Annotated in this window: 197 protein-coding genes, 2 tRNA genes and 1 riboswitch (2 of these 200 only partly in view); of the genes, 118 read left to right on the forward strand and 81 right to left on the reverse strand. The window is 64.3% G+C overall.

All coding sequences use genetic code 11. The annotated features are described in order from the left end of the window. Positions 1-37, reverse strand: the 5' portion of a protein-coding gene (gene ttcA / locus BUA26_RS07100; protein ID WP_072759076.1) for a tRNA 2-thiocytidine(32) synthetase TtcA. 827 nt of this gene lie to the left of the window's left edge; the window shows 37 of its 864 coding nt (coding positions 1-37); it begins with the start codon at positions 35-37; its stop codon lies off the left edge, out of view. A gap of 113 nt (positions 38-150) precedes the next feature. Here ttcA and BUA26_RS07105 point away from each other — a divergent pair, with 113 nt between their 5' ends. Together BUA26_RS07105 and BUA26_RS07110 are read left to right on the forward strand one after the other, a co-directional pair. Further along, positions 151-357, forward strand: coding sequence for a YdcH family protein (locus BUA26_RS07105; RefSeq protein WP_072759078.1), 207 nt, complete (start codon positions 151-153; stop codon positions 355-357). Positions 358-377: 20 nt separating this feature from the next. Continuing rightward, entirely contained in the window at positions 378-998 is a 621-nt protein-coding gene (locus BUA26_RS07110; protein WP_072759081.1) for a GNAT family N-acetyltransferase, read from the forward strand. Here BUA26_RS07110 and pssA read toward each other — a convergent pair. From pssA to BUA26_RS07125, 3 genes are all read right to left on the reverse strand, one after another. Beyond that, complete coding sequence (gene pssA / locus BUA26_RS07115; protein WP_072759082.1) at positions 982-2,382, reverse strand: CDP-diacylglycerol--serine O-phosphatidyltransferase; 1,401 nt, start codon at positions 2,380-2,382, stop codon at positions 982-984. The genes BUA26_RS07110 and pssA overlap by 17 nt on opposite strands. Before the next feature lie 87 nt (positions 2,383-2,469). Beyond that, entirely contained in the window at positions 2,470-2,877 is a 408-nt protein-coding gene (locus BUA26_RS07120; RefSeq protein ID WP_072759084.1) for a DUF4156 domain-containing protein, read from the reverse strand. A 123-nt stretch (positions 2,878-3,000) separates the two neighbouring features. Further along, positions 3,001-5,862: a M16 family metallopeptidase gene (locus BUA26_RS07125; protein WP_072759086.1), complete on the reverse strand. Its 2,862-nt coding sequence runs from the start codon at positions 5,860-5,862 to the stop codon at positions 3,001-3,003. Between the two features lie 270 nt (positions 5,863-6,132). On the opposite strand from BUA26_RS07125, the gene BUA26_RS07130 reads away from it, so the two are divergent. The 11 genes from BUA26_RS07130 to BUA26_RS07180 all read left to right on the forward strand — a co-directional run bounded on the left by BUA26_RS07130 (position 6,133) and on the right by BUA26_RS07180 (position 17,062). After that, positions 6,133-6,333, forward strand: a complete 201-nt coding sequence (locus BUA26_RS07130; protein WP_072760142.1) for a hypothetical protein — start codon at positions 6,133-6,135, stop codon at positions 6,331-6,333. A 40-nt stretch (positions 6,334-6,373) separates the two neighbouring features. Beyond that, positions 6,374-6,835 (forward strand): tRNA (cytidine(34)-2'-O)-methyltransferase, encoded by a 462-nt coding sequence (locus tag BUA26_RS07135; RefSeq protein ID WP_072759088.1) that lies wholly within the window; start codon positions 6,374-6,376, stop codon positions 6,833-6,835. A 25-nt stretch (positions 6,836-6,860) separates the two neighbouring features. Next, positions 6,861-7,511, forward strand: coding sequence for a ubiquinone biosynthesis accessory factor UbiJ (locus BUA26_RS07140; RefSeq protein WP_072760144.1), 651 nt, complete (start codon positions 6,861-6,863; stop codon positions 7,509-7,511). Beyond that, the gene (gene ubiB / locus BUA26_RS07145) at positions 7,508-9,154 is read left to right on the forward strand and encodes a ubiquinone biosynthesis regulatory protein kinase UbiB (protein ID WP_072759090.1); all 1,647 of its coding nucleotides are present in this window, start codon (positions 7,508-7,510) and stop codon (positions 9,152-9,154) included. Before BUA26_RS07140 ends, ubiB begins: the two co-directional genes overlap by 4 nt. Before the next feature lie 22 nt (positions 9,155-9,176). Beyond that, entirely contained in the window at positions 9,177-9,869 is a 693-nt protein-coding gene (locus BUA26_RS07150; RefSeq protein ID WP_072759092.1) for a pseudouridine synthase, read from the forward strand. Between the two features lie 123 nt (positions 9,870-9,992). Further along, positions 9,993-10,415 (forward strand): alternative ribosome rescue aminoacyl-tRNA hydrolase ArfB, encoded by a 423-nt coding sequence (arfB, locus tag BUA26_RS07155; protein WP_072759094.1) that lies wholly within the window; start codon positions 9,993-9,995, stop codon positions 10,413-10,415. Further along, a complete protein-coding gene (locus tag BUA26_RS07160; RefSeq protein WP_072759096.1) occupies positions 10,412-11,008 on the forward strand; it encodes a lysophospholipid acyltransferase family protein in 597 nt (198 codons plus the stop codon). Before arfB ends, BUA26_RS07160 begins: the two co-directional genes overlap by 4 nt. 288 nt (positions 11,009-11,296) lie before the next feature. After that, positions 11,297-12,313 carry an NAD-dependent epimerase/dehydratase family protein gene (locus tag BUA26_RS07165; RefSeq protein WP_072759098.1) on the forward strand — a complete coding sequence of 339 codons (1,017 nt, stop codon included), beginning with the start codon at positions 11,297-11,299 and terminating at the stop codon, positions 12,311-12,313. After that, on the forward strand, positions 12,279-13,670 hold the full coding sequence (locus tag BUA26_RS07170; protein WP_072759100.1) for a glycosyltransferase family 2 protein: 1,392 nt from the start codon (positions 12,279-12,281) through the stop codon (positions 13,668-13,670). Before BUA26_RS07165 ends, BUA26_RS07170 begins: the two co-directional genes overlap by 35 nt. Further along, the gene (locus BUA26_RS07175; protein ID WP_083572895.1) at positions 13,667-15,076 is read left to right on the forward strand and encodes a tetratricopeptide repeat protein; all 1,410 of its coding nucleotides are present in this window, start codon (positions 13,667-13,669) and stop codon (positions 15,074-15,076) included. The genes BUA26_RS07170 and BUA26_RS07175 overlap by 4 nt, the downstream gene beginning before the upstream one ends. Positions 15,077-15,100: 24 nt before the next feature. Beyond that, positions 15,101-17,062 (forward strand): acyltransferase family protein, encoded by a 1,962-nt coding sequence (locus tag BUA26_RS07180; RefSeq protein WP_072759102.1) that lies wholly within the window; start codon positions 15,101-15,103, stop codon positions 17,060-17,062. A 13-nt stretch (positions 17,063-17,075) separates the two neighbouring features. On the opposite strand, the gene BUA26_RS07185 is transcribed toward BUA26_RS07180, so the two are convergent. Further along, on the reverse strand, positions 17,076-18,116 hold the full coding sequence (locus BUA26_RS07185; RefSeq protein ID WP_072759104.1) for a LysR family transcriptional regulator: 1,041 nt from the start codon (positions 18,114-18,116) through the stop codon (positions 17,076-17,078). 122 nt (positions 18,117-18,238) lie between these two features. Here BUA26_RS07185 and aceB point away from each other — a divergent pair, with 122 nt between their 5' ends. Continuing rightward, positions 18,239-19,852 (forward strand): malate synthase A, encoded by a 1,614-nt coding sequence (gene aceB, locus BUA26_RS07190; RefSeq protein ID WP_072759106.1) that lies wholly within the window; start codon positions 18,239-18,241, stop codon positions 19,850-19,852. Positions 19,853-19,898: 46 nt separating this feature from the next. Beyond that, positions 19,899-21,194 carry an isocitrate lyase gene (aceA, locus tag BUA26_RS07195; protein WP_072759108.1) on the forward strand — a complete coding sequence of 432 codons (1,296 nt, stop codon included), beginning with the start codon at positions 19,899-19,901 and terminating at the stop codon, positions 21,192-21,194. Between the two features lie 103 nt (positions 21,195-21,297). On the opposite strand, the gene BUA26_RS07200 is transcribed toward aceA, so the two are convergent. Beyond that, the gene (locus BUA26_RS07200) at positions 21,298-22,797 is read right to left on the reverse strand and encodes a YifB family Mg chelatase-like AAA ATPase (protein ID WP_072759110.1); all 1,500 of its coding nucleotides are present in this window, start codon (positions 22,795-22,797) and stop codon (positions 21,298-21,300) included. Between the two features lie 152 nt (positions 22,798-22,949). After that, positions 22,950-23,207: an accessory factor UbiK family protein gene (locus BUA26_RS07205; RefSeq protein WP_072759112.1), complete on the reverse strand. Its 258-nt coding sequence runs from the start codon at positions 23,205-23,207 to the stop codon at positions 22,950-22,952. 199 nt (positions 23,208-23,406) lie between these two features. Here BUA26_RS07205 and glnK point away from each other — a divergent pair, with 199 nt between their 5' ends. Next, complete coding sequence (gene glnK / locus BUA26_RS07210; protein WP_072759114.1) at positions 23,407-23,745, forward strand: P-II family nitrogen regulator; 339 nt, start codon at positions 23,407-23,409, stop codon at positions 23,743-23,745. Between the two features lie 146 nt (positions 23,746-23,891). Then, positions 23,892-24,107, forward strand: a riboswitch (cobalamin riboswitch). A gap of 153 nt (positions 24,108-24,260) precedes the next feature. Continuing rightward, positions 24,261-26,744 carry a ribonucleoside-diphosphate reductase subunit alpha gene (locus BUA26_RS07215; RefSeq protein ID WP_072759117.1) on the forward strand — a complete coding sequence of 828 codons (2,484 nt, stop codon included), beginning with the start codon at positions 24,261-24,263 and terminating at the stop codon, positions 26,742-26,744. 81 nt (positions 26,745-26,825) lie between these two features. Here the strand turns inward: BUA26_RS07215 and BUA26_RS07220 are convergent, their stop codons facing one another. Continuing rightward, positions 26,826-27,179, reverse strand: coding sequence for a four helix bundle protein (locus tag BUA26_RS07220; protein ID WP_072759119.1), 354 nt, complete (start codon positions 27,177-27,179; stop codon positions 26,826-26,828). 14 nt (positions 27,180-27,193) lie between these two features. On the opposite strand from BUA26_RS07220, the gene BUA26_RS07225 reads away from it, so the two are divergent. Next, positions 27,194-28,237, forward strand: coding sequence for a ribonucleotide-diphosphate reductase subunit beta (locus BUA26_RS07225; RefSeq protein WP_072759122.1), 1,044 nt, complete (start codon positions 27,194-27,196; stop codon positions 28,235-28,237). 263 nt (positions 28,238-28,500) lie between these two features. Beyond that, on the forward strand, positions 28,501-31,746 hold the full coding sequence (locus tag BUA26_RS07230; protein WP_072759124.1) for a TonB-dependent receptor: 3,246 nt from the start codon (positions 28,501-28,503) through the stop codon (positions 31,744-31,746). A gap of 134 nt (positions 31,747-31,880) precedes the next feature. Here the strand turns inward: BUA26_RS07230 and BUA26_RS07235 are convergent, their stop codons facing one another. From BUA26_RS07235 to BUA26_RS07245, 3 genes are all read right to left on the reverse strand, one after another. Beyond that, the gene (locus BUA26_RS07235) at positions 31,881-32,744 is read right to left on the reverse strand and encodes a transporter (protein WP_072759126.1); all 864 of its coding nucleotides are present in this window, start codon (positions 32,742-32,744) and stop codon (positions 31,881-31,883) included. A 92-nt stretch (positions 32,745-32,836) separates the two neighbouring features. Then, positions 32,837-33,604: a hypothetical protein gene (locus BUA26_RS07240; RefSeq protein WP_072759128.1), complete on the reverse strand. Its 768-nt coding sequence runs from the start codon at positions 33,602-33,604 to the stop codon at positions 32,837-32,839. 213 nt (positions 33,605-33,817) lie between these two features. Further along, a complete protein-coding gene (locus BUA26_RS07245) occupies positions 33,818-35,083 on the reverse strand; it encodes a S8 family serine peptidase (RefSeq protein ID WP_083572896.1) in 1,266 nt (421 codons plus the stop codon). Positions 35,084-35,205: 122 nt separating this feature from the next. Here BUA26_RS07245 and BUA26_RS07250 point away from each other — a divergent pair, with 122 nt between their 5' ends. The 4 genes from BUA26_RS07250 (at position 35,206) to BUA26_RS07265 (ending at position 38,835) form a co-directional block, all read left to right on the forward strand. Then, a complete protein-coding gene (locus BUA26_RS07250; RefSeq protein WP_072759130.1) occupies positions 35,206-35,694 on the forward strand; it encodes an RNA polymerase sigma factor in 489 nt (162 codons plus the stop codon). Continuing rightward, positions 35,691-36,443: an anti-sigma factor family protein gene (locus BUA26_RS07255; protein WP_072759132.1), complete on the forward strand. Its 753-nt coding sequence runs from the start codon at positions 35,691-35,693 to the stop codon at positions 36,441-36,443. The genes BUA26_RS07250 and BUA26_RS07255 overlap by 4 nt, the downstream gene beginning before the upstream one ends. A 138-nt stretch (positions 36,444-36,581) precedes the next feature. Then, positions 36,582-36,968, forward strand: a complete 387-nt coding sequence (locus BUA26_RS07260) for a BlaI/MecI/CopY family transcriptional regulator (protein WP_072759134.1) — start codon at positions 36,582-36,584, stop codon at positions 36,966-36,968. 1 nt (position 36,969) lies between these two features. Beyond that, positions 36,970-38,835, forward strand: coding sequence for a M56 family metallopeptidase (locus BUA26_RS07265; RefSeq protein WP_072759136.1), 1,866 nt, complete (start codon positions 36,970-36,972; stop codon positions 38,833-38,835). Between the two features lie 148 nt (positions 38,836-38,983). Here the strand turns inward: BUA26_RS07265 and BUA26_RS07270 are convergent, their stop codons facing one another. Then, on the reverse strand, positions 38,984-41,329 hold the full coding sequence (locus tag BUA26_RS07270; protein ID WP_072759138.1) for a S9 family peptidase: 2,346 nt from the start codon (positions 41,327-41,329) through the stop codon (positions 38,984-38,986). Positions 41,330-41,541: 212 nt separating this feature from the next. On the opposite strand from BUA26_RS07270, the gene BUA26_RS07275 reads away from it, so the two are divergent. Then, positions 41,542-41,934 (forward strand): acyl-CoA thioesterase, encoded by a 393-nt coding sequence (locus BUA26_RS07275; RefSeq protein WP_072759140.1) that lies wholly within the window; start codon positions 41,542-41,544, stop codon positions 41,932-41,934. A 79-nt stretch (positions 41,935-42,013) separates the two neighbouring features. Continuing rightward, positions 42,014-42,766 (forward strand): glutathione S-transferase family protein, encoded by a 753-nt coding sequence (locus BUA26_RS07280; RefSeq protein ID WP_072759142.1) that lies wholly within the window; start codon positions 42,014-42,016, stop codon positions 42,764-42,766. Between the two features lie 121 nt (positions 42,767-42,887). Here BUA26_RS07280 and BUA26_RS07285 read toward each other — a convergent pair whose 3' ends face one another. Further along, the gene (locus tag BUA26_RS07285; RefSeq protein WP_072759144.1) at positions 42,888-43,787 is read right to left on the reverse strand and encodes a LysR family transcriptional regulator; all 900 of its coding nucleotides are present in this window, start codon (positions 43,785-43,787) and stop codon (positions 42,888-42,890) included. 103 nt (positions 43,788-43,890) lie between these two features. Between BUA26_RS07285 and BUA26_RS07290 the strand changes: the two genes are divergently transcribed. The 3 genes from BUA26_RS07290 to BUA26_RS07300 all read left to right on the forward strand — a co-directional run bounded on the left by BUA26_RS07290 (position 43,891) and on the right by BUA26_RS07300 (position 46,604). Next, entirely contained in the window at positions 43,891-44,883 is a 993-nt protein-coding gene (locus BUA26_RS07290; RefSeq protein ID WP_072759146.1) for an aldo/keto reductase, read from the forward strand. A gap of 115 nt (positions 44,884-44,998) precedes the next feature. Further along, entirely contained in the window at positions 44,999-45,823 is an 825-nt protein-coding gene (queF, locus tag BUA26_RS07295) for an NADPH-dependent 7-cyano-7-deazaguanine reductase QueF (RefSeq protein ID WP_072759148.1), read from the forward strand. A 196-nt stretch (positions 45,824-46,019) separates the two neighbouring features. Next, on the forward strand, positions 46,020-46,604 hold the full coding sequence (locus BUA26_RS07300) for a hypothetical protein (protein WP_072759150.1): 585 nt from the start codon (positions 46,020-46,022) through the stop codon (positions 46,602-46,604). 108 nt (positions 46,605-46,712) lie between these two features. Here the strand turns inward: BUA26_RS07300 and BUA26_RS07305 are convergent. Both BUA26_RS07305 and BUA26_RS07310 read right to left on the reverse strand, forming a co-directional pair. Further along, positions 46,713-46,789: transfer RNA gene (locus BUA26_RS07305), tRNA-Arg, on the reverse strand. A 167-nt stretch (positions 46,790-46,956) separates the two neighbouring features. Beyond that, on the reverse strand, positions 46,957-48,855 hold the full coding sequence (locus tag BUA26_RS07310; protein WP_072759152.1) for a M61 family metallopeptidase: 1,899 nt from the start codon (positions 48,853-48,855) through the stop codon (positions 46,957-46,959). 310 nt (positions 48,856-49,165) lie between these two features. Here BUA26_RS07310 and BUA26_RS07315 point away from each other — a divergent pair, with 310 nt between their 5' ends. Then, complete coding sequence (locus tag BUA26_RS07315; RefSeq protein WP_072759154.1) at positions 49,166-50,281, forward strand: GGDEF domain-containing protein; 1,116 nt, start codon at positions 49,166-49,168, stop codon at positions 50,279-50,281. Here BUA26_RS07315 and BUA26_RS07320 read toward each other — a convergent pair. The 6 genes from BUA26_RS07320 to BUA26_RS07345 all read right to left on the reverse strand — a co-directional run bounded on the left by BUA26_RS07320 (position 50,263) and on the right by BUA26_RS07345 (position 59,061). Further along, positions 50,263-51,774 carry an amino acid permease gene (locus BUA26_RS07320; RefSeq protein ID WP_072759156.1) on the reverse strand — a complete coding sequence of 504 codons (1,512 nt, stop codon included), beginning with the start codon at positions 51,772-51,774 and terminating at the stop codon, positions 50,263-50,265. The genes BUA26_RS07315 and BUA26_RS07320 overlap by 19 nt on opposite strands. Before the next feature lie 118 nt (positions 51,775-51,892). Further along, complete coding sequence (locus tag BUA26_RS07325; protein WP_072759158.1) at positions 51,893-53,155, reverse strand: sterol desaturase family protein; 1,263 nt, start codon at positions 53,153-53,155, stop codon at positions 51,893-51,895. Then, positions 53,152-53,826 (reverse strand): lysoplasmalogenase, encoded by a 675-nt coding sequence (locus tag BUA26_RS07330; RefSeq protein WP_255368241.1) that lies wholly within the window; start codon positions 53,824-53,826, stop codon positions 53,152-53,154. Before BUA26_RS07330 ends, BUA26_RS07325 begins: the two co-directional genes overlap by 4 nt. A gap of 204 nt (positions 53,827-54,030) precedes the next feature. Continuing rightward, on the reverse strand, positions 54,031-56,349 hold the full coding sequence (locus BUA26_RS07335) for a TonB-dependent receptor (RefSeq protein ID WP_072759162.1): 2,319 nt from the start codon (positions 56,347-56,349) through the stop codon (positions 54,031-54,033). A gap of 148 nt (positions 56,350-56,497) precedes the next feature. Continuing rightward, a complete protein-coding gene (locus BUA26_RS07340) occupies positions 56,498-57,901 on the reverse strand; it encodes an alkaline phosphatase family protein (protein WP_083572897.1) in 1,404 nt (467 codons plus the stop codon). 98 nt (positions 57,902-57,999) lie between these two features. Next, entirely contained in the window at positions 58,000-59,061 is a 1,062-nt protein-coding gene (locus BUA26_RS07345) for a glycerophosphodiester phosphodiesterase (RefSeq protein WP_072760150.1), read from the reverse strand. 241 nt (positions 59,062-59,302) lie between these two features. Between BUA26_RS07345 and BUA26_RS07350 the strand changes: the two genes are divergently transcribed. Continuing rightward, positions 59,303-61,291 carry an alkaline phosphatase family protein gene (locus tag BUA26_RS07350; protein ID WP_083572898.1) on the forward strand — a complete coding sequence of 663 codons (1,989 nt, stop codon included), beginning with the start codon at positions 59,303-59,305 and terminating at the stop codon, positions 61,289-61,291. Positions 61,292-61,344: 53 nt separating this feature from the next. On the opposite strand, the gene BUA26_RS07355 is transcribed toward BUA26_RS07350, so the two are convergent. The 4 genes from BUA26_RS07355 to BUA26_RS07370 all read right to left on the reverse strand — a co-directional run bounded on the left by BUA26_RS07355 (position 61,345) and on the right by BUA26_RS07370 (position 64,531). After that, entirely contained in the window at positions 61,345-61,755 is a 411-nt protein-coding gene (locus BUA26_RS07355; RefSeq protein ID WP_072759164.1) for a hypothetical protein, read from the reverse strand. A gap of 235 nt (positions 61,756-61,990) precedes the next feature. After that, positions 61,991-62,206, reverse strand: a complete 216-nt coding sequence (locus tag BUA26_RS20705; RefSeq protein WP_072759166.1) for a GDCCVxC domain-containing (seleno)protein — start codon at positions 62,204-62,206, stop codon at positions 61,991-61,993. A 79-nt stretch (positions 62,207-62,285) separates the two neighbouring features. After that, a complete protein-coding gene (locus BUA26_RS20710) occupies positions 62,286-62,579 on the reverse strand; it encodes a hypothetical protein (RefSeq protein ID WP_255368194.1) in 294 nt (97 codons plus the stop codon). A gap of 239 nt (positions 62,580-62,818) precedes the next feature. Further along, positions 62,819-64,531, reverse strand: coding sequence for a sulfatase-like hydrolase/transferase (locus BUA26_RS07370; RefSeq protein ID WP_072759168.1), 1,713 nt, complete (start codon positions 64,529-64,531; stop codon positions 62,819-62,821). 190 nt (positions 64,532-64,721) lie between these two features. Here BUA26_RS07370 and BUA26_RS07375 point away from each other — a divergent pair, with 190 nt between their 5' ends. Further along, complete coding sequence (locus tag BUA26_RS07375) at positions 64,722-66,749, forward strand: bifunctional 2',3'-cyclic-nucleotide 2'-phosphodiesterase/3'-nucleotidase (protein WP_072759170.1); 2,028 nt, start codon at positions 64,722-64,724, stop codon at positions 66,747-66,749. A gap of 64 nt (positions 66,750-66,813) precedes the next feature. On the opposite strand, the gene BUA26_RS07380 is transcribed toward BUA26_RS07375, so the two are convergent. The 4 genes from BUA26_RS07380 to BUA26_RS07395 all read right to left on the reverse strand — a co-directional run bounded on the left by BUA26_RS07380 (position 66,814) and on the right by BUA26_RS07395 (position 70,201). Continuing rightward, a complete protein-coding gene (locus tag BUA26_RS07380) occupies positions 66,814-67,866 on the reverse strand; it encodes an NAD(P)-dependent alcohol dehydrogenase (protein ID WP_072759172.1) in 1,053 nt (350 codons plus the stop codon). Between the two features lie 81 nt (positions 67,867-67,947). Further along, a complete protein-coding gene (locus BUA26_RS07385) occupies positions 67,948-68,355 on the reverse strand; it encodes a (R)-mandelonitrile lyase (RefSeq protein WP_072759174.1) in 408 nt (135 codons plus the stop codon). 65 nt (positions 68,356-68,420) lie between these two features. Continuing rightward, the gene (locus BUA26_RS07390) at positions 68,421-69,203 is read right to left on the reverse strand and encodes a carboxymuconolactone decarboxylase family protein (protein WP_255368195.1); all 783 of its coding nucleotides are present in this window, start codon (positions 69,201-69,203) and stop codon (positions 68,421-68,423) included. Between the two features lie 14 nt (positions 69,204-69,217). After that, on the reverse strand, positions 69,218-70,201 hold the full coding sequence (locus BUA26_RS07395; RefSeq protein ID WP_072760159.1) for an aldo/keto reductase: 984 nt from the start codon (positions 70,199-70,201) through the stop codon (positions 69,218-69,220). Between the two features lie 116 nt (positions 70,202-70,317). Here BUA26_RS07395 and BUA26_RS07400 point away from each other — a divergent pair, with 116 nt between their 5' ends. The 7 genes from BUA26_RS07400 (at position 70,318) to thrC (ending at position 77,948) form a co-directional block, all read left to right on the forward strand. Continuing rightward, positions 70,318-71,208, forward strand: coding sequence for a LysR family transcriptional regulator (locus BUA26_RS07400; RefSeq protein ID WP_072759176.1), 891 nt, complete (start codon positions 70,318-70,320; stop codon positions 71,206-71,208). Between the two features lie 116 nt (positions 71,209-71,324). Continuing rightward, the gene (locus BUA26_RS07405) at positions 71,325-72,143 is read left to right on the forward strand and encodes a creatininase family protein (RefSeq protein ID WP_072759178.1); all 819 of its coding nucleotides are present in this window, start codon (positions 71,325-71,327) and stop codon (positions 72,141-72,143) included. Positions 72,144-72,196: 53 nt separating this feature from the next. Next, a complete protein-coding gene (locus tag BUA26_RS07410) occupies positions 72,197-73,369 on the forward strand; it encodes a YncE family protein (RefSeq protein WP_072759180.1) in 1,173 nt (390 codons plus the stop codon). 130 nt (positions 73,370-73,499) lie between these two features. After that, positions 73,500-74,126 (forward strand): class I SAM-dependent methyltransferase, encoded by a 627-nt coding sequence (locus BUA26_RS07415; RefSeq protein WP_255368196.1) that lies wholly within the window; start codon positions 73,500-73,502, stop codon positions 74,124-74,126. A gap of 335 nt (positions 74,127-74,461) precedes the next feature. Then, complete coding sequence (locus BUA26_RS07420; protein WP_072759184.1) at positions 74,462-75,616, forward strand: homoserine dehydrogenase family protein; 1,155 nt, start codon at positions 74,462-74,464, stop codon at positions 75,614-75,616. Between the two features lie 53 nt (positions 75,617-75,669). Next, entirely contained in the window at positions 75,670-76,635 is a 966-nt protein-coding gene (locus BUA26_RS07425; RefSeq protein WP_072760163.1) for a homoserine kinase, read from the forward strand. Next, a complete protein-coding gene (gene thrC, locus BUA26_RS07430; RefSeq protein ID WP_083572900.1) occupies positions 76,632-77,948 on the forward strand; it encodes a threonine synthase in 1,317 nt (438 codons plus the stop codon). Before BUA26_RS07425 ends, thrC begins: the two co-directional genes overlap by 4 nt. A gap of 66 nt (positions 77,949-78,014) precedes the next feature. Here thrC and BUA26_RS07435 read toward each other — a convergent pair whose 3' ends face one another. Next, positions 78,015-78,212, reverse strand: coding sequence for a hypothetical protein (locus BUA26_RS07435; RefSeq protein ID WP_072759186.1), 198 nt, complete (start codon positions 78,210-78,212; stop codon positions 78,015-78,017). A 184-nt stretch (positions 78,213-78,396) separates the two neighbouring features. Here BUA26_RS07435 and BUA26_RS07440 point away from each other — a divergent pair, with 184 nt between their 5' ends. The 13 genes from BUA26_RS07440 (at position 78,397) to ubiA (ending at position 93,016) form a co-directional block, all read left to right on the forward strand. Next, positions 78,397-78,780 carry a helix-turn-helix domain-containing protein gene (locus BUA26_RS07440; RefSeq protein ID WP_072759188.1) on the forward strand — a complete coding sequence of 128 codons (384 nt, stop codon included), beginning with the start codon at positions 78,397-78,399 and terminating at the stop codon, positions 78,778-78,780. A 188-nt stretch (positions 78,781-78,968) separates the two neighbouring features. Beyond that, positions 78,969-79,106, forward strand: coding sequence for a hypothetical protein (locus BUA26_RS20425; RefSeq protein WP_178368551.1), 138 nt, complete (start codon positions 78,969-78,971; stop codon positions 79,104-79,106). 110 nt (positions 79,107-79,216) lie between these two features. Beyond that, on the forward strand, positions 79,217-80,812 hold the full coding sequence (locus BUA26_RS07450) for a 2-isopropylmalate synthase (protein ID WP_072759192.1): 1,596 nt from the start codon (positions 79,217-79,219) through the stop codon (positions 80,810-80,812). 9 nt (positions 80,813-80,821) lie between these two features. After that, positions 80,822-81,766: a branched-chain amino acid transaminase gene (locus BUA26_RS07455; RefSeq protein WP_072759194.1), complete on the forward strand. Its 945-nt coding sequence runs from the start codon at positions 80,822-80,824 to the stop codon at positions 81,764-81,766. After that, the gene (leuC, locus tag BUA26_RS07460; protein ID WP_072759196.1) at positions 81,763-83,175 is read left to right on the forward strand and encodes a 3-isopropylmalate dehydratase large subunit; all 1,413 of its coding nucleotides are present in this window, start codon (positions 81,763-81,765) and stop codon (positions 83,173-83,175) included. The genes BUA26_RS07455 and leuC overlap by 4 nt, the downstream gene beginning before the upstream one ends. Before the next feature lie 187 nt (positions 83,176-83,362). Continuing rightward, complete coding sequence (gene leuD / locus BUA26_RS07465) at positions 83,363-83,944, forward strand: 3-isopropylmalate dehydratase small subunit (RefSeq protein WP_072759198.1); 582 nt, start codon at positions 83,363-83,365, stop codon at positions 83,942-83,944. Next, positions 83,941-85,038, forward strand: a complete 1,098-nt coding sequence (gene leuB / locus BUA26_RS07470; protein ID WP_072759200.1) for a 3-isopropylmalate dehydrogenase — start codon at positions 83,941-83,943, stop codon at positions 85,036-85,038. Before leuD ends, leuB begins: the two co-directional genes overlap by 4 nt. Positions 85,039-85,386: 348 nt before the next feature. Beyond that, positions 85,387-87,114 carry a dihydroxy-acid dehydratase gene (locus BUA26_RS07475; RefSeq protein ID WP_072759203.1) on the forward strand — a complete coding sequence of 576 codons (1,728 nt, stop codon included), beginning with the start codon at positions 85,387-85,389 and terminating at the stop codon, positions 87,112-87,114. After that, a complete protein-coding gene (gene ilvC / locus BUA26_RS07480) occupies positions 87,111-88,130 on the forward strand; it encodes a ketol-acid reductoisomerase (protein WP_072759204.1) in 1,020 nt (339 codons plus the stop codon). Before BUA26_RS07475 ends, ilvC begins: the two co-directional genes overlap by 4 nt. 136 nt (positions 88,131-88,266) lie before the next feature. Then, positions 88,267-90,060: a biosynthetic-type acetolactate synthase large subunit gene (gene ilvB, locus BUA26_RS07485; protein WP_083572901.1), complete on the forward strand. Its 1,794-nt coding sequence runs from the start codon at positions 88,267-88,269 to the stop codon at positions 90,058-90,060. Between the two features lie 22 nt (positions 90,061-90,082). Continuing rightward, a complete protein-coding gene (ilvN, locus tag BUA26_RS07490) occupies positions 90,083-90,331 on the forward strand; it encodes an acetolactate synthase small subunit (RefSeq protein WP_072759207.1) in 249 nt (82 codons plus the stop codon). Further along, entirely contained in the window at positions 90,328-91,905 is a 1,578-nt protein-coding gene (gene ilvA, locus BUA26_RS07495; RefSeq protein WP_072759208.1) for a threonine ammonia-lyase, biosynthetic, read from the forward strand. Before ilvN ends, ilvA begins: the two co-directional genes overlap by 4 nt. A 217-nt stretch (positions 91,906-92,122) precedes the next feature. After that, positions 92,123-93,016, forward strand: a complete 894-nt coding sequence (ubiA, locus tag BUA26_RS07500; protein WP_072759209.1) for a 4-hydroxybenzoate octaprenyltransferase — start codon at positions 92,123-92,125, stop codon at positions 93,014-93,016. 82 nt (positions 93,017-93,098) lie between these two features. On the opposite strand, the gene BUA26_RS07505 is transcribed toward ubiA, so the two are convergent. Both BUA26_RS07505 and BUA26_RS07510 read right to left on the reverse strand, forming a co-directional pair. Continuing rightward, positions 93,099-93,815 (reverse strand): ComF family protein, encoded by a 717-nt coding sequence (locus tag BUA26_RS07505; RefSeq protein ID WP_143154196.1) that lies wholly within the window; start codon positions 93,813-93,815, stop codon positions 93,099-93,101. Between the two features lie 12 nt (positions 93,816-93,827). After that, on the reverse strand, positions 93,828-94,034 hold the full coding sequence (locus BUA26_RS07510) for a hypothetical protein (RefSeq protein WP_072759211.1): 207 nt from the start codon (positions 94,032-94,034) through the stop codon (positions 93,828-93,830). 153 nt (positions 94,035-94,187) lie between these two features. On the opposite strand from BUA26_RS07510, the gene bioB reads away from it, so the two are divergent. Genes bioB through bioC form a run of 5 tightly spaced genes read left to right on the forward strand, consistent with a single transcriptional unit; the run spans position 94,188 to position 99,026 of the window. Next, complete coding sequence (gene bioB / locus BUA26_RS07515) at positions 94,188-95,234, forward strand: biotin synthase BioB (protein WP_072759213.1); 1,047 nt, start codon at positions 94,188-94,190, stop codon at positions 95,232-95,234. Further along, positions 95,221-96,426 (forward strand): 8-amino-7-oxononanoate synthase, encoded by a 1,206-nt coding sequence (gene bioF / locus BUA26_RS07520; protein ID WP_072759215.1) that lies wholly within the window; start codon positions 95,221-95,223, stop codon positions 96,424-96,426. The genes bioB and bioF overlap by 14 nt, the downstream gene beginning before the upstream one ends. A 28-nt stretch (positions 96,427-96,454) precedes the next feature. Then, positions 96,455-97,363 (forward strand): sulfurtransferase, encoded by a 909-nt coding sequence (locus tag BUA26_RS07525; protein ID WP_072759217.1) that lies wholly within the window; start codon positions 96,455-96,457, stop codon positions 97,361-97,363. After that, on the forward strand, positions 97,360-98,145 hold the full coding sequence (bioH, locus tag BUA26_RS07530; RefSeq protein WP_072759219.1) for a pimeloyl-ACP methyl ester esterase BioH: 786 nt from the start codon (positions 97,360-97,362) through the stop codon (positions 98,143-98,145). The genes BUA26_RS07525 and bioH overlap by 4 nt, the downstream gene beginning before the upstream one ends. Next, positions 98,145-99,026, forward strand: coding sequence for a malonyl-ACP O-methyltransferase BioC (gene bioC, locus BUA26_RS07535; RefSeq protein ID WP_072759221.1), 882 nt, complete (start codon positions 98,145-98,147; stop codon positions 99,024-99,026). The genes bioH and bioC overlap by 1 nt, the downstream gene beginning before the upstream one ends. Before the next feature lie 50 nt (positions 99,027-99,076). Here bioC and BUA26_RS07540 read toward each other — a convergent pair whose 3' ends face one another. The 3 genes from BUA26_RS07540 to BUA26_RS07550 all read right to left on the reverse strand — a co-directional run bounded on the left by BUA26_RS07540 (position 99,077) and on the right by BUA26_RS07550 (position 101,635). Further along, positions 99,077-99,922, reverse strand: a complete 846-nt coding sequence (locus tag BUA26_RS07540; RefSeq protein WP_072759223.1) for a hypothetical protein — start codon at positions 99,920-99,922, stop codon at positions 99,077-99,079. Positions 99,923-100,009: 87 nt separating this feature from the next. Then, complete coding sequence (locus tag BUA26_RS07545) at positions 100,010-100,750, reverse strand: hypothetical protein (RefSeq protein ID WP_072759225.1); 741 nt, start codon at positions 100,748-100,750, stop codon at positions 100,010-100,012. Between the two features lie 303 nt (positions 100,751-101,053). After that, positions 101,054-101,635 carry a DNA-3-methyladenine glycosylase I gene (locus BUA26_RS07550; protein ID WP_072759227.1) on the reverse strand — a complete coding sequence of 194 codons (582 nt, stop codon included), beginning with the start codon at positions 101,633-101,635 and terminating at the stop codon, positions 101,054-101,056. 104 nt (positions 101,636-101,739) lie between these two features. Here BUA26_RS07550 and BUA26_RS07555 point away from each other — a divergent pair, with 104 nt between their 5' ends. Together BUA26_RS07555 and BUA26_RS07560 are read left to right on the forward strand one after the other, a co-directional pair. Beyond that, positions 101,740-102,627, forward strand: a complete 888-nt coding sequence (locus BUA26_RS07555; protein WP_072759228.1) for a DMT family transporter — start codon at positions 101,740-101,742, stop codon at positions 102,625-102,627. Between the two features lie 68 nt (positions 102,628-102,695). Next, positions 102,696-103,805 (forward strand): sterol desaturase family protein, encoded by a 1,110-nt coding sequence (locus BUA26_RS07560; RefSeq protein WP_072759230.1) that lies wholly within the window; start codon positions 102,696-102,698, stop codon positions 103,803-103,805. Here BUA26_RS07560 and BUA26_RS07565 read toward each other — a convergent pair. Beyond that, a complete protein-coding gene (locus BUA26_RS07565) occupies positions 103,802-104,761 on the reverse strand; it encodes a pyridoxal-phosphate dependent enzyme (RefSeq protein ID WP_072759231.1) in 960 nt (319 codons plus the stop codon). The two genes, BUA26_RS07560 and BUA26_RS07565, sit on opposite strands and share 4 nt — an antisense overlap. Before the next feature lie 23 nt (positions 104,762-104,784). After that, entirely contained in the window at positions 104,785-105,789 is a 1,005-nt protein-coding gene (locus BUA26_RS07570) for an aldose 1-epimerase (RefSeq protein WP_072760165.1), read from the reverse strand. Positions 105,790-105,871: 82 nt separating this feature from the next. Between BUA26_RS07570 and pepN the strand changes: the two genes are divergently transcribed. Then, positions 105,872-108,514 (forward strand): aminopeptidase N, encoded by a 2,643-nt coding sequence (pepN, locus tag BUA26_RS07575; RefSeq protein ID WP_072759233.1) that lies wholly within the window; start codon positions 105,872-105,874, stop codon positions 108,512-108,514. 89 nt (positions 108,515-108,603) lie between these two features. On the opposite strand, the gene BUA26_RS07580 is transcribed toward pepN, so the two are convergent. After that, on the reverse strand, positions 108,604-108,789 hold the full coding sequence (locus BUA26_RS07580) for a hypothetical protein (RefSeq protein WP_072759235.1): 186 nt from the start codon (positions 108,787-108,789) through the stop codon (positions 108,604-108,606). Between the two features lie 580 nt (positions 108,790-109,369). Here BUA26_RS07580 and mnmG point away from each other — a divergent pair. From mnmG to BUA26_RS07600, 4 genes are all read left to right on the forward strand, one after another. Further along, positions 109,370-111,247 (forward strand): tRNA uridine-5-carboxymethylaminomethyl(34) synthesis enzyme MnmG, encoded by a 1,878-nt coding sequence (gene mnmG, locus BUA26_RS07585; RefSeq protein ID WP_072759237.1) that lies wholly within the window; start codon positions 109,370-109,372, stop codon positions 111,245-111,247. Positions 111,248-111,318: 71 nt separating this feature from the next. Then, positions 111,319-112,098, forward strand: a complete 780-nt coding sequence (locus tag BUA26_RS07590; protein WP_072759239.1) for an RDD family protein — start codon at positions 111,319-111,321, stop codon at positions 112,096-112,098. Positions 112,099-112,253: 155 nt separating this feature from the next. Then, positions 112,254-114,584, forward strand: coding sequence for a Tex family protein (locus tag BUA26_RS07595; protein ID WP_072759241.1), 2,331 nt, complete (start codon positions 112,254-112,256; stop codon positions 114,582-114,584). 108 nt (positions 114,585-114,692) lie between these two features. Further along, positions 114,693-116,549 carry an autotransporter domain-containing protein gene (locus BUA26_RS07600; protein WP_072759243.1) on the forward strand — a complete coding sequence of 619 codons (1,857 nt, stop codon included), beginning with the start codon at positions 114,693-114,695 and terminating at the stop codon, positions 116,547-116,549. A gap of 72 nt (positions 116,550-116,621) precedes the next feature. Here the strand turns inward: BUA26_RS07600 and BUA26_RS07605 are convergent, their stop codons facing one another. From BUA26_RS07605 to BUA26_RS07635, 7 genes are all read right to left on the reverse strand, one after another. Continuing rightward, positions 116,622-117,500, reverse strand: coding sequence for a YbaY family lipoprotein (locus BUA26_RS07605; RefSeq protein ID WP_072759245.1), 879 nt, complete (start codon positions 117,498-117,500; stop codon positions 116,622-116,624). A 195-nt stretch (positions 117,501-117,695) separates the two neighbouring features. Then, entirely contained in the window at positions 117,696-119,003 is a 1,308-nt protein-coding gene (gene purD / locus BUA26_RS07610; protein ID WP_072759246.1) for a phosphoribosylamine--glycine ligase, read from the reverse strand. Positions 119,004-119,084: 81 nt separating this feature from the next. Further along, positions 119,085-120,473: an AMP-binding protein gene (locus BUA26_RS07615; RefSeq protein WP_072760167.1), complete on the reverse strand. Its 1,389-nt coding sequence runs from the start codon at positions 120,471-120,473 to the stop codon at positions 119,085-119,087. A gap of 167 nt (positions 120,474-120,640) precedes the next feature. After that, the gene (locus BUA26_RS07620; RefSeq protein ID WP_072759247.1) at positions 120,641-121,213 is read right to left on the reverse strand and encodes an L-threonylcarbamoyladenylate synthase type 1 TsaC; all 573 of its coding nucleotides are present in this window, start codon (positions 121,211-121,213) and stop codon (positions 120,641-120,643) included. Next, positions 121,214-123,742 (reverse strand): DNA topoisomerase I, encoded by a 2,529-nt coding sequence (locus tag BUA26_RS07625; protein WP_072760169.1) that lies wholly within the window; start codon positions 123,740-123,742, stop codon positions 121,214-121,216. Between the two features lie 131 nt (positions 123,743-123,873). Continuing rightward, positions 123,874-125,055 (reverse strand): DNA-processing protein DprA, encoded by a 1,182-nt coding sequence (gene dprA, locus BUA26_RS07630; RefSeq protein WP_083572902.1) that lies wholly within the window; start codon positions 125,053-125,055, stop codon positions 123,874-123,876. Positions 125,056-125,143: 88 nt separating this feature from the next. Further along, a complete protein-coding gene (locus BUA26_RS07635) occupies positions 125,144-126,265 on the reverse strand; it encodes a LysM peptidoglycan-binding domain-containing protein (RefSeq protein WP_072759249.1) in 1,122 nt (373 codons plus the stop codon). Between the two features lie 188 nt (positions 126,266-126,453). Between BUA26_RS07635 and def the strand changes: the two genes are divergently transcribed. The 6 genes from def to BUA26_RS07665 all read left to right on the forward strand — a co-directional run bounded on the left by def (position 126,454) and on the right by BUA26_RS07665 (position 133,503). Then, positions 126,454-126,963: a peptide deformylase gene (gene def / locus BUA26_RS07640; RefSeq protein ID WP_072759250.1), complete on the forward strand. Its 510-nt coding sequence runs from the start codon at positions 126,454-126,456 to the stop codon at positions 126,961-126,963. Beyond that, positions 126,960-127,901, forward strand: coding sequence for a methionyl-tRNA formyltransferase (gene fmt, locus BUA26_RS07645; protein ID WP_072759251.1), 942 nt, complete (start codon positions 126,960-126,962; stop codon positions 127,899-127,901). The genes def and fmt overlap by 4 nt, the downstream gene beginning before the upstream one ends. An 11-nt stretch (positions 127,902-127,912) precedes the next feature. Continuing rightward, a complete protein-coding gene (rsmB, locus tag BUA26_RS07650; RefSeq protein ID WP_072759252.1) occupies positions 127,913-129,214 on the forward strand; it encodes a 16S rRNA (cytosine(967)-C(5))-methyltransferase RsmB in 1,302 nt (433 codons plus the stop codon). Between the two features lie 100 nt (positions 129,215-129,314). Further along, positions 129,315-131,036, forward strand: coding sequence for an ArnT family glycosyltransferase (locus BUA26_RS07655; protein ID WP_072759253.1), 1,722 nt, complete (start codon positions 129,315-129,317; stop codon positions 131,034-131,036). A 128-nt stretch (positions 131,037-131,164) separates the two neighbouring features. Beyond that, positions 131,165-132,436: an O-antigen ligase family protein gene (locus BUA26_RS07660; protein WP_072759254.1), complete on the forward strand. Its 1,272-nt coding sequence runs from the start codon at positions 131,165-131,167 to the stop codon at positions 132,434-132,436. Next, positions 132,433-133,503 (forward strand): glycosyltransferase family 2 protein, encoded by a 1,071-nt coding sequence (locus tag BUA26_RS07665; RefSeq protein ID WP_072759255.1) that lies wholly within the window; start codon positions 132,433-132,435, stop codon positions 133,501-133,503. The genes BUA26_RS07660 and BUA26_RS07665 overlap by 4 nt, the downstream gene beginning before the upstream one ends. Here BUA26_RS07665 and BUA26_RS07670 read toward each other — a convergent pair. Genes BUA26_RS07670 through BUA26_RS07680 form a run of 3 tightly spaced genes read right to left on the reverse strand, consistent with a single transcriptional unit; the run spans position 133,397 to position 136,135 of the window. Then, positions 133,397-134,236, reverse strand: a complete 840-nt coding sequence (locus tag BUA26_RS07670; protein ID WP_072759256.1) for a glycosyltransferase family 2 protein — start codon at positions 134,234-134,236, stop codon at positions 133,397-133,399. The two genes, BUA26_RS07665 and BUA26_RS07670, sit on opposite strands and share 107 nt — an antisense overlap. A 13-nt stretch (positions 134,237-134,249) precedes the next feature. Beyond that, positions 134,250-135,188, reverse strand: coding sequence for a glycosyltransferase family 2 protein (locus BUA26_RS07675; protein WP_072759258.1), 939 nt, complete (start codon positions 135,186-135,188; stop codon positions 134,250-134,252). Continuing rightward, positions 135,185-136,135: a UDP-glucuronic acid decarboxylase family protein gene (locus tag BUA26_RS07680; protein WP_072759260.1), complete on the reverse strand. Its 951-nt coding sequence runs from the start codon at positions 136,133-136,135 to the stop codon at positions 135,185-135,187. The genes BUA26_RS07675 and BUA26_RS07680 overlap by 4 nt, the downstream gene beginning before the upstream one ends. Before the next feature lie 193 nt (positions 136,136-136,328). On the opposite strand from BUA26_RS07680, the gene BUA26_RS07685 reads away from it, so the two are divergent. The 4 genes from BUA26_RS07685 to BUA26_RS07700 all read left to right on the forward strand — a co-directional run bounded on the left by BUA26_RS07685 (position 136,329) and on the right by BUA26_RS07700 (position 140,321). Beyond that, positions 136,329-137,144 carry a glycosyltransferase family 2 protein gene (locus tag BUA26_RS07685; RefSeq protein ID WP_072759261.1) on the forward strand — a complete coding sequence of 272 codons (816 nt, stop codon included), beginning with the start codon at positions 136,329-136,331 and terminating at the stop codon, positions 137,142-137,144. Position 137,145: 1 nt separating this feature from the next. After that, positions 137,146-138,186, forward strand: a complete 1,041-nt coding sequence (locus BUA26_RS07690; RefSeq protein ID WP_072759263.1) for a CDP-glycerol glycerophosphotransferase family protein — start codon at positions 137,146-137,148, stop codon at positions 138,184-138,186. 84 nt (positions 138,187-138,270) lie between these two features. Next, the gene (locus tag BUA26_RS07695) at positions 138,271-139,998 is read left to right on the forward strand and encodes an ArnT family glycosyltransferase (RefSeq protein ID WP_072759265.1); all 1,728 of its coding nucleotides are present in this window, start codon (positions 138,271-138,273) and stop codon (positions 139,996-139,998) included. After that, on the forward strand, positions 139,995-140,321 hold the full coding sequence (locus BUA26_RS07700) for a tetratricopeptide repeat protein (RefSeq protein ID WP_072759267.1): 327 nt from the start codon (positions 139,995-139,997) through the stop codon (positions 140,319-140,321). The genes BUA26_RS07695 and BUA26_RS07700 overlap by 4 nt, the downstream gene beginning before the upstream one ends. A gap of 12 nt (positions 140,322-140,333) precedes the next feature. Here the strand turns inward: BUA26_RS07700 and BUA26_RS07705 are convergent, their stop codons facing one another. Beyond that, a complete protein-coding gene (locus BUA26_RS07705) occupies positions 140,334-141,218 on the reverse strand; it encodes an LpxL/LpxP family acyltransferase (protein ID WP_072759269.1) in 885 nt (294 codons plus the stop codon). A gap of 114 nt (positions 141,219-141,332) precedes the next feature. On the opposite strand from BUA26_RS07705, the gene dtd reads away from it, so the two are divergent. Then, positions 141,333-141,773: a D-aminoacyl-tRNA deacylase gene (gene dtd, locus BUA26_RS07710; protein ID WP_072759271.1), complete on the forward strand. Its 441-nt coding sequence runs from the start codon at positions 141,333-141,335 to the stop codon at positions 141,771-141,773. Positions 141,774-141,942: 169 nt separating this feature from the next. Further along, positions 141,943-143,826, forward strand: a complete 1,884-nt coding sequence (rpoD, locus tag BUA26_RS07715; RefSeq protein ID WP_072759273.1) for an RNA polymerase sigma factor RpoD — start codon at positions 141,943-141,945, stop codon at positions 143,824-143,826. A gap of 76 nt (positions 143,827-143,902) precedes the next feature. Here rpoD and BUA26_RS07720 read toward each other — a convergent pair whose 3' ends face one another. After that, positions 143,903-144,274 (reverse strand): nuclear transport factor 2 family protein, encoded by a 372-nt coding sequence (locus tag BUA26_RS07720; protein ID WP_072759275.1) that lies wholly within the window; start codon positions 144,272-144,274, stop codon positions 143,903-143,905. A 122-nt stretch (positions 144,275-144,396) separates the two neighbouring features. On the opposite strand from BUA26_RS07720, the gene BUA26_RS07725 reads away from it, so the two are divergent. Then, positions 144,397-144,472, forward strand: a tRNA-Ile gene (locus BUA26_RS07725). Positions 144,473-144,748: 276 nt separating this feature from the next. Here the strand turns inward: BUA26_RS07725 and BUA26_RS07730 are convergent. The 11 genes from BUA26_RS07730 to BUA26_RS20060 all read right to left on the reverse strand — a co-directional run bounded on the left by BUA26_RS07730 (position 144,749) and on the right by BUA26_RS20060 (position 157,445). Then, a complete protein-coding gene (locus tag BUA26_RS07730; protein WP_072759277.1) occupies positions 144,749-145,744 on the reverse strand; it encodes a hypothetical protein in 996 nt (331 codons plus the stop codon). A gap of 181 nt (positions 145,745-145,925) precedes the next feature. After that, positions 145,926-146,342, reverse strand: coding sequence for a very short patch repair endonuclease (locus tag BUA26_RS07735; protein ID WP_072759279.1), 417 nt, complete (start codon positions 146,340-146,342; stop codon positions 145,926-145,928). Beyond that, the gene (locus tag BUA26_RS07740; RefSeq protein ID WP_072759281.1) at positions 146,335-147,141 is read right to left on the reverse strand and encodes a DUF6339 family protein; all 807 of its coding nucleotides are present in this window, start codon (positions 147,139-147,141) and stop codon (positions 146,335-146,337) included. Before BUA26_RS07740 ends, BUA26_RS07735 begins: the two co-directional genes overlap by 8 nt. Further along, entirely contained in the window at positions 147,142-148,047 is a 906-nt protein-coding gene (locus BUA26_RS20050; RefSeq protein WP_143154197.1) for a hypothetical protein, read from the reverse strand. It abuts the gene before it with no gap. Then, positions 148,044-149,945 (reverse strand): hypothetical protein, encoded by a 1,902-nt coding sequence (locus BUA26_RS07750; protein WP_072759284.1) that lies wholly within the window; start codon positions 149,943-149,945, stop codon positions 148,044-148,046. Before BUA26_RS07750 ends, BUA26_RS20050 begins: the two co-directional genes overlap by 4 nt. Continuing rightward, positions 149,917-150,963 (reverse strand): PD-(D/E)XK motif protein, encoded by a 1,047-nt coding sequence (locus tag BUA26_RS07755; protein WP_072759286.1) that lies wholly within the window; start codon positions 150,961-150,963, stop codon positions 149,917-149,919. Before BUA26_RS07755 ends, BUA26_RS07750 begins: the two co-directional genes overlap by 29 nt. Continuing rightward, complete coding sequence (locus BUA26_RS07760) at positions 150,960-153,599, reverse strand: Z1 domain-containing protein (protein WP_072759288.1); 2,640 nt, start codon at positions 153,597-153,599, stop codon at positions 150,960-150,962. The genes BUA26_RS07755 and BUA26_RS07760 overlap by 4 nt, the downstream gene beginning before the upstream one ends. A 27-nt stretch (positions 153,600-153,626) precedes the next feature. Further along, complete coding sequence (locus BUA26_RS07765) at positions 153,627-155,750, reverse strand: DNA cytosine methyltransferase (RefSeq protein WP_083572904.1); 2,124 nt, start codon at positions 155,748-155,750, stop codon at positions 153,627-153,629. Continuing rightward, positions 155,747-156,214, reverse strand: coding sequence for a hypothetical protein (locus BUA26_RS20055; protein ID WP_143154198.1), 468 nt, complete (start codon positions 156,212-156,214; stop codon positions 155,747-155,749). Before BUA26_RS20055 ends, BUA26_RS07765 begins: the two co-directional genes overlap by 4 nt. A gap of 109 nt (positions 156,215-156,323) precedes the next feature. Continuing rightward, positions 156,324-156,827, reverse strand: a complete 504-nt coding sequence (locus BUA26_RS07770; protein ID WP_143154199.1) for a hypothetical protein — start codon at positions 156,825-156,827, stop codon at positions 156,324-156,326. 306 nt (positions 156,828-157,133) lie between these two features. Then, the gene (locus BUA26_RS20060; RefSeq protein ID WP_143154200.1) at positions 157,134-157,445 is read right to left on the reverse strand and encodes a hypothetical protein; all 312 of its coding nucleotides are present in this window, start codon (positions 157,443-157,445) and stop codon (positions 157,134-157,136) included. Positions 157,446-157,495: 50 nt separating this feature from the next. Here BUA26_RS20060 and BUA26_RS07775 point away from each other — a divergent pair, with 50 nt between their 5' ends. From BUA26_RS07775 to BUA26_RS07805, 7 genes are all read left to right on the forward strand, one after another. After that, a complete protein-coding gene (locus BUA26_RS07775; protein WP_072759295.1) occupies positions 157,496-158,467 on the forward strand; it encodes a LysR family transcriptional regulator in 972 nt (323 codons plus the stop codon). Positions 158,468-158,572: 105 nt separating this feature from the next. Continuing rightward, positions 158,573-159,283 (forward strand): SDR family NAD(P)-dependent oxidoreductase, encoded by a 711-nt coding sequence (locus tag BUA26_RS07780; protein WP_072759297.1) that lies wholly within the window; start codon positions 158,573-158,575, stop codon positions 159,281-159,283. A gap of 65 nt (positions 159,284-159,348) precedes the next feature. Next, positions 159,349-159,639: a DUF1330 domain-containing protein gene (locus tag BUA26_RS07785; RefSeq protein WP_072759299.1), complete on the forward strand. Its 291-nt coding sequence runs from the start codon at positions 159,349-159,351 to the stop codon at positions 159,637-159,639. A 443-nt stretch (positions 159,640-160,082) separates the two neighbouring features. After that, positions 160,083-160,583: a GNAT family N-acetyltransferase gene (locus BUA26_RS07790; RefSeq protein WP_072759301.1), complete on the forward strand. Its 501-nt coding sequence runs from the start codon at positions 160,083-160,085 to the stop codon at positions 160,581-160,583. Positions 160,584-160,909: 326 nt separating this feature from the next. After that, entirely contained in the window at positions 160,910-162,457 is a 1,548-nt protein-coding gene (locus BUA26_RS07795; protein WP_072759302.1) for a glucosyltransferase domain-containing protein, read from the forward strand. A gap of 198 nt (positions 162,458-162,655) precedes the next feature. Continuing rightward, the gene (locus BUA26_RS07800; protein WP_255368198.1) at positions 162,656-163,618 is read left to right on the forward strand and encodes a glycosyltransferase family 2 protein; all 963 of its coding nucleotides are present in this window, start codon (positions 162,656-162,658) and stop codon (positions 163,616-163,618) included. Next, the gene (locus BUA26_RS07805; protein ID WP_178368553.1) at positions 163,608-164,105 is read left to right on the forward strand and encodes a GtrA family protein; all 498 of its coding nucleotides are present in this window, start codon (positions 163,608-163,610) and stop codon (positions 164,103-164,105) included. The genes BUA26_RS07800 and BUA26_RS07805 overlap by 11 nt, the downstream gene beginning before the upstream one ends. 165 nt (positions 164,106-164,270) lie before the next feature. Here the strand turns inward: BUA26_RS07805 and BUA26_RS07810 are convergent, their stop codons facing one another. From BUA26_RS07810 to BUA26_RS07845, 8 genes are all read right to left on the reverse strand, one after another. Further along, positions 164,271-164,909: an NADPH-dependent F420 reductase gene (locus tag BUA26_RS07810; protein ID WP_072759306.1), complete on the reverse strand. Its 639-nt coding sequence runs from the start codon at positions 164,907-164,909 to the stop codon at positions 164,271-164,273. Between the two features lie 151 nt (positions 164,910-165,060). Then, a complete protein-coding gene (locus tag BUA26_RS07815) occupies positions 165,061-166,038 on the reverse strand; it encodes a GGDEF domain-containing response regulator (protein ID WP_255368199.1) in 978 nt (325 codons plus the stop codon). 44 nt (positions 166,039-166,082) lie between these two features. Then, positions 166,083-167,102, reverse strand: a complete 1,020-nt coding sequence (locus BUA26_RS07820; RefSeq protein ID WP_072759310.1) for a chemotaxis response regulator protein-glutamate methylesterase — start codon at positions 167,100-167,102, stop codon at positions 166,083-166,085. Further along, the gene (locus tag BUA26_RS07825) at positions 167,099-169,336 is read right to left on the reverse strand and encodes a hybrid sensor histidine kinase/response regulator (RefSeq protein WP_072759312.1); all 2,238 of its coding nucleotides are present in this window, start codon (positions 169,334-169,336) and stop codon (positions 167,099-167,101) included. The genes BUA26_RS07820 and BUA26_RS07825 overlap by 4 nt, the downstream gene beginning before the upstream one ends. After that, positions 169,333-169,923, reverse strand: a complete 591-nt coding sequence (locus tag BUA26_RS07830; protein WP_072759314.1) for a chemotaxis protein CheW — start codon at positions 169,921-169,923, stop codon at positions 169,333-169,335. The genes BUA26_RS07825 and BUA26_RS07830 overlap by 4 nt, the downstream gene beginning before the upstream one ends. A 1-nt stretch (position 169,924) precedes the next feature. Beyond that, positions 169,925-171,166, reverse strand: a complete 1,242-nt coding sequence (locus tag BUA26_RS07835) for a CheR family methyltransferase (RefSeq protein ID WP_072759316.1) — start codon at positions 171,164-171,166, stop codon at positions 169,925-169,927. Further along, positions 171,166-171,654, reverse strand: coding sequence for a chemotaxis protein CheW (locus BUA26_RS07840; RefSeq protein WP_218587784.1), 489 nt, complete (start codon positions 171,652-171,654; stop codon positions 171,166-171,168). The genes BUA26_RS07835 and BUA26_RS07840 overlap by 1 nt, the downstream gene beginning before the upstream one ends. 31 nt (positions 171,655-171,685) lie before the next feature. Beyond that, positions 171,686-173,314: a methyl-accepting chemotaxis protein gene (locus tag BUA26_RS07845; RefSeq protein WP_072759320.1), complete on the reverse strand. Its 1,629-nt coding sequence runs from the start codon at positions 173,312-173,314 to the stop codon at positions 171,686-171,688. A 291-nt stretch (positions 173,315-173,605) separates the two neighbouring features. Here BUA26_RS07845 and BUA26_RS07850 point away from each other — a divergent pair, with 291 nt between their 5' ends. After that, positions 173,606-173,878 (forward strand): hypothetical protein, encoded by a 273-nt coding sequence (locus BUA26_RS07850; protein ID WP_072759322.1) that lies wholly within the window; start codon positions 173,606-173,608, stop codon positions 173,876-173,878. Between the two features lie 69 nt (positions 173,879-173,947). After that, positions 173,948-174,355 carry an MAPEG family protein gene (locus BUA26_RS07855; RefSeq protein WP_072759324.1) on the forward strand — a complete coding sequence of 136 codons (408 nt, stop codon included), beginning with the start codon at positions 173,948-173,950 and terminating at the stop codon, positions 174,353-174,355. Positions 174,356-174,448: 93 nt separating this feature from the next. Here BUA26_RS07855 and BUA26_RS07860 read toward each other — a convergent pair whose 3' ends face one another. After that, a complete protein-coding gene (locus tag BUA26_RS07860) occupies positions 174,449-175,243 on the reverse strand; it encodes a DUF2182 domain-containing protein (protein ID WP_072760173.1) in 795 nt (264 codons plus the stop codon). Between the two features lie 46 nt (positions 175,244-175,289). Beyond that, a complete protein-coding gene (locus tag BUA26_RS07865) occupies positions 175,290-176,075 on the reverse strand; it encodes a DUF899 domain-containing protein (protein ID WP_072759326.1) in 786 nt (261 codons plus the stop codon). A 153-nt stretch (positions 176,076-176,228) separates the two neighbouring features. Between BUA26_RS07865 and BUA26_RS07870 the strand changes: the two genes are divergently transcribed. The 3 genes from BUA26_RS07870 (at position 176,229) to BUA26_RS07880 (ending at position 179,798) form a co-directional block, all read left to right on the forward strand. After that, positions 176,229-177,449 carry a helix-turn-helix domain-containing protein gene (locus BUA26_RS07870; RefSeq protein WP_072759328.1) on the forward strand — a complete coding sequence of 407 codons (1,221 nt, stop codon included), beginning with the start codon at positions 176,229-176,231 and terminating at the stop codon, positions 177,447-177,449. A gap of 9 nt (positions 177,450-177,458) precedes the next feature. Further along, entirely contained in the window at positions 177,459-178,133 is a 675-nt protein-coding gene (locus BUA26_RS07875; RefSeq protein ID WP_072759330.1) for a Vgb family protein, read from the forward strand. Positions 178,134-178,316: 183 nt separating this feature from the next. After that, positions 178,317-179,798: a MocR-like pyridoxine biosynthesis transcription factor PdxR gene (locus tag BUA26_RS07880; RefSeq protein WP_083572958.1), complete on the forward strand. Its 1,482-nt coding sequence runs from the start codon at positions 178,317-178,319 to the stop codon at positions 179,796-179,798. A 58-nt stretch (positions 179,799-179,856) separates the two neighbouring features. Here BUA26_RS07880 and BUA26_RS07885 read toward each other — a convergent pair whose 3' ends face one another. Continuing rightward, a complete protein-coding gene (locus BUA26_RS07885; protein WP_255368201.1) occupies positions 179,857-180,471 on the reverse strand; it encodes a hypothetical protein in 615 nt (204 codons plus the stop codon). A gap of 204 nt (positions 180,472-180,675) precedes the next feature. Between BUA26_RS07885 and BUA26_RS07890 the strand changes: the two genes are divergently transcribed. Further along, entirely contained in the window at positions 180,676-181,227 is a 552-nt protein-coding gene (locus tag BUA26_RS07890; protein ID WP_072759333.1) for a hypothetical protein, read from the forward strand. Positions 181,228-181,289: 62 nt separating this feature from the next. Here BUA26_RS07890 and BUA26_RS07895 read toward each other — a convergent pair whose 3' ends face one another. Continuing rightward, entirely contained in the window at positions 181,290-182,207 is a 918-nt protein-coding gene (locus tag BUA26_RS07895) for a PhzF family isomerase (protein ID WP_072759335.1), read from the reverse strand. 51 nt (positions 182,208-182,258) lie between these two features. Further along, positions 182,259-183,131 (reverse strand): DMT family transporter, encoded by an 873-nt coding sequence (locus BUA26_RS07900; RefSeq protein WP_255368202.1) that lies wholly within the window; start codon positions 183,129-183,131, stop codon positions 182,259-182,261. 157 nt (positions 183,132-183,288) lie between these two features. Here BUA26_RS07900 and BUA26_RS07905 point away from each other — a divergent pair, with 157 nt between their 5' ends. Then, on the forward strand, positions 183,289-183,732 hold the full coding sequence (locus BUA26_RS07905; RefSeq protein ID WP_072759340.1) for an Lrp/AsnC family transcriptional regulator: 444 nt from the start codon (positions 183,289-183,291) through the stop codon (positions 183,730-183,732). A 9-nt stretch (positions 183,733-183,741) separates the two neighbouring features. On the opposite strand, the gene BUA26_RS07910 is transcribed toward BUA26_RS07905, so the two are convergent. Together BUA26_RS07910 and ftrA are read right to left on the reverse strand one after the other, a co-directional pair. Next, on the reverse strand, positions 183,742-184,869 hold the full coding sequence (locus tag BUA26_RS07910) for an alpha/beta hydrolase (protein ID WP_072759342.1): 1,128 nt from the start codon (positions 184,867-184,869) through the stop codon (positions 183,742-183,744). A 270-nt stretch (positions 184,870-185,139) separates the two neighbouring features. Beyond that, positions 185,140-186,153 (reverse strand): transcriptional regulator FtrA, encoded by a 1,014-nt coding sequence (gene ftrA, locus BUA26_RS07915; protein ID WP_255368203.1) that lies wholly within the window; start codon positions 186,151-186,153, stop codon positions 185,140-185,142. Here ftrA and BUA26_RS07920 point away from each other — a divergent pair, their 5' ends adjacent. From BUA26_RS07920 to BUA26_RS07950, 7 genes are all read left to right on the forward strand, one after another. After that, positions 186,154-186,618: a rhodanese-like domain-containing protein gene (locus tag BUA26_RS07920; RefSeq protein WP_255368204.1), complete on the forward strand. Its 465-nt coding sequence runs from the start codon at positions 186,154-186,156 to the stop codon at positions 186,616-186,618. 103 nt (positions 186,619-186,721) lie between these two features. Then, positions 186,722-187,246, forward strand: a complete 525-nt coding sequence (locus tag BUA26_RS07925; RefSeq protein ID WP_072759346.1) for a GNAT family N-acetyltransferase — start codon at positions 186,722-186,724, stop codon at positions 187,244-187,246. Positions 187,247-187,297: 51 nt separating this feature from the next. Next, positions 187,298-188,185, forward strand: a complete 888-nt coding sequence (locus BUA26_RS07930) for an SDR family oxidoreductase (protein ID WP_072759348.1) — start codon at positions 187,298-187,300, stop codon at positions 188,183-188,185. Positions 188,186-188,397: 212 nt separating this feature from the next. Then, the gene (locus BUA26_RS07935) at positions 188,398-189,030 is read left to right on the forward strand and encodes a glutathione S-transferase family protein (RefSeq protein ID WP_072759350.1); all 633 of its coding nucleotides are present in this window, start codon (positions 188,398-188,400) and stop codon (positions 189,028-189,030) included. Positions 189,031-189,164: 134 nt separating this feature from the next. Continuing rightward, on the forward strand, positions 189,165-189,470 hold the full coding sequence (locus BUA26_RS07940; RefSeq protein WP_072759352.1) for a hypothetical protein: 306 nt from the start codon (positions 189,165-189,167) through the stop codon (positions 189,468-189,470). A 15-nt stretch (positions 189,471-189,485) separates the two neighbouring features. Then, entirely contained in the window at positions 189,486-190,400 is a 915-nt protein-coding gene (locus BUA26_RS07945) for a sigma-70 family RNA polymerase sigma factor (protein ID WP_083572911.1), read from the forward strand. A 53-nt stretch (positions 190,401-190,453) separates the two neighbouring features. Beyond that, positions 190,454-190,885, forward strand: a complete 432-nt coding sequence (locus BUA26_RS07950) for a YybH family protein (RefSeq protein ID WP_218587786.1) — start codon at positions 190,454-190,456, stop codon at positions 190,883-190,885. Positions 190,886-190,942: 57 nt separating this feature from the next. Here BUA26_RS07950 and BUA26_RS07955 read toward each other — a convergent pair whose 3' ends face one another. Together BUA26_RS07955 and BUA26_RS07960 are read right to left on the reverse strand one after the other, a co-directional pair. Further along, complete coding sequence (locus tag BUA26_RS07955) at positions 190,943-191,563, reverse strand: GNAT family N-acetyltransferase (protein ID WP_072759356.1); 621 nt, start codon at positions 191,561-191,563, stop codon at positions 190,943-190,945. A 120-nt stretch (positions 191,564-191,683) separates the two neighbouring features. Further along, positions 191,684-191,893 carry a hypothetical protein gene (locus BUA26_RS07960; RefSeq protein WP_143154203.1) on the reverse strand — a complete coding sequence of 70 codons (210 nt, stop codon included), beginning with the start codon at positions 191,891-191,893 and terminating at the stop codon, positions 191,684-191,686. A gap of 345 nt (positions 191,894-192,238) precedes the next feature. Here BUA26_RS07960 and BUA26_RS07965 point away from each other — a divergent pair, with 345 nt between their 5' ends. From BUA26_RS07965 to BUA26_RS08065, 20 genes are all read left to right on the forward strand, one after another. Next, positions 192,239-193,270 (forward strand): sugar ABC transporter substrate-binding protein, encoded by a 1,032-nt coding sequence (locus BUA26_RS07965; RefSeq protein WP_072759360.1) that lies wholly within the window; start codon positions 192,239-192,241, stop codon positions 193,268-193,270. Positions 193,271-193,337: 67 nt separating this feature from the next. Beyond that, positions 193,338-194,492: an ABC transporter permease gene (locus tag BUA26_RS07970; protein WP_072759362.1), complete on the forward strand. Its 1,155-nt coding sequence runs from the start codon at positions 193,338-193,340 to the stop codon at positions 194,490-194,492. Positions 194,493-194,502: 10 nt separating this feature from the next. Continuing rightward, positions 194,503-195,306 carry an ATP-binding cassette domain-containing protein gene (locus BUA26_RS07975; RefSeq protein WP_072759364.1) on the forward strand — a complete coding sequence of 268 codons (804 nt, stop codon included), beginning with the start codon at positions 194,503-194,505 and terminating at the stop codon, positions 195,304-195,306. 39 nt (positions 195,307-195,345) lie between these two features. After that, positions 195,346-197,292, forward strand: coding sequence for a bifunctional 5-dehydro-2-deoxygluconokinase/5-dehydro-2-deoxyphosphogluconate aldolase (iolC, locus tag BUA26_RS07980; protein ID WP_072759367.1), 1,947 nt, complete (start codon positions 195,346-195,348; stop codon positions 197,290-197,292). Beyond that, a complete protein-coding gene (iolD, locus tag BUA26_RS07985; RefSeq protein WP_072759369.1) occupies positions 197,289-199,208 on the forward strand; it encodes a 3D-(3,5/4)-trihydroxycyclohexane-1,2-dione acylhydrolase (decyclizing) in 1,920 nt (639 codons plus the stop codon). Before iolC ends, iolD begins: the two co-directional genes overlap by 4 nt. 7 nt (positions 199,209-199,215) lie before the next feature. Then, positions 199,216-200,130: a myo-inosose-2 dehydratase gene (iolE, locus tag BUA26_RS07990; RefSeq protein ID WP_072759371.1), complete on the forward strand. Its 915-nt coding sequence runs from the start codon at positions 199,216-199,218 to the stop codon at positions 200,128-200,130. After that, positions 200,127-200,921 carry a 5-deoxy-glucuronate isomerase gene (gene iolB, locus BUA26_RS07995; RefSeq protein ID WP_072759373.1) on the forward strand — a complete coding sequence of 265 codons (795 nt, stop codon included), beginning with the start codon at positions 200,127-200,129 and terminating at the stop codon, positions 200,919-200,921. The genes iolE and iolB overlap by 4 nt, the downstream gene beginning before the upstream one ends. Positions 200,922-201,096: 175 nt before the next feature. Beyond that, positions 201,097-202,620, forward strand: coding sequence for a CoA-acylating methylmalonate-semialdehyde dehydrogenase (locus BUA26_RS08000; protein WP_072759375.1), 1,524 nt, complete (start codon positions 201,097-201,099; stop codon positions 202,618-202,620). A 425-nt stretch (positions 202,621-203,045) separates the two neighbouring features. Next, positions 203,046-205,487 carry a GH92 family glycosyl hydrolase gene (locus tag BUA26_RS08005; protein ID WP_072759377.1) on the forward strand — a complete coding sequence of 814 codons (2,442 nt, stop codon included), beginning with the start codon at positions 203,046-203,048 and terminating at the stop codon, positions 205,485-205,487. Positions 205,488-205,821: 334 nt separating this feature from the next. After that, positions 205,822-208,359, forward strand: a complete 2,538-nt coding sequence (locus tag BUA26_RS08010; protein WP_072759379.1) for a TonB-dependent receptor — start codon at positions 205,822-205,824, stop codon at positions 208,357-208,359. A gap of 91 nt (positions 208,360-208,450) precedes the next feature. Then, positions 208,451-209,569, forward strand: coding sequence for a phosphatidylinositol-specific phospholipase C1-like protein (locus tag BUA26_RS08015; protein WP_083572912.1), 1,119 nt, complete (start codon positions 208,451-208,453; stop codon positions 209,567-209,569). Continuing rightward, positions 209,566-211,119 (forward strand): CehA/McbA family metallohydrolase, encoded by a 1,554-nt coding sequence (locus BUA26_RS08020; RefSeq protein WP_083572913.1) that lies wholly within the window; start codon positions 209,566-209,568, stop codon positions 211,117-211,119. Before BUA26_RS08015 ends, BUA26_RS08020 begins: the two co-directional genes overlap by 4 nt. 72 nt (positions 211,120-211,191) lie before the next feature. After that, complete coding sequence (locus tag BUA26_RS08025) at positions 211,192-212,169, forward strand: carbohydrate kinase family protein (RefSeq protein WP_072759382.1); 978 nt, start codon at positions 211,192-211,194, stop codon at positions 212,167-212,169. After that, entirely contained in the window at positions 212,166-214,514 is a 2,349-nt protein-coding gene (locus tag BUA26_RS08030; RefSeq protein ID WP_218587787.1) for a GH92 family glycosyl hydrolase, read from the forward strand. Before BUA26_RS08025 ends, BUA26_RS08030 begins: the two co-directional genes overlap by 4 nt. Before the next feature lie 130 nt (positions 214,515-214,644). Further along, the gene (locus BUA26_RS08035; protein ID WP_072759386.1) at positions 214,645-215,511 is read left to right on the forward strand and encodes a MurR/RpiR family transcriptional regulator; all 867 of its coding nucleotides are present in this window, start codon (positions 214,645-214,647) and stop codon (positions 215,509-215,511) included. Further along, positions 215,504-216,505 (forward strand): inositol 2-dehydrogenase, encoded by a 1,002-nt coding sequence (iolG, locus tag BUA26_RS08040; protein ID WP_218587788.1) that lies wholly within the window; start codon positions 215,504-215,506, stop codon positions 216,503-216,505. The genes BUA26_RS08035 and iolG overlap by 8 nt, the downstream gene beginning before the upstream one ends. A 715-nt stretch (positions 216,506-217,220) precedes the next feature. Next, positions 217,221-218,018: a hypothetical protein gene (locus BUA26_RS08050; RefSeq protein ID WP_143154204.1), complete on the forward strand. Its 798-nt coding sequence runs from the start codon at positions 217,221-217,223 to the stop codon at positions 218,016-218,018. Positions 218,019-218,168: 150 nt separating this feature from the next. Further along, positions 218,169-218,447 carry a helix-turn-helix transcriptional regulator gene (locus tag BUA26_RS08055; protein ID WP_072759391.1) on the forward strand — a complete coding sequence of 93 codons (279 nt, stop codon included), beginning with the start codon at positions 218,169-218,171 and terminating at the stop codon, positions 218,445-218,447. A 176-nt stretch (positions 218,448-218,623) separates the two neighbouring features. Beyond that, a complete protein-coding gene (locus BUA26_RS08060) occupies positions 218,624-219,124 on the forward strand; it encodes a nuclear transport factor 2 family protein (RefSeq protein WP_255368206.1) in 501 nt (166 codons plus the stop codon). 171 nt (positions 219,125-219,295) lie between these two features. Then, complete coding sequence (locus BUA26_RS08065) at positions 219,296-219,934, forward strand: hypothetical protein (protein ID WP_072759393.1); 639 nt, start codon at positions 219,296-219,298, stop codon at positions 219,932-219,934. Between the two features lie 185 nt (positions 219,935-220,119). Here BUA26_RS08065 and BUA26_RS08070 read toward each other — a convergent pair whose 3' ends face one another. Both BUA26_RS08070 and BUA26_RS08075 read right to left on the reverse strand, forming a co-directional pair. Then, on the reverse strand, positions 220,120-222,399 hold the full coding sequence (locus tag BUA26_RS08070) for a GH92 family glycosyl hydrolase (protein WP_083572960.1): 2,280 nt from the start codon (positions 222,397-222,399) through the stop codon (positions 220,120-220,122). Positions 222,400-222,583: 184 nt separating this feature from the next. Next, positions 222,584-223,030, reverse strand: coding sequence for an H-NS histone family protein (locus tag BUA26_RS08075; protein ID WP_072759395.1), 447 nt, complete (start codon positions 223,028-223,030; stop codon positions 222,584-222,586). Positions 223,031-223,180: 150 nt separating this feature from the next. Between BUA26_RS08075 and BUA26_RS20070 the strand changes: the two genes are divergently transcribed. Further along, positions 223,181-224,161, forward strand: coding sequence for a TolB-like translocation protein (locus tag BUA26_RS20070; RefSeq protein WP_178368554.1), 981 nt, complete (start codon positions 223,181-223,183; stop codon positions 224,159-224,161). Between the two features lie 103 nt (positions 224,162-224,264). Here BUA26_RS20070 and BUA26_RS20715 read toward each other — a convergent pair whose 3' ends face one another. After that, a protein-coding gene (locus BUA26_RS20715) for an autotransporter-associated beta strand repeat-containing protein (RefSeq protein ID WP_178368555.1) crosses the window boundary here: on the reverse strand, positions 224,265-230,686 show its 3' portion. Its footprint extends 5,803 nt past the window's final position; only the last 6,422 of its 12,225 coding nucleotides appear in the window; its start codon lies off the right edge, out of view; its stop codon occupies positions 224,265-224,267.

Here is a 230,686-nt window from a genome sequence, read left to right on the forward strand (position 1 = left end):
CGGCTGGCGTGCGGACGAATTCGGGCTGGGCGGACATGGCGGCCAATCGGACGGTTAAAGAACCTCTATTGTAGCCGGCTCCTCGCCCCGCTCCGAGCGGCCAAACGGCGTTAAACTAGGGGAACCGCCCCCAAAACCGCCGCTATCGCCATGCAGGTTCAGGATCACGCTGAAATCGTCCATCTGCTCGCCGAGCTGAGGATGGAGCATCGCGACCTCGATGCAGCGATCGATCAGCTGGCCACCGCGATCGGCCGCGACGAACTGCAGCTGACCCGCTTGAAGAAACGCAAGCTGCTGCTGAAAGACAACATCGCCCGCCTCGAGAGCAAGCTGATCCCCGACCTCGACGCTTAGCCTTTCACACCGGACCACCGATGAGCCACCTCGTACCGACCCGCCTGCGCGATGAATACGTCGTGCTGGAACCGCTGAGCCTCGACCATGCGCCGGCGCTGGAAGCGGCCGCCGCCGACGGCGAATTGTGGAATCTGTGGTTCACCAGCGCACCGGCGCCGGGCCAGGCGCGCGGCTATGTGGAAAAAGCGCTGCAGGGTCTGGCCGATGGCTTGATGCTGCCGTTCGCCGTGCGCGAAACATCCAGCGGCGAGATCGTCGGCACCACCCGCTACTACGACTACGTGCCCGACTTGCCCCGTCTGGCGATCGGCTACACCTGGTACGCGAAGCGCTGGCAGAAAAGCCATCTCAACACCGCCTGCAAGCGACTGCTGCTGCAGCACGCGTTCGAAGTGCTGAGCTGCGTGGCGGTGGAGTTCCACACCGACCATCGCAACCTCGATTCGCAGCGCGCGATCGAACGTCTCGGCGCGCGACGTGAAGGCGTGCTGCGCGCACACAAGCGTCGCCCCGATGGCAGCCTGCGCGACACGGTCTGCTACAGCATTCTTGCCGACGAATGGCCGGACGTACAGCGCTGGCTGGGTCTGCGGCTGCAACGCCTGGGCAATGCGCAGGTGCTCACAGCAGCCGATTGACCAGACGGTCGAGCCGGGTGCGATTGAGCCGCTTCAGCTGCTTGCGCACCACCGCCGGATAATGCCGGGGACTTTCCAGCGCGTGATAGTCGGCCAGCCGCGTGGCGTGCCGTTTCAAGGCCACCCATTCGGCCTGGTGTTTCGCATGCAGCAGGCGACCGGGGTCTTGCAGCACCAGGCCATTTTCCAGATCCAGCGCCCATGCGCGCGGATTGAGATTGTTGCCGGTCAACACTGCCACGTCGTCGTCGATGAACAGGCCTTTCAGGTGATAGCTGTTGTCGCCATCACGCCACAGGTGGATGTTCAACTGACCGCTGTCGATCTGACGGCGATGATCACGTGCGAAACGGCGCAAGTTGTTTTCGTACAGATACGGCAGCAGACCGATCGTCTTGAACGGCTGCCCCGGCGGGATGTAGAAATCGTTGGCGGTCTTGTCGCCGATCATCAGGCTGATCTCGCAGCCACGACGCAACAGCTGGCCGAGCACGATACGCACGGGCCGCGGCAAGTTGAAATACGGCGTCAGCAGGATCACCCGCTCGCGCGTGCCCCGCAGCAATGCCAGCAAGGCATCGTTGAGCGAATTGTCGCTGCGGCCGAAGCCCAGCAGCGGCGTCACCGCCACGTCGCATGGCCCGAGTGTCTCGCCTGGCGGAATGTCGTAGCCGGCGCCTTGCAAGCCCTGGCGAAATTCGCGGATCGCCGGTTGCAACATCCGCGTCGTGGGTACCTCTGCCGCGTTCAACCGGGGTACCGCCCCGCTGCCGATGAAATGGCGCTGCACGAACGCAGCCATCGCATCGGCCAGGCCACGATGCCGCAGCAAGTGGTAGCGATCGAGCCGATAGCGTCCATGCCGCGCCAGATAGACATCGTTGAGGCTGGCACCGCTGTAGAGCACGGCATCGTCGATCACGAAACCCTTCAGGTGCAGCACACCGAACAGTTCGCGGTTCTGCACCGGCACGCCGTAGATGTCGACGCCGGGCCCCAGCCGCGCGGCGTACTCGCGGTACATGCCCGCATTGCCTTCGCTCTTCTGCTTGCCGATCAGGCCGCGCTGCGCGCGGTGCCAGTCGACGAACACCGAAACCTGCAGCGACGGCTGCCGTGCCTTCGCCGCGTAGAGCGCATCGAGCACCTCGCGGCCACCATCATCATCCTGCAGATACAACGTCACGATCACGATGCGGCGGGTCGCCTGCGCGATGAGTTGCAGCAGTTCGCGCCGGAACGCGGCCGGATCGGGCAGCACTTCGATGGCGCTGGCCGGCACCGCGAGGAACGACAGCGTATCCAGCGGGGATGCCTTCGGCTGGCGCCGGAACGGCAGCATGCGTCGTGCAAGGCGAGCGGGTGCGGAGATCAGGTTGTTCATGGGGCTGTCGTTGTGCAACAGCGCCCATCATCGCAAACCCGCACCGATGCGCCTACCGCCGTCGGCTGGATCGGCCGGCGCTGCCGCTCAGCCGCCGTGCACCGGGAAGGTCTGCGCATTGCCGGGCGCGCCATTCGGGTTGGCCGGAGGGTTCGGCGAGTGGGCGGCTGGAATCTGGCGTGTGCCGCATTGGTAGGCACCCCACGGCTGCGAACCGTCGGCCGGTTCGGCCAGCGGCTTGATGGTATCGGCATGCATCTGTGCCGCCTGATTGCGCGCCAGCACTTCCAGTTCGTCGCGCACGGTGATGGTGTTGCGATCGACCGGGCCGACATGGTCCATCACCGACACGGTGACCTTGCCCAATTCACGACAGCCGGACACATCGCCGCTCCACGCTGTCCGCACGTTTTTCGCGGCATCGTCCATGGTGATGCCCCAGTTGCAGGCGCTCAGCAACAGAACGGGGACGAGCAACAACAAAGTCTTGCGCATGACTAGCTCCGCAGCGGTGACAAGGTCTGAGACAGACGGGCCGGGCCGTTGCCGACCCGGCCCCATCCTAACGCGAGGACGCCAGCGCGTCCCCAATGAATCCGGAACGCGCTGCAGATCGACTTACTTCACCGTCTTGCCGTCGGCGTCCAGCACCTGCACGTCGCCAAGTTTCAGCGCGCGGATCGGCGCTTCGATCTTCTGCAGGTCGCCGACGATCACCCAGGTCAGCTGGTCCGGATGGATCAGCTGTTTCGCTGCCGCCTGCACCGAGGCGTCGCTCTGCGTTTCGATGCGCGACTTCAAGGTCTGCACGTAATCATCGGGGCGGTTGTATTGCGCGATGCCCTGCAGCGCGCCCATCACCGCCCCGGTGGTCTGGTAGCTGCCCGGCATGCTGCGGACGTCGCCCACCTTGATCTTGCTGATCTCCTGCGCGGTCAGCGGCTTGTCGCCGATCACCTCTCTTGCTTCTTTCAGCATCTCGGCCACCGACGGCGCGGTCTTGTCGGTCTGCACGGGCGCGTACAGCAGGTACGGACGCTGACCCTTGGCATTGCTGAGGAAGCTGAAGGCGCCGTAGGCCCAGTGCTTGTCCTCGCGCAGATTCATGTTGAGACGCGAGGTGAAGGTGCCGCCGAAGGCACCGTTCATGGTCTGGATCTCCAGATGGTTCGGCGCTTCCGTCGACGGCGCCAGGCTGCCGGCGAGGATCAGGCTCTGCTGCGCACCCGGGCGGTCGACCAGATACACGCGCACCTGCTTCGGCGCAGCGACCTCGCCGATGTTCTTCCTGGGCAGCTTGCTGGACGGTGCCTTCCAGTGGCCGAACGCCGCATTCAACTGCGGGACGATCTTGTCCAGCGTGGTGTCGCCTGCTACCAGGATCTTCATGTTGTCGGGACGGATGAAGTCGGTCATGAACGCGCTCATATCGCCGGCCGTCAGCGATTTGATCGACGCCTCCGTACCCGAGCCGGTGAACGGGATCGCGTACGCATGACCCTTGCCGTACAGCAGCGGCGGCAGCGTGCGCAGTGCGATGCCGGTCGGCTGGCTCTTTTCCTGGGCGATGCCGGCCAGCCACTGGCCACGCAGCCGACTGATGTCGGTTTCGCGGAAGGCCGGGTTGCGCACGATGTCGGTGAATAGCTCGAGCGACGGTTTCAGCTGGTCGTTCAACGCGTTCAACGAGGCGTTGCAATAGTCCAGCCCGCATCCGGAGGCGATGATGGCACCCAGGCGCTGCTTGCGCTTGGCGATCTCGACCGAATCCAGATCCTTGCTGCCCTCGTCGAGCATCGACATGGTGAAGCTGGAGGTACCCAGCTTGCGGCCCTGATCGGCCGCGTAACCGGCATCGAACAGCAACTGCAGTTGCACCGCCGGCACCGTATGCCGTTCGGCCAGGATCACCTCGACGCCGTTGTCGAGCTTGCCACGCTGCAGCGTGGGGAAGCTGAGATCGGGAAATGTGCTGACTTCGGGCACACCTTTGCTGCGGTCCACCTCACTAGCCACAGTCTTGTAGTCGCCCTTGGCCGACAGCACCGGCGCCGGCGCGCCGGTAGCCGTGGCACGACCCGTGGCGCTCGCCATGTCGGCGGCTTCGACCTTGCCCGGCGCCACGGTCAAGGTGTAATCGCCACGGGCGATCCACTTGTTCGCCGCCGCGCTGACGCTGGCCGGCGTGGCAGCCATGAACTCGCTGAAGTCCTTCAGGTACGCGCCCGGGTCGCCCTGATAAAGCTGACCCTCGGCCAGGATCGACGCCTGCGTGTTGACGTTCTCCAGCCCGCGCACGAACGAGGCGCGGGTTTCCGTCTTGACCCGCGCCAGCTCGTCCGCGCTGGGCCCGTCCTTGAGAAAACGCTGCCACTCGTCGGCGATCGCGGCCTCGACCTGCTTCGGGTCGACACCCTTCTTCACGTCGACCTGCAGTTGGAACAGGCTGGCCAGTACGTGCTGCTCGACGCCGACGGAAACGTCGTCGGCCAGCTTGTCCCGGTAGACCAGTCGCTGGTACAGGCGCGATGTCTTGCTGCCACCCAGCACCGCAGCGGCCAGCTCGAGCAGGTTCTCATCGAGGGTGCCGCGACCCGGAGCGTTCCACTCGCGATAGATCCGCGTCTGCGCCACGTTGTCGGTCATCGTGCCGCGGGTGGAAGCGTCGCGCGGCGCCACCCATGGCTGCGGCCGCGGCACCTGGGGGCCGGCGGCGATGTCGCCGAAGTACTTCAGCATCTTTGCCTTCGCCAGCGTCGGTGTGATGTCGCCGGACAGCACCACCACCGTATTGGCCGCGCCGTAATAGTCGCGGAACCATTGCTTGACGTCGCCCAGCGAGGCCGCGTTCAAATCGTCCATCGAGCCGATGGTGTCGTGGTGATACGGATGGTTGGCCGGGAAGGCCTCGGCCTGGATCAATTCACCGGTGCGGCCGTACGGCTGGTTCTCGTTCTGGCGCTTCTCGTTCTGCACCACGCCGCGCTGCTCGTCGAGTTGTGCCTGCCCGATCGCGCCGAGCAGATGGCCCATGCGGTCGGATTCCATCCACAGCGCCATGTCCAGTGCGGTGGTCGGCACGGTCTCGAAATAGTTGGTCCGGTCCAGCCAGGTGGTGCCGTTCTGGTCGGTGGCGCCGGCCAGTTCGAAAGGCTTGAAATATTCATCCTTGTGGTTCTCCGAGCCCTGGAACATCAGGTGCTCGAACAGGTGCGCAAAGCCAGTCTTGCCCTTCGGCTCATAGGACGAACCGACGTGATACCAGATGCTCACCGCCACCACGGGCGCCTTGTGATCCTCATGCACCACCACGGTCAGGCCGTTCGGCAACACGAAGCGGTCGTAGGCGAGCTTGGGGATCTGTGGCGCGGCCGTGGTCGCCACCGCCGCTGCCATCTCGGGAGAGGCCAGTGCCAGCGGCGTACCACCGATAAGGGTCAGCAGGCCGGCAATGAGCAAGGCGAGCGGCTTCTTTGTCACGGTGAACCTCCTGTTTCACGGATGAATCCACGCAGGCTAACGGCGCCATCGAGTCGCCGCAAGGATTTGCGACATGGGAGGGAAGGTCGCGGCGCGGAGATGTCCGGTTGTCCGCTGGCGCGCGGCCAGCTGTCCGCGGACAGCGTTTTCGCCGCCCTGGCGATCATAAATAGACATGTATATCAATTACTTAAAATAAATTCGAGGCTTGGCACAGGGCTTGCTCTATCTGGGCTACAGGGCTTTTTACCTTTCATCGGAGACATGATCATGAAATTCGAGACATTGATGTTGCGCGGCCTGTTCATCGCCTGCTTGGCCGTCTGCGGCATGATCTTCGGCGCCATGGTGACGGCGACCCCCACCGCTCAGTTCACTGCCAGCAATCGCCTCAGCGCGATCCTGATGGCTGCACCGAGCAGTTGCGCCTTGCCGCCCGATGGCGTGGTCTGCCCGCAGCCGCGCGGTTGAGCGCCACCGCAACATTGCGCGGACACGCGATAATGGCCGGATGCTGCATGTCATCCTGTTCCGTCCCGAGATCCCGCCGAACACCGGCAATGTGATTCGCCTGTGCGCGAACACCGGCGCCGCGCTGCATCTGATCCGGCCGCTCGGCTTCGAACTCGATGACGCACGGTTACGCCGCGCCGGCCTGGATTACCACGAGTACGCCCGCGTCGCCGTGCATGACGACCTGGCCAGTTGCCTCGGTGTGATCGGCACGCCACGCGTGTTCGCCTTCACCACCCGCGGTCGGGTCGCCCATGTCGATGCGCAATTTGCCGATGGTGACGCGTTGCTGTTCGGTTGCGAGACCGCCGGCCTGCCGGGCGATGTGCTGGAGACGATCCCCGCTTCACAGCGCCTGCGCCTGCCGATGCGCCCGGACAGCCGCAGCCTGAACCTGTCGAACACGGTCGCCGTGGCGGTTTACGAAGCCTGGCGCCAGCTCGGCTTTGCGGGCGCCTAGCAACGGCGCCGGCTACAATCGCCGGATGAATGCCGTCACTCCCAATGCCTGGTTGCCGCAACCGCTACGCAAGCTTGCCGGTCGCGCGCTGGAAACCGCGCTGAACCACACGCTCTCGCTGGATCCGGATACGCAGCAGCGACTGGCTGCACTGAATGGTCGCAGCGTGCAATTGCACCTGCGTGGCCCGGAAATCGCACTGGCGGTGACCGTCGAAGACTCGCGTCTGAAGGTCGGACCGCCGCAGGACGACAGCCAGCTGCGCGTCGCCGCCACGCCGGGCAGCCTGCTGGCGATGATGTTTCGCGGCGACGACGACGGGATCGCACCGGGCAAAGTGGAGATCGCCGGTGATGCCGAATTGGCGCGACGATTGGAAAAACTGGCCAGCAAGTTCGCCCCGGATTTCGAGGAGGCGTTCGCGCGCACCTTCGGCGACGTGTTCGGCGTGCCGCTGGCGAAGGCGGTGCGCAAAGGCCTCGGCCACGCGCGCGAAACTGCCGCGCATCTCACCGAAGACAGCGCCGACTGGCTGCGCGACGAAGCCCGCATTGCGCTGGCGCCGGGCGAGGTCGAAGGGTTTCTCGACGGGGTGGATGACCTGCGCGAACGCAGCGAGCGGCTGGAATCGCGTGTGCAGCGACTCGCCCGGCGCCTGCAGGGCGACGCCGCGTGACGCCGCTGAAAGTGGTGCCGCGACTGTTGCGGGTCGCTTCGGTATTGCTGGCGTATCGCCTCGACGAACTGATCGACGCCACGCACTTGTATCGTCCGCTGAAGCTGCTGCGGCCACTGGTGGCGCGGCCCCGAATCGATATTCGCGACCTGTCGCGCGGCGAGCGCCTGCGCCACGCGCTGACCGAACTAGGGCCGATCTTCGTCAAGGCCGGCCAGGTGCTGTCGACCCGGCGCGACCTGATACCGCCTGATATCGCCGACGAACTGGCCTTGCTGCAGGACCAGGTCGCGCCGTTCCCAGGCAGCGAGGCGCGCCTGATCGTCGAACGCGAACTGAAGTCGCCGATTGGACGTCTATACGCCCTGTTCGATGAAACCCCGTTGGCCTCGGCCTCGATTGCCCAGGTCCACGCGGCGACGCTGCATGACGGGCGCGAGGTGGTGGTGAAGGTGCTGCGCCCGGGCATCGACACGCAGATCGCGCGCGACGTGAAACTGCTGCGCTCGCTCGGCGAACTGGCCCAGCGCTGGCATCCCAACGCCGACAAGATCCGTCCGCTGGATGTCGTGGCCGAAGTCGAGAAGATGCTGGAGAACGAGCTGGACCTGCAGCGCGAAGGCGCCAGCGCCAGCCTGCTCAAGCGCAACTTCGACAGCGGCGTGGACTTGTACGTGCCAGCCGTGCACTGGGAACTGACGGCACAGCGCGTGCTGACGCTGGAGCGCGTGCACGGCATCAGCAGCGACGACATCGCTGCGATCGACGCAGCCGGCCTCGACCGCAAGGCGCTCGCCGCCAAGGGCGTGCGGGTGTTCTACGAGCAGGTGTTCCGTGACAACTTCTTCCACGCCGACGCGCACCCCGGCAATATCTGGGTCGACCCGACGCGCACCGGCGAACCGCGTTTCATTGCGCTGGATTTCGGCATCATGGGTTCGCTGCCGGAGGCCGACCAGTACTGGCTGGCGCAGAACTTCATCGCACTGTTCGAACGCGACTACGCACGCATCGCGCAGTTGCATGTCGCCGCCGGGTGGATGCCTGCCGACGTGCGGCTGGACGAGCTCGAGGCCGCGGTGCGCACCGTGTGCGAACCGTACTTCACCCGCCCGCTGTCGCAGATCTCGCTGGCCGAACTGGTGGTGAAGCTGTTCCAGACCGCACGCCGATTCGAGCTGACCCTGCAGCCGCAGCTGATCCTGCTGCAGAAGACCTTGCTCAACATCGAGGGCGTCGGGCGCATGCTCGATCCGGAGATCGACATCTGGGCAGTGGCACATCCCGTGCTCAAGCGCATCCTGCGCGAGCGTTACAGCCCGCTGCGCACCTTGCGTGACGTGCGCAAGCGCCTGCCCGAATGGCTGCACAACGCGCCGCAATTCCCCGAACTGGTACGCGATGCGTTGCGCCAGATCGCGCGCGGCGAACAGCGCAGCGTGAGCGATCCGCTCGCACTTCAAATGAGTCGGGACAACGCACAGCGCCAGCACCGGCTGCTTGCCTGCAGCCTGCTCGGTGCAGCGCTGCTGATCGCCGCCACATTGCTGTGGACGCTGACCCCGCAGCACGGCATCTGGCCGCCTTTGTGTGCGGCGATCGCCGGCGCGCTGGCCTTCGCGGTCGGCTGGCCGCGCCGCTGATCACCGTCTTTGAACAATACGCATGCTTGAAATTCTCCACCAGGACGACGCGCTGATCGCAGTGAACAAGCCGGCGGGCCTCGCCGTGCATCGCTCGAAGATGGTCGGCAATACCGAGGAATTCCTGATCGACCAGCTGCGCGAACAGATCGGCGACAGCGTGTATCTGGCGCACCGGCTCGATCGCGCCACCAGCGGCGTGCTGCTGGTGGCGCGCAGCAAAGAGGTCGCCGCCGCGCTGGGCGAGCAGTTCATGGGTCGCGCGGTGCGCAAGCAATACCTGGTGGTCGTACGCGGCTGGCCCGACCCGCTGGAAGACGTGATCGACTACCCACTGCCCGGCTCGCGCGAAACCGGCCCGCGCCGCGAAGCGCGCACGCATTACCAGCGGCTGGCCACGATCGAGGTACCGATCGAGCTCGGCCGTTATCCGCAGCAGCGCTACGCGCTGGTGCAGGCCGAGCCCGAGAGCGGCCGCTTCCGCCAAATCCGCAAGCACCTGGCGCACATCCACCACCCGGTCATCGGCGACTGTCAGCATGGCCGTGGTGATCACAACCGGCTGTACAAGCAGCACTTCGGCTGTCACCGCATGCTGCTGCATGCGTGGCGGTTGCGCTTTGCGCATCCGCTCAACGGCGCCGTGATGGAGGTTGAGGCTCCGCTGGACGTGGCCTACGCCGGGCTGCTTCAACGCTTCGGCTGGACCTTTTGAGGAGCGAGTGATGGAGCGAGGAGTGAGAAACGAGTGGAAAAGCAATCCGTGCCGCTTTTGACTTTCTCTCGTTTCTCACTCCTCGCTTCACCTACTCACTTCTCGCCCTCTACACTGGCCCACATGTTGATCGTCAGCCCCAGCATCACCCTGCCCGAGTCCGAACTGGTCGAGCGATTCCTGCGTGCCGACGGTCCGGGTGGGCAACATGTGAACCGCACCGAGAGCGCGGTGGAATTGCGTTTCGACGTGATCAACTCGCCATCGCTGCCGGAGGAAATCCGGGCACGCCTGCTGGCCCGACGCGACCGCCGGCTGACCAGCGAGGGCGTGCTGGTGATACAGGCACGCCGCTTCCGCGACCAGGCGCGCAATCGCGACGACGTGCGCGAACGGCTGGTCGAGATCATCCGTGGCGTGCTGGTGCCGCCGAAAAAGCGCGTCGCCACCAAACCGACCCGTGCCTCGAAGGAGCGCCGCCTGGTCGGCAAGCAGCAGCGCGGCAGGATCAAGCAGGCCCGTTCGCGCAAACCGGATCTCGAATGAAGGGATATCTTCCGACGCCGGCGCAGCTGCCGCCGCACATGCCGCAGCTGCGCGATGGCTGGCGTCGCCGGATCTGCCGTGCTGTGTTGCGATTGTGCGGCTGGAGCTTCGTCGGCACCTTTCCCGATGTGCCAAAGGCGGTACTGATCGCTGCACCGCATTCCTCATGGTGGGATGGCGTCTGGGGCCTGCTCTTGAAAGTGGGCGTCGGTGCCGATGTGCATTTCATGGGCAAGCAGGAATTGTTTCGCGGCCCACTCGGTAACCTGCTGCGTCGCCTGGGTGGCATGCCCATCGATCGCGGCGCCGCGAAAGGCGTGGTCGAACAGATGATCGACCGGTTCCGCCAGCGCGACACCTTATGGCTGGGCATCGCGCCGGAAGGCACGCGCAAGCCGGTCAAACGCTGGAAGAGCGGCTTCTGGCACATTGCCCATGATGCCGGTGTGCCGATCGTGGCGGCGTATTTCAACTATCCCGACAAGACCATCGGCATCGGCCCTTTATTCGATACCAGCGCCGACATGGAAGCGGACCTCGCCCGTCTGCGGGCGTTCTACGCGCCGTTCAGAGGCAAGCACCGCAACGTCTAGGCCGGCCACTTTTATGGCCCATCGCGCAGCTCTGATCAAAGAGCGGGCGTTGTTCGGTCTCACCCGCCATAAGCGCCGCACTTGCTCTTTCCGGTCACTTCCTGACCCATTGCGCCCCCCGTTCAGCCGATTTGCACCGAGTAGCCCGAAGTCCCAGCCGCACCGTTGTGCCGGCCTAGCATATTTGGCATAGTGCATGCTTGTTCTGAGAACGTCAAAATGTGATTGATCTCACATTTATGATCAAAACATCGATCGTGTTCCGGAACTCACAGGGGAAATTTCGACATGCACGTTCTGATCACTGGCGGAGCCGGTTTCATCGGCTCCCATCTCGTGTCGCTGCATCTTGCCCGGGGGGACAAGGTCCACGTTGTGGATGATCTGTCGACCGGCTCGCGCTCCAATCTGGCGCCCTTCGAGTCAAACCCGTCTTTCCGCTTCGACGAGGCGGACGTGCTGACCTGGCCACTGCTGCAACAGGCTGCGTCCTGGGCGGACCGCATCTACCATCTGGCCGCCGTCGTCGGTGTGTATCGTGTGATCGCCGAGCCGACGCGGGTGCTAGCCACCAATATTGCAGCCTGTGAGCGACTGTTCCGCACCGTCGCTGCCGGCGGCTGGCTGCCGCAAGTGATCGTTGCCTCCAGCTCCGAGGTCTACGGCCACCAGCACGAGGATATCCTGACCGAGACACTGGATCTGAGCGTGTCCACTCGTGTCGGCACACGCTGGAACTATTCGGTCAGCAAGATCGCGGACGAAGCGCTGGCACTGTCCTATGCGCAGAAATTCGGCATCCCGGTACTGGTCGCGCGCTTCTTCAACACCATCGGACCGCGTCAGGTCGGCCGCTACGGCATGGTCGTGCCGCGCTTCGTGGACCAGGCGGTGCGGGGCGAGCCGATCACCGTTTACGGCGACGGCGAACAGACCCGCTCGTTTTGCGATGTGCGTGACAACGTGGTCGCCATGGATATGCTCGCCTCGCGCGAGAACCAGGATGCGCTGGTCGCAAACATCGGCAACGACCGCGAAATCAGCATGAACGACCTGGCCAAGCTTGTCTGCGAGCGTGCCGGTAGCGACTCGAAAATCTGCCATGTGCCTTACTTGAAGGCCTACGGCGAGGATTTCGAGGACATCAAGCGGCGAAGGCCTTCGCTGGAACGCCTGCGCACGCTCACGGACTTCAAGCATCGCTACACGCTGGAAGACACCCTCGACGAACTCATCCTCGCACGCCGAACCGCCTTGGCAGGGACTGAACATGGCCACCGCACCCTGGTTTGTCATCAGTCCTAACGCGCTGCTCAGCGTTATCGGATTGCTGCGCGGTCCTGACCGGACCGTACCCACACCCACCCACGACTGGCGCACAGCCGTGGTGGACGTGGTCATTCCGGCCTATCGCGAGGCGGAGAACATCACCCACTGCCTCGTCTCCGTGGCGCGGCAGACGCTCAAGCCGCGCAACATCATCGTGGTCGACGACGGCAGTACCGACGCCACAGCGAGCTGCGCCGAGCAAGTAGCGCAGCGGCTGGGGCTCGATGTCCAGGTGATCCGGCGCCAGTCGTCGATCGGCAAAACACCCACGATCAAGCGGCAGGCGCGCGAGTTCGACGCGGACGTGGAGTTCATCCTCGACGGCGACACCTTCCTGGAGTCGCCCGACTACATCGCCCGCTGCGTCGAGGAACTCTACAAGGGCGCCGGTATCGCCTCGGTCTGCGGCCGCGTGCTGCCGATGCGCCTGGTGGATCGCCGCAACCTGGCGGAGACGCCGGAGTACGGCACCGTGCTGGCCGGCGCGCCGTTCGTCGACCCCAAGGCCTCGCGCAGCCGACTGCAGCTGATGTGGTGGGGCCTTACCAACATGTATCGCGATTGCCTGTATCGCTTCCTGCAAGGCTTCGTGTTCCACGGCCAGGTGGTCTTCTTCGGCGGCATCACCAACCCGGTGGGTTGCGCGGTGGCTTACCGTCGCGAATACGTCAAGGACTTGTTCGATCGCTACGAGCCGCAGTTCGGCGACAACCTGACCAACTCCGAAGACATCTTCATCGGCTTCGCCCTGATCAATCAGGGCTACCGCAACGCCCAACTGCTGGACGTGACGGCGCGCTCGGAGGAGCCGCTGGCCACGCAATTGCCGCGCCAGGTCTCGCTGTGGTCGTCTTCGTTCCTGCAGAGTTGCTACTACTTCGATGCGCTGGTCCGCAGCCCGTTCAAGGCGTTCTCACGCCTGCGCCGGCGCCGAGAGGAGCAGCACGGCGACTACGGACAGCACATCAAGGAAATGCGCAAGGTCCAGGAGCAGTACCGGCAAGCCTTCGGCGAGGAAGTCACGAAACGTTATGGGCGCCCGCTAGGCTGGATCATCTTCATGTCGGCGATCGAGAAGATCGGCTTTCCCACAGCCCTGATCGTGATGGCCTTGCTGCGCTGGTGGGAGCCTCTGCTGATTACCTTGCTGGCGGAATCGGCGCTGTCGCTGATCGTGCTCACCGTGATCTCCCGCGGCGAGCGCTGGAAGGTGCTGGGCAAGGGCCTGCTGGTGACGCCGCTGCGCTACTTCCTGATGCTGACCGAGATCCGCACGATCGGCCAGTTCGCCATCGACCTCTGGATTACGGGGAACCGCAAATGGCGCAAATGAAATCACTGGCCTGGCTGGTCGGCGCGCTGCTGGCGGCACCAGCCGGCGTGTGGGCACAGACCCCCGCTATGCAGGCCCTGGATGCGCAGGCCCGGACGCTGATGTGGACCGGCCACGCCGATGCCGCCACGCGGACGATGCGCGAGTATGTCGCTCAGCACCCGGCTGATCAGGCTGCCGTGCTCGATCTGGCGCGCTACTTGACCTGGAGCGGCGACTACGCCGGAGCCAAGAGCGTGCTGGACACCCACCCGGACGCTGCCCGCAGCAGTGAGGGCCAGGTCGTGCTCGCGTCGGTGCTGGCCTGGGGCGGCTGGGTCCGCACGGCGCAGCAGGTCAATGCGGCGCCGCTGGCCGCCAACCCGAACGGCCTGCTGCCCAACTACGCTCAAGCTATCGCCTTGCGGCAGTCGGCGCGACCGCGCGAAGCGCTGCCCTACGTCGCGGCGGTCAAGCGCGCCAGGCCGGACGGCAAGGACGCGCGCGACCTTGAGCGTGCGGTTCGCATCCACACCGATTCTTTCGTTGCGCTGGACTATCAGCACGGCTCCGACTCGGACGACCTGGAGCGCTCACAACCCACGCTGCGCGCAGAGCTTGCGCAAGGCGAGGCGCTGCGTTGGACGGCCGAGTTCGGCCGCTGGGACTACCGAGCCCCGCTGAGCAGCCCGTTCGCCAGCATCACCGGCGCCCGTTCGCTCACCGAGGACCGCGGGCTGGTCGGGCTACGCTACGCCCCGTCGCTGTACACCACGCTCAGCGCGGCCGTCGGCCGCTCTTCGATCGACGGTGCTGGTGGCACCACCTTGTGGCGGCTTGGCGTGGATCAACGTTTCAGCGATACGTTCCGTGCCGACCTGATGGCCGACCATGATCGCGTCGCCGCCTCGCCGCGCTCGCTCTCGCTGGGGCTGGACCGCACCAGTGTCACCGGCCACGCGCAGTGGACACCGGACTTCAACTGGACCGGCGACCTGTGGCTGCGTCGCGATCATTTCAGCGACAGCAACGACAGCACGGACTTGAACGCCGCGCTGCGTCGCGCGGTCGTGCGCCAGCCCGGCATCATGCTCGACCTCGGCGCCAGCGCGGAGCACCTGTCGTTCGATCACAACCCTGGCCACGGCTACTACGCGCCGGACAACTACCGGCGCTATGCGCTGACCGCAAACCTCTATGTGGGGCTCAGCGAAAACGCCGGACTTTCGGTGCAGGCGGGCCTGGGCCGGCAACGCGACGAGACCTTCACCGCATGGCGCCGCGCCAACGACATCAGCGCATCGCTGGTGGTCGGCATCTTCTCGCCGTGGCAGCTGAGCGTGAACGCCGGATACAGCGAACGGGTGCTCAACACGGGTGCGTACGAGGGACGCAGCTGGGGCATCACGCTGACTCGCCGTTTCTGAGGCGCCTGCGCGCGACGGGCAGGCATGGACGCTGGCAAACAGCCGTTGCGCACCGACATCCAGGCCTTGCGCGGGGTGGCGGTGCTGCTGGTAATCCTGCAGCACGCCCGCGCCGGCTTCATCGGCGCCGGCTGGCTGGGCGTCGACATCTTCTTCGTGATTTCCGGTTTCCTGATCACGGGGATGCTGGCCAAGGACATCGGCCGCGGCCAGTTCCGCTTCTCCACGTTCTATTTCCGCCGCGCCAAGCGCCTGCTACCGGCCGCCTATGTCACGTTTGCGGTGACCGCGGCAGCCTCATTCCTCGTGCTCGATGCCAGTGAGTGGCGGGATTTCACGCGACAGCTCGCCGGCGCGCTCAGCTTCACCGCCAATTTCGTGCTGCTGCAGCAGACCGGCTACTTCGCGGGCGCCGCAGCGCTCAAGCCGTTGCTGCACGTGTGGTCGCTAGCTGTCGAGGAGCAGTACTACCTGCTGATGCCCGCGGCGCTGCTGCTGGTGCCGCGACGCTGGTGGTTCGCCGGCAGTCTGGTAGTGCTGGCGGCCAGCTTCGCGCTGTGCGTTGCGCTGACCTACTCTCGACCCGATGCGGCGTTCTACCTGCTGCCTACGCGTGCCTGGGAACTGGCGATCGGCTCGTTCGCGGCGCTGATCGGCGCGCGAGGCCAGCGGCTAAAGACGTGGATTGCGCGGCTGTTCCTGCCGGCGCTCGCGGCTTTGTTCGTGGTCCCGATCTGGCCGCTGCCCACGCCCAACTTCGCCAATATCGCGATCGTCTGCGTGGCGACGCTGGTGGTGATCTTGCGCCGACACGACGAACTGCAGGACCGGCCGATCCCGAACGCGTTGGCCACGGTGGGTGACGCCTCGTACTCGCTATACCTGGTGCACTGGCCGATCTTCGCACTGATCAACAACGTCTATGCCGGCGACCCTTCCTTCGGCTCGCCTGGTCCGGCAGTACTGGCAGGCGCGGTCGCACTGGCGCTACTACTGGGCTTCGCCCTGTACCGCGGTATCGAACTGCCGGTGCGCCGGCTCGAACTGCGTTCGCCATGGCGCTGGACGCTGGCCACACTCGCCGCATCACTGTGCCTGGCCCTGGTGCCCTTCACCATCGCCGCGCGGACCAGTACCCGCGAGGCGAGCGGACCGGCCATCGACTATGCATGGTTGCGCCGCGACAACGTCGGCTTCGACCCGATCTGCGAGGGCTATCAACACCTCGAGTACACCATGCGCTGCAGTAACGCGGCCCATCCGACCACCATGGTTTGGGGCGATTCCTTCGCCATGCATCTGGTGCCGGGGCTGGCGGCGACGATGCCTGGCGGCGTATTGCAGGCCACCAAGAGTGCTTGCGGTCCGCTGCCGGGGCTGGCCCAGATCTATGGGAGATACACCCGCGAATTCGCCGAGCGTTGCCTGACCTTCAATGGCTCGGTGATCACGTACCTCGCGGCGCATCCTGAGATCCGTATCGTGGTGATGTCCAGCCCGTTCTACGAGTACTTCGACCCGGCCCGGCGCGTGCTGCACAGAGTCGACGGGCAGGTGAAGGTGGAGCAACCGGATGCCGGACTCACCCTGGACACGATGGTCGCCACGATCGCCAAGATCCGGGCGCTGGGGCGGCGCGTGGTCATCGTCGCACCGCCGCCGAGTACCGGCTTCGACTACACCCATTGCCTGGAACGCAAGGCGCGCAGCCGCAAACTGTTGGGCGGGTTCATCGACTGCGATATCCCACTGGCGCAATACCATGCCAGCAAACGCGAGGTGCTGGCCTTCCTGCAACAGGTTCGCACACGGGCCGACGTAGAGGTGGTGTCCTTCGACGCGTTCCTGTGCGACGCCAAGAAGTGCCGGACCGAACTGGATGGCACCTTTCTGTACCGCGACGAGGGACATTTGTCGTACGACGGCTCGATCGTGCTCGCCCGGGCGATGCACCTGGATGTGTTGATCGCCGCGACGGCACGCTAGGCACGGCCTCCGCTCAGCGCGCCGAATGGCCCGACTCGTCGTAGTCGCGATGGGTCAGCAGGCCGGGGCGAATCAGGTCGATGAAGGCGCGCGCCTCGGCGCTGAGGAACTTGCCCTTGCGCATGACCACCCCGTAGCTGCGCTGCGGGAAGAACTGTTTCATGTTGCGCACGGCCAGGCGGCCATGGTCGGCCGCGGTAATGCAGATGCCGGTGACGATCGAGATGCCCATGCCCATCGCCACGTACTCCTTGATCACGTCCCAGCCGCCGACTTCGATCGCCACGTGGTACGGCACCTGGCGCTGCTGGAATACCAGGTCGACCAGCCGATAGGTGGACAGGCGCTGCGGCGGCAGGATCAGCCCGTACGGCGACAAGTCCTCCAGCCTGATCTTTTCCTTCGCCGCCAGCGGATGATCTGGCGGCATGATCAGCATCGGGTCGTAGTGATGCACCGGCGCCCAGGCGATGTCGTTCGGCACATCCAGCATCGAGCCGACGGCGAAGTCGGCCTCGTCCGCACGCAGCAAGGCCATGCCGTCCTTGCCGGTGACATTGGCCAGTTGCAGCTGCACCGCAGGAAACAGCTCGCGATAGCGACGCACCAGCTCGGGCAACAGGTACTGGATGGTCGAAGCACCGGCGGCGATCGTCAGCCGGCCGCCTTGCAGGCCCGTCACCCTGGCCTGGAAATCGCGATCCAGCGTGTCCCAGCCCTCGACCAGCGGCCGCGCCAGTTCGTACAGCGCCTCACCGGCATCGGTGAGGTTGATGCGGCGGCGCTTGCGCTCGAGCAGGCTCACGCCGAGTTCCCGCTCCAGCGCCTGCAACTGCAGGCTGATGGTGGGCTGCGACAGGAACAGCGCCTCGGCGGCACGGGTCAGCGTGCCCAGTTTCACCACGCTGACAAAGGCGCGCAGCTGCTTATGGCGGTTGCCCTTGTAGTAGTAGCGGCCACCGCTTTCCGTGGCTGGCTTACCGCCGGCGCGTTCTTTTGCTGCGCCGCGTCGTATTTTTTTTGGCTTGTTCAGCGGGCCCGCCGGCTTTTTCATGGCCAATTTTCAATATGTTGGAGTATGTATTGCCTATGCTCATAGTAGCGATTGAAACATTCACTTTGTCAAATACATGATTCGTGACTAGCTTCGAGCCATCCACGACACGGAGCGAGCTCATGGCAGTACCGCAGGAACGACTCGATATCGGCGCTGTTGAAATCCATGCCGACCACACCGGCTACGAAAGCATTCTGAGCCCCGCGGCACTGGGCTTTCTGACCCAGTTGCACCGTCGCTTCGACGCCACTCGGCGGCGCCTGCTGCGAGCTCGGCACGAGCGCCAGGCGAACTACGATGCGGGCGGTCTGCCGGATTTTCGCGCCGACACGCTGGCGATCCGTGAGTCGGACTGGACCGTGGCGCCGATCCCGGCCGCGCTGCAGGACCGCCGCGTCGAGATCACCGGCCCGGTCGAACGCAAGATGATCATCAATGCGCTGAACTCCGGCGCGAAGGTGTTCATGGCCGACTTCGAGGATTCTTCGGCACCCACCTTCGCCAACCAGCTCGACGGCCAGATCAACCTGCGCGATGCGGTGAACGGCACGATCGAGTACCGCTCGCCCGAAGGCAAAAGCTATCGCCTCAACGACAAGCCGGCGGTGCTGGTGGTGCGTCCGCGCGGCTGGCATCTGGACGACAAGCACTTCCATGTGGACGGCGAACCGATGGCCGGTGCGCTGGTCGACTTCGGCCTGTTCGTGTTGCACAACGCCCGCGCCCTGCACAACCGCCAGCGCGGCCCGTACTTCTATCTGCCCAAGCTCGAAGCGATGGAAGAAGCCGCGCTGTGGGACGAGGTGATGGCCGCCGCTGAGGATGAGCTGCAGCTGCCGGTGGGCACGATGAAGGCCACCGTGCTGATCGAGACGCTGCCGGCGGCGTTCCAGATGCACGAAATTCTGCACGCACTGCGCCGCCGTGTGGTCGGACTCAACTGCGGCCGCTGGGATTACATCTTTTCCTATTTGAAAACCCTGAGAGGTCATCGCGACCGGCTGCTGCCGGAGCGCGGTCAGGTGCAGATGACCGCGCCGTTCCTGAAAGCCTATTCGGAGCTGCTGATCCAGACCTGCCATCACCGTGGCGCGTTCGCGATGGGCGGCATGGCCGCGCAGATTCCGATCAAGGGCGATGACGCCGCCAACGAAGCCGCGCTGGCCAAGGTGCGTGCCGACAAGCTGCGCGAAGTGCGTGCCGGCCACGACGGCACCTGGGTCGCGCATCCCGCCCTGGTACCCATCGCGCAGGAAATTTTCGACCAGTACATGCCGGGACCGAACCAGCTCGGCGTGTTGCGCGAGGACGTCGAGGTGACTCGCGACCAATTGCTCGCCGCGCCGAGCGGCACGATCAGCCGCGCCGGCTTCGACAACAACGTCGAGGTCTGCCTGCGCTATACCGCCGCGTGGCTGGACGGTCTTGGATGCGTACCCATCCATCATCTGATGGAGGACGCCGCTACCGCCGAAATCGCCCGCGCGCAGCTGTGGCAGTGGCTGCACCACGCCGATGCGCCGAGCGGGAGCGTTCTCGAGTTTTCCGATCATGCACCGATCGACTTCGCCTTGTTCGACCACGCGGTGGCGACGCACACCCATCGTCTGCGCGACAGCCAGCACCCTGGCGCCGCCCGCGCCGACGCTGCCGCCACCCTGCTCACGGCGATGACCCACGCCGAGCAGCTTGGCGACTTCCTCACCCTGCCCGCCTACGACCAGCTCGCCTGATACCACTCGATCCCGAGTTATCGACTTTCGCTTACGGAGTCACGCCATGAAAACCACCTTGCCCAGCGCCGAACAGATCACCCTGGACTGGAACAACAATCCCCGCTGGACCGGCGTCCAACGCAACTACTCGGCGGAGGACGTGGTGCGCCTGCGCGGCACTGTCGCTGTCGAGCACTCGCTGGCCCGCCGCGGCGCCGAGCGGTTGTGGAAGTCGCTGCACAAGGAAGACTTCGTCAACGCGCTCGGCGCACTCACCGGCAACCAGGCGATGCAACAGGTGAAGGCCGGCCTGCAGGCGGTCTATCTGAGCGGCTGGCAGGTCGCCGCCGATGCCAACGTGGCCGGCGAGATGTACCCCGACCAGTCGTTGTACCCGGCCAACTCGGTGCCGCTGGTGGTCAAGCGCATCAACAACACCTTGCTGCGTGCCGATCAGTTGAACCACGCCGAAGGCAAGGACGACACCGACTGGCTGGTGCCGATCGTAGCCGATGCCGAGGCCGGTTTCGGCGGCGTGCTGAACGCGTTCGAGCTGATGAAGGCGATGATCGAGGCTGGCGCCGCCGGCGTGCACTTCGAGGACCAGCTGGCCTCGGTCAAGAAGTGCGGTCACATGGGCGGCAAGGTGTTGGTGCCGACCCGCGAGGCGGTGGACAAATTGAACGCCGCGCGTCTGGCGGCCGACGTTGCCGGTGTGCCGACCCTGCTGGTCGCACGCACCGATGCCGATGCCGCCGATCTGCTCACCTCCGATATCGACGACAACGACAAGCCGTTCATCACCGGCGAGCGCACCGTCGAGGGTTTCTACCGTGTCCGTCCGGGCCTGGACCAGGCGATCAGCCGCGGTCTCGCCTACGCGCCCTACGCCGACCTGATCTGGTGCGAGACCAGCAAGCCGAACCTGGAGGACGCGCGCAAGTTCGCCGAGGCGATCCACGCGAAGTTTCCGTGCAAGCTGCTGGCCTACAACTGCTCGCCCAGCTTCAACTGGAAGAAGAATCTGGACGACGCCACCATCGCCCAGTTCCAGAAGGAGCTGGGCGCGATGGGCTACAAGTTCCAGTTCATCACGCTGGCCGGCTTCCACAGCCTCAACTACGGCATGTTCGATCTGGCGCACGGCTATGCGCGCCGCCAGATGACTGCCTTCGTGGAGCTGCAGGAAAAGGAATTCGCGGCCGCCGAGCGTGGCTTCACCGCGGTGAAGCATCAGCGTGAGGTCGGCACCGGTTACTTCGATGCCGTGACCCAGGCGATCCAGCAAGGCCAGTCCTCGACCACGGCGCTGACCGGCTCGACCGAGGAAGCCCAGTTCGCCCGCCACGCCGCCGCGTGAGGCGAGAAACGAGTGGGGAGGAGTGAGAAGAAACGAGAGCAAGCGCCGCCAAGCCGCAATCCGCACTTCTCTCGTCACTCACTCCTCTTCACTCACTCCTGTTTCAAAACCGGCGGTATTGCAGCGCTTCGGCCAAATGCTCGCGCTCCAGCAAGGCCGCGCCACCATCGAGGTCGGCGATCGTACGCGCGACCCGCAATATGCGGTGATACGCACGCGCAGACAAACCCAACCGCTCCAGCGCAGCTTCGAACCAACGCCGTTCGGCCGAGCCCAGGGCGCAATCACGTTCCAGTTCGCGCGTGCTGATTTCCGCGTTCGGCCGGCCAGCTCGCATCAACGAATGCCGGCGTGCCTCGAGCACGCGTGCACGCACCGTGGCCGAATCCTCATCTCGTCCGCTGCGCGGCGAGCCCAGATCGGCCAGCGGCACCTGGGGCACTTCCACACAAAGATCGATGCGATCGAGCAGCGGCCCGGAAATGCGCGAGCGGTAACGCTGGATCTGATCCGGCGTGCATTGGCAACGCTGACTGGGATCGCCGGCGTAACCGCACGGGCACGGATTCATCGCCGCCACCAGCTGGAACTGCGCAGGGAACGTCGACTGCCGCGCCGCCCGCGAGATCATGATGTGGCCAGATTCCATCGGCTCGCGCAGTACTTCCAGCACGTGCCGGCTGAACTCCGGCAACTCGTCCAGGAACAGCACGCCGTTATGTGCCAGCGAGATCTCGCCCGGACGCGGATACGAACCACCACCCACCAACGCCACCGCCGACGCGGTGTGGTGCGGCGAGCGGAATGGCCGCCGTCGCCAGCGCGCCAGATCGGTGGTCTGCCCAGCCACCGACCAGACGGCGCAGGTTTCCAGTGCCTCCGACTCGGACAGCGGCGGCAGAATACCCGGCAGACGTTCGGCCAGCATGGTCTTGCCGGTGCCCGGCGGCCCTATCAGCAACAGATGGTGGCCGCCTACGGCGGTGATCTCCAACGCACGGCGCGCCTGCAGCTGGCCACGTACATCGCTCAGGTCGGGACCGTCCTCGGCGCCGCCATTGCTGGGAATGCCCACCGGGGTGGACAGCTCATGCGCGCCGCGCAGCCAGCCGCATACCTCGGCCAGCGTATCGGCAACCCGGACATCCACATCGGGTACCAGCGCAGCTTCGGCGGCATTTTCGCGCGGTACAACCACGCGTCGGCCGCGCGCTCGCGCGCGCAGCAGCGCCGGCAGCACACCGGAGACGCGGCGCAGGATGCCGGTCAGGGCCAGTTCGCCGAGAAATTCGCAGTCGTCCAGTTTCTCGCGCGGCACCTGACCACTGGCGGCGAGAATACCCAGCGCGATCGGCAAATCGAATCGACCACCATCCTTGGGCAGCTCGGCCGGCGCCAGATTCACGGTGACGCGGCGGTTGGGATATTCAAAAGCGGTGTTCTGGATCGCCACACGCACGCGATCGCGCGCCTCGCGCACCGCCGCCTCGGGCAGGCCGACGATATTGGTGGCGGGCAGACCGCCGGACAGATGCACTTCGACCATCACCTGCGGTGCGGCGATCCCTTCCTGGGCGCGACTGAGGGTGACGGCAAGACTCATGCGGCCGCTGGCCGATGGCGCACGGGAAAGGAGTCGCTGATATGCACGGACATCGAGCGACTCCACCTGCAGTGCTGATAAATAACCGCCCCCGATCGTTTCTCGGGGTGAGGGTGACAGATCGGGGGCGGCTCCCGGGAGGTTGGTTGTTGCTAGCCCCCGCGTGAAGCTACGGCGGCCTCGAGTTCGGCCACACGCCTTTCCAATTCGTCGACCTTGGCGCGGGTGCGCGCCAGTACCTGTGTCTGGACTTCGAATTCTTCGCGGGTGACCAGATCGAGGCGGCGCAATCCCTGCGCCAAAACGTCCTGGAAATTGGCTCGCAAATCCTGTTGCGCCTGTGCCAATCCTGGCGGTACCAACGACACAAGTCGCAGGGCAATCTGATCGATATCCTGCCTATCCATCATGGATAGCGCCTCAAGCTCGTCGGCATGAAGTTTAGGTGAATGAAAATCACGGCCGCCATCGGTACGCTCCGTCAAAAGTTGTAAGGATTGTCCTACACAGCTGCCGCTCAGGCGACAACACTGCGTCAGGCAGGCAGAATGCAGTTTCTATCGTGTCGATATCCGTCGATTCAAGATCCGTCGATTCAAGGAAAAGCCCATGAAGCTGGTCGTGGCGGTCATCAAGCCATTCAAGCTGGACGATGTGCGCGAAGCGCTGGCCGAGGTTGGCGTACAGGGCGTGACGGTGACCGAAGTGAAAGGCTTCGGCCGCCAGAAAGGCCACACCGAGCTGTACCGGGGGGCCGAATACGTCGTCGATTTCCTGCCCAAGATCAAGCTGGAGGTGGCGATTGCCGACGATCAGCTCGATCGCGTGGTCGAAGCCATCCAGCACTCCGCGCGCACCGGCAAGATCGGCGACGGCAAGATTTTCGTCAGCACACTGGAACAGGTGATACGCATCCGTACCGGCGAACTGGATCACGACGCGCTTTGAGCCACCGGGGATCCTCGCAGGATCCGCCGTATTCCGGCTGCCACCAAAAAAAGTGCATCCCCGCCAAGCCCGCGCCGCTGCTTGCGGCGTACGACTTATCCCCCGACTTACACACAAACTATTGGGTTGACCATGCTCATGGCACCCGATATGTTGTGTCCGTCGGTGCCCGTCCAGACGCGATCGTCGGTCGGGCTTAAAAGGGAATCCGGTGTAATTCCGGAACTGCCCCGCAGCGGTAAAGCGGAAACGAAAGCACCCACATGCACTGGCCCTCGGCGGCTGGGAAGCGGGCGCAAGTAGGAGGATCGCGAGATCCATGTCCGCAAGTCCGAAGACCTGCCGGCACATCGGGACGAACGTATCCCGGTGCGTAGTGACGGCTTCCGCGGGGAGGCACGTCGCGGTGCAGTGAGCCCCATGGCGCCTGCATTGCGGGCCGTCCCCGGAATCCATCGCTTCAGGCCCTGCGCGCGGGAGCAGGTGTTTGATGTCCATGCCGGGAGCCACCAGCCATGCAGCACCTCGATACCGCAGCCCGCGAGCGCGCCACCGCGCGCGTCGATTCACCCGCCACCGGAGCGGCCGCACCGTCCGCACCTGAAACCGCTTTCACCCTGACCCCGTCGCACAGTCCGTCCCAGATGCACGTGACCAAGCGCAACGGCGGCCGGGAAATCGTCGACGTCAACAAGATCGTGCGCGCGGTGACCCGCAGCAGCGAAGGCCTGCATGGTGTCGACCCCCTGCGCGTGGCGCTGAAGACGATTGGTGGCCTGTACGACGGCGCCACCACGCAGGAGCTGGATCAGCTGTCGATCCGCACTGCCGCTGCGCTGACCGCCGAGGAACCCGAATACGGCCAGCTCGCTGCGCGCCTGCTCGGCGCCTACATCGACAAGGAAGTGAGCGGTCAGGAGATCCAGAGCTTTTCGCAATCGATCGCGCGCGGCGCGGAACTGGGCATCCTCAATGCGCGCCTGCGCGACTTTGTCGCCACCAACGCGCGCAAATTGAACGATGCGATCGATCCGCTCGCCACGCGCCGCTTCGAATACTTCGGCTTGCGCACGGTGTACGACCGCTACTTGCTGCGCCATCCGCAGCAGCGCTTCGTGATCGAGACGCCGCAGCATTTTTTCATGCGCATCGCCTGCGCGCTCGGCGGCAACGAGATCGGCGAGACACTTGAACTCTATCGGCTGCTGTCATCGCTCGAATACATCGCCAGCTCGCCGACGCTATTCAACGCCGGCACCCGCCACGAGCAGCTCAGTTCGTGCTACCTGCTCGATTCGCCGGTGGACTCGCTGGAGTCGATCTACGACAAGTACGCCGACGTCGCCAAGCTCAGCAAGTTCGCCGGCGGCATCGGCCTGGCCTATTCGCGCGTGCGTTCGCGTGGCTCGCTGATCAAGGGCACCAACGGACATTCGAATGGCCTGCTGCCGTGGCTGAAGACGCTGGATGCGTCGGTCGCCGCAGTGAACCAGGGCGGCAAGCGCAAGGGCGCGGCCTGCGTCTACCTGGAATCGTGGCATGCCGACATCGAGGATTTCCTCGAACTGCGCGACAACACCGGCGATGACGCGCGCCGCGCGCACAACCTCAACATCGCGAACTGGATCCCCGACGAGTTCATGCGCCGGGTCGAGAGCGATGGCGACTGGTCGCTGTTCGATCCGAAGGTCATGCCGCAGCTGGTCGACAGCTGGGGCGAGACATTCGATCGGCTTTACCGCGAGGCGGAGGCCGACGGCTTGGCCGTGAAGACGGTGAAAGCGCGCGAACTGTACGCCCGCATGATGCGCACGCTGGCGCAGACCGGCAACGGCTGGATGACGTTCAAGGATCGCTGCAATGCCACCAGCAACCAGACTGCCCATGCCGACAACGTGATCCACCTGTCGAACCTGTGCACCGAGATCCTCGAAGTGAGCTCGGCCAGCGAGACGGCTGTTTGCAACCTCGGCTCGGTGAATCTGGCACGGCATGTGGTCCACGCCGCCGATGGAAGCCACGCATTCGATTTCGAGCAGCTCGCCTCGACCGTGCGCACCGCGGTGCGCCAGCTCAACCGGGTGATCGACCTGAACTTCTATCCGATCGACACCGCACGCACCGCGAACATGAAGTGGCGCCCGGTCGGTCTCGGTGTGATGGGCTTGCAGGACGTGTTCTTCAAATTGCGCCTGCCGTTCGATTCGACGGAAGCGCTGGCGCTGTCCAGCCGCATCGCCGAAGAGATCTATTTCCACGCCTTGTCGATGTCGACCGAGCTGGCCGAGGTCGAAGGCGCGCACCCCGGTTTCGCGGAAAGCCGCGCGGCGAACGGCGAGCTGCAGTTCGACTACTGGTCGAACGTCGCACCGCAAGACAACGCACGCTGGGACGCCTTGCGCGAACGGATCAAGCAGCACGGCCTGCGCAACTCGCTGCTGATCGCGATCGCACCGACCGCCACGATCGCCTCGATCGCCGGCTGCTACGAATGCATCGAGCCGCAGGTCAGCAACCTGTTCAAGCGCGAAACGCTGTCCGGCGACTTTCTGCAAGTGAACCGCTACCTCGCCGACGAACTGAAAACGCTGGGACTGTGGACGCAGGAAATCCGCGACGCGATCAAGCTGGCCGAAGGCTCGATCCAGAGCATCCACGCGATTCCGGAACGGCTGCGCACGATTTACCGCACGGTGTGGGAACTGCCGCAGAAGGCACTGATCGAACTGGCCGCCGCGCGCGGTGCGTACATCGACCAGAGCCAGTCGCTGAACCTGTTCATGGAGAATCCGAACATCGGCCAGCTCAGCTCGATGTACATGTATGCCTGGAAGGCTGGCATCAAGACCACTTATTACCTGCGCTCGCGTCCAGCCACGAAAATCACCAAGACCACGGTATCGGCAGACAGGACCGTACTCGTCGTGGATCAGGCACAAGCCAATGCGGCCGTGTTCTGCTCGCTGGAGAATCCCGAGTATTGCGAGGCTTGCCAGTAGAGCGAGGAGTGAGTGTGGAGGAGTGAGAAACGAGAGGAGGCAACGACAGTCCTTCGAACCCCTCTCTCCACTCACTCTTCTTCATTCGTTTCTCGCCTTGCGGCGCATGGCAGTGCACATGCGACTGACCTGATCGAGGGCAGAGCGGACAGCCTCCGTTTCGCTTTCGGGAAACCAGCCCAGCTGTTCGCACAAGGTGACTTGCGTTTCCAGCTCGGCGACAGAGCCTTGGGCAATGGCAAGGAACTGGGCCTTCTCCCGTTTCGATTCTCGCGTCCAGCCCTCGGCGATGTTGCTTGGGACGGAAACCGCAGCCCGCGTAAGCTGGCTTCGCATCCCATACATCTCTTCCCGCGGGAGCAGGGCCGTCAGCCGATAAATCTCCCGCGCCACTTCCATTGCCCGGTTCCACACCACTGCTTCTCGATAATGCATAGGACCTCCCTGTCATGAGTGCATCTTCTCTCGTTTCTCACTCCTCTTCACTCACTCCTCACCTGCTCGACCCCGGCTTCGAGCTGACACTCCGTCCGATGCGCTATCCCGGCTTCTACGAGATGTATCGCAATGCGATCAAGAACACTTGGACGGTCGAGGAAGTGGATTTCTCGATGGACACGCGCGACCTCAATGCGAAGATGTCGTCGGCCGACCGCCATCTGATCCAGCGGCTGGTTGCGTTCTTCGCTACCGGCGACACCATCGTGTCGAACAATCTGGTGCTGAACCTGTACCAGCACATCAACGCGCCGGAAGCGCGCATGTATCTTTCGCGCCAGTTGTACGAAGAAGCGTTGCACGTGCAGTTCTACCTCACCTTGCTCGATACCTATATTCCCGATCCGGCCGAGCGCAACGGCGCGTTCGCGGCGATCGAGACGATCCCGTCGATCCGGCAGAAGGGGGCGTTCTGCTTCAAGTGGATCGATTCGATCCAGGGCCTGCGCCGGTTGGAAACCCGCGAACAGCGCCGCCAGTTCCTGCTCAACCTGATCTGTTTCGCCGCCTGCATCGAAGGGCTGTTCTTCTACGCCGCGTTCGCCTACGTCTACTACCTGCGCTCACGCGGCCTGCTGCACGGCCTCGCGGCCGGCACCAACTGGGTGTTCCGCGACGAGAGCGGACACATGGCATTCGCGTTCGAGGTGGTTCGCACCGTGCGCGAACAGGAACCGGATCTTTTCGACGACACCATGCGCGCGCAGGTCGAGGAAATGATGGAAGACGCGATCGCCTGCGAAACCCAGTTCGCCGAGGACGTACTCGCCGGCGGCGTGGTCGGCATGTCGGTGAAAGACATGCGCCAGTACCTGGAATACTGCGCCGATCAGCGCCTGGCCCAGCTCGACATGCCGAAGAAATACGGCGCCAAGAATCCATTCGACTTCATGGACCTGCAGGACGTGCAGGAAGTGGCCAATTTCTTCGAGCGCCGTGTCTCGGCGTATCAGGTCGGCGTGCAGGGCGAGGTGGCATTCGACATGGCGTTCTGAGTTCAGCATCACCGGCAGGCGCGCTGGTTCACGGAATACGGTGCCGCTCCTGACCCATCATGCCATCGCGGTCGGGGCCATTCGGTTGTCATAAAAACTGGTCTAGAATCCCGGCTTGGCTCGAAGGTCCCCGGCTGTTTCACCGCTGTTGTCCGTCGACCGCCAACGGGAATGCATCGACGATCCGGTCAAGGGGGCAACACGCCGGATGGGTTTCTCGTGCGAGGGAGCATCCCGTACCGTCACCACATCAAGGATCCTCGATGACACATTCAATCCGCATGCGGGCACTTCCGATCGCCATCACTGCGCTGCTCGCCGTGGCGCCTCTCGCAGCACAGAACGTCACCACATCCGGCGTCAACGGCCGCGTGCTGGACGCCCAGGGCCAGCCGGTCGCCGGCGCCACGGTGACCATCCTGCACGAGCCTTCCGGCACCACCAAGGCGGTGACCACCGATGCCGACGGCCGTTACGCGGCGCAAGGTCTGCGCGTCGGCGGTCCGTTCGATATCAGCGTCAGCAAGCCCGGCATGGCTGCCGTCGAACAGGGCAATGTCTACCTGCAGCTGGGTCAGCCCTCCTCGATCAACCTGAGCATGGGCACCGGCGCGCAGAACGCGAAGGAACTGGCCGGCGTCACCGTGAGCGCCTCGTCGCTGGCGCAGACGTTCTCCTCGGACAACAAGGGGCTGTCGACCAACATCTCGCAGCGGCAGCTGCAGGCCACGCCGCAAGGCAACCGCTCGATCGATGATGTGGCGCGACTGGACCCGCGCATCACCGTGCTCGACCAGGGCGTTGGCTCGATCTCCGCCAACGGCATGAACAACCGCTACAACAACATCAGCGTCGATGGCGTGACCCAGGGCGATCCGTTCGGCCTCAACGCCAACGGCCTGCCCTACCAGAAGGCGCCCATTTCGCCGGAGACGATCGCCGAGTACAACATCTCCACCGCCAACTTCGACGTCATTTCCGACACCGTCGGCGCCGACGTCAACGCGGTGACCAAGTCGGGCACCAACCAGTACCACGGCTCGGTGTACTACGCGTATCGCAATGCCCGCAAGCTGGTCGGCGACGCCGGCTGGCTGCCCAGCAGCGACCACGGCTACACGTACCACGGCTACGGCAAGGATTGGACAGGCGGCTTCAACGTCGGCGGACCGATCATCAAGGACAAGCTGTTCTTCTTCGTCTCCGCCGAACACGAGAAGACCACCGGCATCGGCGCCGATTCGGCCAACGGCCTGGATTATTCGCTGGGCCAGGGACCCTCGACCAGCAACAAGGTGTCGCCGGGCGACTTGCAGAAAGTGATCGACGCGGCCAAGCAGCTCGGCCTCACCCCCGGCAACTTCGGCGGGCCCACCGGGCTAACCTACGACGACAAGCGCTACCTCGGCAAGATCGACTGGAACATCAGCAACGACCATCGCGCCAGCTTTACCTACCAGAACACCAAGGAGCTGCTGCCCGCGGTGGGCGGCAACAGTCCGAGCAGCGTGGGCCTGACCAGCTACACGTATACCAAGACGATCACCACCAACAACTACGTAGCCCACGTATTCGACGACTGGACCGACAGCTTCTCCACCGAGGCCAAGATCGGCTTCCAGAAGTACGTGCAGGACACCGCCGCGCCGTGGCGGCAGCCGGCCGTCAACGTGAACTTGTCGGCAGACGGCAAGGGTCCGTCGATCAACCTCGGCGAGGAACAGTTCCGCCACTACAACCACATCGATACCAAGAAGCTCAGCTTCTTCCTCGCCGGCACGTATATCCTCGGCGACCACACGATCAAGGGCGGCATCGACTACCAGCGCAACAAGATCAACAACCTGTTCGGCCAGACCGAATTCGGCCAGTACAACTTCTGGGGCATCAGCAACTTCCTGGCCGGCAACTACAACAAGTACGTGCTGTATCACCCCGCGCCGGGTTACGTGCTCGCCGATATCGCCGGCAAATGGACCTACAGCCAGTACAGCCCGTTCCTGCAGGACACTTGGCAGGTCAACGACAAGCTGTCGGTGCAGTACGGCGTGCGCGTGGACATTCCGCATTCCAGTGCCCAGCCGGCGTACAACGCACGCTTCGCACAAGCGTTCGGCTATCCGAACAACTACACGGTAGGTTCGAGCAACCGCGTGGTCGAACCGCGGCTGTCGTTCAACTATTTGTTCGACAGCAGCTACAAGACCCAGCTGCGCGGCGGTGTCGGCCTGTTCCAGACCTCGCCGCCGACGGTGTGGATGACCAACCCGTTCCAGAACAACGGCGTCACGCTGACCTCGTACACCTCGTTCAATCCGGCCAGCGCCCCGTTCAGTCCGGACCCGTTGAACCAGAACATCCCCGCGGGTGGCGGCGCCGGCTCGATCGACACCATCGCCAAGAATTTCCGCCTGCCGACCGTGTGGAAGGCCAGTCTGGCGCTGGACCGCGAACTGCCGTGGTGGGGTCTGATCGCTTCGGCCGAGTACGAGCACATCAAGGTACGCGACGGCATTCTGTACCAGGCGATCAACTTCGGCGCGCCGACCGGCACGCTGCCGGATGGCCGCCTGCAGTTCTGGAAGACGCCGGGCGAGGCGCCCAAGACGGCCGATGCGCTGGCCAACCAGAACCGCGCGTTCAGCACCGCGTCGACCCTGCTCACCAACACCCACAAGGGCAAGTCGGACAGCTTCACGCTGGCGCTGAGCAAGCCGTTCTCGGACAGCCTCTCGGGCAATGTCAGCCTGACCTTCAACCACGCCACCGATGTCGATCCGGGCACCGACACCATCGCCTACAACGGTTACCAGCGCGTGGCGCGGCTGAATCCGAACGCCGACGTCGCGGCGACCTCGAACTACAGCATCGCCAAGAGCTTCAAGGCCGCGCTGACCTGGCAGCACAATTTCTTCGGCGACTACCGCAGCCAGGTGTCGATGTTCTACAACGGGCGCACCGGCAATCCCTACACCTGGGTGTTCAGCAACGATGCCAACGGCGACAGCATCGCCGGCTGGGACCCGGCCTACATTCCGTCGGCCAACGACCCGAAGGTGGCCTATGCTGCTGGCACCAGCGCGCAGGTGATCCAGCAGTTCCAGAACTTCCTGGCCAGCGACTCCTACCTGCGCGACCACCGCGGACAAGTTGCCAGCCGCAACGGCGACCGCACCGGGTGGGTCAACACGCTGGACATGAGTTTCTCGCAGGAGGTGCCCGGCATCTTCAAGGGCAACAAGGGCGAGTTGCGGCTGGACGTGTACAACTTCCTCAACCTGATGAACAAGGACTGGGGCCGATCGAGCAACACCGGCATCTACCCCACGCGCACGCTGGCCAGCTACGGCGGCGTGAATGCAAAGGGACAGTACGTCTACTCGCTGCCCACCGACAAGAACGGCAACTACCAGCCGCAGCAACTGCAAGTCTATGACGGCGGTTTCTACGACCCCAGCCGCGTGGTATCACGCTGGTCGGCGATGCTGACGCTGCGATATACGTTCTGATCGGTCCGTTCACCTCGTTCCGACCGTCTGTTGATTTTCAAGATTGGCACTCAAGCCCCTGATCGGACATCAGGGGCTTGAGTGCCTGTGCCAAAGGCCAGCTGAAACGAGGCTACGGATCCCGATCAATACCGTCAGAACGTGTACTTCAGCGATGCGCCAGCGCCGTAATCCGGGCTGCCGTTGGCGAAGCCGCCGAGCGCATAAGCTTGCACGCGCAGGCTGTCGCTGAGCTTGTGGTTCCAGTAGCCGGTGAGCTCGCTCTGCGGGGCGCCGCCGTCGGCGATCCGCTCGCGGTAGTAGTAGTACGCGCCGATGCTGTCACTGGTGCTCAGCTTGTAGTCGGCGCCGATGTTCGCGTTGAAGCCGTTCTTCAGCTTGATGTACTGCGAGCTGCCGTACTTCATCCAGCCCACGCCGCCGAACGCCGTCCAGGCGCCGCTTACCTTGTAGGTATCCAGCGACAGACCATAGTCGTTCTTGCCGGTACCCAGGCCCTCGTTCTCGTCGGCGGTACCGAACTTCACCTTGCCGGTGAGATCCAGGCCGAACGTGCGGTCGGCACTGCCGAACAGCTCGTAGCCGGCCGACGCGGTGATGTCGCCCAGGCCCGAGGCCGAACCACTAGTCGTCGCCGTCGTGCCGCCGGTGGACGAACCGCCGCAGGCATGGATCGCGCCGCCGACTGCACGGCCCACGCCGCGGCACAGCGGATTGTTGTTCTTCACCTTGCCCACGCCGGGAATCACGTTGCCGGGACCGGTAATGTTGATGTACGGCACGGTGAGCTTGAACGTCCAGCGATCGCTCTGGTACGCCGCGGTCACCGGCACCGACCAGATATCGGTCGTGGTGTCGGTGCCGTACTTGCCGCTGCTGTAATCGGCACCGGCGGAAAGGCTGAACTGGTCGCTGTCGGGCGTGGTGGCGGCATGGGCCGCCGGTGCACCGATCAGCAGCAAGCCGCCGACGATCATCCAGTGTTGTGGGTTGCGCATGTAAGAGGTTCCTTGCAGATGTAGGGAATGCCAGCAGGCCCGGCATCACACCGGGCCTGCATGAGGGCTACCGCGTAGCGCGGAGGCTGGGCTCAGCCGCCCGGGCGGCCGGCGCGGCTGGGGTGATCCGGAATCTGCGGACGATCAGGCAGTGTGGGCTTGCCCGCAAAGTCCGGCTTGCCTGCGAAATCGGGCTTGCCCGGGTGGTCGGTCGCGCTCGGACGATCGGTCATGTGGCTCTGGCCAAACACGACCTTTTCAACCGAGGCGTTTGCATGCGCATGCGCGCTGGCGGAAGCGGCGCCGGCGGCCTTCGGCGAACGCATCACGTCACCCAGCTTGAAACCCATGCTGTTGGCGATCTGGCCCCAGCCTTCGCCGGCGGCGCGCAGGGCCAGCACACCCTTGAGGTCTATGCTGGTGCCGTCGGCCAGCACCAGCGTGCCGCCGTTGAGCGCAGCCTCAAGTTCGGTCGCGGTCGGATCGGTAATGCCGGCCTGGGCCAGACTGGCCTCGGCCAGCGACAGCGCGATCTTCACGTTGCCGTAGCCCATCTGGCCGGTGGCGGGCGTGAACGTCGTTGTGGTGGTGGTGCTCGGCGTGGTGGCCGTAGCAGTGGTGGTCTCCGTCAGCGTGATCGCGGTGCCGTCGCGCAACCCGGTGACCAGCGCCTGCGAGTTCGTGTCCGAACCGGCGAAGCTGATGAACTCGGTGCTCAGCCGGGTCGATTCATGCGTGCTGGTGCCCGTGGAAACGGAAGTGCCGGACGAAGTGGCGGTCTGCGCCATGGCCGGCGTAGCGGCCAACCCGGCCAACACGGCGGCGCAAACGAGCGTGAGTGTGAGGTGTCGGATTTTCATTGCTCTCTCCTATGGGATGCCACAAAGGCGGATTACTGAGAAACGGACATCACGGTCATCGTCAAGGCAAAGGCACCTGCGATCAGGGTCATGTCGAGAGTCGTGTTTCGCATGAGGACGCCTTCTGCCTGCGGTGGATCCGAGGCTTGCCAGTTCCATTACGCCCGGGCCCCCAGGATCCTTCCCTGCGGTCGAGTCGCGTTCGGAATGCGTTCAGGGAGAAAGCAGGCCGTAGCCGTAGCGCGTATCGCGGCCTGGAGGCCCGAGGTCGCGGGCCATGGTGGCCAGGCGCTGCACGATCTGCGCAGCCGCGCCCTGGCGTGGCGCATCCAGCAACTGGGCTGCCCTTCGCGCCACGATCGGCGCCGCGAACGACGTGCCGCGCAACGCATCGCTGCCGCGTCCGGCCACGCCGGATGCGCAGAAAGCCACCTGGCTGCCGCTGCCGGACTCGGGCAGCACGCGATCGTGCTCATCGACCCCGCTGACGCCGATCACACCGGAGTAGGCCGCCGGGAACAAAGGCGGCGCCGCAGGTCCGTCGTTGCCGACCGCGCTGACCAGCACGTGGCCACGCGCGACCATTGCCTGCACTGCGCGCGCAAGCACCGGATTGTCCGGGCCGACCAGGCTGATGTTGATCACCGGCACGCGTTCGCGCGCCATCCACGCGAGCGCTTCCACCAGGCTCGACGTGGCGCCGCCGACTTTATCGGCGCACCACAGGTCGGCTGCGTAAAGCGTGTCGGGATCGCCATCGACGAGGCGTGCGGCCACCGCGGTGCCATGCTTCGACACTGTCGATGTCTTGCAGCCATGTTGCTCGATACGTGCGCGTGCCAGTGCCGGGTCGGCCAGATCCACGCCACCATCGATCAGTCCGACACGTCGCGGCATGGCGCTGGATGGCCCGGCCGGCGACGTATTGCCTTGGCGGAGATCGCCGTCGCCCGCGGACAGGTAGAGATGCTGGTAGGCGAAGGTGACCTTCGGCGCCGCCTGCTGCAGTGTCTGCAGCGCTTCGATCTCGCTGCGTCCACGCGTGTCGTGCAGGACCACCACGTCCAGTCCCAGCGTCGCATCCGCCGGCGCCTGACTGTCTGCGGTGAACCCCTGTGCCTGCACTGCATGAAGTTGCCCGCCCGAAAGACCCAGCGCAAGGAATTCACCACGCAGAACAGGCTCGCCGTGAGGATCCACCGTCACACGCTTGGGCTCTTCGCGCAGCAAGGTATTGATCTGCGACTGTCGCGTGGCGGCCGGCGTCTCATGCACCCGGTCCTCGATGTGTTGCATCGCCGCGGCGGGAAGCGTAACGGGCACGCGGGGCGTGGCGGGCATGCCTCCACGGGGAACGTGCACGTCGGGCAACCCCCGCGGCGGACCGCGCAGCTGTGCCCGCGCAGGCGCCGTACCACCCACCGCAAGCGCGATGGACAGCAAGGAAATCAGCACGGAAATCGGGCGCTGCATCGGCATGGCGGAACCGGCCGGTAATCGGAGGTCAGAATGCTAGCATTGGCTGACTTTACGCTCCCGAACCGCGCCGTGACTCGCGAGGGAAGGAATCGTCCTCTTCAAACGTAGTGAAAAGGCAATACGTGGATCCGAGCCAAGTTGTGCGCGAAGGATTGATCCCGCTACTGCCGCGTCTGCGCCGTCTCGCGAGGGCGTTGGCGGGACAGGCCGATGATGCCGATGACCTGGTGCAAATCGTGCTGGAGCGTGCCATGACTCGGGCGGCGCAATGGCGACCGGACGCTGCATTGGACAAGTGGGTGTTTGCGATCGCGCGCAACGCCTGGCGGGACGAGCTGCGCGCCCGCGGAAGATCGCAACGCCTGTTCGCGGGCGAGGAAGCCGGTGCCATGGCTGCCGACGGAAACACCGGGCCCGCACAGAAACTGGAGCTGGCAGCGGCGCTGGCTTCCCTGCCGCCAGATCATCGTGAAGTGGTAGCCCTGGTGCTGGTCGAGGGTTTGTCGTACGGCGAGGCCGCCGAGCTGTTGCAGGTACCTGTGGGAACCGTCACCAGCCGTCTGGCGCGTGCTCGCTCCACTTTGCAGTCTTATCTTGGAAACGACACATGAACCTGATCGACAACGACACATTGCAGGCTTACGTGGACGGCGAGCTGGACGCGACAACCACCGCGCGAATCGACGCCGCGCTGGTGCACGACGATCTGCTTCGACGCCGCGTGCAGCAGGCGCGCGCCCTGCGCGCGCAGCTGAAGGCCGCGTTAGACCCGGTGCTCGACGAGCCGGTGCCGGCGCGCCTGTCCGCACTGTTGCAGTCGGCACGTCCTCCGCAACCGTCGATGCCGATAAAGCCATTGGCCCAGTCTGCAGGCCGACGGGGATTTGGCGCGGGCCGGCGCCACACGTCCCGGCGCTGGCTGCTGCCGATCGCAGCAGCGACCGCGTCACTCGCCGTGTTGGCCGTGACGCTGTGGTGGCATGCCGGAGGATTGGTAGGCGTGCACGACGACCGGCAATATGCTGCGGCTGCCTTGTCCGATGCGCTTGACCGAGCGCTGGCCAGTGAACCCGATCCGCACGCTCCAATCAGCATCGGCCTGAGTTTCCGCAGTGCCGACGGACGCATTTGCCGCACATTCATCAACCGCGCCAAGCCGATAGCCGGCCTGGCTTGCCATGATGATGCGGGGTGGTGGTTGCCCGTGCTCAGTGCAGGCAGAGAATCCGAAAACGGCGAACTGCGACAAGCCGCCAGTGCCATGCCCCCCGCCGTCCAGGCAGCGGTCGACGCGCGCATCCGCGGCGAAGCCTTCGATGCTCAGCAAGAGCGCGCGGCGCGCGATGCCGGCTGGCGCTAGGTATGCTCTGACCCTCAACGCAGAGGTTGAGAAAACAACCGGCGTTTGAAGCGGGCGCGGGGTTACCGGCGGCCCATTGACTACAGGTGTAGTCAAGGCGTACCGTGACTACACCTGTAGTCACGAAACATTCCGGCCATGTCCAAACCTTCCATTGGCGATCAGGAGCTGGCGCTCCTTCATTATCTGGCCGAACACGGCGGTGCCTCCGTCGGCGAGGTGGCCAGCGGCTTCGGCGAACCACGTGGCCTGGCCCGCTCCACCGTGCTGACCATGATGGAACGCCTGCGCGGCAAGGGTTATCTGAAACGCCGGCAGCTGCGCGGCATGTTCCGCTACAGCACAGCGACCGGGCCGAAAGAGGCGATGCGCAGCGCCGTGGGCAGCTTCGTCGAAAAGACGCTGAGTGGTTCGGTCTCGCCGTTCGTGGCCTGGATGTCGGAGCATGCCGAAGTCAGCGAGACAGAGCTGGCCGAGCTCGAGGCGCTGGTCGCGCAGTTGCAGACCCGGCGCAAGGAGTCCTGATATGGCCTCGCTGACTGTCCTGCTCGATACCTTGCTCATCCGGCTGGCCTGGACATCGGCCCAGGCCGTGTTGCTGATCGGCGGCGTCTGGCTGATCGGACGCCTGCTGCCGCAACTGCCGTCCGCATTGCGCTGCACGCTGTGGTGGCTGGTGGGCCTGCAGCTGATTCTCGGGCTGTGCTGGAGCTCGCCGCTGCAACTGCGCGTGCTGACTCCGCCTGCGCAGGTCGCGACCGTGGCTTTGGACCATACCGTCTCGCCGGTGGCCATCACTGATGCCGCGCCCGTGATCCACTTGGCGTCCGTACCGGCCCAGCCGGTGCCTGCCGCGTGGCATGCGCACTGGCGGCTGATCCTGATTTCGCTATGGCTGGCCGCCGTGCTCACGCAACTGCTTATCGCGAGCAGGCAGTGGCACAGCGCGCGCCGCGTGTTGCGGGACTCGCGCCCGCTGAAGGACAACGCGCTGCGGGCCGTATGCGCGGAACAGATGCAGAACCTGGGACTGCGCCGCCAACCGGAGCTGCGTGTTTCCGCCGCGATCAGCTCACCGCAGATCACCGGTCTGTGGCACCCGATCGTGTTGCTGCCGGCCGAGCAACGACTCACCCTGAGCGAGTCGGCGATGGCGATGGCTCACGAGCTGGCGCATCTGCGCCGCGGCGATCTGTGGCTGGGCTGGGTCCCCGCCATCGCGCAGCGGCTGTTCTTCTTTCATCCACTGGTGGCCTGGGCGGTGCGTGAGTACGCACTGAGCCGCGAGGCCGCCTGCGATGCACAGGTGCTGCAGCAGACCGGCACGATGCCCCAGGCCTACGGCCATCTGCTGCTGCGTCTGGGCGTTGCCCATCCGATGCATTCCGGTCTGGCCGGAGCTTCGCCGTCGTTCCACAATCTCAAGAGGCGACTGACCATGTTGCAGCAGTCCGACAACCTGTCCCGGCAGCGCATACGCGCATGGCCATTGATCATCGTAATCGTGCTGGCCGGCGTGCTGCCTTATCGCGTCACGGCGAGCGCGCCACCGGCAAGCGCGCCGCAGACAGCGGCGACAACGCACGCAACACCTGACGATCCCACGCCGACGCCATCATCTCCTCTGCCATCGCCGCCGCCACCGCCTCCTGCCCCGTTGCCACCTCCGCCGCCGCTTGCTATCACTCCGCCACCGCCTCCCCCTCCGCCACCGCCGCCGCCGAATCCCGGAAACCGCTTTTCGGCGCGGCATGTCGATATCGACACCCATTCGAATGCCCGCGAAGGCTTCGCCCTGATCGACAGTGATGCCGTCACCATCAGCGGTTCGGAGAGCGATCTCAAGACGGTGGAACAACTGCGCAAGGCCAACACGCCGATGCTGTGGTTCCGCCGTGGCGACAAGGCCTATCTGATCCGCGATGCAAACTACATCCAGCGCGCCAAGGCGATCTATGCGCCGGTGTCCGCGCTGGGCAAGCAACAGGGCGAATTGGGTGGCGAACAGGGCCGGCTCGGTGGCTTGCAGGGCGGGCTCGGTGCCCGCCAGGGGGCGCTGGGATCGCAGCAAGGGCAGCTCGCCAGCCAGCGGGCAAAGCTGGCCAGTGAACAGGCTGAGCTCAGCGGACAAGCCCACGACGACAAGCGCCAGCTAGAGCTCGAAACCAGGCAGGCCACGCTGCAGACCCGGGAAGATGAACTAGGCCGGCAACAGGACGATCTTGGCCAGCAGCAGGAAGCACTGGGCAAGCAGCAGGAGGCACTGGGCGCCAGGCAGGAAGCCCTCGGCAAACGCCAGGAGCAGGCCACCGAGCAGGCCAACCAGCAGATCGGCAAACTACTCGACGAGGCGCTGGCCCAGGGCGTCGCGCAAGCTGTCAATCCCCGCTGACCGACGGGATGGCCCGGTCGGCCGGTGACGCCTGACCGGGCAGTTTTTATCGCGTACCGCGGGTGGCCGCAGGATCGGACAAACCCGATGCCCGCATCACACTCCGGGCTTGCAACACTCCGCTCTTCCGTGGAAGAGCGGATGTATCTCAGTCCTTCGGCACCTTCATCGCGTATTCCTGCGGCGGCGTATCGCCGGCAAGATTGCGCACGAAGTAGTCCCAGCGTCGGCGAGTCACATACGGTGACGCCTTGCCGTAACCGTGGTGGGCATTGGGAATCAGCAGGAGGTCGAAATCCTTGTTGGCCTTGATCAACGCATCGACCACCAGCAAGGTGCTCGAGGTCGGCACGTTGTCGTCCATGGTGCCGTGGGTCAGCATCAAGTGGCCTTTGAGGTTCTTCGCCATGCGCTGGTTGGCCTGGTCGTCATAGTTGCTGCTGCCGTCCTTGTTGGTCACCAGCAGGCCCTGCCACTTCTCGGCCCAGTCGTCCTCGTAGTTGCGGTTGTCGTGGTTGCCGCTCTCGGCCCAGCCGACCTTGAAGAAATCGGGATAGCGGAACATCGCATCGGCGGTGGTATTGCCGCCGCCGGAGTGGCCCCACATGCCGACGCGGTCGAGATCGATCCACGAGTAGCGCTTGCCCAGCTCCTTCAGCCCGGCGATCTGATCAGGCAGCGTGTTGTCGCCGATGTTGCCGAAGTAGGCATCGTGAAACGCCTTCGAACGCCACGGCGTGCCCATGCCGTCGATCGCCACGACGATGAAACCGAGTTCCGCCAGCCCCTGGTGATCGACACGTGACGGCATGAAACTGCGACTGCCGACCGAACCGGTCTGCGGACCGGGGTAGACGTAGTCGACGATCGGATACTTCTTCGACGCATCGAAGTTCGTCGGCTTGAACATCAGGCCGTACAGCTCGGTCTTGCCATCGCGCGCCTTCACCGTGAACGGCGTCGGCGCGATCCAGCCGCTGGCGACGAGCCGGCTGATGTCGGCCTTGGCCACCTGCGCCACGGTTTGCCCATCCTGCGCATGGCGCAACACGGTCACCGGCGGCTCCGTCGGGGTGGAATACGCATCGACGAATAGACGTCCGTCCGGCGACAGCGCCACCGTGTGATCGGCCGGTTCCGGAGTCAGCAGAGTCGGCTTGCCGCCATCGAGGCCGACCTTGTAGAACTGCTGGTAGTAGGGGTTCACGCCCGGCTCGCGACCCACGCCGCGGAACCACAGCGTGCGTGTCTTCGGATCCACCTTCAGCACCTGGGTGACGTTGCCTTCGCCGGTGGTGATGGCGCGCTTGAGCTTGCCGCTGTCCAGGTCGTACAGGTACAGCTGGCCCCAGTTGGTACGCTCGGAGAACCAGATCGCCTCGTGGCTTTCGGGCAGGTAGAACCAGTTGACCTGGTCGTTGCCGCTTTCGTAGTAGGTCTTGACGCTCTCCTCGAATACGGTGCGTACCGCGCCGCTCGCCGCATCGGCGATGCGGAACCATTCGTGCTTGTGGTCGCGCGAGGTGGAAACGAAGGCCAGCGTCTTGCCGTCCGGCGCCCACTTCACATCGTCCCAGCCGCCGTCCGGGCCGCAGCTGACGTCATCGCACAAGGTGGAGCGATGCTGGTCCGCCGGCATCTTCAGCCGCACCACTTGATGATTCGGCACGTCGATGATGACGCGCTCGATCATGGTCACATCCTTGTCGCCGACCAGCGGATACTTCCACGCCTCCAGCTTCGGGTGACCGACGTTGGTACTGATCATGTACATGTCGCCGGTCTTGCGCTGATCCTGCTGGAACGTGGCGATCTGCTTAGAATCCGGCGACCACTCCAGGATCGCGCTGTCGGTGTGCTTCCAGCCCGCGTTGTCGGTGGCGTAGCCGAAGTTCTCCACGCCATCGGTGGTGAGCTGCGTCTCCTTGCCGGTAGCGACATCGCGCAGCCACAGGTTCCAGTTGCGGATGAACGCTTCGCTTTTCTTGTCCGGTGACAGCACGCCGGGTTCGTGGCCATGGTCCGCCTTGCCGTCCGTCTTCGCGCCGCTGCCAGCCACGCAGGTGACGGCGGCTTGCAGGTTGCACAGGTAATGAGCTTCCCTGATGGCAACGTTGATGCGGCCATCCGGCATCACGCTGTAGTCGGTGATCGGCAGTTTCTTCGCGTCGACCGGCTTGCCGGTCACCTTGCCCAGCGCGGCGGCGAGCTTGACCTGATCGAACAGCGGCGTGACCTTGCCGCTGGCCGCGTCCATCTGCACGAAATGGTCGCCGTTGCTGTCGTGGTCGCGATACCAGAAATGGCCGTCGTCCAGCCAGCTCACCTTCTGCACCGCGTGATCGACCAGCGGCGCGGTGTTGTACATGGCGAAGCGCTCCGCGCGCGCGTAGTCCTCCGTCCCCAGAGTGCGCCCTTGCGCGGCCGCGGCCGTCGACAGCAAGCCCAACATCATGGCGCCGAACAGACGCGATTTGCCGATCACCACATACATATCCTGACCTCCAAAAAAACCGGGGGACGCAACCGCTGGCGGCCACGCTGACACATAAACTGCCCGATGCTAGCGCGATATCGCGCCGCTCTCCCTGTGCCAAAGGTCCATGTCGCCATGCAGCCTGCCGGTTTGCGGCAAACTACGCGCCTGTGCCGGATATCGCCCCGAAGGCGTACCGCCCGCCGCCCTCCCCCTTGCCAAGTGATCCCATGACGACCGCACCGATCGAAGCACGCCTGCTGGAAATGGTTTTCCCCGACCACACCAATCACCTAGGCACGCTGTTCGGCGGCCAGGCGCTGGCGTGGATGGACAAGGCCGCCTTCATCGTCGCTTCGCGCTATGCGCGGCGCACCGTGGTCACCGCGCGTTCGGAGGAAGTGAACTTCCGCGTGCCGGTGCGCACCGGCCAGCTGGTGGAACTGGTGGCCAGCGTGGTCAAGGTCGGCCGCAGCTCGATGCACGTCGAAGTGGAGATGACTGCCGAGGATCCGCTCACCGGCGACCGTCGCGTCTGTACCACCGGCCGCTTCGTGATGATCGCGCTGGACTCCAACGGCTCGCCCACGCCGATCCCGGCGCTACCGCCTGCAAGCGGCTGAGCAAACCGCGCCTGCCGCTGCTTGACGCGCATGCGGCAGCCATCGCACGCTGCGGCTCCTGTCCCGTGGAGTCGCCGTCATGCCGCAGCGTCTCAGAGTCATCGGCAATTACATTTCGCCGTATGTGCGCAAAGTGCTGGTCTGTCTGGAGCTGAAAGGGCTCGACTACGAGGTCGATCCGATCGCGCCATTTGTCGGCAACGATGAATTCTCCAGGCTCAGTCCGCTTCGTCGCATTCCGGTGCTGATCGATGACCGCTTCGTGCTGAACGATTCCTCGGTGATCTGCCAGTACCTGGACGACCGCCACCCCACTCCGGCGTTGTATCCGGCCGATATCGCCGACCGCGCGCAGGCACGCTGGCTGGAGGAATACGCCGACACGCGGCTGGCCAGCGGGCTGATCTGGAAGCTGTTCTATCAGCTGGCGATCAGGCGCCACGTCTTCGGCGAGGCCACCGACGAAGCGGTGGTGCAGCAGGCGCGCGACGCGGAGATACCCGCCGCGCTCGACTATCTGGAAAAACAGCTGCCGGACGACGGCTTCCTGTTCGGCCCGCTGTCGATCGCCGACATCAGCATCGCCAGCTTCTTCCGCACCGCCTCGTTCGTGCGCTACGCGATCGACGCCACACGCTGGCCGCGCAGTGCCGCTCTCGTCGCGCAGGTGCAGGCGCTGCCGGTGTTCCAGAAACTCGCCCGCTACGAGGACTGCATGCTGCGCCTGCCGCTGGCCGAGCAGCGCGGCGCACTGATCAGCGCCGGCGCCCCGCTGACCAGCGACACACTGGGAACCAGCGCGCCGCGGCACTTCATACCGCGCGAGTCGTAGACGTTCCCTCCCACCTGTGTAGGAGCGCGCTTGCGCGCGATGCTTTTTTACGTAACGTGGCGAAGAGCATCGCGCGCAAGCGCGCTCCTACATAACAACAGCTCGGCCCGACGCGGCAGCCTCACCGCTGATCCGCAGTGAGCTCCACCAGCCAGTCGACGAACACGCGCAGCCGCGCCGGCATCTGTCGCTGCGGCGGGTACAGCACCGTCATCGGCAGCGCCGGCGGCGGCGTGGTCGGCAGCAGTTCGACCATCGTGCCGCGAGCCAGCTCCCGCTCGATCCGGTAACGCGAGAACTGCGCGATGCCGAGGCCGGCGATGCAGCAGCCTAGATAGGCGTCGGCACCATTCACCGTGATCCGCCCGGGCAGGCTCACCTGGCGCCGCCGGCGCCCCACCATGAACTCCAGCGGTTCGGCGCGGCGGGTGGTCGGCGAGGCCCAGTTCACCGCGAGATGTCCATCATGCAGCGCAGCCAGCGAGTCGGGCCGGCCATGCCGGCGCAGGTAGTCGGCGCTGGCCACGGTGATCTGCTGCAAGGTCGCCACGCGCCGCCCGACCATGCCGATATCGCCAGGCTCGCCGACCCGCACCGCGCAGTCGACGCCTTCGCGCACCAGATCGACGAAACGATCGCCGGTGCCGATGTCCAGCTCGATCTGCGGAAAGCGCGCGCAGAACGCCGGCAGCGCCGGGATCACCAGCAGCCGTGCCAGCGCGGCCGACAAGTCGACGCGCAAGCGCCCTTTCGGCTGTACCGCGGCTTCGCGAAAATCCGTTTCCACCTCGTCCATGTCGGCCAGCAGGCGCACGCAGTGGCCGTAATACACCTCGCCGTCGCGCGTGGTGCTGACCCGCCGGGTGGTCCGCTGCAGCAGCTGCGCGCCGAGCCGCGTTTCCAGCCGCTTGATCGCGTGGGTAACGGTGGCGCGCGGCAGGTTCAGATCGTCCGCGGCGGCGGTGAAGCTGCCCAGCTCGACGATCCGCGTATACAGCCGCATGGCTTCGAGACGATCCATGATTGTTTCCACTGATTGAATAGTGATGCTCATTATTGAGTATTTATCCGAATACCGGCATGGCGCACCATGCTTTCCGTCCCTCACCACCGGAACCACGACCATGCAGACCCGCACCCTCGGCCGCCACGGCCCGAACGTTTCCGCCCTCGGCCTCGGCTGCATGGGCATGAGTGACTTCTACGGCCAGCGCGACGACACTGAATCGATCGCCACCATCCAGCACGCACTGGACCGCGGCCTCACTCTGCTCGATACCGCCGACGTCTACGGTCCGCACACTAACGAGGTGCTGGTCGGCCAGGCGATCAAGGGGCGCCGCGAGCAGGCTTTCATCGCCACCAAGTTCGGCATCGTGCGGGACCCGAACGACCCGTTGAAGCGCGGTGCCAACGGTCGCCCGGACTACGTTCGCGCCTCCTGCGACGCCAGTCTGAAACGGCTGGGCATCGACACCATCGACCTGTACTACCAGCACCGCGTCGACTCGAACGTGCCGATCGAGGAGACCGTGGGCGCGATGGCCGAGCTGGTGGCCGCAGGCAAGGTGCGTTACCTGGGCTTGTCCGAGGCTTCCGGCGCGACCTTGGAGCGCGCCTGCAAGGTGCACCCGATTGCGGCGCTGCAGAGTGAATTCTCGCTGTGGACGCGTGACCCGCAAGGCAACGGCATGCTGGAATCCTGCCGCCGCAACGGGGTCAGCCTGGTCGCCTATTCGCCGCTGGGCCGCGGCTTCCTCACCGGCGCGATCCGCTCGCCGAACGATTTCGAAGCCGATGACTACCGCCGCAACAGCCCACGCTTCCAGGGTGAGAACTTCACCCGCAACCTGCATCTGGTCGAACAGGTCAAGGCGCTGGCCGCCGACAAGGGATGCTCTCCGGCGCAGCTGGCACTGGCCTGGGTGCTGGCGCAGGGTGACGATGTGCTGGCCATTCCCGGCACCAAGAAGCGCTCGCGGCTGGACGAGAACCTCGGCGCGCTCGACGTGCAGCTCGGCGCTACCGAGCTGGCCGCGATCGATGCGGTGTTCCCGCCCGACGCGGCCGCCGGCGAGCGCTATGCCGGCGCGATGATGCAGCTGGTCAACGCGTAACCTGCGCGTCTCTGTCGGCATGGTTATGCGGGACTTTCCCGCATAACCATGCCGTTGCACGACGGTCTCCGCGCCAGCCGCCAGCACAACCGGCAGAGCGGCTAAAATGCGCGGCATGAACACCCCAGAACATTCTCCGCTCGGCAAGGACACCATTTACGCCGATCGCTACGACCCGTCCTTGCTGTTTGCGATACCGCGTACCGACAAACGCGCGGAAATCGGCGTGGCCGAACCGCTGCCGTTCCACGGCGTCGACATCTGGAACGCTTACGAGCTGTCGTGGCTCGATCTGCGCGGCAAGCCGGTGGTGGCGCTGGCGGAGTTCCGCGTGCCGGCCGCGTCGCCGAACATCATCGAATCGAAATCGTTCAAGCTGTATTTGAACAGTTTTGCGCAGGAACGCATCGCCGATGTCGCCACGCTGACGACCACACTGATGCACGACCTGTCCGCCGCGGCCGGTGCAGTCATCGGCGTCCAACTCAGCGAAGCGGATGCCGCCGCATTGCCGGTCATCGATCTGGACGGCCATCTACTCGACCGCCAGGACATCGAGATCGACCACTACGGCCCGCCGGAAGCCGATTTTCTGCAAACGGATATCGGCGCCACTCCGGTGGCGGAAACCCTGGTCTCGCATTTGCTGCGCTCGAACTGCCCGGTCACCGGCCAGCCGGACTGGGGCAGCGTGCAGATCGCCTATCGCGGCGCACCGATCGACCACGCCGGCCTGCTGCGCTACCTGGTCTCGTTCCGCGAACACAACGAGTTTCACGAGCAATGCGTGGAGCGCATCTTCGTAGACCTGCTGCAGCGCTGCGCGCCGCAGCAGTTGAGCGTGTACGCGCGCTACACCCGCCGCGGCGGACTGGATATCAACCCATTCCGCAGCAGTGCGCCGGCCACGCCGAGCAACTTGCGCACGGTTCGCCAGTAAGCATCCGATGCCCCTGAGGCAGGCGGCTTTATCTTTGCGTCATGGCCACGTGAAAGTTCAGTCGATGCCGCGCTCCCCGGTAATCAACGCTTCAGATCGGCGGCGCTAGCATCTGCGTTCTGACCAAGGTGCCTGGACGGCGCTGCGGCAACAGCCATGGAGTGGTACCCGCCACGTCATCGACCCGGAGCTCACCATGACACGTTCCATCCGTACTACCGCCTTATACAGCGCCAGTCTTGCCGGCCTGCTGTTGCTCAGCGCCTGCGGCAAGAACGAACCGGCCACACCTGCCAGCACACCGCCCCCCGCCAGCTCCGCCGCCAAGACTCCCGCGCCTGCGCCCGCCACAAGCGGTATGACAGCGCCTGCCCATAGCAGCACTTCGGCCAGCGTGACGCCCACTGCCGCCCCGATGGCTGCAGCGCCGGCAGAGACCCCGTTGACGGTGGCCAAGCTGACCCTCGGCAACGATGTGAATGCGCAGCATCAGGTGACTCGCGCCAGCAGCAGTTTTGCCCCCGACAACAAGATGATCTACGCCAGTGTCACCACTGAAGGCCGTAGCGGCGGGGCCACGCTCAACGCCAAATGGAGCTATCTGGAGGGTCAGGGCCAGCTGGTCAGCAACATCAGCCAGTCGATCGCCACCGACGGTCCCGCTGTCACCACGTTCAAGGTCCAGAACCCCGACCTGTGGCCCGAAGGCAAATACAGGGTCGAGATTTCGCTCGACGGCAAACCGGTGACCAAGCAGGATTTCGACATCAAAAAAAGCTGATCGGTCAGCTCCAGTGGACTAAAAAGGCGCCCTGCGGGGCGCCTTTTTTTATAACGGCCCGGCACCCGTCCGATGTCGCTTGGGAATGCCGGTGAAGAACCCATCGAATGGTGCGCCCGGCGGGATTCGAACCCACGACCCCTGCCTTCGGAGGGCAGTACTCTATCCAGCTGAGCTACGGGCGCATGTATGACCACGCGCGATGCTGAAGCCGGAAGGCCGGCACCGCGGGGAGCGCAGTATAGCCGAGATGGCAAGGTGCGCATGTGGGCGGCGACACGATAGTCCCTCGCGAGCACCCGCCCCTCACCCCAACCCTCTCCCCGCAGGGGGAGAGGGAGGAGTTGCGGTTTCAGCGAGCCTTGAGCAGCGTGGTCAGCGTATCGGGCTTGCCGGTGTCGCGGATCAGGTGCGGGTACTTCAGACCGTCGTGGTAGTCGATGCGGATGGTCTTGTACTCGTCGAAGTCCTTCACCAGCAGCTCGACCGGCTGGCTCTTGTCCTTCGCCGAGGCGGTCACCGCCTCCTTGAGCGCGTCGGCATCGTAGTCGCGACCATTGACGGCGACCACCGTCATGCTCGGCGACAGGCCGGCCTTGAACGCCGGGCCGTCCCACAGCACGTCATTGATGCTGCCGGCCTTGCCGATGGAGACGCCCAGCGAATAGGTGAGATCGACAGTATGTCGGCGCGTCTCGATCGCCTTCACCGCGTCGGACGGCTTGTCGGTATAGACCAGCTTCCAGCCGTGCGACTCGATGCCGCCGATCAGCGGACCATGGCCATCGAGGCGCGTGCGCAGATACTTCGCCCAGTCGTATGGCGCGATGCCGTTGAGTGTCTTGACGACGTCCTCGAAGGTGTAGGTGTTGACATCCCACTTGCCGCTCTCCATGCCGAAGAACGCCTTGCCGAAATCGTCGATGGTCTTCTTGCCGCCGCTCAGCTCACGCAGCTGACTGTCGACCTCGAGCCAGATCATCTGGCCGGCCGAGTAATAGTCCTCGCTGGCCTGGTAGTTGCGATACGGCAACGGGCGACGCTGCGCGATGATCGGGTCGTTGGTGGTGTCCTGCACGTTGCGGAAGCTGGCCAGGCCGGGACGGCCCTTGTCGTAGGTGGCGGCGGTGAAAGCCCACATGTCATGCGCCTGCTCGGTATCCCACAGGCCTGAACGCGCGGCCATCACCTGGCCCCAGAACTGGGTCTGGCCTTCGTAGACCCACAGCAAGGTGTCGCTCATCGGCACGTTGAAGTTCGGCGTGGCCAGATCCGCGCCACGGCGGTATTTGCCGTCCCAGGAATGGTTGAACTCGTGCGAGAACAGGTCGCGGCCCAGCGCGTTCTTCTTCCACTCGGTGAAGAAGTCGGCCGACGTGCCGTCTTCGCTGGAGCGGTGATGCTCCAGGCCATTGCCGCTCATCTTGTCACTGAGCGAGACGAGGAAGTCGTAGTGGTCGTAGTGATGCGCGCCGTACATCTTGTACATCTGCTGGACCAGGTTCTGGAACGGCTTGATCTGCTCCGGCTTGATCTCCAGGTACTTCGGGTCATCGGCGACGATGGCCATGTGCACCGGCGCCTTGGCGCCCGGATCCAGATCGATGCGCTTGAAGAACTTGCCGGCGTAGATCGGCGAATCGACCAGGTCATCGTAATTGATCGCCTTGAAATTCAGCGTGTCGCCGTCCTTCGAAGCCACCTCCAGCGCGGTGCCAGCCTGCCAGCCGACGGGCAGTTTCACGCTGGCTTCGGTGTTGATCTGGCGCGCGAAGTAGCCGGCCGGATACATCGTCACCGAGTTCCATTGCAGGTTGAGCATTTCGGGTGTCATCACCACGCGGCCCTGGCGCTGGTCCTGGGACGAAAGGAACTGGAACTCCACCTCCACGCCGCTGGCGCCCTGCGGCACGTCGACGTGGAACGCGTAGACATTGAGGGGATCGCGCGTCCACGGCAGCACCTGGCCGTTCGCCTTCACCACCAGTCCGGCCATCTTGTCGATCGTACCGTTCGGCGAGTGGTTGCCCGGCAGCCACTGCGGGTACAGCAAGGTCAGCGGACCGGCCTGCGCGGGGATCACCTCATGCACGCGGAAGATGCGATGGGCCACATCGGTGGCGTCCACGTTGATCTTCAATGTGCCCTGGTAGGGCACATCCTGCGGCGCCGGGACATCGGCAAGCGCGCTGAAACTGGCCAGCCCGAAGGCGGCGGCGGCGAGGGCGGAAGCAAGGCGGGTGACTTTCAATGTGTTCTCCGGGTGGGAAGGTGGGGAGTGCGTTGCCCTGCCGCACGAACCGAACAACCCACGGTGCGCAACGGATAAAACCAGACGGGCTCCGGGATTTCATGCCGACAAAGGTGGCAGTCGCATGAATCCAGGCGGCCGATGCTAGACCGGCAACCCCGCGCTTAACCCATGCCGAAGGTCATGACCATGGGTTGCCGGCGCCCGATCCGGTCGTTGCACCCTGGTCATGGCATCCATCTTGCTCGAATCGGGTTGAAGTCGGCCAAGTTGAAGTCGGACCGACAACCGCTCCACTCCCGAGACCCGCATGCACTTTCTGTTTCCCGAGCACCGAAGGCACGCCAGCGACCCTGATCAGCGCCGCGAGTACTCCCACTATCTCGCGCGCCAGATGGGGCCGATGATCCACGCGCTGATGCTGATGGCCACGTTGGCGTATGGGGTGGCGGTCTTCGCCAGCGTGCTGGTCCGCAGCTCGCCGCTGCCCTTGCTGCTGCGGTTGTCGCTGTTGTTGCCGCTGCTGCTGGTAGCCATGGCCGCCAAACATGTACGGCGCCCGCAAGCGCTCAGCGTGCTGGCGCTGCTGTGCGTACTGCTGCTGGAGATCGGCATCAACCTGAACAGTTTCGGGCACCTGCCGGGGCAGCCGTTGGTGATGCCCGGCCTGCTGCTGCCGGTGGCATCGTCGGTCATCTGGCTCGGCCGCTGGGATTTCGCCTTGGCCATGGCGATGTGCGCGCTCGGGCCGCTACCGATGCTGTTGCTCGGCAACGCCGATGGCGTGGTGATTTTTCAGTACTTCGTCTACATGGCGGTCGCGATTTCGCTGTCGACGGTGCTGCGCGCGTTCATGGCCCGCACGCTGTTCGCGCAGTTCCGGCTGGAGGGCCAGCTGCGCGAGCAGACCTATACCGACGGCCTGACCGGCCTGCTGCTGCGCAATCGTTTTCTCGAACTGGCACGGCTAGCGCTGAGCGACATCCACCGCCAGCAGAAACCGGCATGCATGCTGTTTCTGGATGCCGACCACTTCAAGCAGCTCAATGACGATTACGGTCACGCGGCAGGTGACGCGGCACTGATCGCGCTGGCCGCCGCGATACGCGGGCAGATGCGCCCGAACGATCTGATCGGCCGCATCGGCGGCGAGGAGTTCGCGATCCTGCTGCCCGGCCTCGACCTGGAGCAAGCCGGCCTACGCGCCGAGCAGCTGCGCCTGGCCGTGCGCGCGATCCTGCGCCCTGACGGCCCGCTGACCGTCAGCATCGGCGTCGCCGAATGCGACCACGCCGACGAAAATATCGACAGCCTGCTGGCGCGCGCCGATCAGGCCATGCGCCAGGCCAAGCGCGACGGCCGCGACCAGATCATCAGCGCGCCAAGCAGGCTGCTGATCGACGAGCCTCACACGGCGTCGGCCTGAGCCAGCTTGCTGTGCCGGATGCCGTAGCCGAAATAGATCAGGCAGCCCAGCGCCATCCAGATGATGAAGCGCTCGTAGGTGATCCACGGCAATCCATAAATCAGCACGGCGGAAAACACGATGCCCAGCGGCGCGGTGAACCACACCGCCGGCGTGCGGAAGTTGCGCTGCAGGTCGGGGCGGCGCACGCGCAGCAGCATGATCGAGCCGCAGATGATGATGAACGCGCTGAGCGTGCCGATGTTGACCAGCTCGGCCACTTCGCCGATCGGCAGCAAGCCGGCGATGAGGGCCGTGAACAGTCCGAGAATCATGGTCGGCCGCGCCGGCGTGCCGAAGCGCGGACTGACCTTGGCGAACCATGTCGGCAACAACCCGTCGCGCGCCAGCGCAAACCAGATCCGCGCCGCGCCCAGCATGAAGGCGAACAGCACGCTGGTGACGCCGATCACCGCGGCTGCCGCGATGATGATGCTGAGCCAGTGCAACCCGATCGATTCGAACGCATCGGACACCGACGCATCGCCACCGAGATGGCTGTACGGCGAGATGCCGGTCAGCACCAGCGACACCGCGATGTACAACACCATCGCGATCGCCAGCGACAGCACGACCGCACGCGGCAAATCGCGCTGCGGGTGTTTCGCCTCTTCCGCCGCCGTGGTCAGCGTGTCGTAACCGAACACCGCGAAGAACACCACGCTGGCGCCGGTCAGCACGCCTTGCCAGCCGAAGTGGCCGAGCCCGGTGGTGGCATCCACGATGCGCGCGGGAATGAACGGATGCCAGTTCGCCGTATTGATGTAGAACACGCCCACCAGCACCACCAGCAGCACGCCGATCACCTTGATCGTCACCACCGCCGTGTTGAAGCGCGCGCCCCATTCGGTGCGCACGGTCAGCAGTACCGCTACCGCCACCGACACGCCGGCGGCGATCACGTTGAAACGGTGGCCATCGCTGGGTGCGGCGATCGCGGTCGCACCGTGCGTACCGAAGATCTGCTGCAGGTAGTACTGCATGGTCTGCGCGCTCATGCTCTGCTGCGCCCACTCCGGTAGATGCACGCCGGCTGAGTTGAGCAGCACCTGCACATAGCCGGACCAGCCGATCGCCACCACCGCGACCACCAGCGCGTATTCCAGCAGCAGATCCCAGCCGATGATCCAGGCCACGAATTCGCCGAGCACCGCGTAGCCGTAGGTATAGGCGCTGCCGGTGACCGGGATCAATCCGGCGAACTCGGCATAGCACAGCGCCGCGCAAGCACTGCCCAGGCCCGCGATGATGAAGCTGAGCGCCACCGCCGGCCCCGCATTGGTGGCCGCCTGCTGGCCCGCCAGCACGAAGATGCCGACCCCGATGATGCCGCCGATGCCGATAGCGGTGAGCTGCCACAACCCCAGCACGCGGCGGAAATCGCCGCGCGAGCCCACCTCCGCCTGCAGTTGCTCGACCGACTTGTGCCGCACCAGCTTGCTGAAGAAACTCATCGCATGACCCCTGACCCCGGAAAGCAAGCGGCGATCATAGCGAATGCGCCAGGACACACGCAGCGCAGTGCAACACAGCAACAGGATTTTGCAGGATCGGCTTCAGCCGCGAAGCTCTTCAGTTCGCGGCTGAAGCCGCTCTCGCCATGGAAGACGACTGACTCACCCACAGCAACGCCAGCGCGCTGAACCCGAACACCGCCGCGATAGCGAGTGCAAAATGGCCGTCCAGACGGGCGATGCCAAACCAGCGGCCAATCAGCAGCGGCACCAGCGCCGTCGCCAGCACGCGCGCACCTTCCAGCCATAGCGCCCAGAGCCTTCGTTCCATCAGTGCACCGAGCACGCTGAGGCCCACCACCAGATAGAGCGCGTAAGCCAGCAGCGCCGGCAGGCTGGCGGTGCCGGCCATGCCCAGGAACTGCGTGGTCATCCCCAGCAGCAGCGCAAACTGCACCAAGGCATAGATCATCAACGCTTTCGGCACCGGCGGATCGAAGCGTTCGCCGGGCATGACGAAGGCCGGCTTCGGATAGCGCATAGCCACATCGGCCGGTCGCCAGCCCGGCGGCTTCAGCCATAGCAGCAGCTTGTCGCGCCAGCGCTGCGCGTGCCACGCATCCACGGCCGTGTGCCAGTACACCTCGACATTCGCCCACAGCGGGTTCCAGCTGCGCAGTGGCGAGCGCGTGCCGTATACCGGCGGGTCGCTGTCGTCTTCCTCGACGAAGCTGCCGAACAGCCGGTCCCACACGATCAGGATGCCGCCGTAGTTGCGGTCCAGGTAGCGGTCGTTCACCGCGTGATGCGCACGATGATTGGACGGCGAGCAGAACACCCGGTCGAACCAGCCGAGCCGGCCGATCTGTTCGGTGTGCACCCAGAATTGATACAGCAGGTCGATCAGCGCCACGATCACGAACACCTTGAACGGCACGCCGAGCACGGCCATCGGCAGATAGAACAGCCAGCTCAGCAGCACGCCGCTGCCGGTCTGGCGCAGCGCGGTGGACAGGTTGTAGTGCTCGCTCTGGTGATGCACCACGTGCGCGGCCCACAAGATGTTCACCCGATGCCCGCAGCGGTGCAGCCAGTAGTAGCAGAAGTCGTACAGCAGCAACGCGCCGGCCCATACCCACCAGCGGTCCGCCGGCAGCGCGAACAGCGCCAGATGCTCGACGCACCACGCGTAGATGCCCAGCGTCAGCAGCTTGCTGAAAACGCCCACGATCTGCGAGATCACGCCCAGCCCGATGCTGTTCATCGCGTCGTTGCTGGCGTACGCGTGTCGGCCACGCAGCCGTGCCACCAGCAGTTCCATCCCGATCAAAAGGAAGAACACCGGCGTCGCCCAGGTGATGATGAGTTCCTGCGTATTCACAGCGCGGCGCCTGCCTCGATCACGGTGTCGTCGCGCTGCACCGAGCGCGCGATCCACCACAAGGCCAGATAATACGTCGACAGCACCCACAAGCTGGCCAGCGGCAGGGCGGCATGGAAGCGGTTCCACGCCAGCAAGGTATCGCTGAGCATGAACAGCAGTGCGCCGACGGCGGCCCGGCGCGCGCTGTCATGCGCCACCAATGTCCGTGCCCGCCCCAGCGCCTGCCCGCCCATGCTGGCCAGCACCACCACGTAGACGATCACCGGCACGCGCAACGCAGCACCGATCGAATCCCACAACAGGTACAGGTTGATCGCGCCATACGCGAAGCTGGCGAGCAGCCACCCCGGGCGTGCGCCAAAACGGCTGTCATCGAGAAAGGCAGCGATGAAACACAGGTGACCGCACAGGAACGCGACGAGTCCCGGCACAAACAGATCCTGCGGCAGCATCAGCAACACGTCGCCCAGCAGCGAACAGGCGATGCCGGCCAGAATCCAGCGTCGGTAGCGCATCGACAGCGCGGGACGCGCGTGCCATGCCAATAGGAAGATCAGCACCGTGGCCAACGGTTTGCACAGCCAATGCAGCAGCCGCCAGCCATCGGCGGCAGGACCGGCCAGGATCGCGCCGAGAATCGCCCCCGCGGCCGCCACCGTCACGCCCATGGCCAGATAGGGATGCAGGTACGGGCGGTGCACCGTCGAGCCGACCGATGGGCGAGAACTGGACATGCATGACCCCTGTGGCAACGGACCCGCGATCATAGTCACGACGTGACAGCAATTCACAGCTGCCACGACGACGTGTCCCCGGAAACAGATGCGGCGCGACCCTTCCGGGCCGCGCCGCATCTGTTTCAAACGGTTCGCTCAGAGCTTCACATTGATATTGAAGAACCACTGCCGCGGCGCACCGGCCATCAAGGTCTGGTTCTGGCCGGTCGGGTCGGAGGCGACATAGCCATTCGTTCCGGTGGTGGCGAAGTAATGTTTGTTGGTCAGGTTGGTCACGTTGAGGCCTAGGCTGACGTCCTTCAGCACCGAGACCGCGCCGAGGTCGTAGTTCACGCCGGCATTGAGCAGCCAGTACGACGCCACCGCCGAGTCATTGATGTAGGTGATGTAGCGGCGACCGGTGTACTTGGCGTCGAGATTGGCGCTCCACGCACCCGAGGTATAGCTCACGTCGCTGGTCAGCATCCAGGTCGGAATGCCCACCACGTACTTGCCGGCGGTGGCCACTACGCCGTTGTTGAGGTAGTCGTCCTGATACTTCGAGTTGGCATACGACAGCGAGTTGAGCCAGCGCACATGCTCGATGGGTTTCCAGATCAACGCCAGATCGAGACCGGTGCTTTTCACCGAACCGACGTTGTTGAGGATCGCCGAACAGGTGACCACGGCCGGACACGGCGAGACCGACAGCAGGCGGTTGCTGAAGCGGGTGAAGTAGGCGTCCGCCGAAGCTTCGAAGGTATCGCCATGCACGCGGTAACCGAGTTCGAAGGTTTGCGATTCCTCAGGTTTCAAAGTGCTCTTGCTCGCATTGAACGAGGCCTGCGACTGGCTGAACGGCAAGATGCCGTAGGCCGCCAGGTTCTTGCTGTAGGACGCGTAGATGTCCTGGCTGCTGTCGAGCTTGTAGTCGACGCCGGCCTGCGGCAGGAACCCTTCGTTGGCCTTCACGCGGCCGGCAGCGAGTGCGCTGGGCACCAGCGACTCGGCGGTCGTGGTCGTGCTCAACGACTTGGCGCCGAAATTCACGGTGAGACGATCATCCAGCAGATGGATGGTGTCTTCCGCGTAGGCCATGCGCGTCCTGGTGTCGTAGTTCTGGAAGAAGCCGCGCAGGAACGGCGCCTCGCTCGCGTAGAAATTGCTGAGATAGTTGTACTGGCCGGACAGTTTGAAATAGTTGCGTTCCTGGTTGTCGTTGGCGTTTTCGCCCCATGCGCCCAGTTCGATCTCGTTGCTGCCCAGTGTGAACTGCAGCGAGCCGGTGACGCCGGTACGGTCGAGGCCGTAATCGGTCGTGCGCATCGCGATCGGCACGGTGGCCGACGATGCCACATAAGGCGTCGCCCACTGCCCCTCGCCGCGATCGCCGTGGTAGTAGCTGCCCAGGTTCAACGTGGCGCCACCGCCCAGATTGAACGAGCCGCTGAGACCGGTCAGATTGTCGCGGCGGATACCGCCACCGGCGTAATAAGTCGCATCGACCAGGTCGTAACCCGCCGGCAGTTTGGACAGCTCGGCCGGATACGCGCCGTGGCCGTTGTAGGCATTGGCGATCTGCACCGCCTCGGCCCAGTTCGGCTGCAGATAATCCCAGTTCCAGCCCAGCGCCTTCTGGCTGACCAGGGAAAGATCCATGTAGTCGTATTCCTTGCGCCGGGAGCTGTCGACGAACAAGCTGATGCGATTGCCGTCGCCCCACTGGTACACACCCTTCACATTGATCTGGTCGGACTTCTGATCGCCGTAGCCTTTCCACTTGTTGGTGTCGGCATGGTCGTAGGACGCATACATCGAGAAGCCGTGGTAATCGCCCGAGTCCGCCCGCACGAAGGTGCGATGCGTGCCATCGGAGCCGATCGACTGATTGATGCGCGCACCGGCCACATTGTCGGGATCGGCCGAGAAGAACTGGATGGTGCCGCCCAGGTTGGTGCTGGATGCGGTACCCAGCGCACCGGCGCCCTGCGCCAGCTCGACGACGCTGATGTTGTCGCTGGTGATCGCGCGGGTGATCTGCAAGCCGTTGGTAACGCCGTAGCTCATGTTGCCGAGCGGGATGCCGTCCAGGGTGAAGCCGAGGCGGCTCTGGTCGAAGCCATGCAGCGTGATCTGGGTCGACCATTCATACGCACCCCACGGATCGGCCGCCTGGAAGTTCACACCCGGCAGCTTGTCGATCGCCTTGAGCGGGCTGCTGCCCGGCGGCAGCGCCTTGATGTCTTCGATGGTGACTTTCTGGATCTGGCGCGTTTCACCGGTAGCGACTACCGACACGGCTTCCATGGTCTTGGCGTTGCTCGCGCCGGCATCGGGCGTTGCATTCGTGGTTGCCGCGATCGCTGGTGGAGCGCTGGTGTCGGTCGTGGCGGCAAACAGTGCGCCGCCATGCAGCGCACCGAGGGTGGCCAGCGCGAGCGCGGTTCGGCGAATCGAAACCTTGTGCAGAGACATGCAGAATCCTTCGCGCGGGCATTCGTCGGAAATGCCCGCGTCACGTGTGACAGGGATCCACCGAAACCCCTTCGGTGGGAGTCCGGATAGCATGATTTGCGAATGTGATGCCGCCGTTACATCCGCATGTACGAATGCGTATGGACGTCTATTTCGTGCTGTCGCCCATGCGCGCATGGGCGAGCGGATTCCGGCTTTGCGCGCTGGTCGCGACGGCCGCGTCCATTTCAAGCAAGGCCTTGCCCTGCGCCTGCGGCAGTTGCACGCCAAGCAGCGCCGCCAGCGTGGGTGCGATATCGCGCATGTCGATCGAACCGAGATCCCGGGCCGCCGGCACGCCCTTGCCTTCAATCAGGAAGGTCGAGCGCATCTCGGGCAGCGCCGCGTCGTAGCCATGCATGCCGCGGTAATGCCCGGGCGACAGTACCGGTGCATCAGGCTTGATGCCCATTTCATGGCCCGGCCTGAATTGCACGAACCAGCTGGCCTGCGCCGTACCGCCATGGGCCACGGCCTGCTCATGATCCAGCACGCTCGCGATGCCGTACTGCGGATCGTCTTGCAGTTGCTTGAGCAAGGCAGCGACTTTCTCCTTGACCGCGGCGTTCGATGGATCATGCAATACGATCGCCGCGCTGCCGCCATCGTTCCACGGCATCGCCTGCCAGCCGGTCACCTCGCCATCCTTCAGCGTGACCAGGCCTGCCTTGATGAACGGCAGGTAGAGATTGACGTCCTGCTGCACCGGCGCGAAGCCGTGGTCGGAGACGATCGCCACGATGCCATCGGGATGCACGCGCTGCGCAGCCGCCACCAGCTCCCCGATCAGCTGGTCGATGCCTTCAAGCGTCTTGCGCGATGCCGGCGTATCCGGCCCGCTGGCATGCTGCTGCGTATCCAGCGCGGTGAGGTAGGCCGTCATGAAATACGGCTTGCGCGTTTCCAGCAGCTTCACCGCGAAACGCGCACGGTTCTGATCGCCAGGCAGATCCTCGACGATGCCATCGGCATACGGACCCAGGTCGTGCTCCAGCGACGGCAGCAGGCCCGGTGTGGCCAGCGCCGCGAGCAGCTTGCGGTCATCGGCGGTACCGGTGCGCCAGATCTGCGGCAGGTTCCAGTCCACCTGCGCGCCCACGCTCACCGGCCAGTGCACATTGGCCGTGCTGAGGCCGGCCGCATGCGCTGCATCCCACAACGTCAGCACGCGGATATCGCTGGCGTACCAGTCCCAGCCCTGCTGGTTCTTGTTGGTGGGATCGAAGGTGAGGTTGCCGCCGATGCCGTGCAGGTTCGGCGAGACGCCGGTGATCAAGGTGGTGTGGCTGGGATAGGTCAGCGTGGGCAGCACGCCGCGCACGTCGCTGGCATACGCGCCACGCTGCAGAAACGCCTCGAGATTCGGCAGCTTCAGGCCGCGCTGCCGCGCCTGCAGCACGTCGGCCGGGCGCAGGCCGTCGATCGAGATCAGCAAGACCGGCGTAGCGACTGCCTGCGCGGACGACAATCCGGCGAGAACGCCCAGGGACAACGCGAGCAGCAGACGACGCATGCGGATTCCGGAGAAAGCCAAAGATGCCGCGCATGCTCGGACAGCATCACTGCAACCGCGTGACAGGCCCGCGTCGACTCGGTTCGGCGGGTGAACGCTTAGCGGGTGAGCGCTTTGCGACCGACCGCCGGATCGTCGGTGAAGAACGCATCGATGCCGGCATCGAGATAGGCGTGAATCTCGGCGATCAGGCCCGCTTCGTTGTAGGTCGCCGGGTCGTTGCCGTGGTGAAAATCCTTCGCCAGAAACTGGTTCTCCGGACGGAACGTATACGGATGCAGTTCCAGTCCCGCCGCATGCGCGTCATGCACCAGAGCGGTCGGGCGGCCCAGACGGCCGTCGGCCGCGAGTGGAATGATCGCCGTGATGCTGGGGCCGATCGCATCGGCATAGCGGGCGATTTCGCGCAGCCCGGCCGGCTTCATCATCTCGCCATAGTCGAGCTTGCCGCCTGCGGCCACCACGTCGTACGGCTGCTGGTCGGCGTCATCGATCAACTGCAGCAGGCGGATGTTCGGATGACGCTGTCGTGCCTGCGCGCCGCCCAGCCGGTCGTGCAGGTATTCGAGATTGGCAATCTCGAACGACTGGATCTCCACCGGTGCCGTGCGCGTGTAGCTGTGCGCGGCCAACGTGGCCAGCAGCCGGTCTTCCATCGGCAGGCCAAGCTTCTGGAAATAGCTGCCGTGCTTGATCTCCGGAATGATGCCGACCGGATGCCCGACCACCGCCGACTCGGCCGCCACGAAATCGATGATTTCGTCCAGCGTAGGGATCTGGAACTCGCCGTCGTACTTGGTGCTGCGCAACTGCGGCAGGCGTTCGCGGGCGCGCAGCGTCTTCAGTTCCGCCAGGGTGAAGTCCTCGGTGAACCAGCCGGTGACTGCCTTGCCGTCGATCGTCTTGGTGGTCTTGCGGCCGGCGAACTCCGGGTGACTTGCCACATCGGTGGTGCCACCGATCTGGTTCTCGTGACGGGCCACCATCACGGCGTCCTTCGTCATGACCAGGTCCGGTTCGATGAAGTCGGCGCCATCGGCGATCGCCTTGCCGTACGAAGCCAGCGTGTGTTCCGGCCGCCATGCCGGCGCGCCGCGATGACCGATTACCAGTACCTTCGCGGCAAGCGGCTTTTCATGAAGGGGAACAGCAACGGGCATGGCCTGCATTCCAGCGACGGCGAGGGTGATACAGCACAGGTGAAGCATCGCGACAACTCCGACGGTAAGCACTGCGCTGACGAAATACCTGCCACGCATGACAATCGCATGTTAGCCCTCGCCAGCACTTCCGGAACGAACCGCGCGCACTTCTTATCCGGTCGCGGCTGCAGACACCTTAGACTGCAAACTGCAACAAGCGGCTGGCAAGATATTGCGTTTACCATCACCCAGGTTGCCCATGACCATCGTGCTTCGCCGCTGCCGCCTGCCGCTGCCCACTCTCCTGATTCTTGCCCTGCTGGCTTTCCTGCCCTGTGCACCGGCGGCATCCGCCACCGCAGGATCGCAACCGCCGCATCGGGTGATCCTGTTCGTATGGGACGGCATGCGTCCGGATGCGATCAGTGCCGAGGACACGCCGAACCTGCTGGCACTGGCGCAGCGCGGCAGCCGCTTCGAGGACAACCACGCGACCTACCCCACGTTCACCATGGCGAACGCATCGAGTTTCGCCACCGGCGCGTTCCTTGGCCCACTTGGTTTCTATGGCAATCACTTCTGGGCACCGGGTGCCAGCGGCCTCAATGCAAAGGGTGCGGCAGTGGATTTCCGCAACCCGATCTTTACCGAAGACTATGCCGTGCTGCGCGATCTTGACGCGCACTTCGATCATGAACTGCTGGAACTGCCCACGCTGTTCGCCGCGGCGCAGAAGGCCGGCCTGACCACCGCCGCGGTCGGCAAGTCCGGCCCCGCATTCCTGCAGGATTACAAGCAAGGCGGCGTGATCCTCGACGAGAACACCGCACTGCCGCTGGCGTTCGCCAGGGAACTGCAGCGGGCCGGCTACGCCTTGCCTGTCCATACTGCGAACACATATTCGTCCGCCCAGCTCAGCCTGCGCGAGGACAACGACTCGCCCACCGAGCAGGGCAAGCCGGTAACGCTGAAGGATGGCGTCACCGCCGATGCCACCGCCGCAGCGGAGACCACGCCAGCACCGGCCAACGCCTGGATGATGAAGGTGTACCTGGATGTGATCCTGCCGAAACACCGGCCCGATCTCAGCGTGGTGTGGCTGCGCAATCCGGACACCACCCAGCATATGTACGGCGTCGGCTCGCCGGAATTCCATCTCGCATTGAAAGCGCAGGACGAGCTGCTCGGTCAGCTGGAAGCCCGGCTGCAACAGCTCGGCATGGCACGGGACACCGACATCATCGTGGTGTCCGACCACGGCCACAGCAACATCGCCGGTCCACGCGACCTGTTCCCGCTACGCCAGATCAATGACGGTCGCGTCACCGGCGTCGACAACGACTGGGGCTATTCGGTCTCCGGCGGCATCCGCCTTGCCGATCAGCTCACCCGGGCCGGCTTCACCGCGTTCGACGGTGTCGGCTGCACCTACGTGCCGGTGCTGACCGGCCTGCGTACCGACGGCAGCTCGCTGCAGCCGACCCGCTACGACGATGACGGCCACCTGTGCGGCAAACCCGGTCCGTACACCACGCCCAGCTACGTCGTACCCGAACAACTACCGAAGGGTGCGCTGGTACTCGCGCAGAATGGCGGCACCGAATACCTCTACCAGCCCGAACACAATGCAGCCCTGATCAAGCGCACGGTGCGCTTCCTGCAGTCGCGCGAATACGTCGGCGCGGTCTTCGTGGCGAAGCGCTACGGCGACATCCCCGGCACCTTGCCGGCGGAAAGCGTGCATCTGGAGAACGCCGCGCGCGGGCCGGACATCATCATCAGCTACGCCTGGGATGCCGACGCCGTGATCCAGGGATTCCGCGGCACCGAATACGCCAGCCAGGCCAACGAGCGCGGCGAACACGGCAGCTTCAGCCCGATCGACGTGCACAACACCTTGCTCGCCGCCGGCCCGGGTTTCCAGCAGGGCTTCAGCGATCCACTGCCCAGCGGCAACGTGGACGTCGCCCCCACCATCGCCGCCCTGCTCGGACTGTCGCTGCCCAAGGCGCAGGGCCGCGTGCTGCACGAAGCCCTGGCCGGCACGCGGATGCGCCCGCTGACCGACTACCGCGTCACGCCGACCTCGCTGCAACCGAAAGAGGCCGCCACCGGCCTGAGCATGCAGCGCGTCGACGGCAGCCCGCTATCCGCCACCCGCTTCGGCTTCACCGTGCAGCTCAAGCAGCTCAGCGTCGGCGGCAAGAGCTGGACCTACTTCGACCAGGCCGGACCGGAGCGTCATTGAGCGCAGCGATCGCGCTCACGGTCGTCGCGTCATAGGTCCGCAGGCCACAGCGGCTATTTCTTGGGTGAATTTCTCTTTGTCGGACGTGACGCCGCTTTGGCCACGCTCTTCTTTGTCACGACGGGCTTGGCACTCTTCGCACCCGACGTCTTCTTGACGTTGCTCTTACTGGCTGCGACGGCTGGCTTCTTCGCAGCTGGCGCGGCCTTCTTCGAAGTCGGCGCGACTTTGGCAACAGGTTTCTTCGCGGATTTGGCAGCCCGCTTCGGTTTCTTTGCAATCACCGTCTCAAAAGCCGGACCAGCGCCGATGGCTTCGACACCTTTGTTCAAAAACTTCTCCGGCGCCCAGGCATTCTGAAAATGCGCCACCATTTCCCGGAAGACTTCACTCTGCTCCAGCATCAATGAAAACAAGTCATGTTTCTTCGACTTGTCCTTTTTATGCGATTTGTCTTTGCCCATGATCCAGCCCCGACAGTGGTGAGAATTCAATGTAACCGAGGCACGAGCGCTTTGCCACGAGCCATTAGCGACACTCGCGCCGTGCGAGCCGTTGAACGTTTCCAGGTGGTGGTGGTGACCACTCAGCTCGCCCGATGCGCTGAAGCATATCGAGGCTAGCGGCGCTAGGGCGCGGCATACCGTGGCATCGACCGGTTGAGGCCCCCACCGAAAGCGGACATGACTGCCTGCGAGGCTATTGGCAGCAAGACCTCTGCTGCTGAATCGGTGGACACGGCATGCTGCCGTACGAGCAGAACACGCAGCAATCGCCGGCTTGAGGGCGGAGTAGCTCGCCGCAACCCGTGCACTCGTAGAAAAACTGGCAGGCATCGGTCGGCATGGTTTCAGTGGCCTGGTGGCCGCAATGCGGACAGGTCAACGTGCTCTGCAGAACCGGTTGAGTCTTCATGGGGTTTTTACGATGAACCAGGCGAACGACACTCGCGCAAACGAGAACTCGTGCCAGCTTACATCCGTTCGTGCTTTTTCTAGCGTGAGCCGCGCTTGGCGCCATCAGCGCCATACAGCTTGTGATAGAGCTGGCTCACCTGCTGTTCCAGCTCGCCGCCTTGATGGGATTTGTTGAAGGCGTCGTTGAGTTGTTTCTCGGCGAGATGAACGTGACGCAGGAATCGCCTGGTGTCGTTCGAGAGACCGAGCTCGGTCATCTGTTGTTCCAGGCTGGCCTCATTATCCGCAGCGAGTGCCTGCGGGTTTCCTGATGCGGTTTCGGTGACCATGGGCGTGTCGGAGCTGATGTTCTTGGGGCTGATGTCATTCATGACATTCACCACGCAAGACGCTTGCCAGCACGGCCATGACCTCGGCGCCATGTGGGCTCGCCGGCCCCGCATGCCGCCCCGACGCCCCTATCCGCACGAAGGGCGACATCAGGCGATACGGCCTGGACGGGATCTGCCGAGCCCGCCTCCGCCAGATGACGACAAAAACTGCCCTTGTTTGACACCCACGGTCAGGGAAACCCATCCCAGGGGTCATTCCGCGTTTTCCGCCCCGGCCATCACTGGTACACGTGCAACCGGCCGATCGTCCATGCATGGTAGGACTCCAGCAGACCCGGCACGGCGCAGTCGTCGTACAAGCCGTTGCAGCGCCGGCGCAACTCGGCCGCCGCGGAGAAGTACGGATCGGTCGGCACACCGGCGACCTGCAGCACTACGCTGGGCAGGAACGCGATGTCGAGCATCGGGTAATTGGGGATCGGCGCGCCGGTGAAGTTGCTCTTCAACATGTAGTAGGTGAGATAGTCGCGGTACGGCCCCAGCGCGGGCGGCAAGCTGCGCGACAGCGCACGTATCTGTCCACCGAAGGACGGCTGATGGTCGCCGAAATGCACCAGCACGGTCGGCTCCGGGCGATCGAGGAAGTCGTGTTCCAGCCCGCGCATCGCCGTATCCGAATCATGCAGGCGCGACAGATAGGTGTCGAAATTCAGCCCCGCGTCCTTCGACAGCCCGCGCAGCAGGTTGCGATAGGCCAGCGGCAAGCTGGACATCGGATCATCGTCGTGCGGCCCATGCTGGTTCAACGTCAGGATCATGATGAACACCGGCTGCCCCGGCTTCCTGATCTTGTCGTACATACGCTTGGCGGCGGCGAACATCTGCGCGTCGCTTTCCTCCCATTCCTCCAGGCCCAGCTCGCTGGCGCCGTACAGATGGTCGAAGCCATAGGCCCGATACGCGTTGCTGCCGTTGATGAAGCTCGCTTCGGTCGGATAAATGCCGATGCTGAGGTAGCCAAGCCGGCGCAGCTGGAGTGCCAGCGCATCGTGGATTTTCGGCGCCAGCACATATGGCGCATACATGCCGCCGGGACCGAAGATGTCCTGCGGCATGCCGGTCAACGCGGCGAACTCGCTGACCCAGGTGCCGCCGCCGAAGGTGTGCACGCGCAACACGCCATGCGCGCGCGTGCGCACATCCGGCCGGAACATATCCAGGCGGCACGGCGGTACGTTGCAAACGTCGTAGATCGACGGGTCGAACGTGCTCTCCTCCAGCACTTGCACGATGTCCGGATACGGCGGATGCGTGCTGCCGGGTTCACCCTGCGCGGTATTGCTCCAGTCCTGTTCGGCGACCGTCTCGCTGGCCATCGCCGGCAGCTTGACCGCGGCATCACGGAAGGTGACGAAGAAATTGGTCAGCTGCGCATCGTCAGACAGCTTCTCCCACACATTGCGCGAATGCACCTGCGCGAACGGCCCCGTCGGCAGCATGCACAGCCAGAACGCCAGCGTGCCCAGCACGATGCCGCCGAGGCGCACGCCAGCGGCGTGCCGCGGCCGCAGCCCCGCCAGCATGCGCCAGTCCCAGCGCCACGCCAGGTAGAGCAGCGGCGGCACGAGTACGCACAGGCCGATGCCCAGTGTGTACAGGTGCGGATAATGGGCCAGCGTATCGAGCAGGCTGGTGCGCACGTAGTAGATGAAATCCGACGGCATCAGTTGCGAATCGAGATAACGCAGCTTTATCGTCGAAATGAATTTCAGCGCCAGAAACAGGCCGCCGCTGACCAGCAACGCCGTGGCGAAACGGCCAAACGCAAACAGCAGTACGCCGAACGTGCACAGCATCAGCCCCGCGATGAAGCCTTGCTGCAACAGCAACGGCTCCTGCCATGCGGTGAGCGCGATGCAGACGCCGAAGAAAATCAGCGCGCACAGCGATACTGCACTGGTTCGCACAAGACGTAACGAGATTCGAGGCATGGGTGGACAGTCCCCCTGAAGGACCTTATGTCACTGGAATGACATCTTACGGTCTTGCGCCGGTAGCAGACAGGAAACGTCGCCACGGCGTTCCACTGGCGTTGGGTATCGCCGCCCGGCCGGGGCGGCAAACGGCCATGGCGATCTGTTAGTTTTCACGGGCTGAACCCGCCCGCTTCACGGACCCGCCATGCCGACACGCCTGCCTCGCTTCGCCACCCTGCTGCTTGCCCTGACACTGGCCCTGCTGGCCGGCTGCGCCAGCCACTCCTGGAGGGCCGGCAAGACACCCGAGGGCGCCCGCGCGAAGGTGGCGATCCTGGAGACCACCGACGTCCATGCCAATGTGCTGAGCTACGATTATTACAAGCTGAAGCCGGACGACTCGCTGGGCTACGAACGTACGGCCACGCTGATCCGCCGCGCCCGCACGGAATTCCCCAATACCTTCCTGTTCGACAGCGGCGACACCATCCAGGGCAGCGTACTGGCCGATTACCAGGCGTTGGCGAAGCCGCTCGGCTGCGACCAGGAACTGGCGATCTATCGCGCGATGGACGCGATCGGCTACGACGGCGGTACCGCCGGCAATCACGAATTCAACTACGGCCTCGGCTTCCTGTCGCAGGTCACCGGCACGCCGATGAACGTGGATGGCGCCCACCCGGATCGCTGCGCCGGCCCACACTTCCCGCTGGTGCTGGCCAATGTCTACAGCACCCGCGATGGCGCGCCGATCTTCAAGCCGTGGACGATCGTCAGCAAGACCATCGACGCGTATACCCCGGATGGCAGCAAGATCCGCGTACCGTTGCGGATCGGCATCATCGGCTTCACGCCGCCGCCGATCATGGAATGGGACAAACAGAAGCTGGCCGGCAAAGTCAGCGTCAGCGGCGTGGTCGAGGCAGCGCAGAAGTACCTGCCGCAACTCCAGGCGCAGCATCCCGACCTGATCGTGGCGATCCTGCATGGTGGCCTGGACACCTCGCCGTACACCCCGCAGATGGAAAACGCCGGCTGGTACCTGGCCGGGGTACCCGGCATCAACGTGCTGCTGCTCGGCCATTCGCACACCGAATTCCCCGGCCCGCATTACGCCGGCATGAAAGATGTCGACGCACGACTTGGTTTCGTCCGTAATGTGCCCGCGGTCATGGGCGGTTTCTTCGGCAAGGATCTGGGCGTGATCCAGCTGGTGCTGAACCGCCAGCAGGATCGCTGGGTGGTCGATCTGGACAATACGCACAGCGAGGTGCGTCTGATCTGCCCGCTCAAATCAGGCAAGGACAAATCGGGCAGGGAAAAGGGCTCGTGCGTACCGGCCGATCCCGAAATCGCGCCACTCGTGCAGCAGACGCATGAGGCCGCGATCGCCTACGTCAACACGCCGATCGGCGAAAGCACCGTGCGCATGAGCAGCTACTTCGCCGACCAGGGCAACATGACCGCGCTGGCGCCGATCAACGCCGCCCAGGCCGACTACGTGCGCACCGAACTGCCCCGGCTGCATCCGGAACTGGCCGACGTGCCGGTGCTGTCCGCCGCCGCCGCGTTCCGCACCGGCTTCGGCGGCCCCGATGACTACACCGACGTCGCCGCCGGCCCGCTCACCTTGCGCAGCGCCGCCGACCTGTACTTCTATCCGAACACGCTGGCTGCGGTGAAATCCGATGGCGCCGGCCTCAAGGCGTGGCTGGAAAAATCCGCCGAACGCTTCAACCGCATCGACCCGGCGAAGACCGGCGAACAGTCGCTGGTCAACGACCATTTCCCCGGCTTCAACTTCGACCAGATCCAGGGCGGCATCCACTACGTCATCGATGTGTCCAAACCGGTTGGCCAACGCATCACCTCGTTGACGTATCGCGGCAAACCGGTCGCCCCAACGGAGCCCTTCATCATTGTCACCAACAACTACCGCGCCAGCGGCGGCGGCAGTTTTCCGGGCCTCGACGGTCGCAGCATCGTGCTGGCGGCACCGGACGGGACCCGCGAGATCCTGGCCAAGTGGCTGCAGCGCCGGCACCAGATCGGTACCGGTGATCTCGAACCGACCTCATGGAAGTTCGCGCCGCTGAAGACGCACGGCCCGGTGGTGTTCACCGCAGCCAGCGGCAAGCAGGACGTGGCGCGCGCGGCCGGCGTCGATCGGATCCATCAAGTGAAGGATCACGGCGACGGCACGGCGACTTACGCGATCGATTTGTCGCACTGATGACGGTGCATGCACCGCCGTCAGCAGCTCTCCAGGCCGAAGCCATTCGGCGCCCGAAGATCCCTCACCCGAGCAGCGACGCATTGTCGATGACGAAGCGGTATTTCACGTCACTCTTCAACATGCGCTCGTAGGCCTTGTCGATATCCTGCACCGGTATCATCTCGATGTCGGCGACGATGTTCTTCTCGGCGCAGAAATCCAGCATTTCCTGGGTCTCGGCGAGGCCGCCTATCATCGAGCCGGCTATCGCGGTCCGCCTGAAGATCAGGTTGCCCACGCTCGGCGAGGGATGCGCATGTTCCGGCACACCGACCAGCACCAGCGTGCCATCGCGCTTGAGAAGTCTGGTGTAAGCATCGAGGTCGTGGCTGGCCGCAACCGTGTCGAGGATGATGTCGAACGTGCCCGCCTGTCGGGCCATTTCATCGGCGTCGCGCGATACCACCACTTCGTCCGCACCCAGATCAAGCGCATCCCGCCGCTTGCTTTCCGACGTGGTGAAGGCGACGGTGTGCGCACCCATGGCGTGCGCGATCTTCACACCCATGTGGCCCAGACCGCCGATGCCGACGATGCCGACTTTCTTGCCCGGTCCGGCCTGCCAGTGCCGTAGCGGCGAATACGTGGTGATGCCTGCGCACAGCAACGGCGCGACGGCGGCGAGCTGTTCCTGCGGGTGGCGGATTTTCAGCACGAACTTGTCGCTGACCACGATGCGCTGCGAATAGCCGCCCAGCGTGTGTCCCGGCGCATCCGGTGTCCGGCTGTTGTAGGTGGCCACGAAGGCGTTTTCGCAGTACTGCTCCAGCCCTTCCGCGCAGGACGGGCAATGCTGGCAGCTGTCGACCAGACAGCCCACGCCCACGGTATCGCCTAGCTTGAATCGCTTGACGTTCGATCCGACGGCGCTGACCTGTCCGACGATCTCGTGACCGGGCACACAGGGATACAACGTGCCGGCCCATTCCGAACGCACGGTGTGGAGGTCGGAATGACATACGCCGCAATAAGCGATATCGATCTGCACATCGTGCCGCCCGGGAGTCCGCCGTTCGATATCCATCGATTCGAGCGGTTTGTCGGCGGCAAGGGCGCCATAGGCTTTGGTCGTCATGCGAATGGATCCTTCGGCTTGTAGATAGAGAATGGTCAACGGTAGCGCACGCCAGTCAGAACGAGAAAGCGAGCGTGCGGCTTAGGCCGGCGGACCGGCCAGGTATTCTTCGTCGGTGACTTTCTGCAGCCACTCCACGGCCTTGCCATCCAGCGCCTCCTGAATGGCGATGTGGGTCATCGCTGTGGTCGGCGTTGCACCGTGCCAATGCTTGTGGCCCGGCGGGCACCAAATCATGTCGCCCGCATGGATCTCGACGATGGGTCCTCCCTCGCACTGCGTCCAGCCCTTGCCCGTTGTGACAATCAGCGTCTGCCCCAGCGGATGCGTGTGCCAGGCGCTGCGCGCACCGGGCTCGAAGGTGACGATGCCGCCACCCACACGCGAACTGCCGGTGCGTTGGAACGGCATGTCGATGCGCACGTTGCCGGTGAAATACTCGGCAGGTCCCTTGATGGATGGCTGCGAACCGTTTCTGCTGATTTCCATGGTCGTTCTCAGATGGATGAAGTGAGCGCTAGAGATGAACGAACTCGGCCTCTTTCGCTCATGTGTCATCGGTTCTTATCGGCCTGGGTCTCTGCGGCCGAGGTACCCTCGTTGATCACCCTCAGCGCATTCAAGCTGCGTGGATAACCGATAAAGGGCAAAAGCTGCGTGATCGTGGCGATGAGTACCTGACGGTCGTTGCCGACGGCCAGGTTCCCCGCGACGTGGCCGGCCAGCTGAGGTTCGCAGCCGCCGAGTGCGGCAAGAGTCGCGAACGTCAGCAGTTCGCGTGTCCGCAAGTCCAGGCCGTTGCGCGTGTAGTAGTCGCCGAAGCAGTTGGCGGAAAGGAAACGCTGGATGTGCATCTGATCCGCCGGCGACTGCGCGTACATCGCATCGATGCGATCGCCGAAGATGCGCTTCTGTGCTTCCAGTCCTTTGTCGGACCGCGTCGCCGCCGTCGTGGTCGCCTGCTCCGGCAGCGGCAAGTCGATGCCGCGGCTCCGCAGCACCTCATGGGTGGCGTGCAGAAAATCGAACGCCCTGGCCATGCCCACGTACGGCACGGACTGATACAGGATCTCCCTGGCCTCCACCGGTGTCACGCCGACGTTGAGCGCGCCGTCCAGCATGACGCGGTATTCGTTCACGGCCTGGCAGGCGATCAGGGCCGCCAGTTGCACCATCAGGCGCAAACAGACATCCATGCCAGTCGCTTCGATGACCTCGTCGAACGCCCAGTTGTCGAAAATTTCGATCAGCTCGGGGTCGGTGACCTTCAGTGTCGAGACGTGGCCTGGAAACAGTTGATCGTGATGGCGCCGCGCCGCTTCAGTGATCGTCATCATGTTGCCTCGTTCCATCACTTGCCCGCGCGTGCGGCGAGGTGGGCGGGATAACGATCGCCCTGCACGTGGATCTGACTCACGGCATCCTCTATCTGGCGCAGATCATCCTTGTTCAATGCGATCGCCGCGGCGCCGATGTTTTCCTGCAGGCGATGCCGCTTGGTGGTGCCGGGAATCGGTACGATCCACGGCTTCTGCGCGAGCAGCCAGGCAAGCGCGATCTGCGCGGGCGTCGCCTGCTTGCCGGCGGCGATCCTGCCCAGCAGATCGACCAGCGCCTGATTGGCCTGGCGCGCCTCGGGCGAGAAGCGCGGCACGATATTGCGAAAGTCGTCCTTGGCGAACGAGGTGGTCGCGTCGATCTTGCCAGTCAGAAATCCCTTGCCAAGCGGACTGAACGGTACGAAGCCGATGCCCAGCTCCTCGCAGGTCGGCAGCACGTTCTTCTCCGGATCGCGCCACCACAGCGAATATTCGCTTTGCAGCGCCGCGACCGGCTGCACGGCGTGCGCAAGACGGATCGACTGCACGCCGGCTTCCGATAGGCCGAAGTGCCTGACCTTGCCTTCCGCGATCAGATCCTTGACCGTGCCGGCCACGTCCTCCATCGGCACATTCGGGTCGACGCGGTGCTGATAGAACAAGTCGATGCGGTCGGTCCTGAGTCGCTTGAGCGACGCTTCGGCGACCTCGCGGATGCGCGCCGGCCGGCTGTCCATGCCCGCCGACGAATTACCGTCCTTGAAACCGAACTTGGTGGCGATCACCAGCTGGTCGCGAAACGGCGCCAATGCCTCGCCGACCAGTTCCTCATTGGTGAACGGACCGTAGGCCTCGGCGGTGTCGAAGAAGGTTACGCCGGCTTCGACCGCCTGCCGAAGCAAGGCGATCGCATCCTGTTTCTCCATCGCAGCGCCATAGGCGAAGTTCAAACCCATGCAACCAAAACCGAGGGCCGATACTTCCAGGCCGCTCTTGCCGAGAGTGCGCTTTTCCACGGTCATGCTCCTGCCAAAAAGGGAATGCCCGTAGTTTGTGCCGCGAGCACTTGCCTGATTAGACGGCGCAATTCGAATGCACTTATGATTTGTATTCATCAATTGGTGCCAGGCGCATGCCTCGCGAGAACTACAACGACTTGCTGGCCTTCCTGACGGTGGCGCGCGAACGGAGCTTCACCCGCGCCGCCGCGCAACTGGGTGTGTCCCCATCCGCGCTCAGCCACACCATCCGCGGGCTGGAAGCCCGGCTCGGCCTGCGCCTGCTCACCCGGACCACACGCAACGTCGCTCCCACCGAGGCAGGTGAGCGGCTCTTTCGGGAGCTGGCGCCCAACTTCGGCGATATCGATGCGGCCCTGGCGAACCTGAGCGAGCTGCGCGACAAGCCCAGCGGCACCTTGCGCATCACCACCGGAGAACACGCCGCCACGACAATTCTCTGGCCGGCGCTGCGGAAGCTCTTGCCGGCGTATTCAGACATCCACGTCGAGGTCATCTCCGACTCCGCCCTGATCGATGTGGTCGCCCAGCGCTTCGATGCGGGCATCCGTCTAGGCGAGCAGGTGGCCAAGGACATGGTCGCCACACCCATCGGTCCGCCGATGCGGATGGCCGTCGTCGGCGCGCCCGATTACCTCGCTTCACGTCCGCCCGTGCATACCCCGCGCGATCTCACCGGGCACGACTGCATCAATATCCGCTTCCTTACCCACGGTGGACTTTACGCGTGGGAGTTCGAGCGGGACGGCCATGCTCTGAACGTTCGTGTGGAAGGTCGACTTGCCTTCAACAGCAGCGGGCAGATCCGTACGGCGGCTCTCGACGGCTTCGGTCTGGCGTGTCTGCCGGAAGACATGGTCTTGGCGGATATCGCGGCAGGCAGGCTCGAACGCCTGCTGGGCGACTGGTGCCCGCCGTTTCCCGGCTACCACCTCTACTACCCGAGCAGACGCCACCACTCGCCGGCGTTTTCGCTGCTGGTGGAGGCATTGCGCTACCCGTGAGGCCGCGCCGTGCGGACGAAGAGCCTTATCGAGGTTCCCTTATCTTCGTTCTCGACCCACTATTACGTATTCCGCCCCGCTACCGAGCGCGGGATTTGCGCCAGTAAGGACTGTTCATGATCCATCACCCATGGCGACGAGCCTTCGCGCTTGCCGTTTTGCTCTTCGCGACCCAGGCCGCGTTTGCGCAGACACCGAAAACCGTACTGCTGCAGGATCTCACCTGGACCGAGCTGCGCGACCAGATCCAGGCCGGCAAGACCACCATCATCATCCCGATCGGCGGTACCGAGCAGAGCGGCCCCGATGTTGCGCTGGGCAAGCACAACGCGCGTGCAGCGTGGTTGTCGCAGCGGATTGCGGAGGGGCTGGGCAATGCACTCGTCGCACCGGTCATCGCCTATGTTCCGGAAGGCAGCTATGCACCGCCGACGGCGCATATGCGCTTTCCCGGAACCATCACCATCCCGGACGACGTGTTCGAGAAGATGCTGGAGTCCGCCGCGAATAGTTTTGCCGTGCATGGTTTCCGCAACATCGTCTTCCTGGGCGACCATGGCGGCTACCAGAAAGATCTCCAGCGAGTAGCCGCCCATCTCAACAAGACCTGGTCCGGCTCGGCGGCACGGGCCTTCGCGCCGCCGGAATACTACGCAACCAGCTCGGACGGTTACGCGCAGATCCTGCGTCAGCGGGGTTATCGCGACGATGAAATCGGCACCCATGCGGGCCTTGCCGACACGTCCCTGCAACTTGCCGTCGCGCCGCAGATGGTCAGGCTGGATCGATTGCACAGCAGCGCGAAGCTCGGGCCCGCGGACGGCGTCTATGGCGGTGACCCGCGCCGCGCCAGCGCAGCACTGGGCCGGCCGGGTATCGACGCGATCGTGTCGCGCACGGTCGATGCCATCAGGAAGGACACCGCTGGGCGATAATGCGACGCCGACACCCGACTCCTCCCCCCTATTTATCGATAACGAAGATCGCCATGACTCCACGTCCCCCTCGTTTTTTCCGGATCGCCGCGTGTGTTGGCGTCGCTCTGGCAGGCACATGCATCACTTCCATCGCCACGGCCGCACAGTCCGTGACCACCGTGGCCGGCATGCCCGCCGTGGTGAACGCCAGCAACATGTACAGCGAGGCCGGCGTCAATCACCTGAGCCCGGCGGTGGTCGACGCGTTGCCGCGGATCTACGTCCCTAACCTGCGTTCGAACACGGTCTCCGTGATCGACCCGGCGAAGTTCAAGGTGGTCGATACGTTTCCCGTCGGCCACAGCCCGCAGCACGTGGTCCCGGCATGGGATCTGAAGACGCTGTGGGTAACCAACAACGCCGAGGGCCATAACGACGGCAGCCTCACTCCGATCGACCCGAAGACCGGCAAGCCGGGCGCGGCGATCGCGGTGGATGATCCCTACAACATGTACTTCACGCCGAACGGCAAGGAAGCGATCGTGGTGGCGGAGTCGCATGCGCGGCTGGACTTCCGCGATGCGCATACGATGGCGTTGCACAACAGTCTGTCCGTGCCGGAGTGCAAGGGCATCAATCACGCCGATTTCTCGATCGACGGCAGATACGCGATCTTCACCTGCGAATTCGGCGGCAAGCTGGCCAAGATCGACATGGTCAAGCGCAAGGTGGTGGGCTATCTCCTGCTCGACAAAAAGGGCATGCCGCAGGACATCCGCATCTCGCCCGACGGCAAAGTGTTCTACATCGCCGACATGATGGCGGACGGGGTTTTCCTGGTCGACGGCGACAGCTTCACCAGGATCGGTTTCATCGCGACCGGCGTCGGTACGCACGGGATGTATCCGAGCCGGGACGGCACGAAGCTGTATGTCGCCAATCGCGGCTCCAATCGCATACACGGCAAGCGCCACGGCAAGGGCAGCGTGTCGGTGATCGATTTCGCCACGCGCAAGGTCGTCGCGAACTGGCCGATCCCGCGCGGCGGCAGTCCGGACATGGGCAATGTCAGCGCCGACGGCAAGCTGCTGTGGCTGTCCGGGCGCTTCGACGATGTCGTCTACGCGTTCGACACCACCACCGGCGCGGTCAGATCCATCAAGGTCGGCGCCGAGCCGCACGGACTGGCCGTCTGGCCGCAGCCCGGGCGTTATTCGCTGGGCCACACCGGGATCGTGCGTTGAGCTGTGACCAGCAGGCCGCATAAACGGTTTCCTTGAATCTGCGACGCTCAATTGTCAGCCCAGGAGAGATGGCATAAGCATCGATCCACTCTGCGATGCGGAAATCGTCGCTTCCTGGGGCAGGAACGCGGTGCCGTGGATCGCCGCCGTGCGCGAGCGACAGATCGAGAGCCGTCGGCTGGTCACCGATCGAGCGATCGTCGAGGCCACGCTGGGCCGTTCGCCGCGCTCGGTGCTCGACCTCGGCTGCGGCGAGGGCTGGCTCGCCCGTGCACTTGCCGCCACCGGCATCGCCGTGATCGGGATCGATGCGATTCCCGCCCTGATCGAACAGGCCAGGCGGGCCGGCGGTGGCGACTTCCGCGTGATGTCGTATGAGGACGTGGCTGCAGGCCGGCTCAGCGAGCCGGTCGACGCCGTCGTGTGCAATTTCGCGCTACTGGGCAACGAATCCGTCGCCGGTTTGTTTGGTGTCATCCGGTCGCTGCTGAACCCACATGGCAGCTTGCTGATTCAGACCCTGCATCCGGCCATCGCGTGTGGCGACCATCCCTACCAGGATGGCTGGAGGAAAGGCTCGTGGGCTGGTTTCAACGCCGACTTCGGCGATCCGGCTCCCTGGTATTTCCGGACTCTGGAAAGCTGGATCAAACTTTTTCCCGAGCATGGCCTGCGCCTGCTGGAGATGCGCGAGCCGTTGCATCCGCAGACACAGAAGCCCGCGTCGGTGATCTTCATTGCGCAGGTGGCGGATTGACCGGTGCGGCATGGATATAACAAAAAGTTGCAAATGAATCTGTTGACCGCAGCGCAGCAATCCCTCTAAGGTCGGTTCCATGTCGCCGCTTTCCACGCCAGCACGCATGCACTCCGCCCCGGCCTCCGCCGGGCATGTGCCGTTGCCGGCTGGCGTCAACATTCGTTCCTTCGCCACCACGATTACGATTACCACCACGACTCGGTCGGGGTGGGTGTCCGTGCGCGAATAGGTTCTTCACTACGCAACGGCCCCGCCCTCGATGAGGCGGGCCGGTGCACTCCCCAAGCACAAGCCGATCCGCCAGCGAGCACGGGCCTCAACTGGAGGTCATCGTGAACATCTGTGCGTCCGAACTTGCCGAACATTCGCCGCGGCTCCTGCTTCCTCTACCGGCATCGGTGACGACTCCTCGTCGGCGCATGCTGCGCGTCGGCGTGATCGGTCCGGGCCGGGTCGGCAGCGCCTTGCTGGAACAGTTGCGGGCGGCGCAGCCGCGACTGCTTCGCGACAACGGGCTGGAACTGCGGCTGTGCGGCGTGGTGGCCAGCAAGCGCATGTGGCTGGACTGCGACGATGCCGAACTGAACGGCCGCCACGGCGGCGCGCAGATCTGGCGGCCAAACGACCTGGACGCGTTTGCCGAACACGTGCGCGGCAACGACGGCCGGCACGCGCTGCTGATCGATTGCAGCGCGAACGATGATGTGGCCGCGCACTATCCCCGCTGGCTCGCCGCCGGCATGCACGTGGTGACGCCGAACAAGCTCGCCGGCAGCGGACCGTTGTCGCGCTGGCAGGCCATCCGCGCGGCCTGCGCCAGCGGCGCACGCTTCCGCTACGAAGCCACAGTATGCGCGGGCCTGCCGGTGGTGCAGACGCTGCGCGATCTGCTCGACACCGGCGACGAACTGCTCGCGGTGGAGGGCATGTTCTCCGGCACGCTGGCGTGGCTGTGCAACCGCCATGATGGACAGCAGCCATTCTCGGCGCTGGTGCGCGAGGCGCATGCGCTGGGCTACACCGAACCGGATCCGCGCGACGACCTGTCCGGTATGGACGTGGCGCGCAAGCTGGTGATCCTGGCACGCGAAGCGGGCTGGCCGCTGTCGCTGGAGGACGTGGCGGTGGAGAGTCTAGTGCCACGCGCGCTGGCCGCCCTGCCGCTCGAAGACTGCCTGCAGCGACTGCACGAACTGGACGCGCTGATGTCGATCCGGCTCGCCGAGGCGACCACTGCCGGTGGTGTGCTGCGTTATGTCGCCAGCCTCGACCGTCACGGCCGTGCCCGCGTCAAGCTGGTCGTCCTGCCCGCGAAGCATCCGTTCGCGCATACACGGCTCACCGACAACATCGTGCAATTCACGACACGCCGTTACTGCGACAATCCCCTGTCGGTGCAAGGCCCCGGCGCCGGTCCCGAGGTGACCGCCGCCGGCGTGTTCACCGATCTGCTGCGCATTGCCGAGTCGCTGGAGGTGCGCGCATGAACTCTGATTTCTTGGGTACCGACTTCCTCGGTACCGACCTGCTGGAACCCGTCATGGCTGCACCGCGTCGCCCCAAACTTCCCCAGGTCGCCTGCGCCTTCGCACCTGCCAGCGTCGGCAACGTGGGTGTGGGTTTCGACCTGCTCGGCCACAGCCTGGCCGGTGCCGGCGATCGCGCCGAGGTGCGCCGCATCGACGAACCGGTGGTACGCATCGCGGCGATCCGTGGCTGCGTCACCGAACTGCCAACCGACCCGCGCCAGAACACGGCAGGCGTCGCCCTGCTCGCGCTGCGCAAGGCGTTGGGCCTGCAGCACGGCTTCGAGCTGATCCTGCACAAAGGCATTGCGCTGGGTTCGGGCATGGGCGGTTCGGCCGCATCCTGCGTGGCTGCGCTGGTGGCCGCCAACGCTTTGCTGGCGCAGCCGCTTCCGCGTGAATCGCTATACGGTTTCGCGCTGGACGGCGAGACCGTGGCCAGCGGCAGCCGGCATGGCGACAATCTCGGCTCGATGCTGCTCGGCGGCCTGGTGCTGGCCACCCACGAGCGCCTGCTGCGTATCCCGGTGCCGGCCGACTGGCATTGCGCGCTGGTGCATCCCCACGTGGTGCTGGAAACGCGCAAGGCGCGTGCGGCGCTGGCCGGGCACTACGCGCTGGGCGAGTTCGTCGCGCAAAGCTCCAACCTCGCCCTGGTGCTGGCCGGCTGCTATCGCGGCGACGCTGCGCTGGTGCGTGAGGGTCTCAAAGATGTTCTGGTGGAACCGCGTCGTGCACCGCTGATACCCAACTTCGCGCGGGTGAAACAGGCCGCGCTGGATCATCACGCGCTGGGCGCCAGCATTTCCGGCGCCGGTCCCAGCGTGTTCGGCTGGTACGACAACCGCGCCGACGCCGAAACCGCCGTCACCGCTATGCAGGCCGCGTTCGCCGAGGTCGGGCTGGACAGCGATGTGTGGGTGTCGCCGGTCGACGGGCCGGCGGCGGCGTTGATTCCCTCGCTCGAGGCCGATGCATGAGCAATATGGAACCGTTGCGCTATCACAGCACGCGCAGCGTCGACCCTGTCGTGCCGATCAGCCAGGCCATCGCCGCCGGGCTCGCACCCGATGGCGGCCTTTACGTGCCAGAAGCATTGCCATCGATCGATCCGGCCGCCTTCGACCCGTACAACTCGCTGGCCGGCACCGCAGCCACCTTGCTCGCGCCGTTCTTCGCCGGCGATCCGCTCGCCGACGATCTGGGGGCGATTTGCGCCGAGGCGTTCACGTTCGACGCGCCGCTGCACGCATTACCCGCCCATCCCGCCACGCTAATGCTGGAGCTGTTCCATGGCCCGACCTCGGCGTTCAAGGATTTCGGCGCACGCTTCCTCGCCGCCTGCCTGCGCCGGCTGCCGCGCCTCGATGCCCGGCCGCTGACCATCCTGGTCGCCACCTCGGGCGACACCGGCGCCGCAGTGGCGGCGGCGTTCCATCGCCAGCCGAACGTACGCGTGGTGATCCTGTATCCCGACGGACGGGTCTCGCCACGCCAGGCACACCAGCTCGGCTGCTTCGGCGACAACGTCAGCGCGCTGCGCGTGGCCGGCCGCTTCGACGACTGCCAGCGCATGGTCAAGGCCGCACTCACCGACAGCAGCTTGCAGGCGCAACTGCCGCTGTCCTCGGCCAACAGCATCAGCCTCGGCCGCCTGCTGCCGCAAATGAGCTACTACGCGCATGCGGCGCTGGGCTGGTGGCGCGAACACGGCACGCCGCTGAACTTCATCGTGCCCACCGGCAACCTCGGCAACGCGCTGGCCTGCCTGTGGGTGCGCAAGCTGGGCCTGCCCATCGGCACCGTTCGGCTGGCCTGCAACGCCAACGCCACCTTGCCCGACTATTTCGCCGGCGCCGACTACGCACCTCGCGAAGCCGTGGCCACGCTGGCGAATGCCATGGACGTTGGCGCACCGAGCAACTTCGAGCGGCTGCGCTGGACCTTTCCCGATGAAAACCATCTGCGCGATCTGCTGCAGGCACACAGCGTCGACGATGCGGCCATCCGCGACACCATCGCCAGCCATGCTCAAGAACACGGCGAGGTGTTCTGTCCGCACACCGCCACCGCGATGCACCAGCTCGATCACCTGAGAAAGGCAGGCGATCACTCGCCTTGGGCGGTCGTCGCCACCGCGCATCCAGCCAAGTTCGAGAGCGTGGTGGAGCCGCTGATCGGCCATTCGGTCGAAGTGCCGCCAGCACTCGCTGCGATGCTGGCGCGCTCGGCCCACGCCGAACCGCTGCCATCAGATGACGACGCGCTCGTAGCCTGGCTATCGAGCCACTAGCAAGACATGGGCAGACCGGGCCGGTCCAGGGAAAGCCCGGTCACTCTGACTACCGTGGCACGAGCGCTATCTCGCTTTTTCCAGTGACATCAGCGCCTGCGCACGCACCAGCTTTTCCAGTACGGCCCGGTCGACGCAGGTGATCGGCGCTACCTCGCCGAATGTCAGCCGGCTGAGCCTTGTCTGCGTGATCTGGGCCATCAGCAGGCTGGTGATCTCCGGCTGCGTCAAACGCAGATGCAATGTGAACAGCGCCTCATCCACGACTCGCTCCTCTCCATGGCCACGTCAAGCGCTCCGGGTGCGGCGTCAGAGGCTGCCATGGCGCTCGTGCAGGAGAGCCCGACAAACTGTGGCGCGCCACTCATATTCGCCATTTGCGATTGCCATTGTCAACCATTTCAGCTTGGATTTATGACGTACTGCGGGTGCAACACTCGGCAGGCACATGAGTCTCAAAGCATCCGCTTCCAGCCACTTTGGGCAACGCCTTCAGCAGGCGCTCGACCGCACGATGATTCCTCCCGGTCGACAGCGCACGACGGCGCTGGCCAACTACTACGCCATCGCCCGCGAGACGGCACGACTGTGGCTGGCTGGCCGTGCCATCCCCGAACTCGGCCGATTGATCGAGATCGCCGACGATTGCCGGGTCAGCCTGAACTGGCTGGCGACGGGGCGCGGCCCGATGGTGGTACCGCCGTCGCTCGGCGAGGAAGCCAGGAACTACGAGGTGCTGAGCCCGGACGAGCAGAAGGTGCTCAAAGCCGTCCGCAAGCTCTCGGTCAAACGCCGCCAGGGCTTGCTGGCCCTGCTCGATGCGCGCGACTGAGCAGGCGGTAATGCAGCCTCGTGCACGGCACCGTTCCGCTGCGCAAAAACCGGGTGAACCTGAGGAAGCCGCAGCGTGCGTAAGTGCTTGGACGGCTAGCCGTCCAAACCGCATCCGGCATGCTTAGAAGTTTTCGTCATAATAAAAACAGTTGACAGCTCCGTGCGACCTGCCTTAGGGTCAACCACATGTCGCAGCGCAACAGCCACCGCCGCATCACCGAAAACAATCGTCTCGCGACGATTGCCGGTCTGCTGCAGGTTCGCGGCACGCTCCTTCTTGCCCTTGTACTCGTACTCCTTATTACCAACGGAGGTGCGGGCTGAGGGCATGTGTCCAGGTAACTAAGCAATAACCTGAAGACTCCCAAAGAACCCCGCACCGGCAACGGCGCGGGGTTTTTTGTTGCCCTCGGCTCGCATCAGCGGAGCCAGCGATGAACCCCGATTCAGACGTAACAGCAACAACCTCCGGCAGCATTCGCGCTGCCGACGACCGCGTGCGCATCTTCGACACCACCTTGCGCGACGGCGAGCAGGCGCCCGGCTTCTCGATGGACCGGCGCACCAAGTTGCGCATTGCACAAGCGCTGGAGGCACTTGGCGTCGACGTGCTGGAAGCGGGTTTCCCGCAGGCCTCGCCGGATGATTTCGCCGCCGTGGCCGAGATCGCACGCACCCTGAAGACCACCACGGTGTGCGCGCTGGCACGTTGCCAGAGCGGCGATATCGACAGCGCCGCACGCGCACTGGAACAGGCGCGGCATGCGCGCATCCATGTGTTCCTGTCGACCAGCCCGCTGCATCGCGAACACAAGCTGGGTATGAGCAAGGCCCAGGTGGTCGATGCCGCGGTGGCCGCGGTGGAACAGGCTCGCACGCGGTGCCACGAGGTGGAGTTCTCCGCCGAGGATGCGCTTCGCACCGAACCCGAATTCCTCGCCGAGGTGTTCAGCGCCGTCGTTGCCGCCGGCGCCACCACGCTGAATGCACCGGACACGGTGGGCTACACCACGCCCGCCGAGATCGTCGAGTTGTTCACCTACCTGCGCCGGCATGTGCGCGATGCGGACAAGGTGATCTTCTCCAGCCATTGCCATGACGACCTCGGCATGGCGGTGGCCAACAGCCTGGCCGCGGTGAGCGCCGGCGCGCGCCAGGTGGAATGCACCATCAACGGCATCGGCGAACGCGCCGGCAACGCCGCGCTGGAAGAGATCGTGATGGCGCTGAAGGTGCGCGCGCCGCACTTCGGCGTCGGCACCCGCATCGACACGCGCCGCCTGTATCCCACCTCGCGCCTGCTGACCCAGCTGACCGGCCAGGCCGTGCCGCGCAATAAGGCGATCGTGGGCGACAACGCGTTCGCGCACGAATCGGGCATCCACCAGCACGGCATGCTCAAGCATCGCGGCACCTACGAAATCATGCGTCCGCAGGACGTCGGCATCGCCGAGACACGGCTGGTGCTGGGCAAGCACTCCGGCCGCGCTGCGCTGCGCCAGCGGCTGGAGACGCTGGGGCACACGCCGGATGACGGGGCGCTGGACGCGATCTTCGCGCGCTTCAAGACGCTGGCCGACAAGAAGCGCGAAGTGCACGACGAGGATCTGGAAGCGATCGCACTGGGCCTGGATCCGGATGCGGCCGGCCCGTGGCGATTGGTGCAACTGAACACCAGCACGCATCTGGGCGGCAGCGCCTCAGCGTCGGTGAAGCTGCGTCACGACGACGGTCGCGAGGTCGGCGAAGCGGCGATCGGCGATGGCCCGGTCGATGCCGTGCTGCGCGCGATCGAGCGCGCCACCGGCAGCGACCTGCAGCTGACCGATTTCCAGGTACGCGCCGTCAGCGAAGGCGGCGACGCGCAGGGCCAGGCCCAGCTCACCGCCCGCCATGCCACCCGCGAATGGCGCGGCCACGGTGTCAGTACCGACATCGTCGAAGCCACCGCGCTGGCCGCGCTGGCCATCGTCAACCGTATCGAACGACAGACGCCGGCCACCCCGCCGGTCGCCGTCGCCAACCTGTAAGGAGCCGTCATGAGCAACACGCCCTTCCTCTGGCACAACGGTCGCATCAAGCCCTGGGCCGATGCCAGCGTCCATGTCAGCACGCATGCCCTGCACTACGGCTCCTCGGTGTTCGAGGGCGAGCGCGTCTACGCCACGCCGCAAGGCCCGGCGTATTTCCGGCTGGCCGAACACACGCGCCGGCTGTTCGAATCGGCGGCGATCTATGAGATCGAGATCGGTTACAGCGAGGACGAGATCAACGCGGCCTGCTTGGAGCTGATCCGCGCCAACGCCATGCGCTCGGCTTACGTGCGGCCCATCGTGTTCCGCGGCGCCGGCGGCCTGGGCGTGCTGCCGAAGGGCGGCTCGCCGGTCGAGGTGGCGATCATGGCGCTGGACTGGGGCGCGTATCTGGGCGATGCGGTGGAAAAAGGCGCGGACGTGTGCGTGTCCTCGTGGCATCGCCCCGCACCGAACACCTTGCCGAGCTGGGCCAAGGCCGGCGGCAACTACCTCAGCAGCCAGCTGATCGGACTGGAAGCGCGACGCGGTGGTTACGACGAAGGCATCGCGCTGGGCCACAACGGCTTGCTCAGCGAAGGCGCCGGCGAAAATCTCTTCTTGGTCAAGCGCGGCAAGCTGCTCACGCCGCCGTCGAGCGCCGGCATCCTCGCCGGCATCACCCGCTACAGCGTGCTCACGCTGGCTGCCGATCTCGGCATCACCGTGGAAGAGCGCGACCTGCCCCGCGAGGCGCTGTACACCGCCGACGAAGTGTTCATGACCGGCACCGCCGCCGAGATCACGCCGGTGCGCTCGGTGGATCGCAAGGTCGTCGGCCCGGGTACGCCCGGCCCGATCACCAGGCAATTGCAGCAGGCGTTCTTCGGCCTGTTTGACGGCCGTACTGAAGACCGTTGGGGTTGGTTAACGCCGGTGCATGCCGCCGTCACCGCACAGGAGGCTGCATGAGCGGCAAGACCTTATTCGAGAAAGTATGGAACGCGCATGTCGTCGTGCCCGAAACCACCGACACGCCGGCGGTGCTCTACGTCGACCTGCATCTGGTGCACGAGGTGACTTCGCCGCAGGCGTTCAGCGAGCTGCGCGAACGTGGCCTGCCGTTGCGTCGTCCCGATCGCATGCTGGCCACGCTGGATCACTCCACGCCGACCTTGCCGACGAATGCCGACGGCAGCCGCCCCTACGCAAACGCCGAAGCGCAGGCGCAAGTGACTCAGCTGGAAACGAACTGCCGCGAGTTCGGCGTCGAACTGCACGGCTGGGACAGTGCCGATCGCGGCATCGTGCACGTGATCGGCCCGGAACTGGGTGCTACCCAGCCCGGCATGACGATCGTCTGCGGGGACAGCCACACGTCCACGCACGGTGCGTTCGGCGCGCTGGCGTTCGGCATCGGCACCACTGAGGTCGGCCACGTGATGGCGACGCAGTGCCTGCTGCAACGCAAGCCGAAGACCATGGCGATTCATGTGGACGGCCAGTTGCCACCAGGTATCGGCGCGAAGGATCTGATCCTGCACATCATCGGCACGATCGGCGTCGACGGCGGCACCGGCTATGTACTCGAGTACCGCGGTGCGGCGATCGAGGCGCTGTCGATGGACGAGCGCATGACCGTCTGCAACATGTCGATCGAAGCCGGCGCACGCGCGGGACTGATCGCGCCGGACGAGACCACCTTCGCCTGGTTGAAGGGACGTCCGCGCGTGCCGCAGGGCGCCGCGTGGGATGCCGCGGTGAAACGCTGGCGCGCCTTGCGCAGCGACGACGACGCCACCTACGACCACCAGGTGCGCATCGACGCCACCGCGGTGAAACCAACGGTCACCTACGGCACCCATCCGGGCATGGCGATCGCGATGGACGCGCCGGTGCCGGCCGCCACCAATGCGCAGGAACGCCGCGCGCTGGAGTATATGAAAAGCGAAGCGGGCAAGCCGATGCAGGGCACGCCGGTCGACGTGGTGTTCGTCGGCAGCTGCACCAACTCGCGCCTGTCCGATCTGCGCGAGGCCGCCAACGTGCTGCGCGGCCGCCGCGTCGCCGACGGTGTGCGCATGCTGGTCGTGCCCGGCTCCGAAGCGGTGCGCCGCGATGCCGAGCGCGAGGGGTTGCATCAGATATTCACCGCCGCCGGCGCCGAGTGGCGTGTGCCGGGTTGCTCGATGTGCATCGCCATGAATGGCGACCTGGCACAGCCGGGCCAACTGGTGGTGAGCACCTCCAACCGCAACTTCGAAGGCCGCCAGGGCAAGGGCGCACGCACCGTGCTGGCCAGCCCGGCCACTGCCGCCGCATCTGCATTGGCCGGCCGCATTGCCGATCCGCGCGAATACCTGGTGGAGGTGGCGGCATGAACGGAGCACATGTTCTACCCCCTCTCCCCCACGGGGAGAGGGCTGGGGTGAGGGGCCAATCTTGCGGAGCACGCGCATCGAAGCGCGCTTCGATCAACACCACCGCGAGCACCCGCCCCTCATCCGCCCCTTCGGGGCACCTTCTCCCCGGCGGGGAGAAGGGACTTTGCCCTTCGGAGGTTTTCTGATGAAGCCCATCACCCGCATCCACTCGCGCACCGCTGTGCTGGCCGACGAGAACATCGATACCGACCGCATCATCCCCGCGCGCTTCCTCACCACCACCACCCGCGAAGGGCTGGGCAAGCTGTGTTTCCACGACTGGCGCTACCAGGCAGACGGCAGCGACAACCCCGCCTTTCCGCTGAACCAGCCGCAGGCGCAAGGCTGCTCCATCGTCGTGGCGGGGCGCAATTTCGGCTGCGGCTCCTCGCGCGAACACGCGCCGTGGGCGCTGCTCGACTACGGCGTGCGGGCTGTGCTGTGCAGCGAGATCGCGGACATCTTCCGCGGCAACGCGCTGAAGAACGGCTTGCTGGCGATCGTGATCGACGAGCTCGAGCACCGCTGGCTGCTCAAGCATCCCGGCATCGAGCTGGTGATCGACGTGCGCGGCCAGTTCATCGCGCTGCCCGACGGCGGCCGCATTCCGTTCCGGCTGGAGCCGTTCGCGCGGCACTGCCTGCTCAACGGCGTCGACCAGCTCGGCTACCTGCTGCAACACACCGACGCGATCACTCACTACGAACAACAGGAGAAAGCAGCATGAAGGCGCACATCGTCACCTTGCCCGGCGATGGCGTCGGCCCCGAAGTCACCGCCGCCGCGGTCGCCGTGTTGAAAACCGTAGCCGCACGCTACGAGCACGTGTTCACGTTCGACGAGCAACTGATCGGTGGAGCCGCGATCGATGCCACCGGCGAACCGCTGCCGGCCGCGTCGCTGGCCGCCTGCCAGTCTGCCGATGCGGTGCTGCTGGGCGCGGTCGGTGGCCCGAAGTGGTCCGATCCGAACGCGAGCGTGCGTCCCGAACAGGGCTTGCTGGCGCTGCGCGCCGCGCTGGGCGTGTACGCGAACCTGCGCCCGCTGCAGGTGCATCCGGCACTGGCCAACCTGTCGCCACTGAAGAACGAGAAACTGAAAAACGTCGACGTGCTGTTCGTGCGCGAGCTGACCGGCGGCGCCTACTTCGGCGCGAAGACGCGCAGCGCCGACACCGCCACCGACGAATGCAAGTACACCGTCGCCGAAGTGGAGCGCGTGGTACGCCGCGCGTTCGAACTGGCACGCGGCCGCCGGCATCACCTCACCTCGGTGGACAAGGCGAACGTGCTGGAGACCTCACGCCTGTGGCGCAGCACCGTGCAGCGCATCGCCGCCGACTATCCGGACGTGAAGGTCGAGCACCAGCTGGTCGACTCGATGGCGATGCTGTTGCTGACCCAACCCAACCGCTACGACGTGGTCGTCACCGAAAACCTGTTCGGCGACATCCTCACCGACGAGGCCGCCGCGCTGGCCGGTTCGCTCGGCCTGCTGCCGTCCGCGTCGATGGGCGACGGCAAGGCCGGTTTGTACGAGCCGATCCATGGCTCCGCGCCGGACATCGCCGGCCAAGGCGTGGCCAATCCGGTCGGCGCGATCCTCTCTGTGGCACTGCTGCTGCGTCACTCGCTGGGCCTGGAAGCCGAAGCGATCGCCGTCGAAGCGTCGGTCGACCGGGTGCTGCGCCACGGCCCGCACAGCCGCGACATCGGCGGCACCGCGGGCACGGAAGCCGTGCGCGACGCCGTGCTCGCCGCGATCGAGGACCACGCCGACAGCACCGCCGCCTTCTTCAGCGGAGCACGCGCATGCGGCTGATGCGAATCACCAGCTTCCATCGACCCGGCTCTTATCAACCCGGCTCTTATCGACGTTTCCCCAGCGGATACACGGACGTGTCCGCCTTTTCTGCCGTCCCCTGCGTGTTCTCGGCACCGGATGCCCTCCGTGCGTTCCCAAGGCGCATGTTCCCGTCCGCTTCGCCATCCCCCGCACGCAGGGGACGCTTTTTTCATCAACCAACGAAGTCAGGGACGGCCTTGGGATGGCTCCATATTCCAAGTGCGCTTCGATCAGCTCGACCGCGAGCACCCGCCCCTCATCCGCCCCTTCGGGGCACCTTCTCCCCGATGGGGAGAAGGGATTCAGCCCTTCGGAGATTTTTTGATGCGCAGTGACCTGATCAAGAGCGGCCCCGACCGCGCCCCTGCCCGCGCGATGTTGCGCGCCACCGGACTGGACGACGCGGCGATTGCCCGGCCGCTGATCGCGGTGGTGCATACCTGGTCGAATGTGAGCCCGTGCAACCTCAACCTGCGCGAGCTGGCCGTCGAGGCTGCGGCCGGCATCCGCGCCGCCGGCGGCACGCCGATCGAGTTCAACACGATCGCCGTCACCGACGGCATCGCGATGGGTACGCCCGGCATGCGCGCCTCGCTGATCAGCCGCGAGGTGATCACCGATTCGATCGAGTTGGCGGTGGACGGCCACTGCCTCGACGCGATGGTGGTGCTGTGCGGCTGCGACAAGACCATTCCCGCCGCGGCCATGGCGCTGGCACGGCTGAACATTCCCGGCGTCGCGCTGTACGGCGGCAGCATCGCGCACGGGACACACGACAACCATCCGATCACCATCCAGCAGGTGTTCGAGGCCGTCGGTGCGCATGGCGCCGGCAAGATCGACGACGCCGAACTGGCCGCCGTCGAGCGCGACGCCTGTCCCGGCGCCGGTGCCTGCGGTGGCCAGTTCACCGCCAACACGATGGCGATGGTGCTGACCACGCTGGGCCTGTCGCCGATGGGCTTCAACGACATCCCGGCCACGCATCCGGCCAAGGGCGCTGCCGCATTCCGCTGCGGCGAGCTGGTGATGGAATGCCTCAAGACCGAGCGCACGCCGCGCGACATGCTGACGCGCACCTCGTTCCGCAACGCCGCCCGCATGGTCGCCGCCACCGCCGGGTCCACCAACGCGGTGCTGCACCTGCTGGCGATCGCGCGGGAAGCCGGCGTCGAGTGGACGCTGGAAGATTTCGAGCCGGCCTCGGTGCACACACCGGTCATCGCCGACCTGCTGCCCGGCGGTCGCTACACCGCGGTGGAGATGTTCGGTGCCGGCGGCAGCGCACGCGTGGCGCAGGAGCTGATCGCTGCCGGCATGCTGGAGGACGCACCCACCGTCACCGGCCGCAGCCTGTTCGCCGAAGCGGCCGCGGCGCCCCGCGCGGAAACACAGGACGTGGTGCATCCGGTGAGCCAGCCGCTGAAGCCGCGCGGCGGCTACTCGATCCTTTACGGCAACCTAGCACCGGAGGGCTGCATCCTCAAACTGGCCGGCAAGAGCGGCCATTTCGAAGGCAGCGCGCGCGTCTTCGAGAGCGAGGAGGAAGCGTTCGCCGCCGTGCAAGGCGATCGCATCCACGCTGGCGACGTCATCGTGATCCGCAACGAAGGGCCCGCCGGCGGCCCCGGCATGCGCGAGATGCTCGGCGTCACCGCGGCGTTGGTCGGCCGCGGCCTCGGCAACGACGTGGCGCTGATCACCGACGGCCGTTTCTCCGGCGCCACCCATGGCTTCATGGTCGGCCACATCGCGCCGGAAGCGGCACGGGGCGGCCCGATCGCGCTGCTGCGCGAGGGCGACCGCGTGGTGATCGATGCCGAACACCGCGAGCTGCGCACCAGCGCCGATCTGGAAAGCCGCCGGGCCAGCTGGCATCCGCGCCCACCGAAAGTCACCCATGGCGCGCTGGCGAAATATGCACTCCTGGTCGGCTCCGCTTCCGACGGCGCCACCACCAACCAACGAACGGACGTCCAGACGTCTACTTCTCATACCGCACCAACCGCTTCGACAACCATCATCACCGAACCTGCAGGAGTCACCGCATGAGCACCACCACTTCTCCCAACATCTTGAAGAACGCCCGCATCGCCGTACTCGGCTACGGCAGCCAGGGCCGCGCGCATGCGCTGAACCTGCGCGATTCCGGCCTCGACGTCGTGGTCGGCCTGCGGCCCGGCGGCCCGACCTGGAAGCGTGCCGAGGCCGATGGCTTCGCCGTGGTCGAGCCGGCGCATGCCGTGCGCGGCGCCGATCTGGTGGCCGTGCTGACGCCGGACATGGTGCAGCCGGCGCTGTACAAGGAAGCGATCGAACCGAACATCAAGCCGGGTGCCGCGCTGCTGTTCGCGCACGGCTTCAACGTACACTTCAAGCAGATCGCTCCGCGTGCGGACATCGACGTGGTGCTGGTCGCGCCGAAGGGTCCGGGCGCACTGGTGCGCAGCGAATACGAGCGCGGCCGCGGCGTGCCCGCGCTGTTTGCCGTGCATCAGGATGTCAGCGGCCACGCCGAGGCGAAGGCCAAGGGCTACGCCGATGGCATCGGCGGCGGTCGCGCGCTCCTGATCGAGACCGATTTCAAGGAAGAGACCGAAACCGACCTGTTCGGCGAGCAGGCCGTGCTGTGCGGCGGCGCCAGCGAGCTGGTGATCGCGGGCTTCGAGACCCTGGTCGAGGCCGGCTACCAGCCCGAGATCGCGTACTACGAGGTGATGCACGAACTGAAGCTGATCGTCGACCTGTTCTACGAGGGCGGCCTGACCAAGATGCTGCAGTTCGTCTCCGAGACCGCGCAGTACGGCGATTACGTCAGCGGCCCGCGGATCGTCGACGCCGGCACCAAGGCGCGCATGAAGGAAGTCCTCAACGACATCCAGGACGGCACCTTCGCGCGCAACTGGACGGCCGAATACGCCGCCGGCCTGCCCAACTACAAGCGCCTGAAGCAAGCCGATCTCGACCATCCGATCGAGCAGGTCGGCGCAAAGCTGCGGGCACGGATGCCGTGGCTGCAGCCGGCGGCAACCGAGGCCGCCAAGGCGCCGCTGAAAAAGGTGAGCTGACGCTCTTTGCCTCCTCCCCTGCGAGCAGGGGAGGAGGCACTGCCAACCGTATTGTTGAGGAATTCCGCTAGTGCTAGTGAATGCGCAACCGAAAGCCGAGTCAGATCCGGATCGACACCCGCTCGCCGGCCAGCCGATGAGCGGTGCCGACGTGATCGTGCAGGTGTTCGCCGATGAAGGCGTCGAGGTGATGTTCGGTTACTCCGGCGGCGCGATCCTGCCGGTATACGACGCCGTGTTCCGTTACAACGCCATACACCTGAAGGAAAACGGCGACGAGCCGATGCCGCTGATCGTGCCGGCCAACGAACAAGGTGCGGGCTTCATGGCCGCGGGTTATGCGCGCGCCTCCGGCAAAGTCGGTGTGGCCGTGGTCACCTCCGGCCCCGGCGCAACGAACATGGTCACGCCGGTGCGCGACTCGATGGCCGACTCGATCCCGCTGGTGGTGATCTGCGGCCAGGTGAGCACCGCGGCGATCGGCAGCGACGCGTTCCAGGAGGCGCCGATCAGCAACATCATGGGCGCCTGCGCCAAGCACGTGTTCCTGGTCACCGATCCGGCGCAGCTGGAAGCGACCTTGCGCACCGCATTCACCCTCGCCCGCAGCGGTCGCCCCGGGCCGGTGGTGGTGGACGTGCCCAAGGACGTGCAGAACACCGCGCTGAACTTTCGCGGCGCCGGTGAGCTGGCACTGACCGGCTACCGCGCACGGCTGCGGGCGGTGGAACAGTCGGCACTGAGCGATGCCGACTGCGCCGCGCTCTTCGCCGCACTGATGCAGTCGAAGCGGCCATTGATCTATGCCGGCGGCGGCGTGATCGCGGCGGGTGCGTCGGCCGCACTGCGCGCGTTCGTCGATGCGTTCGGATTGCCGGTGACCACCACCTTGATGGGTCTTGGCGCGTTCGACACCACCGATCCATTGGCGCTGCACATGCTGGGCATGCACGGCACGGCGTATGCGAATTACGCGGTGGAGGATTGCGACTTCGTGCTGGCGCTGGGCGCGCGCTTCGACGATCGCGTGGCCGGGGTGCCGGACAAGTTCGCGCCGCGTGCGAAGTTCATCGCGCACATCGACATCGACCCGGCCGAGATCGGCAAGGTGAAATCCGTGCACTGGCATCATGTCGGGCCGATGGTGCGTGCGCTGGAACGGTTGACCAGCTACGGCCGTGCGCATGGCCTGCGGCCGTCGCTGCAGGCCTGGCACGAGCACGTGGCCGAGCTGAAACGCGTGCATGCGTTGAACTACGACCGCACCAGCGCGCTGATCCAGCCTTATGCCGTGCTGGAAGCGATCAACCGACACACGGGCGGCCGCGCCATCATCAGCACCGGCGTCGGCCAGCACCAGATGTGGTCGGCGCAGTACTTCGACTTCCGCGCGCCGCGGCATTGGCTCACCTCCGGCTCGATGGGCACGATGGGTTTCGGCCTGCCGGCGGCGGTCGGCGCGCAATTCGCCCGGCCCGACGCGCTGGTGATCGACATCGACGGCGACGCCAGCATCCGCATGAACATCGGCGAGCTGGAAACCGTCACCACCTACAACCTGCCGGTCAAGGTGGTGGTGCTCAACAACGTCGGCGACGGCATGGTGCGGCAGTGGCAGAAGCTGTACTTCAAGGGCCGCTTCGCCGCCTCCGACAAGAGCCTGCACCGGAAGGACTTCGTGCTTGCGGCGCAGGCCGACGGCTTCGCCTGGGCGCAGCGGCTGGAGCGCGTGGAGGAACTGGAGGCGACCATCGCCGCGTTCCTCGCCTTCGATGGTCCGGCCTTCCTCGAAGTGATGATCGACCAGGATGCCGGCGTGTATCCGATGGTCGGCCCCGGCGCCAGCTACGCACAGATGATCACCGGCGACTTCATTGCCTCGCGCCATGCGTCCCCGGTTCACGAAACCGCGCCTTCCAACATGTTCTGAGCATCACCCGGAGCGAACCGCCATGAACCACACCTTGTCCATCCTGTTGCAGAACGAAGCCGGCGCGCTGGTGCGCGTCGCCGGGCTGTTCGCCGCGCGCGGCTACAACATCGACACGCTGACCGTCAGCGCCACCCATGATCCGGCCGTGTCGCGGCTCACCCTGAGCCTGCAGTGCGACGATGCCGGCGTCGCGCAGATCCTGCAGCAGACGCGCAAGCTGGTCGACGTGCTGCAGGTGGCGCATCCGGCGACGGCACTGGCGGCATGAGTGCAGTCGTTGCGCCGGCTGCCGACGATGCCGCAGCCGTCGACGACTTGCTGGCGCAGACCCGTGCCGCACGTGTTTATGACGTGGCACACGAGTCCGCGCTGGAAGCCGCCCCGCTGCTCAGCGCGCGACTCGGCCGGCCGGTGCTGCTCAAGCGCGAAGACCAGCAGCCGGTGTTCTCGTTCAAACTGCGCGGTGCGTACAACCGCATGGTGCAGCTGGACCCGGCGCAACGCGCGCGTGGGGTGATCGCCGCTTCCGCCGGCAACCACGCGCAAGGCGTGGCGCTGGCCGCGGCAAAACTGGGCATCCGCGCCACCATCGTGATGCCGGTGACCGCGCCGCAGGTGAAGGTGGATGCGGTGCGCCGGTTCGGCGGCGCCATGGTGGAAATCGTGCTGGCCGGCGACTCCTACAGCGACGCGCAGGCTGCCGCCGCGCAACTGCAGGCCGAACATGGCGCCACCTTCGTGCACCCGTTCGACGATCTGGCGGTAATAGCTGGCCAGGGCACCGTGGCATTGGAAATCCTGCACCAGCATCCGGGCCCGTTGCACGCGGTGTTCGTGCCGGTGGGTGGCGGCGGCCTGCTTGCCGGCGTGGCCGCTTGCATCAAGGCGCTGCGGCCGGAGGTGAAAGTCATCGGCGTGCAGGCGCTCGATGCCGACGCGATGACGCGTTCGCTGGAAAAGGGCTCGCGCGTGGCGCTGGACGAGGTCGGCCTGTTCGCCGACGGCACCGCGGTGAAGCAGGTCGGCGCGCTCACCTTCGCGCTGTGCCGGCAACATGTGGATGCCATGCTGCGGGTGGACACCGATGCGATCTGCGCGGCGATCCGCGACATTTACCAGGACACCCGCTGCGTGCCGGAACCCTCCGGCGCGCTGGCGCTGGCCGGGCTGAAACAGTATGTCGCCACGCGCGCCCACCTCGGTGAGCAAGCTGCCGATGGCGCGTTGGTGGCCATCGTCTCCGGCGCGAACATGAATTTCGACCGCCTGCGCTTCGTGGCCGAACGCGCCGAGGTGGGCGAGCAGCACGAAGCCGTGTTCGCGGTGACGATCCCGGAGGAGCGGGGCAGCTTCCGCCGCTTCTGCGCCGCACTGGGCCGGCATAGCATCACCGAATTCAACTACCGCATCGGCGATGCCAGTTCCGCCCATATCTTCGTCGGCGTGCAGATCGCCAGCCGCGATGAGCGCGAGGCGCTGGCGGCCGCGTTCCGCGCGCAAGCGTTCGATGTGCTCGACCTTACCGATGACGAGCTGGCCAAACTGCACCTGCGCCACATGATCGGCGGGCGCTCGCCGCTGGCACGGCATGAGCGCTTGTACCGCTTCGAGTTCCCCGAACGGCCCGGTGCACTCACCCACTTCCTCGGCCAATTGCACCCGGACTGGAACATCAGCCTGTTCCACTATCGCAACCATGGCGCCGATTACGGCCGCATCCTGGTCGGCATCCAGGTGCCGCCCGAAGAGTACGCCCTGCTTCCGCCGTTTCTGGCCGCGCTGGGTTACCCGCATTGGGACGAGAGCGACCACCCCGCGTATCGGCTGCTGCTGCGCGAGTAAACCGGATCGCGCGATGCATCACCATGCCTGTATTGCAGTGATCCAGCACGCGAACAGAGTCTGGCGGCCACGTTAAACTCGGCGAATGGCCACCCCTCCCCGCAAACGCCAGCGACCCAACACCCCGCCTTCGGCCACCACCCGCCCACGGCCCGGCCTGGCGAAACCCGCCGCGCGGCCGGTCCAGCCGGCCGACAGTTCGACCCGCGCCACGCGAGTGTTGAACTGGCTGCTGCGGAAGCTGCCGACGCGTTATCGCGAGAAAGCGCTGGACTATCTGGTGCTGACCCGGATGGATCGGCCGATCGGCGCGCTGCTGCTGCTGTGGCCGACCTGGTGGGCGCTGTGGCTGGCGGCCGGCGACTTCCCGCCGTGGAAGCCGCTGATCGTCTTCACTCTCGGCGTGTTCGCCATGCGCGCGGCCGGTTGCGCGATCAACGATTACGCCGACCGCAAGCTGGATCCGCAAGTGGCGCGCACGGCCGGCCGGCCGATCGCATCGGGCCGGGTGACGCCGCGCGAGGCCTTGGTCGTGTTCGCCGTCCTGCTGGTGTTCGCCTTCGTGCTGGTGCTGTTCACCAATCGGCTGACGATCGAGCTGTCGTTCGCCGGTGCCGCGCTGGCTGCGCTGTATCCGTTCACCAAGCGCTACACCTATATGCCGCAAGTGGTGCTGGGCGCGGCGTTCGGCTGGTCGATCCCGATGGCATTCGCCGCGGTGATGAATACGGTGCCGCCGGTGGGCTGGCTGCTGTTCATCGGCAACATCATCTGGTCGGTGATCTATGACACCGAGTACGCGATGGTCGACCGCGAGGATGACCTCAAGGCCGGCGCCAAGTCCACCGCGATCCTGTTCGGCGACGCGGACCTGCCGATCCTGGGCGTGCTGATGGGTACGTTCCTGCTGGCGATGCTGTTCGTGGGTCAGCGCGCCGCGCTGGGCTGGCCGTACTGGCTAGGCCTGCTGATTGCCGCCGGGTTGTTCGGCTATCAGCACTGGCTGATACGCGACCGCATCCGCAGCGCCTGCCTCGCCGCGTTCCGCCACAACAACTGGTTGGGACTGGCGGTGTGGATCGGCATCGTGCTGGCACTGGCCGTGCGCTAGATGAGGAGTGAGTGAAGAGGAGTGAGAAACGAGTAAAAGCTGAAAGTCACGAAGTTCCTCTCGTTTCTCATTCCTCGCTCCTCTACTCACTTCTCGTCCCAGGCGCCCGTGCCAGCGCCCACACATCCACTCGCGACACGCCGGCACGCCTGAGCACACGAGCACACTCGGCCAAGGTGGCGCCGGTGGTCATCACGTCATCGAGAATCGCCACATGCGCGGGAAGCGCGATGCCCGCGCGCAACGCGAACGCGCCGCGCACATTGCGGCGACGGCCGAGGGCATCGAGCTCGGTTTGCGCGTCGGTCCGGCGAATACGTTGCAGCACGTCGTGGCGCAGCGGCACGCCGAGGTCGCGGGCGAGCGGACGAGCCAGTTCCAGCGCCTGGTTGTAACCGCGCTCACGCAGCCGGCCCAGATGCAGCGGCACGGCCAACAGCAGTTGCGGCGGCTCGATCGGGCAGGGCTCGCGTCGCCACAGCGTCGACAACACACGGCCGGCGGCGAGATCGGCACCGAACTTGTAGCGCGATTCCAGCCTATCCAGCGGCCAGCCGTAACGGAACGGCGCCCACGCCGCATCCCATGGCGGAATACGGCGCTGGCATTCGCCGCACAGTGGCGCCGGCGTGGCCAGCGGCAAGGCGCAACGCTTGCAACAGCTGCGATTGCGCGGCAGCTCCGCCGCGCAATCGGCGCACAGGTCGATGCCCTCGGCACCTGCAGCGCCGCACAGCAGGCAGTGCAGCGGCAACACGAAATGCCGCAGCCGCCGCCAGGTTGTCATCAGCGCATCCATGCGCATCTCCGTTCAACGACCGGGCTTGTACAGTGCCGCGTCGAGAATCGACCACAGATGGATCAACCATCCGAGCCAGATAATCCACAGCACCGCCGCCAGCACGAACATGACGATCGCCATCAGTAGGCGCCCCTGCACCAGCTGGCCGAGCCCCGGGATAAAGAAACTGCAGATGGCCGCGAGCACGTTGCCGCTGCTGCCTTGTCCTTCGCTCATGCTGGTCCACCCCACGTCTGGTTGCCTCTGATAGCGCGATGGTAGCGTCTGAGCCGTATTCACGCCTGCGTCAACCATTACTCGAACCGATTGGTTGACACTCCTCGTAGCGACTCCCACACTTTCGCGATTCTTTATGGGAGTCTCTGTTCCATGGACGACACTGTCATCCGCCACGACTGGACCCGCGCCGAAGTGGCCGCGCTGTTCGCGCTGCCGTTCAACGAGCTGCTGCATCGCGCGCATGCGGCACATCGCGAGCATCACGATCCGAACGCCGTGCAGGTATCGACCCTGCTGTCGATCAAGACCGGCGGCTGTCCGGAAGATTGCGCGTATTGCCCACAGGCGGCCCGTTACGATACCGGCGTGCAAGCGCAGAAACTGATGAGCGTGGAAGCGGTACTGGAGCGTGCGCAGGCTGCGAAAGATGCCGGTGCCAGCCGCTTCTGCATGGGCGCGGCATGGCGGGGCCCGAAGGACCGCGATGTGGTCAAGGTGGCCGAGATCGTCCGCGCGGTAAAAGGCCTGGGCCTGGAAACCTGCGCCACGCTGGGCATGCTGAGCGGATCGCAAGCCGACACCTTGAAGGCCGCTGGCCTCGACTACTACAACCACAACCTCGACACCGCGCCGGAGTTCTACGACGAAGTGATACACACCCGTCAGTACCAGGATCGCCTCGACACGCTGGAGCACGTGCGCCATGCCGGCATGAAGACCTGCTGCGGCGGCATCGTCGGCATGGGCGAATCGCGCGATCAGCGCGCCGGGCTGCTGCAGACCCTGGCCACGCTGCCCGAGCATCCGCAGTCGGTGCCGATCAACCAGCTGGTGCAGATCGAAGGCACGCCGCTCAACGGCACCGAGGCGCTGGATCCGTTCGAATTCGTGCGCACCATCGCGGTCGCTCGGCTGCTGATGCCGGCCTCGATGGTGCGTTTGTCGGCCGGTCGTCAGCAGATGGACGACGCGGTGCAGGCGCTGTGTTTCTTTGCCGGCGCCAATTCGATCTTCTACGGCGAAAAGCTGCTGACCACCGGCAATCCGGATGTGGAACACGACCGCGCGCTGTTCCGCCGGCTCGACCTGCATCCCCTGCAGGTGGTCGAGGAAACCGGCACCGTGCATGCGGACATTCTGGAAACCGCCGACACGGCTGGCTGCGGGCAAAGCTGTGGTTGCAGTGCCGCGGCCTGACCTGCTCAAGCGTCTGGCCATCCAGACGGCTGAACGTGCCGAGGCGAAACTGCTGCGCCGGCTGCGCACTCTCGATAACGCTGACGGGCCATGGCTGGATGTAGGCAACGGGCGCCTGCTGTCGTTCTGCAGCAACGACTACCTCGGTCTGGCGCAGCACCCGCAGCTGGTCGCTGCGCTCACCCGTGCGGCCAGGCAAGGCGGCGTAGGCAGCACGTCGGCTCATCTGATCTGCGGGCACCGCACCGAACATGCGGAGCTGGAGGAAGCACTCGCCGTATGGACGGGCCGCGAACGCGCGCTGCTGTTCTCCACCGGTTACATGGCCAACCTCGGCGTGCTGCAGGCGGTGCTGGCGCGTGGCGACATCTGCGTGCAGGACAAGCTCAACCACGCCTGCCTGCTCGATGGCGCCAAACTCAGTGGCGCCGAACTGAAACGCTATCCGCATGCCGATGTCGCCGCCGCCGCGCGGCAGCTGGCAACCCGCCCCGATGCCGCCGCGCTGCTGGCGACCGATGGTGTATTCAGCATGGATGGCGATGTCGCGCCGCTGCGCGAACTGGCGGCCTTGTGCGCCCGTGATCGCGCCTCCTTGCTGGTCGACGACGCGCACGGCCTCGGCGTGCTCGGCGAGCATGGTGCCGGCAGCGTCAATGCCGCCGACCTCAGCCAGCATGAAGTACCGCTGCTGATGGCCACGCTGGGCAAGGCGCTCGGTTGCATGGGCGCCTTCGTGGCCGGCCCGGCCGCGCTGATCGACGGCCTGATCCAGTTCGCGCGTCCCTACATCTATACCACCGCGATGCCGCCGGCGCTGGCCGCCGCCGCACTCGAGTCGGTGCAGTTGGCGCAGACGGAAGATTGGCGGCGGGAGAAGCTCGCCGCGCTGATCGCACGCTTCCGCCACGGTGCTGCCGAACTTGGCCTGCCGCTGGCCGCATCCTTCAGCGCGATCCAGCCGCTGCTGCTGGGTAGCGCCGACGCGGCGCTGGCTGCGGCGCAGGCGCTGGAACGGCTCGGCCTGCTGGTCAGCGCGATCCGCCCACCCACCGTGCCGTCGGGCCAGGCGCGATTGCGCATCACGCTGTCCGCGACGCACGAGGAAGCCCATGTCGACCGCCTGCTGGACGCACTGGAAACACTGCATCTGTCCGTGCCGCAGCGGGCCGCGCCGGGCGACCACGTATAATCGCCGCCTGCTCCGCCGATTCCCCCGCATGTCGATCGTCAATATCTCCGCCTATAAATTCGTCAGCCTGGACGACTTGCCCACGCTGCGCGAACGGCTGCTCGCCCGCTGCGAAGCGCTGGCGCTGAAAGGCACGATCCTGCTGGCGCCGGAGGGCATCAACCTGTTCCTTGCGGGCAGCCGCGCCGCGATCGACGGCTTCATGCCCCCCTTGCGCGAAGATCCGCGCTTCGCCGATATCGAACCGAAAGAGTCGTTGTCCGACGAGGTGCCGTTCGGCCACATGCGGGTGCGTCTGAAGCGGGAAATCATCACCATGCGGTTGCCGACGATCCGCCCCGAAGGCGGCCGCGCGCCCGCGGTGGACGCTGCCACGCTGCAGCGCTGGCTGGATCAAGGCCACGATGACGAGGGCCGCGAAGTCGTGTTGCTGGACACCCGCAACGACTACGAGACCGAGGTGGGCAAGTTTCCCCAGGCCGTGGACTACCGCATCGCCAGCTTCACCGAATTCCCCGCCGCCATCGCCGCCGACCGCGCACGCTACGAAGGCAAGACCATCGTCTCGTATTGCACCGGCGGCATCCGCTGCGAGAAGGCCGCGCTGCACATGCAGGATCTAGGCATGCCTCGCGTCTATCAGCTCGAAGGCGGCATTCTGAAATATCTGGAGCAGACCGACGGCGCCCACTGGCGCGGCGATTGTTTCGTGTTCGACGGGCGCGTCGCGGTGGACAAACAGCTCCTGCCTTCGTCTCCTATCCCCTCTCGGCTTTCGCCTCCTCTCCCCTCCGGGGAGAGGATCGAGGTGAGGGGACATTCTGGCGAAGGTGTTGTTTCGAGGCCGGCTTCGATCGACGCCACCGCGAGCACCTGCCCCTCATCCGCCCCTTCGGGGCACCTTCTCCCCGACGGGGAGAAGGAAATATCGGCATGACCTTGCATGTCGAAAAGGTGGGCCACGGCCCCGCGCCGATGGTGCTGCTGCATGGCTGGGCGATGCACGGCGGCGTACTGGCGCCGCTGGTCGAGGCACTGGAAGCACACTGCACGATGTATGTGGTCGACTTGCCCGGCCATGGCTACTCGCGCGACTGCGGACTGCCGCTGGAACCACGCGCCTGCGCCGCAGCGATTGCCAAAATTACGCCGCCAGCGATCTGGCTCGGCTGGTCGCTGGGTGGCATCGTCGCGCTGACCGCCGCGCTGGAAATGCCACGGCAGGTGCGTGGCCTGGCGATGCTTTGCGCCACGCCGAAATTCGTGCGCGATGCCGGCTGGCCGTTCGGTGCCGACGGCAAGCTGGTGCACCAGCTCGCCACCGATCTGGAAACCGATTACCACGCTACCATCGAGCGTTTCCTGGCGCTGGAAGCGATGGGTAGTGCCGACCCGCGCGCTGAATTGCGCCATCTGCGCGCGCTGGTGTTTGCCCGCGGCGAACCCGACCTGCGTGTGTTGCAGGAAGGCATCCGCATCCTGGAAGCCACCGACCGCCGCGCCGCCCTGCCCGACCTCAGTGCGCCCAGCGCCTGGATCAGCGGCCGCCGCGACCGGCTGGTGCCGCCGCAGGCGATGGCATGGTCGGCCGGCCAGTGCGGCGGCAGCTACGACGACATCCAGCAAGCCGGCCACGCGCCGTTCTTCGGCCATGCCCACGCAGTCGCGCAAGCGCTGCAACCCTTGCTGGCATCCACCAACGCGATGAGCCTGATTTGATGGATACGTTCCACCTCGATCAACAGCTGGTACGCCGTCATTTCGGCCGCGCCGCCAAAAGCTACGAACAACACGACGTGCTGCAGCGCGAAGTGCAGGCCGCCTTGCTGGAACGTCTGGACTTCTATACACAGACCCCACAACGCGTGGTCGACGTCGGCGCCGGCACGGGTCGCGGCAGCGCGCTGCTCAAGCAACGCTATGTCAAGGCCGAGGTGATCGCGGTCGATCTGGCGCTGCCGATGCTGCGCGTGGCGAAACAGCACAGCAGCTGGCTGAAGCCATTCATCCGCGTGTGCGCCGAGGCCACCGCCCTGCCGCTGGCCGACCACAGCGTCGACGTGCTGCATTCCAACCTGTGCTTTCAGTGGATCGACGACTTGCCGGCACTGTTCGGCGAATGCGTGCGCGTGCTGAAACCCGGTGGTCTGCTGGCGTTCTCGACGTTCGGTCCGGATACGCTGAAAGAGCTGCGCGCAGCATGGGCCGAGGCCGACCAGCAGCCGCACGTCAGCCGCTTCCTCGACATGCACGATATCGGCGACGCCATGCTCAACGCCGGCTTGCGCGATCCGGTACTGGACGTGTTCCGCTACACCTTGACCTATAGCGAACCACGCAAGCTGCTCGAAGAACTGCAAGGCCTCGGCGCCACCAATGCCGACCGCACGCGCGAACGCGGGCTCACCGGCAAGTCACGCTATCAGCGAATGCTCGCTGCCTACGAGGCGATGCGCGTGCATGAGCGTATTCCGGCCACGTGGGAAGTCGTCACCGCCCATGCCTGGGGGCCACCCGTCGGCCAGCCGCGGCGGGGTGCCGACGGCGGCGAAATCGCCAGCTTCTCGATCGACAGCCTGCGCGGGTCGCGCCGCACCTGACACTGCGGTAGCGGCTCCGTGCGACGTCGCGCACGGAGCCGCCGGGTGGATCAGAAGCTGTACTTCAGCGACGCACCGACACCGTAATCCGGGCTGCCGTTGGCGAAGCCACCGAGCACGTAAGCCTGCACGCGCAGGTTGTCGTTGAACTTGTGGTTCCAGTAGCCGGTGAGTTCGCTCTGCGGGGCGCCGCCGTCGGCGATCCGCTCGCGGTAGTAGTAGTACGCACCGATGCTGTCACTGGTGCTCAGCTTGTAGTCGGCGCCGATGTTCGCGTTGAAGCCGTTCTTCAGCTTGATGTACTGCGAGCTGCCGTACTTCATCCAGCCCACGCCGCCGAACGCCGTCCAGGCGCCGCTTACCTTGTACGTATCCAGCGACAGACCGTAGTCGTTCTTGCCGGTACCCAGGCCCTTGTTCTCGTCGGCGGTGCCGAATTTCACCTTGCCGGTGAGATCCAGCCCGAACGTGCGGTCGGCACTGCCGAACAGCTCATAGCCGGCCGACGCCGTGACGTCGCCCAGGCCCGAGGCCGAACCGCTGGTGGTGGTGCTGGGCGTCGTCCCACCGTTACCGTTACCGTTGCCGTGACCGTTGCCACGCCCGTGCGGGTTGCCGTTCTTCACCTTGCCCACGCCGGGAATCACGTTGCCCGCGCCGCTGATGTTGATGTACGGCACGGTGAGCTTGAACGTCCAGCGATCGCTCTGGTACGCCGCGGTCACCGGCACCGACCAGATATCGGTCGTGGTGTCGGTGCCGTACTTGCCGCTGCTGTAATCGGCACCGGCGGAAAGGCTGAACTGGTCGCTGTCGGGCGTGGTGGCGGCATGGGCCGCCGGTGCACCGATCAGCAGCAAGCCGCCGACGATCATCCAGTGTTGTGGGTTACGCATGTAAGGGTTTCCTTGCAGGTGATGAGAATGGCAGCAGGCCCGGCATCATACCGGGCCTGCATGAACTACGAGGTGTCGGAGCTGGACTCAGCCGCCCGGACGACCTGCGTGATCCGGGTGATCGGGATGCTCGGGACGATCCGGCCGACTTGGACGATCAGGGCGATCCACCTTGCCCACTCGATCAGGTTTGCCCGGATGGTCGACGCTGTGCACCTTGGCCAGCTCGACCTTCTCCACGTGAACGTGCGCATGTCCGTTCGCGGAGGCGCTGCCGACAGCCTTCGGCGAACGCATCACGTCACCCAGCTTGAAACCGTCGGCCTTGGCGATCTGGCCCCAACCCTCGCCAGCGGCACGCTGGGCCAGCACACCCTTCAGGTCGATGCTGGTCCCATTGGCCATGACCAGCGTACCGCCGTTCAGCGCGGCGGCCATCTCGGCCGCGGTCGGGTCGGTGATGCCGTCTTTGGCGAGAATCGCCTCAGCCAGCGACAGCGCGATCTTCACGTTGCCGTAGCCCATCTTGCCGGTGGCTGGCTGAAACGTGGTCGCCGTGGTGGTCGTGGTGCCGTCGGGATTCTTGGTCACATCGTCGAGCGTGATCGCGGTGCCGTCGCGCAACCCGGTGACCAGCGCCTGCGAGTTCGTGTCCGAACCGGCGAAGCTGGTGAACTCGGTGCTCAGCCGGGTCGATTCATGCGTGCTGGTGCCCGTGGAAACGGAAGTGCCGGACGAAGTGGCGGTCTGCGCCATCACCGGTGCGGTGGAGAGTGCGCCGAGTACCGCGATGCAAATCAGCGTGGATTTGAAACGGAAGGAATTCATGGGATGACTCCGAAGATGCAACGATGGCGAAATGCCTGGAGGACGACACCGCACATTTCCTTCCATGCCCCCTTGTGCCCAAAACCTGCCCGATCAACGCTGGCGATTCGCACACTGATGCCGTCCCGGCGGCATCTTGGCGCCAGGCGGGCTCGGCGTACAAGCGCCACCACCTTATTTGTTCAGCATGCATTCCGTGCGCCGAATGGGCGTCACAGTTGCTTCACTCGAATGTGTGAACGGATCGACATTTACAGCGGACTGCCCCCCGACAGAACGGCAATTCCCGCAGCCTGGCACCGCCTAGCTCAGCATATCGTGCCGGAAACAGCTGACCAGATGATCATTGATCATCCCGGTCGCCTGCAGCAGCGAATAGCAGATCGTGGTCCCGACAAAACGAAACCCGCGCTTTTTCAACTCTTTGCTCATGCGGTCTGACAGCGGTGTGCTGGCCGGCACCTTTCCCTTGTCGCGCCAATGATTGACCAGCGGCTTGCCATCGACGAACGACCACAGATAGACGTCCAGACTGCCGAACTCGTCGATCACCTCGAGCGCAGCAATCGCGTTGTCGCGCGTGGCCGTCACCTTCAGCCGGTTGCGGATGATGCCGGGATCGAGCAGCAGTTTTTCCAGTTCGCGATCCTTCATCGCAGCGACGCGGGCGATCTCGAAGTTGTGGAACGCCTTGCGATAGTTCTCGCGCTTGGCCAGCACAGTGCGCCAGGACAGGCCGGCCTGCGCGCCCTCCAGGCACAGGAACTCGAACAGGGCACGGTCGTCGTGCAGCGGCATGCCCCATTCGGTATCGTGGTATTCGCACATCAATGCATCGCTGCCGGTGGCCCAGTGGCAGCGTGACAGGTCGGATGTCTTGGTCATGAGGGGCAATGGATGAGTGGGACGACGAGGAGAACGATATGGGCGTGCCGGCACAACGTAGCCGACACCGCTAGACTTGTCGCCCCTTTCCTGCCGGCTTCCGCATGTCGCCCCCCTCATCGCCACGACGCGGCGCGGTACTCGCGCTGCTCGTCACCATCCTGGTCTGGGCCTACAGCTGGGTAGTGATGAAACAGGTGCTGGCGCATGCCGGGCCGTTCAACTTTGCCGCGCTGCGCTATCTGCTTGGCGCAGCGGTGCTGTTCGCGGCGTTGTGGATCTCGCGGCAGTCGATGCGGCCGCCACCGATGTTGCCGACGATTCTGATCGGCCTGTGCCAGACCGCCGCATTCCAGGGGCTGGAACAATGGGCACTGCTCGACGGCGGTGCCGGCCACGTGGCCTTGCTGGCCTACACCATGCCGTTCTGGGCCGTGCTGCTGGCGTGGTTGCTGCTGGGTGAACGGCCCCACCGGCGGCACTGGCTCGGCCTGGCGCTGGCCGCACTGGGCCTGCTGTGCATCATCGAACCGTGGCATGGCATGGGCAATGTGGTGAGCACCACACTGGCGATTGCCGGCGGTGCAGCTTGGGCGGCTGGTACGGTGTTGAGCAAGCGGCTGTTCCGTCAGCACACGTTCTCCGTGCTCAGCCTCACCGCGTGGCAGATGCTGGCCGGTGCTGTGGCGCTCGCGGCCGTCGCACTGGTCGTGCCGCAACGCCCGATCGACTGGAACTGGGCGTTCATCGGCGCACTGGCCTATAGCGTCGTGCTCGCGTCCAGCCTGGCATGGTGGCTGTGGTCGATCGTGCTGCAGCGCCTGCCCACCACGGTGGCCAGCCTGAGCAGCCTCGGCGTGCCCATCGCCAGCGTGCTGCTGGCGTGGTTGATCCTGCACGAGCAGCCGTCCATGATGGAAATGCTCGGCATTGCGCTGGTGCTGCTGGGGCTGATCGCGGTGAGCGGCGTGGGCGTGCGGCGCCGTCCCTGACGGTTATTCAGCGTGCGGGCTTTCGCGTGGCGATATGATGCACAGCTGCCGAAGCCGAAGAAACGCCGATGTTCGATTTATCCCAAATGTGGGCTCACTGGGTCAGTTGGCTGAGCGCTCACGCGGTCGTACCGCTGCTGGCTGCGCTGCATCTGGACGGCCTGGCGGGCGACCCGAATGACATTGCCGCCTCGCTGCTGATCGCGGCGTTGCAGGTAGGCATCATCGGCTTCATTTTCCGTCCGCTGGAGACCTGGTTTCCGGCCGAGAAGTGGACCGATCGCCGGCTGACCCTGGTCGATCGCAATTACACCTTGCTGATGCTGCTCGGCATCTTTCCGCTGTTCACCTATCTGGTGCTGACCCCGTTCAGCCATCTGTTCGGCGGTACCGACACCGCCACCTCGAGCACCGGCTCGCCGCTGGCGCTGACGCATTGGGTGCCGTGGTTCAACCAGCATCCGTTCGTACTGTTCGCGGTCTACTACCTGGTCTACGACTTCGTGTACTACTGGATGCACCGCACCCAGCACGCGATTCCATGGTGGTGGGCGCTGCACAGCATGCACCACAGCCAGCGCCAGATGAGTTGCTGGACCAACGACCGCGGCAGTCTCGTGGACGGCTTCATCCAGTCGATGATCCTGGCCACGGTAGGCCTGGTGATCGGCGTGGATCCGGACCAGTTCGCGTGGCTGATGCTGATCGGCGAACTGGTGCAGAACTTCTCGCACACCAACGTGCGGCTTGGCTTCGGCCGCGTATTCGACCGCATTTTCGTCGCCCCGAAATTCCACCGGCTGCATCACATGCTGGTCGATCCCGAGCGGCCGACGCTGCATGTCTGCAATTACGGACAGGTGCTCTCGATCTGGGACGTGCTGTTCGGCACGGCGTTGTACGGCATGGCGCCGCGGCCCACCGGCGTGGGCGACCCGGTGGTCGACGCCGACAATAACTACGGCCTGGTCGGCCTGCACTGGGCCGCGCTGAAGCGTTTCTGGGGTGCGGTGCGCCGCATCGAAGGCTGGAGGCCGGGCGAAGTGGCGTTCGGCGAAGATTACCGGCCGATCCCGGTCAGCCAGCTCGACTTGCATGCGTTCGAACACAAGTCGCCGACGGAGGTTGCCATCGAACCGGTTCCGGCCGACACCACCACCGAGGTCGCGCTGGGCTAATTCACGTTACGCCAGGGCAATGCCAGCAGATCCACATTGCCGCCAGTCAGCACCACGCCGATGCGGCGCCCGGCGAATCGCTCGCGCTGCTTGAGGATCGCCGCCAGCACGGTGGCGCTGGATACCTCGACCACCTGCTTCAGCTCCGACCACAGCAGCTGCATCGCCGCGATGGTTTCCGCGTCGCTGACGGTGATCACCTCGACGCCATGTGTGCGCAGTGCATCGAGGTTGCGCTCACCGACCAGCGCGCGCAGGCCGTCGCAGATCGTGTCGGGCACCACCGTGGTCACTCGCGCAGCGCGCGCCAGTGATTGCGCCGCATCGTCGGCGCCTTGCGGCTCGGCGCCGAACAAGGCCAGCGAAGGGTCGATCGCATGCGCGGCAATCGCCACGCCGCTGGCCAGGCCGCCGCCGCCGACCGGAGTGATCAGCGCATGCAGCCCGTCCGCTTGCTGCAGCAGCTCCAGTGCCAGCGTGCCTTGGCCGGCCATCACGCGGGTATCGGCATACGGATGCACCATCACCGCACCGGTGGTGCGTTGTATTTCGGCAGCCATGGCCTCGCGGGCGGCCTGGGTGGGCGCGCAACGGTGCAGGATCGCGCCGGCACGTTCGATCGCCTCGACCTTGGCCCGCACCGCGCCTTCGGGCACCACCACGTGCGCGGCGATGCCGCGTGTGGCCGCGGCCAATGCCAGCGCATTGCCGTGGTTGCCGGACGAGTGCGTAACCACGCCACGTGCGGCCTGTTCGTCACTCAATGACCACACCGCATTGCAAGCGCCACGGAATTTGAATGCGCCGCCACGTTGCAGGTTCTCGCACTTGAAGTACAGCTCGGCGCCGCTCAACTCATCCAGCGCCGCACTGCGCAGCACCGGTGTCACACGCGCATGCGGCGCGATGCGCGCGGCGGCATCGCGGACCTGTTCGAAACCGGGCAAGACGTCCATCGCCGCACCTGCGGGTTGCGCACTCATGACAACTCGATCTCCACGCCACAACGGAAACGTCGTTCGGCGCCCGGCTCCAGCCGGATCGCCTCGGCACACTCAGGCCGGTTGTATGCGTCGGCCATGCACTCCATCGGCTCCAGCGCGATCGACTTGCGCACGTCGCGGCTCACCGTGTCGGCGGTGAATGCGTGCATTACGCCATGCTCTTGCCATACCGCGATGCCGAAACCCCGGGACGGGTCGCGCAGGCGGGTGCGGATACGGCCATCCGCCTCGACGTCCAGATCGGTATAGCCCTGATCGAGGATACTGTCGCCGAGCCGGCGCAGCTCGCGGAAGTCCAGCGCCGGCGCGTCGTCCAGCGCCACGTACGCCGCCGCGCCGGACAGCGCGATGAGGTCGGCGCCGGTACGGATCAGGGTCTGTGCGGGAATCTGCAATTGCCAGCCGTCGACCAGGTCTCCGGCCAATCGGAAGTAAGGGTGCCAGCCGAAGAAGCACGGCGCGGCGCTGTCGCCGACGTTGCGCATCCGCGCCTCCAGCGTGATCCCGCCGGCGTCCAGCGTGAAGGTCACGCTGAGGTCGATCGCATGCGGATAGCCCGGCTGCGGGCGGATCGCCGCGGTACTCAACGTAACCTGTGCGCCGTGGTCGTCGGCGACCAGCGTGTCGATGTCGAAATCCACGTTGCGCAAGAAGCCATGCCGGCAAGCCCGCTGGGCACCGGCGACACCGGGCTGCAGATCCTCCGACCGGCCATCGAAGGTATAGCGCGCGTCCGCGATACGGCCGGCAAACGGCGCCATGATCGCGTAGCGGGAACCCTGACCCGCGACGATCTCGGCCGCATCGCGATAACCGTCGGCGAGGTCGTGCATGCCCTCTTCGAATGGCACCTCGAAACTGAGCAGCGCCGCGCCGTGCAGCGCAATGCGCACGCGCCGGTTGCCGATGCCATCGGTCAACACAACGATGGCCTGATCGCCCAGCTGGGCCCGTTCCGCGCTGTAGCGCATCGCGCTCAATGCCACCATGGAATTCTCCTGCTGTTGAAAACACCCCATGTTAACCTGATCAATCCCCACCCCTCATCGTTGTTGTTGCCCCATGCAAGCACTTCCAGAGCAATCTCCTGCGTTGATACGCCTCAGTGATTACCGCGCACCCGCTTGGCGCGTGGAGACGGTAGAGCTGGATTTCGATCTCGGCATCGATGCCAGTGAACTGTCCGCACGCTTGCTGCTGCGTCGTGATCCCGCACAGAACGCGCCGCTGCGACTGGACGGCGAGAACCTGCAGTTGCTGTCCATCACACTCGATGGTCGCCAGCTGCCTGCCACCGCGTATCGCTATGTAGGCAATAGCCTGGAAGTCGATGGTGTCCATGACGGCAGCGTGCTGGAAACCCGCGTGCGGTTGCGCCCGGCGGCGAACACCGCGCTGGAAGGCCTGTATTTGTCCGGCTCGCGCGAAGCGGGCTTCCTGTTGACCCAATGCGAGGCCGAGGGCTTTCGCCACATTACCTTCTTCACCGACCGGCCCGATGTGCAGTCTCGCTACAGCGTCACTTTGCGCGCCGATCGTGCACGCTTTCCGGTGCTGCTGGCCGGCGGCAATCCCGACGGTAGCGGCGAACTGGAGGGCGGCCGGCATTGGGCGCGTTTCGTCGACCCACACCCGAAGCCGAGTTACCTGTTCGCGCTGGTTGCCGGCCGGCTGGAAAAGATCGAACGCGACTACGTCACCGCCGAAGGGCGCGCCGTGCAGCTGAAGATCTGGGCCGAAGCCGACGCGATCGACCGCTGCGATTACGCGATGGATGCGCTGGAGCGCTCGATGCGCTGGGACGAGCAGGCGTACGGCCGCAACTACGACCTGGACGTGTTCCACGTCGTCGCCACCCACGACTTCAACATGGGCGCGATGGAGAACAAGGGCCTCAACATTTTCAATGCCAAGTGCCTGCTGGCCGACCCGGACTCGACCACCGACGACGAATACCGGCATGTCGAGGCGGTGGTGGCGCACGAATACTTCCACAACTGGAGTGGCAACCGGGTCACTTGTCGCGATTGGTTCCAGCTGTCGCTGAAAGAAGGGCTTACGGTGTTCCGCGAGCAGAGCTTCTCGGCCGACATGAACTCCGCACCGCTGAAGCGCATCGAGGACGTCTCGCTGCTGCGCCGCGCGCAGTTCCCCGAGGATGCCGGCCCGCTGGCGCATCCGGTGCGTCCGGCGCAGTACAGCGAGATCAACAATTTCTACACCGCCACGGTGTACGAGAAAGGCGCCGAGCTGGTGCGCATGCTGGCCGGTGCGCTGGGCAAGGACGGTTTCCGTCGCGGCATGGATCGCTATTTCGATAGCAACGACGGCCGCGCCGCCACGCTGGAGGATTTTCTTGCGGCACTGGGCGAAGCCAACGGCACCGACCTCACACCCTACCTGGCCTGGTACGGCCAGGCCGGCACGCCGCGATTGAACGCCCGTGGCCGTTACGATGCTGTCCGGCATGAGTACACGCTGACGCTGGCCCAGCACGTTGCGGGACCGGAATCCCGGCCGCCGCTGCCGATCCCGGTCAAGCTGGCGCTGTTCACGCGTCATGGCGACATGCTGCCCTTGCATCTGGACGGCCAGACGTCCAAAAGCGTCAACGAACTCGTCGTGGTGCTGACCCAGGCCGAACAGGATTTCGTCTTCACCAACGTCATCACCGCACCGGTACCGTCCCTGCTGCGCGGTTTTTCCGCACCAGTGATCCTGGAATGCGATTACACCCCGGACGAGTTGGCGTTGCTGCTGGCCCATGACGTCGACGGCTTCAATCGCTGGGAGGCCGGCCAGCAGCTGGCCGTGCGCGCCTATGAGAACCTGCGTGACGACACCTCGACCGAGGCCTTGCATGCCTGGTGCGAAGCGCTGGCGTTGCTGTTCGACAACACCTCGATCGACGACGCGTTGCTGGCCGACCTGCTGACCCCGCCGGGCGAAGTCGAACTGGCCGAACGCGAGACAGCGATCGATCCGCAACGCATCCACCACTTGCGCCAGAGCTTGCAACAACGACTGGCCGAACGGCTGGGTGCCGACGCCTTGCGCCGGCGTTACCAGGCGCTGGCCGCGCATACCGGCATCGAGCTGGATGCGCTCAGCCAGGCGCGCCGCCGGCTCAAGCGCCGCATGCTGGAGCTGTTGCATCTGCTCGACAGCCCCGAAGCCTGTCGGCTGGCCGCCGCCCAGTACCGGAGCGCGCCCGGCATGACCGACCGGCTCGCCGCGCTGGCTGTGCTGGTGCGCGGCAATGCCCCGCAGGCTGAGGCGGCGTTGCTCGACTATCGCGAACGCTACGCCGACAACGCGCTGGCGCTGGACAAATGGTTTGCGGTGCAGGCGCAGTTGCCGGGTGAGCCGGCACTGGAGCGCGTACTGCTGCTGGAGCGCGATGCCGCGTTTACCCTGAAAAATCCTAACCGGGTGCAGGCCTTGCTGGGTGCGTTCGTGCGCGGCAACCCGAGTGGGTTCCATCGGATCGATGGTGCCGGCTACCGGCTGCTGGCCGAGCGACTGATGACGCTGGACAGGTTGAACCCGCAGGTAGCGGCACGGCTGGCTACGGCATTCAACGGCTGGCAGCGGCTGGAACCGCTACGCCGCGAGGCGGCGCGTGCGGCAATCGTGGAACTCGCCAGGCATGACGGGCTTTCCCGCAACCTGGCCGAAATCATCGGCAGCGTGCTCAACCATTGATCGGCGGCGGGGCTGCCGACCCCGCGCGGACACCTCGCTGCCTCGCCCGCTGCGGGTAATGGCATCCGCTATACGGGCGGATGTTTCGCTCAGACGGACAAATGATCGAGCGCGTCGAGCAGGCTCTGCATGCGCGATTCCAGGTCGGGCTGCAACACGCCACGCTCGTTGTCTTCGCGCCCGCTCAAACCGTCGATCGCCATCTCGACCTGGCCAAGCTCGATCAGCAGATCGTGGTACGGATAAACCGGCTGGAAATCGAAGCTCATGTCCATGGCGTACCCCTTCTCGTGGCTGGTACTGCGATGAAAGCAACCGCCGTGCCAGGATGTGATGAGTGTCGCAGTTGATTCGGGTTCGCCATCACAGCACTGACGCAATACGTCATCTGCTGCCGCGGCCCGGCACAATTTTCCTTTTCAGTCACTCTTTGTTCACATGTTTGCGGCGAATATCCATCCGTGTTTTACGCCAGCGATCACCGGTTTCTGGCGTCCGGCAACACGGTCATCCTGGATTCCCCCTGTTCCTGAGACCGCCGGGCGTCAGATCTATAAGCACAAGGCCCCGCAGCTGCAAAGCTGCGGGGCCTTGTCTTTTGGGCCTTTGCGAGGTTTTCGGATCCCACAAAAGGCGACGGCACCCCGAGAGGTGCCGTCTTGCTTCCTTTCCTGGTACACGATCGAACCCCTGTCCGTTCGATCTCGGCGCGCGTAGTCGCGCAGCGTCTGCCCGTGAAAGTGCTGCTGGGTACAAGCAGGAAACATGCCAGCCATCGGTCAATCCCTGGCATGCCGTTGGCGGCGTTACCATAGCGCCTCGTTTCGTCACTTTTTGCGTGCTCAGGGCAGTTTGATGCGCCACCCCACCCACTACGACGTCATCGTGATCGGCGGCGGCCATGCCGGTACCGAGGCGGCGCTTGCAGCCGCACGCGCCGGCGCACGCACGTTGTTGCTCAGTCACAACATCGAGACGATCGGCCAGATGAGTTGCAATCCGGCGATCGGCGGCATCGGCAAAGGCCATCTGGTCAAGGAGATCGACGCGCTCGGCGGTGCGATGGCGCATGCGGCCGACCGTGCCGGCATCCAGTGGCGCACTTTGAACGCGTCGAAAGGTCCCGCCGTGCGCGCCACCCGCTGCCAGGCCGATCGCGCGCTGTACAAGGCGGCGATCCGCCATATCGTCGAAACCGAGCCAAACCTGCAGCTGTTCCAGCAGGCAGTGGACGACCTGATCATCGAGCACGGCCGCGTCACCGGCGTGGTCACGCAGATGGGCCTGTCATTCGGCGCGAACGCGGTAGTACTCACTGCCGGCACCTTCCTCGCCGGCAAGATCCACATCGGCCAGGCGCAATACGCCGGTGGTCGTGCCGGCGATCCGCCGGCCAGCGCTCTGGCACAGAAGCTGCGCGAACTGCCGGTCGCCGCCGACCGTCTGAAAACCGGCACGCCGCCACGCATCGACCTGCGCAGCATCGACTTCAACGGCCTCGAGGAGCAGCCCGGCGACGATCCGGCGCCGGTGTTCTCCTACCTCGGTACCCGCGACGAACATCCGCGCCAGGTCAGCTGCTGGATCACCCACACTTCTGAACAGACACATGAACTGATCCGCGGCGCGCTGGACCGTTCACCGCTGTACACCGGCCAGATCGAAGGTGTCGGCCCGCGCTACTGCCCGTCGATCGAGGACAAGGTGGTGCGCTTCGCCGAGAAGTCATCACACCAGATCTTCATCGAGCCGGAGGGTCTGGACACGTTCGAGATCTATCCGAACGGCATTTCCACCTCGTTGCCGTACGACGTGCAGCTGGCCTTGGTGCACTCGATCAAGGGTTTCGGGAAGGCGCATATCACCCGCCCCGGCTATGCGATCGAGTACGACTATTTCGACCCGCGCGGCCTGCAGCCGTGGCTGGAAACCAAGGCGATCCCCGGCCTGTATTTCGCCGGCCAGATCAACGGCACCACCGGTTACGAGGAAGCTGCCGCACAAGGCCTGATCGCCGGCCTCAACGCCGCGCTCGCCACGCAGGGCAAGGCGCCTTGGTATCCGCGCCGCGACGAGGCGTATATCGGCGTGCTGATCGACGACCTCACCAGCAACGGCACGATCGAGCCGTACCGCATGTTCACCTCGCGTGCCGAATACCGACTGCATCTGCGCGAGGACAACGCCGACCTGCGCCTCAGCGAGACTGGCCATGCCCTGGGTGTAGTGCCGCAGGCGCGCTACGACGCGTTGCGCGCCAAGCGCGAAGCGGTCGAACGCGAGCTGCAACGCCTGGGCGGATTGTGGGCGACGCCGGGCAACGCGCTCGGCGCCGCGGTCGAGCGCCAGCTCGGCATCGCCGTCAGTCGCGAGACGAATGCAGTGGATCTGTTGCGCCGGCCCGAGCTCGATTATGCGCAGCTGACCTCGGTGGCCGAACTGGGACCGCCGGTGGCACGCGACGACGTCGCCGCGCAGGTCGAAGTGCAGGTCAAGTACGCCGGCTATCTCGAGCGTCAGCGCGAGGAAATCGAGCGTCAGCGCCGGCATGAGCACACCGCGATTCCCGCCAGCTTCGACTACGACAAAGTGCGTGGACTGTCCGCCGAAGTGCTACTCAAACTGAAACGCACGATGCCGGCCACACTCGGCCAGGCGGCGCGTGTCAGCGGCGTCACTCCCGCGGCGATCTCGCTGCTGCTGGTGCACCTGAAGCGTCGCGACGCTGCCTGACATAGGCGTGGATCCGCCCCGCGCTCCACTCATGGCATCATGCCCACTTCGACCAGCATGAGGAGTGTGCAATGGAAATCTGGATCGGTCGCGACGGCGAACGACATGGCCCGTACAAGGAAGACGATGTGCGCCAATGGCTGCGCACGGGCCAGGTCAGCCCGCAGGATCTGGCCTGGTACGAGGGCCTCGCCGACTGGCAGCCGCTGTCGGTGCTGTTCCCCGACGAAATGTCTCGCAACGCGCCGCCACCCAGCAACCCCTATACCGCACCTGCCGCACCGCTGATGCCGTTGCCGCAAACCACGGCGGCCGCGCTGGAGGACTATGCCGGTTTCTGGAAGCGCGTGGGGGCCTACATTCTCGACGCCATCATCTTGTACATCCCGAACACGCTCATCATGAAGGCCATGGGCGGCGATGCGGCTCAAGAGGCGATGCGCCAGACCATGCTTGCCGCACCGGGTGACCCGCACGCCATGATGGCCGCGTACGGACAGTTTTATTCAATGATGGGCACGACCATGGCGATCACCGGCGTCATTGCCTGGTTGTACTTCGCGCTCTGCGAGAGTTCGGCCTGGCAAGGCACGTTGGGCAAACTGGCGCTGGGCATCCGGGTCACCGACTTGCAGGGCAAGCGGATCAGCTTCCCGCGCGCCCTGGGTCGTTATCCCGCCAAATTCCTCAGCAGCATGATCCTGGGCATCGGTTTCCTGATGGTCGCCTGGACCGAGCGCAAGCAGGCCTTGCATGACATGGTCTGCGGCACTTTGGTGTTGAACGGCCGCGCCAGCGAGTTCAAGTCGAACCAGACCTCGTCCGACAACAGCAAATCGTTCAGCGCCTGAGCGTGGATTTGCCTGGACGGCGTCGCGGCTCGGCCGCGGCGCCGTGTTTGTTTTCTGCACATCTGCTGCCGGTGCAGTCGGGCTGCTTGGTATCATCGTCGGCTTGATCTCTCTACCCGGCGCATCACGCCACTGCCAGGAACCGACCGCAGCCCATGCTCAGCATCGAACAACGCATCGCCAACGATATCGCCGCCAAAACCGAACAGGTACAAGCGGCCGTGGATTTGCTCGACGGTGGCGCCACCGTGCCGTTCATCGCGCGCTACCGCAAGGAAGTCACCGGCGGTCTGGACGACACCCAGCTGCGCCTGCTGGAGGAGCGACTGCACTATCTGCGCGAGCTGGAAGACCGCCGCGCGGCGATCCTTGCCAGCGTCGAGGAACAGGGCAAGCTCAGCGATGCGTTGAAAAGCGAATTGCTCGCCGCCGACACCAAGGCGCGGCTGGAAGACTTGTACCTGCCGTTCAAGCCGAAGCGCCGCACCAAGGCGCAGATCGCCCGCGAGGCCGGGCTGGAACCGCTGGCGCTGGGCCTGCGCGACGATCCCACGCTGTCGCCGGAAGTGTTCGCCGCAACGTTTGTCGACGCGGAGAAAGGCGTTGCCGACGTGCGCGCCGCGCTGGATGGCGCTCGCGCGATCCTGATGGAGTCGATCGCCGAAGATGCGCATCTGGTCGGCGAACTGCGCGACTGGCTATGGGCGCAGGGACAGATCCGCGCCAAGCTGGTCGAAGGCAAGGAGAACGAAGGCGCGAAGTTCCGCGACTACTTCGACCATGTCGAACCGATCGGCAAGATTCCTTCGCACCGGTTGCTGGCGTTGATGCGCGCACGCAACGAGGGCGTGCTCGAGCTTGAACTGGCACCGGCTGCCGACAGCGAGCAAGGCCACGCCGAAGGCGAAGGCCGCGTCGCCGCCCACGCCAACATCCACAATCGCGGCCGCGCCGCCGATGCCTGGCTGCGCGAAACCGTGCGGCTGACCTGGCGCGTGAAGCTGCATCTGCATCTCACCCTCGACCTGTTCGGCCGCGTGCGCGAAGGTGCCGAGGACGAGGCGATCCGCGTCTTCGGCGACAACCTGAAGGACTTGATGCTGGCAGCGCCGGCCGGTGCGAAGACAGTGATGGGACTCGATCCGGGCATCCGCACTGGCGTCAAAGTTGCCGTGGTCGATGCCACCGGCAAGCTGCTCGCCACCGACGTGATCTATCCACACGAGCCACGCCGACAGTGGAATGAATCGCTCGTGCAACTGGCGAAACTGTGCAAACAGCACGGCGTCAACCTGATCGCGATCGGCAACGGCACCGCCTCACGCGAAACCGACAAGCTGGCCGGCGAGTTGATCAAGAAGCTTGCCGACAGCCATCTATCGAAAGTGGTGGTCAGTGAAGCCGGCGCGTCGATCTACTCGGCATCCGAGCTGGCGGCGAAGGAATTTCCCGAGCTGGATGTGACCTTGCGCGGTGCGATTTCGATCGCGCGCCGGCTGCAGGATCCGCTGGCCGAACTGGTGAAGATCGAGCCGAAGGCAATCGGCGTGGGCCAGTACCAGCACGACGTCAACCAGATCAAGCTGGCACGTGCGCTGGATGCGCGGGTCGAGGACTGCGTCAATGCGGTCGGCGTCGATGTCAACACCGCCTCTGCCGCGCTGCTGGCGCGCGTGGCCGGCCTCAGTGCCAGCGTCGCCGAGAACGTGGTGAAGCACCGCGATGCGAACGGCCCATTCGCCAACCGCAAGGCATTGCTGAAAGTGCCGCGGCTCGGCGACAAGGCATTCGAGCAGTGCGCCGGTTTTCTGCGTGTCTCCGATGGAGACAATCCGCTGGATGCCAGCTCGGTCCATCCCGAAGCGTACCCGGTGGTCGAACGGATCATCGCCCAGTGCGGCCGCGAGGTGCGCAATATCATCGGCGACAGCGGCTTCCTGCGCGGCCTCAAGCCCGAGCAGTTTACCGATGAAAAGTTCGGCGTACCGACCGTGCGCGACATCCTGAAAGAACTGGAGAAACCAGGCCGCGATCCGCGTCCGGAATTCGTGGCGCCCAGTTTTGCCGAGGGCGTCGAGGACGTGAAGGATCTCAAGCCCGGCATGATTCTCGAAGGCCGGGTCACCAACGTCGCCGCGTTCGGTGCGTTCGTCGATATCGGCGTGCATCAGGATGGCTTGGTGCATGTCTCCGCGTTGTCGCATACGTTCGTCAAGGATCCGCGTGACGCGGTGAAGGCCGGTGACATCGTCAAGGTCAAGGTGATGGAGATCGACCTGCCGCGCCAGCGCATCGGTCTCAGCATGCGGCTCGACGACGAACCCGGACAGGCGCGTAGTGGGCGGCCGCCGGCCGGTGGCGGCAACCCGGACGGCAAACGCGACACCCGCAACGGCGGACGACCCGGCAACAGCGCACCGAAGCCCACACCGGCGCCAGTCAACAGCGCCTTCGCCGATGCGTTGGCGCGCGCCGCCAAACGCTGACCCAACCACCCATGCGGCAGCGCGCTGCAATGCAGCATGCGCTTCCGTATGGGGTGCATTAACGTAACGCTCATATAACAAGGCCATTCCGGCCCAGGAGTGTTACCCATGCTTCGCACCCGCCAACTCGCCGGCGCCATCGCCGCCACGTTGATGTTCAGCAGCGCCGCTGTCGCCACCGATTTCAGCAAGGTCGTCGTGTTTGGCGACAGCCTCAGCGACAACGGCAATCTGTCGCAGGTGTTGCCAGGCCCGAGCATTCAGCCACCGCTGCGTTTCACCACCAATCCCGGCCATGTGGCGATCGAGAATGTGGCCAGTACCTTGGGCAGCACGCTCAGTCCTTCGCTCAATGGCGGAAGCGATTACGCCTGGGGCGGCGCAGGGGTCAACAACAACTCGCCCGGTACGCCGGGGGCGGTGCCGACGCTGACCACGCAGGTGAATGCCTATCTGAGCGCCGGCAGCGCCGACCAGCATGCGCTGTATTCCATCTGGGGCGGCGCCAACGACATTTTCTACCACGCGACTCTGGCCGGCGGCGGGCTCGAAACCTCGGCACAGGCGCAGACCAACGTGGCGATCGCTGCGCAGCAGGAAGTGAAGCTGATCGGTCAGCTGCAGGCCGCCGGTGCCAAGAACATTCTGGTGTTCAACCTGCCCAACATCGGGCTGACTCCCGACGCTGCCGCGCAAGGGCCGGCCGGCGCCGCAGCATTGGCCGGTCTCAGCCTGATCTTCAACGGCCAGCTCAATACTGGCCTGGGACAACTGGGCAAAGGCATCATCCCGATCAACGCCTATGGGCTGCTGTCCGAGGTGATCGCCAATCCACAGGCTTACGGTTTCACCAATGCCACCATGCCGGCTTGCGGCGCCAATTCCAGCTCGGTGCGCTGTGGGCCGCAGGGTTCAGGCCTGCCGTACACGTACGCCCCCGGCACGGATCAGAGCTACGTGTTTGCCGACGGAGTGCATCCGACCACCGCCGCGCACGCGCTGCTCGGCCAGTATGTGGTGTCCGTCCTGCGGGCGCCGGAACAGATTTCGCTGCTCGGTGAGTCGGCGTTGTCGGCCGCCACCACGCAGACCCGCACCATCCGCAACCAGATGCTGGTGGACAGCGATGGCGGCGAAACCCGTACATTCGTCAACATCGATTACGCGCGGCAGCGCTTCGACGCCAACAACGGTTCGCCGAAGACCAGTAGCAACAACATCAACTTCACCTTGGGCGTGGATGCCCACGCCGCCGACAATCTCTCGGCTGGCCTGGCGCTCGGGGTCGGCCAGAGCAATGCGAATGTTTCCGGCGGTGGCGGTTACAAGCTGCAAGACATCAGCGGGCTCGGCTATCTGACCTACCACGCTGGCGGCGGCTATGTCGGCGGTTACGCGGATTTCGGCCAGTCCAATTTCAAGAACATCGACCGTCGCATCGACCTCGGCGCCATGCGACGCACCGAGAGCGGCAAGGCGGACGGCTCGCATCTGGGCGCCGGCCTCACCGGTGGCTGGTGGTTCGATTTCGGCAACCTGCGCACCGGACCGTTTGCCAATCTCGAATGGCAGACCGCCAAGATCAACGGCTATAGCGAAAACGGCAACGACAGCAGCGCGATGTGGTTCGATCGGCAACAGCGCGACGCGCTGATCGGCACCCTGGGCTGGCGCTTGCAAGGTCATTGGCAGGTCGCCAACCTGGCCATGTCGCCGTATGCCGAACTGGCCTGGAACCACGACAGCAAGGCCGATCCGCGTGAAGTCAGCGCCGGCTTGAACAGCATGAACGGCACGTTCGCGCTGACCGGCTTCGTACCCGACAAGAGCTGGGGCAACGCCAACCTCGGCCTGTCCGCCCAGCTCACGCCGAGCATGACCAGCTGGATCGGCTACAGCGGCCGTTTCGGAGACAACAGCCAGAAGTACAACAGCTTCAACATGGGCTTCCGCGTCAACCTCTGAACGGGTCCGCCGCAACAAAAAAGCCGCCGGTTTGCACCGGCGGCTTTTTTTATGTGCTGACGTCTGGACGGCTTACTTGTTCTTGCCGCCGGTCGCCACTCCGAGGATTTCCATGGCCTGCTTCTTCAGCTTCGCCGCCGCATCGTCGTCGAGCGGCTGCACATCGCTGCCGACCTGATGCTGCTTCAATACCAGCGTGCCATCGTCGCTCCAGCCGGCACGGTCGATCGCGCTCGGCTTCCCGTCACGGCTTGCCTTGGTCTCCTGCACGATCGCCCACGGCTTGCCGTCCTTGTAGGCATAGTCGGTGCTGGTGAAACCCTTGTCGCCGTAATCGACCAGTTCACGGATGAATTGCACCTGGCCAGCCTGGCGGAACAGCTGCCAGCCGCGCGAGACATTCGCGTCGAGCTTGGTGCCATGGGTGACCTTCATGGCGCCGAGCTGCTTCTGCTCGGCGGTGAACGCGTCCATGACTTTCTCGCCGGGGGTCTGTTCGGCCACCAGCTCGATCACCACGCCGTCATTCTTGCTGCCCTTGGCCAGCACCGGCGCCTGGATCGGCATCGCATAGTGGCGATCGCCATCGGTCAGCGTGGCCTGTATCACATACAGGTCATTCGGCTTCACATCGGCCGGGTTGAAGCTGAGCTTGAACGGCTGCGGAAACGAGCCCGCCGGGGCGGTCTTGCTCGCCAGCGGCGCGGAGCCCACGGCGGTGGACGACACGTCGACCAGATTCAGCACCAGCGTAGCGTTCGCCGACGGCTGCACGGAACCGCGCAACGAGATTGTGCCGCTCACCTCATTGACAGCCGTGTTAGCCGCAGCGGCTGTATTCGCGGATGCGGGCGCATCCGTAGACGTCGGCTGCTCCGGAGTGGGGGCATTATTGCAACCAGCCAGAGCCAGCGCTGTAACCGACATGAGCGACAAAACTGTCTTGCGCATGGGAAAACCTCATCAACGTGAAAACAAGCACGAGATCGTTCAGACGCCTTGGCGCCACGATTCTACGCGGGGGAAGCTCCAAGCATAGCCCAAAAATCCCGACGCGGAAAAGTCAAGCCAGCTGATGGCCTACCATGCGCAGGCGTACGCGGCTCAGGCCCGGAAATTGCCGCCGCGGCCCCGCATCGCCACGAATCAGCCCCGCCGCAAGGCCCGATACGCGATGTCCCGGCGGCAAAATGCACCCTCGTAACGGATACGACCGACCATGGCATAAGCCTGTTCGCGGGCCGCGGCGATGTCCTTGCCCAGCGCGCATACGGTCAGCACGCGACCGCCGGCGGTGACCGCCCGGCCCTGGCCGTCCAGGCGGGTGCCCGCGTGGAACACTTTGACATCGGCTTTCATATCGGCCGGCGCACCGGTATCGATCGGTGCGTCGAGACCCTCGATCACGTCGCCGCTACGCACCCTGCCCGGATAGCCACCGGCGGCCATCACCACCCCGATCGCCGGGCGCGCATCCCAGCGCGCCTTGCTATGTTCCAGCCGGCCATCGAGCGCGTCATCGATCAGCTCGACCAGGTCGGACTTCAGCCGCAGCATGATCGGCTGGGTTTCCGGATCGCCGAAGCGCACGTTGAATTCGATCACCTTCGGTGCGCCGCTCTTGTCGATCATCAGACCGGCGTACAGAAAGCCGATGAACGGTGCACCCTCCGCCGCCATGCCGCGCAAGGTCGGCTCGATCACTTCGCGCAGGATGCGCTGTTCGACTTCCGGGCTAACCACCGGTGCCGGCGAATACGCGCCCATACCGCCGGTGTTCGGCCCCAGATCTCCTTCGTCGCGGCGCTTGTGATCCTGGCTCGAAGCCATCGGCAGCGCGTGGCTGCCGTCGCTCATCACGATGTAGCTGGCTTCTTCGCCATCCAGGAATTCCTCGATCACCACCCTCGCCGAGGCATCGCCGAAGCTGTGTGCGCCGAGCATGTCGTGCAGCGCCAGTTCCGCATCGGCCAGGGTCAGTGCGACCACCACGCCCTTGCCCGCGGCAAGGCCGTCGGCCTTGATCACGATCGGCGCGCCGTATTGGCGCACATAGGCCAGCGCCGGAGTCAGATCGCTGAACACCGCATAGCGTGCGGTGGGAATGTTGTGCCGCTGCAGGAAATCCTTGGCGAATGCCTTGGAGCCTTCCAGCTGCGCCGCGATCGCGCGCGGACCGAAAATGCGCAGGCCGGCGGCACGAAAGCGGTCGACCACGCCGGCCACCAGCGGCACCTCGGGACCGACCACGGTCAGCCCGATCTTCTCGCGTTTGGCCAGCTGCAGCAGGCCTTCGAGATCGTCCATCGCGACATCGGCATTGCGCACGCCCGGCTCGTGCGCGGTACCGGCATTGCCGGGCGCCACGATCACCTCGTCGACCTGCGACGACTGCCCGAGCTTCCACGCCAGCGCGTGTTCGCGACCGCCGCTGCCGATAACGAGAACCTTCATGCCTGCACTCCGAGAACCACTCATGCGCGACGCCGCGCAGTCGCGCATTGTAGCGGCTGCGACGGACTGCCCGCTCGGGGTTCAATCGTGGTGGTGCACCAGCTCCAGCAACGCCGCGCGCGGCAACTTGCCGGTTTCGTTGCGGGGCAACGCGGAAACCAGCCGCAGCGGACGCGGCAGGAACAGCGGATCGATAGCCCGGCGCAGCGCGTCGAGAATCATGTGTTCATCCAGCCCCGGCGCCACCGCCAGTGCCGCAATCCGGTGCACACCGAGTGCATCGGCGGCATCGAGCTGAAACACCACGCCATCCTGCACACCGGGTATCGCCAGCAGGCGCCGGCTGAGGTCGCTCAGCGAGGCGCGCTTTCCGGCGATCTCCAGCATGTCGGCATGCCTGCCGCGCAGGCGGAAGCGACGACCGCCGTCGGATAGGCTGACAATATCGGCCAAGGTGACCGGTGCGCTCAGCTGTGGCGCCTCGATCGCGGTACCGTCCGGCTGCGGATGCAGGATGACGTCGGCATACAACGACCAGTCCTCGTCCACAGTAGGGCGGCGACTGGCGAACACGCAGGTTTCGGTGGAGCCGAATACCTCCAGCACGAGAGTGCCGAAGCGCTGCTCGGCAGCCGCTGCCAATTCGCGCGGCAGCGGTGCGGTAGCCGAAACCACAGCGGCAACCGGCGGCAACGCGATGCCCGACTCGACCAGAGCGCGCAGATGCACCGGCGTGGTCACCAGCAGCCGCGGCGGCGGCACTTCGGCCAGTGCCGCCGCCACATCGGCCGGGAAGAACGGCCGCCCGGCATGCACGCTGATCTCGCCCAGCAGCGGCAGCAGGACCGACATCTCCATGCCGTACATGTGCTGCGGCGGCACCGTGGCAACGATCTCGACATGCCGGCCGACGGCCGCCTGCAGCATGCCCAGGTTGCCCGCGTTGCTGGCGTGAAAGCTGCCCCAGGTTTTTTCGTTGGCGCTGGGCATGCCGGTGGAGCCGGAGGTATAGCCGATCGCCACCACCTGCTCGGCCGGAATCATCGGCCAGCTCGTATCGGCCCGGCTCGTATCGGTTTCGGGCGGCAATGCGACGTCCAGCGACGGCATCAGTCGATAACCCGGCGGTGCCGGATCGAGCGCCTGCTCGCCCAGCGCGTAGCAGCCGGGATGCGCCGCCATCACTTCATCCACCGCCTGTGGCGCGCGCGATGACGGCAACAGATTGATCTGTCCACGCAGCACGATCGCGCAGAACGCCACCAGGAATGCGTAACGGTCCTCACACAGATTCACTGCGGCCGCCGCGGCAGGCAAGCCGGCAGCCACCGCCTGCACGTGCGTCAGGAACTGTGCGGCAGTCACCGCCTCGCCGTGTCGCCGGACCAGAACCCGTAAAGGATCGGCAGCGGCCAACAGTGGCAGCCGTTGCGGTGCTTCACGCTGGTAGATGTCGTAAACGATGGCCAAGCCGCACTCTCCCGGATGCTTCAATTCGTCGTGCTGCAGGAACAGCATCGCCCCGATCCATTAACGCCGACGTGAATGGCCGGCGCTGTCGTGACACAGCGATTCACGGAGCCGCTGGTTGGCACCGCACTGTTCCGACAGGGTTCCGACGCGTCCCCTTCGACCGCTCAGGCGCGGATGATAGCGCCCGACAATGCATCGCGGATCACGGTGGGATTGTTCTGGCCGCCCAGAGGGGCGTCCAGCAGGCCGTCCAGCGCATCGCCGAAATAGTCCGCAACGGTCTGCGCCAGGCGCGCCGGCGGTTGGCCGTGCGGGTTCGCACTGGTCGATACCAGCGCACCACCGAACGCACGACACAGCGTGGCGGCAGGTTCGTGAGCGGTGACCCGCAGCGCGATGCCGGCGTGTGTACCGGCGATCCATGTCGGCACTTCCGCCGAGCGCGGGAAAACCCAGGTATGCGGCCCCGGCCAACTTGCCCACACCTGCTGCAGGACTTCGGCTGGCACCGCGGCAAGCTCGATATAGCGCTCGACCTGGGCGAACTCGGCGGCAATCAGCAATACGCCCTGTGTCGGCGGACGCTGCTTCAGCGCGAACAGGCGCTCGAACGCAACCCGATCATGCGGATCGCAGCCGAGGCCGAACACGGCCTCGGTCGGATAGGCCAGCACACCGCCACCATGCAGCAGCTCGGCGGCAGCACCGGACTCGGCGAGGGTGAAGCGCTGTAGCACTCAGGTCTCGACTTTCTCTGACAAGACGTTCTTGGCCGCGACTTTCTTCGTCGCCGCTTTCTTGGCAGCCGCTTTTTTGGTCGCGGTCTTCGTGGCGGCTTTCTTCTTTGTCGCAGCTTTCTTGACGGCCGCCTTCTTCACTGCCGGCGCTGCCTTCTTGGCGGCAACCTTCTTGGTCGCGGTCTTCTTCGTGGCGGTTTTGGTGGCGGTCTTCTTGCCGAAGCGTCCCTTGCGCACCGGCGCGGCCGCGAGCAGCTCAAGACACTGCTGCTCGGTCAGCTCCTTCGGCTCCTGTTCCTTCGGGATGCGCGCGTTCTTCTCGCCATCGGTGATGTACGCGCCGTAGCGGCCGTTGAGTACCTGCACGCCGTTGCCGAAATCGAGGATCAACCGGTTCGCCAGCATCTCGAGTTTCTCGGCCACGATCTGCAAGGCGCGCGGCAGCTCGATCGTGTACGGATCGTCCTCGGGCTTGAGCGAGGCATAGGTGCTGCCCTGCTTCACGAACGGGCCGAAACGGCCGACACCGACCATGACCTCGTCTCCGTTCTCCGCCTGGCCGAGCTGGCGCGGCAGCTTGAACAGCTCCAGCGCCTCGGCCAGCGTGATCGTGTGCATGCTTTGGCCGGGGCGCAACGAGGCGAAGGTCGGCTTGTCCTCGTCGTCCTTGGTGCCGATCGCGGCATACGGTCCGAAGCGGCCCAGCCGCACCGACACCGGCTTGCCGGTTTTCGGATCGCTGCCAAGTTCGCGTGCACCGGTCGCCTCGTTGCGATCGACCGACTCGGTCTTCTCGTCCACCTGCTGCTTGAACGGCAGCCAGAAACGCTCCATCAGCGGTACCCAGGCTTCCTCGCCGCGGCTGACCGCATCGAGTTCGTCCTCCATCTTCGCGGTGAAGTCGTAATCGACGTAGCGGGTGAAATGCGCGGTGAGAAATTTGCTGACGGCGCGGCCGACGTCGCTGGGCTTGAAGCGGCGGTTGTCGAGCAGGACGTATTCGCGATTCTGCAGCACCTGGATGATGCTGGCGTAGGTCGACGGACGGCCGATGCCATGTTCCTCCAGCGCCTTGACCAGGCTGGCTTCGGAATAGCGCGGCGGTGGCTCGGTGAAATGCTGGTCGGCGGCGATCTCGTGCAGCGGCACCTGCTCGCCCACCGCCAGTCGCGGCAGGCGACGACCCTCGTCGTCGTCCTCGGCGCTCTTCTGGTCGCGGCCTTCCTCGTACACGGCAAGAAAGCCTGGATCGATCACGGTGGTGCCGCTGGCGCGGAACGAGGCGTCGCCGCCTGCCGCGTCGCGCAGCGCAAATTCCACCGAGACGGTATTCAGCGTGGCGTGGATCATCTGGCAGGCGACGGTGCGCTTCCAGATCAATTCATACAGCTTGCGCTGGTCGTCGTTGAGGAAGGCGGCGATCGCTTTTGGCGTATACATCGCCGAAGTCGGACGGATCGCTTCATGCGCCTCCTGCGCGTTCTTCGACTTGGTCTTGTAGACCTGCGGGGCATCGGGCAATGCATGGCCGCCGAAATCGCGGGCGATCAGCTGGCGCAGCTCGGCCACCGCGTCGTCACCCAGCATGGTGGAGTCGGTACGCATATAGGTGATCAGGCCGACGTTGCCCTCGTCGCCGAGCGCCACGCCTTCGTACAGCCCCTGCGCCACCTTCATCGTGCGGCTGGTGGTGAAGCCGAGCTTGCGCGCGGCCTCCTGCTGCAGGGTGGAAGTGGTGAACGGCGCCGCCGGGCGGCGCTTGCGCTCCTTCGAACCGACGTCGCTGACGGTGAGGCGGCCGCGGGCAGCCTGCTTCAGTGCGTCGCGCGCGGCTAACGCATCGGCTTCGTTGGTGAGATCGAACTGCTCGAACTTCTTGCCGTTGAGCTTGCTCAGACGGGCCGTGAAATCGCCCTCGGCATGCTTCAGCTGGGCCTCGATGGTCCAGTATTCGCGCGCCTTGAATGCCTCGATCTCATCCTCGCGCTCGACGATCATGCGCAGTGCCGGCGACTGCACGCGACCGGCGGACAGTCCGCGCTGCACCTTGCGCCACAACACCGGCGACAGGTTGAAGCCGACCAGATAGTCCAACGCGCGACGGGCTTGCTGCGCATCGACCAGGTCATGCGACAGCTGGCGCGGTGATGCCACCGCCGCCTTGATCGCCTTCGGCGTGATCTCGGAGAACACCACACGATGCATGCGCTTGCCTTCGGTCAGGCCGCGCTCCTTCAGGATCTCGCTGATGTGCCAGGAGATCGCCTCGCCTTCGCGATCCAAGTCGGTCGCGAGATAGATGTCGTCGGCCAGCTTGGCGGCCTTGGCGATCGCGTCGACGTGCTTCTCGTTGCGCTCGATCACCTCGTAGGCCATGGTGAAACCGTGCTCGGTGTCGACCGCGCCCTCCTTCGGCTTCAGGTCACGCACGTGACCGTAGGAGGCGAGGACCTGAAAGTCCTTGCCGAGGTATTTGTTGATCGTCTTGGCTTTGGCCGGTGATTCGACGATGAGCAGGTTTTTTGCCATGAAGCTGGATTTCCGCAAGTGAACCACCGGCGCTTCCGTGCCGGACATATATATAGTTGAAACCATGCCGCGCCCGCGGCTGTCAAGCCTGAACCCGCCAGACCCGCCAGGCCGGGGGCAAGCGTCTCTGATCAAGCGTTGTCGGGCAATCGCTGGTAGCGGTTGCCCGGCAGACTCTCGATCCGGGCTTCCAGTTCCAGCATCAACAGCATCGAGGACAGCGTGGCCGCCGATTGCCCTGTACGCCGAACAAGTTCGTCCAACGTCGTTGGCTCATGACCAAGTTCGGTCAAAAGCCGACGATAGGCGGCATCCTCCCCCGAGCTGGAACGGTCGCCTGAATCGCTCGTGCCACCTTTGGCAACCAGCTGCCGAGTCGCCTCGCTGCCGGTTTCCGCCTGCAGTCGGGCAGCCAGTTCGCATCCAAGCATGCGCGCTGCCGGCGCCAATGTCTCGATAATCTCCACGGCGCTCTCTACCAACCGCGCGCCATCACGGATCAGACGATGGCAGCCGCGAGCCAGCGGATTATGGATGGAGCCGGGCAACGCGAACACCTCGCGACCCTGTTCCCCAGCCAACCGGGCCGTGATCAACGAACCGGAACGCAAACCCGCCTCGATCACCAGCGTGCCCAGCGACAGGCCCGCAATGATACGGTTCCGCCGCGGAAAATGATCGGCACGCGCGGGAGTGCCGGGTGGAAACTCGCTGATCAGCACGCCGTGCGTGGCGATTCGCCGGGCCAGCGCATGGTGCTTGCGCGGATACACCCGATCCGGTCCGGTGCCGATAACCGCCAGCGTCGCCGCCCCCGCATCCAGGGCGGCTGTATGGGCCGCGCCGTCGATGCCGTCGGCCATGCCGCTGGTAATGGCGAAGCCGGCCTGCGCCAGCGCATGGGCAAACGCACGGGCATGCGCCAGCCCACTCGCGCTGGCGCTGCGGGCACCCACGATCGCTACTTGCGGATACAGCAGCCGACTGGCGTCGCCGATCACGAACAAGGCCGCCGCCGGCTGCGGAATGTTTTCCAGTTGGGGCGGAAAGTCCGCTTCGGTACAGCGCAACAACCGGTGACCCGGCTCGGCCAGCCACGCCAGATCGCTCGCCAATTGCACCTCGTCGGGCTGTGCCAGCCACGCCTTCGCTGGCTCACCGAGCACCGCGGCATGACGCTGCAGCTGCCCTACGACCCTCCGGATATCGCCATCGGCAGCATCGAGCCGCTCGCGCAGACCACCCGGGCCGAGGCCCGGCGTGCGCAGGGCTATCAGCCACGCGCGCAGTACATCCCTGTCGTCCATGTGCATGTGCTGCAGTTTACGGAGCCCGCACAAACAGAAACGGCGCGGTGGTGGCCGCGCCGTACTGTAGGCAGATGCCAATAGAAGGCGGGTGTTATTCCGGCGCGCGCAGGCGGGCACCGATGTGCACCGGCCGCAAGCCGTCCATGATCAAGCCGTAGCTGACCCGGTCGAATGTGCGGAACACCATGACGTGACCGACGTATTCGTCCGGCAAGGTGACCCGCTCGCCCACGCCGCGGCGCCAGCTGTTGCTGGCAACGTCGTCATGGATGTTCTCGCCCGGCTCGTACATCGTGAACGTCTGGCCGTTGTCGACTCCGTCCTTGGCGCCGATCGACAGCATCACCACCTGGCGCGAACCGGCCGCATCCATCGCATCGGCAAACCCGATCACCTTGGCGTTGGCCGCCACCGACTTCGGCGGGTGCGGGTAGTAGGACGCGTCATACGGCCTGTCATCGACGGGCATGATGCGGTCGCCGCTGCGGATTTCCAGCGTCGCGTTGAGCAGCAACAAGGTCGCCGGGTCGCCCATGCGCAGCGTCTCGGCGGTGCCGATCACGCTGACTTCGACGCCGAGGTCATCGCCCTTGCCATAGTGACCGTCGTTGCGGGAATCCTCGCGCCACGGCGCATTGACCATTGCCGCGTTGCTGTCCAGTTCGTGACCCACCAGATCGGCACTGGCCGCATCGCTCTGATTGAAGCCCCGGAATACGTGAGTCGGCCGCACGATCGCCCAGCGTTGACCCGGCTCGCCCTGCAGGCCGCGCACGTAGATGTTCTGGCCTACCGCGCCGCGCAATCGGGCCTCTTCCAGACCGACCACATACGGGGCGGAGCTGACCGCATTCGAATCCATCACCCGCATGTCCTTGAGGAACATTTTCAGCTCGGACAGCGGAATCGCCGACACCGGCTCGCCTTCGGGATGCACCTGCGGCTGCAGCTGCAGGTGCGGCCCGTTGATAAAGGACAGATTGAGCACGTCGCCGGGGTAGATCAGGTGGGGGTTGCGCACCTGCGGGTTAGCCTGCCAGATCTCCGGCCACAGCCAGGGCTTGGACAGGAATTTGGCGGAAATGTCCCACAAGGTGTCGCCCCGGCGCACGGTGTAGCTGTCGGGATGATCGGCCCGCAGTTGCGCGCCGGCGGCATAGACGGCCACGGTGACCAGCATGCCGGCCAGCAACACGATAAATTTCTTGATCATTGGTGGGAATCCCCCTTCCCCAGATGCTCGGTCGAGTGTAACCGAATGGTTAACACGCGCAACAGGCGCGAGTTGGCAAAAATCGTCTGCACTCGGATGGTTGCCGACGTACAATGAGGCACATTCTAGATCGCACCGGGGGTGGCTTTTTACCAAATCGCCCGCAGTTCCGGCGCCGAGGTGATTCCATGTCCGTACTACCCATACTCGAGTTCCCCGACCCTCGTCTACGTACCCGCGCCGAGCCGGTCCGTGTGTTTGACGCAAAACTGAAGCAGTTCGTCGCCGACCTGTTCGAGACCATGTACGCCGCCAACGGCGTCGGCCTCGCCGCGACCCAGGTCGACGTGCATCAGCGCGTGCTGGTCGCCGACATGAGCGACGACCGCAAGCAGCCGCTGGCGCTGATCAATGCGCAGATCCTCGAGAAGGAAGGTTCGCAGGTGTATCAGGAAGGCTGCCTGTCGTTTCCCGGCCTGTATGCCGATGTCACCCGCGCGTTGAAGGTCAAGGTGAAGGCGCAGGACCTCGACGGCAACGAGATCGTGGTCGAGGCCGAAGGGCCGCTGGCGGTGTGCATCCAGCATGAGATGGATCATCTGGATGGCAAGGTGTTCGTCGACTATCTGTCGTCGCTGAAACGCGCGCTGCTGTTGAAGCGGCTGGACAAGCAGCGCAAGCAGGCAGCGAGTGCTTGAATAGTCCAGGCCTGCGGCTGGTTTTCGCCGGCACCCCCGATTTTGCCGTGCCCTGCCTGGAGGCTTGCCGCGCCAGCGGTGCACAGGTGGTCGCCGTCTACACCCAGCCCGATCGTCCCGCAGGTCGCGGCCGCAAGCTCACGCCCAGTCCGGTCAAGCAGGCTGCGTTGGCTGCCGGGCTCGCGGTCGAACAGCCCGAGTCGCTTAAATCTGCCGAGGCGCAGCAGGCGCTGGCGGCGTACCGGCCCGATCTGCTGGTGGTGGTCGCCTACGGGCTGATCCTGCCGCGCAAGGTGCTGGCGATTCCACGACTAGCCTGCTGGAACGTGCATGCCAGCCTGCTGCCTCGCTGGCGCGGTGCGGCGCCGATCCAGCGCGCGATCCTCGCCGGCGACCGCGAAAGCGGCGTCGACTTGATGCAGATGGAAGCCGGTCTGGATACCGGCCCGGTGCTGCTGCAGCGACGCACCCCGATTGCCCGTGAGGACACCGGCGGCTCGCTGCATGACCGCCTGTCCCAGCTGGGTGCCGAAGTGCTGGCCGACGGCCTGCGCCGCCTATTGGCCGGCGAAAAGCTCACCGCCACGCCGCAGCCAGCCGAGGGCGTGACTTACGCGCACAAGCTGGACAAGGCCGAGGCCAGACTCGACTTCGGCCAGTCGGCCATCGAGCTGGAGCGACAGGTGCGCGCGTTCGATCCGTGGCCCGTGGCCGAAGGCGAGATCGCCGGTGAGCTGTTGCGAATCTGGGCCGCGCAGGCGATCGAACTCGACCACCACGCCACGCCGGGCAGCGTGCTGGCCACCGGCCGCAACGGCATCGACCTCGCCTGCGGCCGCGGCGCACTGCGCGTTACCGCCCTGCAGCGCGCCGGCGGCAAACGCATCGGCGCGGTCGACTACCTCAACGCCCGCCCCGAACTGCGACAGCCCCGATGAAAGCGGGCGCCATGAAAGCCGACACCCGCGCATTGGCGGCCAAGGGGCTGGCCGAAATCGCCTTGCGTGGCGCCTCGCTGCGCGACGTGATGGAGCGTTACGCACCGCGGCTGGCCGATCCACGCGACCGCGCCTTGCTGATGGCCTTGCTCAGCGAAGGCGCACGGTGGTGGCTGCGCTTCGACGCCGCCATCGACGGCCTGCTGGAAAAATCCCTGCGCCACAAGGATCCGGCGATCCATGCGCTACTGGTGCTGGGACTGGTGCAACTGGAAATCCTCGAACTGCAGGATTACGCCGCCGTCGCCGCCACGGTCGAGGCGGTGCGCGCGTTGCAGCGGCCGCAACTGGCCGGGCTGGTCAACGCCGTGTTGCGCCGCTGGCAGCGCGAACGCGAAACCCTGATCGCCCGACTCGATGCGAAGCCGCAGACCCGCCACGCACATCCGGCGTGGCTGGCCACGGCGCTGCAAAACGACTGGCCGGAACAGGCCGACGCGGTCATGGCGGCCGATAACCGGGAGCCGCCGCTGATGCTTCGCGTCAATCGCCAGCGCAGCGAGCGCGAGGCACTGATCGGGCAGTTGCAGGCCGCCGGCTACGCGGCGACGGCCCACCCATGGCTGCGCGATGCCTTGCTGCTTCCCCACAGTACCGACATTACCCGCATGCCCGGTTTCGAAGACGGCTTGTTCGCGGTGCAGGATGGCGCAGCGCAAGTAGCCGCCGATCTGGCCGAGCTCAAGGATGGCCTGCGTGTGCTCGATGCCTGCGCTGCACCTGGCGGCAAGGCCTGCCATCTGCTCGAACGCTCCGACATCGATCTGACCGCGCTCGAAGTGGATGCCCCGCGCGCCGAGCGCATCCGGCAGAACCTGATGCGGTTGCGGCTGAATGCCAAGCTGGTGATCGGGGACGCCGGCGCACCGAAGAGTTGGTGGAAAGGTCAGCCGTTCGACCGCATCCTGATCGACGCACCGTGTTCCGCCACCGGCGTATTGCGCCGCCGGCCGGACGTGCGGTTGCATCGACGCGAAAGCGATGTTGCCGCCATGCACGCGCAGCAACGCCGCATTCTGTCCGCGCTGTGGCCCCTGCTGGCGCCGGGCGGGCGCCTGGTCTACATCACCTGCTCGGTGCTGCGTACGGAAAACGAGGCCATCGTCGGCGAACTGCTGGCCGCCCAGCCCAATGCACGATCGATGGCATTCACACTGCCCGTCGGGCACGCCGCGTCGGTGGGCTGGCAGATCCTGCCCGGTGACGGTGACCTCGACGGGATGTATTACGCGGTGCTGCAGAAGCAAACCTGAGCCCCACGCGGAGACCGTCGAACGACCCCGCCGCCTCCCCACAACAGCTTGCCCGGCTATGCTTGTCATCATCCATCGCCGCTGACGGAACATCCCGCCCGTGAAGCCTTGTACGCCCCTGTCCCATGCGCGCCCGCTATGGTTGCGCGACGCCCGCCGGGAGTTGCTGCTGTTCGGCGTGTTCGCGCTGCTGATGCTTGGCCTTGGCATCGGCCTGCGCGATCCGTGGCCCTCCGACGAGCCGCGCTTCGCCCTGGTCGCGCGGCTGATGGTCGAGCATGGCCAGTGGCTGTTTCCGCACCGTGGCCAGGAGTTGTACCCGGACAAGCCGCCAGTGTTCATGTGGTTGCAGGCATTGGCCTACCTGGTTACCGGCCAGTGGAGGGTGGCGTTCCTGTTGCCTTCGCTGGCGGCGGCGCTGACGGCACTGGCGCTGGTCTACGACCTGGCGCGACGGCTCTGGAACCATCGCAGCGCGCTGCTGGCGGCGGCCACGCTGCTGCTCACCATCCACTTCACTTACCAGATGCGCAACGCACAGATCGACCCGTTGCTGCTGGGATGGATCACCCTGGCCAACTATGGCCTGCTGCGTCATCTGCTGCTGGGGCCGGCGTGGCGTTGGTTTGCTGCGGGCTGCTTTTTTGCCGGGGTCGGCGTGGCGACCAAGGGCGTCGGCGTGCTGGCGTTGTTGATGCTGATTCCCTACCTGATCGCGCGCCGTGGCCACTGGCATCATCTGGCCTTGCCGAGCGGCGGCTGGCGCTGGGCCGGCGGGCTGGCGCTTTTCCTGCTGCCGATCCTGGGCTGGCTGTTGCCGATGCTGCTGGTCGCGCACGCCGACGGCGACCCGCAACATGCCGCCTACGTGCAGAACATCTTGTTCGGGCAGACGGTGCACCGCTATGCGACGCCGACCGGTCATATCCATTCGCCGATCTATTTCCTCGGCATCATCGTGGTCGACTGGTTGCCGTTGTCGCTGCTGCTGCCGTGGGCGCTGCCGGCATGGTGGCGACGGCTGAAGCGGTGCGATGCACGCCTCCTGTTGCCGCTGGGCTGGATTGTGCTGCTGCTGCTGTTCTTCTCGTTCAGTCCGGGCAAGCGCGATGTCTACATCCTGCCGGCGCTGCCGATGACGGCATTGGCGCTGGCGCCGTTGCTGCCCGGCCTGCTGCGCCGGCGTGGCGTGCGTATCGCCGTGTTTGCGCTGACCTTGCTGCTGTCCGGCGCGCTGTCTGTTGCGGCGACGCTGGCCATCCATCGGCATCCGGCTTGGGCCGGCAAGATCGAACAAAGCCTGGATCCGCAGATCTGGTGGATGCTGCTGAGCGTGGGCACGGCGGGCCTTGTCATCATCGCGTTCACGCGGGTGCGCCGTGCACCGCTGGGCTGGCTGCTGTTCGCCAGCATGCTGTGGGGTTTGTACGGTCTTTGGGGTTATCCGATGCTCAACGGCGACCGTTCGGCGCGCGACGTGATGGTCCGGGCACGCGCGATCGCCGGACCGGATGCGATCATCGGCCTGCTCGCATGGAAGGAACAGAATCTGCTTATGGCGCAGGGGCCGGTCACCGAATTCGGCTTCCTCAAACCCTGGCCGCAGCAGTACGCCGAGGCCATCGCCTGGCAGCAGCAGGCACCGGCACAACGCTGGATCTTCAGCCTCGACGATGCGATGGGGCAATGCGTGGATCGCCATCGCGCCATCCATGTCGGCCATGCCAACCGCCGCGAATGGTGGCTGTTCAAGGCCGATGCTGTCATTGCCGGCTGTACTCCGCGCCTGGCCGAAAGTGCGGCTGATGATGCGGATAACTGAGTTCCGTATCACCTCAGCGGCGGCATATAAGGTGTAGACTCGGGCCGCTTTGTGGCGTCCAGGCTGGGCCCGGCATGGGCCCGCATGTCAGTCACCGTACATGGAATGCACGTGACACTTCCGCCCCAATGAGCATTGCAGCCACACCTCTCCTCCGCATTCGCAGCGCCGCGCTGGTCGCAGGGCAATGGTGCGCTGTAGCCAGCCTTTTTGTGGTTCCGCTCAACAAGCCGGCAACCAATGTCGCCCTGATCCTCAGCCTCGCTTTCTCGCTGCTGGGCACCGAGGCTCGCCAACGCTGGCTGACAGCCGCGCGCCATCCCGTCGTGCTGGGCGCCTTGCTGTGGTGGCTGGTGCTGACACTGAGCGCCTTACACACCTGGTACGACACCTCGGAGCTGCCGCTGACAGGCTCATACACCTGGGTATGTTGGTATCCCCTGGTCCTGGGTTCGCTGCTGCAGACGTCGGCATGGCGGCAGCGTGCATTGGTCGCCTTTGCGCTGGCGATGGGCGCGGTACTGCTGATTTCCTGCGGCATGGATCTGGGCCTGATTCCTCAGCGTGCGGTGAGCCTTTCAGAGCCGGCCATGCGCAATACCGTATTCAAGGAATACACCCAGCAGGGATTGGCACTGCTTGTCTTTGGCTCCATGGCGCTGGCGGTCGCCATTGACACGCCATCCACGCGCCAGAAGGCATTCTTTTTCGGCGTAGCGTTGCTGACGTTGATCAATATCGTGTTGGTGCTCGAAAGCCGCACGACTTATCTGACACTTGTTCCGCTGCTGGCTTACTGGAGCTGGCGCATCTTCGCCAGGGGTCGTGTGGGTTGGCGTCACACCGTGGCAGCCTGCTCTCTGATGGTCGCCATTCCGGCCGTCGTATGGTTTACGCCACCTGTTCGGGAGCGACTTGTGGTATCGATCGAGCACGAAGTGCAACTTTATGCCGGTCAGCGGGAACCCACCTCTACCGGTATCCGCCTTGAATTGTGGCGACGCACCCTCCCCATCATCGCGACGGCGCCGGTGTTTGGTCATGGACTGCACCAATGGGCGCCGCTGTATCGCCAATCCATTGAAGGCAGTCCGGATTTCGATGCTTTCTTGATGGGTCATCCACATCAGGAGATGTTGTTGATCCTCGCCGAGCAAGGTGCCGTCGGCCTGCTGGTTTATCTGTTGTTACTGGTCGCGCTGGCACGCTACATACGACGTCTCGATCCGGTTCCACGAGACATCTACAGCTGCATCCTGCTGATCTATCTGACAGCCGGACTCGCCAATGGCCTGTGGGCGGACTTCTCACACCGCCATCTGTTCATCCTGTTGCTGGCCTGCATGCCACTCGCCAAGCAACCCACATCACCTCTGCGGGTGAGGACAAGGCCCGAGTGATAGACAGCAACTCCATCGAGCAGGTGACGATCATCTGCGTTACCTACAAGAGCCGGGCGCTCATCGAGTCGCTCGCGGATACGTTGCGTCCCTTCCCTCATGTCCTGATCATCGACAACGGCAGCGATGACGGTACCGCGTCGGCGGTTCGCAGGCTTCTGCCCCACGCCAGAATCATCGAACGCGGCGACAATGGCGGCTTTGGCAAGGCCAACAACGAGGCCATGGTGGAGGTCCGAACCCCGCTTGCCCTGTTGCTCAATCCGGATTGCGACATAAAGCCTGACGGCCTGCTCACCTTGATGGATACGCTGCGGCGCTATCCCTCCGCAGGCATGGTGGCGCCGCAAAGCTGGCGCGAAAATCAGAAGCCCCAGAAATGCTTTCGCCGCGCCTTCTACGATCTCTGCCCACGCGCACCGTATCGCGTAGCGGACGCCACCTGCAGCGCCCAATGGCTGAATGGCTGTTGCCTGCTGCTGCGCACGGAAGCGTTCCGCCATATCGGCGGCTTCGACGAACGCTTCTTCCTGTTCTACGAAGACGACGACCTTTGCTTGCGCATGCAGCGTGCGGGCTTTGAATGTCTGTTCGAGCCGGCGGCGAACGCATGGCATGTCGGCGGCGCGTCTTCGGCGCCTTCCGTCCGGGTCAGCTTCGTGAAGTCGTTTCATTACGCACGCTCGCGTCATCTGGCCATCCGCGAATACCAGGGCGATGGTGCAGGCTGGCGTTACCTCCTCAAGCTGATGCTGGCAGCCGTGCCTCTCGTCCTGGTCTATGGGCTGCTGCTGCAGCGCAGGCATTTCATCAAATGGGTGGCGTGGGGTGCTTCCGCCGCTACATCGGCGCTTGCGCAATTCCCGTGGCCATCGCGAGCCATCCGTGCTCAAGCACCGGCGCTGCGCCCGGTGAGCCGCCGTGACGCGGAACCTGCATCGCCGGCAACCCGTGTTTCACTCAGTCGCGGCTACCTGGAACCAGGCGAAGGTCCGACGGTGCTGTCGAAAATTCGGCGAAATGCTGATCAAGTCCAAGCTCGCAACGAGTCAGTCGTCGAACGATAGTGTCGAGCACCACGCGATCGTTCGGATTGTCGACGATGTGTTTGCGGGTCCGATGATAGAGATGGGTTGCCAGAGCACTGAAGCGCACGTCGCGTCGTAGCAAGCCAGCATGGAACGCGCGCACGGCCAGTTCGGTGTCTTCGCGGCCCCAGCCGGTCATCGCTTCGTTGAAGCCGTTGACGCGCACCAAATCGTCACGCCAGAACCCCATGTTGCAACTCTTGATGCCACGCCGCTTGGTGCTTGGCCTGGCATAACAGCGCGCCAGCACGGGCAGATGCAGCGTATGACGGCGGCGATCGACGCCACGGCTGAAGAAGCCAGGCATGGTCATGTGCTGTTCCAGCATGCGGCGGGTCAGCTCGGCATCGGTCAGCACGCGCGAGCCCTGCACGAAACAGCCACGACGCGCGAATGTGCGATGGTCGGCAATGAAATGCCGCTCGGCTACCATGTCGCCATCGAGCAGGATGATGTAATCGCCCTGTGCGGCCGCAATGGCGCGGTTGCGCGCGCGGCTCATGCGGGCGCCATCGTCCGGTTGCCACAGGTGTATCAGGCGCACCGGATAGTCGCGGGCCAAGCGTTCCAGCAGCTCGCGCGTGGCCGGCTGCGAACCATCGTCGGTGACGATCACTTCGTGCGGCAATTCGCTCTGGGCAGCCAGCGCCGTCAGCACCAATTCCAGTGCATCGGGCCAGTTATAGGTGATTACGGCAACGCTGATGCGCATCGCGATGCCCCGCTCAGTCCATGTCCCGCAGTTCTTTCGGCGCCTGATGACGACGTTTGAACACCGGCCACAGAATGGACGCCGCACGTTCCAGATTGCGCAGCCACGAACCATGCCGCAGGCGGGCCAGCGCGGCGTAGCGTTTGGCCTCGCGCCAGCTGGGATCCGGCTTGGTGCGCAACTCGTGCTTGGCGCTCTCCACGCATTGCGCATCCAGGCCGATGCGCTTGGCATAGATCTCGATCATGCAACGCGAACGGAAGCGGTTCAGATACTCGTTGCTGGGCGTCTGCTTGCCCCACCAGCCGTTGTTGCCATGGATGCGGTAATGCACGGCACCGGTACGCAGATAGTATTTGCGCGCGCCCAGCACGCTCGCTCCATAGACGAGGCAGTTGTCGGCAGACAACCGCCAATTGCAGCTGATGTCTTCCGGCAGATCCAGGGTGCGTCGCGCCCACGGCGCACGCAGCGACAGCGCCGAGGTCGGAGCGCCATACCAGTGCATCAGCATGTAGGTGCTGATCACGGTGTAGCCGAGATCCAGCGATCGGTCGGCGTAACCCATCCAGCGCTCCTCGTCGCCGAACAGCTGCATGTCGGAAAACACGAAATCGATGTCGCGACGGCTGTCGTAAATCTCGCCGACGCGTGCCAGATAGTCCGGCTCCCAGCGGTCATCGGCATCGAGGAAGCAGATCACGTCGGCCCGCGCCTCGGCCACGCCGCGCTGGAACGCGACCAGCTGCCCGCCGTTCTCGCCGCACAGCAAGGTTATCCGCGAGTCGCTCCCGTAGCGCTCGCGCAGATAGTCGGGTGAACCATCGGTCGAGCCATCGTCCACCACGATGATCTGCGCAGCCGGACGTGTCTGCGCCAGCGCACCGTCGATTGCCGCAGCTACGAAGCCGCGATAGTTGTAGCTGGTGATGACGACCGCGAAGCTGGTCATGCCGCCGCACCTTCTTGCAGGAGCTGGCGGAAGTAGCCGATCGTCTCCTTGAGGCCATCTTCGAGCGCCACCTTGGGTTGCCAGCCCAGTTTGCTTCCAGCCAGTCCGATGTCCGGCTGGCGTTGCCGCGGATCATCCGCGGGCAACGGCTTGTAAATCAGCTTCGAGCGACCGCCGACTAGTGCGATCACTTTCTCGGCCAGTTCCAGCATGGTGTGCTCGACCGGGTTGCCGATGTTCACCGGGCCGGTGAAGTCGCGTTCGGAATCCATCATCCGCACCATGGCCTCGATCAGGTCATCGACATAGCAGAAGCTGCGGGTCTGGCTGCCGTCGCCGTAGATGGTGATGTCCTCACCCTTGAGCGCCTGCACGATGAAATTGCTCACCACCCGGCCGTCGTTCGGATGCATGCGCGGGCCGTAGGTGTTGAAGATGCGCACTACCTTGATATCCAGCGCGTGCTGGCGGTAGTAATCGAAGAACAGCGTCTCGGCGCAGCGCTTGCCTTCGTCGTAACAGCTGCGGATGCCGATCGGATTGACCTTGCCCCAATAGCCCTCGACCTGCGGATGCACTTCCGGATCGCCGTAAACCTCGCTGGTGGAAGCCTGCAGGATGCGCGCCTTGACGCGTTTTGCCAGCCCCAGCATGTTGATCGCGCCATGCACGCTGGTCTTGGTGGTCTGCACCGGATCGTGCTGGTAATGCACCGGCGAGGCCGGGCAGGCCAGATTGAAGATGCGCTCCACTTCCACATACAACGGGAAGGTGACGTCATGCCGCATCAGTTCGAAATACGGGTGGGTAAGCAGATGCGCCACATTGCGCTTGCTGCCGGTAAAGAAATTGTCCACGCACAGCACGTCGTGCCCATCGTGAATCAGACGGTCACACAGGTGCGAGCCGAGAAAGCCGGCGCCGCCGGTAACAAGGGTTCGTTTCATGAGCTGCCATTCGGTGCGTTTGCAGGGAATGTGCGACGTTGGTTGAGCCGCCATGCATCGCCACAAGTGAATATTGTCATGAATTGGCGGGCAAAGATGCGACTCGTCCTGCTGAACGCGAGGATCGTTCCCGGCCATGAGCCGTCGAGCCGTGGTGGCGAGGCGAAGCGCGGGCTTCGGCTAGAATCCTCGCATGCCCACGTTTCCGCTGACCCTCGCTATCATCACCCACAACGAAGCCGACAACATCGCGCGTTGCCTGGACAGCGTACCGTTTGCGGCCGAAAAGCTGGTAGTGGACAGCGGCAGCGATGATGACACTGTGGCGATCGCACAGGCGCATGGCGCACGCGTGGTGCAGCAGGACTGGCTCGGCTTCGGCCCCCAGCGCAATTTCGCCACCACCCAGTGCAGCCATGACTGGATCCTGGTGCTGGATGCGGATGAATACCTCAGCCCGGAACTCGCCGCGGAACTCGAGCAACGCCTGCCCGAGCTGATGGCCGGCAATGCACCGTCGGCGTACCTGCGCCGCCGCTCGATCTACATGGGCGCTCCGATGCGCTGGTACCGTCCCGCGGTAGGCGAGCGGATGGCGCGGTTGTACCACCGTCAGAGGGCGCGCTGGAGCGACGCGCGGGTGCATGAATCGCTGCGCTTCGACGGCGCCGCGCCAACGCTGCGCGCAGCGTTCAACCACAACAACAACCCGACCATGCCGCACAAGCAGCTGAAGGTCTTACGCTACGCCGAGCTGAAATGCCGAGACTGGCTGGACAAGGGCAAGCCGGTGCGGATGTGGCAGGCACCGTTCGTATTCGCGCTGGCCTTCCTCAAGGACTACGTGTTCCGGCTGGCCTTCATGGATGGATGGCGCGGCTTCATGATCGCGCAAACCGCCGCCAGCTACGCGCTGTACAAGCGCATGCGCTATTACGAGATGGTCAACAATCCGGAATCGGTGGCACGCGCCGCCGCCGTCCTGACCCGTCACCAGATAGACCGCTGACATGTCCCAGCCAGCTCCAAACAAGCACTACCTGCTGTACGGCTCCGAGCGTTACGCGCTGGCGATCCTGCGTCCGCTGCAGGAGGCGATCCGCGCCCGCGGCGGCGAGGCGGCATGGTTCTTCGACGGCCCAGGCGCCGAAGACATGGTCGAAGGCGAGCGCCTGCTGAGCGTGGCCGAGGTGCGGGCGTGGCAACCGATCGCGGTGATCACCTCCAGCAACGCGGTGCCGCACTTCTTCCCCGGCGTGAAGGTCGAAACGTTCCACGGCTTCGATGCCGGCAAGCCACGGCATATCTACGTCCGGGGTTTCTTTGATCTGTACTGCACGACCGGGCCGCGCGACACCGCCAAATTCAAGGAAATCGCGGACCGCGTCGGCCACTTCACGGTGACCGAGACCGGCTTTCCCAAGCTCGATCCCTTCATGAAGGAGATCACTGGCCCGCTGCCACCGGTGCACCAGCCACCGGTGATCCTGTACCACTCCACCTTCTCGCCATCATGGAGCGCGGCCGAAACGCTGTACGAGGAAGTGAAGCGCCTTTCGCGCGATGGCCGCTGGCGCTGGATCGTCACCTTCCATCCGAAGATGAATCCGGAGACCACCGCGAAGTTCAAGGCGCTGCAGAACGAGCACCTCACGTTCGCCGAGAACGACAACATCCTCGAACTGTTCCCGCAGGTCGACCTGATGTGCTCGGACACCTCCTCGGCGCTCAACGAATTCCTGCTCACCGGCAAGCCGGTGGTGACGTTCAAGAACCGCCGGCCGGGTCCCCAGCTGATCGATATCGACGAGCCGGCGCAGTTCGAACCGGCGATCGAACGCGCGCTGGCCCGCCCGCCGGAGCTGCTGCAGGCGATCCGGGCTTACGCGGACGCGATCCATCCGTACCGCGATGGCCGTTCCAGCGAGCGCGTGCTCGATGCGATCGATGCGTTCATCGCCGCCGGGGCCCGCAATCCGCGCCGCAAGCCGCTGAACCTGTGGCGCAAGCTGAAAATCCGCCGGCGTATCGGCTACTGGGGCCCGGCCTGAGCGCGTTGCCAACCGAACCTCCAGTCGCCTTGTGAACACCGCGCGCAGGCTAGAATCATTCATCTGCCCGCCAAGAGCCCGCCCGTGTCGCTGAGCCCCTATAGCCGTACCGAACAACTTCGCGCCGTGTGGCCCTGGTTGCCATTGTGGGCACTGGTGGCGCTGCTGGCGATCTTTTCGCACGGGCCGATGCCGCTTTATTCGACGCGCACGCTGGCGGTGGCCTGGGAGATGTGGAACCAGGGTCACTGGCTGGTGCCGCACATCAACGGCCAGCCGTACAGCGAAAAAGCACCGTTGCTGTTCTGGCTGATCCAGGCCGGCTGGTTCGTGTTCGGCGTCAACGACATCTGGCCGCGCGTACTCGAGGTACTGATCGGCGGCGCGCAGCTGGTGTTGATTTCGCTGCTGGCGCGGCGGCTGTTTCCGAGCCGCCCGTGGATGGCCAAGGCGACGCCGTGGATGCTGCTGGCGTTCGCCTATGCGTTCCTGTTCGGCCTGCAGATCATGTACGACGTGCTGCTGGCGACATGGACGCTGGCGGCCTTGCTGTGCCTGACCCCGAAGGTGCATCGCACCGAACCGCGCTGGCTGCTGTTCGGCTTATGCGTCGGACTGGGGCTGCTGACCAAGGGCCCGGTGATGCTGCTGCACGTGGTCTTCCCGTGGCTGCTCGGTCCGCTGTGGAACGACTGGGCGCGCCAGCATCGCGCCCGCTGGTACGGCCGTGGCGCGCTGGCGCTGCTGCTCGGTGGCGCGATGCTGCTGGCGTGGGCGATACCGGCCGGGTTCTCCGGTGGCGAGACATACCGCCAGCGGTTGTTCTTCACCCAGACTGCGGGCCGCGTGGTCGATAAATTCTCCGCAGGCAAGGATTTGCAGAACCATGCCGAACCGGTCTGGTTCTACCTGCTGTGGCTGCCGTTGCTGCTGTTTCCCTTCAGTGGCTGGCCGCGCATCTGGGTGGCCGTCGCCGGCTTGCGGCGGCCGCTGGAGCCGGGCCTGCGTTTTGCGCTGTCCTGGCTGATACCCGGCTTCATCGTGTTTTCGCTGATCAGCGGCAAGCAGCTGTATTACCCGCTGCCGGAACTCGGCGGCATCGCGCTGCTGATGGCTGGCGCGATCGCCGTGCTGCGCGAGCGCCGGCCGGCGCTGGCCAGCAACGGCTGGCTCGGCACCTGGCCGCTGGGCGTGGGCGGCATCGTGTTTGCCATCCTGCTGTTCGCGCTGCCGCTGCTGGTGGCCGGGAACCATCTGCATGGCGAATGGCCCGTTGCGGCTGCGCCGTACAGCCGCTACTTCAGCGTGGTTTTCCTGCTGACCGGTGGCCTGCTGCTATTGCGTGGCCGTGGTGAACTGCGTCGCCTGGCGGTAGCCGGACTCATCGGCGTGCTCGCCCTCAATACCTTGTTCACCCTGACCCTGTGGACGCGCTGGGACTTGCGTCCCGCCGCCCACATGCTCGGTGCCGCCGAGCGGGCGAACCATCCCATCGCTTATCTGGGCAACTACGAAGGCCAGTTCCACTTCGAGGGCCGCTTGACGCGACCCATCGCGGAGCTGTTCGGCGATCAGGCCGTGCAGGATTTTGCCCGGGCCCACCCGGATGGCGTGATCGTGACGCATCCGGAAAAGCTCGACGCCGATGCTTTGCGCTACGCGCTGCTGGTGCAGCCGTTCCGCTCGTCGTGGCTGGTGGTCTGGCAGGCCGTCTCGCTGGCCGACCTGTCCGCCGGCCACACCCCGCCGGAGCCGGCCCAGCCCACCCAGGTCTACCCGATCGGTGACCGGCGCTATCGCCCGCAACCGTGAATGCCGGCCTGATCGCCAACCTGCGCAAGCAATGCGACGGTCCACGCGATGGCGCGCTGCTGCGTTTCTCGCTGGGCAATGCGCTGCTCGCCGAAGGCGAAGCCGACATGGCGATCGACGAACTGCGCCGCGCCGTCGCCTTCGATCCAACCTACTCGGCGGCCTGGAAACTGCTGGGCAAAGCCTGCCTCGACGCCGGTCAGACGCAGGCCGCCGCCGAAGCCTGGCGCAGCGGCATCGCTGCTGCCGCCCAACGCGGCGACAAACAGGCGGAAAAGGAAATGGGCGTATTCCTGCGCCGGCTGGAAAAGACCTCGCCGTAGCGGAATGCGTCCCTAGCGATCGTACGGGCTGATCAGGCCGTCGGCCGAGTAGCGCTTGTACTGCCATTGGTACTGCGCGAAAGCCAGCTCGACGCAGTTCTGCACGCCTTGGTTGAGCGCACGGCAGGCGATACCGAGATCGGCGTCCGCCAACCCGGGCGGGGCCGGCAGCAAATGAATGCGATACCCGGTCCCTCGGGGCAGGCGCTCGGCAAACGCGAACAGCACGGTCGCCCCGGTGCGGGCGGCCAGCCGGGGCAGCAGCACCATGGTCAGCGCTTCGCGGCCGAAGAATGGCGCGAACTGCCCTTCGCCCGCACGCGGCTTCTGGTCCGGCAGGATGCCAACCGTGCCACCGGCGGCCAGTCGCTTGTACAAGATGCGCACACCGGCGCCATCGGCACGCACCTGCTCCGGCGCCAAGGCGCCGCGCACCTTGCGCAGCAAGCCCTCGATCGCGGCGATCCGTGGCGGCCGGTACAGGATCGCCATCGGTGTCCTGCGGCACAGCCAGTAATTCAGCAGTTCCCAGCAGCCCAGGTGCGGCGCCGCGATGATCACGCCCTTGCCTGCGTCCAACGCAGCATCCAGCAACGCCGCACCGCGCACCTCACGCACCAGTTCCAGCGCGCGTTCGGCGCCCGCGCCCCACACCTTGACGATCTCGCTGACCGACCTGCCGCTCTCGATCATTACCTCGCGCAACAGCGCCTCCTGCCCTGCCCCGTCCAGCTGCGGTCGCGCGATGCGCAGGTTCGCCGCCGTGTTGCGCACCATGCGGCCGCGCCGCCACAGCAGCAGCCTGCCCAGCCCGCTGCCGATACCGTGCAGCACACGCAGCGGCAGCAGCGCCAGCAGGCGCAGCAGGAGATAGAGCACATACATGTCGATTCGCATCCCTGCAGTTTACGGGAGCCGGCCGCGCGCACCGAGATCGCCTCGCCGGCCAGCCATCTTTCGCCGCCGCCGGTAGCACGATTAAGCTAGCCGCCTCGCCTCCGCCTTGCCGCCATGATTGCCCTGATTCAACGCGTACTGTCCGCCAGCGTCAGTGTCAGCGACGAAACCGTCGGCGCTATCGGCCCCGGCCTGCTGGCGTTGGTCGCGGTGCAGCCGGACGATGGCGAGACGCAGACCAGGCGCATGCTCGAGCGCCTGCTCGGCTATCGCGTGTTCGCCGACGACCACGGCAAGATGAATCGCTCGCTGACCGATACCGGCGGCGGCCTGCTGCTGGTCAGCCAGTTCACCTTGGCCGCCGACACCCGCTCCGGCATGCGCCCCAGCTTCACCAGCGCGGCGACACCGGAGCACGGCCGACGCTGGTTCGACCGCTTGCTGGAACTCGCACGCGTCTCACACCCGGGGGTGGAAACCGGACGCTTCGGTGCCCATATGGTGATCCAGCTGGTGAACGATGGCCCGGTGACTTTCTGGCTCGATACCGGTTGAGCAGGCACAGATGGAGCGGATGCAGCCTGCAGTCAGCAAAAACACTGCAAGGTCGCGATCTGGCGCGATTTTTGCGTGCCTCGCTTAAATTTTTTCTCACTTGAAAACTGGTCAAAAAAGCAGCACATCGCTATAATGTCCGGTTCTTGAACCCCGCGGCGGTCGGTTAATGAATAGCAAAGCTCCCCACGAGCAACAGTCTGAAATCAAGGCGCTCATCTCCAAAGGTCTGGAGCAGGGCTACCTGACGTACGCCGAAATCAACGACCACCTGCCCGACGACATCGTCGATCCGGAGCAGATCGAAGACATCATGGCGGTGCTCAAGGGCGTCGGCATCGAAGTGCACGACGCCGCGCCCGACACCGACACCATCGCCGACGGCGCGGCTCCGGGCAGCACCTCCGGCGACGACGACGCCGCCGCCGAAGAGGCCGTGGCGCTGCTGTCCGCCGTCGACGCCGAAGTCGGCCGCACCACCGACCCGGTGCGCATGTACATGCGCGAGATGGGCACGGTCGAGCTGCTTACCCGCGAGGGCGAAATCGCCATCGCCAAGCGCATCGAGGAAGGCCTCGGCCAGGTGCAGACCGCGCTGGCCAGCTTCCCGCTGACGATCGAACTGCTGCTGGAAGAATACGACCAGCACCTGGACGGCAAGCGCCGCCTCAGCGAAATCCTGGCCGGCTTCCTCGATCTGGAAGAAGCCGCCGACCTCGCCCGCAAGGAGAAGGAAGCCGCCGCACTGCTGCTGCCGGAACCGGATCCGAGCGACGAGACTGAAGCCGACGACGACGAGACCGCGACCGAGGAAGAGGAAGAAGCCGGCCCGACCGGTCCCGATCCGGAAGAGGTCAAGCGCCGCATGGAGCTGCTGCGCGACTACTACGGCAAGTTCCAGAAGGCCGCGCCGAAAGCCGCCAGCATCACCGACAAGAAGATCGTCAAGCTGCGCGACCAGATGGCGGAGGAGTTCCTCAAGCTCAAGCTGCCGTCCGCGCTGATCGACGGCTTCGTGCGCAAGCTGCGCGAAGTGGTCAACGACATCCGCCATCACGAGCGCGTGCTGATGGACATCTTCGTCAAGCAGGTGAAGATGCCCAAGGCCGAATTCATCAAGACCTTCCCCAGCAACGAGGGCAACCTCGAGTGGGTGGCCGAGCTCAGCCGCAAGCGCCAGAAGTGGTCGCCGAACATCAAGACCCACCGCGAGGCGATCGACGCCGAGCAGGAGAAGCTCGCCACCATCGAGCGCAAGCTGTTCCTGCCGCTGATCGACATCAAGGACATCAACCGCGCCATGGCCAGCGGTGAGGCCAAGGCCCGCCGCGCCAAGAAGGAAATGGTCGAGGCGAACCTGCGCCTGGTGATCTCGATCGCCAAGAAGTACACCAACCGCGGCCTGCAGTTCCTGGACCTGATCCAGGAGGGCAACATCGGCCTGATGAAGGCGGTCGACAAGTTCGAATACCGCCGCGGCTACAAGTTCTCGACCTACGCCACCTGGTGGATCCGCCAGGCGATCACCCGCTCGATCGCCGACCAGGCGCGCACCATCCGTATCCCGGTGCACATGATCGAGACGATCAACAAGCTCAACCGCATTTCCCGCCAGATGCTCCAGCAGTTCGGCCGCGAGGCCACGCCGGAAGAGCTGGCCAAGGAAATGGAGATGCCCGAGGACAAGATCCGCAAGGTGCTGAAGATCGCGAAGGAACCGATCTCGATGGAAACCCCGATCGGCGACGACGAGGATTCGCATCTGGGCGATTTCATCGAGGATGGCAACGCCAGCTCGCCTATCGATTCGGCGACCGAGACCGGCCTGATGGAAACCGTGCGCGACGTGCTCGCCGGCCTGACTCCGCGGGAAGCGAAGGTGCTGCGCATGCGCTTCGGCATCGACATGAACACCGACCACACGCTGGAAGAAGTCGGCAAGCAGTTCGATGTCACCCGCGAGCGTATCCGCCAGATCGAGGCCAAGGCCTTGCGCAAGCTGCGCCATCCGAGCCGTTCGGAACAGCTGCGTTCGTTCCTCGACGTCGAGTAACCACGACGTCAGTCACTACTGACGTCAGGATGAAACGAAGAAGCCCCGCGATGCGGGGCTTCTTCGTTTCACGGCGTCAACCCACGTCGTAGAAGAACTGCTCGTGCACGATCTTGCCGTCGCGCACGCGGTACACGCAGATCTCGCTCATGTTCATGCGGCCACGGCCCTTCATGGTCACGTCCATCGCCATCGCGACGCTGAACCAGTTGCCCGCAACCACCGGCTCGCTCACGCTGCCGCCGTGCACCGCCTCGATCATCGCATTGAACTGGCGACCCTTCTCATAGATCGCCGCCAGTCCCTTCACACTACCCAATGCACCCGGCGGCAAACCGTCCGGCTCGATGCTCACCGCATCCTCGGCATACAGCTCGCGCTGCGCGTCCTCGTACTTGCCTTCACGGCACAATTCGACCAATCGTTTTGCGATCGCTTCAATGTTCATGCGTGTTCTCCTGCTTCAGGGGGCCACAAGCCTACCGCCCGGACAACCGCACGCGCCACCGACTTTCGGCACCTCGCTCTCGTATGCAGCCGTCACGCTACGGTAAACTTGCGCTCTTGCGCGGGCCTATAGCTCAATGGTTAGAGCAGAGGACTCATAATCCTTTGGTTCCAGGTTCGAGTCCTGGTGGGCCCACCATGTATCGGCAGGTGATCGTGCGCGTTGGCCCTCCCAGCGATTGACGTCACGAAATACCGGCAATAAGTGTCGCTGGGAGTGGCGTCTTGACACTTTTGTCCTGCAAGTTACAGCCAAATACTGACACTTATTTTGTGCGACTTTAAGGAATTCGATCAGTTGGTAGGTCAAGTTGCGGAGTTGCGTCCGTTGGGATGCTTGGCCTTGAGACTGTTATCAGTCTGATCTGGTGGTGTGCCGTGGCAACAACGGTGTCGAGGCGTTGGTAGGAGGCCATTACACGGGAAATTCTGCGCCCAGCAACTTGTAAAGCTGGTCCAGTTCTCTTCGGCTTTTCTCGTCCTTGGGCTCGCGATCCGCACCGAAGATATCTGGGTAAAGACTCGGGGCGTCGACGGACACGGTAATTTTTTCTCTCATCCCGTCCGACATTTCAGTTGCGATCACAGATCGCACGGTGAAATAGCGCAACATGTTGTGAAGCGGGGAATCTGCTGTCTTGAATTTGCCATTCTTGAATGGTCCGCCGCTCACGCCGGCTCGTTGGATGAAGTTGGTCAGCGTTCCGGCGACACGAGAGATCGACTGGATATCACCCAGGGCATTGCCGGGATTGAAGTTCTCCGGCTTCCCAGCGAACTTCAACACTAGTCGGGCGTCCTCGCACCCATACACGCGTGCGATTGTCACCAGCACCACTGGGTGACCCGTGCTGATCCCAAGCTCCTGTGCTTTGGTGCAAAGTACTTCAGCCATTTTCAGACGCTTCCCTTCTGCAGTTTTGCTGTGCAGACCCTGGTCATTCGCGAACTGAAGGAACGCCAGGTACGCTGGGCCTGACTGCTCAGGATGGGCTCCGAACAAGTCGGTCGCATACGCCTCGACGAGGTCCCAAGGCTCGATCACACGCGCGTTCTTGAAGAAGGCGCCCATGGCATCCCAGTCACGCTGCGCCTCGGCGACAAACTCCTGAACAGAAAACTTGCTGCGTTGGTCGCTGGCCTTCTCCATCAGGGCAGGAAGGTAGGACACGCTGTTGTGTGGGAGGTCGAGCCCCTGAAGAACCTGGATCGACTCCTTGTGATGCTCGTCCTTGAAGCTCTGGGTCGGGAGATAGATCTTGATGTGGCCGATCGCACAAATGTCCAGGAAGTAGACGGTGGGCACCCTCAGCATCCATTGCTGCATGGCGGAAATGAATGCCTCGGCCTGGTCCCGAGGAACACTCACTTGCATCGTGATCTGATTGAACTGAGGCGCGGGCGGATTCATTGAATCTCCTTCTATTCAATTGTGCGGCTCCGGCAGAGGAGCATGTCTATTTGTGAGCGGGCACGCAGATCGTGCCCTGGTCAGTACCAGCGAGATGGTCAGGTGTCATGATGTTCAGTCATTGCCGGAATCTGCACTGTGCAGAAAATATCTGCTAAAGCAGCGAATATTTTGCACGTGATCAGGCTCTACGAAGCTTGCCCACTTTTGCCTCAATGCGTTGAATGCAGCGTTCAAGATTCTTTTTCACGTCATGCTCCCAAACCCTCATGACCGCCCAGTCATTGCAGCGCAGGAGCGTCGTGTGCCGGAGGTCGCGCGCCATGTTCCCAGCAATTTTTTCGCGCCAATAGGGCGCGAGCTTGTGCGACCACTGGTCGAACTTCCATCCGTGCCAGAAGTCGCCATCGATGAATATGGCGAGTCGAATCTTGGTGAAGACGACATCTGGCTTGCCCGCAAGCCATGCTGCATTCACTCGAAAGCGGTACCCGCGTCTGTGTAGTTCCTTCCTCACGGCAAGCTCCACTTTGGTGTCCCGGCTGCGGATCTGTGACATGGTCATACGCCGTTGTTCGGGCGTCATGTTGTCAGCCATCGCGATGCCCCAGCGCGGATTCCGAGTTCTGGCGGGGAAGTGAAGCCGCCACTTGTTCGAAAACACTCTTGACGTGGCGATCGATCTCCCCTGAAGCGATCGACTCGAATGACAAGAACGACGATAGTCGGAGGAAGCGCTTCTGCGCCTCTCGGATCAACTGGCGCCGAGTGAGATCAGAGTAGGTCTGCGATGCGGTCAGCAGTCCCGCCGCGATGGAGCCGGGCAAGCCTTCTATGCCGGCGAGCGACGGGCGCTCCATCAACTGAACCAGTTCGTCCTCTCCGAGCGCGCGCAGAAGCTCCGCCAACTGGGAAGCACCAGGTGATCGCGGCGCGAGGTGAAAGGCGCGCCACCAAAGACGCTGAAAGACGTTGCGGCGACCCGCAGCAAATCGTTCAAGCGGGGTTGCAGCATTGTCTGCCCCGCCAAATCGCCATCGGACGACGTCAGGCAGCAGGACGCAGGACAGAAATTCCCAGACGCCGCCTTTGATCGCTTCCGCAGGCGCCATGCGCATCTGCTGTGCCAGCACGATGGAAGCCTCGGCATCGAAGGCCGCAGCCTGCTGCTGGCTTGCTGAATTCGGATATCCGGCAGTCGCCGCCAACCGGAGGAGATCGCTGCGAAGCCTGCTTAGTGCCGCGACTGTCGCGCGGGCTCCTCCCGTCGGCGTGTATTCGCAAGCAGGATGTTCGACCGAGGCCGTGCCCGCGAGCGAAGGAATGGAGGCCGCGCGGGCTGCATCAGCCAGTTGGAGGGCAATGTGGTGTGGGAGCTGAGGAAAGAGTGTCACCATTCAGCTCCAGAACAACCTGAGCCGGCCCTGCAGATCGGTGCTGAAGTAATCGGACCTCTGATTTGCGGCGGCGGCCAAGCCCCGAATGCCGTCGCCGGGAAACAGCATCTGGATCATCACGTAGATGATCCTGCCACAGCTCCCTTCAGCGTAGTCGCCGTCGCACTCGATGAAATCCTCGTTTGCCAGCGCGCCAAGAATCAAAGCTTTGGCGGTGTCGAAATAGATCGCTGAGCGAATCGCCGATGCTTCGGCATTCGGAGATTCGCCTGAAACCGCATGCACTACTCGCGGGTGTGCAGCGTTGATGAGCAGGCGAACCGAGCCAAGAAAAGGCTGTTCCAAGGCATACACATTCCAGGAGAGTCGCCATGCCGCCTCTGGGTTTGCCCAATAGCCTTTGCTGAAGTCGACGATTTCCACGGGAAAGAACGAATGTGATGAATCCAGCTGAATCGTCTGTCTTTCCCGCAGCAGCACGGCGCCGGCATGTCGCGCCGAGAGTGGTGTACCGGAATCTTGTCGGATAGCCACCAAGACTGTGGTGTCAATATGCAGGGCTCCAGCAATGTCGCTGCCGGCAATGTCCCCAGACAGTTCGACAAGGCAGGCGTCGTCTCCGTCGGAAATTGGAATTCTGGCTAGCCCTCGGCGCAGCACGGTGCCGGGACTAGACCAGCTTGCCGCCGCCAGCAACGGAACAGTTTCGGCAAGGCCGCAGTCGGCCCGCAGACCGGCGGTATCGATGATGACCTCTCTGCGTAGCCGGAGAACAGAGCCGTAGTCGAAGCCGGACAGGACGGCAGGAAGATGCGACGGCGGCTCTGTCGATAGAACTTCCCACTCCCCTGCCGTGAGCCGGTGAGCAGCCGCTCGTTTGTAGGGGACGGCGGTTACGGTTTTCATCCTTGCACTCCAGCCTCCGCCTTGAGTGCAACGGAAATCATGGCATCGGGAGGAATGCTCACCGCGACGGCCCATGTGCCGCTATTGACGGGAATCTCGCAACTGACGGCGCCCGCCGCCACAATAGTGCCGGTCGGGTCCACCCACCTGATGACCCTTGGCTGTTGTGCGCCTTCAGGGGGGTCGCTCTCGAAGCCATCGGCAATGACCACCTTGGGCAACACAAAGACTCGGGCCGGTGTGCCGTCCGGACCAGACGTTTCAAAGCGGGCGACCATCACCGCGATGCCGTCGATCAATTCGATTGCCGGTTCACCGACAAACGAAACTTGCGGCGTTACTGCACCCTTGCGCCCCGTACCGGATCGTCCGCCGGCACCGGCGCCCTTGGACGTGGTCGGTCCATTCCGGGCTGCGCCTGCGGCATCAGGACTCAGCGATGGCACAAGCGCGCCGAGCATACGAGAGAAGCCAGCCACCGAATGTGCTCCCGCTCCCGACGCCTCGATTGTGTGCGGTGCCGCGAAAACCTCAACGGCTTCCTTCACTCTGCGCAGCGCCACCCGAATGTATGTCTTTTCGGACGCATCCAGAAGCAGATCGGGAATCCAGTCGTCATGGGTTGGCGGCTCGGCACGGGCGAACGCGGCATCTGCGTCAGCGTCGACCCGAAACACGCCTGCGTATTCGGCCAGTTCATAAGGGACCAGCGGTCCCTCCAGGTACTTCACCACGAAGTTTGGGGCACGCATCACAGCGATGTGCTGCAGCGGCCGCCGAAGGCCGCGCTGGTACAAGCCAGCACCGTCGTCGCGTTCGCCAGCGGCAGGTTGCGAACCCATTAGGGCAGAAGGCTGTCGAACGAGAGCAAGATGACCTAGCAGCTTCTTGGGCCGCTGCGATTCGATGGACTCCAGCACTGCACCACCGGATGGTGCTTTAGCGTACGCCGTCGCAAAAGCGCGTGCCAATAGCGCCAATTCTGGATCTTCGTGCACCGTTGGCAGCGGCAGCTCGCGACCCTCGCAGCGGACGCTGAACGACATGGTGGGAATGTGGCCGGGACCGTCGATGAGCTTTGGCCAGAAGTAGTCCATGATCGCGCGGCCCATTTGACTCAGTACCTGTTGAGGTGCAGCGCCTTCGAAGTCGGGTGCGAGAACGTAGACGGTGGTGCCGCATGCATCCGGGCTGCGCTGGACGCCACCGAGCAGCAACGCCAGCGCGTCGGCTTCGGCACCCAGTATTGGGTCAACGACCCCGTCCTGTGCCAACCGCCCCCACCAGTGCCGGCCGGTGAAGCGCTGGCCTTCAGAGCCTTGAGACTCGAACTGCGGCCCCAATGCAGCAGCCATGAATCTCGACTCGATGCCGCGTCCGTTGCTGAAGCGAGTGTGGACGCAGATGGTTTTCAGCGAGCTGGCGAGGAAGTACGCCGCCTTGCCAAAACCGTAGGTGCCGCCTGCGTATGCGCGGTTCGGCGGCCGCCCGATGTAGCGCATGAAATCTACGAAATTGGTCGACTCGCTTGGCTGCGGGACAACATTGCCACGGGTCGGGCCGCAGAGTCCGCGGGTGCCGAAATCGCTGACGGCGATTACGGGAAAGTCGCCATCCGCAAGGAGGCGGGCTTGAACATCGACGGCGAACGGTACGCTCCCAAATACCCGGGCCGCCAGTGTTCGACGTATGTCCCGGTCGAGCAGGTATCCATCGATTTGGAACTGGACACCGCCTGCGGGTGCGATTCGTGCGTCCCAGCTGTTCTGAACTGCTTCGCGAACTAGAAGTGTGAAGCGATCTGCGCGAGGGCGCCCGAGTTGGTTCGACACGCCCTCGGCAGCGGCACCGCCCGTCGCAGAAAACAGCTCAGACTGCAGGTTCAGCGGCACCGCCATCGCGGACTCCTGCAAGCGCCGCGTGGAGGCTATCCAGTATTTCCAGGTGCAGTGGTGCAGACGGGGACGCGGCAAGGTCGATCGTGTAGTGGATGTCTGACACCCCGGCTGCAAGTCCAGTGGGAGAGAAAGATGTCCCGGTCAGCCGCGGAAACGACGCAGCCACTTCGTAGACTCGACTGTCGATGACGTCGATTCGAATCTGCTGATAGTGGGCATCATCGCGCAGGTCGTATCCGACTTGCGACAGGCGGCCCAGCAAGTCGCGCCGATCAACACCTGTGTCCAGAACCGACTGAATCAGGTCCGGCACGGTGGCGCCGGATGCGCCGTTCAGCTCCAAGCGCATGGCGCTCAGATACAGCCGGGCATCGCGGGGCGGTTCCAACTGCGTAAGGCCGTGAACGCGGAACTTCCATTCGTCGCGTCGCGTTGTGGTTTTGACCTCTAAAGCGCAGCCCTCTACTGTGAAGTCATGTCGAGCGCCATATGGCCCCTGCCAAGCCGACGTTCCCTGGGCGCTCTTTGCTGCGATGCGCACCAAGTGCCACAGTTCGCCAAACAACCCGCACAGGGCTTCTGTGGACAGAACGTTCGACGCCTCACGGTCCAACAATTCGCGCCAACGCTGAAGCGTCTGATGGCACGCCCGCAGCGGCTGGATCGCGTGACCGCGCAGCAGGCCAAGTACCTCTTCAGCGAGATGAGTAAAGACGCCGTTGAGATGTGCCTTTTGGCACGCGAGGTCGAGGTACTGCCGCTGCCCGGTATCGTCGACCAACGGCCGAGTAGTGAGATGTACGCCACCGCTGCGCCGGTCGTGCGCGGCAGGAAAGTCTGCGGCGACAGGAACCAGCACATGCCGAAGACCCAATGCATCGAGCGCCAGCAGCACCGCTCCGTCAGAGGTGGTTAGCGTCGTGTCGAAAACGCGGAACTCCCCGTGCGTTGGGCTACCGGTGCTTAATTCCAGCTGGCGCCATCCTTCACCAGTGGTCCAGGCGACTCCGCTCGTCATTCGTCAGTCTCTGCCATATCTTCGAGATCGTCGATGTCAATCTGCTCGCTGTCGACATCCGGAAGCTCGACAGTCATATAGTTCTGCGGCGTCAGATCGTTTTGCGGCACGTCGGGGAATACGAGTGCAAGGCCTATAACGTGTTGGACGGCGCCGAGTAGTGCACGCTGGGTGCTTCCTTGACGCGGCACCGAATCCTTGCTGATTGGATAGAGCAGCAGCAAGCCCCTGTCCGGGGCGGCTTTCTCACGGAGGTCGCGCAACTCATCACGATCCTTGCCGCGCAGCTCAGACGCGGATCGCGGCACGTCGATCGCAACGTCGGTCTCCGACATCAAGGCCTTGATGTCGACAACCTGCGGGCCTCTTTTCCGCAGTGAACGTGCACGGTTGACCAGAGGCACTTCGGCGTCCAGTCCGAAGTCGATCGTGCCGAGTGCTGGTACCGGCGCGGCTCGTGTGACAACGGCAACCGTCCAGAGGGCGATATGCCCTCGCTGATTCTGGTCGCGGATGTAGCTCTGCAGTAGCCCGTTCGGCATCTCGCTGTTGCCTGGATCGATGGCGTACTCGTTCAAGAACTGAAGCACTTGGCTCGACGGGACATCGAAGAAGACCTTGTGCGGCTTGTCCGTTACCGTTGCGGGTTGAATGCCAGCTACTCGCATGCGCGCAATCAGATCGCGTGCTGCCTTGAGGTTTTGATCCAGCCAACCCTGGTCTTCGTGGCGGAAGACAATCGTCTGCACCTCTCGCGCATTGAAAGCCATCTTGGCCTGCACCGCGTGCTGCATTTTAAGTTTGGCCGTGATGGCCAGCGCCGGGTGCTGGCGGATGCGAACGGCAAACTCCATGGGAGTCACATCGCCGTTCTTGTAGCGGGAGATGTCCTGACGAATCTCGCGTTCGACGCTAGCCAGGTCGTAGAAATAGTCGCGCAGATCTTCCGTCATCCATACGCGGGCAAGATCGCCGTAGCCCGGCCTGTAGCCAAACCAACGCCCCATCTGCAGCAGAGTGTCATAAGCAGACGCCGATCGGACAAAGAAGCTGACCGTCAACCCTTCCAGCGTCAGTCCGCGTGAAAGCACGTTCCCGCCGATTACGATATAGATGCGGCCGTTTCCATCGGCATCCGGCTGATAGTCCACGCGGTCGAGGGTGGGACTGCTGCCATTTTCGACCTTCGACTCGGTCCGTTTGAGTACCGTCGTCATATGCGCGCTTAGGTCGGCGAATGCAACCGGTTCCAGGTTCAGCATCTCGGAAGGGAGCTCTGCCTGCTCGCGCAGCCAAAGTGCTTCCAGCTCAGCCATCAAAGCTGCGTCGCCCTTCTGGATCAGTTTCAGCACGGTCCCCTGAAATGCATCAACGGCGCACTTGGCATTTCGATGCGCCGCCGCGTATTGGGTCGTATGGATGAGCATCGTGGCGTGCTTGCCACGCTGCCCACGCACTTGGCGAGCGGCGACGGCCATCCAGAAATACAGCATTGCTTCGCGTAGCGTTGCGGTGATTTCCGGAGTGAACGTGAATCGAGCGTCTCTGCTTGGCGGCTTCAACTGCGTGCCTTCGTGGTCGGGCACCAGCCGAATGACATTCAGGCCGTCCACCGGCTCTTCGTTTTCGTCGACGGGCGCACGCCCGAAGATTTGCTCCGCACCGAAGTATCCATTCCCGCGCGGTAGATCGACAATGAAGTCCCTGGGGTAGAGGTCCTCCGGCAGTGAAGGATCAATGAAGAGGTTGGCGAAGGGAGTAGCCGTGTAGCCTACATAGGCTGCTTTAGGGAGATCCTTCAGCAGCTTCACAATCAGCTCGTTGATCTTGGTTCGCTCGTCCGGCTTTGGATGCGAGTTGGGGCTGGCCTGGTCGGCTTCATCATCAATGATCAGGACAGGACAAGCGCGAAGAACTTCGGGCCGTGCACCCGTAAGCCATTTGTGCAGGCGCTTGAGCCGGCCGCTGTTTTTCTTAACGACGCCCAGCACCTTCGTGGAATGCTTTTCGGTAAGAAAGGAGTTGACGTTGGTATTGGCAGCGAAATCGTCCTGAACATCGGTCACGGTGATCCAATGCTCCAGGTTGGCAGCAATAAGATCGTCGTCGATGCGTAGCTGTGTCTGGTAGCGCAGGACGTTGTTCATCCCTGACAGCACGATGATGAACCGGTAGCCGACATCGGCAGCCTTGGCAATAACCGCAGTGAAGCTTGCCGTCTTGCCACTCTGCACGTGCCCAAGTACAAGCCCCCGCGTCCGGATCTGCGCCTTGCCGGGTGGATCGAGCAGCGACACCACTCGGGTCGACGCTTCGTCGATATCCTTGATCGCTGCCGGGTCCCAACCCTTCTCCTTCAGGTGCTTCTCGTAGGAGTGCCACAGCTTGTCCGACGGATCTGGACCGAGATACCACGGATCGAAATGCTTGTTGTAGATACTGCCCGGCTCCTTCATCGTCCATACGCGACGGCTGGCATCACGGTACTTCTGCAAGGCCTGCTCGACCAACGCTTGGGGCAGCAGCGTTGACAGGCGTGCGGCAGCCTCCTCGGGAGTCCGCCCGGCTCGCACCGAATCGAGGATTTGTTCAGCCAATTGGCCGACCTGATCATTAGTTCCATCGCTTAGCGACATGCATCCCCCTGGTTGAAACTTTTGTTTTCAGAGATCGAGAATGAACTCTGCGACGGCTTTTGTGACACTTGGGCAGACTGCATTGGCAAGCTGCTGCTGCTTGTGCATCAGGCCGCCGTCAGTGCCCGATGCCGTCCCTGCAAAGCGGAACCAGTCGGGAAAACTCTGCAGCCGTGCTGCTTCGCGAAGCGAAAGTCCTCGGTGCTGTGATGGATGGATGATCATGCTCTTGCGATAGTGGCCAATGGTTATTGCGGGTTCGCTCCAAGCCAGCCGCCTGTAAATGTTGCTGTGCGTGCGTTCCACATCGGCATAGTTGGTCATCAAGTCGCGCACCGCCTGCCAGTTCTGCCCTTGGCCAATGCCCTTGTAGCGCTCAATGACGTAGTCGGCGTGCCTTGAGGTGACGTGATCCCAGATGACGCCTTTGGGCGCGCCCGTGCGCATGGCTCGAAGGAAGGCGTTCTGCTGCAGGCGTGCTGAATCGTCTTGGTAGGGGCGTTCAGCCAAGTCGTCTCCGTTGCCGAGCTTGGGCAGGTCCGCGATTGCATCACGAACCGTCACAAAGGCCTTGCCTGTACCTGGGCCGTGGGTCGGTCTGGGAAAAGGTCCCCACTTGCCGAAGTCCTCCGGCGAATAGCCGACATCCTTGTGAATACCGAGTAGGAAAAACCGATTGCGATTCTGCGGGGCTCCATACCAAACAGCGTCCAGCAGCTTCGGAAACACGAGATACCCCATGTCCGCAAGCCGTTCCAGAACGTGCGCGGCAACGCTGAGGTCCGAGTCGGCCTCATCCCTGGGCGTCCAAAGGATTCCTTGAACGTTCTCCATCAGCAGCACTTTGGGTGCCATGTGAGACACGCAGTCTAGGAAGGCATCTACCAGACGATTGTTGGGATTGGAACTCGACCAGCTGTTTCGGTTTGCGCTAGAGAAACCCTGGCACGGCGGCCCGCCGATCAACACGTCAACGTCGCCACGTTCTTTAGCCATAGCTCCAAGCCGTGTTCTGACTTTGTCGGAACAAAGGTCCATCGGGGCATACTCTGCCGGCGTCGTATCGGCTCGGGTCAACCCGGCTTCTTCCATGAAGGCATGGTTCTGTTTCAGTGTCTGGGTGTAGATCGGATGGATCTCGGCTGATCCGGCAATACGGTAGCCGCGACCGCCCGACGCCTTTGCACTGAGGAAGCCAAGCCCCATGCCGCCGGCTCCCGCAAACAGCTCTACGATATTCAGCGTCTTCTTTTCAGCCGTCAGACGGTGTTTGAGCCGTGCAGGCCGATCGGGCAGTTGCAAATGCTGATTGGCTGCTTTGGCGTCGTGCCCAGCGGCGATCTTGCGGTTCGCCCGTACCAGTATGCCAAGCGTTGCTGATTTTTCTGATGTATCAGAGATGCGTGTGGGCGCTGCAACCACTGATCGCGTCCGCTTCGCCTTGCGGACTGCCAGCCTAACCCAGCGCGTCCATGCAAGCAGCTGCGCAAGCTTCTTGATCCCGTCTTCTAATTCCAGCGAGGTCATGCCGACAAGGATGCCGCGCTGATATCCCTTGATGCCGCCAATCGATAATGCGAAGCAAGTCAGGTCCGCAACGCCTCCAAAATCTACTTTGCCCAGATTGGCGGCGTAGCACTCGGAGTCGCCCGCAGGCTTACTTAGATTGACCTGCTGCCAACTCGCCGTTTCCACCCGATCCTTGGGGGGAGATGAACGGATACCGTCGCGAGCTCGTGCAAACTCAACCCGGCGGGTAGGATCGACTTCTACAACATAGTGCAGCCCGTTGCGGCCGCTTGCTTCCAAGCGTTCTACGAACTGTGCCGTGGCCACCGTGCGGAAGCTGCATACGACGACACCGCTGCGCACTTTTGCCTGTTCAAGGAGAGCCATGGCTGTATCTGCGCGCGAGGATTCCCCACCCAAATCCAGCTCCTGCTCGGCCGTAAGCACATCCCCGTTGAGGCGGTAAAGTCTCATGTGCTGTGCGCTGTTTTTTTTGCTTTGGGTGCGCAGGTGGCCCGCCACCTCTTCGAGGATCCAGATCGGTCCCAGATCGGCCGTCGCCGAACCAGCCCCCGCTAGCATCTGCGGTTCGAATGTGTGCGACGCAGTTGGCTCCGGCAAGTCAAACGTCACTGCACTCATGCTCCAGCCATCCGACGGGAGCGGGTAACAACCGCCGCTGGAAAGTGAAGAGGCAGTTGGTCCAAGGCAGGGAAACTGCTGACCCACGCGGCCTGCAGTTGCTCTGCGAATGGGCGCATAGGTACCAATATGGCTGGCGTATCAAGGTCTGGTTCTCGCGTTAGCAGACTCACTTCGCCGCGCTCGATGTCAACGAGAAGGCGCCGGTCTCCGAGCAAAGGCCAACTGGTATTGCGGCACAGGGAAAACAGGCTCGTCGAAGCGGTAGCCAGTGTCCCGACGCTGATGCCCATCACCCTGACCAGATGTCGCACCACCAGTAGCGCCAGCGCATCCCCAGGAGCAAAACATGGCGTATAGCCATTCAATCCAGAGAGCGGCGGCAGGACCTGGCGCCAGTGGCGCAGCGTCTGATCCGATAAATGCGCTACCTGAGCGACTTGTTGTGGGGTGAGCTTTAGCATGACCCTATTGTATTCCGCAATTATCTTGTTGTTAACAACAAGATAAACGGTTGCCGAGAATCTATACGCTGCGAAGCTTCAATCTGGAGGTTAGCGCTCGGCACTTTGGCTAGGGCATGACGGGCAGCGGTTTTTCGTCTTCGTACTTCACGGCAAAGATCCGCAGCAGAAACAAGCCGATGGTGATGAAGCAGCCGACGGTTTGCCCCAGCCTCATATCGCTGGCTGAGCTTGTGTTCATGCCAAACAGAACCAGCACGCCGAGAAGAAATAGGAGGACGATCGATGCCGACGTCATGACCTTGTCCCGCCAAAAGGGAGCGAACGACGGCTTCTTTCCCTTTTTGATGGCATTGCCGACCGCAAGAATTAGCTTGGCAGGCGCCAGCGCAGCAATCATCCCGTACCCAACACCCAAGATCATGACCACGCCGAAGGCGAGCGCGATCATGATGAGGATCATTGCGTCGCCGAGCGAGAGGCCGTCCGGCACGATCCGTTCCGACAGGCAGTAGCAAAACAGTATCCACACGCCCACCGCCAAGATGGCTTTCTGCGCGAGCGAGGCCAGGTCCTTGAGTCGGTCGAGCGTTTCCTTGTCGGGTAACTTCACAGGTATCTCCCAGTCGGAACCCCGCAATTGGTATCGGCCGCCCACAGACGATCTTTACGGGCCGGATGCACGGTTTTCAGCTTGATGAAGGTGCCGCAGCCCTGCCCGCGTCGCACCTGGAAACAGCACGCCGCACCCTGGGAGGCACGATGGGAACTCGTGCTAAATTGACAGGGGCCTTTGCAGCTTGCGGGTGAGGAGCCCGTCGCCGTGCGGCAAAACTATGCTTTTCCTCAGCGGCCAAACTATGGTTAACCGCACAGCGCGGTTATTTGTGCGCCAGATCGATTACGGCTTGATGATCGCTCATATGCTTAACTTCCCCATCGCGCCGTCACGTCGACGCGCGAACCGGTTACGGCGCGAACTCGCGAGATGAATTGCCCGGTATCGATATAGCCTCGCGCGACGGAACACGCCGACGACGTTGGAAGATCCCGACCGCACGAGCACATCCAGTTCGGTCTTCGCAACAGCGGTCGCTGGATTCCGTGGCTTATCCAAGATCAAGACAAGAAGATCGAAATAGCCAGCGGCGATTCCGCCACGCAAGTTCAGATATGGCGTCCGGTTGTTGAATGGAGATTTCGCCATCACCCCGGTCTTCGGCGTAGTCATGCACAATTGGTGCAATCTCGGTTTCGCCGCGAGCGTGTGAGACAGCCCCTATGGATCGTCTGGATGCCATGAAAGTCTTCGTCGCGACGCTGGACGAAGGAAGTCTTACCGGGGCCGGCCGGAAGACCGGCCGTTCCATAGCCGCGGTAAGTCGCGCCATCGCATTTCTTGAAGCCCGGGTGGGGGTGCCCTTGCTGCACCGGACTACACGGTCGATCAAGTTGAGCGAGGCGGGGGAGCGCTATGCCGTCGCGTGCCGGAAGCTGCTGGTGGAGCTGGAGGAGGCCGAGCGCAGCGCGGCCGGTGAGCGCTCCGTTCCCCGCGGCACACTGACTATCTCCGCCACTGTGTTCGCCGGAGCGGAGATCCTGCGGCCCATCGTCGACGCCTTCATGGACGAGTATCCCACCGTCAACGTGCGACTGTACCTGCTGGAGCGGCAGGTCAACCTGGTCGACGAGGGCATGGACCTGGCCTTGCGCATCACGCATCTGTCGGACTCCTCACTCGTGGCGCACAGGATCGGCGAGGTTCGCAGAGTGGTGGTGGCATCGCCGCGCTACCTGACGACCCATCCACGCATCGCCGAGCCAGCCGACCTGGGCAAACACCAGGTTATCGCCATGGACCACATGGGCCCGACCTCGTGGAGCTTTCCACCGCTTGAGGGATCGTCAGTGCCTCGATCCATTTCGATCACGCCTCGACTAGTCATCAATAACGTGCGTGCCGCTATTGCGTCGGCGGTGGAAGGTCATGGCGTGACCCGTCTGCTTGCCTATCACGTGGCACCGGAAATCAGGCAGGGTTTGCTCCAGGTCGTGCTGGCCGATGCGGAGCCGGCGCCCTTTCCCGTGCATATCATTTCTCCGTACGGGCGCCTCTCCGTGCCCAAGGTCCGTGCGTTTGTCGACTTCGCGCTTCCGCGCCTGCGCTCTCGCTTCGCGTCCCTGGCCAAGGAAGCAGCGACCCCGCCGGCCAAGGCGATTACAACGCGGCGCGCAAAAGTGTTTACCGCATAGCGGGGATTCGCTTATCGGCTGTGCACCCGTAGATTGATCGCGTCGGCAACGCAGGCTTATCTGCATCGCGCCGGACACCTCCATCATCTACGAGTGAATCAGAGAATGAACAGTCAACAGAAAGTGGCCGTGATTACCGGCGCATCGCAAGGTATCGGCGCAGGCCTCGTGAAGGCATTTGTCGACCGCAACTACCGGGTCATCGCCAATTCCCGTTCCATCAAGCCGTCCAGCGATCCCCATGTGATCGCCGTGCCTGGCGACATCGCCGACCGCGGCGTAGCCGAACGTGTCATTGCCGAAGCAATGTCGCGCTTCGGTCGTATCGATACGCTGGTCAACAATGCGGGCATCTTTATCGCCAAGCCGTTCACCGCGTATACGAAAGAAGACTACAGCGGCGTTCTGTCGGTCAATCTCGACGGCTTCTTCCACATCACCCAGCTCGCCATCGCCGAAATGGAAAAGCAAGGCAGCGGCCACGTGGTCAACATGACTGCGAGCCTGGTCGACAACGCGATCGAGGGCGTGCCGTCAGTGCTGGCCGCACTTACCAAGGGCGGCCTGAACGCGGCGACCAAGTCGCTGGCCATCGAATACGCCAAACGCGGGATCCGCGTAAACGCAGTAGCTCCGGGCATCATGAAAACGCCAATGCACGCGCCCGAAGCGTACGACGCGCTGGGCAGCATGCATCCGGTGGGACGCATGGGCGAAATTTCCGATATTGCCGAGGCGGTGATCTATCTCGATTCGGCCACCTTCGTCACGGGCGAGATTCTCCATGTCGACGGTGGTCAAAGCGCCGGCCATTAAAGCGCAACGGGATCTTGTTCTCATGAATTATTCCAAGGCGATATCCCGCCGAGAGGAGGTGCACGATGGCTAGTGGATACTGGGTCATGACATTTCGTTCGATTTCGGACCAGGCCGGCGTCGACAGATACGCGGCCGCCGCGGGGCCGGTCATCCGGGCTCAAGGTGGCCGGGTTCTAGCGGCCGGTGTGCCAACTTACACTTACGAGGCCGGCACGCTACAGCGCGTAGCCATCGTCGAGTTCAGCAGTCTCGAAGCAGCTGACGCCGCGTATCGCAGCCCCGAGTATCAGGCGGCGGTGCAGCACCTCGTGGGCGCAGCCGAACGTGACGTTCGCCTCGTTGAAGGTGCATAAGGCGAAGATTGCCCTTCGCTATTCCGTAATCGCACGGCAAAAGGGCGCCTTTCACCGTATTGTCCGCTGTCGAAAAGGTGTCGATGCATGCCACAGCGGGAACGAAGCGGAGCGCACTATGGGCGCCCCGCTCCGAGGCACGATTACTTTTTGCCGTGTGCCGCTTGCTCAATGAGCTTAGCGACAGCTCCCGGCTTCGAGACATAGATGGCATGGCTGCCAGGAACTTCTACGACCGTAGCGCAACCAAGAACTTGGTGCCTAGTCTTTACTCAATCTCCTTGAGGGTGGAACCCACCCGGTGGAATGAGCTGATTGAATCGCAAGCACCGAAAGGGAAAAATGCCAGGCCCTCTGTTTAGCATCAAACACTCCGATGGGCGCGACATGTCTGGCCGCTCACTTGTCGATACCATGAGCACATGCTTTGGACAGGGGTTCCCATGACGAAAACGAGCGCTCCAGCGACCGACGCACTGCAAGTTCTTCAGGTTCGATGGGTATTCGGCAGCGTTACGGCGGCATTGCGGCAACAGCTCGTGGGGTTCTGGTTGCAGGAAGGCGCGCTGACGAGTGCGGACGAAGCGTGGCGCCGCTCGTGGGAGGTCGCGTGTGTTCTTCAGGAAGGAGACGGCGGTCGCATCGCCGGTGTCTGCACGGTCGCGGTCCACATGGACGAGCATGAACGATCTTACGGCTTTGTCCGCATATTCATTCGTACGGGCAGCCGCGCGGTCGGCTTGAATGTTCGCCTGATGGAACGAATGATCGAGGGCTTCACGGCGCTCGCACGTGAACCTGGCGCGCCGCACCGCCTGGTCGCCACCATCGAGAACCGCAAGCTCGAGCGCCGGGCCGCGCAGAGAATTCTTGCACGGTTGGGCTTTGTGCATGTTGGAACAGCGCCGAATGGCGAGCTCGTCATGCAGCGTGGCCTGACGTAACTCTGTCGGTGAAAGCTGGGCATTGGCGGCAGTGAGCGGTGGTGATCCGGCTTCCTGCCATCTGCAACCAACCCGCTGAGCTCAGGTAGACGAGTCCAACGCCAGATGGAAGGGCAACGCGCCGACAATTCCTGCCAGCGCGACGCCAGTCCTGAGTGTTTTTCCTCTAGCATCCAGGGCAACATCATCAGCGAAACGCGGGTCGCACCGTAGAGCAGCGCACACTTGCAGCTGGCGTCGCCACGCTCAGCCACCAACCATTTGACCCGAGGAGCTTGCGGGTGAATTTTTCAACATCTCGAGAAAAGCCCAGCCGTGCAGAAGCGGTGCGCGATACGCGTGACCGTGATGTGTTCGGCATCTTGCTGGTGTTGTATTCGCTGATCCTCTACCCGATTTTGCGCGCAGACCGCTACTACAACGACGATCTGAAGCGGGCGCTGGTCGGTCGTGCCGGCTGGGACTCCAATGGACGGCCGCTGACCACCCTGGTCATGCGCATGCTGCAGGGCTACGACCATGCGATGGTCGATATTTCGCCGCTGCCCCAGATCGGCGCCATCGCTCTGTTGGCCTGGGTCGGTGTGCTGATGGCGCGCAGATATTCGATCGGCTCGTCGTGGATGGCGGCGCTCGCGGCATTTCCGCTGGGAGCGCAACCGTTTTATCTGGAGAATCTTTCCTTCAAATTCGATGCGCTGAGCATGAGCCTTGCCATGCTCCTTGCCGTACTCCCGATGCTTCAGCTAAGTGATGGCCGGCGTGCTTGGTGGCTCGGTGTGCTGGCTCTCTGGGGAAGCCTTTGCTTCTATCAGCCGGCAATCAATGCCTACCTGGTGTTCGTGCTGGTCGAATGGGTATGCCTGCAGCTCCAACGGGAGCAGCCATCCCAGCTGACGAGGAAATTCATCGGGCGTTTCATGCAGTTCGGCATGGCCATGCTGCTTTACTACTTGCTCGTCGGCATTCATGTCAGCGGCTGGGTGAAGCACGCATCGGAGAGAATTCACGGATGGCGTGAGTTGCCGCTGCTGCTGACCAATTTTGTCGATTTCTACGGATACGTCGGAGCCAGTTTCAACGGGCATTGGTGGATGTATTTCGGTCCCTTGCTGGCTGTACTCGCCCTGTTTCCGGTCGTGGTCGGCATACGCTATGCGCTCGCCTTCCGCGCCGCGCAGCCGGCACCTGTCACGGTACTGCTTGGCCTTGCAGCCCTGTTCGTCCCGCTGGCCGCGCTGGTCGCGGCGCTCGGCCCGATGTTGCTGCTGCACAAGCCCGAAATCGGGCCGCGCGTATTGATGGGGCTTGGCGCCCTGCTGGCCGGAGCGCTGGTCGTGATGCAAGCGGCGTTGCACCAATGGCATGGCTCACGCAAATGGGCGGTTGCAGCGGCCTGCATGTTATCCCTGGGGATGTGCATTCTGGCCAGCGCTTACGGCAATGCGGCGACTGCCCAGAAGGATTACGAAGGCCGCATAGCCGGCAGATTGGCCGACGATCTCGCCCAGCTGAAGGCCAGCCGCGGGGTTCATGCCTTTGTGCTGGACGGTACGGCGGGTTACTCGCCGGTCACGGCGCACGTGATCGAACAGCTGCCGCTGGTTCGCGATCTGGTGCCGCAATACCTCACTTCGGACCATAGTTTTCAGGCACCGGACTTTCTTGCGTTCTACATCTCGGACATGACCAATCTGCAGGCACACGATGTAGCCGCCCCATCGCTCCTGCCGTCTTTGCACGCACGCACTTGCCTGATGCCAGCCGATATCGTCACCGCCCACTACCGCCTTTACGTCCTCGGCGACACCGCTGTGGTTCGGCTGCTGGCCCCCGGGGGGTCGCCCGAATGTATCGACGGAAAAGGGGATTGAAGAACAACCGTGAACACGGGCCATCGATGCGTGGAGTAGATTTCTCCAGGGCGCACTGACCAGCCTCGAGCTACCTATCGGGTCGGAAAGCCCGGCAAACGCCGCTCGAAGCCCCTATGCATCATCATGCCCAGATCGGAGTCCGCGCCGCACGCACGGCGCGAGCAACATTTCAACAAGCCTTGTGGGGACAAACTTTTGACCGCCGCCGAGAGTTCCGTACGACCATCGCTGATCTCCGTCGTCATGCCCGCTTATAACGAGGAAGATACTCTCGATCTCACGTTTCAGCGGCTGGAGCAGACCTTCGCCGGCACACCCTACGAATGGGAGCTCGTTCTTGTAAACGACGGCAGCGGGGACCATACCCTGCGGAAGGCCACCAGCTATCGGCCAACGACGTTTCGCATGGTCGTCGTGGATTTATCGCGACGCTTCGGCAAAGAGGCCGCCCTGAGCGCCGGCTTGCGCGCAGCCTCGGGCGATGCGGTGATTCCGCTTGATGCCGACTTACAGGATCCGCCGGAATTGCTGCTGGAAATGATCGCCCGCTGGGAGAACGGCGCCGAAGTGGTGGTTGCAAAGCGCTCGAACAGAATCTCGGACTCGTGGGGAAAGCGAGTCTCGGCCATGCTGTTCTATCGCACCTTCAACATGATCTCGGACATTCACATCCCGGAGAATGTGGGCGACTTCCGATTGATGGACCGGGCGGTCGTGAATGCCATCAACGACCTTCCCGAGAACCGGCGCTTCATGAAGGGACTGTTCGCCTGGGCCGGATTTCGTACCGAGGAAATGGAATACGTGCGTCCCCCGCGCGCAGCAGGACAGACCAAATTCAACGGCTTCCGGCTGGTGAGTCTGGCGGTCGAGGGCGTCACCTCGTTCTCGACGGCACCGCTCCGTCTGGTGACCTATGTGGGCGGCGGCGTGGCGATAGCGGCGATTCTCTACGGCGCATTTATCGTCATACGCACCCTGGTGTTCGGGATCGACCTGCCCGGTTTCGCTTCGGTGGTATCTCTCATCGCCTTTCTGTCCGGCATCCAGTTGCTGGGTCTCGGCGTGGTCGGCGAGTACGTCGGGCGAACTTATATCGAATCGAAATCGCGCCCTCCCTATGTCATTCGCAAGGTGTACCGATCCGATGCCGACTGACGGCCGCTCGCTCATGAGGCGCTACTTGCGGACCTTCTGGACCAGCAAGCTGACGAGCCACGGTATCGGAAGGCAGCTGGCCTTCTACTTCGTCGTCGGGATCACTCAACTTGTCATCGACTGGCTATGCTTTGTCATGCTGACCGCTTGGGGCATGCCGGTGGCTCCGGCAAACGTGATCGCGAGAGTCTTCGCTGCGGTGCTCGGGTTTACCGCGAACGGCACGGTTACCTTCAAGTCCAGGCTCCGACCCACCCATCTCGCTCGCTTCGTGGCGACGTGGATTCCCCTGACACTGGCGAACACGATAGTGATCTGGGCACTCGAGTCGGTTGGCGGGCTTCATCTCGCCTGGATTATCAAGCCGCTCGTCGATGCCTTGACCGCTGTCGCAGGATTCCTGGTGGCAAGACACTGGATTTTCCAGGCTCACCGGAAGCACCCTGAAGACGCGACGGATGGAAATTCCCCCGCAACAAAAGCCTGAAGCCAGTCGCGACCGGCGCGCGATTGGAGCCAGGGCCGATCGCATGCAAGCAGGAAATTCCAGACATTTCGATGGATGTCGTCAGTGTCGACGACCTCCACCCGACTTCGAGTAGCCATTCGCCTTTGAGTCAAACCGTCGCCGGTCCGCGGGGCACCGAAGGCCTCAGTGCAGCACTTTGAATGCGTGCGTCCACTCGTTGTGCAAGAGGCCAGGGATGCACCAGAGCATGCACAGCGGTTCGATCGCACGCGCCGCCTCGACACGGCCCATGTCCTCCGTATCCCAGCCAAGTTGATCCAGCAGCGCGCGTACGCTGGTCTTGGCTGCGTCGTCGTTGCCGCAGATGAACATGCCGGGACGCCCGTCTTTGAATACGGGGTTCACCATGCGCGCATTTCCAACCGAGCTGAATGCCTTGACGAAACGGGCTTGCGGGGCACGGCGCTGCAAGCGTTCCATCAACGAATCGTCCAGCGTGGTGAAGTAGCGCAGCACTCCGTGCTCGGGCGGCAAGTCCGCAATCGGGTTGCATGTATCCACGACCACCTTGCCCGCCAGGTTGGCGGTGCCGACGAGACTGACGACTTGCTCCGCCGCGCTGCCTTTGACGGCCAGAACGATCACTTCTCCGAAGCCAGCCGCCTCGTCAAAGCTCTTCACCGCGATTCCAGACTGATCGGCTGCCCACGTGGACAGCTTGGCTGGGTCGCGTGTGCCCACCACCACTTCGTGACCATGCTTGCGCAGACCGGCGGCCAGCGTCTGCGCCACAATTCCCGAACCCAATACACCAATCTTCATTGTCGTCTCCCTGAGTAGAGCGCTGCCCCCTTTTTGCGGATAGTAGAGTCAACGCCGTGAACTGCGCCGGGGCATAAGCGCAGAACGTGCTGCTTGGCGCTCAACCTTGTGTGAGTTTGACCGACCCATCCTTCCTGGTCGCTGGACAGCCTCAACTCAACTCATGGCTCACTACGCGATTCTTGCCGGCTCGTTTGGCTTCATACAAGGCGGCGTCGGCGGCGTCCAGGAGCGGGGCGTAGGATTCGCCGCGGCTTGGCACCGCCGTCGCCGCGCCGACGCTGACGGTGACGCACATCCCACTGGACGCATCAGGCAAAATCGAAAGGCCGCGGACGTTTGCGCAGATCTGATCGGCAACGCGCTTAGCACCTGCCTGCGATGTTGACGGCAGCACCATGGCAAACTCTTCGCCGCCGTATCGGGCCGCGAGGTCGGCCGGGCGATGCGCGCATTGTTGCATCACCTTGGCGACCTGCTTCAACACTTCGTCCCCGGCGAGGTGGCCGCAGGTGTCGTTGTACAGCTTGAAGTCGTCGACGTCGATCATGAGGATCGAGAAGTCTTCGCGATCGCGAACGGCGCGACGCCACTCGGCTTCCAGGTACGCGTCCAGATTGCGGCGATTGCTGAGCCCAGTGAGACCGTCGACGTCGCTCAGCCGACGCAACGCCTCGTTTATCTGCATCAGTTGCTGCTGGTTTTCGCGCAACGCGCGGTAGGCCGCGTCGCGCTGCAGCTGATTAATGTAGGCCCGCGAGTGATGACGGATGCGCGCGATCAGTTCGATGTTCTCCGGGAGCTTGACCAGGTAGTCGACGGCGCCGGTCGCGAACGCCAGGCTCTTTACGGCGGCGTCTTCCTTGCTGGACAGCACGATGATCGGAACATGCCGGAGCGCCGGATGCATCTGGTAGACATGGATCAGGGTCATGCCGTCGACGTCGGGCATGACCAGGTCCTGCATGATCACCGTGGGCCTCAGCGCCGCGGCCATGGCGACGGCTTCGCCGCCGACGCCGCAGTAGTGGAATTCGATATCCGGTTCGTTCGCGACCGCCCGGCGAACGGCTTCGCCGATGATGGCCTGGTCATCGACCAGGAATACGACAATCCGGCCGTCGTTCACGGATGTCTCGACGGTTGCAGGGAGAGCGATTGAACCTGGCGAGATCATTTGGGCATGCTCCTCGAGTTGACTGCAAAGACGTCCTGCAGCCTGGACGCGATCTTTTCGATCGGCAGGATGTCGACCGCAGCGCCGAGCTCGGCGGCGGCCTTCGGCATTCCGTAAACGGCGCTGCTCGCCTGGTCCTGGGCGATCGTGTGGTGACCCTTCAAACGCAACGCCTTGAGACCGGCGGCGCCGTCGCGTCCCATGCCAGTGAGCAGCACGCCGATCGCCTGTCCCGGCCACGACGCGTTGATGCTTTCAAAGAACACATCGACCGAGGGACAATAGGAAAGGTCAGCCGGTTCACGGGTGTAGCCCAGGCAGCCATCGGCGTTGACAACCAGGTGCTCGTGGGCGCACGCCAACAACACCGTTCCCGCCGTCGGGCAGTCGCCCGGCCGCGCCAGGCGAACCGGCCAGGTGGACGAGCGGCTGAGCCAATCCGCCATGCCTTGGGTGAACTGCTCGTCGATGTGTTGGATCACCACGATCGCTGCCGGGAACGTCGCCGGCAACGCCCCCAGTACTTTCGCCACGGCAGGCGGCCCCCCCGCCGAAGCACCGATCGCCACCAGCCGATTTGCGGTCGGTGGGCGGCCGGCGGGTTTACGTGCCGTCTTGTTCGGCCGGTCGCCGATCAACCGGCCGATCATGTCGATTTTTGAGAGCAGTGGCGCGGCGTTGTCCGCGCCATCGCCCAGCACCGGCATGTCGGTGGCGTCGATAGCACCGTGGCCCACAGCCTCGAACACCAGCGGCGCGTTGTCCCTGACGCTGGCGGTCACGATCAGCACGGCGCAGGGCGTGTTGGCCATGATCTGCCGAGTGGCCTCGACTCCGTCCATGCCGGGCATCAGCAGATCCATCAGCACCAGGTCGGGCCGGTTCTCGGCGCAGCGCGCAACGGCTTCATTCCCGTCTGTCGCCGACCACAGGATCGTGTGCTCGGGCCGCTGCGCCAACGCGCGCCGCAACGCTTCCAGCGCCATGGCAAGGTCATTGACGATGCCGATCTTCATGCCGTCGCCTCACCGATGAGGTCGACCACCGCCTGCAGCAAGGCGTCCTCGTGGAAACTGCTCTTGGTCAGGTAGAAGTCGGCGCCGGCATCCAGCCCGCGGCGCCGATCCTCTTCGCGGTCCTTGTACGACACCACCATGACCGGCACATCACGCAAGCGGGTGTCATTCTTGATGAGGCCGACCAGCTCGATGCCGTCCATGCGCGGCATGTCGATGTCGGTGACGACGAGATCGAACTGACCCAGGCGCACCGCGTTCCATCCGTCCACGCCGTCGACCGCGACCTCGACGGCGTAACCGCCGTTCTCGATCAGCTTGCGTTGCAGCTCACGCACGGTAAGCGAGTCGTCCACCACCAGAACTCGTTTGCGCGCCACCTCTGCGACACCCTCGTCGTAGCGCACGCTGGCCAGATGCCCGGTCGATACCAGCCGTTCGACCGACTGGATCAGATCGTCCACATCGACGATGAGCAGCGGCGATCCATCGTCGAGCAACGCGCCAGCGCTGATGTCCTTGATCTTGCCCAGACGCGGGTCCAGCGGCTGCACGACCAGCTCGAACACCCCGTGGAAGCGATCCACCGCCAACCCGTACTCGTGGCTGCGATTGCGGTCGCCGACCACGATGACCGACAGCTCCTCAGGTGCGGTTTTCGACTCGGTACCTTCCAGCACCTGCTGGGCAGCAACCAGGCCGATCTGGCGGCCGCTCAACTGGAAGTGTTGGCGACCCTCCAGCAGTTCCACTTCGGTTCGCGGCACCGTCGCCGTACAGACAATGTGGGCCAATGGGAACGCATAGGGTTCGCCTCCAATCTCGGTGACCAGGGCCTTCACGACCGAAGTTGTCAGCGGCAGATGCAACCGGAAGCGTGAACCCTGTCCGGCCTGGGACGACAAGCCCACGCTTCCACGCAACTGTTTGACCATGTTCTGCACGGCGTCCAGTCCGACGCCCCGGCCGGAGATCTCCGACACGGTGTCCTTGACCGTAAAGCCGGGCAGGAACAGGAACTCCAGCAGCTCGGCCTCAGCGAAGCGTTGCGCGGTCTGCTCGTCGGCCAGGCCGCGCGCGACGATCGCCCGCCGTACGCGCTCGATGGCGATGCCCTGGCCATCGTCGGAGACGCTGATCTCCAGCAGGCCGGCGATGTGGTGTGCCTCGATACACACATGGCCTTCGGCGGGCTTGCCGGCCGCGATCCGTTCCAGTGGTGTTTCGATGCCGTGATCGACGGCGTTGCGCAGCAGGTGGGTGAGCGGCGCCTTCAGCTTTTCCAGCACGTCGCGATCGACCTGGGCCGTCTCGCCGATGATTTCGAGGTGCGCCTCCTTGCCCAGCTCGCGCGCCAGATCCCGCACCATTCGCCGGAATTCCTGGGTGCCGTCGGCGAACGGCCGCATGCGGCTGGCCAGGGCTTCGTCGTAGAGTCGGTGCGCAACGCTTGCGTAGCGCCGATCGAACATATCGAGCTGCGTCATCCGGTCGGCGAGGACCCGCTGGCATTCGTCGATCTTGCCGCGGGCTTCCACCAAAATTTCCGTGGTGATCGGGTCGGCCGAGTGCGCCGACCAGGACTGGTTGAGACGGTCGAGCGCGGTTGCAGCGTCGCGCTGAAGCTGCTTGAGCTGCATCAACGAGCGAATGAAAGGCTCGAGCCAACGCGACTGGACCAGCGATTCGCCTGCCAGTCCAAGCATGCGGTTGAGATTGCTCGCAGTGACCCGCAGCACGCGTTCCGCGACTTCATCGACAGCGGCGCCTGCGGCATCGGCCGGGGACGAAGCCCTGGGTGCAGTCGCTCCCTGCGTGTCGGTGCCGGCAGCCAACGCGTCCGCCAGTGCGGCCCGAAACTCTTCCGCTTCCGGCGACATCTCCTGTGTCCATCGCGCCGCGTCCTCCGTGGGCGTACCGGCGATGCGGCCGAGCAGATCGACGCCGCGCAGCAGCACATCGATCACATCGTGGCGCAGCGTCAGGCGCCCTTGCTGGGCTTCGACCAGACAGTCCTCCATCGCATGGGCGACGACGACGGCGGCCACCAGCCCGACGATGCGCGCCGCGCCTTTCAGGGAGTGCGCGGCGCGCATACAGGCTTCGAGTTCGGCGACGGAAGTGGGCACACGCTCCAGCGCGAGCAACCCGTCCGTCAGGACTTGTCCCTGCCCCTCCGTTTCCATGCGGAACAGATCATGCATCGAATAGTCGCTGAGGTTGCCTGTGCTCATCCCAGCCTCCGTCCCAGTGCGTGGAACAGCAACTCGGCATCGAGCAACCCCACCGTGTGATCACGCCAGGGCAGCAGGTCCGTAGTGAAACTGGCCACCGATTTGGCGACCGTGGCCGGCACGCTGCGCAAGCTGTCCGGATCGAAACGGTGGCTGCCGTGCACCTCGTCGGCCTCGAAGGCCAGGCGATGGCCTTGCATCGCCACTACCACCAGCCGTCGGCTCAACACGCTTTGACGAGCGCGCACCGGGCTGGCGGGCGTGCTGGACTGGAACAGCTGCTCCAAGGCGAGGCAAATCGTCAGTTGTCCTCGCACGTTCACAAGGCCACGCATCACACCCTCGCGTCGATGCGGCAACGTGTGAATCGCCCTTGTTTCCACGACTTCGTCGACCACCGATGAGGGCAATCCGAGCCACTCCGGGCCCAAACGAAAGATGAACGTCGACCGGGTGAGCAACTCCCGGCTCGCCGCTGTCTGTGCGACTTGCTTTGTCGCCTCACGTAGCTCGGCATCGTCGAGGCCACGATCGAGCAACTCGGCGACGAGAGAGGCAACGCTGCGTGCCGGTCGCGGGCTGGTCATGTCAGCTCGCCGCCTCGCCACAGCGCCGTGCGCGCAGACGCATTCGCTGGCCACCGGCTACATCGCCCTTGGCCTCCAGCAGCGATGCCAGATGCACCAGGGACTCCAAGTGATCGGGTTGCAAATACAGCGCCTTGCGGAAATGGTCTTCCGCGCGTGCGCGGTGCCCGGTCGCGCCGTGGATCAAACCCAGCAAATAAAGCGCCTGCGCCGATGGGCCGTGCGTGTTGAGATGCGCCTCGCCAGCCGCGGCCGCGTCGGCAAAGCGGCCGGCGTCGGCGAGTCGTTGCGCTTGCTCGAGATCGGATTCGACCACGGGCGGCGGGACTGCCGTCGTCGCGCGCTGCACCGCGCGCTTGGGCACGGCGGGCGCTGCCGCCTTCGAGCGTGCCGCTGCCGATCGCGCTGGTGGCAACGCATGCGGTACCGGCTGACTCGGCGGCCTTGTCTCGGGCTTACGAAACGCGAACGCCATCGGCATCTGAGCCGAGGCGAAGCCCAGGTTCAACATCAGACCTGTTTCGGCAGGGCCGACAAAGACCACCCCTTCGGCGCGCAGCAAACCCGACAACACGCCGACGGCGCGAACCTGGGTGTCTTCGTCGAAATAGATCAGCAGGTTCCGGCAAAAGATGGCGTCGTAAACCGCTTCGCCCTTCAGCACATCGAGAGCGAGGACGTTGCCCCATTCAAAGCGCACATGCTTGCGCACCGCCTCCGACAGCTGCCACTTGCCCGCGATGGATTCAAAATGACGCTCCCGGAATTCCAGGTCGTGGCCGCGGAACGAGTTGCTGCCGTACAGTCCGCGCCTCGCCTTGGCGAGCGCCTGTTCGCTGATATCGATGGCATCCACGCGCAGGCGCGCCGCGGGAAACCCCGCATCCAGCAAGGCCATCGCCATCGAGTAGGGCTCCTCCCCCGAACAGCAGGGCAGGCTCAGCAACCGCAGCTGGATGCTGTTGGGCTGCGCGGCGAGCCAATGGCCATCGAACACCCGGGCCAGCGCCGCGAACGCGTCGCGATCGCGGAAGAACCAGGTTTCCGGCACGATCACGGCTTCGATGAGCTCCTGCTGCTCGATCGCCGAGGCTCGTACGAAGTTCCAATACCCGGCAATGTCATGCAGCGCGCAGACCGCCATGCGGGTTTTGACCGCCCGCTCGACCACTGTTGGCCCGACGGTCGCCGAATCCAGCCCCATCGTTTCCTTGAGCCACACTTTGAAGTCGGTCCAAGGCATCAGCTGACGACCGGCTGATTGAACAGGAGATCGCGCACCCCGTCCGGGAGCAGTTGATCGATCTGCACCCACTGCACGATGCCGCGCGAATCCGTAGCGATCCGGCCCAGGTACGGCGCACCGTCGCTGCGCACACCGCTGGGTACGAACTCGGCGGGGTCGCGCACCAGCGTTTCCGACACGTTCTCCGCGATCAGCCCGAGCTGCGATGGGTCGCTGTCATCGATCGGGTACTCCACCACGATGATCCGTGTGCTGTGTCGCGGCTGTGCCGGCCGGCCGAGCGCCAATTGGCTCAAGTCGATCAGCGGCACCGGGGTGCCGTGATAGTCGAAGGCACCGGCCACCGCCACGGGCGCGCCCGGGATGGCCTTGGGAACCACCAGCGGCAGCACAGCGGCGACCTTCGCCGCCTCGATCGCGTAACGATCCTCCCCCAGTTGGAATAGAAGGAACAGCATGCCGTCGCTCTCTCTGTGCGGCTTCACCCCGGCGATGTCCGGACCGTTATTGCTTCCCCTACGCCTGCAGCTTGAACTTCGAGACACCGTCGCGCAGCCCCGAGCTGACCTGGTGCAGCTCGCCGACCGCCTGGTTCGACTGTCGCAAGGCATCGACCGTCTGCTGCGCGGCTTCGCTCAGTTGCGCCAGCGCCTGGGTGATTTGTTCAGCACCGGTGGCTTGCGCCTGCACGCCTTCATTGACGGACTCGAAGCGCGGCACCATCGCCTGCACGTGCTGTATCACTTGCGACAGTTGTTCGCCGACCCGGCGCACGTCGTTGGTGCCGCGACGGATCTCTTCGGAGAACTTGTCCATGCCCATGACGCCGGCCGACACCGCTGACTGGATCTCGCGCACCATCTGCTCGATGTCGAGCGTCGACACCGCGGTCTGGTCGGCCAGACGACGGATTTCGGTGGCCACCACCGAAAAGCCGCGACCGTATTCGCCGGCTTTCTCTGCTTCGATCGCGGCGTTGAGCGAGAGCAGATTAGTCTGGTCGGCCACCTTGGTGATGGCGGTGACGACTTGGCTGATATTGCCGGCCTTCTCGGTGAGGACGGCGAGCTTGGCGTTGATCGATGCGGTGGCTTCCATGACTCGGCTCATGGTCTCTTCCATCTGCACCAGCCCGGACTGGCCGTCGCTGGCGAGTGCGGCGGTCTGTTCCGCACCGGACGCTACCGCACTCATCGTGCGGACCAGCTCTTTGGAGGTGGCCGAGATTTCGCGCGAAGTCGCGCCGATCTCGGTGGTCGTGGCGGCAATCTCGGTGGCGGTGGCCTGCTGCTCGCGCAGCGTCGCGGCGATCTCGTTGATCGACGAATTGACCTGAATGCCGGAGGTCTGGACCTGCCCCACCAACGCCGACAAGTCGTTGCCCATGCGGTCGTAGCCCTGCGCCAGCACCCCGAATTCGTCCGTGCGCGCCAACGCCAGCCGCCCGCTGAAGTCGCCCTTGGCCATCACTTCCACGGCCCGACCGAGCAGGTGCAGCGGCTGGCTGATGGCCTTGAGCAGGTAAAAGCCGGTCAGAACCGCCAGCACGAGCGCGCCGAAGAGAGTCACCCAGATCACCCGGATGCCGGTTTCCGCGGCTGCCGCTGTCTTGGCGATACCTTCCGTGACGGCAAAGGCATCGCTGTGGTTGGTGTCTTCGATCCGCACGATGATCGCGTTGGCCTGCTCGAATGCCGGATCCATGCGAAGCCGCAGGAATTCGCGGGCCGCGTCGCTACGTGTTCTGCTCAGCCGAATCGCCTCGGGCAGCGCGGCGAGGTACAACGCGCTGGCTCGCTTCAATGCCTCGAAGTCCTTGCGCTCCTCGGCCGTGAAAATGGTCGCCTCGTAGCGGCCAAGCTCTGCATCGAAGGTGGCGCCGTTGGTGCGCAGCTGCTCCTCGATCCGGGTCATCGCGGCGTCGTCGGCGGCCAGCATGTGCGCTCGCAGCAACGACTGATTCGCCGCCCATTCGAATTGCAGCTGGTCGGCGGCATACATCCCCGGAAGAGCGTCTCGTTGCAGGATGCCCCCGTCCGCTTCAATACGAAGCAGCCGCTGGATGGCAATACCACCCATCAGCAGCATCACTGCGAGGATCACGGCAAAGCTCAGAAGAATCCGCTGGCGGATCGTAATGTTCATAGCTAGGCTCCCGGATTTCCCCGACCCCGGCGCCCTGCTTAACACATTATCCCGCTCAACGCATTAGATGTTTTGGATGGGCTCATCCTGCTGGCCGTGGCTTCCATGCGACGACGTTTGCGCGCGTAATATCTCCCGGTTCATGGACGGTACCCGTGAACACTTTCCACGACGGTGCCGGAAATAGGGTTCGGACCCGACCAATACCTGCTCTGGGTTGTGAAAACGGACGTCCCACGGGGCTGCAGGCCGCCCGATCAACTCAGCGAGGGCTCTCCTCTCATGCCAGCAATGGCCCAACTCCTCGAGCAGCGCATACTCCTCGCGACGCAACAATCGGCGCCGGGGAGTGTGCTGCGTGACCCTATCGAAAATGACCCATCGACAGCGCCGAAGGTCAAAGAGGCCGCCGCCGAAGCACAGCAATTGGCGCTGAAGATGGGGCGCGTCGGGAGGGGAAGCTGCCATTACCTCTGGGAGCAGCAAGCAAGGATTCTGATCGAGCGCCATGGCATCGCATGGTTCTCTCCCCTATCGATGAATCCAGGGATGAAATTCGACTAAAGATCGAGCGCGACACCAGCGTATTCAGAGGCGTCTTCATAATGATCGAGCACGCAGGGGAATAGATCGATGGGCACATCTGCCTGGGTACTGACGCTCTTCATCGCATGGGCACTCTTCCTGCTCGTGCTCATGGAGGCCATCCGCTCTTACCTGGTCCTCTCCGGGCGCGCCAGGTCCAATGAATTCAGGCCGGATAACGCGAACCAGTCTCTGTTTCTGCAACGGCTGGCGCGCGCGCACGCCAACTGCATCGAGAGCCTACCCATCATGGGGGGCCTTCTTCTCGTCGCGATCGCCACCAGCCGTACCGGGGTCACCGATGCGCTGGCCCCATGGCTTCTGCTTGCCCGTGTCGCCCAATCGGTCATCCATCTCGCTTCATTGAGCGTACTCGCGGTCAACGCTCGTTTCTTCTTCTTCGCGGTGCAAATGGTGATCGCGGTCTATTGGACGTGGGCTCTGCTTGTGCGGTAATTCGTGCGTTCACTGCATGCGCCATGACTACTCCATGTGTCGCCAAGTTTCAGACGCAGGGTGGGTGGAGCTCCGGTGCACGATGCGGATGCATCATCCTAGCGCGCCTGCTGCCGATGCGATCAGAACCAACCCGGCAAGAACGACGATCGCCCCGATGGCTCGAGCGACGCGCCCACTGGCCGGTGCAAGACGTTCGACGGTGATGGCTGCCGTCACGGCAGCCATCACACGCAGGTCCATGACCCCGATAACCAGAAGAATCGCCGTCAGGCCGACGCAGCAGTAGCCGCAGTGGAGGCCTAGGCGAATACCGTGTCGCCACGCCGTGCCGGCATTCGCCGGCAACGTTCGGCTACCCCTCGGTGCCTCCCGGCAACAGGCAAGGTGATGTGCCTTCCACGCCGTGAACTGGAGCGCGCCGGCGATCAGGACAACCACACCGATCGCGATCGGAACGGCTTGCGCCAGCGCCGGCAGCTGCATCTCGAGCGCCGCCAGTGTGGCGCCCAGCGCAAAGGCGGCCATGCCGAACGCGGTCCAGACGAAGAAATAACCCGCGCCCACGAGCACGGTCAGACTAGCCAGTCGCGTCTCGCCTATCCTGCCGACAGCCTGGCGATAGCGCCACAGCATGGGCAGCAGGGACGGCAGCATCATCGCCACCATCATCACCACCCACATGCCGAGGAACGATGACGCTACGCCGGGCCACGTCTGTCCGCACATCCGCATCCACGCCATCGACATGGTCCAGCCGCCGGGCATCGGCATCCCGCCCATCGCCGACATGGACGTGCACCAGGCGATCGTCACCGCCGCGCTGACGGCAAAGATCAGCGCCGAGACACCAAGAAACATCGGATGGGAAGCGCGCTCGGAAGCCATCGGTCGTGCCGTCTCCATATCCTCGGTTGTGCCGCCGCGATTTCGCTCAGCCCTTGTTGTATTCGTCGTGGCGACGGAACCAGGTGCCCGACTCGTTGCGCCCCCGGGGGGCGCGGTCGAGCCACTGGTACATGCCCCAGAGCCCGTCCACTCCGCGCGAATAAGTGGAATAGGTGTGATAGACCACGCCGTCTTCGAGCACGAACGCACTCAGGCCCGGCCGCTCGCGCGTGTACGCCGCCACGTCGGTTCCGGTGGTGGCCGCAATCTCGGCGACAGGGCCCTCGCCACGTTTCGTCAGCGAGTCGCCGATCCCGCTTTCCGCCCATGCCGGCTCGCGCCGGTAGTTGTATTCGATGGCTCCGATGCGCTGTTGCTCTCCGGTGAACGAAGCATGGAAGTCGAAGTTGAAATCGCTGCCCAGCGAGGACGCCCAGGGAAACGTCCATCCCATCCGCTGCTCGTACGCTTGCAGCATCGCCAGCGGCGCCCGCGACACCGCCATCAGCGTGACGTCATGGTTCGCCAGATGAACGACTGAACCGTCGAACCCGTCGGCGATGGCCGAGCAGGACGGACAGCCTGCCTTGTAGTCGGGCCCGAACATGAAGTGGTAGATGAGGAGCTGCGAGCGCCCCTGGAAGAGGTCGGCCAGCGAGGCGCTGCCTTCGGCCGTCTCGAATCGATAATCCTTGTCGATCCTCACCCACGGCAGCTCCTGCCGCCGCCGCGCCAGCTCGTCGCTTTGCCGCGTCAGCGCTTTCTCCGCCTCCAGCAGGTCAAGCCGCGCCGCCAGCCATGCCTCTCGAGTCCCGGTCATGTGCGTCGTCATCGTTCTTCTCCTTTATGTCGTGCCGTTCGCACCGTCTTTCGACAGGGTGCGCACTGGTTGATGGTCGTGAGATAGATTAGGGCTGGATATCCAACGGCGAGAGTGACAAATGTGGCGGGATTCAACAGGACTCGCTGAGACGGGCTCGCGCCGATGGACTCGCTGATCACAGCCGCGGCGCGCGCGCTGGCGGCCGGTGATCCGTTCGGCGCATTGAACCGGGTTGCCTTGCGCAACGACGCACCTGCGCTGGCGCTTCGAGGCATCGCGATGGCGCAGCTCGGCGATCTGGTTCGGGCGAAGGCGCTCATGCGCAGCGCAGCGCGCGCCTTCGGCTCGAAAGAGCCCATGGCCCGCGCGCGGTGTATCGTCGCCGAGGCCGAGATCGCGCTGGTCTCGCGCGACCTGGGCTGGCCGGCGAAGGCGCTCGACGCCGCGCGGGTGACGCTGGAAGCGCATGGCGATAGTGTGAACGCCGCGCATGCGCGCTATCTCGAAGTCCGACATCTGCTCTTGATCGGGCACCTCGACGAGGCCGAGCACAGGCTCGCCGAGCGCGATCCCCCGCACCTCCCGCCCGCGTTGCAGGCAGCCCGCGAACTGCTCGTCGCGGGAATCGCGATGCGCCGCCTGCGGACGAAGGAGGCGCGCGATGCGCTCGCCAATGCCGGGCGCGCCGCGCGCCAAGCCGGGATCCCTGCACTGACGTCGGAGGTCGAAAACGCATCGCTGGTCCTGAACACGCCTTCTGCTCGCCTGATGGTCCGTGGCAAGGAGCGGCTCCTGCTGCTCGAGGAAGTCGAGGCGTTATTGGCATCGAAGGCGCTTGTCGTGGACGCGTGCCGTCATGTCGTGCGCGACGCAGGCACAGTGATCCCGCTGGCACGACGCCCGGTATTGTTCGCGCTTGCGCGCATGCTGGGCGAAGCGTGGCCCGGCGACGTATCGAGGGACACGCTGGTCGCACGGGCGTTCCGGGCGAAGCGCGCCGACGAATCGCATCGCGCGCGGTTGCGCGTCGAAGTCGGGCGGCTACGCGCCATGCTGAGCCCGCTGGCCGATGTGAGCGCGACCAAGCATGGGTTCGCACTGGTGCCGCACCGTGCACGCGAGGTCGCGGTATTGATGCGGCCCGTCGAAGAGAAGCACGCGGCGGTGCTGGCCTTTCTGGCTGATGGCGAGTGGTGGTCGAGTTCGGCTCTGGCACTGGCGCTTGGAACCAGCCAGCGTACCGTGCAGCGCGCACTCGACGCACTGGCGGAGGCAGGCAAGGTACAGTCGTTGGGTCACGCGCGGGCTCGCCGCTGGATGACTCCGCCCGTGCTGGGATTCACGACGACCTTGTTACTCCCCACGCCGTTCCCTGGTGAGTAGGATGGAAACATGAAACGATCAGCAGCCAAGATTCTCCGTGAATATGGGCCTTTCCCGGGTGTCAAAAACGTCGGTGGAGTCACCTTTGACGGCCAGCAAGTCTGGTTTGCCGCCGGAGACGCGCTGAAGGCCTTCGACCCGGCCAGCGGCAAGACGCTGCGCTCTATCGATGTGGCCGCGCATGCTGGGACGGCCTTCGATGGCCAGCACCTGTTTCAGATAGCCGAGGATCGCATCCAGAAGATCGATCCGGAGACCGGCCGCGTGCTCGCCACGATCCCGGCACCCGGTGGCGGCGGCGACTCGGGGCTCGCATGGGCCGAAGGAACACTCTGGGTGGGGCAGCATCGGGGACGGAAGATCCATCAAATCGATCCCGAAACAGGGGCGGTTCTTCGCTCCATCGAGAGCAACCGCTTCGTCACCGGAGTCACCTGGGTCGACGGAGAGCTGTGGCATGGCGTCTGGGAAAATGACGTGAGCGAGCTGCGGCATATCGATCCGCTGACGGGAGCGGTCCTGGAGAAACTCGAGATGCCACCTGGAGTCGGCGTGTCGGGGCTCGAATCCGACGGCGGCGATCAGTTCTTCTGCGGAGACGGCGGCGGCGGAAAGGTGAGAGCCGTCCGCCGACCCAGACGAGCCCCCAGCTCCCGGATTCCTGTCGACGCCACGAGCAAGTAATCGAAGCGTTCGGACCCGGACGATTCGAAATATCGGTTGGGCCTTTCCCGGGCCGGGGTCATGGTGGCCCTGCCCTGGCAACCGAGCAGCCAGGATTTCAGGTCGGTAAGATGTTCCTCTTCGCGGCCTCGCGCTATGGAGCCACTTCAGAGGAAGAAAGTTGTGGCGAGTGATGTGGCGGGTATGAGTAGTCTGTTCGAAATTGCTTTTGACCCCCCGCCTAGAGGAAGCCGCCGATCTGCGGAATCCGTCTACGCGCAGTTGCGCGCCGCCATTCTCGATGGCCGGTTGGTTCCCGGGTCCAGACTCCCGGGGGAGCGTCAGTCGGCTGTCTTTTTCGGTGTATCGAGAAACACGGTTGCCCGGGCTTATGCGAAGCTGGCGATCGAGGGGTTGATACAGTCCCGGCAAGGATCGGGAACCTATGTGGCGCCGAAGCAAAGCCGGCCGCCGCGCGAACGCCTGCCGACACAGCAGACGCCCGATCCACGTCTGAATTCACTATGGTCGCGGCCGGAGCTTGCCCGCACACTTAACTTCTGGCACGACAGTCAGCGTGCAAAGGCCTCAAAGGCGGCCGCATCCCTGGATTTTCGGCCCGCATTGGTCGATCCGCGATTATTCCCCTTCGACATATTTCGTCGGGTCAGTGCCAAGCAGCTCCGGCGCATGGAATTAAAGCCGCCTGCGTTCAAGAGTCCGCAGGGCAATCAAGGGCATTTCCCTCTGAGGGCGGCGATCGCGACGCACATCGCCATCTCGCGTGCGCTCGTGTGCGAGCCCGACGATGTGCTGGTTACCGCCGGCGCACAGCAGGCTTTCGATATTCTCGCCCGTGTACTGGTAACCCCCGGGGTTACGACGGTCGCCATCGAAGATCCAGGCTACCCACCGATGCGCGCTGCGTTTCTCGCTGCCGGCGCCAAAATTGTGCCTGTACCGGTCGACGCGCATGGACTGGTGGTCGATGCCCTGCCAACCCCCGTACACATCGTCTGCGTCTGTCCTTCACACCAGTTTCCGTTCGGCGTATCGATGTCCGCGCAGCGGCGGGCGGCACTGCTCGACTTTGCCCGCAAGCATGGAGCAGTCATCGTCGAGGACGATTACGACGGAGAATTCCGGTACGACGGCACGCCGCTGCAGGCGCTGCGATCCACGGCGACCGCGGAGGACGTGTTCTACGTCGGCACCTTCTCCAAGTGCATGTTCCCCGCGCTTCGGCTGGGATTCGTAGTGGCACCCCAGTGGGCCTTGCCGGCGCTGATTACGGCGAAGAATTGTCTCGATTGGCATTGCCCGACTTTGACGCAAATGGCGGTGGCCCGTTTCATCGCCGATGGGCATCTGGCGCGGCACGTGCGCAAGCTCCGTGACATATACAGGAAGCGACGAGATCTCCTAGGGGAGATACTCCGATCGGACTTCTCGGGAGAACTGTCGCCGATGGAGTCGCATTACGGCATGCATGTCGCGGCGTTCTCGACGCTGCCCAAACGCCTCGAACGCGTCACCGCCCGATTGTTGGAGTCGAACGTGCATTTGCATTCGTTCGAGCGCTATTTTTTCGGCGCGCCAACATCGGAAGGCCTGGTTTTCGGCTACGGGGCTGTCGACCTCGAGGATATCGAGCAGGGCCTGAAGGCGTTGCGGCGGGTGCTCTAGCCGCGAAATGCGGCAGGCAGCTCCGTCGCCGGAGATGACGGAGCCCGTGCTTTCTTCCCTAACGGGTGAACGTCATGATCCAGTTCGTCTCCCAGGTTTTGCCGCCATCGACGGAGAACGCTTGCTCGAAGCGGGACGAGTTCGGCTTGATGTCGGAGAAGCCGTTTCGCACCAGGATACGCCGTCCATCGAAAGTATCCGGACCATAGAAATCGCCGCGTCCGTCCTTGAACTCGCCGATCATGGCGGCGTCCAGCATGCCGACACTGCTGTTTGTCCAGTTCAGATTCCACTGATGCGACGTGGGGTTGTACAGGCGAAGTCCGACGCCTTCGATATGGCCGGCCGGACCGTCCACCTCGAGTTCGAACAGACTGGCGCGACCGTTCCAGACCTTGCGGACGATCGACACGCCGTCGTACGCCGTCCAGGTTGTCGAGCCGGCCAGCGGATGCACAAGCCGCGATATGTGGGTCTTCCACGTACCGAAATGGAAGTCGAAGTCATGCTGGCCATCCCGTTCCGCCGCCTTTATCGGCCCAGCGGCCGCGAGCAGAATCGCCGCCGATAACACCCAGGTTGTCCAGGTTCTTGCACGCTTGATCATAAGGTCCACCGAAGAGTTGAATAAACCAGGCCGTATTGCCGCGAAGGAATCGACTGTGGATCGCATTATTCCAACTGCGTCCAAGGTTATAGACGCCACTTTCCGGGAAAACGTGCAGGCCACTTGAGCGTGAAAGTCGGCACTTTGGATCGAAGCCTCCCCGCCTCGCATCCGGCGAAGTGGACCACCGCAAATTTCTCCGACTGGCCCCTCTAGCGCCGCGGGTTTTCCCTAAAGTCTCATCCTGGACTTGGTTATGCGGAGAGCGCGATGACGTGGAAACTGCTGTTACGTGGAGTCATGATTGCCGGTGTTCTTGCATGCTTGTCTTTGAATGCAGGAGCCGAGTCGCCCAAGGGCGGCTCTCATGATTTCGACTTCGCTCGCGGGGTCTGGCATACACATGCCACGCAAGTGCTGGACCCGTTCGATGGCGGAACCCACACGGTGGTCATGGACGGCACGAAGACAGCGCGGCCAGTTTGGAATGGCCGCGCGTGGCTTGAGGAAATCGAGGCCGACGGCCCGAATGGACATTGGGAAGGCGCGACGTTTTTCGTCTATAACTCCAAGGCCGGGCAATGGAGCCAGACTTACATCGACAGCGATTCGGGAGAGATCGAAGCCCCGACCATCGGAAGCTTCAAAGACGGTCGCGGCGAGTTCTTCGGCACGACCGTTTATAAGGGTCGCACGGTTCTGGTTCGCGGCGTCTGGTCCGACATCACGGCCAATTCGCATCGCTTCGAGATTTCCTACTCCCGGGACGGCGGCCAGACATGGGCAACCGCGTTCAAGGCTTATTTGACGCGGCTCAAGTGATCGCGTTCGCCGAAATACGCAAGCAATGAATCAAGCGCCAAGGCAACCACCATGCCGTTGATTCAGAGCCTGAGCTCGGTGCGAAAGACGACGACCGCTTCGCCGCCGATGCGCACGGCGCTTGGCATCATGGAGTCCGGGTCGATGGTTGCCTCGACCTTGACTTCGCCGGCGCGCCCCATCGCCTCGCCTTGCCTCATCGTGCAGGAAAACACGCCCTGCCCGCTCACCAGCGACACCAGGCGGTGGCGTACGAGATAGGCACCGAGCGGACCGTTTCCGTTCCCTGTCACCGGATCTTCCGGAATGCCGATCGCGGGAGCGAACATCCGGGCGTGCGCCAGGATTCCCGGTGCCGGATCGGCCGGCGTGAACAGGTGGTAGCCGTTGCAGCCGATGTTCCGGCTCAGCGCAGCCAGCGCGGAAAGATCGGGCTCGATCTGATCGAGTACCGTGCGGCTGCGAAGCGGAACCATGACCTTGGAATGCCCGGTGGAGACGATTTCGATCGGCCCCCGGCCCAGGTCTTGTTCGTCGATGGCCAGGGCCGCGACCAGCGCATGGCGCGCGGCACTGTTCAGCACGGGACCGAAGGTTGGCGGGCGCTGGTGCATCCAGATGCGGAAGTCGTCGCCCTCGGTGGGTTCGATGTCGACCTGCAGCACACCGGCTCCTGTCAGCTGGCGCACGCTGCCGCGCGGCGCGCTGCCCTCGATGGCGCGCACGTAATGGGCGGCTATCGTGGCGTGGCCGCAGACAGGCACCTCGGTCGTCGGGGTGAAGAAGCGGACACGGACGTCGTGATCGTCCGCCTCAGGCCGAAGGATGAACGCCGTTTCGGAGTTGTGCAGCTCACGAGCGATCGCCTGCATCTGCGCTTCGCTGAGACCATCGGCGTCGGGAACGACGCCGGCTGGATTTCCCGTGAAGCGCGTGCGGGTGAAAGCATCCACTTGATAGACGCGATAGATTTTTTCCATGCCGATCTCTCTCTATGAACCGCGGAATCAAGGCGCAGAATCCAAGAAGGCTCAGGTAGTCGAGGCCGAGTGCGCCTGAAGCCTTCTCGATCGAAGCGCCCCGAAGCCATTCATGCCCATCACCGCGACCAGAATCGCCACCGCGCCGACGACCTGCATCGTCTCCAGCCGCCGGCCGAATGCCGCCACATCCACGGCGATGGCGACGACCGGATAGATGAAGGAAAGCGAGCCCTGGATGTAAGTGGGCAGCCGGTGGATCGCGTCGTACATCAGGATGTAGACCACTCCTGTATGCACTACGCCGATGATCACCAGAATGCTCCAGGTTGCAGCTTGTACGGGCGGGTGCGCCCAACTGGCGAACGGCGCCAGCATGACCGCGCCCACGCTGACATGGATCAGCGCGATCAGATGCGGCGGCGTGCCGGCGAGCTGCTTGGTGACGAGGGCGGCGATCGCCCACAGCGCGGCCGCCCCCAACGCCATGAGAATGCCGATGGTGTACCCGGCGCCCAGTGACGCGGTGGTCGCGCCCACCTGGACGATCAGCACCAGCCCGCCGAAGGCCACCCCGAGCCAGACCAATTTGGCGAGCGTCACTCGCTCGCCGAGAAAGAACGCGCCCAGGCAGACCAGCATGAACGGCTGCGTGTTGTAGACCGTCGTGGCGATCGCTATCGACGCACGCGAATACGCGCCGAACAGCAACACCCAGTTCAACACGATGGCCACGCCGCCCAGCGACGACAACGCCAGCACGCGACGCGTGAGGTGGCGGCGCAGCAGCCCCATGTATATGCAGGTGGCGAGGAGCGCCACGACACCGAACACGCACCGCCAGAACACCACATCCAGCACCGGACGCCCGGAGGTCACCACGAACCAGCCGATGGTCCCGGAAACCGCCATCGCCACCGACATTTCGACGGTGCCACGTGTCTGTTCGCCCATGCCGCGCCCTCGCCTGTTGACTGCGCTCAATCTAGAGGGAAGACTGCGATTGCTCCATAAGAAAAGAAACACAGTTCGAGAAAATTGCCTCATTATTTCAGGCAAAATATCCGTACAGGCTTATTTCATGATCGATAACATCGATAGTGCCATTCTCAGGCTGCTGGCCGGCAACGCGCGCCTCTCGCTCAAGGAGCTGGCCGCCAGCATCCCGCTTTCCGCGCCAAGCACGTCGGAGCGGCTGCGACGCCTGGAAGAGCGCGGCGTCATCCGCGCCTATACCGTCGATCTCGAACCGAAACTGCTCGGACATGCGCTGCAGGCGATCGTGAGAGTGCGGCCGTTACCCGGACGCCTGCGTGTCGTCCAGGAGCTGATCGAGTCCATGCCGGAGATCGTCGAGTGCGACAAGGTGACCGGCGATGACTGCTTCGTTGCCCGCCTGTTCGCTCGCTCGATGGAACACCTCGACGAGCTCGTGGACCGCCTCGCCGTCGACGCCACCACGAGCACGGCCATCGTCAAGGGGCAGCTTATCGCGCGGCGGCCTCCGCCTATGGCGCCCGTCTGACGACAGCGGTCAATGGACCATGGCGTCGGGGTTTTCGTTGGCAAGCGGGCGCACATAGCGCACCAGCGATATCAACGTCTTGCCCGGCTCCTCGTTCATGACCTCATGCGCCGAATTTTCGAACCAGACCAGCCGCTTCGAGGGCGCCTGCACCTTCTGGAACCAGGCCTCGCCGAGGCTGGATGAGACATTGTGATCGTGCCGGCCCAGAAAAAGGATCAGGGGACAATCGAGATGCTTGACGCCGCCGAGGTCCAATGTGAGCGCGTGGCTGAGCAATTTGTCGAGCGAGTAATTGCTCGCCTCGCCGATCAGCTGGACGTCGCGATCGGTGTATTCCGGCGATAACGACATGGCGGCGCTCTCGGCCTGACCGCCGGTTCGGCGGTACACCATCCCGCCGAACTGATTGAGCCACTTTCTCTGAATCATCAAACTGGAAAGTGGAACAGGTTTCGTTCCCTCGGCATACGGAGCGATGGACTCAAGCTCCTTTATCGCTTCCGTGTTTCCGGCCTTACGCGCCTCATCCATGGCGAATTGCCAACCTTGGCGCTCGCTTTCCGGCATGTTGGTCATCTGGCCGATACCGATATAGGCGTACAGCCAGTCGGGATGCCGCCGGGCCATTTCGAGCCCGAGGTACGAACCCCATGAATGGCCGAGTACGAAGACCTTCTGCTTGCCGAACTCTTTTCTCAGCCAGCCGATCATCTCTTCAGTGTCGGCAATCATGCGCTCCGGCGTGATCGTCGAGGCCACGGCCACTGGATCATTGGCCGCATAGGTGCTCCCTGCGCCACGTTGATCCCACTGCACAACCGTAAAGTATTCCTCCCAGCCGCGCTGGAAATACCAGCTCGTGGGCATCGACACCCAGCCGGGCCCGCCGTGCACCATGAGAAGAATGGGATTCCGCTTGTCGCTGCCACGAATGCTGACCCACTGATCGATCCCGCCAATGCGAACCTTCTCGTGCCGCTCGATACCATCGGGCGTCACGATGCGTCGCATGTCGGCGATGATTTTCACGGCTTCGGCCCGATTGCTCGGCGACGGCGGCTCTTCGGCACGCAGGCATGACGCGCTGGCGCACAAAACAAACACGGCGATGAACGATAAAAATCTGGAACGCATGAGTATCCCTTCGGTGGAAACGCTGGTGTCGCCAGACGGAGCAAGGCGCGTGCCAGTCGCAGATGACCACCGAACCGAACCATTCCAATAGCTTGGGCATGGCAACAAGGAGTGCGTCACTGTCCGCGGACAGGCTCACGGACGTCCGGAGCAGAAGGCCGGCTAACAGCCAAAAGCACACCCCAGCTCGAGCATCCGCGCAAATCGACGAATAGCCGGCACGTCTCGATGCCAGATACCCACACGCCCGTCCGCAACACTTGTTCGCCCCTACGCGTTCCCGGCGAACCTGTGCCGATAAGCGCTTGGGCTGGTGCCGAATCGACGACGGAAGTGGTGGCGCATGGTTGTTGCGGTACCCAGGCCTGACTGCTGGGCGACGGAATCGATCGAATGCGACGAAACCTCTAGCAGCTCGCGGGCCCGATCCAGCCGCACGCCTGTCAGCCAGTCGGCCGGCGTCGTGCCGGTGGCGTCCTTGAACCGGCGGATGAGCGTCCGCTCGCTCAGCGCGGCCATGCGCGCCAATTCCGCGATCGGGAGGGATTGGTCGATCCGGCTGCGCATCGCATCCATCAGCCGCGCCAGGTTGTCGTGCGCGTTCTTCTGAACCGGCCGCTTCACGAACTGTGCCTGCCCGCCGTCGCGATGCGGCGGTATCACCAGACGCCTGGCGACTTGATTGGCGATGTCCGGCCCATGATCGCGGCGGATCAAATGCAGGCACAGATCCAGGCCGGCCGCACTTCCCGCGGAAGTGAGCAGCGAACCCTCGTCGACATAGAGCACATCGGCATCGACGCGGATGGAGGGGTAGCGCTGCTGCAACCTGTCGGCATAGCGCCAATGCGTGGTCGCCCGCTTGCCATCCAGCAGCCCGGTCGCGGCCAGGACAAAAGAGCCCGAGCAGATCGACAGCAGACGGGCTCCCCGCGCGTGCGCCTTGCGCAGCGCCTCGAGAATGCTTTCCGGAACCGGTGTGTCGATGCCCGTCCAGCCAGGGACGATCACGGTACCCGCCGTGGCCAGGCGATCCAGCCCGCCATCGGCCTTGATCTGCATGCCGTACTGGCCGCGCACCGGGCGCGCATGCCGTGCGCATGTCTCGAAGCGGTACCAGTGGGCGCCGAGCTCGGGCCGGGAGAGGCCAAATATCTCGGCGGCGCAGGCGAATTCGAAAGCGCACAGACCGTCGTAGACCAGGACGGCCACCCGGGAGTTGATCTTGGAAGAGGCACGGCGCGGCTTTGGCACGATTTGATCGAATGTTGTCAGTTCGGCCAATTGTCCGCCCTGGGACCGCGCCTAACAATAGCGGCGTCCTTCATGTGGAGATCAGCGATGCAAAACGCCGTCAAGCAATACCCGGCCGCCCCTTCGGAACTGGCGGTCCAGCACTTCGAATCCATGTTCGCGTTCGAAACAGATTGCTTCGATACGCACGCCGCCATGGAATCCGGCGATCCCGGATTCGTTCTGATCGATGCGCGCAGCCCGGAAATGTTTGCGAAGGGACATGTCGCCGGGGCCATCAACATCCCGCACGGCAAGATCATCGAATCGCGCATGAGCACTTATGCGCCGGCCACGCTGTTCGTCACCTATTGCGCGGGACCGCATTGCAACGGCGCCGCCCGTGCCGCGACAAGGCTTGCAAGGCTTGGCTATCCGGTGAAGCTCATGGCCGGAGGGATCACCGGCTGGCTGGACGAAGGGTTCACCCTCGCCCGCGATGGCGAAGCCGACTGAACGCAGCTCCGAGTGCAACTCGTCCGGGATGGCGGCATCGGCTGCTGGCGAGCGACGCGGTAGATCGCATGGCGTCATCTCGGAAATCTCCCAGGAACTCGCGATGACGGCTGGAATCAGGCAACAGCTGCCGTGGACGGTGCGTCGAGCCGGCCCCGTGGACGTCGATACACTCGTAGCCCTGTGCGCCGAGCATGCCCGCTACGAACGCGCGGCCTACGATCCGAACGGCAAGGCGGCACGGCTGGAACGCGTGCTATCCGGGGAACCGTCACGGCTGACGGCATGGGTCGCGGAAGTGGACGGAACGGCCATCGGATACGTCGCGGCGACGAGTGAATTTTCGACCTGGTCGGCCGGCGATTTCCTGCATATGGATTGCCTCTTCGTGCGAGAGGGATACCGGGGCCTGGGCGTCGGCGCGGCCCTGATGGCCACGCTCGTGGCCTTTGCGCGCGAGCGGGGTTACGCGGAAGTCCAATGGCAGACACCCGATTGGAATACCGAAGCGGAGCGATTCTATCGGCGCGAAGGCGCGCTTGCGCAAGGCAAGCTCAGGTTCTCGCTCGCGATCGCGGCATCTGAGGGCAGGGACGGATCCTTTTCGGCTCCCGCATCGTCACCGTGAAGAGAGGTGCCACTTCACTCTTCCACTGACGAAGCCGTGAAAGGAGATGCCATGATCCTGATGACCGGCGGAACCGGCCTGAACGGACGGATGACGATAAGCGAGTTCGCCCGCGAAAGGCATCCGGTCAGGGTGCTGGTGAGGAGTCTCGCCAAGGCATCCGAAGCAGGGCTCGATCGCACGCCCGGAGTGGAGCTCGTGGAGGGAGACATGGCCCGACCGGAAAGCCTTTGCGCGGCACTCGATCGAGTCGAGCGCGTTCTGATGATCTCGTCCGCGACGCCGGACATGGTCGAGACGCAATGCCGCTTCATCGACACTTGCAGGCGCGCCAGGGTCCGGCACGTCGTCAAGTTCTCGGGCGCGGAATCGGGAATCGGGTACGACCCCGCAAAGTTCCGGTTCACGCGCATGCACGAGGAAATCGAAGACCATCTCGAAGGATCGGGTCTCGCGTGGACACATATCCGCCCTTCGCAGTTCATGCAGGTCTACCTGCGCGAGGTGCCTGACATCGCGGCAAAAGGCGTCCTGCGCCTGCCCTTCGCCGACATCGAGCTGTCGCCGGTGGATATTGGCGATATTGCGAAGGTCTCATTCCGGTTGCTGCGCGATGGCGGCCATGAGGGCGAGAGCCTGGATATGACGGGACCGGAGGCACTGACCATGGAAAAGATCGCGGCGCGGATCTCGGCTGCGATCGGCCGGGAGATTCGCTACGTAGCCATCAGCCCGGAGGAACGCCGTCGATCCCTGCTCGCCAATGGCGTATCAGTCGGCTTCGCCGATGCGCTGGACGAACAGACGGCCGAACGTCTCAAGCGGCCGGCCGCGAGGGTGTACCTGGGCACGCACACGGTGTTCGGCGTTCGACCGACCACGTTCGCGGAATTCGCTCAACGCCACGCCGATGATTTTCGCGGTGGGCCGGCGGCCTGACAGAGGCGGCGCGTCGATCGAACGACCCGGCTTTTCGGTCACCCCGAATCCTTTGCCTCGTCGGGAACGTCTGAGAAAGCGAGGGATGTCCTTGCACCGCGTCCGATCTTCCGTTGGCCGCTGTTGCGCAACGACCTCCTCACGCGGGCACATGGCCATGCATGGCGCGGCTAAGTCCCTTTCGACCGACAACCGAGGAGAGCATCGTGGAAATGAGCCATCACAAGATCGAGATATTCGGAGTACCGCAGAGCAATTTCACGCGTGCGGTCAGGATCGTATGCGAGGAGAAGTCGATCGAGTACGACTACCTTCCGGAGCCGCCGCGGTCGCCGCTGGTCGCCGCCATCCATCCGTTGGGCTTGATCCCGGTCTTGCGTCATGGCGATTTCACCCTCGCGGAATCCTGGCCGATCGTCGCCTATCTCGAGCGGCTGTTCCCCGAGCCGCCGATGGTCCAGGCCGAAACGGCCGCGCTGAGCGCCGAGATCGGGCAATGGGTGTCGATCGTGGCGACATCGGTCGATCCGATCCTGGTAAGGAAATACGCCTTCGCCTACTTCTTTCCTAACACACCCGACGGGTCGGTCGACCGGGCCGTGGCCGACGAGGCCCTGCCGCAGATGGAGGCTTTGATCGCGATGCTGGACGCGAGAGTCGCCGCCACGGGGTTCCTCGCTGCAGACAGGTTCACGTTCGCCGACGCGCTGTTGCTGTCCACGCTTATCCCCGTGCGGCAGTTGCCGGAGGGCGGCCGTGCGATCGAATCGGCGCCGAATCTGCGGCGTTATCTGGAGCGGCATTCCACGCGGGCGAGTGTGGTGACGACCGACCCACGCACATGAGAGTCCTGCATGCGGTCGGTTGGCGGGGCGGCGCGAGCGAATCCTTTGGCCGTTCTCATTCGTCTTAAAGAGGTAAGGGAGCCTTCGCGGCCAGAGCGCCGCGGCACCCTACTCTGACCATCGAGGAGCCATCCATGAAGCGGACACTTGTGACGTACACGACCAAGCCGGAGCATGCGGAGGAGAACGCACGCCTGATCGGCAACGTTTTCGATGCACTGCACACCCATGCCCCCGACGGGCTGCGCTATATGGTTTTGCGCCATGGCGAAGGATGTTTCGTGCACCTGGTCGAGCAACGCGACGGGGCGCCGCCGCTGTCGGATTTCGAGGCGTTCCGCGCGTTCCAGAAAAATGCCGGCGAGCGGTGGCTGGTCCGGCCCCAGGCCAGCGAAGTGACCGTGGTGGGCTCTTACGGCATGCTCCCCGATACCGCCTGACCATTGGCCCGCGACATGACGCTATCGACCCCGAAAGAAGCCGTGGAGCACCTTTCCTTTGAGGAAAGTCTCAAGGAGCTGCGCCCCAAGCTGCATCGCTACTGTTCGCGGATGGCGGGCTCGGTGGTCGATGGAGAGGACATCGTTCAAGAAGCGCTGGTCAAGGCGTTCGAGGCGTCTCCCAAAAAGCCGATCGACAGTCTGGAGCGCTGGCTTTTCCGCGTTGCGCACAATGCAGCCGTGGATTTCTTGCGTCGCCGCAAGAGACAGGAGTCCACCTGGTCGGAGGAGGATCCCGACATGATCATCGACACCACTGCATCGGCAACGGATCAGTATGTCGCTGCGTCCAGCCTCAGAACCTTCATGTATCTGCCAGTCGCCCAGCGTGGTTGCGCCATCTTGATGGACGTCCTCGGCTACTCCCTGCAGGAAGTAGCCTTCATCACCGGGCTGAGTGTCCCTGCGGTCAAGGCGGCTTTGCATCGGGCCCGAACCCGGATGCGCGAACTCGCCGACGAGCCGCATGACATCGTCCTGCCGACGTTGAGCCAGGCAGATCTGAAGCGGCTCGCAAACTACGTCGATCACTTCAATGCCCGTGACTTCGACGCCATACGGGATTTGCTGGCGGACGACGTGAGACTAGAGCTCGTCGCCCGCACGCGCATGGAAGGCCGTCAACAGGTTTCCAGGTACTTCCACAACTATGCCGGCGCCCACGACTGGCGATTGGCCCTTGGCCTGGTCGATCGGCGTCCTGCGCTTTTGGTGCTGGACCCGAACGATCCGGCTGCGCCGCCATCGTATTTCGTCCTGCTCGAATGGACCCACGACGATATCGCGAGAATCCGGGACTTCCGTTATGCCCGCTATGTGACCGAGTCCGCCGAGATGATCGTGATCAGTCCGTCGATGGGCGCGTACTGAGCGCCGCCTACCCGATTGGCAGCATGGCGATAACGAAATACCGAGGAGTGCACGTGAACGATAGTAGAGACCAGGCGGCGAATGTTCTGGACCGCTACCGCACCGCTGTCTTCGACAGGAACGTGGAGGGCGTGCTCGACCTCTATGCCGACGATGTGCGCGTTTTCGACGCGTGGAATGTATGGGAATACGACGGCGCCACGGCGTGGCGAGCGGCCATCGAGCAGTGGTTCGGATCGCTGCAGGAAGAAACCGTCGAAGTCGACGTGGCGGATGTCCGAACCGATGAAGGATCGGATATGGCCTTCATCAGCGCCGTGGTGACGTATACGGCGGTGTCGGGAAAAGGTGTCGCGCTGCGATCGATGCAGAATCGGCTGACCTGGTCACTCATGCGGCGCGAGGGGACGTGGAGGATCGTGCACGAGCACACCTCGGCGCCGATCGGCTTCGAGGATCTCAAGGCGATCACCCAGCGACAATGATCTGTCCCCATCAGCGCGGGTTCCGATCAGCGAACGTCCACTACCGTCTGTGGTTTTTCATTCGCGGTTGACGTGGTTTTCCAGCCTTTGCTTGATCGCAGGCCATTCCTCGGCCAGAAACGAAAAACGCAAGGAGTCCCGCGCAGTGAAATCGGCCGCCAAGCGATGGGCTCGCAAGGTTCCCTCGTAACTGGCACCCAGACGCTCCATGGCGGCGCGGGAGCGGAGATTTCGGGCATCCGTATGAAGACAGACCCGAAGTGCGCGCCAGGTTTCGAAGGCATGCGAGAGCATCAGTAATTTTGCTTCCGTGTTGATCGCGGTTCGAATCGCCGACCTCGCCAACCACGTGTAGCCGATCTCGCACGCATCGACTGCATGGGCTCCGTTCAACGCGTGGCCTGGTGGCCAGAGCCAATGTTCGAGGTTCCAGAAACGGGTGGACCCCACGACTTCGCCATCGCTTAGTCGGATGATCGCGAACGGTACGGCGCTGCCCACCTTGTTCAAGCCGATCGCCGTATCGATGTAGCGACGGACCTCGGCTTCGCCGCGAGGCACCGGGCTCCATTGGTAAAGTGCCGGATCGCCTGCCGAAGCTGCGGCCAGGCCGTCGACGTGCTGCTCGCCCAAGGGTTCCAGACGGACGTGCCTGCCTTCGAGAGTGAATGGGTTCATGAACGGGTTTGTGCTTGCTGAGGGAGAAGAGAGAGCTTCGGACGTGGCCGACGCGATGCGTGGTCGGCATCGGAAAAGGTATCAGGAAAGCCGCGCCCTTTGCGTCCTCTCGCATCCTCTCTAGCTCTTGCTGCGAGCGCCCACCATGATGGTCACCGCCGCTCCCAGCAGCAGGGCCGCGCACACGATCAACGATTCGCGGGTGCCGAAGACGAACGTGCCTTCCTTCGCCACAAACGGTCCCAGCAAGGCCACACCCAGCACGTGGGCCAAATGGAAAATGACGACCGGCCCGTCCATCGGGCTGTAGCTGCCGAGCCGCTGTTTCACCAAGGCGGGTAGCGCACCACGACTCGACCGTGGTCACGCTTGATCGCCCTGGGTGTCGGCCTTGGGCGGCGGGATTCGCGCCGGATGTCTCTCCACGAAGAAACTCCGGCCGATCCGTGGAGGCGCACAATAGCCGTCCTGTAGTAGAAGAGCTGTCAAATGCGCACCGGGAAGCACATGCCGGCGGCTTGAATGGAAGTTTGTTTCTAAAATTAATATTTGTGCAATGCAAGTTGCAATTTGCGTGAAGGTTCCTATCCTCAACCAGTCCGCGCAACGTTCCGGCGTCGCGCGTCATCACCCCGCACTGCCGAGCGGAGCCGGTACCGACGCTCTGGAGACCTTATGCGTACTCGATGGATATCGGCACTGATCCTGGCGCTTGCCGGCATCACGGCAGCGTCTGCTGCGAACGTGCCGTCAACCTCTGGGCACCTCGTGCTGATCAGCCACGCCGCCGATTCGGATGTCTGGTGGAACACGGTCAAGAACGCGATCAAGCAGGCCGGCGACGACTACGGCGTGCAAGTGGATTACCGCAATCCGCCCGACGGCGACCTCGCCGGCATGGCGCGGCTTCTCGAGCAAGCGGCCGCGCGCAACTACGACGGCGTGGCCTTCGATATCGCCGACTACGACGTGTTGTCCAAGCCCGCCGCCCGCATCACCGCCAAGGGCATCCCCGTCGTCACGATCAACTCCGGCACCATGCAGGAGAGCGCAAAGCTGGGTGCGATCATGCACATCGGCCAGCCGGAGTACGACGCGGGCAAGGCGGCCGGCACGCGCGCCAAGGCCGCCGGCGTCAAGTCGTTCGTCTGCGTCAACCACTACGCCACCAATGCCGCTTCGTTCCAGCGCTGCAAGGGTTTCGCCGATGCCCTAGGGGTCGACGTGCGCAAGTCGATGATCGATTCCGGCGTGGACCCCACCGTGGTGCAGAGCAAGACCGGCGCCTACCTGCGCAACCATCCCGATACCCAGGCCGTGCTGGCGCTGGGCCCCAGCTCGGCCGAACCCGCACTGCAGGCGCTGCGCCGGATGAACCTCGTCGGCAAGATCTATTTCTGCACCTTCGATCTGTCGCCCGCCATCATCGCCGGCATCAAGAGCGGCGAGGTCGCTTTTGCGATCGACCAGCAGCCTTATCTGCAGGGCTATATCGCGATCGCCGCGCTCGCCATCGCACACCAGAGCCATACGCGCGACCCGGCCACGATCATCGCCACGCTGAAGGCCAATCCGAAATTCCAGGCGCGCCTGAAGACGTATGGGTTGGACCCCGTCTACGGTGCAAACGGTGTCAGCACCGGCCCGTCCTACGTCACCCGGGACAACGTGGACCTGGTCGCGAAATATGCCGGCCAATTCCGTTGAGGCCGCAGACAGTGCCCGGAGATAACGCGATGGAAAACCGATACGGCGCAGTGACATCGGAGACTTCATGAGCGTGACGACTTCGCAGGCCGCGATCACGAACAAGCCGGACGAGCGCGTCAGGCGCATTTCGCCGTGGCGCGGCCTGTTCAACCGCCCGGAGTTCGGCTCCATCGCGGGCACCGTGCTGGTGTTCGCGCTGTTCGGCATCTTTGCCGGCGACTCGGGCATGTTCAACCTCGACGGCGTGATGAGCTGGGCTCAGGTCGCCGCCTATCTCGGCATCATTGCGGTGGGTGCGTGCGTACTGATGATCGCGGGCGAGTTCGATCTTTCGATCGGCTCGATGATCGGCTTCGCCGGCATGATGGTGGCGGTGCCTGCGATGTTCCTGGGCTGGCCGGTCTGGGCGTCGGTGCTGTTCGCGTTCGCCGGTTGCATGGCGCTGGGGTGGCTGAACGGCTATCTGGTGGTACGCACCCGGCTGCCCAGCTTCATCGTGACGCTGGCCTTCATGTTCATCCTGCGCGGCCTCACTCTGGTGCTGTCCACGCATTTCTCCAACAGCACCATCGTCAGCGGCGTGGGCGACAAGCTGGGCGCCGATCCCGTCGTGCACACGCTTTTTCAAGGCAGCACGTTCCACCACCTGTTCGCGTGGCTCGCCCGTGCCGGCCTGGTCGGCAAGCTGCCGAACGGCGAACCGGTGGTCAACGGGATTCCCAAGGTGCTGCTCTGGTGGCTGGCGATGGCCGGCGGCGCGGGCTTCATGCTGTCGCGCACGCGCTTCGGCAACTGGGTGTTCATCGTCGGCGGCGACAACAACACGGCCAAGAACGCGGGCATCCCGGTGAACCGGGTGAAGATCAGCTTGTTCGTGTTCACCGCGTTCTGCGCCTGCCTGTTCGGCGTGCTGCAGGTGGCCGACGTCGGCTCCGCGGCAGCCGATCGCGGCCTGCAAAAAGAGTTCGAAGCCATCATCGCGGCGGTGATCGGCGGCACCTTGCTTACCGGCGGCTACGGTTCGGTGCTGGGCGCCTGCTTCGGCGCGTTGATCTTCGGCGTGGTGCAGGTCGGCATCTCCTTCACCAGCATCGATTCGGACTGGTACCGGGTGTTCCTCGGCGCCATGCTGCTGCTGGCGGTGCTGTTCAACCACTACATACGTTCCTATGCAGGCCGCTCGCATGCGGGCCGCTCACATGCAGGCACGGCCAAGTGAGGGCGTCGCCATGACCAACGGAGACAGCCACGACTACATCCTGCAGCTCGAAGGCATCAGCAAGTTCTTCGGCACGGTGATTTCGCTGCAAGACGTCACCTTGCGCCTGCGACGGGGCGAAGTGCATTGCCTGCTCGGCGATAACGGCGCCGGGAAATCCACCTTGATCAAGACGCTCGCCGGCGTGCACCGCCCCGACCGCGGCCGCTATCTGATCGAGGGCCAGGAGGTGAATTTCAAATCGCCGCGCGAGGCGCTGGACAGAGGTATCGCCACCGTCTACCAGGACCTCGCGCTGGTGCCGCTGATGAGCGTGGCGCGCAACTTTTTTGCCGGACGCGAGCCGATGCGCAAGCTTTTCGGCGTGATCCCGGTGATGGACATGAAGTACGCCGAGGACGTCTCGGTCCGGAAACTCGCCGAGATGGGCATCCATGTGCGCTCGCCGCAGCAGCCGGTCGGCACCATGTCCGGCGGCGAGCGGCAGTGCCTGGCCATCGCGCGCGCGATCCACTTCGGCGCCCGGGTACTGATTCTCGACGAGCCGACCGCGGCGCTCGGGGTCAAGCAGAGCTGCAACGTGCTCAAGCTGATCCACACGGCACGTGAGCGCGGCATCTCGGTGATCTTCATCACCCACAACGTGCACCATGCCTACCCGATCGGCGACAGCTTCACCGTGCTCAATCGCGGCAAGTCCATGGGCACCTTCCTCAAGAGCGGAATCAGCGAAGGAGAAGTACTCGAAATGATGTCCGGCAGCGCGGAGATTCAAGGCCTGATCGACGAACTGGAAGGCCGTGCGACTGCCTGAGCCTTTACCGCGCCCATTCCTCTGCATAAGTGGCCAGCGATGAACGAACGCAAGTACGACCTGATCTGTCTGGGCCGCCTGGCCGTGGATCTCTACGGCCAACAGCCCGGTGCACGGTTGGAAGATGCCACCAGTTTCGCGAAATATCTGGGTGGATCCTCCGCCAACGTCGCCTTCGGCACGGCGCGGCTCGGCCTGCGCACGGCGATGCTGAGCCGGGTCGGCGACGATCATATGGGGCGCTTCCTGTGCGAAACGCTGATCCGCGAGGGCTGCGATGTCAGTCAGGTGCGCATCGACAATCAACGCCTCACGGCACTGGTGCTGCTCGGCATCAAGGACAGGGAAACCTTTCCGCTGATCTTCTATCGCGAGAACTGCGCGGACATGGCGCTCGACGAGAGCGATGTCGACGAGGCGTTCATCACCTCCAGCCGCGCATTGGCGATCACCGGCACCCACTTCTCCACGCCCGGCGTGCATGCCGCCAGCGACAAGGCACTCAGCTTCGCGCGCAAGCACGACGTGCGCACGGTGCTGGATATCGACTACCGCCCGGTGCTGTGGGGCCTGACCGGCCGCGGCGATGGCGAGACACGCTTCGTCGCCGATGCGGGCGTCACCGCGCATCTGCAGGCGATCCTGCCGCAGTTCGACCTGATCGTCGGCACCGAGGAAGAATTCCAGATCGCCGGCGGCAGCACCGATCTGATGTCCGCCTTGCATGCCGTCCGCACCGTCACCGCGGGCACCTTGGTCGTGAAGCGCGGCGCGTTCGGCTGTAGCGTGATCGAGGGTGCGGTTCCGGCCGACCTCGATCAGGCACCGACTCATGGCGGCAGCCGCGTGGAGGTGCTCAACGTACTGGGTGCCGGCGATGCCTTCATGGCCGGGTTCCTGTACGGCTGGCTGCGCGGCGAGGGCATCGAGCGCAGTTGCCGTTATGCCAACGCCTGCGGCGCCCTGGTGGTATCGCGGCACGGTTGCGCGCCGGCCATGCCGAGCCGCGCAGAGCTCGATTACTTTCTCGCCCACGGCGGGCGTCTGCGACAACCCGACAGCGACAAGGAGCTGGCGCACCTGCATCGCGCCAGCGTGCCGCGCCGGGTCTGGAACGACCTGCATATTTTCGCCTTCGATCATCGCAGCCAGTTCTACGAGCTGGCCCGCGAATGCGGGGCGGACGAATCGCGCCTGCCCCGGCTCAAGCAGTTGCTGGTCGAGGCCGTAGCCCTCACCGAGCGGGAGCTCGGTCTGCAGCAGCGCGTGGGCGTCCTGATCGACCAGCGCTACGGGCAGGACGCATTGAACGCGGCCACCGGCCGCGGCTGGTGGATCGGCCGCCCGGTGGAAATGCCAGGCTCCAACCCGCTGGAGTTCGAATACGGCCGCTCGCTTGGCAGCCAGCTGCAGCACTGGCCGGCCGAACACGTCGTCAAATGCCTGGTGCCGTTCGATCCCGACGGCACACCGGAAACGCGGCTGGAGCAGGAAACCCAGCTGCGCACGCTTTACGACGCCGTGCTGCAGAGCGGCCACGAGCTGTTGCTGGAAGTGATTCCGCCGCTCAATCTGCACGCCACCGGCACGCCGGGCGAGCGCATGCTGCGCGCCATGAAGCGCATCTACAACTTGGGGCTCCGCCCCGAATGGTGGAAGCTGGCACCGCTGCCCGCACAGGATTGGGCCGCGATCGATGCGCTCATCGCCGAACGCGATCCGTATTGCCGCGGCGTCGTGCTGCTCGGTCTCAATGCACCGTTCGCCGAACTGGCCGAGGGCTTCCATGCCGCCGCAGGCAGCGCGAGTTGTCGCGGCTTCGCGGTCGGCCGTAGCCTGTTCCTCGAGCCGGCGCGTGCGTGGCTGCAGGGCGAGATCGACGATGCGACGCTGGTGACGCAGGCCGCGCAGCAGTTCGCCGAACTGGCGGGACTCTGGCGACAGGCGCGCGAGGCGCACGCGCGGAGCGACGGGGTCGCGGCATGAGCGCTACCGTGCGACTGACCATGGCCCAGGCGCTGGTGCGCTACCTCGCCGCGCAGCAAGTGCGCGACGAGGAGAGCGGCGACCTTCTGCCATTGTTTGCAGGCGTGTTCGCGATCTTCGGCCATGGCAACGTGGCCGGACTCGGCGAAGCGCTGTACCAGCAGCGCGACCGGCTGCCGACCTATCGCGCGCACAACGAGCAGGCGATGGCCCATGCCGCCATCGCCTACGCCAAGGCGAACATGCGGCGACGCATGATGGCGGTGACCACCTCGATCGGTCCCGGCGCCACCAACCTGCTCACCGCCGCCGCGCTGGCACACGTCAACCGCTTGCCGGTGCTGCTGCTGCCGGGCGACATCTTCGTTTCGCGCGCGCCGGATCCGGTGCTGCAGCAGCTGGAGGATTTCGGCGACGGCACCGTGAGCGTCAACGACTGCTTCCGCACCGTGTCGCGCTACTTCGACCGCATCGTGCGGCCGGAACAACTGCTCACCGCCCTGCCTCGCGCCATGCACGTGCTGACCGATGCCGCACTGTGCGGTCCGGTCACGCTCGCACTACCGCAGGATGTGCAGACCGAAGCCTACGACTGGCCCGAAAACTTCTTTGCCGAACGCGTGCACGCATTCCGCAGCATGCCGCCGGCTGCCGACGACATCGCCGCAGCAGCGCAGGCCTTGCGTGACGCCAGGCGGCCCGTGCTGGTCGTCGGAGGTGGCGCGTTGTACGCCAGGGCCAGCGCGGCGGTGCGCCACTTCGCCGAAACGCATGGCGTGCCGGTCGCCGAGACCCAGGCCGGCAAGGGCTTGCTGGCCTGGCAGCACCGGTTGCAGCTGGGGCCGGCCGGTGTCTGCGGCGCCACCGCCGCCAACGACTTGCTGGCCGACGCCGACGTCGTGCTGGCGATCGGCACGCGCCTGCAGGACTTCACCACCGGCTCCAACGCGCTGTATCGCTCGGCGCGCGTCATCACCCTCAACGTCAACGGCTACGACGCGCTGAAAGGCGGCGACGTGCAGATCCTTGCCGATGCGCGATTGGGCCTGGACGCCTTGTCCGCCGAGCTCGGCCCGTGGTGCGCCGACGGCGCGTGGCGCGAGCGAGCCGAGCATGCCGCCGCCGAGTGGTGCGCCATCGTGGACGGCATCACCGGCCGGCGCGAACTCCCGCCAGGCACGCTGCCTTACGACGGTGAAATCATTGGAGCAGTGCAGCGCTCGCACGACGATTCGGCGCGCACCGACATCGTGGTCGGTGCCGCGGGCACGCTGCCGGCCGAGCTGGAAAAACTGTGGCGCACCGAAACGCCGGGTGGCTACCACATGGAGTACGGCTACTCCTGCATGGGCTACGAGATCGCCGGCGGCCTGGGCGTAAAGATGGCCAAACCGGATCGCGAAGTGATCGTGATGCTCGGCGACGGCAGCTATCTGATGCTCAACGCGGAAATTGCCACGTCGGTGATGCTGGGCCACAAACTGATCGTGGTGGTGCTGGACAACCGCGGCTACGGCTGCATCGACCGGCTGCAACAAGCCTGCGGCGGCGCGCCGTTCAACAACATGCTGGATGACTGCCGGCTGGATGACCGCCTGCACGGATCGGATGGCGTTCCCACCATCGACTTCGCAGCGCACGCGCGCGCCATGGGCGCCGAAGCCGAGCACGTGCGCAGCATCGCCGAGCTCGAACAGGCGTTGCGCCGCGCCCGCGCCGCTACTCGCACCTATCTGATTGCCATCGACACCGACCATCGCCGCATCACTACGGAAGGTGGCTGCTGGTGGGACGTGGCCGTGCCCGAAGTATCCGACCGTGCGGACGTGCGCGAGGCGAGGCGCAAGTACGAAGCGGCCAAGCAGCAGCTCGGCACCTCCCCAGGGAAAACTCGGGATGGGAAGACTCGTGGATAGAAGAACTATGGCCAAGCCATTTGACGTGAAGATCGGCATCAACCCGATCAGCTGGAGCAACGACGATCTCCCCGCGCTCGGCGGCGAGACACCGCTGTCGACCGCGCTGACCGAAGGCCGTGCCATCGGCTACCAGGGCTTCGAGCTGGGCAACAAGTTTCCACGCGAGCCGGCGGCCCTGCGCGAGCTGATGGCCGGCTATGGTCTGGAGGTGGTGTCCGGCTGGTATTCGGGTCGGCTCGCGCAGCGTTCGGTGGAGGAGGAAATCGCCGCCGTCGGTCCGCATCTGCGCCTGCTTGCCGAAAACGGTTGCCGGGTGATGGTGTATGGCGAAGTGGCCGATTCCATCCAGGGCGAGCCGTCGGTCGCACTCTATAAGCGCCCGCGCTTTCGCGACGACGATGCCTTCAGGCGCTACGGCGAGCGACTCACCGCATTCGGCCGCTACCTGCTGGAGCATGGCGTACGGCTGGCGTACCACCACCATATGGGCGCTTACGTGGAAGCGCCCGACGACATCGACCGCATCATGGCGTACACCGGCGAGGACGTCGGGCTGTTGTTCGACAGCGGTCACGCCTGGTTCGGTGGCGGCGACCCGCTGGCCATACTCCGCAAGCACATCCGTCGCGTCTGTCATGTGCATTGCAAGGATGTGCGCCCGGCCATGGTTCGCCACGCGTTCAATCGGCAGTGGAGCTTCCTCGACGCCGTGTTGAACGGCGTGTTCACCGTGCCCGGTGACGGCGCCATCGACTTCGGCGCGATCGTCGATGTTCTGCGTACGCATGATTACCAGGGCTGGCTGGTGGTCGAGGCGGAACAGGACCCGGCCGTCGCGCCCAGCTACGCCTACGCCAGCAAGGGCTACCGCACCTTGCGCGCACTGCTCGACGGTTCGCCGTTGCAGGAGGTCGCATGAGCTTGCTGGTGAAGGGACGGCCGCAGGGCTGCGAAATCGTCAAGATCACGCTGGCGTCGGCGGGCTGGAAACACGTGGGCTTCGAGGCGTTCCGTCTTGCGCCGGGCGAAAGCCTGCGGCTGATGCTGCCCGCCGGTCGCGAAGGCTGCCTGGTGGTATTGACCGGCAGCGCCGACGTGGTTGCCGATACGCAGCGCTTCGAACATCTGGGCGGCCGCCAGAGCGTATTCGACGAACGTTCGCCCGATGCCGTCTATGCGCCACCCGGCACGCGGTTCGAGATCACGGCACATGACACGGTGGAGCTGGCGCTGGCCACCGCGCCGGCCAGCCGCCGTCTGCCGATCCGCCTGATTCCCGCGGCCGGCATGAAACGCTCCGCCCGCGGCCAGGGCAGCAATACGCGCTACGTCTGCGACATCCTCCCGCAAACCGAGCCGGCCGAATCGCTGCTGGTAGTGGAAGTGGTCACGCCAGCGGCGCATTCCTCCAGCTATCCGCCGCACAAGCACGACACCGACAACCTGCCCTCCGAAAGCGCTCTGGAGGAAACCTATTACCACCGCATCGACCCGCCGCAGGGGTTCGCCTTCCAGCGCGTGTACACCGACGCGCGCGACCTGGACGAATCGATGGCGGTAGGCGACCACGACGTGGTGATGGTGCCGCGCGGCTATCACCCGGTGGTGATGCCGCATGGTTATCGCGGCTACTACCTCAACGTGATGGCAGGCCCCCGCCGCGAATGGCACTTCAAGAACGACCCGGCGCACGAGTGGTTGATGACTTAATTCCTTCTCCCTGAGGGGAGAAGGTGGCCCACAGGGACGGATGAGGGGCGGGTGCTCGCGACGACATCGATCGAAGCGCGCTTCGACTATATGTTCCCGCAAGCACCCGCCCCTCACCCCAACCCTCTCCCCGACGGGGAGAGGGAGATATCTGCATTGTGAGAGGTAATCCGACATGTCCGCTCAAGCTTCCGAACACATTCCGGTCACGACGATCGGCCACTACATCGGCGGCCAGCACCATGCCGGCAGCGGAGCCGACGTGCCCTCCTACAATCCCGCCAGCGGCGCGCGGACAGGCACGATCGCGTTGGCTACGCCGGATGAGGTGGATGCCGCCGTCAAGGCCGCGGAGGCCGCATTCCCCGCATGGGCGCAGACGCCGCCGTTGAAGCGGGCGCGCGTCATGTTCCGATTCAAGGAACTGCTCGAGCGCGACATGCGCAAGCTCGCCGCGGTGATCACCCGCGAGCACGGCAAGGTGCTCTCCGATGCCCAGGGCGAACTGGTGCGCGGCCTGGAAGTGGTCGAATACGCCTGCGGCATTCCGGAACTGCTGAAGGGCGACTACACCGAGCAGATCGCCAACGGCATCGACGCCTGGACCATGCGCCAGCCGCTGGGCGTGTGTGTCGGCATCACGCCGTTCAATTTCCCCGCGATGGTGCCCATGTGGATGTTCCCGATGGCGATCGCCTGCGGAAACAGCTTCGTGCTCAAGCCGTCCGAACGCGATCCCGGCGTCAGCCTGATGCTGGCCGACCTGCTCAAGGAGGCGGGCTTGCCCGACGGCGTCTTCAATGTTGTGCAAGGCGACAAGGCAGCCGTGGATGCGCTACTCGATCACCCCAAGGTGCGCGCCGTGAGTTTTGTCGGCTCCACCCCGGTCGCCGAATACATCTATGCGCGAGGCGCCGCGAACGGCAAGCGCGTGCAGGCGCTGGGCGGTGCCAAGAACCACATGGTGGTGATGCCGGACGCGGATCTGGACAAGGCGGCCGATGCGCTGATCGGTGCCGGCTACGGCGCGGCAGGCGAGCGCTGCATGGCGATCTCGGTAGTGGTGGCGGTGGGTGACGCCACGGCCGATGCGCTGGTCGAAAGGCTTGCACCGAAGGTGCGTGCGCTGCGCGTCGGCAACGGCATGGACGAACAAGTGGAGATGGGACCTCTGATCACGGCCCAGCACCGTGAGAGAGTCATCGGCTATATCGACGATGGCGTCGCCGCCGGTGCCGAACTGGTGGTCGACGGGCGCGGATGTCGCGTTGCCGGTTGCGAAGACGGCTACTTCCTGGGCGGAACGTTGTTCGATCGCGTGACCTCCGACATGCGCATCTACCGGGATGAAATTTTCGGTCCGGTGCTATGCATCGTTCGCGTGCCGGATTTCACCAGTGCGCTCAGGCTCGTCGACGAAAACGAATACGGCAACGGCACGTCGATCTTTACGCGCGACGGCCACGTAGCACGCGAATTCGCCCATCGCGTGCAGGTCGGCATGATAGGCATCAACGTGCCGATTCCCGTGCCCATGGCCTTCCACAGCTTCGGCGGCTGGAAGAAGAGCTTGATGGGCGACCACCACGCCCACGGTTCCGAGGCCGTGCGCTTCTACACCCGGCAGAAAGCCGTTACGCAACGCTGGCTGGCCGAAGCGGCCGGCGCCGGCGCGCAATTCGCGATGCCCACGCACTGAGCCCGCACGGCACCGCGCACCCACTGTAGGAGCGACTTCAGTCGCGATGGCCGCGCCAGCGGCCCCAGGCGCCCGGTAAACAGTGGCGCACTGCGTGCGCATCGCGACTGAAGTCGCTCCTACGACGCCGCTGAAACCGCGCCACCGCGTAACCCCTTCCGCAGCTGGGGGAAGCTTTGCCGTGGCTCGCGATCTCTCCGCACAGCACTGCTCCACGCGAAAAATGACGAGCTTCAACTAACTGCCACATCACTGCAATCAGAAGTTAATTTCTATCGTTAACAATTTGTGCAATGCAAGTTGCAAATGTGCGCAAGCGCACGCATCCTTGCCCGGCCAGCGCAGCACTGCCCTTCGATATTCGCGAAATTCCGTTGGCGCAACTCCGTTTTCTGTCGTCGATTTGCGTATGGGGGAGAGCGTGAATGGTGACCCGTAGACAGTTCCTGCAAGGTGCGACCTCACTGGCTTTGCTTGGCAGCCGGTTTGGCCTGCAGACGGCTTTCGCTACCGCCGGCGACCGTGCGGCGCCTGCCGTCAAAGGCGCAGCCACGGCAGCCGGCGGATGGGCTCGCTACGTCGACGTATTCACCGGCACCGGTGGTCATGGACACACTTACCCAGGGGCTTCGCTGCCGTTCGGCATGGTGCAGCTCAGCCCCGATACCCACAACAGCGGATGGGATGCCAGCTCGGGCTATCACCAGGGCGACGGCTCGATCATGGGCTTTTCGCATACCCATCTCAGCGGCACGGGCATTGGCGACATGCTCGATGTGTTGTTGATGCCCACGCAGGGGCCGGTACTGCTGCAGCCGGGCAGCCGCGGTCTGCCGAACGAGAACTACCGCTCGAAGCACGACGGCGTGTCGAGCACCTCGCCGCTGCTGTCAGGGGATAACGACGCGCATCCGGGACAGGGTTACCGGTCGCGCTACGACCGTGCCTCCGAGCAGGCGCAGCCGGGTTATTACCGGGTACGCCTGACCGATCACGACATCCTGGCCGAGCTGACAGCCACGCCGCGCGCGGGCCTGCATCGCTACACCTTCCAGCGGCCCGGCGCGGGCCATATGCTGCTCGATCTCGCCCACGGCTATCACACCGATCCCGCGCAACCCGCCAGGGTCACCGATGCCGAACTGCGTGTGATCGGCAACGACACCGTAGTGGGCAGCCGACGCGTACACGAATGGGCGAAGGGTCGGCACATCTATTTCGCGATGAAGTTGTCGCGCCCGTTCGAGCATGCCGCGCTGTACGTCGACGACGCGCTCCTGCCCGATTCCGCGCACACCGCGAAGGGCGACAAGCTCAAGGCCGCACTGCATTACGCCGATGCCGGTCATGCGCCGCTGCTGGTGAAAGTCGGCATCTCGGCGGTGGATACCGAAGGCGCGCTGCGCAATCTGCAGGCGGAAATACCCGGCTGGGATTTCGAGCAGGTGCAGCACGCCGCCGCTGCCAGCTGGGAGCGCGAACTCGGCCGCATTCGTGTCGAGACCTCCTCGGAGCCGGTGCGGCGAACTTTCTACAGTGCGCTGTACCACACCATGCTGGCGCCAACCCTGTTCAGCGACGTCGATGGCCGCTATCGCGGCATGGACATGGCGGTGCATCAGTTGCCGAACGGACAACACAACTACAGCACTTACTCGCTGTGGGATACCTATCGTGCGCTGCACCCGCTGCTGACGTTGTACCAGCCCGAGCGCGTGCCGGACCTGGTCAACGGCTTGGTTCGGATGGCCGTCGAAAGTCCGGACGGTCCGCCGGTGTGGCCGCTGCAAGGCGTGGAGACCGGCTGCATGATCGGCCACCACTCTGCCGTGGTGCTGGCCGAAGCGCATGCCAAGGGTTTCCGTGGCATCGACTACGAACAGGCGTGGCCGGTATTCCGCAAACGCGCCATGGACGACGACTACCGCGGGCTGCCGCTCTACCGCAAGCTCGGCTACATCCCCAGCGACAAGGAAAACGAAGCGGTCAGCAAGACGCTCGAATACGCGTACGACGACTGGGCGCTGGCCCATCTCGCCGAGGCTGTTGGCGCGCACGCGGACGCCGAACAATTGCGCCAGCGTTCGCGCAACTATCAGCATGTGTTCGACCGCAAGCTGAGCTTCGTGCGGCCACGCGCCAGCGACGGCCGCTGGCTGGAACCGTTCGATCCGCGTGGCATGGGCCACGCCGCGACATGGCGCGACTTCACCGAGTCGAATGCGTGGCAGGCCACCTTTCTCAACCAGCATGACCTGTACGAATACATGAAACTGTTCGGCAGCGAGCATGCCTTCGAGCGCAAGCTGGATGGGCTGTTCAACGCCGATCCGGCACTGCCCGCCGACGCGCCGCCGGACATCGCCGGCATGGTCGGGCAGTACGCGCACGGCAACGAACCCAGCCATCACGTGGCTTACCTGTATGCGTATGCGGGAGCTCACCACAAGACCCAGGCGCGCGTGCGCATGCTGCTGGACACCATGTACAGCACTGCGCCCGATGGCTTTGCGGGCAACGAGGATTGCGGGCAGATCAGCGCCTGGTACGTGCTCAGTGCGCTGGGGCTGTATGCGGTCGATCCGGTGAGCGCGAACTACGTATTCGGCAGTCCGCTGCTCGACCATGCGGAAGTCGATGTCGGCGAGGGCCGCGTGCTTACGGTGAAGAGCCGGAACAACGGTCCGGATCGTCCCTACATCCAGTCGGTCTCGTGGAACGGCCGGCCGTGGACGCGCAGCTGGATCAGCCACGCCGAACTGACGGCCGGAGGTACCTTGATTTTCGATATGGGCGCGGCGCCCAACGAGCACTTCGGTGCCGCGCTGGCCGACCGGCCGCCATCATTCGGTAACGCGGCCAGTTGAGCATGCAAGTTCGACTTCCCCAAAACCCTTCAGACGAGAACAACCCGGCGCTGCGGTTCGTCGGTCTCTATCACCCCGCTGCAGAGGCCGCGGGCTGGATGCACACGCCGAGGGAAATGCACCCACGGCGTGGAGCCTATCCCCGACCTGGAGCCCATCCCGGATCTGGAGCCATGGACGCACTCGTTTCGCACAGTGCGGCTCGCACCGTGCCGACGCCAACACCGCAAACAACTATTGCCGCGTGAACTTCCACGCATGTCACCCATTCAGCCACGCCCGCTTCGTGCTCGATCGCATCGGGCCGCCCAACAAACCAGCCAGGAGATTCGTAATGCGTCCCCAAACCATTAGCCGTGCGATTCGCACCGCATTGCTCGGCAGCATGCTTCTTGTCAGCGCAGCGCCCGCTTTCGCCCAGGACAACAGCACCTCCGACCCGAACGCGGCAACTTCCAACGCCGACAAGACCAAGGCGAAGACGCTCAACAGCGTGGTGGTCACCGCCCGCTCCGGCGTGGAGACGCGCACCAAGGCCGAGACCAGCTACTCGATCACCACCATCGACGAAGACCGCCTGCGCATGCAGGCACCCACGTCGGTCACCGAAGCGATGAAGTCGGTGCCGGGCTTCTGGGTCGAGGCTTCCGGCGGCGAGGCCAGCGGCAACATCCGCGCACGCGGCATTCCGGTGGACGGCTTCGGTTCGGTGACCTTGCTGGAAGACGGCATCCCGGTGCAGCACGATCCGGCGCTGGGTTATCTCAACGCCGACCAGGCGTTCCGCCTGGACGAGACGATCGAGCGGATCGAGGTGGTGCGTGGCGGCCCGTCGTCGGTGTTCTATTCGAACGCGCCGGCCGGTGCGATCAACTTCATCCCGCGTCGGGTCGGCGACACGCCGGATGGCCTGTTCAAATACACCGTCGGCGACTACGGGCTGAACCGCGCCGACTTCTGGTACGGCACCCCGGTCGGCGACGGCTGGAAACTCGGCGTGGGTGGTTTCTACCGCGTCGACGACGGCGTTCGCGACCCCGGCTTCCACGCCAACGATGGTGGCCAGATCCGCGTCAACCTGTCCAAGGATTTCGAGCACGGCCGCTTCAGCGTCGACTACAAGCACCTGGACGACGATGTCGCGCTGTACCTGGGCATCCCGATGCGCACCTACCCCAACGGCAAGATCAAGGCGGTGCCCGGCTTCGACGGCAACTTCGGCACGCTGGCCGGACCGGAGACCGAGCACGTGATGATGAAGGAAGGCAACGGCAGCCTGTACAACTTCGACAACAGCCTGGGCACGCAGGTGAAGCGTGACCAGCTGACCTTGAAGTTCGACTACGACCTAGGCGCGGACTGGAAGCTCGCCGAGTCGATGCGCTACGACGACACCAAGACCCAGCGCAACGGCATGTTCCCCAACACGCTGATGAGCGCCACCAGCTTCCTGACCTCGTCCGCGAACCGCACCGCGTGGCAGCCGTATCTGCCGGCCGGCACCGCCGGCATGCAGCTGCGCTATGTGGACAACCCCTCGCAGGTGTTCAACAACCAAAACCAGAACGGCAATGGACTGATGGTGATCGGCGGCCTGCGCGGCGTCACCATGCCGGTGCAGGAGTTCATCAACGACACGCGCCTGCTGCGCAAATTCGACATCGGCGGACAGACTCACGACATCTCGCTGGGCTACTACTACGCCCACTTCAACCAGGACTTCAGCCGCTATTCCTCCACCGTGCTGCTCGACGTGCAGGACAACGCGAAGCTGCTCAACCTGGTCGCGGTGGATGCCAACGGCAACCCGCTGCGCACGCTGACCGACAACGGCATCTACCACTACGGCTACGAGTGGGAGAACGCCAGCGGCAGCTCGGCCACCAACGCGCTGTATCTGTCCGATGAGTGGCAGGTCACCGACGCGCTGCGCATCGACGGCGGCGTACGCTGGGAGCACGTGAACACCCGCGGCTGGGTCGAGAAGAAGCAGACGCTGAACCAGGGCACGCTGCCCACGTCGTCCATCTCGGCCGGCACCGGCCAGACTGTGTCGTACGACCACAGCTTCAACAAGCTGGGCTGGACCCTGGGCACGAACTATCAGTTCTCCGAGCAGTCCGGTGTGTTCGCGCGTTGGACCTCGGCGTTCCGCCTGCCCAACCTGAGCAGCTACATCACCAACGCCACGGCTACACCCATCATCCAGACCATGAAGCTGGGCGAGGCCGGCTACAAGTTCTCCAACCGCTGGCTCGATCTGTATGCCACCGCGTTCTACACCAAGTATGACAACGTCGGCTTCAGCAATTACGTGTTCGATCCGAACAACAACACCTCCACCGTCCAGCAGGGTTACGCCACCACCAAGACCACCGGCATCGAACTGGAAGGCACCTGGTTCCCGGTGAGCTGGTTCGACGTGCAGATGACCGCCACCTTGGAGGACCCGGAGTACAAGGGCCTGAGCTACACCGACAAGACCAGCACCGGCCCGGTGCTGCGCGACTACACCGACAACCAGCTGATCCGCGTGCCGAAGACGAGCTTCCGCGTAGTGCCAGGACTGAACCTGCTGGACGGCAAGCTGCGCCTGCAGCTGGCCTACGAGCATGAGGGCGCACGCTTCGTCGACACCGCCAACTCGGTGCGGCTGCCGGCATACAACGTGCTCAGCGCCAGTGCGCGCTACGACGTGTCGCAGGCGTTCTCGTTGTACTTCTATGCGGACAACATCAACAACTCGCTCGGTCTCACCGAGGGCAACCCGCGCGCCGGCGAGCTGCAGAGTGCGGATGCAGGGGCGAACACCTTCATCGCCCGACCGTTGCTGGGCCGCGCCTTCCGCGCCGCCGTCATGTACCGGTTCTGAGGGATAAGGCCGGGCGGCAAACCGCCCGGCCTTATCGGTCCGCATGAAAAAAACGAAATCCCCGCATCGATATATTCTGGCCGTCGCCCTCATGTTGCTGCCGTGGGCGCCGGCGCTGGCGGCCTGCGACCTGGAAGTCCCAGCACCTGGTTGCGACCTGGTCTCGCTGGACAACACGCTGCACATGAACAACCTGCAGGCGATCGGCACCCACAACAGTTACAAACAGGCGATGCCGCCAGCCGAGTTGGCCGCCCATCGCGCCCGCGACCCAAGAGCCGACGGCATCGACTATGGCCATCGCCCGCTGGGCGAGCAGCTCGACCGCGGTGCACGCACACTGGAACTGGACGTCTATTACGACCCGCACGGCGGCTATTACGCGCACCCGCCCGGCGCCTTGCGCAAGGGCTACGCCAGCTCGCCGTGGTCGCCCACCGCGACCCGCCAGATGCAGCAGCCGGGCTTCAAGGTGATGCACATGGCGGACATCGATTTTCGCAGCAACTGCCAGACCTTCGTCGCCTGCCTCATGATCATCCGCGACTGGTCGCACAAGCATCCGCGGCACGTGCCGATCATGCTGCTTATCAATGCGAAGGACGGTCACAGTGGCCCCGGCGCTGTCACCCCGCTGCGCTTTACCGAGGCCGCGTTCGATGCGCTGGATGCGGAGATTCGCACCGTGCTGTCCGCCAGCGACCTGGTTACCCCGGATGACATACAGGGCAACTACCCGACCTTGCGCGAAGCGGTGCGGGCCGGGCATTGGCCGACCCTGGGCCGGGCGCGCGGCAAGGAGTTCTTCGTGCTCGACGAGGATCCGCCCAAGGTTGCGCTGTATCGCGGCGCGCGGCATTCGCTGGAAGGCCGGGTGATGTTCATCAACACAGATGAAGCGTCGCCTGCGGCAGCCTACCTGACCTTGAACGATCCCCAGGCCGAGGCGATGCGGATCAGCCGCGACGTCGCGGCGGGCTACATGATACGCACCCGCGCCGACGCGGATACCGTCGAGGCGCGCCGCAACGACACGCGCCGTCGCGAGGCGGCGTTCGCCAGCGGCGCGCAATATATCTCCACCGATTATCTATGGCCCGATCCGCGCTTCGGTGATTACAGCGTGCAGTTGCCGGGTGGTGGTGTCGCCCGCTGCAACCCGCGTGGCGCCTCCGCCTGCCAAGCCACCGCGCCCGGAACGCATCCGTGAAACCGCATCTGCGCCATTGGCTGATCCATCTTCTGGCTGGCCTGCTGCTGGCCGGCCTGATGGTGCTGTTCGACGCGATCGACCCCGCGCACGCCGCCGTACCAGCCATGCACGAACAGCCCGACCTGGTGCTGCACGGCACGCTGGACGGCAAGGACAACCAGACCTACCGCATGCTGCCGTTCGATGTGCCCGCAGGGACCCGTCGCATCACGGTGCAGTTCGACTACAACGGCCACGAAGACGAGCACACCCGGATCGATCTGGGCCTGCTTGGGCCGGACGGTTTTCAAGGGAAGGATGGCTTTCGCGGCTGGAGCGGCGGCTCGAAGCTCTTGTTCACCGTGTCTGCGACGGACGCTACGCCAGCCTATCTGCCCGGACCCATCGACCCGGGTCGCTGGACCTTGCTGCTGGGCATCCCCAGCATCCGCAAGCACAGCCGCGCACACTACACCGCCAAGCTCTGGTTTGGCCGTCCAAACGACCCGGCATGGGTACCGTCCGTGCTGAATCCGCCGCTGCGCCGGGAAGCCGGCTGGTATCGCGGCGACCTGCACATGCATACCGCGCACAGCGACGGCAGTTGCGACAGCCAGAGCGGGCGCGAGGTGCCCTGCCCCTTGTTCCTCACCGTCCAGGATGCGGTCAACCGGGGACTGGACTTCATCGCGATCACCGATCACAACACCGTGTCGCAGGTCAACGCGATGCGCGAGCTGCAGCCGTACTTCGACCGCCTGCTGCTGATCCCCGGACGCGAACTGACCACGTTCCAGGGCCACGCGAACCTGTTCGGCACCACCGAACCGGTGGATTTCCGCGTCGACGGGCAACAGGACTGGAATGCCTTGCTGCGGCAGGTCGAGCCCTTGCACGGACTGATTTCGATCAATCATCCGATCCGGCCGGACGATGAAACCTGCATGGGTTGCGGCTGGGTGCCAAAGGGCGTCGTGGACCTGCACAAGGTGCAGGCGATCGAGGCCGTCAACGGGATCGACGCCGTGTTGCCGGACTCCGGCATTCCGTTCTGGCAAAGCCTGCTCGATCGGGGTTACCGACTCACTGCGGTCGGCGGCAGCGACAACCACGACGCCAGGCGCGCATTGGCGTTGCCCGACGCTAGCGTGGTCGGCACGCCGACCACCGTGGTGCACGCCAGCGAGCTGTCCATGCAGGCCATCCTCGCGGCCATTCGTGCCGGCCATGTGTTCATCGATGTGCAAGGCAGCCGCGACCACCAGCTGGACCTGACTGCCCGCAGCGGAAGCCAGACAGCGGAGATGGGCGACGCACTGGCCGTACCGGCAGGCGGCACCGTACGCTTCACCGTCAACGTCACGGCGCCGGCCGGCGGCGAGATCGAAATCATCGAGGACGGCAAGATCATCCATCCCGGCACCGACCTGGCACTCCACCTTGCGCGCCAGTCCGTCTCATTCGACTGGACCAGCGACGGCAAGCGCCACTGGTTGCGCGCGAACGTGCGTGGCGCGGCCCGGCAACCGTTGCTGGTGGGCAACCCGATCTACATCAATGCCGATTGAGCCCGACGGCTGCATCCCGGAGACTGCCGGGAACCGTCCGCATCCTCAGGCCAGAACCATGGGGTTTTTCCAATGACACGTTCCATCCTCTGCTTTGGCGAGGCACTGATCGACCTGCATGCAGGGGATTTCGACGAACGGGGCTTTGCGCGGAAGCTCCGGCCGTTCGCCGGTGGCGCGCCGGCCAACACTGCCGTAGCGGTCGCCCGGCTTGGCGGCCATGCGCGTTTTGCCGGCATGCTTGCGCAGGACCGCTTCGGCGACTTCCTTCTCGACAGCTTGCAGCAGGCGGGCGTCGACACGGTGGACGTGACGCGCACCGATGCCGCCAACACGGCATTGGCCTTCATCACACTGGATGCGCAGGGCGAGCGCAGTTTCAGCTTCTATCGCCCACCGGCCGCCGATCTGCTGTTTCGCACCGAGCACTTCCGCGAAGAAGCGTTCGAGGACACCGCCGCCTTCCACGCCTGCTCCAACAGCCTGACCGATCCAGAGCTGGCGGCCGTGACTCTGGAAGGCATGCGGCGCGCGCGCCGCGCCGGCACGCTGGTCAGTTTCGACTTGAACCTGCGCCCCGCGTTGTGGCCGCGCGACAGCGATCCACGCCAGTGGTGCTGGCCGGCACTGCAGCTGGCCGATGTCGTGAAATTGAGTGCCGAGGAATTCGCCTGGCTCGCCGATGAGGGCGAGGACGCAGCCCTGGATAGCCTGTGGAGCGGTTCCACGCGCCTGCTGATCGTGACCGACGCCGCGCAACCGTTGCGCTGGTTCCATCCCGATGCCAAAGGCGAGTTGCCCAGCTACAGCGTCGATGCGGTGGACAGTACCGGTGCGGGCGATGCCTTCGTGGGTGGCTTGCTGCATCAGCTCGCCGAGCAGCACGTCGGTCCCGCCGATCTCGACCGCTGGGTGGGCACGCTGTCGGGGCTGCAGGCCGCCCTGCGCTATGCCAGTGCCTGCGGCGCGCTGGCGGTGACCCGGCGTGGATCTTTTGCAGCGATGTCCGATGCCAGTGAAGTGGCTGGTTTCATGGAAATGCAGCCATGACCACACCGACAATCCCGAATATCCGCTATGCCGCTTCAACGCGCGACCCCATCGCCATACGCGTGCAGACAAAAGGAGCTGCCCCGATGCGCCACAAAGGTATCCGTACTCTCCCGATCTGCGGCCTGCTGTTTGCGCTGGCCTTGACGACGACGGTCTTCGCATCGGCGTCGCCGACCACGCCGGTCGACTGGGTCAATCCCTATATCGGCACTGCGGGCAGCGGCTCCGAATACGGCGGCACCATGCCGCTGGCAACCACGCCCTTCGGCATGACCAACTGGACCCCGCAGACACGGCAGAACCGGGTCAGCGTCAGCCCGTACAACTACGCCGACACGCATATCCAGGGCTTCATCGGCACGCACCAGCCCGCGATCTGGATGGGCGACTACGGCTACGTCACTTTGATGCCGGAGCTGGACAGCATCAAGTACGCGCCGGAGGCGCGGCAGCTGCCGTTTTCGCGCAAGGACGAGATCGCCACGCCGTATGGCTACACGGTGACGATGGACGCAGGGGATGGCCGCAAGATTCGTGCAGAGATGACCGCAACCGATCATTGCGGCTACCTGCGCTTCGACTTTCCGGCGAAATCCAAGGCCAGCATGCTCATCGAGGCGACCCGCCCGGGCATTCACGGCTATGTCGAAGTCGACGTGCAGAAACACGAAGTCCGCGGCTACAACCCCGACCGCCAGGACGCCGTCCTGGGGCCGTTGAAACTGGCCCAGTTCAAAGGCTATTTCGTGGTGCGCTTCAAGCAGGCGTTTTCGGCGCAGAGCGTCTACGAAGGTGTGCTGGTACGCCCGGGAAACCTCCGGGTCGAGGGCGACAACGTCGGGGCGTTCGTGTCCTTCGCTACGCCCGCGGGGCAACCGGTCGAGGCACAGGTGGGCACCTCGTTCATCAGCCTGGCGCAGGCGCAGGCGAACCTCGATGCGGAGTTGCCCACGTGGCATTTCGACGAGACGCGCGATGCGCTCAAGGCCGCCTGGAACCAGAAGCTGGGGATGGTCGACATCGAGGGCGCGGACGCGCCGCAGCGACGGATCTTCTATACGGCGCTCTATCATGCGCTGCTGTATCCGCGCCTGTTCTCTGAGCACGGGCATTACTACAGCGCCTTCGACGACAAAGTGCATGCCGGCGTCTCCTACACCGATTATTCGATCTGGGACACCTTCCGCGCCGAAAACAGCTTGCTGACCTTGTTCGCGCCCGAGCGCATCGACGATATGGTCAAGGCGCTGCTGCAGGATGCCGATGAAGGCGGCTGGATGCCGAAGTGGCCCAACCCCTCCTATACCAACATCATGATCGGCACCCATGCCGATTCACTGGTCGCCGAGGCGATCGCCAAGGGCTTCAAGGGTTTCGATTGGCAACGCGCCTACGCGGCCGTGCGCAAGGACGCCACCACGCCGCCGGAAGGCGACACCACCCGGCGCTGGTTCGACCGCGAGCCGCATACGCCTTATGAAGCACGGGCGGGCCTGAGCTATGCCCTGAAACTGGGCTACATCCCCGCCGACAAGGTGGCCGAATCGGCATCGAGCACGCTGGAGGATTCCTACGACGACTACGCGGTGGCCCAGGTGGCCGGCGCCACCGGACACGCGCAGGACAGCGCGCACTTCCTCAAGCGCTCATTCGATTACCGCAAGCTGTTCAATCCGGCGCGCGGTTTCATGCAGGCGCGCAACGCCGATGGCTCCTGGGCCTCGCCCGACGATGGCTGGACTGAGGGCGACCAGTGGGTCTATCTGTTTGCCGCGCTGCATGACATTCCCGGCACCGTGGCCTTGCTGGGCGGGCCGGCCGCTGCCGAGGCGAAGCTGGACGCGCATTTCAGCGGCGGCCATAACCACCACGACAACGAACCCAGCCATCACTACGGCTATCTGTACGACTTCATGGGCGCACCGTGGAAGACGCAGGCGCGGGTGCGCGAGATCGCCGGCGACGCTTACTCGGACACCCCTACCGGCATCCTCGGCAACGAGGACTGCGGCCAGATGTCCGCCTGGTATGTGTTCACCGCCATGGGCTTCTACCCGCTCAATCCGGCTTCGGCCGAATACATGATCGGCAGCCCGCTGTTCAACCGCGTCACGCTGCGTCTGGCGAACGGCAAGACCTTCACGGTGAACGCCAAGGGCAACTCTCCCGGCAACGTCTACATCCAGTCGGCCACGCTCAACGGCAAGCCGCTCGATATTCCCATGATCCGCTACCAGCAGATCATGGCCGGCGGCACGCTGGACTTTGTGATGGGCCCGCGGCCGTCGCGCTGGGCGGCGAATTGGCGGCCGCAGGCCGTCGTGGCCGATGCCAAACCATGACACCGACATGCATGCCGCTGCCTGCATGCCATCGTGCGCAACGCCGCCGCCGACTTCGATCCTCGCGATCGCAGTGCGCCGGCGGATTGCTACACTGGCTGCGCACCACACTCAACCGGCGACTTAATCCATGAGCAATCAGAAGACAGTCGACGAACTGTTGTTGAGCATCGCGCGCGACTTCGAAACGTTGCCTCACCAGCTGCAGAACATCGCCAGCTACCTCGAGCAGCAGCGCGCAAACATCATGGTCCAGCGCATCGGCGAGGTGGCCGAGGGCAGCGGCGTGCATCCGTCGGCGGTGGTGCGTTTCGCCAAGCGTTTCGGTTTTTCCGGTTTCCGCGAGCTGCAGTCGGTGTTCCGCAGCAACTACACCGAGACGGTCACGCCGACGCGCAGCTACCAGCAACGCGTCCGCCAAGTCATTGCGGACGGTAACCAGGCGATGGGATCCGCCCAGATCGCGCGCCGGTTCATCGACGCAAGCCGCGCGGGGCTGGATGAACTGGCCGGAACATTCGACAGCAAGCAGTTCAACGCAGCGGTCGACCTGCTGGTGAAGGCCGAGAACATCTACGTGGTGGCGGTGCGCCGTACCTTCAGCATCGCCAGCTACATGGTCTACGCCTTGCAGCACACCCACAAGCGGGTGCATCTGGTGAGCGGCCTGGGCGGCATGTACCGCGAACAGATACGCAGCATCGGCAAGAACGACGTACTCATCGCGATCAGCTTCCCTCCGTATGGCAGGGAAACACTTTATTGCAGCCGCGTCGCCCATCAACACAAGGCCAACGTGCTGGCCATCACCGACAGCGCCCTGGGTCCGCTGGGCCGCGAAGCCCGCGTGACGCTGAAGGTGAGCGAAGGCAGCGCGTTCGCGTTCCGCGGACTGACCAGCACGATTTGCCTGTGCCAGTCCTTGTTCGTGGCACTGGCTTACAAGCTCGAACTGAAGGTCGAGGAAACCACACACCATGGCGGATACGATGATTGAACGAATTGACGTTGCCGTGTTTGGCGCCGGACGCATCGGCACCATCCACGCCGGCAACCTAGCGCGCCATGCCGGCGCGCGGTTGCGCTACGTGGTGGACGTGAATGCGGCCGCCGCCCACACGCTGGCCGAACGACACGGTGCGCGGACGTCGTCGGTGGAAGAAGCACTGGCCGATCCGGCCGTCGGTGCGGTGATGATCTGCTCGAGCACGGACACGCACGCGGACCTGATCCTGCGTGCCGCGGCGGCCGGCAAGGCGATCTTCTGCGAGAAGCCGGTCGACCTCGCGGTCGAACGCGCACGTGCGTGCGCCGACGCGGTGCGCGAGGCGGGCGTGACCTGCATGATCGGTTTCCAGCGACGCTTCGATCCCACCTTCGCCGCGCTCAAGCAGCGACTGGATGCCGGCGAGATCGGCACGCCGGAAATGCTGGTCATCACCAGCCGCGATCCCGCGCCGCCACCGCACAGCTACATCGCGCATTCCGGCGGCGTGTTCAAGGACATGCTGATCCACGACTTCGACATCTTCCGCTGGATCCTCGGCGGCGAAGCGGTCAGCGTGCATGCCACCGGTGGCTGTCCCGGCCTGCCCGACATCGCCGCGGCCGGCGATCTGTCGCACACTGCCGTGACGCTGCGCACGAGCACCGGCGCACTGTGCCAGATCAACACCTCGCGCCGCGCAGCCTATGGCTACGACCAGCGCTTCGAAGTGCTGGGCAGCCACGGCCTGCTGCAGGCCGGCAACGTGCGCCCCACCCAGGTGATCGCCTGGAGCGAGCAGGCTATCAGCAGCGACAAGCCCGAAGCCTTCTTCCTGGAGCGTTACCGCGACGCCTACGCGCTGGAGATCGAGCATTTCTTCGATGCGTTGAGCAACGGCACACCCGTACGAACCACCATCGAGGACGGCATCAAGGCGCTCGAGCTGGCCGAGCTGGCGACGCAGTCCTGGCGCGAAAGACGGGCGTTGAGCATCGAAGCCTGAAGGTTCGCTCTGAAATGGCGAACGTCTGATACGTTCTGCGGGCACCGATGGGCAGTTTCCGACTCGAAGCGGACACTTACGGCCAATATGTATTGATCGGTCTTTGAGCTTTTCTAGCTTGTAACTTCATCCACATTTCCATATCAGGCCGATCAACGTGAGAAAGAGCCTCCCAGCCATTCTTATTCTGGTCGCTTCCTTTGCACTATCTGCGTGCAGTCATCCAGCGGCGACGTGCGATCCACCAAAAGGCCTTGGGGAGCTGAGGTCACTGAGGCTAAACAACACAACCGAAGATGCCGCGAGTGCGTATGCGAGAGGCGACGATCGGCTGTTGGGGGTCTATGGTTTCTCCGTGGAAGTCCCCGGTTACGACGGCGACCCCTATGCGCACAAGAGCAAGATCAGAATGTTAGAGGGTACCGGTGACGCGTTTTGTACCAAGGAAGAGGCAGCCCTCAATCACAACGCGAGAGCCTACGCCAGGAAATACAACGAGATCATGCTATTCAAGCTCAAACAAGCGGGCGTCTATCTCGATCCTGTACCCAACGCACATCGCTAGCGTCGGCTTCCGACGGTGGCCTCAAGCTGAGACAGGCGGAGTTCGACCCATAGCGGATGTTACGCACGGCCTTGGTGCAACCCGGCAACCGGTCTTCGTCCGGGCTAGACTAAATGTGACCACCGCCAGGCATCGTCTCGGGAGAAAATCATGAGGTCGGGCTATCGCTTGCGATTGCTATGGAGTGCCGTTATCGCCTGGACAGGCAGCTCATTGCTGCCCGCCGCGGCGAACGAAGTTCGGCCCACGCTTTCTGCCCAAACGGCCGTGGACATCGCATTGAAGCTTGCCGGGCAAGCAACGCACAGTCATTCCTATTCCACCCAAGCAATGCGTTTTGAACCATCGACCCGCGAGTGGGTGGTCGACGTCGAGGCATTGACGGATTCGAACTCTACGAAACGCTTCGTCGCGACGATGAACGAGTCGACGGGCTTGGCCTGCCTCCAGCTTCAGCCGACGGTTGGCTGCGTTGTCCGGGAAGATATCCATCAGACGATAGCCGATGCACGGATGCGGGCCGAAGCCGAGCTCATGGCCAGGAAGTATCCTGCGCCTGATTTGCAGGCCATGGCCGAAGTTTTGATCCGGTATCAACTTCGTGCCGATCGGCCTCCGAAGGCAGGCGCAACACGATCTCGTTATTTCGTGAGTCTCCCATCGCCTGATGCCAAAGGACTTGTCGATCTGTCCCCCGATATCATGGCCAGCCTCAAGCGCGATGGCATAGAGACTTACCCTAGAAGTGCCTGGAAGCAAGGCAGCGGGAACGTCAACTTCGACACGCAGTTTTCAGTCGGCTTGCCTGTGCGTCGTTCCGATGGCAACTACGACGTGCCCTACGGCTATTACTGCGGCCCGCTATGCGCGGGCTGGTTTACGGCGATCATGAAGCGTGATGCGGCAGGCTGGCATGTTGTTTCCACGGTGATGAACGCCATCTCCTGACTCAATCGAGTACCGGAAGCGACAGCGCCACCCATGCACTCTATGCTGGCAGGACATATAGCTTGGAGTCATCGGCGCGCACTTCGGTTTGCATTACGCAACGGCACGTTGAATCGCAAATGGCGAAATGGCAAACATGGGATGTGGCCAATGAAACGAACCTCTCTGTACAGCGAACAACATGCGGTGCTGGTCAATTACTTGCGGGAACTCCGGGTTGTCCGGGATTTGAAGCAAGCCGAAGTGGCCGAAGCGATCGGCAGACCGCAGACCTATATCTCCGACATCGAGAAGGGCAAGCGTGGGCTGGACCTCTTGCAGGTCATGGAAATCTGCACCGCTTGCAAGGTGTCCTTCCCCGAGTTCGCGGTGGAGCTGGATAGACGGCTTAAGGCGTTGAAGCCGAAGGCTTCGAGAAAGAAGATCTGAGTGCGAATCTCCGCAAATCCGAACATTAGAGCCCTGGTGCCAGCTCAACCTGACTCTTGGTCCGCTCATCCATTCATGCCTCAGCCTGCTCCGCAATTTCCAAGGCATCATCCACCTCAATGCCAAGGTAGCGAAGACACTATCGCGGGCCATTGATCAACAACATGGAGTCAAACTTGAAGCGACTAGCCACACTTGCCTGCGCCGCACTCGTTCTGGCTGTTCCCATGGTTATCGCTGCAGCCGCAACCCCGAGCACCGGCGATGCGCCCGATCAGCAATCTTTGTTCAGTACCGTGTCAAAGCTGGATGCGGATTTTTTTGACGCCTTCAACCACTGCGCCTCACCGGACCAACTGCAGAAACATGCCAATTACCTGGTGCCAAACTTGGAGTTTTATCATGACAAGGGTGGCGTCACATGGTCGCGGCGAGACTACCTTGCCAACACCAAGAACCATGTTTGCGGCCAATTTCGCCGCGAGCTCATCGCGGGCAGCTTGCAAGTCTTTCCCATCAAAGATTACGGCGCGATCGAACAAGGCAAGCAGAAGTTTTGCTGGCTAAAATCGGGAAAGTGTTTTGGCGAAGCCCAGTTCTTGGTCCTCTGGCACCATCTGGACAACCGTTGGGTGATCACTCGCGTGTTCAGTTACGGCCATCTCCCCATCGAATGATGGTCGCAACCCGCGCAATGGAGACGCGTGACTCTCCAACCTTCCAGGCGGGCCAACCGCCGGAGACCAGATCGTCTTCCGCTGCGGTCGCCTCGACATCTGGTAGCTCGACATGAAGTGTCCGCTCCCGACAGGGAAACCTTCGGGCCATAACGCTCGTCAGGAGGATTCATGCTCAACCAACGTTTTCTTGTTGTTTACAGCGGAGTACTAACGGCTGTTTTTGCGGTTACGGTACTTGCAGGCTTCACAAAAAGCCCAGTGACCAAACTGGGCGAAATTGATGTGCAGCGAATCAATGTGCGCGAGCCGGACGGCACCCTGAGATTGGTGATATCCAACAGCGCGCAATTGCCCGGCGTTATCGTCAGAGGAAAGGAGCAGCCCAAGGTCGACCGGCCGCAGGCTGGCATGATCTTTTTCAACGATGAAGGGTCAGAAAACGGTGGCCTGATCTTTGGCGGCAAGCGCGATTCGCACGGCGACGTAGTCGACTCCGGCGGCAGCCTTTCCTTCGATCGCTACAACGCCAATCAGGTCGTGCAACTGCTGGGGGTAGACGATAAGGACAACAGCATGGCCGGCCTCGCCGTTTCCGATAGCCAAGAGAATTCGGGCGGCCATCGTCGCGCCTGGATGGGCCGAACAGCCGATGGCTCTGCGACACTCGCTCTCATGGATGCCCTTGGCAACAAGCGCGTCTTGCTGAAGGTACCTGCCAACGGAGAAGCGGAAATGGACTTTCTCGATAAGGACGGGAAAGTAATCAAGGTCTTCCGGGGCGAAGACGGCGGACACTCGAAAAGTTGAAGGGACAACGTCCACTTTGGGTCGGTTGCGCCGACTGTGCTGGACGATCCATGTGCAGAGAAGCTGATCACAGACAGCAGGGCCAGGTGATCAAGTCCCGGCCTTCGCCCTGAGCGTAGCGCAGCGGAGTCCAAGGGCGAGACGGGTCCCGTCTCTTGCCTCGAACTTGTCCGATGCTGGCCTTGTCAGTGAGAGCCGCCGTGGCGCCCGCACAGCGCAAAGCCCGGATCGGACAGCGATGGCGGCGGCGTGGTGGTGCCCCAGTGCGAAGGCACCGAACCCATCACCAGTTTCAACGTGCCTCCGTCGGCGATCTGGCCGTGACGGAACCAGGCGGTGTCCAGCGGCTTGCCATTGAGCGTGGCCGATTGCACGTAGCGGTTGAGGCGGTCGCGGCGGAAATTCTCGGCGACGATGCTGAAGGTCTTGCCGTGGCCCAGGTCGATGTTCACTTCGGGAAACGAAGGTGTGCCGATCAGATACACGTCCTGGCCCGCATTCGGATAGAAGCCCATCGACTGGAACGCGTACCAGCTCGACATCGCGCCCGAATCATCATTGCCGGGGATGCCGCCGCGGCCGTCGAGAAAGAACTTCTCCAGATGGTCGACGATGCGATCGGCCGTGCGATCGGGGCGGCCGGCCCACAGGTAGAGATCGGGAATCAGGAAGCCCGGCTCGTTGGTAATGTCGAAGTGCGAACGGTCGAAGAACACATCCAGGCGCTTGACGAACGCTTCGTTGCCGCCGGCCATGGCGATCAGCCGGCGCACGTCCTGCGGCGCGTACAGCGAATAAGTCCACAGGTCGCCTTCGTAGAAGAAATCCGGCCAGGTGCCACGCTTGACCAGATAAGGCTCGACCCAGCTGCCGTCGGCGTTGCGCGGACGCAGAAAACCTTTGACGCCTTCCTGCTCCAGCGAGGCATCCCACAGGTTGGCCCAGTTGCCGGCCTGGCTGGTGTAATGCTTCGCTTCCTGCGCATGGCCGAGCCCGCACGCCAGTTCGGCGATGGTGAAGTCGTTGTACGCGTACTCGACGGTACGCGAGCCGGCGCGTTCGGTGGGCTGGGCGATGTAGCCCAGCGTGTTGTAGGTATCCAGGCCGCCGCGGCCATGCTTGCGCGGATCGGCCGGCGGCACCTGGGCATCCTTGAGCATCGCCTGCAAGCCGGTGGCGTAGTCGATGCCGGTCAGGCCTTTGACGTAGGCATCGGCCACCAGCACGTTGGCATTGCTGCCGCCCTGGGTGCGGCCGTTGTCGTTGCCCACGCGGGCGTCGGGCATGTAATCGGCATGGCGATACGTGTCGATCAGCGAGCGCACCATGTCGCGCTGGCGGTCCGGTGCGATCAAGGTCAGCAGCGGGCCGTCGCTGCGGAAGATGTCCCAGATCGCCTGGAAATCGTCGTAATAAGGCTGGTCCGACGACCACTTCGGATTCTCGCCGCTGTGATCGGAGGGCATCAGCATGGTGTGGTACAGCGCGGTGTAGAACTTGCGCCGCTCGACTTCGTCGGCGCCATGGATCTCAACCCGCGACAGCACCTGATTCCACTGCGTCACCGCCGCCTGATGCACGGCCGCGAAATTCCAGCCGGGAATTTCCTGCCCGGCGTTTCGGCGTGCCTGCGCCAGGCTGATGAAGGAGATGCCGACCTTGACCTGGATCGCCTGGCCGGCCTTGACCCGATAGTCGAGCGAGGCGCCGAGATCCTGGTCGGCATCGGTATGGGCATGAGGCGTGTTGCCGAGCTGGCGATCCCGCCAGGTCTGCGCGCCGGCAGCCGGCGTGTCGGCCACCAGATAGAAATACACGCGGTATTCGCCGCCTTCGTTCCAACCGCCGATATAGCGGCCCACGCCTTCGATCTCATGAGTGGAAACCACGTTGACGTCGCCGCCGAGGAAACGCTGGTCTTCCGGGCCGGTGCCGGTGTTGATGGCGTGCTGGATGTCCACCGTGACATGCGCGTCGCCCGCATCGGTGAAGGTATAGCGGTGCAGGCCGGTGCGCCGGGTCGCGGTCAGCTCGGCCTTGGTCCGATAGCGGCTCAGGTAGGTCGAGTAATAAGCGACACTGGCCTCTTCGTCGCTGCGCGGCGAGTGGATGTCGGCTGGCTGCAGCGCGCCCGTGACCGGAGCCACCAGAATGTTGCCGTACTTACCCGCCCCGCCACTCAGATGCAGATGGCTGAAACCCACCACTTCGCCCGTGCTGTGGTAGCCGGACTTGATCAATTTGCCGTCGAAGGTGCGCACATCGGGGCCCAGCTTGACCATGCCGAACGGCACCGTGGCGCCCAGGAAAACTTCGCCGTCCCAATCCACACCGATGAACGGATCCACGTCCTTCGCATGCTCGGCAGCGCTCACCGAGGTCGCGATGGCGAGCAGGCCGGTGCAGGCGAGCCGGATGCCCCAGTGGCAGAACCCGCGGGAAGAGTGGCTGGTGAACCATGTCATCTCGGATGGATCCTTGTCGGCGGGAAGCTGGAAAGAAAAATTGCCGCCGCGGTTGCCCGTTGCAGCCATGCCTTCGTGCAAGTGCGTCACGTCAGAGGAATGGACCGAAAGCGAGCCCGGCCGTAAGGCCCCGCGATGCGGCAGACGTCAAAGGCGGCTGTCGCATCGCGGACTCGAGTTTTTTTTAAGCGGCCTTTTTCGCCGCCGTCTTTTTGCCGGCTCGCTTGGCAGCTTTCTTGACGGCTTTCTTCGCGGGGCTCGCGCTCTTGGCCGGTGCCGCGGGTTTGGCGGAACCGTCGATCAGCAGGCTTTCCACGGTGACGCCGCGACGGCGAAGGGCCTTCGCAAACCAGGCCGGCTGGCGTCCACGCCCGGACCACATCTGGGATGGATTGGAAGGGTCGCGGTACTTCGGAGCTACCGAACCCGTCTTGCCTTTCTTGCCCGCGGCCTTCTTGCCGCGCGAGGGATAGATATCCTCCAGGCTGAGGCCGCTGCTGCCCAGCAAAGCCTCGATTTTCTGCTTGACGGACTGGATCTGGGAGGCGCGAGCTTCATGCATCTGCGCATTCGCGTTCTCAATGAGCGCTTGAAGTTCTTTTGGGGAAAGGGTCTTAAGATCAATTGCCATCTGGGGTGCCTATAGTTGGGTTTTCCGCGCCCATTCTAAAGCATTGAGCCCATGAGACTACCCATCCCACGAAAGCGCCGCCAATTGCATTGAATCGCACGTGATGTGGCAATTCCTATTTGGAGACCGCTTATGCCTCCGGTAAAGATCATGACCTTGTTGATAATGACCACGATGGTGGTCGCCCATGCTGCCGCGGAGACGAGCAACAGATCCCGTGCGTCTGCGCACATTTTCGGCCCCGGCGTGATTTCCGGCCCCGACGGAGACATGGCGCCAAGTTTCGCATCGGGTGGAAGCCGTTTGTATTTCACCCGAAGCTATCCAGACACCTCGGCCATCATGATCTCCGACAAAAAGGGCGCATCCTGGTCGACACCTGTGGTGGCTGCGTTCTCAGGCCATTGGCGCGATCTCGAACTCGCCATCGCACCGAGTGGTGCTTACGCCATTTTCGCGTCCAATCGCCCGCATCCCGGACAAACGGATTCGTTGCACGCCACCTATTTCGGCCAACCTCAAAGTGGCGGCAATCTCTGGAAAATAGATTTCGAGTCCGGGAGCTCCGTGCCCTACCCGCTTCCACCATCGGTCAATGACGGAAATTCTGTTTGGACGCCTTCGATATCCGGAAACAATAATCTTTATTTCATGAAGACCGATTCCGTCAGTGGGCGCTTTCGCTTGCACGTCGCCAATGACGACGGAGGGAAATACCGACATGTCGACACGCTTCCGTTCAGCACGGGTGCTTTCAACGACGTCGACCCCTCGATCGACACGAATGAAAAATTTCTGGTCTTCAGCTCGGACCGTGGCGCATCGGTGAGCGGATCCAAACCGGGTCCCGAGCGACTTTTTATCGCCTTCAATCCCAGGAGTCCGGATGCGCTCGTCTGCGCCATGGAAATTCCAGGCTGGACGAACAAGACGGAATCTCAGATTGAGTCCCGCTTCAGTCCCGACGAACGCACGCTCTATTTCTCGAGCCGCCATCCCGACAATGCCGCCGGGCGGTCCGCCAAGGCCACATGGAACCAGGGCAGTATCAACATCTGGATGATCCCGTTCCAACCGGATCTATGGCGCACGGTAGAGGGCGCAAGCCCTGCATGCAGAGCGCACGCTTAGACGTCCAGAACGCATGCCATGGCAGTAGCCGACGAGATCGATCGATACCGCGCCGATGCCGCCTCGGCGTGGGCCGAGGCGGCATCTCCTTCAAAGCTGACGCTTAGAAGCTCACGTTCAACGTCATCCGTGCACCCTGATCCCTGGCGCCGCTGGCGAACTGGCCGAGGTAGCTGGCATCCACACTGACGTTCTTCGCCAGCTTGAAGTCGATACCCAGGTCGGCGGCCAACGCATGCCGCGCCACCGGCATGCCGCTGATCGCGAAGCTGCTGCCGCCAGCCACGAAGCGCATCGTGGTGACCGGCGCCAGATCGCCCCAGGCTTGCTGCCAGCCGAGGCTGGCGTGGGCGTGGATGCCGCTGGCGGCATCCAGCGTCAGCGTGTCGCGCAGACCCAGCGTGGCGGTGTTGACCGACGCACTGTTGCCGGCGACCGCCAGAGCGGCGTTACCGCCGCCTTCCTGCAAGGCATCGCTGTGCACGCGCACCCGCGCCACGTTCACGAACGGCTCCAGCTGCTGGCTTGGGCTCACGTTGAACTGATAGCCGCCCTCCGCATAGACCTGCGCGGTCTGCGCATGGTGCTCGCTGCTCAGCCGGTCGCTGTAGCTGCCGAAACCGACTGTCCGACTGCTGTGCACGTCCTGCCACGAGTACGCGGCACCGCCGCGCAGCACGAACGCCCCGAACGCGGTGCTGCCATACAAGCCGACATGATCCCCGAGGACGTGGGCCGAGGAGCCCACGCTGTTCGACTGGATCGAACTCTGGCCGTGGCCGAGCACCGCACCCAGCCGGGCGTTGCCGCCCAGCGACATATCGGCGCCCACCAGCAAGCCACTGCCGTTGGCCTGCAGCAGCGCGGCATCGCCGTTATCGTCATGGCGTCCGCCGTGGCCCCAGGCACTGGTCCACACGCTGACGCCCTGGTCCGTCGTCCCTTCGGCACCGTCGTTCTGGCCCAGCAGGTGACGATTGATCGCATCGCGCACGTAACGGCTGTCGTCGACCAGCGCGGTGCCGGTACTGGCATGAATCACGCCGGAGAGCTGGTCGAACGCGTGCCGTGCCGTGGGGGCATCGAGCAAGGTCAACGCGGAGTACATCGGGCTGACGAAACCGAAACCGTTGGTCACGGTGGCCACGGCACGCTGGTTCGGCGTCTGCGCCACGCTGGCGAAGTTGATGTCGTTGCGCTGTAGCGACAGGTCCACCGCGTTGGCGGTGTAGCTCAGCACCGGATTGAGGAACACCAGGCTGGAGCTGGCGGAGGCAAACTGCCCACTGACGCCGCCGGCGGCGGTGACGATGGTGTAGTTGGTGCTCGGCGCCCAGTTGCCGGCCTGGCCCAGCACCACGGCGCTGCCGCCGAGGATGGTCGCCTTGCCGCCCACCGCCAGCAAGCTGGCCTGGCCGGCGGGGGTGGCGTCGATGTTCAGCACGCTGTTCGCCGCCTGGGTGTAGTTGCCCTGCACGGTGAGCGTGCCGATCGAACCGCCCGGCCACACGGTGCCGCCGTTGACCACGTTACCGCCGATGGTGCCGTGGCCACGCAGCGTGCCGCTGGCATTCACCTGCACGTTGCCGCCCAGGAAGGCCGAGGGCGTATTCGCGTCGCCCACTTCCAGCGTACCGGCACCGACCGTGGTGCTGCCGCTGAACGCGTTGTGTCCGTTCATCACCAGCAGGCCGTTGCCGCTCTTGGTCAGCGTACCGCTGCCGGCGATCGCGCCGGCGAACGTGCCCGCGTTGTTCTGGTTGAACACCAGCGCGGCGTTGTCGGTGATGTTGCCTTGCAGACTCGAAGCATCGCCCTGCAGCGTGCCCGCGCTGATCGTGGTGCCGCCGCTATAGGTATTGGCGCCGGTCAGCGTGAGTGTGCCGCTGCCGTTCTGGCTCAACGAACCGGTGCCGGAGATCACACCCGCCAGCATGCCTGCGCTGCTGAGGTCGGATACCAGGGCGCCGTTGTCGGTGATATTGCCGACGATGGAACCGGTGGTACCGCCGTTACCGAGTTGCAGCGTACCGCCGCTGATCGTGGTGCCGCCGATGTAGCTGTTGGCGCCAGTGAGGATCAATGTGCCGCTGCCGTTCTTGCTCAGCGAACCCGTGCCGGATACCGCGCCAGCGAGCGCGCCATTGGCGCCCTGATTGAACACCAGTGCGGCGTTGTCAGTGATGTTGCCCTGCAGGCTGGTGGTGTCGCCTTGCAGCGTGCCGCCATTGATCGTGGTGCCGCCGCGGTAGCTGTTGGCGCCGGTGAGGATCAAGGTCCCGCTGCCATCCTTGCTCAGCGAACCCGTGCCGGATACCGCGCCGGCGAACGTACCGTTGCTGCTCTGGTTGAAATCAAGCGTGGCGTTGTCGGTGATGTTGCCCTGCAGGCTGGAAGTATTCCCGCGCAAGGCGCCCGCGTTGATCGTGGTGCCGCCGCTATAGCTGTTCGCGCCGGTCAGCGTGAGTACGCCGCTGCCGTTCTGGCTCAGCGAACCGGTGCCGGAGATCACCCCGGCCAAAGTGCCTGCGCTGCTGAGGTCGGATACCAGGGCGCTGTTGTCGGTGATGTTGCCGGCGAGGCTGCCGGTGCTGCCGCCGTTGCCGATCTGCAAGGTGCCCGCGCTGATCACGGTATTCGCCGGTGCCAGATCGCTGTCCACGATCCAGTTGCCGGTGCCTTGCTTGGTCAGTGTGCCGGCGAAGCTGGTGGTGCCGGTCACCGCGGTGGAATAGAGCTGCGTGCCGGTACCGTCGAGCGTCAGCGTCGAGCCGGTGTTGCTGCCGATGTACAACGCGCCGATGAGGGTGCTGCCGCTGATCAGTGTCACGTGATTCACGTCGCCCGCGCTGAGCTGCACGTTACCCGTCAGCACGCCGGCGTTGGTCAGATTGACCGCGCCGCTGCCGAACACCGACACGCTGGCGTTGCCGCCGATGATGCTGGAACCGGCGGCGTTGGTGATCGTGCTGGCTCCGGCCAGCGCGATGCCCGTGTCGCCACCCTGGATGGTGGCGCCACCCTGGTTGGTGACCGTGCCACCTTGATGCAGGATCACGCCGTAACTGCCGGCGCCGGTGCCGCTGATGCTGGCCCCGCCCTGATTGATGATCGTGCCGCTCTGCGACATCCGCACCGCGACGGAGTCGCCGCTGATGCTGGCGCCGCTCTGATTGATCAGCGTGCCGCCCTGGATCATCAGGACGCTGTCGTACGTACCACCATGGATGCTGGCGCCGTTCTCGTTGGTCACCTGGCTCGGGCTGCCATCGGTGACCAGGGCATAGCCGGCACCGTCGATGCGGCTGGTGTTGCCGGTATTGATGACCGTGCCGCCGGTGTGCAGCCACAGGCCGATCACGCCGCCCGCGATGCTGCCGCCATCGTGGTTGAGGACCGTCGCCATGCCGCCGGTGGCGTTCACGCCGATATCGCCCGGGTTTGTGTGCGAGATGGTGCCGGCGTTGTCCAGGGTGCTGCCGTTGTTGACCGCAATCGGGTTGGCCAGCGTGACGCCGCTGTCCACTTTCAAGGTGGCGCCCTGGTGGGCGGTGTTGTCCACCGTCACGCTGTCGGTGCCCAGTGCCGCGTTGTTGGCCACCTCCAGCGTGCCACCGTTGATCGTGGTGCCGCCGCTGTAGGTGTTGGCGCCAGCGAGCACCAGCGTGCCCAGGTCGCTCTTGGTCAGGCCGTCGGTGCCGGCGATGACGTTGTCGATCGTGGCGGTATAGCCCGCACCGGCCGTGCTGCCGTCACCCACACGGATGACCGGTGCCGTGCCGTTGCTGCCGACCAGGGTCAGCGTGTCGCCCGTGAGGGTGTAGCCGTTGCTGGCGAACTGCAGGCCTGTGGCGCTGACCGCGCCGGCGCTGCTGTCCACTGTCACCGTGCCCGGCGCACCGCCGAAGATCGCGAAGCCCGGTTGCGGCTGCATCACTGCCGAAACACTGCCGGTGGCGTCGGTCCAGTTTGGCGACGCAGTCGTCCAGCTGCCGTTGCCGCCACCCATCTGCGACGCGCTGGCCAGGCCGTTGCCGTTCCACAGGTTCAAGGTCAGGCCGCTGGTGTTGAGCAGGTTGATCTGCTTGCTCGTGGCGAGGGTCTGGATCTGGTACTGGCCTGCGGGCGTGCTGCCCAGACTGATCCCACCGTTGGTTTCGGTCAGCGTGCCGCCGTAGGTGAACAGGTTGTACAAGCCCGGGCCGAAACCGCCGGCATCGGTGACATTGAGCGTGGCGCCGTTGAGGGCTAGGTTGCCGCCCACGGTGACGCTGTCGCCGGTGCCGAAGGTCTGGAAGTTCGCGCCCGGTGCGCCGAACTCATAGTCGAGCACGCTGCCTTGCGCAAAGCTCGCATTGCCGCCGATGGTGAGCGTGCCGATGCTGCCGCCGGGCGACAGATGCGCGCCGCTGGCGACATCCACATTGCCGCCGATGGTGCCGTGGCCGCCCAGCGTGGCGCCGCTGTCGACGCTGACATTGCCGGCGATCGATGCGCCGGTATGGGTGCTGTCGCCGACCAGCAGCGTGCCGTTGGCCACCGTGGTGCCGCCGCTGTAGGTGTTGCTGCCGTCGAGTACCAGCAGGCCGCTGCCGGTCTGTGTGAGCGAGCCGCTGCCGCTGATGACGCCGGCGAAGCTCACCGCATCGCTGCGGTTGAAGGACAGCGCGCCGTTGTCGATCACGTCGCCCACGATCGAACCGCCGGTGCCGCCGTTGCCGATCTGCAGCGTGCCGGCGCTGATCGTGGTGCCGCCCGTGTAGGTATTGCTGCCGGTGAGGGTCGTGGTGCCCGTGCCGATCTGGTTGAGCGAACCGGTACCGCTGGCCGCGCCAGCGAAGCTCACCGCATCGCTGCGGTCAAAGGCCAGTGCGCCATTGTCGATCACGTCGCTGGCGATGGAGCCGCTGGTGCCGCCATTGCCGACCTGCAGCGTGCCCGCATCGATCGTCCAGAATGTGCTGGCCGCCACCGCACCGGTGAGCGTCCAGGTGCTGGCGCCGGTCTTCTCGTACGTGTTGAAGCCCTGGTACTGGGCGCCGCTACCGAGCGCATCGACCGATCCGTTCAAGGTCGCGTCGACGTTGCCGCCGAGAACGAACGTATCGCCGCCGTTGGTCGTGCCACTGCTGCTGACCACGTTGCCGCCGAATGCATAACCGGCATCGATCTCCAGCGTGTTGCCGCCGCCGCTGAAATCGACCGCGTCGGCCTGCACGCCGCTGGCGCTCAAACCGCCCGCAATGCTGCCCGCGTTGATGACGGTCGCGCCGCCGCTGGCAACCACACCTGCACCGCCGACGCCCCCAACACCGTTGCTGCCGCTGGCTGCGCCGTTGGCGGTTCCTGCGTAACCCATCGTGCCGCCATTACCGCCGGTGATCGTACCGGTCGCAGCGTTGGTGAGGCTGAGGCCCGCGCCGCTGACACCAGCGCCACCCGTACCGCCGTTGCCGCCATTGCCCGCGGCAATCGTGGTGCCGGCACCATCACCACCGAGGCCGCCCATGCCGCCATTGCCGCCTGTGATGATGGCGGTATTGGTCACGGTAAAGCCCGTGCCGTCGACACCGTCACCGCCCATGCCGCCGTCACCGCCATGGCCGGTGGTACCAGGCAAGCCACCTGCACCTGAGCTGTTGCCGAGCGACCCGACCACGCCAGTGCCGCCCGTACCGCCGCTGCTACCCGTAACAACGCCGGCATTGGTCAACGTGAAGATGCTGCCGGTGACACCCGCGCCACCGATACCACCAGTGCCGCCGTAACCACCGTTGCCGCCGTTACCGCCACTACCGCCACCGGACGTGTAACCGCCGCTGGCGCCAAAACCGCCATTGCCGCCATTGCCGGCCACGCCGCCCACGATCACGCCGTTGTTGGTTGCCGTGAAGCCAGCACCGCTGACACCCGCACCGCCATCACCGCCGACACCGCCCGCGCCACCGCTACCACCGGTGCCAGCCGTGCCGGTAGCGGTTTGGCTACCCCAGGTAGCCGCGTTGCCGCCGTTATTGCCGTTGCCGCCAGTGCCACCGATAACGCTGCCAGCATTGGTGAGGGTGAACTGGGTGCCACTGACACCGCTGCCACCGGCGCCGCCTGCACCACCCGCACCACCGTTGCTGCCATTGCCCGCAACCCCCGCGTACGACATGCCACCGGCTCCACCCCAGCCGCCCTGGCCACCTTGGCCGCCGTCACCACCGGTGATCACGCCGCCATTGGTCAACGCAAACGATGCGCCGGTTACCCCGGCGCCGCCCATACCGCCGACGCCGCCACTGCCGCCCATGCCTCCGTTACTGCCATTGCCGGCAGTGGCCCCTTCGGAGTAATCGCCATAGCCACCATAGCCACCTCGTCCCCCCGCACCACCTGCACCACCGACGATGGAAGCGTCAGTTGCGTTCGTAAGCGTGAAATAACTGCCGCTGACCGCTGCGCCGCCCACACCGCCAGCGCCGCCGGTACCACCAACCCCGCCCACGCCGCCGCCTGCATAATTACCGCTAAAGCCACCAC

It is taken from the genome of Rhodanobacter sp. OK091, from assembly GCF_900142825.1.
In the GTDB taxonomy this organism is placed as follows: Bacteria; Pseudomonadota; Gammaproteobacteria; order Xanthomonadales; family Rhodanobacteraceae; genus Rhodanobacter.

Excerpts from the sequence above, each read along its gene's own strand:
- BUA26_RS07410 (WP_072759180.1), top strand. The coding sequence starts at position 72,197 with ATGACTCCACGTCCCCCTCGTTTTTTCCGGATCGCCGCGTGTGTTGGC.
- BUA26_RS07775 (WP_072759295.1), top strand. The coding sequence starts at position 157,496 with ATGGATCGTCTGGATGCCATGAAAGTCTTCGTCGCGACGCTGGACGAA.
- BUA26_RS07440 (WP_072759188.1), top strand. The coding sequence starts at position 78,397 with ATGAGTCTCAAAGCATCCGCTTCCAGCCACTTTGGGCAACGCCTTCAG.
- BUA26_RS07905 (WP_072759340.1), top strand. The coding sequence starts at position 183,289 with ATGATCGATAACATCGATAGTGCCATTCTCAGGCTGCTGGCCGGCAAC.
- BUA26_RS07285 (WP_072759144.1), bottom strand. The coding sequence starts at position 43,787 with ATGGATCGTCTCGAAGCCATGCGGCTGTATACGCGGATCGTCGAGCTG.
- iolD (WP_072759369.1), top strand. The coding sequence starts at position 197,289 with ATGAGCGCTACCGTGCGACTGACCATGGCCCAGGCGCTGGTGCGCTAC.
- BUA26_RS08005 (WP_072759377.1), top strand. The coding sequence starts at position 203,046 with ATGGTGACCCGTAGACAGTTCCTGCAAGGTGCGACCTCACTGGCTTTG.
- BUA26_RS07880 (WP_083572958.1), top strand. The coding sequence starts at position 178,317 with ATGAGTAGTCTGTTCGAAATTGCTTTTGACCCCCCGCCTAGAGGAAGC.
- BUA26_RS07760 (WP_072759288.1), bottom strand. The coding sequence starts at position 153,599 with ATGTCGCTAAGCGATGGAACTAATGATCAGGTCGGCCAATTGGCTGAA.
- BUA26_RS07405 (WP_072759178.1), top strand. The coding sequence starts at position 71,325 with ATGATCCATCACCCATGGCGACGAGCCTTCGCGCTTGCCGTTTTGCTC.
- BUA26_RS20050 (WP_143154197.1), bottom strand. The coding sequence starts at position 148,047 with ATGAAAACCGTAACCGCCGTCCCCTACAAACGAGCGGCTGCTCACCGG.
- BUA26_RS07350 (WP_083572898.1), top strand. The coding sequence starts at position 59,303 with ATGACCATCGTGCTTCGCCGCTGCCGCCTGCCGCTGCCCACTCTCCTG.
- BUA26_RS07340 (WP_083572897.1), bottom strand. The coding sequence starts at position 57,901 with ATGCGTCGTCTGCTGCTCGCGTTGTCCCTGGGCGTTCTCGCCGGATTG.
- BUA26_RS07140 (WP_072760144.1), top strand. The coding sequence starts at position 6,861 with ATGAATGCCGTCACTCCCAATGCCTGGTTGCCGCAACCGCTACGCAAG.
- BUA26_RS07550 (WP_072759227.1), bottom strand. The coding sequence starts at position 101,635 with ATGACCAAGACATCCGACCTGTCACGCTGCCACTGGGCCACCGGCAGC.
- BUA26_RS07730 (WP_072759277.1), bottom strand. The coding sequence starts at position 145,744 with ATGAATCCGCCCGCGCCTCAGTTCAATCAGATCACGATGCAAGTGAGT.
- BUA26_RS07200 (WP_072759110.1), bottom strand. The coding sequence starts at position 22,797 with ATGAGTCTTGCCGTCACCCTCAGTCGCGCCCAGGAAGGGATCGCCGCA.
- BUA26_RS07505 (WP_143154196.1), bottom strand. The coding sequence starts at position 93,815 with ATGGATGCGCTGATGACAACCTGGCGGCGGCTGCGGCATTTCGTGTTG.
- BUA26_RS07765 (WP_083572904.1), bottom strand. The coding sequence starts at position 155,750 with ATGAGTGCAGTGACGTTTGACTTGCCGGAGCCAACTGCGTCGCACACA.
- queF (WP_072759148.1), top strand. The coding sequence starts at position 44,999 with ATGAACACCCCAGAACATTCTCCGCTCGGCAAGGACACCATTTACGCC.
- BUA26_RS07380 (WP_072759172.1), bottom strand. The coding sequence starts at position 67,866 with ATGACGACCAAAGCCTATGGCGCCCTTGCCGCCGACAAACCGCTCGAA.
- BUA26_RS08070 (WP_083572960.1), bottom strand. The coding sequence starts at position 222,399 with ATGACATGGTTCACCAGCCACTCTTCCCGCGGGTTCTGCCACTGGGGC.
- bioB (WP_072759213.1), top strand. The coding sequence starts at position 94,188 with ATGGACGACACTGTCATCCGCCACGACTGGACCCGCGCCGAAGTGGCC.
- BUA26_RS07970 (WP_072759362.1), top strand. The coding sequence starts at position 193,338 with ATGAGCGTGACGACTTCGCAGGCCGCGATCACGAACAAGCCGGACGAG.
- iolE (WP_072759371.1), top strand. The coding sequence starts at position 199,216 with ATGGCCAAGCCATTTGACGTGAAGATCGGCATCAACCCGATCAGCTGG.
- BUA26_RS07355 (WP_072759164.1), bottom strand. The coding sequence starts at position 61,755 with ATGGGCAAAGACAAATCGCATAAAAAGGACAAGTCGAAGAAACATGAC.
- BUA26_RS07165 (WP_072759098.1), top strand. The coding sequence starts at position 11,297 with ATGCACGTTCTGATCACTGGCGGAGCCGGTTTCATCGGCTCCCATCTC.
- BUA26_RS07545 (WP_072759225.1), bottom strand. The coding sequence starts at position 100,750 with ATGAATTCCTTCCGTTTCAAATCCACGCTGATTTGCATCGCGGTACTC.
- BUA26_RS07925 (WP_072759346.1), top strand. The coding sequence starts at position 186,722 with ATGACGGCTGGAATCAGGCAACAGCTGCCGTGGACGGTGCGTCGAGCC.
- BUA26_RS07450 (WP_072759192.1), top strand. The coding sequence starts at position 79,217 with ATGAACCCCGATTCAGACGTAACAGCAACAACCTCCGGCAGCATTCGC.
- BUA26_RS08035 (WP_072759386.1), top strand. The coding sequence starts at position 214,645 with ATGAGCAATCAGAAGACAGTCGACGAACTGTTGTTGAGCATCGCGCGC.
- BUA26_RS08075 (WP_072759395.1), bottom strand. The coding sequence starts at position 223,030 with ATGGCAATTGATCTTAAGACCCTTTCCCCAAAAGAACTTCAAGCGCTC.
- BUA26_RS07835 (WP_072759316.1), bottom strand. The coding sequence starts at position 171,166 with ATGCCTTGGACCGACTTCAAAGTGTGGCTCAAGGAAACGATGGGGCTG.
- BUA26_RS07940 (WP_072759352.1), top strand. The coding sequence starts at position 189,165 with ATGAAGCGGACACTTGTGACGTACACGACCAAGCCGGAGCATGCGGAG.
- BUA26_RS07865 (WP_072759326.1), bottom strand. The coding sequence starts at position 176,075 with ATGACGACGCACATGACCGGGACTCGAGAGGCATGGCTGGCGGCGCGG.
- BUA26_RS08010 (WP_072759379.1), top strand. The coding sequence starts at position 205,822 with ATGCGTCCCCAAACCATTAGCCGTGCGATTCGCACCGCATTGCTCGGC.
- purD (WP_072759246.1), bottom strand. The coding sequence starts at position 119,003 with ATGAAGGTTCTCGTTATCGGCAGCGGCGGTCGCGAACACGCGCTGGCG.
- BUA26_RS07735 (WP_072759279.1), bottom strand. The coding sequence starts at position 146,342 with ATGGCTGACAACATGACGCCCGAACAACGGCGTATGACCATGTCACAG.
- BUA26_RS07150 (WP_072759092.1), top strand. The coding sequence starts at position 9,177 with ATGCTTGAAATTCTCCACCAGGACGACGCGCTGATCGCAGTGAACAAG.
- BUA26_RS07565 (WP_072759231.1), bottom strand. The coding sequence starts at position 104,761 with ATGGACGTCTTGCCCGGTTTCGAACAGGTCCGCGATGCCGCCGCGCGC.
- BUA26_RS20705 (WP_072759166.1), bottom strand. The coding sequence starts at position 62,206 with ATGAAGACTCAACCGGTTCTGCAGAGCACGTTGACCTGTCCGCATTGC.
- BUA26_RS07945 (WP_083572911.1), top strand. The coding sequence starts at position 189,486 with ATGACGCTATCGACCCCGAAAGAAGCCGTGGAGCACCTTTCCTTTGAG.
- BUA26_RS07425 (WP_072760163.1), top strand. The coding sequence starts at position 75,670 with ATGGCTGCACCGCGTCGCCCCAAACTTCCCCAGGTCGCCTGCGCCTTC.
- dprA (WP_083572902.1), bottom strand. The coding sequence starts at position 125,055 with ATGCACATGGACGACAGGGATGTACTGCGCGCGTGGCTGATAGCCCTG.
- BUA26_RS08030 (WP_218587787.1), top strand. The coding sequence starts at position 212,166 with ATGACCACACCGACAATCCCGAATATCCGCTATGCCGCTTCAACGCGC.
- BUA26_RS07180 (WP_072759102.1), top strand. The coding sequence starts at position 15,101 with ATGGACGCTGGCAAACAGCCGTTGCGCACCGACATCCAGGCCTTGCGC.
- BUA26_RS07690 (WP_072759263.1), top strand. The coding sequence starts at position 137,146 with ATGTCCCAGCCAGCTCCAAACAAGCACTACCTGCTGTACGGCTCCGAG.
- iolB (WP_072759373.1), top strand. The coding sequence starts at position 200,127 with ATGAGCTTGCTGGTGAAGGGACGGCCGCAGGGCTGCGAAATCGTCAAG.
- BUA26_RS08050 (WP_143154204.1), top strand. The coding sequence starts at position 217,221 with ATGAGGTCGGGCTATCGCTTGCGATTGCTATGGAGTGCCGTTATCGCC.
- BUA26_RS07780 (WP_072759297.1), top strand. The coding sequence starts at position 158,573 with ATGAACAGTCAACAGAAAGTGGCCGTGATTACCGGCGCATCGCAAGGT.
- BUA26_RS07975 (WP_072759364.1), top strand. The coding sequence starts at position 194,503 with ATGACCAACGGAGACAGCCACGACTACATCCTGCAGCTCGAAGGCATC.
- BUA26_RS20060 (WP_143154200.1), bottom strand. The coding sequence starts at position 157,445 with ATGACTACGCCGAAGACCGGGGTGATGGCGAAATCTCCATTCAACAAC.
- leuC (WP_072759196.1), top strand. The coding sequence starts at position 81,763 with ATGAGCGGCAAGACCTTATTCGAGAAAGTATGGAACGCGCATGTCGTC.
- BUA26_RS08025 (WP_072759382.1), top strand. The coding sequence starts at position 211,192 with ATGACACGTTCCATCCTCTGCTTTGGCGAGGCACTGATCGACCTGCAT.
- BUA26_RS07375 (WP_072759170.1), top strand. The coding sequence starts at position 64,722 with ATGCCGACACGCCTGCCTCGCTTCGCCACCCTGCTGCTTGCCCTGACA.
- BUA26_RS07910 (WP_072759342.1), bottom strand. The coding sequence starts at position 184,869 with ATGCGTTCCAGATTTTTATCGTTCATCGCCGTGTTTGTTTTGTGCGCC.
- dtd (WP_072759271.1), top strand. The coding sequence starts at position 141,333 with ATGATTGCCCTGATTCAACGCGTACTGTCCGCCAGCGTCAGTGTCAGC.
- ilvC (WP_072759204.1), top strand. The coding sequence starts at position 87,111 with ATGAGCACCACCACTTCTCCCAACATCTTGAAGAACGCCCGCATCGCC.
- BUA26_RS07605 (WP_072759245.1), bottom strand. The coding sequence starts at position 117,500 with ATGCGCAAGACAGTTTTGTCGCTCATGTCGGTTACAGCGCTGGCTCTG.
- BUA26_RS07560 (WP_072759230.1), top strand. The coding sequence starts at position 102,696 with ATGTTCGATTTATCCCAAATGTGGGCTCACTGGGTCAGTTGGCTGAGC.
- BUA26_RS07220 (WP_072759119.1), bottom strand. The coding sequence starts at position 27,179 with ATGCATTATCGAGAAGCAGTGGTGTGGAACCGGGCAATGGAAGTGGCG.
- BUA26_RS07510 (WP_072759211.1), bottom strand. The coding sequence starts at position 94,034 with ATGAGCGAAGGACAAGGCAGCAGCGGCAACGTGCTCGCGGCCATCTGC.
- BUA26_RS07580 (WP_072759235.1), bottom strand. The coding sequence starts at position 108,789 with ATGGACATGAGCTTCGATTTCCAGCCGGTTTATCCGTACCACGATCTG.
- BUA26_RS07740 (WP_072759281.1), bottom strand. The coding sequence starts at position 147,141 with ATGGTGACACTCTTTCCTCAGCTCCCACACCACATTGCCCTCCAACTG.
- BUA26_RS07930 (WP_072759348.1), top strand. The coding sequence starts at position 187,298 with ATGATCCTGATGACCGGCGGAACCGGCCTGAACGGACGGATGACGATA.
- BUA26_RS07245 (WP_083572896.1), bottom strand. The coding sequence starts at position 35,083 with ATGCCGATGCAGCGCCCGATTTCCGTGCTGATTTCCTTGCTGTCCATC.
- BUA26_RS07685 (WP_072759261.1), top strand. The coding sequence starts at position 136,329 with ATGCCCACGTTTCCGCTGACCCTCGCTATCATCACCCACAACGAAGCC.
- BUA26_RS07825 (WP_072759312.1), bottom strand. The coding sequence starts at position 169,336 with ATGAGCACAGGCAACCTCAGCGACTATTCGATGCATGATCTGTTCCGC.
- thrC (WP_083572900.1), top strand. The coding sequence starts at position 76,632 with ATGAGCAATATGGAACCGTTGCGCTATCACAGCACGCGCAGCGTCGAC.
- BUA26_RS07215 (WP_072759117.1), top strand. The coding sequence starts at position 24,261 with ATGCAGCACCTCGATACCGCAGCCCGCGAGCGCGCCACCGCGCGCGTC.
- BUA26_RS07855 (WP_072759324.1), top strand. The coding sequence starts at position 173,948 with ATGGGCACATCTGCCTGGGTACTGACGCTCTTCATCGCATGGGCACTC.
- BUA26_RS07590 (WP_072759239.1), top strand. The coding sequence starts at position 111,319 with ATGGAAATCTGGATCGGTCGCGACGGCGAACGACATGGCCCGTACAAG.
- BUA26_RS07160 (WP_072759096.1), top strand. The coding sequence starts at position 10,412 with ATGAAGGGATATCTTCCGACGCCGGCGCAGCTGCCGCCGCACATGCCG.
- BUA26_RS07300 (WP_072759150.1), top strand. The coding sequence starts at position 46,020 with ATGACACGTTCCATCCGTACTACCGCCTTATACAGCGCCAGTCTTGCC.
- BUA26_RS20710 (WP_255368194.1), bottom strand. The coding sequence starts at position 62,579 with ATGAATGACATCAGCCCCAAGAACATCAGCTCCGACACGCCCATGGTC.
- BUA26_RS08065 (WP_072759393.1), top strand. The coding sequence starts at position 219,296 with ATGCTCAACCAACGTTTTCTTGTTGTTTACAGCGGAGTACTAACGGCT.
- BUA26_RS07225 (WP_072759122.1), top strand. The coding sequence starts at position 27,194 with ATGAGTGCATCTTCTCTCGTTTCTCACTCCTCTTCACTCACTCCTCAC.
- BUA26_RS07635 (WP_072759249.1), bottom strand. The coding sequence starts at position 126,265 with ATGATCAAGAAATTTATCGTGTTGCTGGCCGGCATGCTGGTCACCGTG.
- BUA26_RS07830 (WP_072759314.1), bottom strand. The coding sequence starts at position 169,923 with ATGACCAGCCCGCGACCGGCACGCAGCGTTGCCTCTCTCGTCGCCGAG.
- ilvN (WP_072759207.1), top strand. The coding sequence starts at position 90,083 with ATGAACCACACCTTGTCCATCCTGTTGCAGAACGAAGCCGGCGCGCTG.
- BUA26_RS07820 (WP_072759310.1), bottom strand. The coding sequence starts at position 167,102 with ATGAAGATCGGCATCGTCAATGACCTTGCCATGGCGCTGGAAGCGTTG.
- BUA26_RS07885 (WP_255368201.1), bottom strand. The coding sequence starts at position 180,471 with ATGCGATCCACAGTCGATTCCTTCGCGGCAATACGGCCTGGTTTATTC.
- BUA26_RS07170 (WP_072759100.1), top strand. The coding sequence starts at position 12,279 with ATGGCCACCGCACCCTGGTTTGTCATCAGTCCTAACGCGCTGCTCAGC.
- BUA26_RS07265 (WP_072759136.1), top strand. The coding sequence starts at position 36,970 with ATGGCCTCGCTGACTGTCCTGCTCGATACCTTGCTCATCCGGCTGGCC.
- BUA26_RS07315 (WP_072759154.1), top strand. The coding sequence starts at position 49,166 with ATGCACTTTCTGTTTCCCGAGCACCGAAGGCACGCCAGCGACCCTGAT.
- BUA26_RS07280 (WP_072759142.1), top strand. The coding sequence starts at position 42,014 with ATGCCGCAGCGTCTCAGAGTCATCGGCAATTACATTTCGCCGTATGTG.
- BUA26_RS07755 (WP_072759286.1), bottom strand. The coding sequence starts at position 150,963 with ATGACGAGCGGAGTCGCCTGGACCACTGGTGAAGGATGGCGCCAGCTG.
- BUA26_RS07895 (WP_072759335.1), bottom strand. The coding sequence starts at position 182,207 with ATGGAAAAAATCTATCGCGTCTATCAAGTGGATGCTTTCACCCGCACG.
- BUA26_RS07625 (WP_072760169.1), bottom strand. The coding sequence starts at position 123,742 with ATGGCAAAAAACCTGCTCATCGTCGAATCACCGGCCAAAGCCAAGACG.
- BUA26_RS07875 (WP_072759330.1), top strand. The coding sequence starts at position 177,459 with ATGAAACGATCAGCAGCCAAGATTCTCCGTGAATATGGGCCTTTCCCG.
- BUA26_RS07270 (WP_072759138.1), bottom strand. The coding sequence starts at position 41,329 with ATGTATGTGGTGATCGGCAAATCGCGTCTGTTCGGCGCCATGATGTTG.
- pepN (WP_072759233.1), top strand. The coding sequence starts at position 105,872 with ATGCAAGCACTTCCAGAGCAATCTCCTGCGTTGATACGCCTCAGTGAT.
- BUA26_RS07320 (WP_072759156.1), bottom strand. The coding sequence starts at position 51,774 with ATGAGTTTCTTCAGCAAGCTGGTGCGGCACAAGTCGGTCGAGCAACTG.
- BUA26_RS08000 (WP_072759375.1), top strand. The coding sequence starts at position 201,097 with ATGTCCGCTCAAGCTTCCGAACACATTCCGGTCACGACGATCGGCCAC.
- leuD (WP_072759198.1), top strand. The coding sequence starts at position 83,363 with ATGAAGCCCATCACCCGCATCCACTCGCGCACCGCTGTGCTGGCCGAC.
- BUA26_RS07455 (WP_072759194.1), top strand. The coding sequence starts at position 80,822 with ATGAGCAACACGCCCTTCCTCTGGCACAACGGTCGCATCAAGCCCTGG.
- BUA26_RS07335 (WP_072759162.1), bottom strand. The coding sequence starts at position 56,349 with ATGTCTCTGCACAAGGTTTCGATTCGCCGAACCGCGCTCGCGCTGGCC.
- BUA26_RS07810 (WP_072759306.1), bottom strand. The coding sequence starts at position 164,909 with ATGAAGATTGGTGTATTGGGTTCGGGAATTGTGGCGCAGACGCTGGCC.
- BUA26_RS07185 (WP_072759104.1), bottom strand. The coding sequence starts at position 18,116 with ATGAAAAAGCCGGCGGGCCCGCTGAACAAGCCAAAAAAAATACGACGC.
- BUA26_RS07105 (WP_072759078.1), top strand. The coding sequence starts at position 151 with ATGCAGGTTCAGGATCACGCTGAAATCGTCCATCTGCTCGCCGAGCTG.
- BUA26_RS07965 (WP_072759360.1), top strand. The coding sequence starts at position 192,239 with ATGCGTACTCGATGGATATCGGCACTGATCCTGGCGCTTGCCGGCATC.
- BUA26_RS07175 (WP_083572895.1), top strand. The coding sequence starts at position 13,667 with ATGAAATCACTGGCCTGGCTGGTCGGCGCGCTGCTGGCGGCACCAGCC.
- BUA26_RS07890 (WP_072759333.1), top strand. The coding sequence starts at position 180,676 with ATGACGTGGAAACTGCTGTTACGTGGAGTCATGATTGCCGGTGTTCTT.
- def (WP_072759250.1), top strand. The coding sequence starts at position 126,454 with ATGTCCGTACTACCCATACTCGAGTTCCCCGACCCTCGTCTACGTACC.
- BUA26_RS07230 (WP_072759124.1), top strand. The coding sequence starts at position 28,501 with ATGACACATTCAATCCGCATGCGGGCACTTCCGATCGCCATCACTGCG.
- BUA26_RS07370 (WP_072759168.1), bottom strand. The coding sequence starts at position 64,531 with ATGCCTCGAATCTCGTTACGTCTTGTGCGAACCAGTGCAGTATCGCTG.
- rpoD (WP_072759273.1), top strand. The coding sequence starts at position 141,943 with ATGAATAGCAAAGCTCCCCACGAGCAACAGTCTGAAATCAAGGCGCTC.
- BUA26_RS20055 (WP_143154198.1), bottom strand. The coding sequence starts at position 156,214 with ATGCTAAAGCTCACCCCACAACAAGTCGCTCAGGTAGCGCATTTATCG.
- BUA26_RS08015 (WP_083572912.1), top strand. The coding sequence starts at position 208,451 with ATGTTGCTGCCGTGGGCGCCGGCGCTGGCGGCCTGCGACCTGGAAGTC.
- BUA26_RS07290 (WP_072759146.1), top strand. The coding sequence starts at position 43,891 with ATGCAGACCCGCACCCTCGGCCGCCACGGCCCGAACGTTTCCGCCCTC.
- BUA26_RS07955 (WP_072759356.1), bottom strand. The coding sequence starts at position 191,563 with ATGAACCCATTCACTCTCGAAGGCAGGCACGTCCGTCTGGAACCCTTG.
- BUA26_RS07870 (WP_072759328.1), top strand. The coding sequence starts at position 176,229 with ATGGACTCGCTGATCACAGCCGCGGCGCGCGCGCTGGCGGCCGGTGAT.
- BUA26_RS07390 (WP_255368195.1), bottom strand. The coding sequence starts at position 69,203 with ATGATGACGATCACTGAAGCGGCGCGGCGCCATCACGATCAACTGTTT.
- BUA26_RS20425 (WP_178368551.1), top strand. The coding sequence starts at position 78,969 with ATGTCGCAGCGCAACAGCCACCGCCGCATCACCGAAAACAATCGTCTC.
- BUA26_RS07275 (WP_072759140.1), top strand. The coding sequence starts at position 41,542 with ATGACGACCGCACCGATCGAAGCACGCCTGCTGGAAATGGTTTTCCCC.
- BUA26_RS07260 (WP_072759134.1), top strand. The coding sequence starts at position 36,582 with ATGTCCAAACCTTCCATTGGCGATCAGGAGCTGGCGCTCCTTCATTAT.
- leuB (WP_072759200.1), top strand. The coding sequence starts at position 83,941 with ATGAAGGCGCACATCGTCACCTTGCCCGGCGATGGCGTCGGCCCCGAA.
- iolG (WP_218587788.1), top strand. The coding sequence starts at position 215,504 with ATGATTGAACGAATTGACGTTGCCGTGTTTGGCGCCGGACGCATCGGC.
- BUA26_RS07345 (WP_072760150.1), bottom strand. The coding sequence starts at position 59,061 with ATGCCCGTTGCTGTTCCCCTTCATGAAAAGCCGCTTGCCGCGAAGGTA.
- pssA (WP_072759082.1), bottom strand. The coding sequence starts at position 2,382 with ATGAACAACCTGATCTCCGCACCCGCTCGCCTTGCACGACGCATGCTG.
- BUA26_RS07675 (WP_072759258.1), bottom strand. The coding sequence starts at position 135,188 with ATGACCAGCTTCGCGGTCGTCATCACCAGCTACAACTATCGCGGCTTC.
- BUA26_RS07660 (WP_072759254.1), top strand. The coding sequence starts at position 131,165 with ATGAGCATTGCAGCCACACCTCTCCTCCGCATTCGCAGCGCCGCGCTG.
- BUA26_RS07900 (WP_255368202.1), bottom strand. The coding sequence starts at position 183,131 with ATGTCGGTGGCGATGGCGGTTTCCGGGACCATCGGCTGGTTCGTGGTG.
- BUA26_RS07790 (WP_072759301.1), top strand. The coding sequence starts at position 160,083 with ATGACGAAAACGAGCGCTCCAGCGACCGACGCACTGCAAGTTCTTCAG.
- BUA26_RS07120 (WP_072759084.1), bottom strand. The coding sequence starts at position 2,877 with ATGCGCAAGACTTTGTTGTTGCTCGTCCCCGTTCTGTTGCTGAGCGCC.
- BUA26_RS07555 (WP_072759228.1), top strand. The coding sequence starts at position 101,740 with ATGTCGCCCCCCTCATCGCCACGACGCGGCGCGGTACTCGCGCTGCTC.
- ilvA (WP_072759208.1), top strand. The coding sequence starts at position 90,328 with ATGAGTGCAGTCGTTGCGCCGGCTGCCGACGATGCCGCAGCCGTCGAC.
- BUA26_RS07595 (WP_072759241.1), top strand. The coding sequence starts at position 112,254 with ATGCTCAGCATCGAACAACGCATCGCCAACGATATCGCCGCCAAAACC.
- BUA26_RS07805 (WP_178368553.1), top strand. The coding sequence starts at position 163,608 with ATGCCGACTGACGGCCGCTCGCTCATGAGGCGCTACTTGCGGACCTTC.
- BUA26_RS07330 (WP_255368241.1), bottom strand. The coding sequence starts at position 53,826 with ATGGGCGTGACGGTGGCGGCCGCGGGGGCGATTCTCGGCGCGATCCTG.
- bioC (WP_072759221.1), top strand. The coding sequence starts at position 98,145 with ATGGATACGTTCCACCTCGATCAACAGCTGGTACGCCGTCATTTCGGC.
- aceB (WP_072759106.1), top strand. The coding sequence starts at position 18,239 with ATGGCAGTACCGCAGGAACGACTCGATATCGGCGCTGTTGAAATCCAT.
- bioH (WP_072759219.1), top strand. The coding sequence starts at position 97,360 with ATGACCTTGCATGTCGAAAAGGTGGGCCACGGCCCCGCGCCGATGGTG.
- ilvB (WP_083572901.1), top strand. The coding sequence starts at position 88,267 with ATGAGCGGTGCCGACGTGATCGTGCAGGTGTTCGCCGATGAAGGCGTC.
- BUA26_RS07860 (WP_072760173.1), bottom strand. The coding sequence starts at position 175,243 with ATGGCTTCCGAGCGCGCTTCCCATCCGATGTTTCTTGGTGTCTCGGCG.
- aceA (WP_072759108.1), top strand. The coding sequence starts at position 19,899 with ATGAAAACCACCTTGCCCAGCGCCGAACAGATCACCCTGGACTGGAAC.
- BUA26_RS07750 (WP_072759284.1), bottom strand. The coding sequence starts at position 149,945 with ATGGCGGTGCCGCTGAACCTGCAGTCTGAGCTGTTTTCTGCGACGGGC.
- arfB (WP_072759094.1), top strand. The coding sequence starts at position 9,993 with ATGTTGATCGTCAGCCCCAGCATCACCCTGCCCGAGTCCGAACTGGTC.
- BUA26_RS07540 (WP_072759223.1), bottom strand. The coding sequence starts at position 99,922 with ATGCGTAACCCACAACACTGGATGATCGTCGGCGGCTTGCTGCTGATC.
- BUA26_RS07110 (WP_072759081.1), top strand. The coding sequence starts at position 378 with ATGAGCCACCTCGTACCGACCCGCCTGCGCGATGAATACGTCGTGCTG.
- BUA26_RS07385 (WP_072759174.1), bottom strand. The coding sequence starts at position 68,355 with ATGGAAATCAGCAGAAACGGTTCGCAGCCATCCATCAAGGGACCTGCC.
- BUA26_RS07935 (WP_072759350.1), top strand. The coding sequence starts at position 188,398 with ATGAGCCATCACAAGATCGAGATATTCGGAGTACCGCAGAGCAATTTC.
- BUA26_RS07670 (WP_072759256.1), bottom strand. The coding sequence starts at position 134,236 with ATGCGCATCAGCGTTGCCGTAATCACCTATAACTGGCCCGATGCACTG.
- mnmG (WP_072759237.1), top strand. The coding sequence starts at position 109,370 with ATGCGCCACCCCACCCACTACGACGTCATCGTGATCGGCGGCGGCCAT.
- iolC (WP_072759367.1), top strand. The coding sequence starts at position 195,346 with ATGAACGAACGCAAGTACGACCTGATCTGTCTGGGCCGCCTGGCCGTG.
- BUA26_RS07525 (WP_072759217.1), top strand. The coding sequence starts at position 96,455 with ATGTCGATCGTCAATATCTCCGCCTATAAATTCGTCAGCCTGGACGAC.
- BUA26_RS08055 (WP_072759391.1), top strand. The coding sequence starts at position 218,169 with ATGAAACGAACCTCTCTGTACAGCGAACAACATGCGGTGCTGGTCAAT.
- BUA26_RS07850 (WP_072759322.1), top strand. The coding sequence starts at position 173,606 with ATGGCCCAACTCCTCGAGCAGCGCATACTCCTCGCGACGCAACAATCG.
- BUA26_RS07720 (WP_072759275.1), bottom strand. The coding sequence starts at position 144,274 with ATGAACATTGAAGCGATCGCAAAACGATTGGTCGAATTGTGCCGTGAA.
- BUA26_RS07135 (WP_072759088.1), top strand. The coding sequence starts at position 6,374 with ATGCTGCATGTCATCCTGTTCCGTCCCGAGATCCCGCCGAACACCGGC.
- BUA26_RS07475 (WP_072759203.1), top strand. The coding sequence starts at position 85,387 with ATGCGCAGTGACCTGATCAAGAGCGGCCCCGACCGCGCCCCTGCCCGC.
- BUA26_RS07680 (WP_072759260.1), bottom strand. The coding sequence starts at position 136,135 with ATGAAACGAACCCTTGTTACCGGCGGCGCCGGCTTTCTCGGCTCGCAC.
- BUA26_RS07255 (WP_072759132.1), top strand. The coding sequence starts at position 35,691 with ATGAACCTGATCGACAACGACACATTGCAGGCTTACGTGGACGGCGAG.
- BUA26_RS07130 (WP_072760142.1), top strand. The coding sequence starts at position 6,133 with ATGAAATTCGAGACATTGATGTTGCGCGGCCTGTTCATCGCCTGCTTG.
- BUA26_RS07400 (WP_072759176.1), top strand. The coding sequence starts at position 70,318 with ATGCCTCGCGAGAACTACAACGACTTGCTGGCCTTCCTGACGGTGGCG.
- rsmB (WP_072759252.1), top strand. The coding sequence starts at position 127,913 with ATGAAAGCCGACACCCGCGCATTGGCGGCCAAGGGGCTGGCCGAAATC.
- BUA26_RS20070 (WP_178368554.1), top strand. The coding sequence starts at position 223,181 with ATGACCTTGTTGATAATGACCACGATGGTGGTCGCCCATGCTGCCGCG.
- BUA26_RS07205 (WP_072759112.1), bottom strand. The coding sequence starts at position 23,207 with ATGATGGATAGGCAGGATATCGATCAGATTGCCCTGCGACTTGTGTCG.
- BUA26_RS07240 (WP_072759128.1), bottom strand. The coding sequence starts at position 33,604 with ATGAAAATCCGACACCTCACACTCACGCTCGTTTGCGCCGCCGTGTTG.
- BUA26_RS07785 (WP_072759299.1), top strand. The coding sequence starts at position 159,349 with ATGGCTAGTGGATACTGGGTCATGACATTTCGTTCGATTTCGGACCAG.
- BUA26_RS07705 (WP_072759269.1), bottom strand. The coding sequence starts at position 141,218 with ATGCGAATCGACATGTATGTGCTCTATCTCCTGCTGCGCCTGCTGGCG.
- BUA26_RS07235 (WP_072759126.1), bottom strand. The coding sequence starts at position 32,744 with ATGCGCAACCCACAACACTGGATGATCGTCGGCGGCTTGCTGCTGATC.
- BUA26_RS07845 (WP_072759320.1), bottom strand. The coding sequence starts at position 173,314 with ATGAACATTACGATCCGCCAGCGGATTCTTCTGAGCTTTGCCGTGATC.
- BUA26_RS07600 (WP_072759243.1), top strand. The coding sequence starts at position 114,693 with ATGCTTCGCACCCGCCAACTCGCCGGCGCCATCGCCGCCACGTTGATG.
- glnK (WP_072759114.1), top strand. The coding sequence starts at position 23,407 with ATGAAGCTGGTCGTGGCGGTCATCAAGCCATTCAAGCTGGACGATGTG.